The sequence below is a fragment of the Leptospiraceae bacterium genome, from assembly GCA_024233835.1.
In the GTDB taxonomy this organism is placed as follows: domain Bacteria; phylum Spirochaetota; class Leptospiria; order Leptospirales; family Leptospiraceae; genus JACKPC01.
This window is the reverse complement of sequence record JACKPC010000003.1, coordinates 90,172-320,857: the sequence shown is the minus strand read 5'-3', so window position 1 is coordinate 320,857 and position 230,686 is coordinate 90,172. Positions and strand designations below refer to the sequence as shown.

The 230,686-nt window shown below is 36.1% G+C and carries 184 protein-coding genes, 1 rRNA gene and 3 pseudogenes (2 of these 188 running past the window's edge); 102 read left to right on the top strand and 86 right to left on the bottom strand.

Annotated elements, in window-relative coordinates:
* The 10 genes from H7A25_15850 to H7A25_15805 all read left to right on the top strand — a co-directional run.
* Positions 1-159 carry the 3' end of a DUF5615 family PIN-like protein gene (locus H7A25_15850; GenBank protein ID MCP5501375.1) on the top strand. Its footprint begins 198 nt before the window's first position, so the window shows 159 of its 357 coding nt (coding positions 199-357); its start codon lies off the left edge, out of view; the stop codon is at positions 157-159.
* 147 nt (positions 160-306) lie between these two features.
* A complete protein-coding gene (locus tag H7A25_15845) occupies positions 307-654 on the top strand; it encodes a hypothetical protein (GenBank protein ID MCP5501374.1) in 348 nt (115 codons plus the stop codon).
* Between the two features lie 50 nt (positions 655-704).
* The gene (locus H7A25_15840; GenBank protein MCP5501373.1) at positions 705-1,046 is read left to right on the top strand and encodes a DUF2752 domain-containing protein; all 342 of its coding nucleotides are present in this window, start codon (positions 705-707) and stop codon (positions 1,044-1,046) included.
* A gap of 51 nt (positions 1,047-1,097) precedes the next feature.
* On the top strand, positions 1,098-1,838 hold the full coding sequence (locus H7A25_15835; protein ID MCP5501372.1) for a hypothetical protein: 741 nt from the start codon (positions 1,098-1,100) through the stop codon (positions 1,836-1,838).
* 293 nt (positions 1,839-2,131) lie between these two features.
* Positions 2,132-2,968 carry a type 1 glutamine amidotransferase domain-containing protein gene (locus H7A25_15830; GenBank protein MCP5501371.1) on the top strand — a complete coding sequence of 279 codons (837 nt, stop codon included), beginning with the start codon at positions 2,132-2,134 and terminating at the stop codon, positions 2,966-2,968.
* Positions 2,965-4,482: an MBL fold metallo-hydrolase gene (locus H7A25_15825; protein ID MCP5501370.1), complete on the top strand. Its 1,518-nt coding sequence runs from the start codon at positions 2,965-2,967 to the stop codon at positions 4,480-4,482. The genes H7A25_15830 and H7A25_15825 overlap by 4 nt, the downstream gene beginning before the upstream one ends.
* A gap of 100 nt (positions 4,483-4,582) precedes the next feature.
* Positions 4,583-4,945, top strand: coding sequence for a hypothetical protein (locus H7A25_15820; protein ID MCP5501369.1), 363 nt, complete (start codon positions 4,583-4,585; stop codon positions 4,943-4,945).
* 298 nt (positions 4,946-5,243) lie between these two features.
* A complete protein-coding gene (locus H7A25_15815) occupies positions 5,244-5,486 on the top strand; it encodes a hypothetical protein (GenBank protein ID MCP5501368.1) in 243 nt (80 codons plus the stop codon).
* Positions 5,487-5,554: 68 nt separating this feature from the next.
* Entirely contained in the window at positions 5,555-6,406 is an 852-nt protein-coding gene (locus H7A25_15810; protein MCP5501367.1) for a phosphodiester glycosidase family protein, read from the top strand.
* Positions 6,407-6,474: 68 nt separating this feature from the next.
* Positions 6,475-7,596, top strand: coding sequence for a hypothetical protein (locus H7A25_15805; protein ID MCP5501366.1), 1,122 nt, complete (start codon positions 6,475-6,477; stop codon positions 7,594-7,596).
* 178 nt (positions 7,597-7,774) lie between these two features.
* Here the strand turns inward: H7A25_15805 and H7A25_15800 are convergent, their stop codons facing one another.
* Positions 7,775-9,088 (bottom strand): transposase, encoded by a 1,314-nt coding sequence (locus H7A25_15800; protein MCP5501365.1) that lies wholly within the window; start codon positions 9,086-9,088, stop codon positions 7,775-7,777.
* On the opposite strand from H7A25_15800, the gene H7A25_15795 reads away from it, so the two are divergent.
* From H7A25_15795 to H7A25_15710, 18 genes are all read left to right on the top strand, one after another.
* Positions 9,061-9,696 (top strand): hypothetical protein, encoded by a 636-nt coding sequence (locus H7A25_15795; protein MCP5501364.1) that lies wholly within the window; start codon positions 9,061-9,063, stop codon positions 9,694-9,696. The two genes, H7A25_15800 and H7A25_15795, sit on opposite strands and share 28 nt — an antisense overlap.
* A gap of 341 nt (positions 9,697-10,037) precedes the next feature.
* A complete protein-coding gene (locus tag H7A25_15790; protein MCP5501363.1) occupies positions 10,038-10,628 on the top strand; it encodes an HAD hydrolase-like protein in 591 nt (196 codons plus the stop codon).
* 5 nt (positions 10,629-10,633) lie between these two features.
* Entirely contained in the window at positions 10,634-11,251 is a 618-nt protein-coding gene (locus tag H7A25_15785; GenBank protein MCP5501362.1) for an amidophosphoribosyltransferase, read from the top strand.
* Positions 11,252-11,318: 67 nt separating this feature from the next.
* The gene (locus tag H7A25_15780) at positions 11,319-12,317 is read left to right on the top strand and encodes a DNA-processing protein DprA (protein ID MCP5501361.1); all 999 of its coding nucleotides are present in this window, start codon (positions 11,319-11,321) and stop codon (positions 12,315-12,317) included.
* Between the two features lie 170 nt (positions 12,318-12,487).
* A complete protein-coding gene (locus H7A25_15775; protein MCP5501360.1) occupies positions 12,488-13,537 on the top strand; it encodes a hypothetical protein in 1,050 nt (349 codons plus the stop codon).
* Positions 13,538-13,938: 401 nt separating this feature from the next.
* A complete protein-coding gene (locus H7A25_15770; protein MCP5501359.1) occupies positions 13,939-14,247 on the top strand; it encodes a hypothetical protein in 309 nt (102 codons plus the stop codon).
* A gap of 35 nt (positions 14,248-14,282) precedes the next feature.
* Positions 14,283-14,573, top strand: coding sequence for an IS66 family insertion sequence element accessory protein TnpB (gene tnpB, locus H7A25_15765; GenBank protein MCP5501358.1), 291 nt, complete (start codon positions 14,283-14,285; stop codon positions 14,571-14,573).
* 52 nt (positions 14,574-14,625) lie between these two features.
* The gene (locus H7A25_15760) at positions 14,626-16,230 is read left to right on the top strand and encodes an IS66 family transposase (protein MCP5501357.1); all 1,605 of its coding nucleotides are present in this window, start codon (positions 14,626-14,628) and stop codon (positions 16,228-16,230) included.
* Between the two features lie 229 nt (positions 16,231-16,459).
* Positions 16,460-16,894 (top strand): hypothetical protein, encoded by a 435-nt coding sequence (locus H7A25_15755; GenBank protein MCP5501356.1) that lies wholly within the window; start codon positions 16,460-16,462, stop codon positions 16,892-16,894.
* 344 nt (positions 16,895-17,238) lie between these two features.
* Positions 17,239-18,003, top strand: a complete 765-nt coding sequence (locus tag H7A25_15750) for a hypothetical protein (protein ID MCP5501355.1) — start codon at positions 17,239-17,241, stop codon at positions 18,001-18,003.
* A 327-nt stretch (positions 18,004-18,330) separates the two neighbouring features.
* Complete coding sequence (locus H7A25_15745) at positions 18,331-19,260, top strand: hypothetical protein (protein ID MCP5501354.1); 930 nt, start codon at positions 18,331-18,333, stop codon at positions 19,258-19,260.
* 178 nt (positions 19,261-19,438) lie between these two features.
* Positions 19,439-20,203 carry a hypothetical protein gene (locus tag H7A25_15740; protein MCP5501353.1) on the top strand — a complete coding sequence of 255 codons (765 nt, stop codon included), beginning with the start codon at positions 19,439-19,441 and terminating at the stop codon, positions 20,201-20,203.
* Between the two features lie 352 nt (positions 20,204-20,555).
* On the top strand, positions 20,556-21,497 hold the full coding sequence (locus H7A25_15735) for a hypothetical protein (protein ID MCP5501352.1): 942 nt from the start codon (positions 20,556-20,558) through the stop codon (positions 21,495-21,497).
* Between the two features lie 429 nt (positions 21,498-21,926).
* Positions 21,927-22,457, top strand: a complete 531-nt coding sequence (locus tag H7A25_15730) for a hypothetical protein (protein MCP5501351.1) — start codon at positions 21,927-21,929, stop codon at positions 22,455-22,457.
* A gap of 221 nt (positions 22,458-22,678) precedes the next feature.
* Complete coding sequence (locus H7A25_15725; GenBank protein MCP5501350.1) at positions 22,679-22,987, top strand: hypothetical protein; 309 nt, start codon at positions 22,679-22,681, stop codon at positions 22,985-22,987.
* 35 nt (positions 22,988-23,022) lie between these two features.
* Complete coding sequence (tnpB, locus tag H7A25_15720) at positions 23,023-23,313, top strand: IS66 family insertion sequence element accessory protein TnpB (protein ID MCP5501349.1); 291 nt, start codon at positions 23,023-23,025, stop codon at positions 23,311-23,313.
* A 52-nt stretch (positions 23,314-23,365) separates the two neighbouring features.
* The gene (locus H7A25_15715) at positions 23,366-24,973 is read left to right on the top strand and encodes an IS66 family transposase (GenBank protein MCP5501348.1); all 1,608 of its coding nucleotides are present in this window, start codon (positions 23,366-23,368) and stop codon (positions 24,971-24,973) included.
* 37 nt (positions 24,974-25,010) lie between these two features.
* Entirely contained in the window at positions 25,011-25,931 is a 921-nt protein-coding gene (locus H7A25_15710) for a radical SAM protein (GenBank protein ID MCP5501347.1), read from the top strand.
* 240 nt (positions 25,932-26,171) lie between these two features.
* On the opposite strand, the gene H7A25_15705 is transcribed toward H7A25_15710, so the two are convergent.
* The 7 genes from H7A25_15705 to sppA form a co-directional block, all read right to left on the bottom strand.
* Positions 26,172-27,686 carry an IS1182 family transposase gene (locus H7A25_15705; GenBank protein MCP5501346.1) on the bottom strand — a complete coding sequence of 505 codons (1,515 nt, stop codon included), beginning with the start codon at positions 27,684-27,686 and terminating at the stop codon, positions 26,172-26,174.
* Positions 27,687-27,881: 195 nt separating this feature from the next.
* Positions 27,882-28,445: a hypothetical protein gene (locus H7A25_15700; protein ID MCP5501345.1), complete on the bottom strand. Its 564-nt coding sequence runs from the start codon at positions 28,443-28,445 to the stop codon at positions 27,882-27,884.
* Positions 28,435-28,788, bottom strand: coding sequence for a hypothetical protein (locus tag H7A25_15695; GenBank protein MCP5501344.1), 354 nt, complete (start codon positions 28,786-28,788; stop codon positions 28,435-28,437). Before H7A25_15695 ends, H7A25_15700 begins: the two co-directional genes overlap by 11 nt.
* 71 nt (positions 28,789-28,859) lie before the next feature.
* Entirely contained in the window at positions 28,860-29,753 is an 894-nt protein-coding gene (locus tag H7A25_15690; protein MCP5501343.1) for a tetratricopeptide repeat protein, read from the bottom strand.
* A complete protein-coding gene (surE, locus tag H7A25_15685; GenBank protein MCP5501342.1) occupies positions 29,750-30,502 on the bottom strand; it encodes a 5'/3'-nucleotidase SurE in 753 nt (250 codons plus the stop codon). Before surE ends, H7A25_15690 begins: the two co-directional genes overlap by 4 nt.
* Positions 30,499-31,104: a hypothetical protein gene (locus H7A25_15680; GenBank protein ID MCP5501341.1), complete on the bottom strand. Its 606-nt coding sequence runs from the start codon at positions 31,102-31,104 to the stop codon at positions 30,499-30,501. Before H7A25_15680 ends, surE begins: the two co-directional genes overlap by 4 nt.
* Positions 31,101-32,030 carry a signal peptide peptidase SppA gene (gene sppA / locus H7A25_15675; protein MCP5501340.1) on the bottom strand — a complete coding sequence of 310 codons (930 nt, stop codon included), beginning with the start codon at positions 32,028-32,030 and terminating at the stop codon, positions 31,101-31,103. The genes H7A25_15680 and sppA overlap by 4 nt, the downstream gene beginning before the upstream one ends.
* A 191-nt stretch (positions 32,031-32,221) precedes the next feature.
* On the opposite strand from sppA, the gene H7A25_15670 reads away from it, so the two are divergent.
* Both H7A25_15670 and H7A25_15665 read left to right on the top strand, forming a co-directional pair.
* Positions 32,222-33,235, top strand: coding sequence for a GDP-mannose 4,6-dehydratase (locus tag H7A25_15670; protein ID MCP5501339.1), 1,014 nt, complete (start codon positions 32,222-32,224; stop codon positions 33,233-33,235).
* Between the two features lie 86 nt (positions 33,236-33,321).
* Complete coding sequence (locus H7A25_15665; protein ID MCP5501338.1) at positions 33,322-33,534, top strand: hypothetical protein; 213 nt, start codon at positions 33,322-33,324, stop codon at positions 33,532-33,534.
* A 57-nt stretch (positions 33,535-33,591) separates the two neighbouring features.
* Here H7A25_15665 and H7A25_15660 read toward each other — a convergent pair whose 3' ends face one another.
* The 5 genes from H7A25_15660 to H7A25_15640 all read right to left on the bottom strand — a co-directional run bounded on the left by H7A25_15660 (position 33,592) and on the right by H7A25_15640 (position 38,090).
* Positions 33,592-33,933, bottom strand: coding sequence for an STAS domain-containing protein (locus tag H7A25_15660; GenBank protein ID MCP5501337.1), 342 nt, complete (start codon positions 33,931-33,933; stop codon positions 33,592-33,594).
* A 94-nt stretch (positions 33,934-34,027) separates the two neighbouring features.
* Positions 34,028-34,471, bottom strand: a complete 444-nt coding sequence (locus H7A25_15655; GenBank protein ID MCP5501336.1) for a cytochrome c — start codon at positions 34,469-34,471, stop codon at positions 34,028-34,030.
* A gap of 97 nt (positions 34,472-34,568) precedes the next feature.
* The gene (locus H7A25_15650; protein ID MCP5501335.1) at positions 34,569-35,495 is read right to left on the bottom strand and encodes a TIGR01777 family protein; all 927 of its coding nucleotides are present in this window, start codon (positions 35,493-35,495) and stop codon (positions 34,569-34,571) included.
* Between the two features lie 171 nt (positions 35,496-35,666).
* A complete protein-coding gene (locus H7A25_15645) occupies positions 35,667-35,879 on the bottom strand; it encodes a hypothetical protein (GenBank protein ID MCP5501334.1) in 213 nt (70 codons plus the stop codon).
* A 126-nt stretch (positions 35,880-36,005) separates the two neighbouring features.
* Positions 36,006-38,090, bottom strand: a complete 2,085-nt coding sequence (locus H7A25_15640; protein ID MCP5501333.1) for an adenylate/guanylate cyclase domain-containing protein — start codon at positions 38,088-38,090, stop codon at positions 36,006-36,008.
* 279 nt (positions 38,091-38,369) lie between these two features.
* On the opposite strand from H7A25_15640, the gene H7A25_15635 reads away from it, so the two are divergent.
* The 4 genes from H7A25_15635 (at position 38,370) to H7A25_15620 (ending at position 43,590) form a co-directional block, all read left to right on the top strand.
* Entirely contained in the window at positions 38,370-39,239 is an 870-nt protein-coding gene (locus H7A25_15635) for a polysaccharide deacetylase family protein (protein ID MCP5501332.1), read from the top strand.
* Positions 39,240-39,337: 98 nt separating this feature from the next.
* Complete coding sequence (locus tag H7A25_15630) at positions 39,338-40,507, top strand: hypothetical protein (GenBank protein MCP5501331.1); 1,170 nt, start codon at positions 39,338-39,340, stop codon at positions 40,505-40,507.
* A gap of 15 nt (positions 40,508-40,522) precedes the next feature.
* Positions 40,523-40,855, top strand: coding sequence for a hypothetical protein (locus H7A25_15625; protein MCP5501330.1), 333 nt, complete (start codon positions 40,523-40,525; stop codon positions 40,853-40,855).
* Positions 40,855-43,590: an MASE1 domain-containing protein gene (locus tag H7A25_15620; GenBank protein ID MCP5501329.1), complete on the top strand. Its 2,736-nt coding sequence runs from the start codon at positions 40,855-40,857 to the stop codon at positions 43,588-43,590. Before H7A25_15625 ends, H7A25_15620 begins: the two co-directional genes overlap by 1 nt.
* A 2-nt stretch (positions 43,591-43,592) precedes the next feature.
* Here the strand turns inward: H7A25_15620 and H7A25_15615 are convergent, their stop codons facing one another.
* Complete coding sequence (locus H7A25_15615) at positions 43,593-49,037, bottom strand: ankyrin repeat domain-containing protein (protein ID MCP5501328.1); 5,445 nt, start codon at positions 49,035-49,037, stop codon at positions 43,593-43,595.
* Between the two features lie 207 nt (positions 49,038-49,244).
* Between H7A25_15615 and H7A25_15610 the strand changes: the two genes are divergently transcribed.
* A protein-coding gene (locus H7A25_15610; GenBank protein MCP5501327.1) for an IS3 family transposase occupies positions 49,245-50,392 on the top strand; the annotation gives its coding sequence in 2 pieces (ribosomal slippage) (positions 49,245-49,497 and positions 49,497-50,392; 1,149 coding nt in all).
* Between the two features lie 26 nt (positions 50,393-50,418).
* Here H7A25_15610 and H7A25_15605 read toward each other — a convergent pair.
* The gene (locus H7A25_15605) at positions 50,419-50,781 is read right to left on the bottom strand and encodes an ankyrin repeat domain-containing protein (protein MCP5501326.1); all 363 of its coding nucleotides are present in this window, start codon (positions 50,779-50,781) and stop codon (positions 50,419-50,421) included.
* A 1-nt stretch (position 50,782) separates the two neighbouring features.
* Positions 50,783-55,072 carry an ankyrin repeat domain-containing protein gene (locus tag H7A25_15600; protein MCP5501325.1) on the bottom strand — a complete coding sequence of 1,430 codons (4,290 nt, stop codon included), beginning with the start codon at positions 55,070-55,072 and terminating at the stop codon, positions 50,783-50,785.
* 571 nt (positions 55,073-55,643) lie between these two features.
* On the opposite strand from H7A25_15600, the gene H7A25_15595 reads away from it, so the two are divergent.
* Complete coding sequence (locus tag H7A25_15595) at positions 55,644-56,504, top strand: protein-glutamate O-methyltransferase CheR (GenBank protein ID MCP5501324.1); 861 nt, start codon at positions 55,644-55,646, stop codon at positions 56,502-56,504.
* Here H7A25_15595 and H7A25_15590 read toward each other — a convergent pair.
* Positions 56,501-57,016: an HIT domain-containing protein gene (locus H7A25_15590; GenBank protein MCP5501323.1), complete on the bottom strand. Its 516-nt coding sequence runs from the start codon at positions 57,014-57,016 to the stop codon at positions 56,501-56,503. The genes H7A25_15595 and H7A25_15590 overlap by 4 nt on opposite strands.
* A gap of 85 nt (positions 57,017-57,101) precedes the next feature.
* On the opposite strand from H7A25_15590, the gene rsmH reads away from it, so the two are divergent.
* Complete coding sequence (gene rsmH / locus H7A25_15585; GenBank protein ID MCP5501322.1) at positions 57,102-58,016, top strand: 16S rRNA (cytosine(1402)-N(4))-methyltransferase RsmH; 915 nt, start codon at positions 57,102-57,104, stop codon at positions 58,014-58,016.
* Here the strand turns inward: rsmH and H7A25_15580 are convergent.
* Positions 58,000-60,141 carry an adenylate/guanylate cyclase domain-containing protein gene (locus H7A25_15580; protein ID MCP5501321.1) on the bottom strand — a complete coding sequence of 714 codons (2,142 nt, stop codon included), beginning with the start codon at positions 60,139-60,141 and terminating at the stop codon, positions 58,000-58,002. The genes rsmH and H7A25_15580 overlap by 17 nt on opposite strands.
* 11 nt (positions 60,142-60,152) lie before the next feature.
* Entirely contained in the window at positions 60,153-60,860 is a 708-nt protein-coding gene (locus H7A25_15575) for a hypothetical protein (protein ID MCP5501320.1), read from the bottom strand.
* Between H7A25_15575 and H7A25_15570 the strand changes: the two genes are divergently transcribed.
* A complete protein-coding gene (locus H7A25_15570; GenBank protein MCP5501319.1) occupies positions 60,859-61,899 on the top strand; it encodes a DUF917 family protein in 1,041 nt (346 codons plus the stop codon). The two genes, H7A25_15575 and H7A25_15570, sit on opposite strands and share 2 nt — an antisense overlap.
* A gap of 288 nt (positions 61,900-62,187) precedes the next feature.
* Here H7A25_15570 and H7A25_15565 read toward each other — a convergent pair whose 3' ends face one another.
* Positions 62,188-62,727, bottom strand: a complete 540-nt coding sequence (locus H7A25_15565) for a hypothetical protein (protein MCP5501318.1) — start codon at positions 62,725-62,727, stop codon at positions 62,188-62,190.
* 217 nt (positions 62,728-62,944) lie between these two features.
* Here H7A25_15565 and H7A25_15560 point away from each other — a divergent pair, with 217 nt between their 5' ends.
* Positions 62,945-64,495, top strand: a complete 1,551-nt coding sequence (locus H7A25_15560; protein MCP5501317.1) for an IS21 family transposase — start codon at positions 62,945-62,947, stop codon at positions 64,493-64,495.
* A gap of 1 nt (position 64,496) precedes the next feature.
* Positions 64,497-65,234, top strand: coding sequence for an ATP-binding protein (locus H7A25_15555; GenBank protein MCP5501316.1), 738 nt, complete (start codon positions 64,497-64,499; stop codon positions 65,232-65,234).
* Between the two features lie 60 nt (positions 65,235-65,294).
* On the opposite strand, the gene H7A25_15550 is transcribed toward H7A25_15555, so the two are convergent.
* On the bottom strand, positions 65,295-66,098 hold the full coding sequence (locus tag H7A25_15550; GenBank protein ID MCP5501315.1) for a hypothetical protein: 804 nt from the start codon (positions 66,096-66,098) through the stop codon (positions 65,295-65,297).
* A 913-nt stretch (positions 66,099-67,011) separates the two neighbouring features.
* Positions 67,012-67,605 carry a TetR/AcrR family transcriptional regulator gene (locus H7A25_15545; GenBank protein MCP5501314.1) on the bottom strand — a complete coding sequence of 198 codons (594 nt, stop codon included), beginning with the start codon at positions 67,603-67,605 and terminating at the stop codon, positions 67,012-67,014.
* Positions 67,606-67,782: 177 nt separating this feature from the next.
* Between H7A25_15545 and H7A25_15540 the strand changes: the two genes are divergently transcribed.
* The 5 genes from H7A25_15540 to H7A25_15520 all read left to right on the top strand — a co-directional run bounded on the left by H7A25_15540 (position 67,783) and on the right by H7A25_15520 (position 72,813).
* Positions 67,783-68,082 carry a DUF1330 domain-containing protein gene (locus H7A25_15540; GenBank protein MCP5501313.1) on the top strand — a complete coding sequence of 100 codons (300 nt, stop codon included), beginning with the start codon at positions 67,783-67,785 and terminating at the stop codon, positions 68,080-68,082.
* Positions 68,083-68,116: 34 nt separating this feature from the next.
* Positions 68,117-68,446: a TfoX/Sxy family protein gene (locus H7A25_15535; protein ID MCP5501312.1), complete on the top strand. Its 330-nt coding sequence runs from the start codon at positions 68,117-68,119 to the stop codon at positions 68,444-68,446.
* Positions 68,447-69,006: 560 nt separating this feature from the next.
* Positions 69,007-71,109, top strand: coding sequence for an adenylate/guanylate cyclase domain-containing protein (locus H7A25_15530; GenBank protein ID MCP5501311.1), 2,103 nt, complete (start codon positions 69,007-69,009; stop codon positions 71,107-71,109).
* A 378-nt stretch (positions 71,110-71,487) separates the two neighbouring features.
* Positions 71,488-71,703 carry an IS66 family insertion sequence element accessory protein TnpB gene (locus H7A25_15525; protein ID MCP5501310.1) on the top strand — a complete coding sequence of 72 codons (216 nt, stop codon included), beginning with the start codon at positions 71,488-71,490 and terminating at the stop codon, positions 71,701-71,703.
* 150 nt (positions 71,704-71,853) lie between these two features.
* On the top strand, positions 71,854-72,813 hold the full coding sequence (locus tag H7A25_15520) for an NAD(P)-dependent alcohol dehydrogenase (protein ID MCP5501309.1): 960 nt from the start codon (positions 71,854-71,856) through the stop codon (positions 72,811-72,813).
* A gap of 130 nt (positions 72,814-72,943) precedes the next feature.
* On the opposite strand, the gene H7A25_15515 is transcribed toward H7A25_15520, so the two are convergent.
* The 12 genes from H7A25_15515 to H7A25_15460 form a co-directional block, all read right to left on the bottom strand.
* Positions 72,944-73,495 (bottom strand): hypothetical protein, encoded by a 552-nt coding sequence (locus tag H7A25_15515; protein MCP5501308.1) that lies wholly within the window; start codon positions 73,493-73,495, stop codon positions 72,944-72,946.
* Positions 73,492-74,055, bottom strand: coding sequence for a thioredoxin family protein (locus H7A25_15510; protein ID MCP5501307.1), 564 nt, complete (start codon positions 74,053-74,055; stop codon positions 73,492-73,494). The genes H7A25_15515 and H7A25_15510 overlap by 4 nt, the downstream gene beginning before the upstream one ends.
* 35 nt (positions 74,056-74,090) lie before the next feature.
* Positions 74,091-76,145 (bottom strand): sigma 54-interacting transcriptional regulator, encoded by a 2,055-nt coding sequence (locus H7A25_15505; protein MCP5501306.1) that lies wholly within the window; start codon positions 76,143-76,145, stop codon positions 74,091-74,093.
* 102 nt (positions 76,146-76,247) lie between these two features.
* The gene (gene uvrB, locus H7A25_15500) at positions 76,248-78,218 is read right to left on the bottom strand and encodes an excinuclease ABC subunit UvrB (protein ID MCP5501305.1); all 1,971 of its coding nucleotides are present in this window, start codon (positions 78,216-78,218) and stop codon (positions 76,248-76,250) included.
* A complete protein-coding gene (locus tag H7A25_15495) occupies positions 78,218-78,892 on the bottom strand; it encodes an ATP-binding protein (protein ID MCP5501304.1) in 675 nt (224 codons plus the stop codon). Before H7A25_15495 ends, uvrB begins: the two co-directional genes overlap by 1 nt.
* Positions 78,893-79,045: 153 nt before the next feature.
* The gene (locus H7A25_15490) at positions 79,046-79,522 is read right to left on the bottom strand and encodes a purine-binding chemotaxis protein CheW (GenBank protein MCP5501303.1); all 477 of its coding nucleotides are present in this window, start codon (positions 79,520-79,522) and stop codon (positions 79,046-79,048) included.
* A 71-nt stretch (positions 79,523-79,593) separates the two neighbouring features.
* Positions 79,594-80,328, bottom strand: a complete 735-nt coding sequence (locus H7A25_15485) for a hypothetical protein (protein MCP5501302.1) — start codon at positions 80,326-80,328, stop codon at positions 79,594-79,596.
* A gap of 194 nt (positions 80,329-80,522) precedes the next feature.
* Positions 80,523-81,584, bottom strand: a complete 1,062-nt coding sequence (locus tag H7A25_15480) for a mannose-1-phosphate guanylyltransferase (protein ID MCP5501301.1) — start codon at positions 81,582-81,584, stop codon at positions 80,523-80,525.
* Between the two features lie 10 nt (positions 81,585-81,594).
* Positions 81,595-82,497, bottom strand: coding sequence for a hypothetical protein (locus tag H7A25_15475; GenBank protein MCP5501300.1), 903 nt, complete (start codon positions 82,495-82,497; stop codon positions 81,595-81,597).
* A 19-nt stretch (positions 82,498-82,516) separates the two neighbouring features.
* The gene (hfq, locus tag H7A25_15470) at positions 82,517-82,792 is read right to left on the bottom strand and encodes an RNA chaperone Hfq (protein MCP5501299.1); all 276 of its coding nucleotides are present in this window, start codon (positions 82,790-82,792) and stop codon (positions 82,517-82,519) included.
* 3 nt (positions 82,793-82,795) lie between these two features.
* The gene (miaA, locus tag H7A25_15465; GenBank protein ID MCP5501298.1) at positions 82,796-83,701 is read right to left on the bottom strand and encodes a tRNA (adenosine(37)-N6)-dimethylallyltransferase MiaA; all 906 of its coding nucleotides are present in this window, start codon (positions 83,699-83,701) and stop codon (positions 82,796-82,798) included.
* Positions 83,697-84,095 carry an FYDLN acid domain-containing protein gene (locus tag H7A25_15460; protein MCP5501297.1) on the bottom strand — a complete coding sequence of 133 codons (399 nt, stop codon included), beginning with the start codon at positions 84,093-84,095 and terminating at the stop codon, positions 83,697-83,699. The genes miaA and H7A25_15460 overlap by 5 nt, the downstream gene beginning before the upstream one ends.
* A gap of 108 nt (positions 84,096-84,203) precedes the next feature.
* Between H7A25_15460 and H7A25_15455 the strand changes: the two genes are divergently transcribed.
* The 4 genes from H7A25_15455 to H7A25_15440 are packed head-to-tail and all read left to right on the top strand — an operon-like array spanning position 84,204 to position 90,826.
* Positions 84,204-85,739 carry a GNAT family N-acetyltransferase gene (locus H7A25_15455; GenBank protein ID MCP5501296.1) on the top strand — a complete coding sequence of 512 codons (1,536 nt, stop codon included), beginning with the start codon at positions 84,204-84,206 and terminating at the stop codon, positions 85,737-85,739.
* A gap of 33 nt (positions 85,740-85,772) precedes the next feature.
* The gene (locus H7A25_15450) at positions 85,773-88,703 is read left to right on the top strand and encodes a PAS domain S-box protein (GenBank protein MCP5501295.1); all 2,931 of its coding nucleotides are present in this window, start codon (positions 85,773-85,775) and stop codon (positions 88,701-88,703) included.
* Positions 88,704-89,774, top strand: coding sequence for a response regulator (locus tag H7A25_15445; protein MCP5501294.1), 1,071 nt, complete (start codon positions 88,704-88,706; stop codon positions 89,772-89,774). It abuts the gene before it with no gap.
* An 8-nt stretch (positions 89,775-89,782) separates the two neighbouring features.
* Positions 89,783-90,826: a hypothetical protein gene (locus tag H7A25_15440; protein MCP5501293.1), complete on the top strand. Its 1,044-nt coding sequence runs from the start codon at positions 89,783-89,785 to the stop codon at positions 90,824-90,826.
* A gap of 19 nt (positions 90,827-90,845) precedes the next feature.
* Here H7A25_15440 and H7A25_15435 read toward each other — a convergent pair whose 3' ends face one another.
* The 5 genes from H7A25_15435 to H7A25_15415 form a co-directional block, all read right to left on the bottom strand.
* Positions 90,846-92,852: an alpha amylase C-terminal domain-containing protein gene (locus tag H7A25_15435; protein ID MCP5501292.1), complete on the bottom strand. Its 2,007-nt coding sequence runs from the start codon at positions 92,850-92,852 to the stop codon at positions 90,846-90,848.
* Entirely contained in the window at positions 92,849-94,876 is a 2,028-nt protein-coding gene (locus H7A25_15430) for an ATP-grasp domain-containing protein (GenBank protein MCP5501291.1), read from the bottom strand. Before H7A25_15430 ends, H7A25_15435 begins: the two co-directional genes overlap by 4 nt.
* Complete coding sequence (locus tag H7A25_15425) at positions 94,866-95,030, bottom strand: hypothetical protein (protein MCP5501290.1); 165 nt, start codon at positions 95,028-95,030, stop codon at positions 94,866-94,868. Before H7A25_15425 ends, H7A25_15430 begins: the two co-directional genes overlap by 11 nt.
* Position 95,031: 1 nt before the next feature.
* Positions 95,032-97,056: a cation:proton antiporter gene (locus H7A25_15420; protein MCP5501289.1), complete on the bottom strand. Its 2,025-nt coding sequence runs from the start codon at positions 97,054-97,056 to the stop codon at positions 95,032-95,034.
* A 66-nt stretch (positions 97,057-97,122) separates the two neighbouring features.
* Entirely contained in the window at positions 97,123-98,301 is a 1,179-nt protein-coding gene (locus H7A25_15415; protein ID MCP5501288.1) for an adenylate/guanylate cyclase domain-containing protein, read from the bottom strand.
* 385 nt (positions 98,302-98,686) lie between these two features.
* Between H7A25_15415 and H7A25_15410 the strand changes: the two genes are divergently transcribed.
* Positions 98,687-99,331 carry a class I SAM-dependent methyltransferase gene (locus H7A25_15410; protein MCP5501287.1) on the top strand — a complete coding sequence of 215 codons (645 nt, stop codon included), beginning with the start codon at positions 98,687-98,689 and terminating at the stop codon, positions 99,329-99,331.
* A 53-nt stretch (positions 99,332-99,384) separates the two neighbouring features.
* Here H7A25_15410 and H7A25_15405 read toward each other — a convergent pair whose 3' ends face one another.
* The 5 genes from H7A25_15405 to H7A25_15385 form a co-directional block, all read right to left on the bottom strand.
* Complete coding sequence (locus tag H7A25_15405) at positions 99,385-100,101, bottom strand: RNA ligase family protein (GenBank protein ID MCP5501286.1); 717 nt, start codon at positions 100,099-100,101, stop codon at positions 99,385-99,387.
* Between the two features lie 5 nt (positions 100,102-100,106).
* Positions 100,107-101,231, bottom strand: a complete 1,125-nt coding sequence (locus H7A25_15400; GenBank protein ID MCP5501285.1) for an AAA family ATPase — start codon at positions 101,229-101,231, stop codon at positions 100,107-100,109.
* A gap of 320 nt (positions 101,232-101,551) precedes the next feature.
* Positions 101,552-103,771 (bottom strand): hypothetical protein, encoded by a 2,220-nt coding sequence (locus tag H7A25_15395; GenBank protein MCP5501284.1) that lies wholly within the window; start codon positions 103,769-103,771, stop codon positions 101,552-101,554.
* A gap of 27 nt (positions 103,772-103,798) precedes the next feature.
* The gene (locus H7A25_15390) at positions 103,799-104,629 is read right to left on the bottom strand and encodes a hypothetical protein (GenBank protein ID MCP5501283.1); all 831 of its coding nucleotides are present in this window, start codon (positions 104,627-104,629) and stop codon (positions 103,799-103,801) included.
* 131 nt (positions 104,630-104,760) lie between these two features.
* The gene (locus H7A25_15385; protein MCP5501282.1) at positions 104,761-105,393 is read right to left on the bottom strand and encodes a TetR family transcriptional regulator; all 633 of its coding nucleotides are present in this window, start codon (positions 105,391-105,393) and stop codon (positions 104,761-104,763) included.
* Positions 105,394-105,541: 148 nt separating this feature from the next.
* On the opposite strand from H7A25_15385, the gene H7A25_15380 reads away from it, so the two are divergent.
* The 3 genes from H7A25_15380 (at position 105,542) to H7A25_15370 (ending at position 113,308) form a co-directional block, all read left to right on the top strand.
* On the top strand, positions 105,542-106,630 hold the full coding sequence (locus H7A25_15380; protein MCP5501281.1) for a ferredoxin reductase: 1,089 nt from the start codon (positions 105,542-105,544) through the stop codon (positions 106,628-106,630).
* 10 nt (positions 106,631-106,640) lie between these two features.
* Entirely contained in the window at positions 106,641-107,735 is a 1,095-nt protein-coding gene (locus tag H7A25_15375) for an acyl-CoA desaturase (protein ID MCP5501280.1), read from the top strand.
* A gap of 293 nt (positions 107,736-108,028) precedes the next feature.
* The gene (locus H7A25_15370; GenBank protein ID MCP5501279.1) at positions 108,029-113,308 is read left to right on the top strand and encodes an AAA family ATPase; all 5,280 of its coding nucleotides are present in this window, start codon (positions 108,029-108,031) and stop codon (positions 113,306-113,308) included.
* On the opposite strand, the gene H7A25_15365 is transcribed toward H7A25_15370, so the two are convergent.
* Both H7A25_15365 and H7A25_15360 read right to left on the bottom strand, forming a co-directional pair.
* On the bottom strand, positions 113,305-114,459 hold the full coding sequence (locus tag H7A25_15365; GenBank protein MCP5501278.1) for a PD40 domain-containing protein: 1,155 nt from the start codon (positions 114,457-114,459) through the stop codon (positions 113,305-113,307). The genes H7A25_15370 and H7A25_15365 overlap by 4 nt on opposite strands.
* Before the next feature lie 10 nt (positions 114,460-114,469).
* Positions 114,470-115,366 (bottom strand): hypothetical protein, encoded by an 897-nt coding sequence (locus H7A25_15360; protein MCP5501277.1) that lies wholly within the window; start codon positions 115,364-115,366, stop codon positions 114,470-114,472.
* Positions 115,367-115,488: 122 nt separating this feature from the next.
* Between H7A25_15360 and H7A25_15355 the strand changes: the two genes are divergently transcribed.
* Positions 115,489-116,679, top strand: a complete 1,191-nt coding sequence (locus H7A25_15355; GenBank protein MCP5501276.1) for a hypothetical protein — start codon at positions 115,489-115,491, stop codon at positions 116,677-116,679.
* Positions 116,676-118,115 (top strand): DUF2330 domain-containing protein, encoded by a 1,440-nt coding sequence (locus H7A25_15350; GenBank protein MCP5501275.1) that lies wholly within the window; start codon positions 116,676-116,678, stop codon positions 118,113-118,115. The genes H7A25_15355 and H7A25_15350 overlap by 4 nt, the downstream gene beginning before the upstream one ends.
* A 43-nt stretch (positions 118,116-118,158) precedes the next feature.
* Here the strand turns inward: H7A25_15350 and H7A25_15345 are convergent, their stop codons facing one another.
* The gene (locus tag H7A25_15345) at positions 118,159-120,261 is read right to left on the bottom strand and encodes a putative Ig domain-containing protein (protein MCP5501274.1); all 2,103 of its coding nucleotides are present in this window, start codon (positions 120,259-120,261) and stop codon (positions 118,159-118,161) included.
* 226 nt (positions 120,262-120,487) lie between these two features.
* Here H7A25_15345 and H7A25_15340 point away from each other — a divergent pair, with 226 nt between their 5' ends.
* Positions 120,488-122,494 carry a helicase gene (locus H7A25_15340; GenBank protein ID MCP5501273.1) on the top strand — a complete coding sequence of 669 codons (2,007 nt, stop codon included), beginning with the start codon at positions 120,488-120,490 and terminating at the stop codon, positions 122,492-122,494.
* A gap of 3 nt (positions 122,495-122,497) precedes the next feature.
* On the opposite strand, the gene H7A25_15335 is transcribed toward H7A25_15340, so the two are convergent.
* Both H7A25_15335 and H7A25_15330 read right to left on the bottom strand, forming a co-directional pair.
* The gene (locus H7A25_15335) at positions 122,498-122,776 is read right to left on the bottom strand and encodes a hypothetical protein (protein MCP5501272.1); all 279 of its coding nucleotides are present in this window, start codon (positions 122,774-122,776) and stop codon (positions 122,498-122,500) included.
* A 152-nt stretch (positions 122,777-122,928) separates the two neighbouring features.
* Entirely contained in the window at positions 122,929-123,711 is a 783-nt protein-coding gene (locus H7A25_15330; protein ID MCP5501271.1) for a sulfite exporter TauE/SafE family protein, read from the bottom strand.
* Positions 123,712-123,876: 165 nt separating this feature from the next.
* On the opposite strand from H7A25_15330, the gene H7A25_15325 reads away from it, so the two are divergent.
* The 4 genes from H7A25_15325 (at position 123,877) to H7A25_15310 (ending at position 132,856) form a co-directional block, all read left to right on the top strand.
* Positions 123,877-126,759, top strand: a complete 2,883-nt coding sequence (locus H7A25_15325; protein ID MCP5501270.1) for a TonB-dependent receptor — start codon at positions 123,877-123,879, stop codon at positions 126,757-126,759.
* 135 nt (positions 126,760-126,894) lie between these two features.
* Positions 126,895-127,158, top strand: a complete 264-nt coding sequence (locus H7A25_15320; protein MCP5501269.1) for a hypothetical protein — start codon at positions 126,895-126,897, stop codon at positions 127,156-127,158.
* A gap of 335 nt (positions 127,159-127,493) precedes the next feature.
* On the top strand, positions 127,494-132,347 hold the full coding sequence (locus H7A25_15315) for a hypothetical protein (protein MCP5501268.1): 4,854 nt from the start codon (positions 127,494-127,496) through the stop codon (positions 132,345-132,347).
* Entirely contained in the window at positions 132,338-132,856 is a 519-nt protein-coding gene (locus H7A25_15310) for a DUF3859 domain-containing protein (GenBank protein MCP5501267.1), read from the top strand. Before H7A25_15315 ends, H7A25_15310 begins: the two co-directional genes overlap by 10 nt.
* 5 nt (positions 132,857-132,861) lie before the next feature.
* Here the strand turns inward: H7A25_15310 and H7A25_15305 are convergent, their stop codons facing one another.
* Positions 132,862-134,013, bottom strand: coding sequence for a site-specific DNA-methyltransferase (locus H7A25_15305; protein MCP5501266.1), 1,152 nt, complete (start codon positions 134,011-134,013; stop codon positions 132,862-132,864).
* A 281-nt stretch (positions 134,014-134,294) separates the two neighbouring features.
* On the opposite strand from H7A25_15305, the gene H7A25_15300 reads away from it, so the two are divergent.
* Positions 134,295-136,115, top strand: a complete 1,821-nt coding sequence (locus tag H7A25_15300; protein MCP5501265.1) for a hypothetical protein — start codon at positions 134,295-134,297, stop codon at positions 136,113-136,115.
* 47 nt (positions 136,116-136,162) lie between these two features.
* Positions 136,163-136,891 carry an amidohydrolase gene (locus tag H7A25_15295; GenBank protein ID MCP5501264.1) on the top strand — a complete coding sequence of 243 codons (729 nt, stop codon included), beginning with the start codon at positions 136,163-136,165 and terminating at the stop codon, positions 136,889-136,891.
* On the opposite strand, the gene H7A25_15290 is transcribed toward H7A25_15295, so the two are convergent.
* Genes H7A25_15290 through H7A25_15270 form a run of 5 tightly spaced genes read right to left on the bottom strand, consistent with a single transcriptional unit; the run spans position 136,888 to position 142,821 of the window.
* Positions 136,888-138,528 carry a ferric reductase-like transmembrane domain-containing protein gene (locus H7A25_15290; GenBank protein MCP5501263.1) on the bottom strand — a complete coding sequence of 547 codons (1,641 nt, stop codon included), beginning with the start codon at positions 138,526-138,528 and terminating at the stop codon, positions 136,888-136,890. The two genes, H7A25_15295 and H7A25_15290, sit on opposite strands and share 4 nt — an antisense overlap.
* Entirely contained in the window at positions 138,528-138,899 is a 372-nt protein-coding gene (locus H7A25_15285) for a hypothetical protein (GenBank protein ID MCP5501262.1), read from the bottom strand. Before H7A25_15285 ends, H7A25_15290 begins: the two co-directional genes overlap by 1 nt.
* The gene (locus H7A25_15280; protein MCP5501261.1) at positions 138,889-139,437 is read right to left on the bottom strand and encodes a hypothetical protein; all 549 of its coding nucleotides are present in this window, start codon (positions 139,435-139,437) and stop codon (positions 138,889-138,891) included. The genes H7A25_15285 and H7A25_15280 overlap by 11 nt, the downstream gene beginning before the upstream one ends.
* A 1-nt stretch (position 139,438) precedes the next feature.
* Positions 139,439-141,871, bottom strand: a complete 2,433-nt coding sequence (locus tag H7A25_15275) for a PBP1A family penicillin-binding protein (GenBank protein ID MCP5501260.1) — start codon at positions 141,869-141,871, stop codon at positions 139,439-139,441.
* Positions 141,868-142,821 carry an MBL fold metallo-hydrolase gene (locus H7A25_15270; protein ID MCP5501259.1) on the bottom strand — a complete coding sequence of 318 codons (954 nt, stop codon included), beginning with the start codon at positions 142,819-142,821 and terminating at the stop codon, positions 141,868-141,870. Before H7A25_15270 ends, H7A25_15275 begins: the two co-directional genes overlap by 4 nt.
* Positions 142,822-142,913: 92 nt before the next feature.
* Between H7A25_15270 and H7A25_15265 the strand changes: the two genes are divergently transcribed.
* Both H7A25_15265 and H7A25_15260 read left to right on the top strand, forming a co-directional pair.
* Positions 142,914-143,747 (top strand): rhomboid family intramembrane serine protease, encoded by an 834-nt coding sequence (locus tag H7A25_15265; protein ID MCP5501258.1) that lies wholly within the window; start codon positions 142,914-142,916, stop codon positions 143,745-143,747.
* Between the two features lie 209 nt (positions 143,748-143,956).
* Positions 143,957-145,699, top strand: a complete 1,743-nt coding sequence (locus H7A25_15260; GenBank protein ID MCP5501257.1) for a hypothetical protein — start codon at positions 143,957-143,959, stop codon at positions 145,697-145,699.
* A gap of 64 nt (positions 145,700-145,763) precedes the next feature.
* On the opposite strand, the gene H7A25_15255 is transcribed toward H7A25_15260, so the two are convergent.
* Positions 145,764-145,904, bottom strand: coding sequence for a hypothetical protein (locus H7A25_15255; protein MCP5501256.1), 141 nt, complete (start codon positions 145,902-145,904; stop codon positions 145,764-145,766).
* 384 nt (positions 145,905-146,288) lie between these two features.
* On the opposite strand from H7A25_15255, the gene H7A25_15250 reads away from it, so the two are divergent.
* A 23S ribosomal RNA gene (locus H7A25_15250) occupies positions 146,289-149,257 on the top strand.
* Between the two features lie 90 nt (positions 149,258-149,347).
* On the top strand, positions 149,348-149,953 hold the full coding sequence (locus H7A25_15245; protein MCP5501255.1) for a TetR/AcrR family transcriptional regulator: 606 nt from the start codon (positions 149,348-149,350) through the stop codon (positions 149,951-149,953).
* Between the two features lie 23 nt (positions 149,954-149,976).
* Here H7A25_15245 and H7A25_15240 read toward each other — a convergent pair whose 3' ends face one another.
* Entirely contained in the window at positions 149,977-150,720 is a 744-nt protein-coding gene (locus tag H7A25_15240; GenBank protein MCP5501254.1) for a dolichol kinase, read from the bottom strand.
* 9 nt (positions 150,721-150,729) lie between these two features.
* Positions 150,730-151,086 (bottom strand): STAS domain-containing protein, encoded by a 357-nt coding sequence (locus H7A25_15235; protein MCP5501253.1) that lies wholly within the window; start codon positions 151,084-151,086, stop codon positions 150,730-150,732.
* Positions 151,087-151,182: 96 nt separating this feature from the next.
* Here H7A25_15235 and H7A25_15230 point away from each other — a divergent pair, with 96 nt between their 5' ends.
* Together H7A25_15230 and H7A25_15225 are read left to right on the top strand one after the other, a co-directional pair.
* A complete protein-coding gene (locus H7A25_15230; GenBank protein ID MCP5501252.1) occupies positions 151,183-152,532 on the top strand; it encodes an ankyrin repeat domain-containing protein in 1,350 nt (449 codons plus the stop codon).
* Between the two features lie 27 nt (positions 152,533-152,559).
* On the top strand, positions 152,560-153,249 hold the full coding sequence (locus tag H7A25_15225) for a hypothetical protein (GenBank protein ID MCP5501251.1): 690 nt from the start codon (positions 152,560-152,562) through the stop codon (positions 153,247-153,249).
* Positions 153,250-153,302: 53 nt separating this feature from the next.
* Here the strand turns inward: H7A25_15225 and H7A25_15220 are convergent, their stop codons facing one another.
* The gene (locus H7A25_15220) at positions 153,303-154,598 is read right to left on the bottom strand and encodes an MATE family efflux transporter (protein MCP5501250.1); all 1,296 of its coding nucleotides are present in this window, start codon (positions 154,596-154,598) and stop codon (positions 153,303-153,305) included.
* 209 nt (positions 154,599-154,807) lie between these two features.
* Here H7A25_15220 and H7A25_15215 point away from each other — a divergent pair, with 209 nt between their 5' ends.
* Together H7A25_15215 and H7A25_15210 are read left to right on the top strand one after the other, a co-directional pair.
* On the top strand, positions 154,808-155,488 hold the full coding sequence (locus tag H7A25_15215; protein MCP5501249.1) for a mobilization protein: 681 nt from the start codon (positions 154,808-154,810) through the stop codon (positions 155,486-155,488).
* 51 nt (positions 155,489-155,539) lie between these two features.
* Entirely contained in the window at positions 155,540-156,439 is a 900-nt protein-coding gene (locus H7A25_15210) for a hypothetical protein (GenBank protein ID MCP5501248.1), read from the top strand.
* A gap of 72 nt (positions 156,440-156,511) precedes the next feature.
* On the opposite strand, the gene H7A25_15205 is transcribed toward H7A25_15210, so the two are convergent.
* The 3 genes from H7A25_15205 to H7A25_15195 form a co-directional block, all read right to left on the bottom strand.
* Positions 156,512-157,165 (bottom strand): hypothetical protein, encoded by a 654-nt coding sequence (locus H7A25_15205; GenBank protein MCP5501247.1) that lies wholly within the window; start codon positions 157,163-157,165, stop codon positions 156,512-156,514.
* 16 nt (positions 157,166-157,181) lie between these two features.
* Positions 157,182-158,648: a hypothetical protein gene (locus tag H7A25_15200; GenBank protein MCP5501246.1), complete on the bottom strand. Its 1,467-nt coding sequence runs from the start codon at positions 158,646-158,648 to the stop codon at positions 157,182-157,184.
* Positions 158,649-158,730: 82 nt separating this feature from the next.
* A complete protein-coding gene (locus tag H7A25_15195) occupies positions 158,731-159,342 on the bottom strand; it encodes a DUF697 domain-containing protein (protein MCP5501245.1) in 612 nt (203 codons plus the stop codon).
* 448 nt (positions 159,343-159,790) lie between these two features.
* Between H7A25_15195 and H7A25_15190 the strand changes: the two genes are divergently transcribed.
* From H7A25_15190 to H7A25_15135, 12 genes are all read left to right on the top strand, one after another.
* Complete coding sequence (locus tag H7A25_15190) at positions 159,791-161,614, top strand: SpoIIE family protein phosphatase (GenBank protein ID MCP5501244.1); 1,824 nt, start codon at positions 159,791-159,793, stop codon at positions 161,612-161,614.
* Between the two features lie 71 nt (positions 161,615-161,685).
* Positions 161,686-163,110, top strand: coding sequence for an ammonium transporter (gene amt, locus H7A25_15185; GenBank protein MCP5501243.1), 1,425 nt, complete (start codon positions 161,686-161,688; stop codon positions 163,108-163,110).
* 128 nt (positions 163,111-163,238) lie between these two features.
* The gene (locus H7A25_15180; protein MCP5501242.1) at positions 163,239-163,865 is read left to right on the top strand and encodes a methyltransferase domain-containing protein; all 627 of its coding nucleotides are present in this window, start codon (positions 163,239-163,241) and stop codon (positions 163,863-163,865) included.
* A gap of 104 nt (positions 163,866-163,969) precedes the next feature.
* The gene (locus H7A25_15175; protein MCP5501241.1) at positions 163,970-166,234 is read left to right on the top strand and encodes a response regulator; all 2,265 of its coding nucleotides are present in this window, start codon (positions 163,970-163,972) and stop codon (positions 166,232-166,234) included.
* Positions 166,235-166,254: 20 nt separating this feature from the next.
* Positions 166,255-166,755, top strand: coding sequence for a tetratricopeptide repeat protein (locus tag H7A25_15170; protein ID MCP5501240.1), 501 nt, complete (start codon positions 166,255-166,257; stop codon positions 166,753-166,755).
* Complete coding sequence (locus tag H7A25_15165) at positions 166,756-167,865, top strand: cation diffusion facilitator family transporter (GenBank protein MCP5501239.1); 1,110 nt, start codon at positions 166,756-166,758, stop codon at positions 167,863-167,865.
* Between the two features lie 167 nt (positions 167,866-168,032).
* Complete coding sequence (locus H7A25_15160; protein ID MCP5501238.1) at positions 168,033-168,590, top strand: hypothetical protein; 558 nt, start codon at positions 168,033-168,035, stop codon at positions 168,588-168,590.
* 160 nt (positions 168,591-168,750) lie between these two features.
* Positions 168,751-169,731 carry an ankyrin repeat domain-containing protein gene (locus H7A25_15155; protein MCP5501237.1) on the top strand — a complete coding sequence of 327 codons (981 nt, stop codon included), beginning with the start codon at positions 168,751-168,753 and terminating at the stop codon, positions 169,729-169,731.
* A gap of 130 nt (positions 169,732-169,861) precedes the next feature.
* Positions 169,862-173,035 (top strand): SpoIIE family protein phosphatase, encoded by a 3,174-nt coding sequence (locus tag H7A25_15150; protein ID MCP5501236.1) that lies wholly within the window; start codon positions 169,862-169,864, stop codon positions 173,033-173,035.
* A gap of 14 nt (positions 173,036-173,049) precedes the next feature.
* A complete protein-coding gene (locus H7A25_15145; protein MCP5501235.1) occupies positions 173,050-174,426 on the top strand; it encodes a DUF2330 domain-containing protein in 1,377 nt (458 codons plus the stop codon).
* Between the two features lie 44 nt (positions 174,427-174,470).
* Positions 174,471-175,457 (top strand): NAD-dependent epimerase/dehydratase family protein, encoded by a 987-nt coding sequence (locus tag H7A25_15140; GenBank protein MCP5501234.1) that lies wholly within the window; start codon positions 174,471-174,473, stop codon positions 175,455-175,457.
* Between the two features lie 11 nt (positions 175,458-175,468).
* Complete coding sequence (locus tag H7A25_15135; GenBank protein ID MCP5501233.1) at positions 175,469-175,801, top strand: hypothetical protein; 333 nt, start codon at positions 175,469-175,471, stop codon at positions 175,799-175,801.
* Positions 175,802-175,822: 21 nt separating this feature from the next.
* Here the strand turns inward: H7A25_15135 and H7A25_15130 are convergent, their stop codons facing one another.
* The 7 genes and pseudogenes from H7A25_15130 to H7A25_15100 all read right to left on the bottom strand — a co-directional run bounded on the left by H7A25_15130 (position 175,823) and on the right by H7A25_15100 (position 182,935).
* Complete coding sequence (locus H7A25_15130; protein ID MCP5501232.1) at positions 175,823-176,248, bottom strand: SRPBCC domain-containing protein; 426 nt, start codon at positions 176,246-176,248, stop codon at positions 175,823-175,825.
* A pseudogene (locus H7A25_15125) lies at positions 176,237-176,662 on the bottom strand (VOC family protein). Before H7A25_15125 ends, H7A25_15130 begins: the two are co-directional and overlap by 12 nt.
* A 58-nt stretch (positions 176,663-176,720) precedes the next feature.
* Positions 176,721-179,870 (bottom strand): efflux RND transporter permease subunit, encoded by a 3,150-nt coding sequence (locus tag H7A25_15120; GenBank protein MCP5501231.1) that lies wholly within the window; start codon positions 179,868-179,870, stop codon positions 176,721-176,723.
* Between the two features lie 50 nt (positions 179,871-179,920).
* Positions 179,921-180,493 carry a dihydrofolate reductase gene (locus H7A25_15115; protein MCP5501230.1) on the bottom strand — a complete coding sequence of 191 codons (573 nt, stop codon included), beginning with the start codon at positions 180,491-180,493 and terminating at the stop codon, positions 179,921-179,923.
* Positions 180,490-181,206: a type 1 glutamine amidotransferase gene (locus H7A25_15110; protein MCP5501229.1), complete on the bottom strand. Its 717-nt coding sequence runs from the start codon at positions 181,204-181,206 to the stop codon at positions 180,490-180,492. The genes H7A25_15115 and H7A25_15110 overlap by 4 nt, the downstream gene beginning before the upstream one ends.
* 51 nt (positions 181,207-181,257) lie before the next feature.
* Complete coding sequence (gene truA / locus H7A25_15105) at positions 181,258-182,058, bottom strand: tRNA pseudouridine(38-40) synthase TruA (protein ID MCP5501228.1); 801 nt, start codon at positions 182,056-182,058, stop codon at positions 181,258-181,260.
* The gene (locus H7A25_15100) at positions 182,051-182,935 is read right to left on the bottom strand and encodes a DUF2225 domain-containing protein (protein ID MCP5501227.1); all 885 of its coding nucleotides are present in this window, start codon (positions 182,933-182,935) and stop codon (positions 182,051-182,053) included. Before H7A25_15100 ends, truA begins: the two co-directional genes overlap by 8 nt.
* Before the next feature lie 206 nt (positions 182,936-183,141).
* On the opposite strand from H7A25_15100, the pseudogene H7A25_15095 reads away from it, so the two are divergent.
* A pseudogene (locus H7A25_15095) lies at positions 183,142-184,137 on the top strand (hypothetical protein).
* Between the two features lie 234 nt (positions 184,138-184,371).
* Positions 184,372-185,169, top strand: coding sequence for a 1-acyl-sn-glycerol-3-phosphate acyltransferase (locus H7A25_15090; protein ID MCP5501226.1), 798 nt, complete (start codon positions 184,372-184,374; stop codon positions 185,167-185,169).
* A 32-nt stretch (positions 185,170-185,201) separates the two neighbouring features.
* Here the strand turns inward: H7A25_15090 and H7A25_15085 are convergent, their stop codons facing one another.
* Positions 185,202-186,326 carry an ATP-binding protein gene (locus H7A25_15085; GenBank protein ID MCP5501225.1) on the bottom strand — a complete coding sequence of 375 codons (1,125 nt, stop codon included), beginning with the start codon at positions 186,324-186,326 and terminating at the stop codon, positions 185,202-185,204.
* Between the two features lie 238 nt (positions 186,327-186,564).
* Between H7A25_15085 and H7A25_15080 the strand changes: the two genes are divergently transcribed.
* Positions 186,565-187,347: a GNAT family N-acetyltransferase gene (locus tag H7A25_15080; protein ID MCP5501224.1), complete on the top strand. Its 783-nt coding sequence runs from the start codon at positions 186,565-186,567 to the stop codon at positions 187,345-187,347.
* Between the two features lie 168 nt (positions 187,348-187,515).
* Positions 187,516-188,553: pseudogene (locus H7A25_15075) on the top strand (hypothetical protein).
* Positions 188,554-188,742: 189 nt separating this feature from the next.
* On the opposite strand, the gene H7A25_15070 reads toward H7A25_15075, so the two are convergent.
* The gene (locus H7A25_15070; protein ID MCP5501223.1) at positions 188,743-189,837 is read right to left on the bottom strand and encodes a DegT/DnrJ/EryC1/StrS aminotransferase family protein; all 1,095 of its coding nucleotides are present in this window, start codon (positions 189,835-189,837) and stop codon (positions 188,743-188,745) included.
* Between the two features lie 54 nt (positions 189,838-189,891).
* A complete protein-coding gene (locus H7A25_15065; GenBank protein ID MCP5501222.1) occupies positions 189,892-190,137 on the bottom strand; it encodes a hypothetical protein in 246 nt (81 codons plus the stop codon).
* 132 nt (positions 190,138-190,269) lie between these two features.
* Between H7A25_15065 and H7A25_15060 the strand changes: the two genes are divergently transcribed.
* The 5 genes from H7A25_15060 to H7A25_15040 all read left to right on the top strand — a co-directional run bounded on the left by H7A25_15060 (position 190,270) and on the right by H7A25_15040 (position 198,713).
* Entirely contained in the window at positions 190,270-191,007 is a 738-nt protein-coding gene (locus tag H7A25_15060) for an MBL fold metallo-hydrolase (GenBank protein ID MCP5501221.1), read from the top strand.
* A 1-nt stretch (position 191,008) separates the two neighbouring features.
* Positions 191,009-192,307 carry a response regulator gene (locus H7A25_15055; protein ID MCP5501220.1) on the top strand — a complete coding sequence of 433 codons (1,299 nt, stop codon included), beginning with the start codon at positions 191,009-191,011 and terminating at the stop codon, positions 192,305-192,307.
* Positions 192,308-192,508: 201 nt separating this feature from the next.
* Positions 192,509-193,510: a ketol-acid reductoisomerase gene (gene ilvC / locus H7A25_15050; GenBank protein ID MCP5501219.1), complete on the top strand. Its 1,002-nt coding sequence runs from the start codon at positions 192,509-192,511 to the stop codon at positions 193,508-193,510.
* A gap of 157 nt (positions 193,511-193,667) precedes the next feature.
* Positions 193,668-196,937 carry a PAS domain-containing protein gene (locus tag H7A25_15045; protein ID MCP5501218.1) on the top strand — a complete coding sequence of 1,090 codons (3,270 nt, stop codon included), beginning with the start codon at positions 193,668-193,670 and terminating at the stop codon, positions 196,935-196,937.
* Positions 196,938-196,946: 9 nt separating this feature from the next.
* Positions 196,947-198,713: a response regulator gene (locus H7A25_15040; GenBank protein MCP5501217.1), complete on the top strand. Its 1,767-nt coding sequence runs from the start codon at positions 196,947-196,949 to the stop codon at positions 198,711-198,713.
* Positions 198,714-198,717: 4 nt separating this feature from the next.
* On the opposite strand, the gene H7A25_15035 is transcribed toward H7A25_15040, so the two are convergent.
* The gene (locus H7A25_15035) at positions 198,718-199,968 is read right to left on the bottom strand and encodes a response regulator (GenBank protein ID MCP5501216.1); all 1,251 of its coding nucleotides are present in this window, start codon (positions 199,966-199,968) and stop codon (positions 198,718-198,720) included.
* 143 nt (positions 199,969-200,111) lie between these two features.
* Between H7A25_15035 and H7A25_15030 the strand changes: the two genes are divergently transcribed.
* Both H7A25_15030 and H7A25_15025 read left to right on the top strand, forming a co-directional pair.
* Entirely contained in the window at positions 200,112-201,035 is a 924-nt protein-coding gene (locus H7A25_15030; protein MCP5501215.1) for a prolipoprotein diacylglyceryl transferase, read from the top strand.
* 140 nt (positions 201,036-201,175) lie between these two features.
* Positions 201,176-201,802, top strand: coding sequence for a CAP domain-containing protein (locus tag H7A25_15025; protein MCP5501214.1), 627 nt, complete (start codon positions 201,176-201,178; stop codon positions 201,800-201,802).
* Between the two features lie 51 nt (positions 201,803-201,853).
* Here H7A25_15025 and H7A25_15020 read toward each other — a convergent pair whose 3' ends face one another.
* Entirely contained in the window at positions 201,854-202,465 is a 612-nt protein-coding gene (locus H7A25_15020) for a class I SAM-dependent methyltransferase (GenBank protein ID MCP5501213.1), read from the bottom strand.
* A 78-nt stretch (positions 202,466-202,543) separates the two neighbouring features.
* Positions 202,544-205,294, bottom strand: a complete 2,751-nt coding sequence (locus tag H7A25_15015) for an adenylate/guanylate cyclase domain-containing protein (protein MCP5501212.1) — start codon at positions 205,292-205,294, stop codon at positions 202,544-202,546.
* 143 nt (positions 205,295-205,437) lie between these two features.
* Between H7A25_15015 and H7A25_15010 the strand changes: the two genes are divergently transcribed.
* The 4 genes from H7A25_15010 (at position 205,438) to H7A25_14995 (ending at position 211,324) form a co-directional block, all read left to right on the top strand.
* Positions 205,438-206,079: a class II aldolase/adducin family protein gene (locus H7A25_15010; GenBank protein ID MCP5501211.1), complete on the top strand. Its 642-nt coding sequence runs from the start codon at positions 205,438-205,440 to the stop codon at positions 206,077-206,079.
* 32 nt (positions 206,080-206,111) lie between these two features.
* Positions 206,112-206,609 (top strand): 2-C-methyl-D-erythritol 2,4-cyclodiphosphate synthase, encoded by a 498-nt coding sequence (locus H7A25_15005; protein ID MCP5501210.1) that lies wholly within the window; start codon positions 206,112-206,114, stop codon positions 206,607-206,609.
* Positions 206,610-206,831: 222 nt separating this feature from the next.
* Positions 206,832-208,769 carry a SpoIIE family protein phosphatase gene (locus H7A25_15000; GenBank protein MCP5501209.1) on the top strand — a complete coding sequence of 646 codons (1,938 nt, stop codon included), beginning with the start codon at positions 206,832-206,834 and terminating at the stop codon, positions 208,767-208,769.
* Positions 208,766-211,324, top strand: coding sequence for a PAS domain S-box protein (locus H7A25_14995; protein ID MCP5501208.1), 2,559 nt, complete (start codon positions 208,766-208,768; stop codon positions 211,322-211,324). Before H7A25_15000 ends, H7A25_14995 begins: the two co-directional genes overlap by 4 nt.
* Positions 211,325-211,441: 117 nt before the next feature.
* Here the strand turns inward: H7A25_14995 and H7A25_14990 are convergent, their stop codons facing one another.
* The 9 genes from H7A25_14990 to H7A25_14950 all read right to left on the bottom strand — a co-directional run bounded on the left by H7A25_14990 (position 211,442) and on the right by H7A25_14950 (position 221,865).
* The gene (locus H7A25_14990; protein ID MCP5501207.1) at positions 211,442-212,932 is read right to left on the bottom strand and encodes a hypothetical protein; all 1,491 of its coding nucleotides are present in this window, start codon (positions 212,930-212,932) and stop codon (positions 211,442-211,444) included.
* A 469-nt stretch (positions 212,933-213,401) separates the two neighbouring features.
* A complete protein-coding gene (locus tag H7A25_14985; GenBank protein ID MCP5501206.1) occupies positions 213,402-213,899 on the bottom strand; it encodes a hypothetical protein in 498 nt (165 codons plus the stop codon).
* Positions 213,889-214,197 (bottom strand): hypothetical protein, encoded by a 309-nt coding sequence (locus tag H7A25_14980; GenBank protein ID MCP5501205.1) that lies wholly within the window; start codon positions 214,195-214,197, stop codon positions 213,889-213,891. The genes H7A25_14985 and H7A25_14980 overlap by 11 nt, the downstream gene beginning before the upstream one ends.
* Positions 214,198-214,273: 76 nt before the next feature.
* Entirely contained in the window at positions 214,274-216,097 is a 1,824-nt protein-coding gene (locus tag H7A25_14975) for a penicillin-binding protein (protein MCP5501204.1), read from the bottom strand.
* A gap of 17 nt (positions 216,098-216,114) precedes the next feature.
* The gene (gene lepB, locus H7A25_14970) at positions 216,115-216,672 is read right to left on the bottom strand and encodes a signal peptidase I (protein MCP5501203.1); all 558 of its coding nucleotides are present in this window, start codon (positions 216,670-216,672) and stop codon (positions 216,115-216,117) included.
* 8 nt (positions 216,673-216,680) lie between these two features.
* Complete coding sequence (locus tag H7A25_14965) at positions 216,681-218,231, bottom strand: VWA domain-containing protein (GenBank protein MCP5501202.1); 1,551 nt, start codon at positions 218,229-218,231, stop codon at positions 216,681-216,683.
* A gap of 18 nt (positions 218,232-218,249) precedes the next feature.
* Positions 218,250-218,987 (bottom strand): 1-acyl-sn-glycerol-3-phosphate acyltransferase, encoded by a 738-nt coding sequence (locus H7A25_14960; protein ID MCP5501201.1) that lies wholly within the window; start codon positions 218,985-218,987, stop codon positions 218,250-218,252.
* Positions 218,980-219,795, bottom strand: coding sequence for a dihydropteroate synthase (folP, locus tag H7A25_14955; protein MCP5501200.1), 816 nt, complete (start codon positions 219,793-219,795; stop codon positions 218,980-218,982). Before folP ends, H7A25_14960 begins: the two co-directional genes overlap by 8 nt.
* 3 nt (positions 219,796-219,798) lie before the next feature.
* Positions 219,799-221,865 (bottom strand): amino acid permease, encoded by a 2,067-nt coding sequence (locus tag H7A25_14950; GenBank protein ID MCP5501199.1) that lies wholly within the window; start codon positions 221,863-221,865, stop codon positions 219,799-219,801.
* Between the two features lie 142 nt (positions 221,866-222,007).
* On the opposite strand from H7A25_14950, the gene H7A25_14945 reads away from it, so the two are divergent.
* The 4 genes from H7A25_14945 (at position 222,008) to H7A25_14930 (ending at position 227,851) form a co-directional block, all read left to right on the top strand.
* Positions 222,008-224,050 carry a methyl-accepting chemotaxis protein gene (locus H7A25_14945; GenBank protein ID MCP5501198.1) on the top strand — a complete coding sequence of 681 codons (2,043 nt, stop codon included), beginning with the start codon at positions 222,008-222,010 and terminating at the stop codon, positions 224,048-224,050.
* A 15-nt stretch (positions 224,051-224,065) separates the two neighbouring features.
* On the top strand, positions 224,066-225,082 hold the full coding sequence (locus H7A25_14940) for a prolipoprotein diacylglyceryl transferase (protein MCP5501197.1): 1,017 nt from the start codon (positions 224,066-224,068) through the stop codon (positions 225,080-225,082).
* Between the two features lie 65 nt (positions 225,083-225,147).
* Positions 225,148-225,375: a DUF2892 domain-containing protein gene (locus H7A25_14935; protein ID MCP5501196.1), complete on the top strand. Its 228-nt coding sequence runs from the start codon at positions 225,148-225,150 to the stop codon at positions 225,373-225,375.
* 187 nt (positions 225,376-225,562) lie between these two features.
* Positions 225,563-227,851 (top strand): PAS domain S-box protein, encoded by a 2,289-nt coding sequence (locus H7A25_14930; GenBank protein MCP5501195.1) that lies wholly within the window; start codon positions 225,563-225,565, stop codon positions 227,849-227,851.
* A 146-nt stretch (positions 227,852-227,997) separates the two neighbouring features.
* On the opposite strand, the gene H7A25_14925 is transcribed toward H7A25_14930, so the two are convergent.
* Complete coding sequence (locus H7A25_14925) at positions 227,998-229,284, bottom strand: DUF1566 domain-containing protein (GenBank protein MCP5501194.1); 1,287 nt, start codon at positions 229,282-229,284, stop codon at positions 227,998-228,000.
* A 267-nt stretch (positions 229,285-229,551) separates the two neighbouring features.
* Between H7A25_14925 and H7A25_14920 the strand changes: the two genes are divergently transcribed.
* The gene (locus H7A25_14920) at positions 229,552-230,328 is read left to right on the top strand and encodes a DUF882 domain-containing protein (GenBank protein MCP5501193.1); all 777 of its coding nucleotides are present in this window, start codon (positions 229,552-229,554) and stop codon (positions 230,326-230,328) included.
* A gap of 43 nt (positions 230,329-230,371) precedes the next feature.
* On the opposite strand, the gene H7A25_14915 is transcribed toward H7A25_14920, so the two are convergent.
* Positions 230,372-230,686 carry the 3' portion of a hypothetical protein gene (locus tag H7A25_14915; protein ID MCP5501192.1) on the bottom strand. Its footprint extends 189 nt past the window's final position, so the window shows 315 of its 504 coding nt (coding positions 190-504); the start codon falls outside the window, past its right edge; it ends in the stop codon at positions 230,372-230,374.

Here is a 230,686-nt window from a genome sequence, read left to right as displayed (position 1 = left end):
AAAACAGAATCTGTAGGTATTCTCTTCCTTAGGTATGACGAAAGTGAATTGAATGAAATTATAAATTCCTTAAAATTATTACTCAAAAAATATGGAGATTCTCTTTATAATAAATTTACCGTTATTACAAAGAACAAAATAAGAATTAGAGAAATATAATAACTTAACCAAAACTTCGGTCAACAAGAGAATATCCGACATGACCCATTTCAGCCGCCGTCACGTCGGACGATTCTCGGGACGTTAAACAGCATAAATATTATTTTATGAATACGAGATTATTAAAATAAACGGAGATTTTAGAAAATGAAATGTTCAAATCATACAGAAAAAGACGCAGATGGAGCATGCGTTTACTGTGGAAAATTATTTTGCTCAGATTGCTTAGTTGAAGTTGAAGGAAAGAATTATTGCAAACAAGATATTGGTAAAGTATTTAAAGAAGCTTCGAATAAAACTGATAAAAGGTCAGAAATGCCTATGGTTTTCATGAATGCTGGGGGAGGCGGTGCTGCAGCTAGTGCATCTTCCTCAAGTAGTTCTGGGAATTCTCATTCTGGAAGATATATTCATTGGGGGATGTTTCTTGCCTTACTTTTATGTACTGGTGGAATTGGATTAATTTTTTATCCTCTATGGTATAAAAGCCGCTGATGAATCTAAAAGTAAAATCAATAATTATACTTACACTGCTAGGTTTTTGCATGGCAGTGTTGAATTTTATTAATTTCGATTCACACTTTTATTTCCCTTCTCTATGTCTTTTTAAGAATTTTTTTGATATTCCCTGTTTTGCATGTGGAATAACAAGGGCTCTATCACTTTTCTTAAAATCACAGTATATTGAAGCAATTAAATTAAACCCTCTAATAATCTTAGTGGTATATTATTTAATAAAATACTATATCATTACATTAATAAAAATCACAACTGGTATAGATATGAAATTCAAAATGATAGATTTTTACTCTAATGGAAAGTTTAATTTTCCTTTTATAGTAATAGTAATTATTAATTGGTTATATTTAATAAAAAATGGAACTTAATTTTTTAAAAGGCTTATGAAATTATAAAATATATTAATAAGGTAGATAATTATGCGAGCGGATGAAGAATTAGTAAAAAACATAATTGTAGAAAAATATCTTTCTAATTTTAAATCATATAGAATTATTGATGGAAACAGAAATCATCCACCTGATTATAAAGTTTTTATTGGATCTCATGAATATTTACTTGAGATAACTCAATGTACAGCAATAGCAATTGAAGAAGATAACCAGACAATTACTTCTACGAAAAGTATTAACTATCCGATTTTAAATATTGAAAATGAATTAAATAATTATTTTAAAGGAATTAGTACGGATGATATGGTTTTTAAATTGAGAATTAAAGGACCTATTTTAAATTTTAATTCTTTTAAAAAGGATCTTAAGCTATACTTAAAAAACATTATTGATAATAAAGAATATAGCAATTATAATATATTTAGAAAATTTAACGTTTCTAATGAATTAATTGAAATAAAAATAAAAGAAAAGATAAATAAAAATGATAAATCATTTACTATTATTTCTATGATTAAAAGCAAGAACCATGAATATAATATTGAAAGCCATATTAAAAAAGCATTAACTCATATAATAAAAACCAAATACGAAAAATTAAAAAACCTTAATGGGACTAAATGGCTAGGGATACTTAATGATTATTTTCTTGCAAGCTTGGATACATATAACCGAGTTTTAAAAAGTAATATAGATAAGTATGACTTTGGAATTATTTTTATAGTAGATAAAAATAAAAACTTATTACCTTTTATGTGTAATAAATGAGAATAGGATTATTTAATAATATTACAGTAATATCTTTTACGCTGTTTAACAAGAGAATATCCGACATGACCCATATCAGCCACCGTCACATCGGATGATTCTCGGGACGTTAGATGCCATTTGAAAAGCTTTAATTTTACAACAGGAAATTGTTAGACGCTAAAATAACAACTTATTTATAGAGTTTAAATCATGATTATTCATCCAGAAGTAATAGATTTTTGTATGAAAAAAGCATTAAAAAATATTCTTATCATAGTATGGGAATAAGTTCTTTCAAAAGGATAAGCACAATGAATAAAAAGAGAATTTTAATTATACTAGCAGTCATTATACTAGCTGGAATTTTCATAAGGTCAGGATTGCCATTAGCAATCAAAAAAATGGGTTTGCACCCTGAATACAATGGTCAGCGATATCTTCTTCCTAATGGAAGGGCTTTAATTATAACAACCAGTCATGATAGGTTAGGAGAAAAAGGAGATGAAACAGGTGTATTTGGGTCTGAATTCACAGCACCATACTATGAATTTTTGGACGCTAGAATGTCAGTAGATTTAGCAAGCATCAAAGGAGGAAAAATCCCAATAGATCCCATTTCATTTAAGAGGTTTGTTAAAAGTGAATACGATGATAGATTTTTATCAGACCCAAAATTACAAGACAAGGTTCAAAATTCTCTTCCAATTGACCAAGTCGATTTCACAAAATACGACATTATTTTTCTAGCCGGAGGTTGGGGAGCGGCTTATGATCTTGGTTATTCTCAAACTTTGGGTCAAAAAATAACTCAAGCAAGCAAAGCAGGAAAAGTCATTGGAGGCGTTTGTCATGGTTTACTCGGTTTATTGTTGGCTTATGACGAAAATGATCAACCTCTTCTCAAAGGTCTAAGAATCACAGGTGTTACAAATAAGCAAATAGAAGAACTTGGAATATCCATAACCCCCCAACATCCAGAAAGGGAATTGAAAGCAGCAGGAGCAAAGTTCGAAAGTGCTACTGCCTTTCGTGATATATTTGCCAATCATGTTGTCATTGACAGACGCATCGTCTCCGGGCAAAACCAAAATGCTGGTGCGGAAGTAGCTAATAGGATGATAAAATTATCTGGAGGAAATAGAAGATGAAAAAGTTATTCGGAAATAGTATTGTAGAGTCTATCTTACGAGTTTTGTCTGGTGGAGTCGGATTTATATTCCTTCTTATGGGACTTGGTTTTCTTATCATTCCTGAAGTTCTTGCAATGAATCTTTTTTTAGAACCTGCTCGTGCAGTAGGCATCAATTCTTTAAGAGGTGATTTAGGTGCCTTGTTCCTAGGTATGAGTTTCTTTTGTCTAATGGGTACATTTTCATCCTATAGGAGTTTGTTGTTCGTTCCAATCGTTTTCCTTTCCTTAGTGGTTACTGGTAGGTTGATCGGTTATCTTGTTGATGATACTCCTATTGTTCTCGTTGGCAGTCTGGTTTCCGAACTGGTATTCTTAACGATATTGATTCTATCATTCCTTTCTTTTTCTCTAAATTCGGAATCTCAAAAGAATTCACTAGAATTAAAAACAGTTTTTAACAAACAATTCCTTATTATAATTGGAATTATCATTTTAGTAATAGTGGGTGCATTTAGAGCTGAGCGTCAGATAGGTAATTTTTTATGGACTAAATTTACAGGTAGGCAAATGAATCAAAGTAGGATATCGAACCTACCCGACGGTTTACATGTAGGTTTGGCAGGTACCGGTGCACCTTTACCGGATACAAAAAGGACAGGAGTTTGTACTTTTGTACTCGCTGGAGAACATTTATTTATTGTTGATACTGGTCCAGGAAGCACAAAAAACTTAGAACTTATGAGGGTTCCTTTAGGCAATATAGAAGCAGTCCTATTTACTCATTTACACTCAGATCATATTGGAGCTTTAGGTGAGTTAATGCTAAAATCATGGACTAGTGGAGCAAGAAAAAAGCCTCTAAAAATTCTTGGTCCCAAGGGAATTGATACAGTAGTGCAAGGATTCAACCAAGCATATTCCATTGATAAAGGGTTTCGGTTTGCCCATCATGGAGACACAGTAGCGCCATTAGAAGGCAATGGAGGTTCGCCTGAAATAATAGAGGGTTTCGATGAAAATAAGGCAGTAATTATTTTCCAGAAAAATGATTTAAAAGTAACAGCATTTTTGGTGGATCACTCTCCAGCAGATCCAGCTCTGGGTTTCCGATTTGATTATAAAGGCCGATCAGTTGTTATTAGCGGAGATACTTTACCAAGTGAATCGTTACGGAACAACTCGCAAAATGTTGATTTATTGCTACACGAAGCTTTAGACCCTGAAATGCTTGGGGTTCTAAATCTAGAAGCAAATAAAAACAATCAAAAAGTGTTGGAAAAAGTTTCCGCCGACATATTGTCTTACCACACATTTCCGGAAGAAGCTGCAAGAATTGCACAAGATGCCAATATTGGTCACCTTGTATTTCACCATATCATTCCACCGACACCCATAGCTATTTTACATTCTACTTTTTTAGGTGACTCAAAAAAATACTATAAAGGACCTATCACTTTTGGAGTCGAAGGAATGTTGTTCAGTTTGCCACCTAATTCGAAGGAGATATTAAAAAAATGGTTTCTAAACTGAGTTTGAATACCGCTAAATCTTATAGTTTTTGTATTTGCATTGTAAATCAAAAGCTAAAACTTTATAAAATTAATAAACACTCAAAGGGAATTTTACTAAAATGAAAAAGTATTCATTCATCATGATTCTACTATTATCCTTAGGATTATACCCTGATGAAGGCAATCAAATTTTATCAGTATGTAAAAATGACATTGGAGAGCTATGTTCTAAAAATTCTGAAAGTAATATTAGGATTATCCAATGTTTATTGGAAAATGAATCAAATCTTTCTGCAAGTTGTAAAAATGGACTTAAAACCTCATTAGAAAGAATCAGAAAGAATGGCTCAGAGGATTGTAAAAATGATGTAAAAGAATTTTGCAGTTGGACAATTCCTGGTAGTGGAAGAATTATCAAATGTCTTTTAAAAAATGAAAAGAGTTTATCAAAACAATGCAGTAGGAAATTAAATGAGTTCTGATACGGAAAAATACTAAACGTCACTAGATTCCTGACATTCCAATTGGAGTATATATGCAAAACACATTATTTTTAAAGCAAACGGCATCTAACAAAGCGTGTGAGTTGCGCCGCCGAGAAAAGATTCGTCGGCTTGGGCTACGCCACATTTTTGCCCAGTCACAAAACTTGCAGAGAAGACTTGCAAGTTTTGCGCCTGGTCAAAAACGTCTCACACGCTTGAACGTTGTGCGATATATTATACAATTTCTATAACAATTATTGAATAGAATATTTTTTAATATTTTATAGAGGAAAAAATGGGAAAATTTTGGACAATAAAAAGTAAAAGATGGGGAGATATGGATACATTAACTTTAAATTCATCATTGTTCCCTGGAGTTAAAGATATACATGGGCACTTTAATAATGATAATGATATGTATCATGTTAAAATTACATATGATAATAATAAGATCGTTTCATCTGACTTTAGTGGAAATATAACTATAAGTGAATTAGAATATGAAATAAGTATTTTATATAAGAGAAAAAAACCATAAATTTATAACTATTTTTAATAGGAATCTATCAATATACCATTATGATAAAAAATAAAAAAGGATATAAGATGAAAATATTTATAAAAGTATTATTTAATTTACTTAACTTTATTTTACTATTATTTATTTTTATTATATCATATAAGAATAATTTAAAATTAAATCTTATTGAAAATAATATGAATAATAAGCTTCCTAATAAAGAAAGTAAAAAACCTAAAATCGATACAATTTCGAAGGTGATTAAATTTAATGGAATTCAATATAGTATATTTAAAATTTATAATCATGCATTAAATAATTTAGTACTTTACTATAAGGATGAGAACGAAGTTAATTATAAATCTTTTAAAAACCTACATCAAGATCTAAATAGAAAGGGATATAATTTGTTATTTGCAACAAATGCTGGAATATATACTAAAAATTTTGCACCAGAAGGTTTATTTATTCAAAACAAAAAAATTGTTAATCCACTTAATTTAAAAAATGGTAAAGGTAATTTCTATTTAAAACCTAATGGTGTATTTTTTATTATAGATAATAAACCAAATATTTTAGAAACATCGGAATTTGAAAATAATATCAAATTGGATGATATTCAATTTGCAGTGCAGTCTGGACCTCTAATTATTGATAAAGGAAAAATTCATAAAAGTTTTACTGAAACTTCAAATAATAAAAATATTAGAAATGCTGTATGTGTTGATAATAATTCAGTGATATTTGTTTTATCAAATAATGATGTAACCTTTTATGATTTTTCATTATTTTTTTTAAATAGGTTAAAATGTAAAAGTGCTTTATATCTTGATGGAGCTATTTCAGATATGTTTCTTCCTAAAATAAATAGGACTTTAAATAATATTAAAAATGATGGAAAATTTTCTGGAATTTTTGGTTATATAGAAAGAAAATGATCTATTACTTTATAACTTTTATTTTTTGTTTATTTTTACACACTCCAAGTTTTAGTCAGAGCTTGATAATGGATAATTATTATAAGAACAGTCAGAATAAAAGTTTAAATTCCTTTGTTCGAGATTTTCCATACGATGTATATTTAAAAAATATTTCTTTTATTAATTTTAAAATAATTCAAAATGATAGATATTTCCTTTATAAAAAAAAAGGAGATGGAGATATATTCTTAATTCATCTTGCTAATTATTTTGTAATTAATTATCCAATAAAAAAGAATAATATTTCATCAATGATAGATATAGGTGAATCATATATTTCAGATAAAAATAAAATTGGGATCAATCACAAAACAAATGTTATATATAGTATAATCGGTTACTTTATATTAGGTAAAGTTGGAAAGTTTATTGAACATACCACTAAAAATCTTAAAGATAAAGAGTTAAATAATTATACTATTCATATTGACAGATTAAAAAAGAATAGAATATACATATCTTTGAAAAAAAGTTCTTATTTAAAAGCAGTAGATGCTTTAAAGCAGAAAAGATACAAATATATATTAGTTAGAACTGGACAAAAAATTATTGAAATAATAATTAAATGGAAAATATTACTCGTTTCTGTTCTTGCACTTTTATTAATTTTCTATCTTTACTTTAATTATTTGCAAGGAGTAACAAAAAAAGAATTAATAATAAAATTTTCAATTATAATAATTTTAATTATTATAATTTTCTTTCCTTTCATTATTTTAATTGAAAAAGGATTTTTTTTAAAAACAATGGTAGAAGAAAAAATCACCTTTAAATCTAAATATAAATTAATTCATGATAGTTCTCATTTAAAAATAAATAACGAAACACGAATACATATATTTAAAATAATGAACGATACTAAAAAATTTGTTGGTCATAGTATATGGATGGAGCGACCAATAATTAAAGCAATGTATTTTGCAGAAGGTAATGTATATAAAAAATTATCGGAACTCATAAAAAATAAAAGAAACATATTTTTAGCAACAACTGGTGGATTTTCAAACTCATTAAATCAACCTGAAGGTTTCACTGTTGAGGATGGAAAAGTTGTCAATGCACTTTTAATGCCAGATCGACATGGTCTTATTATTGTTGAGAAAAATGGAGGATTTAGGGTTATTAATTTACAGCAATTCCCGCTTTAGAGTACAAGGCTTCTTTAAGCCTGTTTTTTAATCCATAACTTCCGGATTTCCTTCGAGGAAAAGAACCCAAAATACTTATGTATAGTAAAAATTGAGCTAAAATCATAGTAAAATTAGTACAAGGAAAAATGAATGAATAGCTCCTTCAGAAAATTTTTCACTGTTTTTAAAAATCTCGCTATGATGAATTTTCTCCTATAGAAATATTTGCTTTAAATCCATAAGCAATAGCCTGGAATAGTTGCTCCATAGATGAAAATTCAAATATTTCAAACAAGTTTCTTATCTTTTGCCAGAACAATCTTTTTGCATGAAAAGTTCCAAGTGCTTTTCGAAATAATGCACAGCTTGATTGTTGGATCTGATCTACAAGAAAAGCAAGTATCATAAGAGTTGCAAAGTTATTAGACAAATTCTTACTGCCATGTCCATAATTGTGTTCAAAGTGATAACCCTGATTTTTCAGAGTATTGAAGGTTTCATTTTCTATCTTCCATCGTGCTCTCGCGATTCGCATCAATTCATAAGCATTTTCTTTTGTAATTTCAATATCTGTAACCCAGCTAAAAGCAATCATATGCTCTTTTTTATCAACCTGCTTATACTCAAGAACATTGACTTTGAGTTCTGAAGTCTCATTTAAAGAAATTTGGTTTGTAAAAGAAAAGTAATGAGAAAATCTATCTTTCTCTATACAGAATTGCTCTGTCTTTTTTAATTCCTGTAGCTTATCAAGTTGATTGTAAAGGTGTTTGTGATTTTTTTCTTTTGCACCTATGATAAAGGATAGATTCTTCTCTTTCAGTAATTCAATGTGGGGAGCATTTGAAAACAGAGAATCCTCTACAAATATTGTTTTTAAATGAGGATGCTCTCTTCTAAAATCTTCAATAAATCGTTTAGAGGCGTTTAACTCACAGTCATTTTTTGTTTTCCCATCTTCGTTTGTAATAGGTTCAAACATAAGAGGGATAACTTCTTTCTTATCCGGATGCACAATACAGGCACCATACATCATATGCTGGTAGAGAGTTCCACTTTTCTTATTCTTTACAAGACAGGATTTACAATGAATTTTCTCTGAGGAGAAGAATCCGGTTCCGTCTCCGGAAAGAATATAATAATCATCAAGGACACGATAAGATTCGAGAACCTTGCCACGCTGAAGTTTTGAAAAAAGGTTTTTATATATTTTCCTGAAAGCTCCTGTTGAAACTTCATCAACAATTTCTCTCATTTGAGTGTCAGAGGGTATCTCTTGAATCTTGTATATACTTTGAAGATTTTTATTCTTCACTTTTTCTCTTTCAAACTCAAGAAGCGATGCGTTCTTTTGAGAAAAGATAGCAAAGGCTGACATTAAAGCATCTGTTAGAGAAATCGAAGGATTGACCCTGTGGTCTGGAATTTTAGAAAATTCCTCCCGAATTGCTTGATAAAGTCCATCTGCTGATAAATCTACCCGTGCGTGTAACTCGTTTTTGGCTGGCATATAGTCAAAAAGACTATATCCCTGCACAGGTACAAGCGATTTTTGATGAAAAAGTTTACGAAAGCTTTCCCTGTAAACCCAAAAATCTTAGCCTTATCTGCCTGTTACAAGCAAAGCGGGAATTGCTGATTAATTTAAAAAGGAAAAATATAAAACTACCAATATCTTCTACAAAAAGTGAAAAGATTGAAAATCCTCTTGAAAATTTAATGAGTTATTCACAATTATTAATATGGAGTCAAAATAAAAATATTACTGCATTTCAAAGTCAACTTCTAGCGTATAGTGATAAATTGCTTATAGAGCAAAATAAATCTCCATATGAACTTAGAGAAAGACGATTGTTTGCTGCTGTTTTAGATAAAAAGGATAATAAATTACATCACATAATTTTCAACTTCTCCTCTAATCATAATTTATTTGATGCGGCTAGAGAGGTTTATTCAATGTTAAAAATTAGAAAGAAAAAAATCGAATTTATAATAAACTTAGATGTTGGTAGTTATAATATTCTTGAAATTTATAATTTACCTAAAACATCTTATAGTAATTTAAAAGGAACTATAAATATTAAAAAAGCAACTAATTTAGTTGTTTGGGAATATTAAGAATACTCAATTCTATGTGATTGTTCGATACATCGCACAACAAAAGCATAAACGCTGCACGGGTGTGCTCGAACGGATGAATGCACACCCGCTTGCCCCGAGCAATTTTGTGGTAGACGGAATTTTTCACAAGCCATCCGCATCCGTCACAGTTTTTGCAGGTGGAAAGGCGTTATGCGAAAGTTGAATCTTTGGAAGGCAAAAACAGTGCCGGCTGCGGAGGCTTAAACGGGGTCTTTATTCTACAAGCTCGGGGACATTCTCAAATCCCGCACAAGAAGTGAAGCCGTGCGGGATTTGAGAATGTCGTTTATGCTGAGACGTTATGGGCAAGTGTTATTATGATAAAGAGGAAAATAAAACAGGATATAATCAAAAAATTTAAGAAAAACCAAATTTTATTTTTTGATATGGATGGAACATTAGTAGATACGAATCTTGCAAACTTTCTTTCTTATAAGAAAGCGATAATTTCTTTACCAAGATTGACTCATAGTTTAGAAAACTATTCTGGAGAACGTTTTGACCGTAAAAAACTTAAAAGTGCTGTTCCTGATTTGAATAAAAATGAATATGAAAGAATAATTCAAAAAAAGGAAGAATTTTATAAGGATTTCCTGTCCGAAACTAAACTTAATAAACCTGTAGTGGATATTCTTCTCAAATACTCAAATATAAACAAAACTGTTTTGGTTACAAATTGCAGAAAAGACAGGGCATTAGAAACATTAAATTATCATGGTCTAATTGATAAGTTCAGTAAATTATTCTTTAGAGAATTTCACTTGGGTAATAAGTTTTTCAATAAATTTGAAAATGCAATTTTAAAATTAAATATACCTCCTGAACTGGTTATTGCTTTTGATAATGAAGAAAAAGAAATTGTTAAGGCTCTACAAGCTGGTATTCAAATTATTAACCCAGGAGTTTAATAAATATGGAAAGATTTACTATCCGAGCTAATAATTATTTAGAACAAAATATTCAAGCCTATTACCACCAAGATTATACAACATTTGGTACCCCCGGTAATCCAGATTTTTTGAATCATTTAAAAAATCAATTTGGAAATACAAATACTGACTTATTACAAATCAGCATGAATGAATTAGGAGTTGTTTTATTAAATGATTTACAGGAAATTAAAAATATTTACAGAAATACTACTCTAACAGTTTGCGTTGTTCCAAGAGCAAAAAATGAAAATTATTATTCTCAAAATCAAAGATATTTTAGGGCAGTAGTATCATTTGTAGTAAATAGAATAAAAGGATATATCGATGGGACAACATATATTCTTCGTCATACCAATACAATAACAACCCATATGAATAGAAGTGGGTATGGTGGTGATGGGGATTTGCCTTATCCTGGAATTACTATAAACACTTGCAATATTTCTAATAATATCGTAGACAGAAATATTTTACTTATTGACGACATTTATACAAGTGGTGTTAATATTGACGAAGACGCGATTCAAGCATTGTTAGACAATGGAGCAAGAAATGTATATTTCTACGCTGTTGGAAAAACCTTTAGAGGTGGATGGTAGAAACTAATTTTGATATTGATATACCGTGATGTAAAGATTTGATTAAGGAATTTAGAGAGTTATTAGAATGAAATATTCAGAAAACGCAATTAATATATTAACAGCTAAGAGTTATAAAGGTATAGGTAGAGCCTGGATTGTAAAAAATATTAAAGGCAATGAAAGTGTTGAAGAAGTTATTTCGACATTGAATAGTAATTCAAAGCAAGATAATTTAATTACATTGGAAAAGTTTGAAATAAAAAAAAGTGAAATTATTAATCAAGTTAGTAAATTAGAGGGTTTTTGCGATGGTTTATTAGCTATTGGGGATAAAAGCTTTCCTAAATTTCGAGGAAGTGTAAAAGAGAGTGAACAACCAATATATCTTTTTTATAAGGGTGATATTGATTTATTGAATATTAAAAATCCAAATATTACCGTAATAGGACTTTTAAATCCAGATAAAAAAATAGAAACTAGGGAACAAAAGTTGGTCGTAGAAATTGTAAAAAGAAATGTAACAGTGGTAAGCGGTTTGGCTTTTGGCTGCGATAGTATTGCACATAAGCAAGCCTTGAAAGGGGGTAAAACTGTAGCCATTTTACCAAGTCCTCTCAATAATATCTTACCTGCCAAAAATAAAGATTTAGCACTTGAAATAGTTGAGAAAGGAGGGCTTTTAGTAACTGAATACTACCAAGATTTTAAATCTAAAATGGAATTAAATACTCGGTATAAAGAACGAGATAGATTACAAGCATTATATTGTGACGCAATTGTATTGGCGGCAAGTTATGCACCAGACTCAGCTACTCGTTGGAATATTTTTGATCGAAAATTAGATAGTGGTGCTAGATTAGCTATGGGATATGCTAAGGATTATAATATTCCTCGAACAGTAATGTATGACAAAATAAATGATAAAGATAATCCAATGTTTGATTTAAATAGACAACTATTAGCTGAACAAGAAAATATTTCAATAATTACCAAGAAGAATTTAGAAGAAATTATTAATAATATAAAATCTAAAAAATCAAGCAATAACAACGATAATATATATAATGAAAGTTTATTTGGCTAATTATTGAAAGAAAAAATATTTGATTAAATAGACACCTGCCCATAACGAGAGCGTATGATAAATTTCCGCCAAGTTATGAAGCTGCGGAAACTTCTCATGACGCTCGGGACGTTAGGCGAAAAAGTGGGCGTTTGCTTTAAATAAAATTACTTATGGATAGGAATGATTGGATGAGAACAATTTTTAGATTATATGCAGATAATAAAGCCGAAGCAGAGTCTTCTATATTTGACCTTATTGATGGAGACAAGGAAACAAAGCAAACAAAAGGATTGGCATATATTTTAAAGGAATATCCGGAACTTATAAAGCAATTATTAAATAAGCCAGATATAAATAATTTTTTATCTAAGCAAAATAGTTTATTGGAATGGAAGAAAATCACTTTATTAGATATTAGTGCAGAAAAGATTTCTTCTTCAAAAAAACGGGCGGATATTGTAATAAAAATTAACAATGATAATGAAAACTTATTAGCTATTATAATTGAAGCAAAAAGCATAAAAAAATCTAATAAAGGATTAGATGTAGCAGCACAGATGAATGGCTATTTATCTAATAAAGAATTTCCTGAATTAAGTAATTACAATAAGCTACCTATAATTTTAACAAAATACTTAGAAATTATAGATTCAAAAATTGTTTCAATAACTTGGAATGAAATTCTTAATATACTCGATGAATATATTAAGAAAAATAAAGATTCTAAACTTTTATTACAATACCTAAAATTTATAACAGGAGTGGATAAGTCCATGAATTATTATGAAAAGGAAGTTCTTTCAATACCAGCAGGTAGTTCAATCAATTTAGTTAATAAATACGGAGTATATGTTTGTCCCGATACCCAAGCATATAATTATAAAAAAACTATCTTTGTAACCTTTCGAAATAAAGGTGGCGGAGAAATGGATAAACTCTTTAAAATCGAGGATATTCTAGTTTTTAATCCAAGAATTAAGTCTGAATTGCAAAGAATCAATGATTTAGATTTATCTGAATCCGTAAAAAAGAGAATATTCGGGTATATAAAAGAAGCAAACTTCCAAAATGAAAAAAAGGATGAAATTAAGAATAAGAAGTTTTATATTCTATCTACTGAACAAGTGATTGATTTGAAACATAAACCTCATCCCAAAAAAAATAATGCGAAATATTCTTATTATACTTTAAGTGATATACTGACAAAAGAAGAAGTAATGCCTGAGTCGCAATTGTAATAATTCATTCGACTGAAGCCCACTTTCTTCGCCTAACAATAGGGTGAGCTGCTGCGGCACTGAGAGAAGATTTCAGTGCCTTGGGCTTACGCCACATTTCAAATCTGTCATGAACTTTGCAAACGGAGCAAAGTTCACGCCAGCTTTGAAACGTCAGCTACCCTTGAACGTTAGGCGAAAAAACTCATTCACACTTTTTAATTTATAAAGGACAGGATAAAAACAATGCAAAGATTTTTTGAAAGTATAGATTTAAAAATGGTTCTAATTTTTTGCTTTTGCTTTAATTATTGCGATAGCAGCCAAAATACAAAAAATGATACTGTTAAAGATAGTGTTCAAGAGTAAGCGTATCATGAACCCACCTTCCCAAATCCCGGGAACTGTGGTATACCTTGTCCATGAAAGCAATACAAAACTGGGAAGAACATATCGAGAACTGGCAGGCAAGCGGCAAGAGCTGCATGGCCTATTGTAAAGAACATAGCCTATCCTATTCGTCCTTCAGATACAATCTGAAGAAGTCTACAAAACCTCCTGAGACAAGTCTAAAAGAATACCCCTTCGAAGAGCTCGGGTTTTTGGATTATGAACAAAAGGAAGAGAACTCGGAACAAAGCCCGCTATTGAGTATCAGTGTCAATCAGAAAGGAATGATAGAATGTAAGATAAATCTAAGATTCCAAATTATGTTTTGGGATTTCTCATGAGGCGTCGTGTTTATATACGTCCGGGAGTAACGGATATGAGAAAATCAATTAACACACTTACTCAGTTGGTTCAGACAGAAATGAACTTATCACCCTTTGATAAGAGTCTGTTTATATTCTGCAATAAACGCAAAAATATGTTGAAAGTCTTGTATTGGGATAAGAATGGGTTTTGCCTCTGGCAGAAGAAACTGTCCAAACAAAAGTTTCCCTGGGTCAATACGGATGAGGAAGTAAAAGAGATTTCAAATCAACGCTTGCTCTGGCTACTCAAAGGAATAGATTTTTTCAAGGAGCATCAAGAAGAAAAATATCTAAAAGTATAAAATAATTCTTTACAGATGGTATGTGGGAATAAACATATCATCTGTAATATTCATGAAACCTACCGAACTTTCAACAGATACTCAAGAACTGCATAAGCTAATTCAGAAGCAATATGAAAAGCTTCAGGAATTTTCCAGGATTATCAAATCTCTTGAATCTTTAAACAAATTGAAAGATGAGAAAATAGAGTATTACAGAAACCAGTTGTATAATAAAAAATCAGAGAAGTGGACACCTGACGAACAAAAACAGGCACTACTCTTCAACGAAGCAGAACAAATAGTTGATGAAGAGAAAACTATTTTAGTAAAAGAGCATAGAAAAAAGAAGAAAAAGCGTGGAAAGCGAGACGGATTAGATCCGAACTTACCGAGAGAAGAAGTGATTCTTGACCTTGAAGAGCACGAAAAGACATGCGGATGTGGTTGTGTGCTGACACCTTTACCGAATCCGGAAGTTCTTGAAAAGCTAAAAATCATCCCGGCTCAGTTTGTTGTTGTGAAGACGATTCGGCCTCAATATGTTTGTAAGAAATGCGAAGGTAGCGGTGATGAAAATCGTCCCGGTGTAAAATCAAAACCTCCGCTTCTCCAGCTAATCCCTAAAGCGATTCTGCATCGTGATAGTCTGGCATATATGATAACACAAAAGTATTGCGACCATCTTCCTATAAACAGAATATCTAATATATTAAAGCGCTCAGGTGTCACCATTTCAAGAGCTACCATAGCGAGGAATTTTATAACTGTTTCAGAAAAGCTTGAGTCTATAGCAAATCAAATTTTACAACAAGTACAATTCGCTCATGCTGTTCAAATAGATGAAACTCGCTTACAGGTAATCAATGAGCCGGGCAGGAAAGGAACCAATTTATCCTGGATGTGGTGTTTTCGCAGCGGTCTGGTAGGAGAGATTGAGAGTGCAGTATATTTTCACTATGACCAATCGAGAAGTGCAAAATTCCTAAAAGACTTTCTATTTGGCTACAAGGGAATCATTCAAACGGATGGTCTCGGAACCTATAATGCACATTTATCTTCTATTGTTTCTGAAGATGAACATGCCGGTTGTAATGTTCACGCAAGAAGGAAGTTTACTGATATTTATAAATCGATTAAAAATAATAAGTCTGTAAATCATGTTTTAGAGGAATATAACAGACTATATAGATTAGAAGAATCTTATTATCAATTAAAAATACACCATAATAAAGATAAACTCGAAAAGCGACGGCAAAGACATAGTCTTCCGATAATGGAACGAATGAAAGTTTTCATTGCGAGCGAACTCTCGGTTATGGAACCTTCAGGTGATCTATATAAAGCAATGAGATATTTTATATCTCATTATGATAAATTAATAATATTTATATATAATGGAGATATTACACCGGACACAAATCTGGTAGAAAATGCCATTCGTCCATTTGCACTGGGAAGAAAGAATTGGCAATTTTCCTATTCTCCCAGTGGTGCAAGGGCAAGTGCAATTTATTATACTCTGATTGAAAATGCAAAACTATGCGGTCTGGATCCTTATCAATATCTTAAAACCGTTTTTGATGAGATAGTGAGAAATCCCAATTTCGATCCGAAAGATTTGACTCCGCAGGCTATCGCAAAAAAACAAAAAGAAGACTCAGCAGCTACAACTTAAATTCTACCTCCGGGGCACGGTGCAACCGGGGGTGGGTTTATGAAACACTTACGTTCAAGAAACTACAACGGTTCCCGAAACTCAAGAAGTAAAGAAATGCAATTTTCAAAAAATTCAACAGGAGGGCAGGAATGAACCAGTTTTTATTAATCGCTCTGGTTATGTTGTTGAAATAAAAACAGATAGTTTATATAATAAGAAACCTCCTAAAGAAAGTAAAGTAGCAACATTGGTTCAGGCAGGACCGAACATTTGGAAAGAAACACCGATAAGTATTCCAAATAAAACAGAAGTTACAGTAATTGAGCAGCAATTAGAGCATCAAAGATATGGAAATTATTCAGGAATCTTAAAGGTTCGCTTATCTGGTAGTAATAAAGAGTATTACATTAGTAAAAATAATTTTGTGCCAGGGGACTATTGGAATTGTGATCCTTTAACTGCTATTTCTTACAAACCATTTTTTGGAAAACTAAAAAGTAAAGAACCTAAACCTGTAAATAGAGATGGCGAGTGGGAAGAAATTGAATTATCGAATGAATTTTTTTGTTTCTCGAAAACTTACAAAGATTTATTAGAGTGCTATATATATAAGAATTATAAATACGGGTATGGTGGAATAGTCCACTATATAGATCCTAGTAATGTTTTGATTACATACTAGGTAAGGTAAACTGGATGATAGAGAATGAGTTTCTTCGCCTAACAAAGAGTAGCCACTGCGAAGCCACGAGAGGATGTGGCTCCTTGCTCCGAGCCAGCTGGTTGTTTAATTGAAATTTATTAGTTTATTTGGAAAGCTAACGCAAGTCTTGTGCCTTCACTACTGTCACGAAACTTGCAGAAAAGATCAAGTTTGCGCGCCATCCGTTCAGTCACAGGACTTGCTAGTCATACGGTTGGCTCGGAGACATGACTTTGAAACTCAAAAGGTGCTACCGCACTTTCGAGTTTCAAAGTCACGTCGGATACTCTTAACGTTAGGCAGTATTCCTCATGGAGACTTATATGGATAAATATTTTAAAAAACTTATAAATGAGATTAGAATTAAATCTAAGCTTTATAAATTTGATGTAGAACCTACTGAAATAATTTATAATGTCTATCTACTGAGAAAATTCTGGAAGCCAAAGAAAATAAAAATATTACTACTTGCAGAATCGCATGTTTGGACTGAATTAAAAGAATATAAGACAACTATAAATAATATAAGTAATTTAAATCTCGATGAAAATTACCCTACTAACTATTCTAAATTTGTTTATTGCTTAGGATATGGAGAAAACCATATCCTAAAGAAAAAAATAGATCGTAATAACGGCACTCCCCAATTCTGGAAACTATTTTATGGATTATTTTATGACTTAAGCAAAGAAAATAAAGTCAATGTAGCAAAGACTTATATAAAAGATGCTGATGTAAGAATTTCTAATAAAATAAATCTTTTAAATAGAATGAAGGAAAAAGGAGTTTGGCTACTAGATGCGAGTCCTATAGCATTGTATAGAAATGGTGAAAAACCTAATATAAATTTTTACAAAGAAGTTTTAGATTTATCTTGGAAATATTATCTAAAGCCTTATATTGAAAAAGAAAGACCAGATAAAATAATAATAGTAGGTAAGCAAGTCTACGATACTTTAGAAAATAATTTTATAGAAAGTAAATTGAATAATATTGAGTGGATTTATCAACCTCAGGGAGTACGTTCGAAAGAGGCAATAAAAAATAACTATAAAAAATTGTTTTCTATTGCGAGTAAAATTATTTGATTGAGCATGAGGAACAACCGCCTAACATAGAGTGAGCCGCTCAGAAGCCATGAGAAGATATGGCTTCTGGCTCCGAGCCGACTTAACTGTGTAAGTGTAAATATATAGTGCAATAGAATTACTACTGCAAGTCCAGTGCCTTCATTACAGAAAAATTTGTGGATTGATACAAATTTTTCTTGCATTCAGTCACAGTCCTTGCTAGTGTTAGTTGTGGCTCGGAGACATTGCCTACATGCTTCGGTCTTGAGTTCCTCAGACCTTCGCATTCCGGCAACGGTCAGCTACTCTGTAACGTTGTCGGCAATTGCATCTGGAGGTAAAAGAATGGATGAAACCCAATATCATAATATTACTGAAAAATTAAAAAACTCTCAAATAATAGGAGATACATTAACTCAATTCTTGAAAGTTAAAGGTGAATCTTCTTTTACAAATAGAGGACTGGCAATGTTAATGATGAGTGATGATAACTTGCCAACTTTTGAATTAGATAAAAATTTTAAAAATACTGGTTGGTTTAATAATCATCCTTTTGCGGATTTTCTAGTTCCGGTAGAAAAAATAATAGAAAACCCAATAATTTTTTGGGTCACGAGTAGTTTAGATGAGGGCTGTAATTATATTTTTAATGAAGAACCCATTTATCACCATATTATTAAGATTGGAAGGTCTTATTTTATAGAAGATATTCTCATCGAATTATTTAAAGCTTTAAAAAATGAAAAAATAACAATTATAGACCCATGGTTTTTTAATTATATTCCTAAAACTGTAAATAAAAATATTTATGATATTTCTGAGGATAGTAAAAGTGTAATTGATGAAATTGAACCTCAGGTTAGAAACAACTTATCGAATGTAAATCTAGCAAAAATTAATTTTCTAATTTTCAATTTAGAACGTGCTCCAGGTTTAGAAGTAATTTGCAAAATATTGAAAATAAATAACTATATCACCGGTAGCGTAGGCGGTAGGAATGAAATTATATTCAAGGATACTATTTCACAAAAATTTATTGATTTAACATTTGAAAAATTTATAAACGAAGAATTGATAAATTTAAAGAATTGGATAATAATAAAGATAGAGTTTTCTTCAGAAGTAAAGCATTGGACTCCACTAATAGAAAAAATATTAAACAATGACCAAATCAAGGAAAATGGAATATTGGTGGTTATAAAAAATGAATTTACAGAAGAACCGGAAATTAAAGCTTTTAAAGATAGAAAAAATATTAGTATAAATTATCTCTAAAATGCAACTGCCGACAACAAAGCGTGTGAGCTGCAACCAGCCCGAACAGATGGGCTGGTTTTGGGCTTCGCCACATTTTTAATCTGTCATGAATCTTGCAAACTAACGCAATATTCACGCCAGCTTAAAAACGTCTCACACGCTTGAACGTTAGGCAGTATTCCTCATGGAGACTTATATGGATAAATATTTTGAAAAACTTATAAATGAGATTAGAATTAAATCTAAGCTTTATAAATTTGATGTAGAACCTACTGAAATAATTTATAATGTCTATCTACTGAGAAAATTCTGGAAGCCAAAGAAAATAAAAATATTACTACTTGCAGAATCGCATGTTTGGACTGAATTAAAAGAATATAAGACAACTATAAATAATATAAGTAATTTAAATCTCGATGAAAATTACCCTACTAACTATTCTAAATTTGTTTATTGCTTAGGATATGGAGAAAACCATATCCTAAAGAAAAAAATAGATCGTAATAACGGCACTCCCCAATTCTGGAAACTATTTTATGGATTATTTTATGACTTAAGCAAAGAAAATAAAGTCAATGTAGCAAAGACTTATATAAAAGATGCTGATGTAAGAATTTCTAATAAAATAAATCTTTTAAATAGAATGAAGGAAAAAGGAGTTTGGCTACTAGATGCGAGTCCTATAGCATTGTATAGAAATGGTGAAAAACCTAATATAAATTTTTACAAAGAAGTTTTAGATTTATCTTGGAAATATTATCTAAAGCCTTATATTGAAAAAGAAAGACCAGATAAAATAATAATAGTAGGTAAGCAAGTCTACGATACTTTAGAAAATAATTTTATAGAAAGTAAATTGAATAATATTGAGTGGATTTATCAACCTCAGGGAGTACGTTCGAAAGAGGCAATAAAAAATAACTATAAAAAATTGTTTTCTATTGCGAGTAAAATTATTTGATTGAGCATGAGGAACAACCGCCTAACATAGAGTGAGCCGCTCAGAAGCCATGAGAAGATATGGCTTCTGGCTCCGAGCCGACTTAACTGTGTAAGTGTAAATATATAGTGCAATAGAATTACTACTGCAAGTCCAGTGCCTTCATTACAGAAAAATTTGTGGACTGATACAAATTTTTCTTGCATTCAGTCACAGTCCTTGCTAGTGTTAGTTGTGGCTCGGAGACATTGCCTACATGCTTCGGTCTTGAGTTCCTCAGACCTTCGCATTCCGGCAACGGTCAGCTACTCTGTAACGTTATGCGAAAGATCAGCGAATAGTTATTTTAAATTTAACAAGGAATAAGATTTACATGAAAGTAAAATTGTTGATATTATTAACAGCTCTATTGTCGATTTCTCTACCTTCACAAGATCTAAATAAACTTTTTGAAAAATTTCAATTAACAACATTTAAAGGATTTCAAAGAATTGAAGGTTCAAAAGGAACTTTAACTGATAATGTAAATATTTATATAGATGCAAGAACTCCAAGGCTGGTTTTCGTTGGCAAATATTCAGGAATTTTTCGGGAAACACCGAAAGAAAGATATAATTCGATTTTAACATTTGAATCAGCTTCCGTTAATTTTAAAGGAATTTCAAACTATAAGCATGAAATTGGAATAATTGATCAAGATGAATTATACTGGATTCAAGTTGTAAATAATGATTTTGAGATGATTAAAAAATTAAAAAAAGGACAAGAAATAACCATTTTTACTACTTACATTGGATGTTGTTTGAATAAAACAAATGATAGAATTTATCTATCGTATTTAATAACAGATAAAATAGAAAGAAAAATTGAAAGAAATAAATGTTTTACACAATCCCTAATTGACTTTAATATTGGAATGTCATTTAAAGAAGCTAATAAAATTGCAAAAAAAAAGTATGGTGAACCAATTGAATCTTTCAATATTAAAGGGGAGCAATATTTTAGATATATAATTGATTCAAAGTTCAATACCTCTCTATACCTTGCATCTGCTGGATTTGATTACAGCAATTATCTTTATTTAATTCAAATTTCTGGTTCTGAAAATCCTAATTTTGTTATCTTTAAGAATATAAAATTAGGTTCAAGTATAAATGAGCTGAAGAAAATGCTTCAAAATACTATAATTCAATCTAATGATAATTATGATTTGATATTTGAGAAAAATTCATCATGTTCATTTGCTGTGAGCAAAAAAGGTAATTTGAAATCAGTAGTTATAACCGATGACCCAAACTTTTTTAGAACAAAATAATTTTAGTAATAGTGCTGATCCTTCGCATAACAAAGCGTGTGAGCAAGTTCCCGCTTTTTTTAACGTTATCAGGTTTGATGGCTAAAAAGCGGAAACTTGGGCTACGCCACATTTTTGCTTTGTTACAAAAATTGCATTTGACTTTCTGATTCAGTTGGGTTTTTATTGTGGAAAAGAAATAATGGTTTGTGGATGAGCAATTTTTGCGCCAATTTCCCAATGTCCGCAAGCGGACTTTGGAAAACCGCAAAAACGTCTCACACGCTATAACGTTATGTGCCAAAATACAAAACCTTAACTATAATCATAATTCTTTAAATATAATTTAGAATTAGAATTTACATTATTTTTATAGTAATAGGGCAAAAATTGTTGCATATTATGATATACTTATAAAATAGAATAATATATATTAAGGGAATGACGTTAATGCCAAAAAGAGATATAAAAATATTTGATAAATCAGAAATAGAGAAAAAGCTTATAAAATTAGCTTTAGCAGAAGTTCCAAAGCTAAATACTATTGGAGCTATGTGTTATTCTATGGTCCCACCTCCAGATTTAGCGAATTACATATGTCCCATATGCAGTGAAAAAACTGTATATAAATCTAATTATGCTGAATATATAACTTATGATTTAGGAGCTTGTAGGAATAAGGTTAAACATCTAAAAGCATTAGGAGCTGTCCTTGATGAATCTCAATTTTGTAAGAATTGTAGTCCAAATATTGAAAAACCTAAACTTTGTTTGAAAATTAAAATACAAGGAGAAAAAGAGCATAAAACTTGTAATGTAACAACAGAAGATTTAGATGTTTTAAGGGAATTTATTAAGAATAATGTTATACATGTAGGTTACTACGATGAAGAATATCCATTAAAAAAATATATCAATAGAATTATTGAATTACTTGGAATTTCGATTGATAAAGAAACAAAAAAAATAATAAAAATATGAATGAAATAAATTCCATTTTAGCACCTTCATTTTTACCTTCAACTGTAGTTATTGAATTAACCTATAATTGTAATCATATTTGTTTATTTTGTTCATGTCCATGGGAAAAACCTAATAGTCAATTTCAAAAATATCCAGAGTTACAAACAAATGATTGGAAAAAAGTAAGCGTATCATGAACCCACCTTCCCAAATCCTGGGAACCGTGTTACACTGGCTTCATGAAGACAATACAAAACTGGGAAGAACATATCGAGAACTGGCAGGCAAGCGGCAAGAGCTGCATGGCCTATTGTAAAGAGCATAGTCTATCTTATTCATCCTTCAGATACAATCTGAAGAAGTCTACAAAACCCGTAAAGGTAAGTCCAAAAGAATATCCCTTCGAAGACCTCGGATTTTTGGAATACGAACAAAAGGAAGAGAACTCAGAACAAAGTCCTCTATTGAGTATCAGTGTCAATCAGGAAGGGATGATAGAATGTAAGATAAATCTAAGATTCCAAGTTATGATTTGGGATTTCTCATGAGACGTCGTGTATTTATACGTCCTGGAGTGACGGATATGAGAAAATCAATAAATACACTTACTCAGTTGGTTCAGACAGAAATGAACTTATCACCCTTTGATAAGAGTCTGTTTATATTCTGCAATAAGCGCAAAAACATGTTGAAAGTCTTATATTGGGATAAGAATGGGTTTTGTCTCTGGCAGAAGAAACTGTCCAAACAAAAGTTTCCCTGGGTCAATACGGATGAGGAAGTAAAAGAGATTTCAAATCAACGCTTGCTCTGGTTACTTAAAGGAATAGATTTTTTTAAGGAGCATAAAGAAGAAAAATATCTAAAAGTATAAAATAATTCTTTACAGATGGTATGTGGGAATAAACATATCATCTGTAATATTCATGAAATCTACCGAACTTCCAACAGGCATTAAAGAATCACATAAAATAATTCAGCAGCAATATGAAAAGCTTCAGGAATATTCTAAGATTATCAAATCTCTTGAATCTCTAAACAAATTGAAAGATGAGAAAATAGAGTATTACAGAAACCAGTTGTATAATAAAAAATCAGAGAAGTGGACACCTGAAGAACAAAAACAGGCACTACTCTTCAACGAAGCAGAACAAATAGTTGATGAAGAGAAAACTATTTTAGTAAAAGAGCATAGAAAGAAGAAAAAAAAGCGCGGAAAGCGAGACGGCCTGGATCCAAACTTACCGAGAGAAGAAGTGATTCTTGACCTCGAAGAACACGAAAAGGTATGTGGCTGTGGTTGTATGCTGACAGCTTTAGCACATTCAGAAGTTCTTGAAAAGCTGAAGATCATCCCGGCTCAGTTTGTAGTTGTGAAGACGATTCGACCTCAATATGTTTGTAAGAAATGCGAAGGTAGCGGTGATGAAAATCGTCCCGGTGTAAAATCAAAACCTCCGGTTCCTCAGCTTATTCCCAAAGCGATTCTGCATCGTGATAGTCTGGCATATATGATTGTTCAAAAGTATTGCGACCATCTTCCTATAAACAGAATATCTAATATATTAAAACGTTTAGGTGTAAGTATTTCAAAAGCTACTATAGCAAGAAATTTTATAACGATTGCAGAAATGCTTGAGCCAATAACAAATCAAATTTTACAACTAATACAATTCGCTCATGCTATTCAGATAGATGAAACTCGCTTACAGGTAGTCAGTGAGCCGGGTAGAAAAGGAACCAATTTATCCTGGATGTGGTGTTTTCGCAGCGGTCTGGTAGGCGAGACTGAGAGAGCAGTATATTTTCATTATGACCAATCGAGAAGTGCAAAATTTCTAAAAGACTTTCTATTTGGCTACAAGGGAATCATTCAAACCGATGGTCTTGGAACCTATAATGCACATTTATCTTCTATTGTTTCTGAAGATGAACATGCCGGTTGTAATGTTCATGCAAGAAGGAAGTTTACTGATATTTATAAATCGATTAAAAATAATAAGTCTGTAAATCACATATTAGAGGAATATAACAGACTCTATAGATTAGAAGAATCTTATTATCAATTAAAAATACACCATAATAAAGATAAACTCGAAAAGCGACGGCAAAGACATAGCCTTCCAATAATGGAACGAATGAAAGCTTTTATTGCGAGTGAACTCTCGGTTATGGAACCTTCAGGTGATCTATATAAAGCAATGAGATATTTTATATCTCATTATGATAAATTAATAATATTTATATATAATGGGAATATAACACCTGATACAAACCTGGTAGAAAATGCCATTCGTCCATTTGCACTGGGAAGAAAGAATTGGTTATTTGCCTTTTCCCCTGAGGGAGCAAAGGCAAGTGCAATTTACTATGCTCTGATCGAAAATGCAAAATTATGCGGTCTGGATCCTTACCAATATCTTAAAACCGTTTTTGATGAGATAGTGGAAAATCCCAATTTCGATCCGAAAGATTTGACTCCGCAGGCTATCGCAAAGAAACAAAAAGAAGAATCCAGAACAACCACAACTTAAATCTACCTCCGGGCCAAGCACTGCCGGGGGTGGGTTTATGATACGCTTACGGAAAAAATATCTAGAACTATTAATAAAAAAAGGGATAATAAACATTGCTTTTTCAGGAGGAGAGAGTCTATTAAGGAGCGATCTTCAAGAACTAATAATTTTTACATCAAGCTTAAAAGCTACTTCAATACAAATTAGTAATAATAAGCTAACTAAAGAAAAAATAACTCCAAACATTTTTGTAATATCAAATGGGAGTTTGATAAGTAATCAATTTTTAGATTTTTGTCAAGAATATAAAATTCGTCTCAGTATGAGTTTACCAGGAATATCGACTTATAATGAACATACCCAATTTGGAACAGCAAAAACTATACTTCATTGGTTTGAGGAAGCAAAAAAAAGAAATATTCTAACGACTGTCAATATTACAGTAACGAAGAGAAATTTTTTTGAACTATACGAAACAATTTCATTAGCTCTTATTTCTGGTGCAGACAGTTTATTGTTGAACAGATTTTTACCTGGAGGAAGGGGGATAGAAAATTCTGAAGAGTTGTTATTGTCAATAAAAGAAATAAATGAGATGTTAGATATAGCTGAAGATATTTTGCAAAAATCAAACAGATTTGGAAGTGTAGGAACTGAACTTCCAAAATGTATTTTAAATAGAAAGGATTACAAACATCTAAAAGTCGGAACAAGATGCTCAGCTGCACTTGATTTTTTTACAATTGATCCTTCTGGATATATTCGAGCTTGTAATCATTCTGAAAATAGACTAGTACATATATCTGAATTTGAGAAATTAAAAAATAATAGCATTTGGAAACAATTTGTTATGAAAGATTATAAACCAATAATGTGTAATAATTGCGAATACATTTATGATTGTGATGGTGGATGTCGAGAAGCAGCAAATATTTGTGGAGGATGTATAAATGCTAAAGACCCAATTTTTATATGAAATTAAAAACTTTTTATATAAAAAAAGATTAATTAAGGGCTTTACTAAATTTCGGCACATAACTGACAGACTGTGTGAAAAGTGAGCAAAAAAAAACCTGTAGATATTGACGAACTCGGTTCTTACTAAAAAAACTAAAAACCAATCATTCCAAATTGGTTTTTAGTAAATAAATTTACTATAAGTCATAAAAGAGAGAAAATTCATTGCTATCCATCAAATAAAAATCTATTATTCCTACTATTTTGCATTTACAGCATCTATAAAAGCCCTTATTCCCAGAATATTTATGACTCTTTTAAAATTATAAGCAAAACATATGAAACTAAATTCGGCCTGAACGCTTCTAATTCCTTTTTGTATAAAGTAAGTGAACCCCAAATTTCTCTTTATAGTGCCAAATGGGTGTTCCACAATCTCCTTACGTTTACGAATTAGCTTTTTATTTTCCTCGTTCCCCATCTCTTTTTTAAAATCATCCATTGTCTCTCGGTTTATCGAGACCCGAATAGTTCGTCCAGTTTTACTATTGGTACATTTTGCTCTATGAAAACAATCTTTACATTCCTTACATTTATACTCATTTACATAAATCCCGTATGACGTCTGTCTTGGATTTTCATTTTGTCTATTTAATTCTTTTCCTGCCGGACATACGTATATATCCCGCTCTTTATCATAAACAAAATCCTGGATTTCATATCCTTTTGCAGGAAGTTTATCAGGATTACTTTTACATTCACGCTTATTATTACTATCCAGTGCAGATTTGGTATCTGGTACTATAATATTTATCCCCGATTTATCTTTATTATTCATTATTTCTTTTTCACTAAAATATCCGGAATCCATTACTGCATTTGTCTCATTTTCTATTTTAAGTTCTTCTTTTATCGACTGGACTTTTTCAATCATAGGAGTCATTTGTTCCAGGTCATTTGACTTTTGCGATACATCATTTGCAATAATCAACTTATTTGTATTATCCACTGCAGTTTGGGCATTATATCCAGGACGAATTTTTCCTTTGTCACTTTGAAATCTTGAATCTGTGTCGTTAGCAAAATAGACCTGTAGTTCCGGGTCGTTTTCAAATAATTCCCGAATCCCTTTCACTTTATCATTGTATTTCGTTAGTCTTTTTAGTTTATTTAATACATCCCTGGCTTCATCTCCATCTTTAAGATTTAGTTCATTTGCTTCGGAAATATCATTCAATTCTAATTCCTCCAAATATTCCTGTATTTTGGATTTTATATTTTGCTCGATATTTTCAATACGCTCTCTTTTAAATACATTATTTTGTCCGTTCTGTGCTCTTAGCTTCGTTCCATCAATTCCAACTATTGAAAGAGTTAGTAGATTCATTTTCTTGCAAAAGAATAAAAACTCTTTGAAGATATTTTTTATTCCATCTTTATTATTTTTTCGAAAATCAGCTATTGTCTTAAAATCCGGGGCGAGATTCTTTGTTAACCACCTAAGTTCCTGGTTTCTATTACATTCCTTCTCTAATTTTCTGCTACTTCGGATTCGTTCTATATATCCGTATAAATATATTTTTAGTAAATCATGTGGATTATATGGTGGTTTACCTGTTTCTAACTTTGGAATTTTAAAACCTAATTTTTTAAGATCGAGATTATCAACATAGGCATCAATAACCCTTACCGGACTATCTTCTTTTATGACGTTATCCAAACATTCACTGTATAATACTATCTGTTCTCGAGAAGTTCCTTGTATATAATTCATAGCTGCACCTATAACTCTTTATCGTTATAAGGAAATTTTCTATATACATTACATTCCTGACAAACAAAAAATATTCAATAACGAGACTTTTCACACAGTCTGTGAGTAAGGTCGTAAGACCGCACCGAAGCACGCTCAGCCGGCACCTTGCTCCCTGAGTGAACCGCAGGTAAGCCGAAGGGCATTGTCCATTACCTAAAAATAATCTCCCCATTCCCAGAAGAAAAATATCTTACGGAGAATATTACGGTTTTGGATTTCTAACTCTCTATCTTTCACTTTTTTTTCTTCCAATACCTTTTCAGTTTGAATGATAATACGAGTTCCATTTCGTTCAATTTCAACTTCCCTGATATGTTTTACTATATATTCAAGAGGTGCGGAAAACAAATAGTATCGTTTTGGATAATCATGCTCATCTGCTTTACCTTTTCCGCATCCAACCACTCCACCCGGATCATTTTTGGGCCTACACTCATCAATACGATAAATTTTATCTCCATCTTTTAAAAAAGAGTGCTTTTTAAATCCTTTAACTTTAAAATATTCTCCAACTCCGTCATTTGGATATATAAACCTTACTCCTGAACGTACTCCATAAATACCAAAATCATGCCTGTCCAGTTTGTGGTATTTCTCATTATTTTTAAATTGAATGTAACATGCAATTATAAGCCTGCATCTATTGGATTCAGCAAAAATAGAAATGGTATGAATGATAGAAAAGAGAATTGTCACTATTAGATATCTAATCAACATTATTATACTTTCTCCTTTTTATAGAAAGTCCATCTTCCCTTCGAAGTTTATTGATATTTGTTTCAATATCTTTACCCTTAATCTGTATATAAGCTTCTTTTCCGTTCTTAATTATCTTTTGATATGCAGGAATTCCCACCAGTAATAATTCTTCAAGGTCATTTACTTTTTCAATTTTTCCATCTGAAGTCAGATTGTATACGGGTAATGCTTTTTTATCATCACCTATTTGGTTATTCTGATATTGGGATTGTTTTCCGGAATTTATGATATTCGCATGAACTACCTCATGTGCTACAGCATATTTTCTTTCCGGGTTTTTCGTTATAGGACAGCACAACATCCCCAATCTGTATCTCTTCAATTTTTTTGAAACCGTTTTTTGTGGAGATTCGAGTTCCTGCGACAATAGCTCTACAAGCCAAGATCTTCAGACTGCATTCGAAGTTCGTCCATGAGTAGCTTTGTCTCTTTCATTACTTTCTGCTCTCTGGGTGTGCGGTTGGCCAGTTTACCGAGTGCGGCATCCTGCTGTTTTCCAAATAGTTTTTCCTCGGCAAAAATATCTTCCTGTAAGCTCTGTTGCTCTGTCAGATAGTCTTCATCTACCGGGATAGGTTCATATATCTCAGATTTCTTAAACTCCAGATCTGCGAGATGTTGTAGTATTTCGTCATGTCCCGGAAGTTTCTTTAAAGCAAGACGCAAAGCCTGCTCCGCCTGTTCATAACTACCCATAGATTGCAATAATACACCAAATGTATCGAGATAAGCCGGGTTTGAGGGATCTGTTTTCATGGCTGATTTAATGCAATCCACAGCCAGGTTCAATTCTTCCTGTGAAGGCTTTCTCTCATTTACAAGAAGATAACTTAAGGAGTTTAATGAATTCCTGTAGCCGGGTTTTACCTTAAGAATTTTTCTATGAACTAAAATCGCATCTTCGACAAGACCCTGCTTTTCATATATAAAGGCTTGAAAAGATAAAAGACGTATATCATCAATCGCATATTTTAGCCTTTCCTCAATTAATACAAGAGCTCTATCCAGATTTTCTAATTGTATTTCCGAATATATGAGCATTCGAAACACATTATCTCTCTCGATAAATTTTCCAAATTTCCCAAGGATTTCATCCAGAGTCTGAATACATTTCTTATGATTCCCCGTTCTCGAACAGCATATAGCAAAATTATATAGTAGTTCCGGATTTTGCCTGTTTTGTTTTTCCAGCTCTTGTTCAAGAAGACTCAAAGCAAGGGCGTAATTTCCTTTTTCTATTTCCTGTAAATACTTCTTTTTCTTCATATCTTTGTACCATGAAAATATTGCTTCATGTCAGTGTATTCACCTTCATGCAATGATTCCAGACTGAGTGGAGTAATACTCACATTTCCTCTGTCATAGGCATCAAAATCAGAACCCTCCATTGACCTATGGCCGAGTTCAGAACCACCCAGACAAAATTCAAATACATTCCCAATGATATTTTGGACTTTGTATTCATCTTTATACGTCCGTATTCCGGGTTTTGTTATTTCTAATTCAGACAGGTTTTTATTGAAACCAGGAGGAAGATTTATATTATAAACCACTTTTTTTTTAAAATACTCAAATTTTTCTTCTATCAAACTCGATATAAATTCGGCTTCTTCTATATAGTCATCGTTATGGCCTAACTTTCCGGAGCTTACTGCAAGGGCATAACAATTATTAATAGCACCATGCCTGGCCGCCCCTACCGTACCCGAATAATGAACATCATACCCCATATTGACTCCCCGATTTATTCCGGAGATTACCATATCAATGAAGGGGAAAATTTTTCCATGCAAACCTATATTCACACAGTCGACCGGAAAACCATCAACTATATAATGGTTATCATTCACCCTTTCCACCCTAAGAGTATCAAATATAGACATGGCCTGGGAAGTAGCTGATTTCTCTTTCAGAGGAGCTACTAAAAAAACCTTATGCTTCTTTTGTAAAACCTTTTCCAGAGCCAATATTCCATTACAGGCAATCCCATCATCATTGCTTATCAAAATATTCAAAATTGAACACCCTTAATTTCAATAATCGTAGTAAATAAATAAAGATAAAAAGAAAGGGGAATAAATACAAAATAAGAAAAAGTCGAAAAGGCTACCTTCAAAGCCCTTCTTTCATCCGTATCATATAAACTGGCAATGGCCCTCGATAAAAACCAGAGATACAACAGGATTAGAGCCAGAACAACCATTACATAGTTTAAAGGACCCGTTATATTCATAGACAATAAAATAACAGAAAGAGGAGCGGAAAGGGCAAAAACAGATAATCCATATTTGGTTAGAATTATATTATATTGCACAAGACTAATACTATCTTCCCTGCGGGTCTTATAGTCAATTAACACCCCCATTAAAAAAGAAAAAATCTCCAAAAATAAAAAATTGGAAAGCATGGCCACAAAAAGCAACTCATAAGAGGAAGGTGCATAGGGTGGATTCAGGTATATCCCCGATACAGCCAGGTTAAGAGCCGCGAGAAGACTGACCAGGGTTCCTTTCGGTCGTATTTCATTTACATCTATATTATACCGATTCATCGTAAAATTATGAGGATTTGAGAATATAGCAACCAGTATATCCAGTGAACCAAAACGAACGTTCATTTATGCCCTACCCAGAAAGGAAATAAAACCAGAACGGGCTGATTTCGAAATTCTTGAAAAATGAAATCTTTCCCTGTCTGAATCCCGGAAAATTTGGTATTTAATAGATGCATAAATCTATCAAAGGGGGATTCGTCTTCTTCAATAACAGGTAAAGCTTCTTTATAACCACATAATTCGGAAAGCTTATCTCTTGCTTCTCTCCTACCACCCAGTTCATCAACCAATTTGAGTTTCTTTGCCCGACTCCCCGAATAAATTTTCCCTTCAGCAAAATCTCGAACCAAATCCTCTTCTAATTTTCTACCTTTCGCCACATCAGATATAAACTGTGTATAGGTATCACTTAAGAGATTCTGGATAAACCGGTTCTCTTCCGGTAATGCATCCCGAAACATAGATAGCATATCTTTGTATCTACCGGCCTTGTAAACCCGCATAGAAACATTGTATTTTTCTAATAATCCGCTTACATTAGGACTCATAGTAATCACACCTATAGAACCGGTAATGGTTCCGGGTTCAGCAAAAATATAATCTGCCGCAGAGGCAATATAGTATCCCCCCGAAGCAGCCAGATCTTTCATGGATACTACTATCTTTTTTGTTTTCCTTAAGTGCATTAGTTCCTGGTAAATTTCCTGGGAAGCAGCCACCGTCCCACCGGGAGAATTAATTTCCAGTAAAAGTCCTTTTATCTCCGGTTTTCTTTCCAGGCTTCGGAGTTTTGCAAGAATCGTATCAGCTCCTGTAGATTGATAGGTTGAGCGACCGGAGTGAATTTCTCCTTCAATCTTTATTATATACAGACTCGCATCCGGATTACGCCTGGCAGATACATTCGTATTGAGTTGAAAAAAACTCAGGAATACAGAAACGAGACTTAGAACGAGAAAGCTCAGGATAAAAATATTTTCTTTTTTCATTTAGTTCCTTTTATTATCGGTAATCCATTCCTGGTAAAACTCCATTCTTTCCGGAAAACAAGTCCCGACTTTTTGTAGGGATACCATTTTAGAAATGCTTTCCTTTTCTATTGGAATATGCAAGGGTTTTTTATACTTCGTATATTTGTTTACTCGCTAATTTTTATAGTTTCTTTTTATTGGCTTGTAAGATGAGAAAGGCTTTTATCAGCGGAGTAAATGGTCAGGATGGAGCCTGGCTGGCACAACTTCTCCTCAACAGGGGCTATCAAGTCACGGGAGGTATTCGAGATACCGACCGCTCCGATCTCTGGAGACTTGAGACCCTCGGAATAAAAGAAAAAATCAACTATAAAGAATTCAAACTCGAAGATGCCCACTCCACTGAGCGTATTTTTCAGGATGAAACCTACCATGAGTTTTACCACCTTGCTGCCCAGAGTTCTGTAGGGCAGAGTTATGCCCAATCCCTCCAAACAGCAAAAACAGTCGGATTTTCCTTGAATTATATACTCGATGCCCTCAAAATGCATTCTCCCCAGACGAAGTTTTTCCAGGCTGGTTCGGCTGAAATATTCGGAAATACAAATGATTTTCCCCAGACTGAAGAAACCCCGATTTCTCCAATTAATCCCTACGGTTGTGCTAAAGCTTATGCCCACTTCCTCTGCAAAGTTTACCGGGAAAGCCATGAGCTTTTCATCACAAATGGTATCCTTTATAACCATGAATCAGAATTGCGGGGAAGCCATTTCTTGAGTCGTAAAATTATCTCTCATATTGCAGGTCTTTACAGGGGAAAGAGGGAAGTTCTGGAACTGGGAAATCTTAACTCCGTTCGAGATTGGGGCTATGCAAAAGAATATGTCGAAGGAATTTTCTTAAGCTTACAAAATGCAAAACCTGATTCTTTTATTTTCTCCACCGGAAAAACTGCTTCGGTAAGAGACTTTGTCAACAAAGCTTATTCGCTCATCGATATAGAACTGGAATGGTCAGGGGAAGGTTTAGAAGAAAAAGCTTATAATAAACGAAATTCCGAGTTACAGGTTCGCATAAATCCTCAATTTTTTCGACCCGCAGAAATTCAAACCCTCTGCGGAAACCCACAAAAAGCTGAGAATACTCTGGGCTGGAAAGCAAAATCAGGTATTTCAGAAATTGCAAAATTCATGTTCGATCACGAACTAAAGATTTTTTATTGACCCTTTTTATAGCCGGTGTAGAGTAATATTTGATGAAATACACGGGGTAAAATCCCAAATTCACAGTTAATAACATGAGGTATAGAATGAATATAAATAAAGCATTAGATAAAGCATTTGAAACAAAACCTTTAAAAGAACTGGTGGACGCACCGGTTAGTGCTCTTCAGGGAGTATCGGATGGAGATGCCGAAAAGCTAAAAGCAGCTTTCAATGTAAAAACAATCAAGGATCTGGCGAACTTAAAGTACGTTAAGTGGGCACAGGCTATCGTAGCACTGGCAGAAACAGAAGAGTAATCGTTAATCGGTTATAGCGAGGGGAAATTCTTTACTAAAACCACTCGCTATAAAATCTCACCTAAGGGCCTGTTCAAGGTCATCATGGATAATTACAAAATCGGTTAGTCCTACAATATCCATCACTTTTTTAAAATGATCATTCAAGCCGGAGAACTCTATTTTGCCCTGATTCTCAGATGCCCTGGTAATCAGGCTAATTAAAGTGGCAATCCCTGCGGAGTTAATATAGGTTGTCTTTGAGAAATCAATCAAAACTCGATTCTTTTTCTCTGAAGGAATTGAGTCATAGGAGTTTACAATATCTTCATCTGCTTCCGAGGTAATTTCACCCGAAATAAAAATCACAGGTACGCCTTCTTTTTCAAAACCCAGCTTTATATTAAAATCATCTTCCATAAGTTAAAAAATGTGCAAAACGAATTGGCTTTCGTCAACTAATAATTATATAAAAAGCCAGGAACTGAGCCTGGCTTCCACTTTAATTTCCAGTTTATTTCTGCTTGGATAAGAAAAGGATATATTTAGCTAGAGCTTTGAGGTTTTCATCTCCAAGGTGCTTATAAGCCACCATAGGAGAACCACTAATTCCTTCATTCAAAGTTTTCAGAATTTTGTCCTCAGTATTTCCGTTCTTCCACTCAGATGCAGGTGCATTAAATTTTCTGGGTTTAGGATTTAAAGCTGCCGCAGCAGGACCATCTCCCAGACCTTTTTCACCGTGGCAGGAAGCACAGTTTTGAGAGAAAAGTTCCTGTCCTTTTTTTTCATCTGCAGAAAGTCCACCTTCATTGGAAGGAGTTGTTTCGGTTTTATTTTCTGTAGTTCCGCTATTTTCCTTGTTTGTATTGTCGGTTTTGTCACCACCACAATTTACTGCAAATTGCAGAGATATAAAGGCAACAAACAAAGCTATGAGTAGTTTTTGAATCCTCATTCATTCCTCCTACTGTTTTTTATATGACAAGACTTTCCAGTCGAGATTATTTGAATACCAATTTATTTATTTTAAGGATTTTCGGATTCCAATTTTTTCATACCAGGAGATTCCTGAGGGCCGATTCGAGGGTATTATAACGAAATTGAAAACCGGCATTGAGTAAAGCTGCCGGTAGCACATTCTGTCCCTGTGTGAGAATGCTGGCTCCTTCACCAAAGAGAAATTTCAAAGTTACATTTGGAACCCGGAAAAAATTAGGACGGGAAAGAGTTCGGGCCAGGGTTTCGGTAAACTCCCGATTGGAAACCGGATGAGGAGCCGATAAATTGTAAATCCCTCTTTTTTCTTCTGTATTTACAATAAAATGCAGGGCCCTGACAATATCCTCTATGTGGATCCAGCTCATATACTGCTCTCCATTCCCTACAGGGCCTCCTAAAAATAAGCGAAAAGCCGGTAACATTTCTTTGAGTGCCCCTCCTCTATTAGAAAGCACAATTCCAATTCGAGCCAGTCGAACCGATACCCCAAATTCCTCTGCTTCAAAAGCTTCTTTCTCCCAATCAAAACAGAGCCTGCTTAAAAAATCCTCTCCGCACTTTGAATTTTCTGTAAATACCGGGGAAGAGGCAGGGTGCATTCCGTAATAACCTACCGCTGAGGCATTGACCAACACTTCCGGTTTCTTCTCTGTTTTTTTCAGCTCGCTGACAAGAGCTCTTGTAGAGTTCACCCTTGAAGACCAGAGTAGATCTTTTTTTACATCCGACCACCTGCCGATAATTTTTTCACCTGCAAGATTAAATAGATACTTCAAACCTTCCAGATCTCCGGCCTGAACCTGCTCTGTCTGGATTAAAGATACTCCGGAAAGACCCTGAAGAGAGGGAGGAAGTTTATTTCCGCGGGAGAAAATTTTAATCCTAAAACTATGCCTGAGAAATTCTTTTGTCAGCTCAGAACCAATCAGCCCGGTTCCACCAATAATCCCGATTGTATTTTCCTTTTCGACAGTCGCCATGAATTAAAACTCCCTCGTATTATTTCCTAAAATAGTGTATCCACTCAAAAAATCAGGGAGCTTTTCTTTAAATGTAAGCGAACCACCGATGGTTCGCCTGCTTCCCTGAAAAAATGAGGACTTACCTCTCTTGTTGTGCGATTTGTATAATTTGGTTATAAATATTTATAATTATAATTCTTGAGATAAACTCTTTCTTTGTTCTATTTCAGAACAAATTTTATCTATGGTATAATCCTGGTAAAGACTTCTACGTTCCTCAGTATAATTTCCATGACCGAGTTCGTATTGTTGGAAGAAACGAACTAATTCCAACGGGTCTAAAGCATTTTTCAAAGCTTCAATACCCTTTAGGTTGATTTCATGTAAAGTAGCTGTGCTCATATCCGTTTCCTATAATATATTTTTTTATTCATTTATATAATTCCTAATCATTGTAACCCGCAAAGTTAGTCAATAATATTCCATATAAAATTCCGTCTTCTATACCCCGGATTTCTTCCGAAAACCCTATTTATGCTCCAGCCTTTCAATACCATCCCAGTGCATAGGAATTCCATGCTTTCTATAAAAAGAAATTCTGGCAAGATAAAGTTCAGCTGCTTTGTCCAGTGGGTCAACCTTCAAAACTTCCTGAAAGAAATATTCAGCTTCATCAAATTTTTGTTCCGCATAAAAATGTACACCGGTCTCAAAATTATCCCGGGTTTGAATCTTCAGATTACGAATCCTTAGAGAAAGCCCATCAATGACTTCATAGATCTTAATGGCTTCTGTTTTTCCTTTTACTGTTACTCTATCTACAATACGAATTTCATAATCTTTAGGGTTGGAAAGTTTTAAATAAGTTATTTCACTGATAAGAATCGAAGCCGAATAGATCTTAGTTAGACCCTCTATCCTCGATGCCAAATTGACTGCATCCGAGATCACTGTACATTCATACCTTTGATTTTCTCCAATTATTCCCAACATCAAATTTCCTGTATGAATTCCGATTCCAACTCCTATTGGTCTCAAACCATTACTCACTCTCTCATTATTATATCGATGCACCCCTTCTAACATACTGATAGCAGCTCGAATGGCATCTTCCGGACGATGAGGAAAGATAGCCATAATTCCATCTCCGAGATATTTATCAATAAAACCCTGATGGTCACGGATAGCCGGGCTGGACTTATTTAGATAGGTATTGATAAAATCAAAATTCTGTTTGGGTGACATTTTCTCTGATAAACTTGTAAACGAACGAATATCGGAAAAAAGAATCGTCATCTCCTGTTGAATCTGATCCCCCAGTTGTAAGTCTGAAATCGATTTCTTGGAAAGAAGCTGAATAAAATTAAAAGGAACAAACTTGATAAAGGCATCTTTTTGTTTTTCTACTTCTATCTGATAGTTTAAGAGCTGGTTTATCAGGATCATGATTAATACGATAATATAAGCCATAAAACCATACTGGCTTATCCGAATACCGGTTCTAAAAATTCCGGCATCCAATATATCCCATAAATTCACAAGAAAAAGTCCGGCAAAACCGAGTCCTACTTCTTTTGATAAGGGTTTCTTTCTATAGACAGCAAGGGACAGTACCCACAAGCAATACAGAAGGGAAGGGATAGAAGTATACTGCCAGAGTTTTAAAATGCTACGGTGATATATATGAGGAAGGCTTAAAGATCCCAGGGAAAATGCAATATATGTAAATGTAATGAATTTTAGAATCCCAAATTTTTTCCTTTCGGAAAAGAATAGCTCAAAAAGAAAATATAAAAACACCGGGATGAGAAGAAACAATAAAGTATATTCAAATCTATCTTTTATTGCACTATCCTTATACAGAAGAGTGATTAGCTCGGTTCGGTGAAATAAATACAGGGATAAAAAAACAGCATACAGGCCAAAATAAAAATACGTTTTTTCCCTTCGTGTTTTGAAAAAAATGAATATATAAAAAAGTCCGAAAAATAAATACACCCCGTTTAAAACAATGGAAAAGTTTTCACCTCGACGATTGAACAATACATTCGTTTCTAAAATTTCATAGCCCCTAGAAAAATAAAGGCCGAGATGGGAATTAAAATCAATCGGAGAAGAAGGTGGATCTCCCACAAAGTAAATAGCCAGAATATTATCTTCTTTCTGAAAAAAAGATTTATCCGGAAAAATTCCCAGACCATCTATGGTTCTATAACGAAAAATTTTATTCTTTTCAATATAGAGCTCTCTGTGTATAGAATGTCCGTTTAAAAATATCTCGTAGTTTTCTCCTATTCCGGAAAAAAAAATCGCCGGACTTTTCGAGGAATCATATAAAGATTTGGGTAAGGAAAAACGAGAAAAAATTAGATACCTCTGAAGGTTTGTGTCCGATTTCTGAACCAAAAAAATCTGATTCAGATAAACAGGAAAAGAAGGTAAAACCTGAAAACCACTATTTTTTCCAATCTGGGCCAAAAGTGTCTGAACCCTATCCTCCCCTTCCAACTTTTTTCCATACCAGGTTTGCCGGCTAAGGTCGAGAGAGACCTTTTCTTTTGCCCCAATTCCAAAGGACAAAAAACAGAACAGAAGAAGAAATAGTGCTTTCATATCTCGATTGTGTTAATCTTCTCAGAAATACCTTTAAATTAAAACTCTTTTCTTATTTTTTTTAGATGAATTATTTCTTTTTTTTATCCACTCAAAAGTTCAGGAAGACATTCCCTTGACTGCCGGAGTCTGGCTTCGACTCATATCTACTCGGTTACTGAGCGAACTGAATTACGCTCAGCCGGCGGCTCCCTTTTAGAAAAAGTTAAACGCGATTTTAAAAAATGAATCGACTCTTTTATACACCTAAATTGCATTATCCATTTAATTCAACTCCATATGTATCCTCTACGTTTTTTAGCTTTTTGCATTTTAGGGATGGTTTATACTTCCTGTAGCAGTATCCATAACTATTTCTTTAAAAAAAAAGAGAACACAGAAATCTTTCCTTACTCCCCTCCCTATACAGTTATTTATTCCGGTAAAGAAGAAATACCGGATAGAACAGTATACCTAACTTTTGATGATGGACCTACATTTCTAAGTTCTAAAATTCTTGATATATTAAATAAGGAGAATATTCGAGCTACCTTTTTTATTTGTGCTAAATTGAAAAAAGAAAAAAGCCGGTTCCAGGTTTTTAAAACTCCTTTGATTCGAATGGTTCAAGAAGGACATGTTATCGGGAACCATACTTTTTCCCATCCAAATCTGTCCGGTCTATCCGATAAAAAAATTCTTCACGAAATTCAACTCAATCAAGAACTTTTAGACGAGGCCCTTGGCACCCGGAGTCCTAAAATGATTTTCATACGTCCTCCTTTTGGAATTCCCTGGAAAGGAAATCGAAGTGAAAAGGAAAGACAGCGTGTTTTGAACATATTAAAAAATGAAGGAATTATTGTTATGTGGAATCTAAATTCAAAAGATGCTAATGACTGGGTTTCGGGTGAATGGTACGAAGAAGGAAAAAGAATAAACCCGACTTCATTAGCTTTTCAAAAAAAACGAAAGAAAATGTATCAGCATATCCGGAATGAAGTAAATGGCAAAGGTCTCATTATCCTTTTTCATGATACCCATAATACCTCCCTGGAAGTTTTACCGGAGCTTATTAAATTATTTAAAGAACAAAATTATAAATTTCAAACGATTCGTGAATATTTTATCTGGAAACATGCGAAAAACAAGGAACTCCCAAAGAACTAAACTCCCAATCAATAAAAAACAAATTGTCGGACAGGATTTTGGCCGAGCAAATCAAAAAATTTCCTTTACGATTCTGAACTGTCCTTTAGTTTTTACGTATGTATCAAGTTCTATTCTTTTTATCTCTGAGTTTCTTTTTCAATTCCTGCTTATACAGGAATAATTTACATTCGAATTACTGGAAAGATTACTTTTCCTCCCAGGAGTCTTTACAAAATAAAGATGAAAAAGCTTATCATCGCCTCTTCGGAAGTCTTTCCCAAACAGAGGAGTCGAATCTTTTTCAAAGCAAAACAACTACTGCTTATTCGGGCAATGTGAAAATTAGAGATAATACTTACCTTCCTTCGTTTCAAAACTTTTATTTTAAGGACAAAGAGAGTCAATATTCCTTGCATGTGCGCTTCAGCCCTAGAACATTGGATACAAAAGAAATTTATGAAATCAAGCGTTCTGCTAATTTACAATTCAGCCCTTATGCAGTATATGATTTCATACAATGGTGGAAACTTCTGCATGAAAATTCTCTACGAGAAAATTTCAGTCTTAAGTTGCAAAAAAGCAGTACATACAAATTTCTTTGCAACAATTTTTCTTGCTCTATAAAACCGGGAAGTCTCTCGTTTTTATTATCCGATTCTCTTCAAAAAAATTACCCTATCTTTTTTTCTGATTTAAACAAGCGCCTTTCTATGATAGACTTCGAAGTTCCTATTTTTTTCAACGGACAGTATCACAGCCGCCTCTTTAGTACTTCGAATGGTATTCATTATACTTTTATAGATACTCAGTTTAAAAATCCCGGCCTATATGAAAACCTGAAACGTATCAGTTTTAAGATACGCTTTACACTGCGTTTTTTGGGAATGAAAATAAAAGTTAACAATTTACGTTATACGATATTTCTACACCTACAAAAAGACAAAGAAATTATTAGCGGACATTATACAAACTATCCGGAATATTCTATCGAGGGAAGACTATTTTATCTCCTACCGGAAAAACTTGTGGATATATTTATTCCGGGAGATATGAATTCCTATTTAAAAGATTATTTTGACCTGGTTTGTCCTGTTTCACCCTTCGGAGGGAATCGTTTCGAAACAAAACTGATTCATAATCAGACAAAAACAAACTTAAGCTTCGCTTCCTATACTTACAACCTGAGACAGAAATTTAATCCGTTTCGAAGAGAAAAGAAAGAAAAGGATACTCATGATTTTTTTGGTGATTGGAAAAAAAAGCTTGTAGAAGAATTAGAAGAATGATTTGTTTGATTGATTATGGAAAAAATCACACTCTACTCTTTTCATGGCTCCGGCATAAAAATCACAATGGAACTGTATTTCAATGAACAGGAACAGCTAATTTTTGAAGGCTACGATGTAGGTCCGATGGTAGAAGAAGCCTGGGGGGATTTGGATTACGAGTATTTTTATACCATAGAACCCGAAGAAGTTAAGAAGTTCTATCCCTTATTCCATTTGCACATAGGAGATAAAACCGCTCTTCTACAGAGTTTAAAGAATCGCTTTAGTATCAATGAAGCCTATTCCCAATTTGGGAAATTTATGAATGAGAATGAGATTGTATATGAAAAATTTACATATGCCTGATGAAAGGATTTAGCTTAAAAACAGTTTTTCAATTTCTATATCTCAATTTACTATCTTTTTTGTTCTATTTACTTGCCGGTAGGTTTAGTTTACTGCTTTCTTCTCAGGATGGATACAGCACTCCTGTTTGGCCACCGGCAGGGATCTCACTGGCTCTGACTTTGATATTTGGAAAAAGAACATGGATAGGTATTTTCTTAGGTGCCTTCTTCACCAATACCGATTTACATTTCTTTCAAAGACCGAACTTAAATTACATTCTCCAAAATTATCAAAATATTATAATCGCTCTCGGAAATAGTGGACAGGCAGTTCTCGGGGCTTATCTACTCCGTAGAACCGGAAATTTCCCCAATACTTTATCCCAGCTAAAAGAAATATTCTATTTCTTCTTTTATGGAGGAGCTGTTTCCTGTCTGCTGGCTTCTAGTGTAGGAATCCTTTCCTTATATATAAAAGGTTTTTTGAATATAGATAATTTACTATTTTCCTGGTCAATCTGGTGGTCAGGAGATCTAACCGGGATTGTTATCTTCACTCCGATTCTATTATTTCTTTACTATGGTTTTAATAAACAGGTAAAAGTTCTTCGTTCTTTTATTGTCTCTTCTTCTCTATTTTTTGTATTCATGATAGCTGTTATTGTTTTCTTTTTTGCAAAATCCTGGGAAACAGATGTCTTACAAACCCGTTTAAATTATTATACTGCAAATCTGGCGAATTCTTTAAAGGTAAGTATTAAGGAAAATATTCATTCCTTAAAAAGTCTGAGTACTTACATACGCCTTCAAAAGGAACTTAATAGAGATTCTTTCGAAGCATTTTCAAAAGTTTTAATTTCCAATTCGAATAGCGTAGTAGCTGTATCCTGGAATCTCTATATGTCTCAATCAGAAAGACAGAAAGTAGAATTAGAACTTTTCAAAAATTATAAACAGAGATATATTAAAAGCAAAGATAGAAACGGTAAATTACTTCGCAGTGAAAAGAAGACAACTTATGTTACAGTATTCTACATTTATCCACTCATTGGGAATGAAAATGCTATCGGGTATGATGTGTATTCTGAAAATGAGAGAAGAATTGCACTGGATAAGGCGATTCAAAAAAGAAAAGAAACCATAACCGATAGGATTCAATTAGTTCAGGATAAGGACTCTTCGTATGGCTTTTTAATCTTTGATCCTGTATTTATTGAGGATAAGATTATTGGTTTTTCAACAGCTATAATAAAAATACCTATCCTTGTCAAGAAATCATTAAACAATTTATCCAATACCCCTGTCTGCTTTCAAATGATAGAAAGCCATAATACTCAGGAAGAAAGAATCCTCTATGAAAGTGAATGCTGGAATAAAGCCGATCTCGCCAAAGTATCATTTCGGACAGAAAAAAGTATTAGTGTAAAGGATAAAAAATGGTTACTAAAAGTTGCTACAGAAGAAAGCTACTTTCAACACTATAAAACAAAAGCTCCCTGGCTTATTCTTCTACTGGCCTGCCATTTTACGGGTTTATTAGGAATCCTGATACTCGTAATAACCGGTAAAGAGGAAGCTACCCAGATTATTGTTGAAAAAACCACAGAGAAACTAAAAAAAGCAAATGAAGTCAAATCAGACTTCATGGCAAATATGAGCCATGAAATTCGAACACCCCTCGGAGCAATTATCGGATTTAACTATTTATTACAAGAAAAGAGTCAGTCTTTAGAAGTACCGGAGGAATTTGTTAAGTATCTCCAAATTATCGAAAATAGTTCCAAATTGCTTCTGGAACTCGTAAACAATGTTTTAGAAATATCAAAAATTGAAGCCGGTAAATACAGCATTGTGAAATCCGAATTTTCTGTAGGGGAACTTATTAAATCTATATACGACTCTTATTCTTATCAGGCTTCTAAGAAAGGAATTATTTTTACATATGAAATGGAAGAAGGAATTGAATCTCTTCGTACGGACAGAACACGCCTGATGCAAATTTTGATTAACATCCTGGGAAACGCCATCAAATTTACTCCCACAGGAAAAGCGATACAGATAAAAGTATCTCTCAAAAACAATATCCTACAATTCTCAATTATAGATCAGGGAATTGGAATCCCGGAAGAAAAATTAGGGGAAATCTTTCATCCCTTTACGCAGGCAGAAGAAACAACTGCCATCGTCTACGGAGGTTCCGGGCTCGGACTTAGTATTTCAAAGAAACTGGCCGAGCTTTTAGGAGGAAAAATCACTGTAAAGAGTAAAGTAACTGAAGGTAGCACTTTTACATTAGAGCTTCCTTATAATAGAGAATATGCAAGTAGAAGAAAAGGAAATGAAAATATTCCTTTAGAACTGAAGCTGAACCCAAATAGTCTTATTGTAGTTTTTGAAGATAACAAGCTAAACCAGATCCTTTTATTCGGTTTTTTAGAACTAATCGGTTTAACGGCGGTATTTGCAGAGAATGGAAAAGAGGGTATCGAACTGATTCAAAAGTTACTGGAAGAAGATAAAAAACCGGATATTATTTTTATGGATATGCAAATGCCGATAATGGGAGGACTGGAAGCAACAGAATTTATTCGAAAGAAAATGGGGCTAAAAGACCTTCCGATTATTGCCTTATCAGCAGATGCTTTTTCCGAACAAAAAGAAAAAGCATTAAAAAGTGGTCTCAATGATTATATGACAAAGCCTATCGAGATAAAAACTTTAAAGTCAATACTTTATAAATATTTATCTAAGTAAGATTATTCTCCCACGACCTTTACCAGTGGAAAATCATTTACCCTCGAAGAGTAACCATATCGTCCGAGACTCTGCATGGGCAGAGGTGTCTGGATAACGTCCTGCAAGAAAGGTTTGGTCTGTTCGGCAAATTTAGACTGGATGTAGGCTCCCAGCTCCGACATAGATATCATCCCATCTTTCTCTACAAGGCTTGATGCGTCTTCTTTTTTATCTCTGGTTTTATAACCTAAAGCATTGAGTAAGACATAGGTATAAAGCCCGTGGCCGAGTTCTTTAGATTCTCTCGACTTTTCGTCTCCCGCAGAGCTGGTAAAAATGTAGCGTCCGCTTCCGTTGGCCAGTCGTTTCAGACCACGTTTGGTTTCCTCTTTCTTGTCATCGCTACGGGAAGCAAGGGCTACTCCCACATTGCCGGAGTGACAGGCATCGATGATGAGCACTGCTTTCTGAGAACGGATTTTGGCAAGCTTGTCTCCTATCAGGTCAGCATCCACACCGCTATTCTTGGCCGTTATCGCCGATTCCGGGTTTAAGCTCCAATCGAAGTCTTCCGGTAAGAGATAGAATAAACTCTTTCCTCCATGACTCGCACTCATGCCGTGACCGCTGTAGTAAATCGTAACCACGTCCGTTGCGTGGGCTTTTTGGATTATCTCATTCAGGGCTTTTAAGATATTCTCTCTTGTAGGCCTGTTGTTTTTATCTTTATAGGTCAAAAGCTTTACTTCAACTTCGCTATACAATCCCGCATCTTTTTGTTTTTGGAAAGCCTCGGCTATAGCTTCCGCATCGGGTACGCTGTAAGTCAAATTTCTCGCCGAATCTTTTGTATACTCATTTACACCTATACTTAATACAAAGAGTTTGGGAGGCTTTACTTTATCGGGAACCTGTCGAACCAGTTCCATAGTCTTAGGAGAAGGAATATTATATTCGTTATAGGCAAGTATCTTAATATCATTATTGCCGGGAAGGAGGTTTACATTGACCCTCATAGAGAAATGCTTCTGTAAGTCCTTACTTTCCCCATATGGGTCTTCTTCCCTCTCAACTTTCGAAGTATCGAGCTTATTTCCATTCACATAGACTTCTACCCTCGCTACTCTTGTTTTCCCTTTCACCTCGAACATCATCTCTGCCTGTTCGTCCTTTGCTAAATCTTCTGTACCGGGGTAATGAACTTTCACTTCCGGCAGGTCCTCTACCATCTCGACTATTGCTACTTCATCTCTGGGCTTAATTTCTCCTTTTAGAACTTTTTTTACTAAACCCGGTACACGATAATGTTCTTCTATATCAGGCAGATCTAAGAATTTATCAGCTATCTTGTAAGAAACAAGAGCTTTCACTTTTTCATCAGTTATATCAAATCGTCCATCGGGGGTATAGGAGATGGATTCACCGTTATTAAAAAGCATCTGGCTAAGAAGATGCTGGCCTGTTTGGTAGTTATAGTAGTGAAGTTTCCCCTCAGAACCTTCTATAGAAATCAGTATATTTTTATGATTATCTATTTTTGCAAATTTTCCCCGGGTTTGAATATTTCGAACTAAATTCCCATTGATTGTCCATATTATCATTGTTCTATCGATAGAAATTATAGCGAAAGCTTTTTGTTCGGGAAGAAAGCTTACATAGCTTATCTCGTTTCCGTGTCCTTTCAGGGTATGCAGTAATTTTCCTTCATTCGACCATATTATAGCTGTTCCATCCCTTGAGGTTGTGAGTAAAAATTTTCCATCGTGAGAATAGGCTATATGTTTTATATAACCTATATGTTTCTTCAGAATATGGATAAGTTTTCCATCTATTGACCATATTCTTATTGTAAAGTCGTTTGAAGCTGTGGCCAGAGTTTTTCCATCCGGGGAATAGGCTATCTGGTTTATATAGTCTGTGTGTCCTTTTAGAGTATGAAGTAATTTTCCTTCAGATGACCATATTTTTGCCGTTGTATCCTCTGAAGCGGTAGCCAGATTTTTCCCATCGGGAGAATAGGCTATCTGCTTTATATAGCTTTTGTGTCCCTTTAGATTACGGAGTAATTTACCATCTATCGACCACATCCTGATTGTATTATAAGAGCTTGCAAGAACACGTTTTCCATCAGGAGAATAACTTATATAATCTATCGTATCAAAATATCCATTTAAAGTCTGTATAGACTTACCGTTAGTTGTCCATATCTTAATTTGTTTTTTTTCCATATCTGCAATAAGAGTATTATCATCAGGAGAATAAATGATACGACTCATCTGTTCCGTATGCCTTCCAAGAGTATGAAGGGGTTTTCCCTCAATCGACCATATCTTAACGGTTCCATCCCATGAAGCTGTGCCCAGAGTCTTTCCATTCGGAGAACAGACTATGTGGTTTATAGAGCCACCATGTTCTTCGAGAGTATGGAGTAATATTCCTTCTACTGACCATATCTTAACTGTATTCTCCTCTGAAACTGTAATAATAACTTTTCCAGCAGGGGAATAGGCAACATGCTTTACTGTATCGGTAGAATTTTTAAGGGTATAAAGAAGTTGTCCGTCTATAGACCATATCTTAGTTATATTTTCCTCTGAAGTTGCGGCAAGGACTTTCCCATCCGGGGAGAAACTCACAGTTCCGGTATGAGCTTTAATAATCTTTAATAGCCCGGTTTCAGTAGACCAGATTATAGCTGTTTTATCATTGGAAACCGAAGCCAAAATCTTTCCATCTGGGGAGTAAGCTATATATATTACATAGTCTGTGTGTCCAAGGAAGGTATTTAAAAGCTTTCCATCAAATGACCATACCTTAACCGTTCTATCCTCTGAAGCCGTAGCCAGAGTCTTTCCATCTTGGGAATAAGTTATGTGGCTTACCCCACCTGCATGTCCTTCGAGAGTGTGAAGTAATTTACCATCTATTGACCATATCTTAGCTGTTCTATCCTTTGAAGCTGTAGCCAGAGTCTTTCCATCCGGGGAATAAGTTATGTGGCTTATATCACTTTTATGTCCATTCAAAGTATGGAGTAGCTTGCCTTCAAGAAACCATATCTTAGCTGTTCCATCCTTTGAAGTCGTAGCCAGAGTCTTTCCATTCGGAGAGTAAGCTATGTGGTTTACCCCACCTGCATGTCCTTCGAGAGTGTGAAGTAATTTACCATCTATCGACCATATCTTAGCTGTACCATCCATTGAAGTTGTGGCCAGAGTTTTTCCATCCGGAGAATAAAGCATACTACTGATATATCCTGTATGTCCATTTTGAATCAGCAAAGAAGGAATTTTTTTTCTTAGTTCTTCCTGAAAATAGAAACTGTCTTTTTTAAGCTTAGCACTATAAATATAAGAAGAAAAAGATAAGTTGGTCTTTATCTTATTTAAAATATTAGAATTACTTTTACTGGCCTGTTTTAAGAAATAATCGGCTAATTTTATATTCATAATATTTGAATAATACATAGCTACCAAATAACTTAGATCCGGATGTGGCTTGTTTAGATATGGTGAGGAGTATACAATCTTTGAGAAGATTTTCCTGAAGTTAACGAAATCATCGACTTCTTCGTTATAAGATTTATTTTCAATGTCTAAAGATTTTTCTAAAAAGAAAAGGATACTGGAAGGACAAATTTTCTTTTCTGCTTCCTCTGTTGTATTCAGTGTTTTTAGATAGCGATTCCTTAACAAAAGCAATATTTCACTTCTTTGTTCTTCAGAAAGAAGATAAAGGGCATTAAATAATTTAAAGAAATATAAATAATTTCTAAAGTTTCTTTCTTTAGATTCATAGAGTTGAGGTTCTAAAGATAAGTATTTATAAATATTATAGTCATAGGATAATATAGCATAATCAATTACTTTCTTTCCATACTTATCTTCTATATTTATATCGATTCCACTTTCTGAAAGAAATTTAACAAATTCTATATGTCTTTGATTAAAGGCAATCATAAAAGCAGTTTGCCTATCTTCATTCTGTGCGTTTTTATCAGCTCCTTTGTCTATGAGTAACTTTGCTACTTCTACATTTCCTCTGAATGCGGCTGACATAAGTGCTGTTCCTCCTTTTATATCTTTTGCCTTTACATCAGCTCCTTTGTCTATGAGTAACTTTGCTACTTCTACATTTCCCCCGTATGCAGCCGACATAAGTGCTGTTCTTCCCTTAGGATTTCTTGCATTTACATCAGCTCCTTTGTCTATGAGTAACTTTATAAGGTTGGTATACCTTGTATACATAATCGGCAAGGCATCATATCTATCCACTACATTAAAATTCGCACCCTTTTCTATGAGTAGCCGGGCTATTTCCGGCTTTTGAAACCTTAGAGATATTGACAGTGAATTTTCTCCGTAACTGTTTTTAATGTTTACATCGGCACCCTTCTCTATAAGTAGTTTCACGACTTCAATATGCTCACCGGAAGAGGCCAGCATAAGAGGAGGCCATCCAGTTTTATTTCCGCCATTTACATCCACCCCATTTTTTATGAGTAACTTTATTACTTCCATATCTCCATATCTCACAGCTTCTTTAAGTGGGTAATTATCCAAAACCCTTATATCAGCTCCGGATTTTATTAGAAATTTTATAGTCTCAACATCTCTTTTATATACAGCCCTTACAAGTATCGTTTCTCCTTTATTGTCTTTCGCATTCACATTAGCTCCTTTTTTAATAAGAAAATTTCTTACTTCTATATTCTCTTCACTAAAAGCCAAAAAAAGAGGAGTTGACTCAGGCTTGTAAGTCAGACTATTACCTGCTGTATAAAATTTGGGGGACTTAATTTCATATTTAATTTTTACTTCTATATCAGCTCCCTTATTCAGAGCTTCTTTTACACAATCGAGTTTGCCATAGAGTGAACAGTTTATGAGTATATCGTTTGCATTTTCTTTGGTGACAGTGAATTCCATTTTACTGATTAAATATTTTGCTATTTCCTTATGCTTGCCAGCATACGCATGAAAAATTGATGTTTCACTATAATAGTCTTTTACATACATATCTGCTCCTTTGTCTATGAGCATTTTAACAATTTCTATATTTCCGTATCTTGCTGCTAACATGAGCACTGTGGAACCATTTTCAGCCTTCGTATTAACATCTGCCCCTTTATCGATAAGCAATTGGATCATGTCCGTATAGGCTTTGCTTACTGCAATTATCAGAATCGTATTCAGTTGTTCTGAAGTCAGATTATTCTTCTTTTCTAATAAAAACTTTAGAACTTCTATATATCCTTCGCTTGCGGATATTGTCAATGGATTGGCATTACGGCGATAGGAGGTTTGATTTTTCACATAGAACTTAGGAGACTTGATTTCTTTTTTTATCTCAACATCTATATCAGCACCTTTATTCAAGGCTTCTTTTACACAATCGAGTTTACCATAGAGTGAACAGTTTATGAGTGTATCATTAGTGTTTTCTTTGGTGACAGTGAATTCCATTTTACTGATTAAATATTCTGCTGTTTCCTTATGCCCGGCAGAATAAGCAATATGGATGGCTGTTATATCACCTTTATTCTTTGCATGAATTTTAGCCCCGGAGTCTATAAGTATTTTCGCAATATCGATACGTCCCCTTAGTGCGGCACCTGAGCTAGTTACGGTATAGTAGACACCTTTTTTAACAAAAAACGAGGTAATAAAACGATGAAAAAGAAAGGAAAATACTCTGAAGAGTTCAAGGAACAGGCGGTAAAAAGGACATTGAGTGGTTCATTTACAATAAAAGAAGTAGCGGAATCACTGGGTATAAATTATCATACTCTACAGAGCTGGAGAAAGGAATACCTACAAAAACAGGAAAGTGGAATGCCGTTGACAGATAAGCAAGTAAAGGAACATGAGGAATTAAGAAATCTTCGCAAGGAAAATATGAAGTTAAAGGAGGAGAATGCAATTTTAAAAAAGTTTGCAGCCATGCTCTCAAGAGAACAGTAGATAGATACACATTTATGGAAGCGAGTAATGAAACATTTCCAATTATGAGTATGGCAAGAATATTAGATGTATCTAAATCAGGATATTACAAATATCGAAATCGTTGTAAGGACGAGTTATCAAAATATTGTCCTGAAATCATAGAGCATTTGAAGAATACCTGGAAGAAGAGTAAAAAGACCTATGGGCTTATTCGTTTACTTGATGCGGTAAAGAAAGTGGACAAATCTTATGGTGCTCGCAGGGTGCGTAGGATGATGGAATTACTGGCGATAAAGGGCAAACAGGAGAAAAAGTTTAAGATTTCAACGACTGATTCAAAGCATAACGAACGTATAGCAAGAGACCTTGTTAAGAGGAACTTTTCCCCTAAAGAGAAGAATAAGATTTGGGTATCGGATGTAACGTATATAAAGCAAAAGGAAAGTTGGTTATATCTCTGTGTGATCATAGATTTGTATTCGAGAAAGGTAGTGGGTTGGAGTCTATCAGAGAAGAATGATTCGGAACTGATAACAACAACTCTTGATAAGGCAATACGGTCTCGTCGACCAGGACGTGGGCTTATTTTCCATACGGATCGTGGATCTAATTATTGCTCGCGAAAGACAAGAATCAAGTTAATTGAAAATAAAATAATAAGAAGTAATAGTAGAAAAGGAAACTGCTGGGATAATGCAGTGGCTGAATCATACTTCAGTACCTTAAAAAGAGAAATGGAAGTAAATGTGTTTTACGATCTGGAAGATGCAAAAAAAGAGTTTTTTGATTATATTGAAATATTTTATAATCGACAAAGAACGCATTCTTTTTTAGGATATAAAACTCCCACAGAATATGAGGAAATGGCTGCGTAGTATGTGTCCACTAAAACGTAACTAGGCTAACCCATTAAAGCAGTGTTAGCATTCATATCTGGTCTATCTATATCCGCTTTCTTTTCCAATAAAAACTTTACGATATCTATATGACCTTCATAGGAAGCGATTATAAGCGGAGTTTTATATTTAGAATATAGCAAATTATCCTGAGTATAAAATTTGGGAGATTTTAATACTTCTTTACTTGCTGTATTTACATCCGCACCCTTTTCGAGAGCCTCCTTCACACAGTGCAGTTTACCCTGAATAGAACAGTCTATAAGTTTCTTATTCGCATTTTCTTTGGTAATTACATCCTTCTCCTGTGCGAATACAGAAGCATAGCTGAATATTGTGATGATGATATATACGATTGTCTTTCTCATTTTATTCTCCCACCTTCACCAGCGGAAAATCGTTCACCCGTGAACTATAACCATATCGTCCGAGACTCTGCATGGGCAGGGGTGTCTGGATTACGTCCTGCAAGAATGGTTTGGTTTGTTCTGCAAACTTGGACTGGATGTAAGCACCCAGCTCCGACATAGAAATCATCCCATCTTTCTCTACAAGATTCGCTGCATCCTCTTTTTTCTCTCTGGTTTTATAACCTAAAGCATTGAGTAAAACGTAGGTATAAAGCCCGTGTCCGAGTTCTTTGGATTCTCTCGACTTTTCGTCTCCCGCAGAGCTTGTAAAGATATAGCGTCCGCTTCCGTTGGCAAGTCGTTTCAGGCCACGTTTGGTTTCTTCTTTCTTATCATCGCTACGGGAGGCAAGGGCTACTCCCACATTGCCGGAGTGACAGGCATCAATGATGAGAACTACTTTCTGAGAACGAATCTGTGCAAGCTTGTCTCCTATCAGGTCAGCATCCACACCGCTATTCTTGGCCGTTATCGCCGATTCCGGGTTTAAACTCCAATCAAAGTCCTCGGGTAAAAGGTAGAACAAACTCTTTCCTCCAAAGTTTGCACTCATGCCGTGACCGCTATAATAAATCGTAACCACATCAGAGGCATGGGCTTTTTGGATTATCTCATCTAAGGCTTTCAGAATATTCTCTCTTGTGGGCCTGTTATTTTTATCTTTATAGGTCAAAAGCTTTACTTCCACTTCGCTATATAATCCCGCGTCTTTTTGCTTTTGAAAAGCTTCGGCTATGGCTTCTGCATCGGGAACACTGTAGGTCAAATTTCTCGCCGGGTCTTTGCTGTATTCATTTACTCCTATACTCAAAACAAACAATTTGGGTGGCTTTACTTTCTCAGGTATCTGTCGAACGATTTCCATAGTCTTCGGAGAAGGAATATTGTATTCGTTATAAGCCAGTATCTTTATATCATTATTGCCGGGAAGCAGGTTTACATTTACCCTCATAGAGAAATGCTTCTGTAAGTCCTTACTTTCTCCATATGGGTCTTCTTCTCTTTCTGTTTTAGAAGTATCCACCTTATTCCCATTCACATAGACTTCCACCCTCGCGACTCTTGTTTTCCCCTTGACTTCAAACATCATCTCTGACTGTTCGTCCTTTACTAAATCTTCCGTGCCGGGGTAATGAATTTTCACTTCCGGCAGGTCCTCTACCATTTCAACTATTGCTACTTCATCCCTCGGTTTAATTTCTCCCTTTAATACCTTTTCGAAGAGATCCGGCACCCGGTAGTGTTCTTCCATATCGGGCAGGTCTAAAAACTTCCCGGCTACCTGATACGAAACAAACTCTTTGACTTTTTCATCGGTATAGTCAAATCGTCCGTCAGGAGTGTAGGAGAGAGACTCGCCATTATCAGAAAGCATCTGACTAAGAAGATGCTGACCTGTTTCGTAGTTATAGAAATGAATCTTTCCGGCAGAACTTTCTTTTGTTAGAAGTAACTTCTTATTCGTATCAACCTTTATAATTGTACCCAGAATGGATATACTTCGAATCAGACTTGCATCTCTGCAAGACCAGAATTTGGCTGTTCCATCTATAGATACTGTAATGAGGGTTTTAGAATCCGGAGTAAAAGCAGCATATTTTATCCAATCCGTATGTCCTTTTAGAGTGTGTAGAAGTTCTCCCTCAGATGACCATATCTTAGCTGTTTTATCCGTAGATGCAGTAGCCAGAGTTTTACCATCAGGGGAAAAAACGATAGATTCTACAGAACCTGTATGTTCTGTCAATGTATGAAGAAGCTTTCCGTCTACTGACCATATCTTAGCGGTATTATCGCTGGATGCTGTTGCTAGAGCCTTTCCATCCGGAGAATAACTTACCTGATTTATGGTTGAAAAGTGATCTCTTAATCTATGCAGTGATTTTCCTTCTGTAGACCAGATTTCTCCCATACTGGAAGCAATTGTTAGGGTTTTACCATCCGGAGAAAAGGCTACATGGTTAGCAGAAAGAGATGACCTGAGAGTATGTAATATTTTTCCCTCTATGGACCATATTATAACAGACTGGTCACTTGAAGCAGTAGCAAAGGTTTTACCATCCGGGGAATAGGCTATGTGATTTATCCAACCCGTATGCCCTTTAAGCGTATGAAGAAGTTTTCCCTCTACAGACCATATTTTAACTATATTATCAGTAGAGCTTGTAACCAGAGTTTTCCAATCTGAAGAATAGTTTATAGAGTTTATCTTATCCGTATGCCCTTTAAGTGTATAAAGAAGTTTTCCCTCTACAGACCATATTTTAGCTGTTTCATCTGTAGATGCAGTAGCCAGAGTTTTACCATCAGGGGAAAAAACGATAGATTTTATAAAACCTGTATGTCCTGTCAATGTATGAAGAAGCTTTCCGTCTACTGACCATATCTTAGCTGTCTTATGATCGGAGATGCTTACTCTTGTTTTTCCATCCGGAGAAAAGATTGCCTGGCTTTTTTGAACTACCTTAACTTTGCCTGTATGTAATAGTTTTCCATTGCTTGACCATATTATAGCTGTATTATCACCGGAATTGCTTGTTAACGTTTTACCATCGGGAGAAAAAACGACAGATTTTACAGAACCTGTATGCCCTATCAATTTATGAAGAAGCTTTCCCTCTACAGACCATATTCTGACCGTATTATCGTTAGATGCTGTTGCTAAAGTTTTACCATCGGGAGAAAAAATGACAGATTCTACAGAACCTGCATGTCCTATCAGTGTACGAAGTAGCTTTCCCTCTATAGACCATATCTTAGCTGTATTATCGCTGGATGCCGTCGCAAGAGTCTTTCCGTCAGGGGAAAAGCTTAGATTATTTACATAATCGGTATGTCCATTTTGAATTAAAATATTGGGAGTTTTTTTCTTAAGTTCCTCCTGGAAATAAAGGCTATTCTTTCGTTGTTTTGCATTGTACAGATAAAAATCAAATACCGAAGTATTTTCCTTTATTTTATTTAGAACATTAGAAGAGTTTTTGTAAGCCTGTCTTAAAAAAAAGTCAATTAAACTATAATTCAAAATCTTTGAATAGTATATAGCGGTTAAATAACTGAACTCCGGATGGATTCCTTTTAATGCTGTATTCGGTACATCCGGATAAGTGATCTCAGAAAAGATTTTTTTAAAGTTAATAAATTCATCTACTTCTCTTTGAGGACTCGCATTTTCCTTCTCTATTGATTCATCTATAAAGAATAAAATTGTAGAAATACATAATTTCTTCTCTGTATTATCTGTAGAACTCAAGTGCTTATTATATCTATCTTTTAAAAGACTCAGCAAGTTATTCCTTTCTTCTTGAGAGAAGAAATATAAGGCATGGAATAATTTAAAAAAATAAATATAGTTTTTAAAATTACTTCTTTGAGTCTTATATAGATTAGGCTCAGAAGATAAATAATTATAAATAGTATAATCTCTAGATAGTATGGTATAATCGAAGCCTTCTTTATTATTCTTATCCCGAATATAAACATCTGCACCATTCTCTAATAACAATCTGGCAGCTTCAAGATTGGAATATCTCAATGCCTTTATCAGGGCAGTTTCTCCATCCTTATTTTTCGCATTTATCTCTGCTCCTTTTGCTATAAGAAATTTTACAGTTTCTGTAGTATTCTTATAGGAAGACGAAACATACATAAGAGCTGTTTTTCCTTCCTTGTTCTTAAGCCTAATATCAGCTCCTTTCTCAATAAGTAGTTTGCTTATTTCCAGCTTTTCAGCACTCATAAGAGCTGTATTCCCATCATCATTTACTATATTCACATCAGCACCATGGTTTATAAGAATCTGAACTATTTCTGTGTGACTATTATGAGACGCCCAAATAAGAGCTGTCCATCCATACTTACCTTTTACATTTACCTCTGCTCCTTTTGCTATAAGCAGCTTTACAATTTCCGTAGTATTCTCAAACGAAGCAGAAGCCCTTGTCAGTGCTGTATTCCCATCCTTATTCTTTGCATTTACCTTTGCCCCTTTTCCTATAAGTAGCTTTACTACTTCTGTTTGAGCTTTAAATGAAGCTAACATAAGGGCTGTATTGGCTCCATAAATCTCCGTATTTACATCCGCACCCTTACTCAGTGCCTCTTGCACGCAATCCAATTTACCCTGAATAGAGCAATCGATGAGTTTCTCATTGGCATTTTCTTTGGTAATGCTATCATCTGCCTTTATAGCGGCGGGTAAATAAAGTAGTAGAGATAGGATAAGGGAGATAAGTTTTTTCTTTGTCATTGACTCCTTTTTAGCTTAGTTTGGTAAAGCTGTCATCAAATTTTTCCTTTCCAAAAAATTAGGAATGGTAAAATATACAAACAGAAGAAAGTAGAAGTAATTTATATACCGGAAGAAAACAAGATCATAACTGTAACTATTTATGTTTTTTATGGAAATCGGTACTTCGCCTACTTTTGACCTTCCCGTTTGCGGCCATTTCGGAATTACATTCAATAAAATGTCATAATTTTAATATAATATACAAATTTAAAACCAACATAACAAATAGTAATAAAATTTAACATGAAAAAAAACTTAAAACTAGGGTACTTCCTCTATAGTAATTCACCTCACTATTTGCTATGCTTCTCCCAATCGGAAAGAGTAAGTTGATCCAAGCTTTGAATCATATTTTTTATCCGAGATAACATTAACAACCCGATGCTCCGTTCATTCGGAGCTTTTTTTGCTCTATTTTTATCCCATTCTATTTTATCTGGGGTTTGCTCAAACATCCCCAGATGTTTGTTTTTTTATTCAATTCATTTTTTAAGTTTACAAAAATCAGAAAACTGCTTATACAGCTTGTGTGTCGGATTTGATTAATTCAATTGTTACCATTAAAGATAAAGAATTTAACTACTTAAAAGAAGTGATTCATAAAGAAACCGGGATATTTTTAGCTCCGCATAAGAAAATTATGCTCCAATCCCGTTTGAACGTTCGCCTGCGAACCACCCAGATAGCGACTTTTGAAGACTATTGTAAGAAGCTCCAAATGGACCCGGCGTTTTTCGCAAGAGAACTACCGGAAATTGTCAATCGGATCACCACCAATAAAACGGATTTCTTCAGGGAAAACCACCATTTTGAGTATTTGAAAAATGTGTTTCTCCCGGCCATGGAGGAGAAAAGCAAAACCACTTACCTCAAAAAGCTACGATTCTGGTGTGCAGCTACCTCAACCGGTGAGGAACCATATTCCCTGGCCATTGTCTTACAGGAGTATTTCGCCTTAAAACCGGGTTGGGACATAAAAATTCTCGCAACCGACATCGACACCAATGTTTTGTCTACCGCAGGTAAGGGTGTTTATAAAGAAGACAGGGTTTTACCGGTAAGAAAAGATCTGCAACAAAAGTATTTTGACATCAACAAAACAGAAAGCGGGAAAGAATACGTTGCCAAACCTATTTTGAAAAACATGATTACCTTTCGCAAAATCAACCTTCTGGATAAGCCCTATCCCATACAGGAAAAGATGGATTTAATTTTTTGTAGAAATGTAATCATCTACTTTGATAAACCTACCCAGGCAAAAATATTCGCTGAAATGGAAAAGATTCTCGTTCCTCAGGGAATTCTGATTATCGGGCATTCTGAAACTTTATTCGGAATATCAGAGAGCTTTAAATTTTTAGGTCAGACTATTTACCAGAAAAAGGCCTAAAACTTTTCCCACAGGCGTTTTAATTCTGCCAGCATATCATTCGGGTTATAGATTACGATTCGAGTATTCGCCAGAACATCTAAAAAACCGGCTTCATTGGGAAAACGCGGGATGACGTGCCTGTGAATGTGTAAAATCGAGCCTCCGCTGTGTCTGCCTATATTATAACCCAGATTAAAGCCTGGAGCCTTCCAGGTTTCCTTTAATATGCGAATACACTTCACCGATAAGCGGTGTATATCAAGGGCTTCTTCATCGCTCAATTCTTCAAGTCCGAGACAATGCCGTTTAGGAAATATGATGATATGGCCGGGATTATAAGGATATAGGTTCACAGAAACAAGGCATAGCTCTGTTTCGGCAATGAGTAGATTCGGAACCTCCGGGTTTTTCTTTTCTACTTCGCAGAGGATACAATCCACTTTTGGTCTTTTTCCCATAGCATAGCCCAGTTTATTAATCGAGAATAAATTCTTTCTCGGAGGGTTCTGTATCGGATCAAGCTCTTCCACAGCTAATAGGAAAAATATACGGATGTTATAAGGAAACAAGAAAATCGATGACGGGAGAATTTCAGAAAAAAAACTGCATTATAGAATGCTCGAATCTGATCCTGTTCATGTTTCTGTAATGCCTGAAGAAATTATTCGCTTTTTTCAGCAAATACCTGAGAAAGAAAACCTATTCTTCCTGGATGGCACTGCCGGTGAGGGAGGACACAGCAAGCTTATTTTAGAAACTTTTCCCAATTCAAAACTCATTTTCATGGATAGGGACGAAACTATGCTCAAAAGAGCAGAAACCCGTTTGGATTCTTTTGGTTCAAGGGCCACTCCTCATCATTCTAATTTTTCCGAGTTTACTTCCGATACTCTTTTTAAATTGGGGAATGTCTCCTCTGTAGATGGAATCGTTCTGGATCTGGGGATTTCTACCTATCACTTTACAAATTCTGAAAAAGGTTTTAGTTATGCGAAGGAAGAACCTCTCGATATGCGTCTTGATTTTTCCTGTAAGAAAACAGCTTCTGAAATTTTAAAGTACTATTCGGAAAAAGAACTGAACCGAGTTTTTTGGGAATACGGAGAAGAACGCTGGTCTAAAAAAATTGCCAGTGTTCTGGTAGAAAGACGAAAAAAAGAAAGCTTACAAACCAGTAAAGAGTTGGCCGATTTAATCGCAGCAATCATTCCAAGAAAATTCTGGCCTCCCAAAACTCACCCGGCTACCCGTATATTCCAGGCACTCAGAATCGAAGTAAATTCGGAGCTATTGCATATAGAAAAAGGTTTAAGACAGTTGGCCGCTTTGTTAAACAAAGGAGGAGTTTTCTGTGTCTTATCTTTTCATTCTTTAGAAGATAGAATCGTGAAGAATGTGTTTAGAGAACTGACCGGAAAAGAAAAGGAATATCAGCTTTTAACTAAAAAGCCTCTTTGTCCTTCCGAAGAAGAAATTCAACAGAATCGTCCTTCCCGTTCCGCCAAGTTGAGAGTTATTTATTCTCCATAATATGCACTCCTTCCCAGTCATCCGGAATACCATTCTTAATAAAATATTCACAACGTTTAATATATAGCTCGCTGGCTTTATCTGATGGATTTTTGCTAATTACTTCTTTAAAAATATTTAAGGCTGCTTCAATATCTTTTAATATGTAAGAATTAACAGCCATTTCAAATAGAGGTTTGGTTTCAAGGTATCTTTTTAAATTAACCTCATCAATACCATCCAAAATTTCAATAACTGTGACTTTTTTATTTTTCCCTTTTACTTGAACCCAGTCAAGAACACGGAAATTAAATTTACTTTCATCCTCAAGACCTTTTAAAACATCCTCACTGATTAGAATATTCGCTCCATAATACTTTGTTAATCCTTCCATTCTGGATGCAAGATTAACAGCATCCGAGATAACAGTACTTTCCATTCGTTCTTGATAGCCTATAGTTCCTAACATAATATCTCCGGTATGGATACCGATACCAACTTTTATTGGAGAATAGTTAAACTTTATTCTATGAGCATTATATGAATGTAACATTCTAATGGTTTCTATAGCTGCTTTAATTGCATCTTCCGGTTTTTCCGGGAATAGAGCCATTATTGCATCACCAATAAACTTATCAATAAATCCATTAAATTTTTGAATAGGTTTTCCGGCTCTTTTAAGGTATGAATTTAAAAATTTGAAATTCTCTTCAGGACTCATCGCTTCCGACAAAGCTGTAAAGGAACGTATATCTGAAAAAAAGATAGACATCTCTTTTCTTACCTGATCTCCTAATTTTACAGATGTGATCTCTTTATGATTTAAGAATTTTAAGAACTCTTCCGGAACAAATCGTCTATACGCCGCATTTGTTTTTAAGAGCCTATCAGATAAATTTTCTACTTGGAAAAATGCCAGAGTAAATTTAAAAGCCAGCATAATAGCCTGACAAAAAATAAGTGTAAAAAAGCCAAAGGGAACAAGGTATTGCGTATGTATAACCCCGTTATCATGAAGAATGTCATTAATAATCGAGGTGAGAATCGCAATATAGCCAATTAAAAAAACACTGGCTCCTTCTCGTTTTAAAAAGGAAGCCTTAACAATAACGTATAGATATATGAGCATTTGTAGTAAGATGACGATTACTAAATAGATGAAACTCTTAGATATTGTATACGAATCAAAGGCCAGCACGACCACCAAATAAGGTAAAGCCGAAAAAACATTGAAGTAAAACAACTTGTTATTAAATTCATCCGGAAAGAGCTCTCGATTAAAAAAAGCAAATAAAACTAAGGATACCGGAAATAGAAAAAACAATAACTTAATGGCAGCAAACCAGGTTAAAAAAGGTAGTAAGCTAAAGATAATTGTTTCTCCGGCCAATAAAACCCGTGTAGCAATGAAAATACATAAAAAAGCAAAATAGATTGCTGCTTTATTTTTTGAACGCATTAAATATAAAAACAGATGATAACCTCCCATAATGATTAAACTTCCAAATAAAAACAATTCAAAGTAACTATTCTGGTTTTGTAAGGAAATTAGATTTTGATCAGTACTTAAAAATAGGGAAGTCCAAATCCCGGCACTACTAAAATGATAATTGGATACGTGGAAAATTAATTCCAATTCCTTTTGATCCGTTATAAAGTTTATTAGCATATTCTTGGAAGAAGGTTGTGCTTCTTTCGGGTTTGTAGCTACTTTTCCAACTCTCGTAAGAACTTTTCCATTTGCATAAAGTGTATAAGCAGTTTGAATACCAGGAATTTTTATAGAATAAATTTGATTTGTATTTTCTAATTTGATAACAAGTCTATAAGTTGCATAAGAACGAGTAGGAATAACATGCTTCCATTCATCGGAATAATTCCAGGCTTTTGGAACCTGGATAAAAGTCCCTTGAATTGCATTATTTTTAAAATCTGAAGATGAATACAATTTCATAGGATAAAACTCCCATTCTCCATCCAGACGAATCGGACTTGTTTTACTCAAGTCGATTCCGGATAGATCTAATTTCCCCTGAGATGCTTTCAAGGAAACAGGTTTACTGAATGCACCAAATAAAGAAATATAGGCGAATACACCAACGACAATAAAGATGGTTATAAAATAGTTGAGTTGATTATTTTGCATATTCGTAATTCTTAAATATCGATGTATATTTGATTATAAAGAAAAGCTCTTTGTAATAAAGGAATACGTCTTCGGATGGAAAAGTCTCCGGGTTCATAGGCATTAGGAACTCGATATTTAGGTAATAATCCCATACGAATATAACTCATTGCTACCAATTCACTACAATAAATTTTATCCATTGAAACAGACTGGTTAAAGCAACGTCCGAGCATCCCTCTATAGAACATATCAAAATCATTTGGAAAAATAGCCGAACTTACTTCCGGCATAAGATCTTTTAAATTTTCAAACATTGTATCGGTTCTTTCCACCTGAAGTTGCCTTAAAACAAAAGCACTGTCATAATAACCTTTATTACCCTTCAGTCTTTCTTCAAGTCCAACCAGCATCGGTCCTGATTTAAAGGTATTCGTATTTATGTCTTTGATATTTTTGAGAGAATTTGATTCCCAATACAAAACAGGAGGACAATTTTCCAAACCAAGATCAGCTGCCAGAACCACCATACCGGAATGTGTCCAATAACTCCATTCTAAGGCTTCAATCACTTGACTCATAGGAAAAAGTCCATGCATTAAAATAATGTCACCAGTTTTCAAGAATGGTTCTAAATCTTTATAATTTGCGATAACTTTCATAAAACCAAAAAATAACTTTACAAGATAAATTAAAAGTATATATTTATTTCTAAATATGCAAGTAAAAAAAAGTTTCATGAAAAATGTAATAACCGGGGCTGCTTTTTTAGGAAGTGGAGGTGGGGGAAGTATTCAAGCAGGAAAAGCTCTATTGAAAGAATGCCGGGGAAAATCGTTTACTCTCATCCACAAAAAGGAAATGGACGATTCTATGCTTATCTGCTCTCTTGCAGACTTTGGTTCTATCAGTTCTTTTGAATCCGGACAAAAAGCAGCACTATTATCTGCTTTTTCTGCTATGAAAGAAATTGCAGAAAGTAAATACGGAAAAAAAATTTCAGCTATCTTCCCTATAGAAACCGGCCCGGAGAATTCGATAGCTCCCGTTCTTGTTTCTTCCTACACAGGAATTCCCTTATTGGACGTTGATTCTGCTGCTCGTGCAGTTCCTGCACTTAATTTATTAAGCCTTGCCCGTTCCGATTCTACAGATATTTGCGCTTCCAACGAAAAATCAGAGTTAATCATTCTAAAAAATTGTTCAGTTGAAAGAGCTGAATCCTTATTAGGTCTCATTTCATCTGACAAAAACTTTGCTTCGAGTAGCAGTATTTCTTTATATCTATCTCCCTATAAAAAAATAAAAAATCAACTGATTGCAGGTTCCTACACACGCTCAGCAAAATACGGTAAAGAGATTAGAAAGGTAAAAAAAGAAAAACGTAAAGTTATCATAAAGAAATTGAAAGCCTTAAATGCTCATCTACTTGCAGAAGGGCAGGTTATTGATATTCAATCTTCTATTAGCAATAGTTTAGATACTATGAAAATTAGCATAAGTGGAACAGATAAGAATCTATATACCATATTAGCTGTCAATGAAAATATGATACTTTACAGTTCTAACTCAAATCATCCTATAATGTTGGCACCTCACTCCATTGCGTATTTAAAAAATGATGCATCTCCTATGACAAATTCAGAGATACAGCTAAAAGATAATATTCTTTTATTTGCAATACCTGCTCATAAAAAACTGTTAAAGATCCAGAATAATTATTCTATGTTTTTGCAATCTATGGGATATTTTGGGAAAAAAACATTTACTTTCAAATAGTAAAAGTTCTTATGAAAAAAAACATTTCGATCATTTTTTTTGTTATATTCACTCTCTTAGTCTCTACATTCAGGTGGAAACGAGATGAAGTACAGCAATTCCCGCTTTAGAGTACAAGGCTTCTTTAAGCCTGTTTTTTAATCCATAACTTCCGGATTTCCTTCGAGGAAAAGAACCCAAAATACTTATGTATAGTAAAAATTGAGCTAAAATCATAGTAAAATTAGTACAAGGAAAAATGAATGAATAGCTCCTTCAGAAAATTTTTCACTGTTTTTAAAAATCTCGCTATGATGAATTTTCTCCTATAGAAATATTTGCTTTAAATCCATAAGCAATAGCCTGGAATAGTTGCTCCATAGATGAAAATTCAAATATTTCAAACAAGTTTCTTATCTTTTGCCAGAATAATCTTTTTGCATGAAAAGTCCCAAGTGCTTTTCGGAATAATGCACAGCTCGATTGTTGGATTTGATCTACAAGAAAAGCAAGTACCATAAGAGTTGCAAAGTTATTAGACAAATTCTTACTGCCATGTCCATAATTATGTTCAAAGTGATAACCCTGATTTTTTAGAGTATTAAAGGTTTCATTTTCTATCTTCCATCGTGATCTCGCGATTCGCATCAATTCATAAGCATTTTCTTTTGTAATTTCAATATCTGTAACCCAGCAAAAAACAATCATATGCTCTTTTTTATCCACCTGCTTATACTCAAGGATATTGACTTTGAGTTCTGAAGTCTCATTTAAAAAGATTTGGTTTGTAAAAGAAAAGTAATGAGAAACTCCATCTTTCTCTATACAGAGTTGCTCTGTCTTTTTCAATTCCTGTAGCTTATTGTGTATTCCGGTTCAACCCTGCCAGTCATTCCGGTGAAAGTTGCCACCTGACTTAATGAAATAGAATTGCATTCCGTTTTTAGCTTTACCAGGCTTCCGGTTGAAACTTTACCACACGGAAAATAAGTAATTCGGGACAAAGGTTAAAAGTTTCCTCAATCATCGCAACGAAAAAGTCTTTCAACTAAGAGGGGAAAGACTGATGAATCAGAGGATAAAAATGAATAAAATTGTTGAAATAGTAAGACTCTACGAACTGGGTTTGAGTAAACGGAGTATTAGTCGAAACTTAAGTATTTCTCGTCCAGTAGTATCAGAGTATCTCCAAATATTCCGCAAGTCAAATATGACATATAAAGACCTCTCTCTTATGAAGGAAAGTGAGGTTCTGGATATATTAGATTCCAGAAATCTTTCCCGAAAAGAAAGGTATCAGCAGCTATCCATTAGGTTTCCTGACTATGCTGTTCAGTTGAAAAGAGTTGGAGTTACCCTGCAAATATTGTGGGAAGAATATACAAAAGAAGTTTCAGAACCCTATAGCTATACCCAGTTTTGTTATCACTATCAGACATGGAAAAACAGCAAAGAAGTCAGTATGCATATAGAGCATAAATATGGTGATAAACTGTTTGTGGACTTTACCGGAAAAAAGCTAAAAATAAAAGATCCCAAAACAAATGAAGAAAGAGAAGTTGAAGTATTTGTTTCTGTATTAGGTGCGAGTCAATTAACTTATGTAGAAGCGGTATATTCTCAGAAGAAAGAAGATTTTATTCGTGCCTGTGAGAATAGTTTACAATATCTTGGAGGGGTTGTGAATGCGATTGTTCCGGATTGCTTAAAAGCTGCGGTAACAAAAAGTGATAGGTATGAACCTGAAATCAATCCTGAGCTTTTGGATTTTGCCAGACATTATGATACGGTTATTTTCCCGGCAAGGCCCTATAAGCCCAAAGATAAAGCACTCGTAGAAAATGCGGTGAACATAGTATATACTAGAATATTTGCTCCTCTTAGAGATCAAACATTCCTGAGCCTCTCAGAATTGAATGAGGCAATACAGAAACTATTAGATAAACATAATAATCTAAAAATGCAGAGATTAAATCATTCAAGAAGAGAAGATTTTGAAAGAAACGAAAAACAGTTACTAAAGCCTCTACCTGCAGAAAAATACATGTTCAAGAAATTTGCAATGTCTACAGTAGCTGTAAATTATCATGTCTACCTTCCTGAAGATAAAAACTATTACAGCGTGCCTTATCGCCTAAAAGGTCGTAAAACCACGATAATCTATACTCAGGATATAGTTGAGGTATTCTACAATAATGAGAGAGTGGCTTTGCATAAACGTGATAGAGCACAGGGTAAATATAGCACAAATATAGACCATATGCCTCCCTCTCACAAGTCTTATGCGGAATGGAATTCTGAAATGATATTAAGCAGAGCATCTCTTCTGGGAGTAAGTGTAAGGGAGCTATCCTCAAATATTCTAAATACTTACAAATATCCCGAACAGGGATATAAAGTATGCATAGGGATTATTAACCTTGGAAAGAAATATGGGGGAAAGCGAGTTAATAGAGCCTGTGAAATCGCATTAGAATACAAGCAAATAGGCTACAGATTTATAAAAAATATTTTGCTAAATGGAATGGATGCATACGAGCAAGAAAACTTATCTTCCAATGACATCAAACATGAAAACCTGAGAGGAAAAGTATATTACAATAAGGAAGAATACTGATATGACTAATGAAGATACACTTGAAAAAATAAAAATAATGAAACTTTATGGAATGCAGAGAATCTTTAAATCTGCATTGGATATGGGCTTTAATAAACTGAGTCCGGATGAGTTTGTTGCTTCTCTCGTAGATGCCGAATGGGAGGAAAGATATAATCGGAAGCTGACAAGATTATTAGCTACAGCTAAATTTCGATACAAAGCTAATCTGGAAAGCATCAGCTATGATAGCGGTAGAAATCTGGATAAAAATATGGTTCTAAAATTAAGCTCCTTTGAATGGATCAAAAGGAAATATAACCTTATTATATCCGGCCCGACCGGAACTGGGAAAAGTTATTTAGCATGTGCTTTTGGAAATAATGCCTGCCTGGAAGGATACTCTGTGCTATATTACAATAGCAGTAAATTATTCAATTCTTTAAGAATGAAAAAAGTCGATGGAAGTTACAATAGAGAAATTGATAAGATAAAAAAAACGGATCTACTTATCCTTGATGATTTTGGACTGGAACCGTTTGATAAGAAAACAGCATTGTTTCTTATGGAAATAATTGAAGATAGACATGGACAAAAGTCAACAATTATTACTTCTCAATACCCTATTTCATCCTGGCATGATGTGGTAAATAACCAGACAATTGCTGATGCAGTTTGTGACAGAATATTACACTCTTCTTACACATTCACGTTGAAAGGAGATTCCATGAGAAAATTAATTACAAAAGGTTTGACTTAATCTATGTTAGGCTTTCATCTGTCATTAGGATGATTTTGAAAACATTTGAGTGGTAAAGTTTCAACCGGAATGACTGGCAGATTTCACCGAAATATACAGCTTATCAAATTGATTGTAAAGGTGTTTGTGATTTTTTTCTTTTACACCTATGATAAAGGATAGATTCTTTTCTTTCAATAATTCAATGTGGGGAGCATTTGAAAACAGAGAATCCTCTACAAATATTGTTTTTAAATGAGGATGCTCTCTTCTAAAATCTTCAATAAATCGTTTAGAGGCGTTTAACTCACAGTCATTTTTTGTTTTCCCATCTTCGTTTGTAATAGGTTCAAACATAAGAGGGATAACTTCTTTCTTATCCGGATGCACAATACAGGCACCATACATCATATGCTGGTAGAGAGTTTCACTTTTCTTATTCTTTACAAGACAGGATTTACAATGAATTTTTCCTGAAGAGAAGAATCCGGTTCCGTCCCCGGAAAGAATATAATAATCATCAAGGACACGATAAGATTCGAGAACCTTGCCACGCTGAAGTTTTGAAAAAAGGTTTTTATATATTTTCCTGAAAGCTCCTGTTGAAACTTCATCAACAATTTCTCTCATTTGAGTGTCAGAGGGTATCTCTTGAATCTTGTATATACTTTGAAGATTTTTATTCTTCACTTTTTCTCTTTCAAACTCAAGAAGTGATGCGTTCTTTTGAGAAAAGATAGCAAAGGCTGACATTAAAGCATCTGTTAGAGAAATCGAAGGATTGACCCTGTGGTCTGGAATTTTAGAAAATTCCTCCCGAATTGCTTGATAAAGTCCATCTGCTGATAAATCTACCCGTGCGTGTAACTCGTTTTTGGCTGGCATATAGTCAAAAAGACTATATCCCTGCACAGGTACAAGCGATTTTTGATGAAAAAGTTTACGAAAGCTTTCCCTGTAAACCCAAAAATCTTAGCCTTATCTGCCTGTTACAAGCAAAGCGGGAATTGCTGTTGTACCAAGGTTCTTTTAACATACGGATTATGATTGACAATGAACAAGCATTTCAGTCATTTTTTAGTTTTTGCAATTAATGCATAAAAGATAGCAATGAAAATAATTTTTCAACTATTACTTAAGGGAACGTCTAAAAACCTCTATTTTTTAGAATCAACTATTAATAGAATGCTTTCAAATAGGCTTTATAGAAAAATTAACTTTTAAAATCCTAGTTTTTAGATGTTCCCAAAAGTTAAAATTTTTCATTCAGAGTTTGTACAGTAGTGCCATACATAAGGTCTATAACGAAATAATCGCAGTAAAACAAAGCTGGCAACGCCGTCTAACAAAGCATAGCCGCTGCGTCAGCAAGCAAGGTTAAGAAGTTTGCTTGCTTCCTTGCCAAAAGCAGTCAACCGCTTTTAGCAAGCTCATGCCTTTGCCATTGTCACAAAAATTGCGGTTGCAATTTTATGTGCCAATAGCTTCAGTCATTAGAGCTTGCGTGCGGTTTTTGTGCTTTTGGACATTATGTAAAAATACCAAAAATGCTACGGCATATTTTGTTATTTTTACATAACGTCGGCTATGCTTGAACGTTAATTGAAAGCTCTGGGGGGGATTTATTTTTATTTTCTAGGAATCTTCAGCCAGTTTAGATATAAGAAGCCAGTCCCCAATCCTTTGGCATATCTTCAAATAAAGTCCCTTATAATGAAATAGTAGGAATAAAGCCAAAAAGTCGCCTATAATTATCAATGAATGGTATGGGGCTGATCAATTTTCTCTGTTGGCAGATTTAGTTACGTAGATTTTCCAGATGTTGGACGGCTGCAGCAGCTGCACGCTGTAACATCTCCTGTGAAGCATTCGCCCGGATCATTACAAAAAATCCGAGTACAACCGATGTAAAAAAATCAGCTTCCTGTTCTATCGAAACAGATTCCGGAATATCACCCTGTCTGGATGCATTCTGTAGGGCACTACGAAAAGCATTGGATATGCGCTTGAAATATTTCTCGATATAACCAGCATCTCCCGGATCCTCTGGACCAAACTCAATGGCAGTATTGCACAACAGACAACCGATCCCTGCCACCGGTCCACTTAAAGCAGCTGAGTAAAACTGCAGCAGAGTTTGTATTTCTTCTACCCCTGCATCATCAGATTCAAGGGGTGAAAACCTGATATCTATGATTTTTTCAAAATACAGCTCCAATGCAGCTTCAAAGAGTTTCTGCTTGTTGGCAAATTCAGAGTAAATACTGAATTTATTCACTCCAAGTTTTTCTACAAGCATCTGCGTAGACGTGCCGGCATAACCGTGAATCCGGAAAATCTTCATGGCTTCATCCAGCAATTCAGCACGGTTGTATTTTTTTCTTCTACCCATAAGATTCTGATTTGGCACTGCGAGAGTTTTTTATATTTGCACTAAATATCAATTCTCCTTCCATTACAACTTTTTTCTTACCGATCGTTTAGTTTTTATTGACATTATTTGACGCAGGGTTTTTATATCTTACCGATCGTTTAGAAATACATTGAAAGGATCGAGGAGAGGAATAAAATGAGTGAAAATTCAACATTAATTGTAACTGCTGTACCGGATTCGCAGAATATGGAGGCAGTTCAGGAATATCTGGGTGGGGTTATGCCCCTGTTTATGGAAGCAGGCGGTAAACTGCAGAAACGTCTGAAAGTAAACGAAGTTATTAAAGGCAATCCGAGCGGTATGGTCCTGGTTATGGATTTCGAATCAGCTGAAGTCATTCAAAAACTATTTGGTTCCGAAGAATACCAGAAACTTGTGCCGGTTAGGGATCAGGGTTTTAAAGAAATGAATATCCTGGTCTGCCAGGGAATGTAAATCTGTTTGAAGGATTGTTTATTGGAGTTTATTGATGGGATCAAATAATGAATTCAGGGATTTTGTACTGGATCAGTTGAGCGGCATGGGCGGTTTCGAAACCAAAAATATGTTCGGCGGGACTGCTGTTCTAAAAGATGGAGTGGCATTTGCTAAAATAAAGCAAGGAACTTTATGGCTGAAAGTAAATGATAAAAACATTGAAAACTTTACAAAAATGGGTATGAAGCAATATACTTACGGCAACGACAATCAACGCAAATTAAATTTTTATGAAGCTCCGGCAGAGGTTCTTGAAAATGCAGATCAATTGGTGGAGTGGGCTTCCAGGTCATTCAAAGCGGCAGTAGAATCCAGAAAATAGATAGAGCGTGTCCCGGAAATGGGCACGCTGTTAATAGTGTTGCAGAGCGAGCCAGCAGCAAAATGAATTCATTTTTACTCCATTCAATTACTTCTTTTTGATCATGTGCCCCATGGTCGACATTATCACAGAGCAGTTCACCTATGCAGCGGCTTAATTTTATGGGAAGTTTCAGCCAGTTTAGATATAAGCTGCCAGTTCTCAATCCTTTGGCATCTCTCCAAACAAAATGTTATTAAGAAAAAGTAGGATTATCCAAATAAATCACCTATAATTTCAGATCAAATGGTTGGTGTTGGGTAATAATGGAAAAAATAAATAAATCATGTAATTTTACTTTTCCAAGATATGTGAATGTATACTAATATCCCCCAAGAGCCATCAATTAACAGAGCGTAAAACGCTGCGTCGCCTCCGGCTCGTTTGGTCCTTCGGACAAACTTTCCTCTGTCCTGAATTTTGCTTGCGCAAAATATCACTCTAGCCAGCCTAAGGCTGAACGGAAAGCTTCGTTTACGCTCGGAACGTTAGGTGCCATTCTAATTAATTTAGGAGTTATCTTGAAATATATATCAATAATATTATTTTTATGCCTGATATTGTCATGCAGTAACAAAGCAAGTCAACCGCCAAAAGCAATTAATGGTATTTTAGATCTGCGTAATTGGGATTTTGAAAAAGATGGAGTTATTAAGCTAGACGGATATTGGGAATTTTATTGGAAAGAATTGTACGATCCTGATGATTTCCAGAAAATTCCAAAGGCAAATCATCCTGATAACTTTATCGATTTGCCGTATACTTGGAACAATAAAAAAATAAACGGAAATAATTTACCCGGGCAGGGATATGCTACTTTTAGATTAACAGTCCTTTTGCCGAAAGAAAATTTATCTCTATCTTTACTATCTAAAGAACAATCAACTGCCTACAAAATATTTTTAAATGGAGATATGGAAAATCATTCCGGAGTGGTAGCCAAAGAACCGGAAAAAGCAATACCTCAGACGATGAGCTCCATAGGTTTTATAAAAAATATTTCCAGTCGAAAATTAGAAATTATAATGCAGATATCCAATTATGATCATAGAAATGGCGGAATATGGCATAGCTTGCTATTAGGAGAAAGGGAAGATATACTATTTTTGGACACCGCACAGAGAAGCAGTGAAGTCTTTTTATCTGGAATGTTGCTCATAATGGCGTTATATCACATTGTAATATACCTAATCCGACGGAAAGACAAATCCCCCATTTTATTTGCTCTTGTTTGTATGGTTGTTTTTTTTAGATTGAGCACAACCGGTTCCAAAATTATACCCTATCATTTTCATTGGGTAAGTTATTATATTTATGTTGCTATTGAATACATATCATTTTTCTTTTCAATAGTAGTAACCATACATTTTTTACAGTCCCTTTTTCCGGAGGAGTTTCATAGAAAAGCAATCTTATTCTTCTATACAATAGCCACTCTCTTTTCACTGTTTACTTTGTTTACAAAACCATTATTATTCTCTAATACAGTTCCTTATTACCAAATTGTATTTTTATTAGGTCTTGTCTACGTTACTATATCCTTATCAAAAGCAATATATCGTAAAAGAAAGTTCAGTAAACTAATATTTGGTGGTATCTTTTTTATGATGGCCACATCAATTAATGATATTTTATATGTGAACGAAGTACTAAGAACTGGATTTCTTATTCATTATGGAATTGCTGTATTAGTTTTCTCACAAGCAGTTGTTCTTTCTTTAAAATTTTCCAATGCATTTTCTTTAAATGAAAAACTGGTAGAATCAAGTAATTTATTTGTTCCAAGAGAATTCCTGAATCTGCTGGGGAAGTCCGATATCACGCAGGTTCAGCTGGGTGACAAGACTCAAAAAGAAATGACAGTATTCTTTTCTGATATTCGCAAATTTACCGAATTATCAGAAACGATGACCCCTGATGAAAATTTTAAATTTATAAATGCTTATCTAAAGAAAATGGGCCCCATTATCCGGAAGAATAACGGATTTATAGATAAATATATTGGTGATGCAATTATGGCTCTCTATCCCGATAAGCCAGAGGATGCAATTAACTCCGCTATAGAAATTCAAGATAAATTAAATTTACTCAATCAGCATAGGATATCTAACAAATATGAACCTATTATTGTCGGAATAGGCATTCATATCGGGAATTTAATGTTGGGCACAATTGGTGAATCCGAACGAATGGATGGAACCGTTATATCCGATGCTGTAAATCTGGCTTCGCGCCTTGAAGGACTCACAAAAATATATGGATGTTCGGTAATTGTATCTGAGACAACATTCCTTATGATGGATAATCCCGATAAATTTACATATAGAATATTGGATACTATAAGAGTAAAAGGGAAAAAAGAACCGGTAACTATTTATCAGATAGTTACTAAAAATGAAATAGAGCAATATAATGACTTTAGTGAATTAAAAGCAGTATATGAAAAAGCCTTAAATTATTATCGTTTAAAAGATTTTGCGAAAGCTATTTCTTTATGCGAAGATATTTTAGAATTTGCTAAACATGATAAACCATCTGAAGTTCTATTGCACAAATGTCGACTGCTCATAAATAGGGAACTTGAAGCAGAATGGGAGGCAATTACTACGCTATTTGAGAAATAAAATTAGAACGGCACATAACAAAGAGTAGCCACTGCGGAAACAAGCCAGAATAGGAAATCGCTTGTTTCCTTGGACCGAGAGAGCCTTGGAACTCCAAGCAAGTGCTTTGCCTTCGAGAAGAATTGGAAGTTCTCTCAGTCACGACACTTGCAAGAGCATGAGTTCACTTGCTCGGTGACATGCCGAAGCGGCACGTCGGCTACGCTCAAACGCTAGATAGCACTTAAATAAACGTAAGCCTCAGGTAAGCCCACCTTCCCAAATCCCGGGAACTGTGGTATACCTTGTTCATGAATACAATACAAAACTGGGAAGAACATATCGAGAACTGGCAGGCAAGCGGCAAGAGCTACATGGCCATTGTAAAGAGCACAGCCTATCTTATTCATCCTTCAGAATGATACGGACTTATCTCCCTTTGATAAGAGCCTGTTTTTATTCGGTAACAAACGCAGGAATATGTTAAAAGTCTTATACTTGGATAGGAATGATTTTTGTCTCTGGCAGAAGATAAAAAACTTGTTTAAAATTGAAAAAACGGTAAAAAAAAATGAACCCATATATCTTTTACACTACACATACAGTCAAAAATAGTAAGCATTATAAGAAGAAGTTTTTCTTCCGTTCGGTAGCTATAAATCTGTAGAAGACTTGCATGACCGGGAGAGTCGAACATGATATATTTATTTTTAGATTTAGAAAATACTGTAATATATTCCTGAAAGAAATTTAGAGGATAAAAATATGATAGCAGTTTTACACACAAAATTTGGTTCTCCTGATGAACTAAAAATTATAGAAATATCCAAACCGATACCAAAGGATAATGAAGTTTTAGTAAAAATGCATTCGACCGCAGTTACTTCATCTGACTGCAACATACGAAATCTTACCTATGTAACAAATGTTTTTCGACCTATGTCGAGGTTAGTATTTGGTGTTTTTAAACCAAGGTTTAAAAGACTTGGAATGGTGGTAGCTGGAGAAATAGAAGTTACCGGAAAAAAAGTAACTAAGTATAAAAAAGGAGATAGGGTCTTTGGAATAACCGGAATGACAATGGGAACTTATGCAGAATATGTATGTGTTCAAGATAAAGAACCACTGGTTATTAAGCCTGGTACGATGAGCTGGGAACAAGCGGCTGCTATTCCGAACATGGCATCAACTGCACTTTATTTTATTAGAGACCTTGGACAAACACGTAAAGGACAAAGGGTTTTAGTTAGAGGAGCTTCCGGAGGTGTCGGAAGTTATGCTGTGCAGCTTGCCAGGTATTATGGAGCAGAGGTAACCGGTGTTTGTAGTGCTTCCAATATAGAAATAGTAAAAGAACTGGGTGCAGATAAAGTTATTGATTATACAAAAGATGATTTTACAAAAAATGGGGAAACCTATGATATTATTTTAGATGCTACCCATAACTCTTCATTTTCTTATTGCAAAAATTCACTAACTAAGACAGGTGTGTACCTTCCTGTTTTAATGGGATTTGCGGAACTGATAGGAGCTATCTTTAATAAAAAAATAAAAAGCGGTATGGCTTCGGATAAAATAGAAGGTCTTAATTTATTTGTAGAATTATTTAAGCAAGGCAAACTAAAACCAGTGATTGGTAAACAATTTAAACTGGAACAAATCGCTGATGCGTTTAAGTATGCAGAATCAGGGCATAAAAAGGGGAACGCAATTGTAATAATTTAAAAAGAAATAGAAAGAGTTAGTGGATTTCAGGAAAAAATATTTAAAATATTACCGGACAAAGCAACAGAAATTTGTTCCAACTATAATATAAAAACTCCAGACTCTATTCATCAAGAACATTATTCCTATCCTACGGTATCTTTTTATAGAATGACTCAAAATTACTTTTTTTATAGCCGAGGAAAACGGCTTTGTTGAAGAAGGTTTCGGATTCTTCTTTGTTTTTCTTCAGGGCTTTAAGTATCGCCAGATTGAAATAAGGAATCGGATAAAGGGGGTCTTTTTCAGCTGCTTTTTGGAAGTATTGCTCGGCAGTTTCGAGTTCTTTCTTTTGCAGGAAGGCGGAGCCTAAATTATTGAAGGTCATAGCTTCTGCATCTTTTGTATAAAGCCCGAATATAAGCCACTCCAGATTTTTTAGACCGGGTTTTTTGTCTAAGTCCTTCAGGAATGTGTGAAAGGAATCTATTGCTTTATCCAAGTCTTTATTGGTCATATGTATTTTGCCATTGAAAAAATTTTCCCAGGCGGAAGCCAGAATCCTGCCCGGTAGAAAGAGAAGGACTAAAAAAAATACAGAGATAAGAAAACTCTTTGTCAGGTAAAATAGGAGAAAAGAAAAAACTCCGTAAAAGAGAAGAAATAGGGTGAAAACTAATTTATTCTTTTTTACACGATTCAAGCCTGCTTCCATTTTATATTACAACCGATACTTGGTTTTTGTATTTTTAGGGGTTCTTCTCCGGAAAGTAGGTTATCCAGGGCTAAGCGTATATCCTTTCCGCTTACTTCTATTCCATTTCCGGGACGTGAATCATCGAGTTGGCCCCTGTAAACGCATTTTAGCATATTATCAAATACATAAAAGTCAGGAGTACAGGCTGCTGAATATGCTTTCGCAACATTTTGGGTTTCATCATAAAGATATGGAAACGGATACGACATCTTTAATGCTTCTTCTTTCATTTTCTGAGGAGAGTCTTCCGGGTAGTTAGCCACATCGTTTGAGCTTATCGCGAAGAAATGAATTCCCTTTGGCATATAGTCTTTTGCCAGTTTTACAATACCTTCCTGTACATGTTTGACATAGGGGCAGTGATTGCAGATAAACATGATAAGAGTTCCTCTTGCCTGAACTTCTTTATAGAGATGCAGGGTTTGTCCGGAAATTGTATCCGGAAGGGAAAAATCGGGCGCTTTTGAACCCAGCGCCATTGTCATGTTAGACGGTGTTTTAGCCATGTTTACAGGCTTTTTAGAGAGGAACGATAAGTCAATTAATACTCTATGTTTAATTCCTTAATACGCTTATCGAGAGTGTTTCGGTTTATGCCGAGGAACTTGGCTACCCGCGTTTTCGTGTATCGATACTTCTTCATTGCGTACTGAATTAATTTTTTTTCAATTTCTCCAATTACTACTTCGAGTGCCTTACCATCGAGTGCGTCCAGCCTTGCATCAGTGTATATATTCTCACCCACATCCAGGGTAAGATGGGTTGATTCCGAGGAATAGTCTTCCCGGCTTATCAGGCTTGCATTAATTTTTTCTGAAAGATCCGAGAAGTCTTCTTCTCCCAGAGTTTCATTTTGTGCGAGGACCACAGCTCTTTCTATGATGTTTTCCAGTTCCCTTACATTCCCTGGCCAACTGTAGTTAATCAGAATTTTAAGTGCATCTTTAGAAACGCTCTTGATGCCCTTATTATTCTCACGTGAATATTTTTCCATAAAGTGAGCAATCAGCAGGGGAATATCTTCGGTTCTTTCCCGTAAGGGAGGAGTAGGGATATTTACTACATTTAATCGATAATAAAGGTCGGAACGAAATTTCTTTTCAGCGATCAGCTCTTCAAGGTTGGCGTTGGTTGCTGCAAGAATTCGAATATCCACTTTTTTAACTTTTACTGCTCCTACAGCTTCGATTTCCTTTTCCTGGAGAACTCTAAGAAGCTTGGATTGGAGGTTGAGATCCATTTCACCGATTTCATCAAGAAAAATGGTTCCACCGTCAGCCAGTTCGAATTTACCTTTTTTATCAGCCACAGCACCCGTAAAGGAACCTTTTTTATGCCCGAAAAGTTCACTTTCCAGAAGGTTTTCCGGAATGGCTGCACAGTTTATTTTAATAAAGGGCTTATCGGAACGATTTCCATTATAATGAATGGCAGAAGCTATCATCTCTTTTCCGGTTCCGGACTCACCGGTAATTAAAACAGAGGCCCGTGAATCAGCAACGAGCTGGATTTTCTCAAATAGTTTTTCCATACTGCGAGAACGACCGATGAGAGAGCCGAATCTGTATTTATTTTTCAGTTCGCGCTTCAAGAGAACATTCTCTCTTGAAATTTCCTGAGTCGCTTCATCTACAAGATTCTGTATTTTCAGTGCCTGGGCTATAAAAGAAGAAACAACCTCCAGGAAGTCCATATAAGTCTGCATGTCAACAGGATGTTCCGGTCTATCGCTTCTCGCGAGAAAGGCGCTTAAGACCCCGATTACCGATTGTTCACTCTTAATGGGTAGGGAGAGCAGGCTAACCTTGGAATGTCCTTTGAAATAATCCAGATAACCTACCCGGTTTAAATAGGTCGGTTCTTTGCTTACATTGTCGACAATGATTCCCTGGCCGGTTTCAAAAACTTTACCGGTAATGCCTTCTCCCATTTCATACATGCCGCGCTCTACTTCTTCCTGATTTAAGCCGGCTGCTGAAACAATTTTTAGTTTTTCTATTTCTTTGCTATAAAGGATGATAGTTCCCTTTTGCAGTCTAAGAGTGCTTTCCATTGTGGAAAGTACCGAGTAGAAGATTTCATTCAGATCAAGTGAGGAAGAAACTACTCTTGAAATTTCAATTAAAACTCTCTGTATGTTATTTTTTTGTTCCAGACTTCGAAATACTTGCAGGTTTTTAAAAATTTGAGCAGCCTGATTCGCTAAAATAGACACAATTTCGAGATGCTCCTGGCTAAAGGCATTTTTTCGGTCTGAATCGAGGGAAATTACCCCGATGACATTGTCCTCTACGATCATAGGAACGGCCAGCTCGGACTTTATTTTCTCATCGATAGCGATATAACTCGGATCTTTACTTACATCATTAATCAGCTTGGGTTTCCCGGAGTAAGCCACTTTTCCTGTGACTCCTTCTCCGATTTTCAACCTGGTCTTCTGGGCAACTGTAGGGTTTAAGCCTCTAACCCTCACAATGTCCAGATAAGATTCCTCGTAGTTGATGAGCATGAGGGTTCCGGATTCAACATGGCAGAAGTTGATACAGTTATCCAGTATCAGGTCTAATAACCTGTCCTGGTCCAGGGTCGAGTTCATCGCCATGGTGACCTCAGAAATGGATAAAAAGGGGCTTAGATTACTTTTCTCTGACATTGCTTAAAACATTAACAATCTGCTCTTTAATTAGTCAAGCACTATTTACAGCTTCAACATTTTATCACGTAAAAGAGCAGCTTTTTCAAAATTTAATTCCCGTGCTGCCTGAAGCATTGCTTCTTTTAGCTTTTCACGGAGCTTTTCCTTAGTTTTATACTTTTTCAAGTTGAAATCCCTGTCAATCTCATTTAAAAGGATTTCTTCATTGTTTGGCTCTGATTTTTCCCGGCTAATAATATCCTGTATTTCCTTACGAATAGTTTTTGGAGTAATTCCAAACTTCTTATTATGGTCTTCCTGGATTTTCCTTCTTCTTCTCGTTTCGTCTATAGCTTCTTGCATAGAGCGGGTGGTTTTTTCGGCGTAAAGAATGGCTTTTCCTTCTACGTTTCTTGCCGCACGGCCTATGGTCTGGATAAGAGATTTATAATTACGTAAAAAGCCTTCTTTATCGGCATCAAGAATGGCAACCAGGGATACTTCCGGAATGTCCAGACCTTCTCGTAAAAGGTTAATCCCGATGAGACAATCATAAACTCCCTTTCGTAAATCTCGAATTATTTCTACCCGCTCTATGGTTTCCACTTCAGAATGCAGATACGCTACTTTTAAACCCAGGTCTAAGAAATAATCACAGAGATCTTCCGACATTTTCTTGGTTAAAGTGGTTACTAAAACACGTTCTCCTTTTTCTTTTCGTTTTTGAATCTCTCCGAAAAGGTCATCTACCTGGTTGGAAACCGGTCTGACTTCTATTTCCGGATCGAGAAGTCCTGTGGGTCGGATAATCTGTTCTACTATAGAAGAGGATTCTTTCAGCTCGTATTCTGCCGGGGTGGCTGAAACAAAGAGAACACTTTTAGCTAAGGTTTCGAACTCTTTGAAGTTTAAGGGACGATTATCCAGAGCAGAGGGAAGGCGAAAACCGAAGTCGACCAGGGTTTCTTTTCTGGCCCGGTCTCCTGCATACATTCCTCCAATCTGAGGTACGGTTACGTGTGATTCATCGATAATTACCAGGAAATCTTTTTGAAAGTAGTCGAGCAGGCAGGCCGGTCTTTCTCCTTCCTTTCTCCCGGTTAAATGGCGGGAGTAATTCTCTATTCCACTACAGTATCCGAGCTCGCTGAGCATTTCCATATCGTAGTTGGTTCTGGATTCAATTCGTTCGGCTTCAAGAGGTTTATTGCTCTTCTTATAATGGATAAGTCTTTCTTTTAATTCTTCTCGAATTAAAGTAATGGCTTCTTTTAACATGGGTGAAGAGGTGATAAAGTGTTTGGCCGGATAAATGGCTAATTTTTCCTGCCTTGATATAATTTTACCGGTAAGGGGATGAATCCGGGAGATTTGCTCGATTTCATCTCCGAACATTTCAATGCGGATAGCATCTTCATGGTAAGCCGGCATCACTTCAATTGTATCTCCTCTGACCCGGAAATTTCCACGTGAAAAATCGGTATCATTTCTTTGATATTGAATGTGTAATAGTTTTTTGATGAGAGTGTTTCTATCGATTTCTTCACCGGTTTTCAGCATCAATAGAGCTTTAGAGTATTCATCCGGCGAACCGAGTCCATAAATACAGGAAACAGAGCTTATAATAATTACGTCATCCCGTTCTAGTAGGGAAGAGGTTGCCCGAAGACGAAGCTTGTCTATCTCCTCATTCAAAGACATGTCTTTTTCTATAAAGGTGTCGGTAGTGGGGACATAGGCTTCCGGTTGATAATAATCGTAATAAGATACAAAATATTCTACAGCATTTTCCGGAAAAAATTCTTTAAATTCACGGAATAGTTGAGCTGCCAGGGTTTTATTATGTGAGATAACGAGAGTAGGCTTGGCCAGTTCCTTAATGACCTGTGCCATGGTAAAGGTTTTTCCGGAACCTGTAACCCCAACTAAGGTTACTTTATTCTCTCCGTTCTGATAAGCTTTATGGATTTGTTGGATTGCTTTTTTTTGATCTCCGGCCGGTTCATAGGGAGAATGTAAGGTAAAAATACTCATTAAGCCGGAATTTTCTTAATGGCAGTTAATCTCGCCTGTTTTTTATCTTCAATAATGGAGAGATCGATTTGATCAAAAAGCTTTTGCATTACCATGACTCCCCGCATAAGGGTTATTTTGGCAGAGTACTTTCCTCTTTCGATTTCCTCGTCTAATTCAAACTCTTTGATTTTATTGGTAACACTTATGTGAAAGATTCTCTGGGTTTGCTCGATATAATAGTCTACATCTACTTCGTTTCCATCACCATACTTTACTGCATTTTCGACGGCTTCGATGGTTGCAATACTGATATCGATAATATCTTCCTCAGATACTCCATTGAAGGTTAAGAAGAACTCCAGGCGGCTTTTTACGAATTGAATGGGGGAGAACTTAGAATGTCCGAGGATAGTAAATCTATCTTCATTTAATTTCAATGGCATTAATTTTGAATCAGACTTCAGACAAAACTCTTTATTATCAAAACCACCTTTGTAGAGGTCATGACACTGAATCAGCTTATCAAGAATTTTCCCGACATTCTCTTTGGAAAATTCTACTTCTTCTCCCGTTTTCATCAAAAAACTCATGTGTAACCAGCTAACAAAATCATCCAAATTACCGGAAAGGCCAAGGGATGATAAATGGCAGAGTTCTTTCTCTAGTTCTGGTTCAAATATTTCGCAAGCCATGTGTCTGGAAACAGGATAGTTCCAAGTTTATAAATGTAAAGTGAATATTTTTCTTCTTTCTATTTTTATTAAGCAGGAATGGGGGGTAAGAACGAAAAATTAACAAAGGAAAGTCCTATTTTTTTTAAAAACAGGACTTTTAACAGCATATTTTTATAATTTAAACTCGACTACTTCTGATAATTCATCAGAAGATAGGATTTTTTCGATATCCATGATAATAATGAAGCGATTATCTTTTTTGGCTACACCTATTATATACCGGGAAGAAATACCTTTTACCGAGGGAGGAGGTGGATCGATTTGAGCTGAGGTGAAATGAACCACATGCGATACTTTATCTACAACTACTCCGAGGGACTTTCCTTTTATTTTAACAATAATAGCCCGGTTGATTTCTCTCTCTGTAGACTTTTTATTCATAATTTTCTTACTGAGGTCAATCAGGTTTACAATATTTCCCCGATTGTCCATTAAACCAACAAAGTAGTCCTTTGATTTGGGAACCTTAATCAGGTTCGTAACTTTAACAATCTCTTCGACATTGGAGATGGAAATAGCGTAATCTTCTTCACCGATAGTAAAGGTGATGTACTGATCATTTAAATGGCTATTATCATGTGATGGCATAGATTATTTCCTAATAGATTCTTCTATTATTTATTAGAATGAGTTGCTTGTAAATGAATTTCTTTTTAAAATCAATATTTTGTATACCCCTCATAGAAAAAGTAGGAACCCACCATTAAAAAAAGAATTACTTTTGATAAAAGGGGGGCTCTTTTCCTGAGTTTCCAGTCCAGGCCTCCAAAAAAGAAACCCAGAGCACCAATTCCGGCACCTAATATTACAAAATCAAAAGAATACAGGTAAATCAATACGCTCAAGGCTGCTCCCATTCCTGCATCAAAAACTTCTCCCCAGAAACGCTCTTTGATTCTTTCGCGAAGAGGTTTTTTTCTATGTGTAGTAAAACGAAAGCGCTTGAGTCTTTCGAAAAAAGCTTCTCCAAACCTATTTTCTCTGGTTGAATACTCACCTGTCCTGTCCGGACTTAAATCAAATTCTTCTCTTCCGAGGGATACACGGGAAATTCCGTAAATCCCTGATAAGGAACGTAAGAGATCATCATCCGGTAAACTGGAGAAAATCGCCTTAAAAGGGGCTACCTTTTTCTTGATGGATATGTTGGAATTATTAGTTACATCCTTCTCACGGATACTCTGTCCTTTTTTTATTATGGCTACATATTCTTTTTTATCTTCAGATTCTATCTGTAAATATAGCCGTACCAGTTCATCTTTAAAGTTGTATTCTGCCCTCAGGATGTCTCCTGCGGGCGTTCTGGCTACATAAGATTTATGGTACCCATGAGTTTTTGTCCGCGAATGCTTCCACCAGGTTCTATAAAGCTGATAGTCTTTTCCAAATGCCATACAGAATATATATCGGAAAAATCCATAACAGCTTTATGAAGTACTGACTCTTTAGGAAAAAGGATTATTTTTTCTTATGCCTGTTTGCTCTTCTCTTTTTCTTTCTCTTATGTGTCGCTATTTTTCTACGTTTTCTTTTTTTTCCAGAAGGCATTCTACACTCACTCCTTTTTTATTTTACTATAGACTTAATTTTAATCTAAATATTTTTGTAAACCTCTATTTTTCCGCATTTCTGCTAACATGAGTTTTATATCATCTAAGCCCTCTCTGGAGGAAATAAATAGAACATCTTCTTCTTCTACGACCACGAGATTGTTTACCCCGAGAAAGGTAATAAGTTCTTTTTTTACAGAGGTTATATTCCCGGTCGATTTAAAGTAAAAGGCTTTCTTTCCGGCATGAAAGTTCCCATCGGTTTCTTCCTGTATTCTTTCGAGGGAAAGCCAGGAACCGACATCATCCCAGGCAAAACTGGCTTTTACCATTTTTATATTCGTACTTTTTTCCATGAGGGCTTTATCAATAGGTTCGGAAGGTAAAAGCTTGAAAGTTGCAGCCAGTTCTCCAATTTTCTTAAACGGAAAGGCTGATTTTAAAGGGCCGATTATATAGGGAGCGTATTTTTCAAGCTCCTGAAGGATAACACTGGTTTTCCAGGTAAAAATTCCCGGGTTCCAGTACATAGTTTTTCTTTGTATGTATTTTTTCGCTGTTTTGAAGTCGGGTTTCTCAAAAAAGGCATTTACCAGAAAACCTGTATAGGTGGGTTTTCCGGCTGAAATATAGCCGTATCCGGTTTCCGGTCGATTGGGCTTTACTCCTAAGAGAACCAGACTCCCTTCTTTGGCCTCGATAATTGCCGATTTCATTGTGGCTGTAAATTCTTTTACCGGGTTGATATACGCATCGGAAGAAAGGACTACCTGAACCGGATCGCCAAACTTTTGCTGGAAATGCAGAGACGCGAGGGCAATGATAGCGGCGGTATTCTTTCCTTCGGGTTCAATAATGAAGTTTTTTTCGGAAAAAGACTTTTCCTGTTCGAGGATCATTTTCTTTAAAAAAAGATTGGTGCCTATAAAAATTCTGTCGGGGCTTGTCAGGCTTAAGGCACGGTTTAAAGTTTCTTTGAGCAGGGTTTTGTTTGAATAAATTTTTAGTAATTGCTTGGGTAGGTTTCTTCTGGAACGGGGCCAAAACCTTTCACCGATTCCACCGGCCAGGATTAAAACAACAGGTTTATCTTGATTCATTGGTTTCTCTTTATTCTATTATTTTGGGTAATTTCTTTAAACTGTAATTTTTAGAGTGGGTGGTCTGAGGCTTTTCTACTGTCCAATCTCCTGCATTGATATGAATTTGACCGGACTTTATCCCCAGCCTATCCATAATAACAAAGTCCTTCATGTGAGGATTCTGTTTTAAGAACGCTGACATTTTTTCCAGAAATTGAAAGTATACTTCATCTTTCTTTTTTTGTTCTAGACTGTATAAATCTCCCTTTAATTCAGCCTGTTTTTTTTCCAGAAGGGACTTCACTGTAACATCCCCGGATAGCATGAGTTCTTTAAACAGATTTTCCGGTGGAAATTTCTCTTTCTTCAAGGCAAGAGCTTCTGTTTTGATACCAAACTTCAAAAGAAAATTTGGCATTTCCCTGGTTTGAATACCACTTTTTTCGGTATTTAACTTGAGCTTTAATGCTGAAATGTTCGTTATTGCAGGAAGAGCTTCAAAATAAGAATCGAAGTATCGATAAATTTTTTCTTTTATAAACTCATCGATACCTTCCATTGTTTTTCCATTATTTAGATAAACAGATTCTAATTCAGAATCTGATATCGAGTACGTCATAGTTCCTTTCCATTCAAAACTTTTTACGGAAGCCGGAAAATCAGGAAGAGTATCCTGACTTAAGTCCCTCTTATAGTAAAAAGATAGGAATCTTTTTTTGTAAATTTTTCGTTCAACCTGCAAAAAACCCGGATAAATGAGTTCCGGTATAAAAACGAACCCTTCTCCGACCTTAATTTCTTTCAAGGTCCGGCTACTATAATGAAGGATCAGGAATTCACCTTCATGAATACGGTAGCAACTCACAAACCCGAGGTATGTAAGTCCGGCCAGAAAAATAAAAAATGCCAGTAATTTTATAAGTCTTTGCATTCGAACGGAAAAGCTTTATTTATTCTCCGCCAGTTTCTTTTTGTTCCCTGTTATCCTTGCTATCATCCGGTTGGAGCTTTATCGTTTTTGAAGGAATAATTGTGGAAACAGCGTGTTTGTATACAAGCTGCTGCTTTCCTTCTTTTCCATCCTGCTCAAGAATGAAAGTGAAGTTATCAAAGCTGGTAACTCTTCCTTTTAGCGGTACCCCATTTAAAAGGTAAACAGTTAACTCAACTTTATCTTTCCGTGCTGTATTTAGGATATGATCCTGTATGTTATTTTTAGCAGACATTCCTTATGGTCTCTCCCCTATTTTTTTTATTTCTTCCAAGGCGGAATTCCAGGACACAGGTTTAAGCGTGACTTCCTTTTTAAACCATGTTATTTGTTTCTTGGCATAGTTTCTATGTGACCTGGAAAATAACTCATAGAATATCCCAATATCGATTTTTCCCTGTATATTTTCAACCGCAAAATTGTATCCCAGTGATTTTAAAGCGGGGCAGTTTTTTCCAAATCTGTCTATCACATTTTTTGTTTCTTCGATAATTCCTGCTTCAATCATTTCCTTCACTCTCCTGTTAATCCTTTCATAGAGAACAGCTCTTTCATGGTGAATAAAGAAGCCCTGTATCTCTGTACCAGGATACCGAGAAAAGAAGCTTTGAGAAGTATCGGGTTTGGCTTCTGACCACTTTTTTCCACTACTGATTACAATTTCAAGAGCCCGGCAGACTCTATAATCGTCGTTATAATTGATTTTTTTACAGGCCTCGGGATCTTTTTCTTCTAATTGGAACCAGCGCTCTTCTCGACTCAGACTTTCTAAATCTTTCCTTAACTCAAAAGAACCGGATGCAAATTCAAACATTCCATTTAAAAAGGCTTTCAAGTAAAAGCCGGTTCCGCAGGTAATGAGAGGGATTTTTCCTTTTGAATAGACTTCTTCTAAAGCGAGGAAGGCTTTTTGGGTAAATTTAGCTGCATTTATTTCTTCATCGGGAGGAAGGAAATCAACAAGATGATGGGGAATTTTGTTTCGAAGAGAAAGGGAAGGTTTAGCAGTTCCTACTTCCAGAACCTGATAAACCTGCCGCGAGTCAAAAGATAAAATTTCGAACCTTTCCGGGTCCAGTTCGCTTATGAGTGAAGATTTTCCAGCACCTGTGGGTGCTGTCAGGATACATAGTTTACGACTAATTATCCTCTTCCTCCAAAATTGTATCATCGTCCTCATCCAAATTATTTGTCTTGTCGAGGATGAGTTCATCATCAAACTCTGAGTCGCTTACTTCGAATTCCTGTCTGGCTTTGACCGGAATTCTTTGCTTGGACACAGGTTTATTGGCCTGATCGGCACCACATTTCGGACATACGGCTTTTTCTTTTCCCATATCATAAAATTTTCCAGAACATTGGAAGCAGCTATGCTTTTTTCCTAACTCTGTTTTACTGATAGGACTTGAAATTTTTTTCTCTTCCATATGAATTGAAGTCCTTTTGTCCACTTTCTTCCCTGTAGGCTTGCTTTGTTTTTTTGCAATACCAGACTCTGCAATTTGCATCATTCGTATCCCTTTTACAAAGTTGATCATCTATACGTTTCGGAATAATCTGATCAAGTTTTTTTTTAATGTATAAGAATAGTTAAAGAAAAAATTTCTTTATCTTGATAAAATTGAGTAAAGTGCCAAAATAGTTCTATGATAGATAATAACCAACTACATGGCCGTCTGGTTATTCGCCAGCTAAAGATGGAAGACTATGAAGAGATTAAAACATTGCAGGAAATTTGTTTTCCGGGGATTAAGCCCTGGTCAAAAGAGCAGTTTAACTCACAGGTTACCGTCTTTCCGGAAGGGCAATTGTGCGTAGAATACGAGAAACAAATTGTGGCTTCTTCGTCCAGTCTTATTGTTGATTTTGATATTTATGGAGAAGAGCATTCCTTTCAGCAGGTCACGGATAATGCTTATATACGAAATCATAACCCGGAGGGTGACACCTTATACGGAATGGAGATTATGGTTCATCCTGATTTTCGGAGCATGAAGTTGGCACGCCGTTTATATGAGGCCCGGAAACAACTGGTCATCAATATGAACCTGATGAGAATTGTAGTGGGCGGGAGGCTTCCGGCCTATCATTTACACAAGGATAAATTAAGTGTACGAGAATATATTGATAGAGTAATATACAAATCTATCTATGATCCTGTTTTGACATTTCAAATAGCAAATGGTTTTGTTTTAAAAAGGGTGATTAAATCCTATCTTGAATCGGATATGGAATCTGATGGTAATGCTACTCTTTTAGAATGGGTGAATCTGGACTATTCTCCCGATAAACATAAACGATATCTGAGTTCTAAACCGGTGCGAATTTGTGCTGTGCAATATATGATGAGAGCCATCCGGTCTTTTGAGGATTTTGCAATTCAGTGTGAGTATTTTGTGGATGTTGCCTCGAATTATAGGAGTGATTTTGTGTTATTTCCTGAAATTTTTACTACTCAATTACTTTCTTTTATAGAAGCCAAAAGGCCGGGTGTTGCTGCCAGAGAGTTAGCTGGCTATACACCGCAATATACAGAACTATTTCATAAGCTTTCTCTGAAATATAATATAAATATTATTGGAGGTTCTCACTTTGTTTTAGAGGATGATAATCTTTATAATGTGGCTTTTTTATTTAAGCGAAATGGAGAGATTAAAAAACAATATAAAATTCATATTACTCCTAATGAAAGAAAGTGGTGGGGAGTGCATCGTGGAGATGTAATACAGGTATTTGATACAGATAAATGTCGTATAGCCATAGCCATTTGTTATGATATAGAATTTCCGGAGTTAGTGCGGATAGCGGTAGAAAAAGGCGCTCAAATTGTTTTTGTTCCGTTTTGTACAAATGATAGGGAAGGGTACTTACGTGTACGCTATTGTGCACAGGCCAGGTGTATCGAAAATCAGATTTATGTAGCTATAGCTGGAAATGTGGGAAATCTTCCCAATGTTGAAAATATGGATGTGCAGTATGCCCAGTCAGCTATATTAACTCCTTCTGATCTGGTTTTTTCGAGGGATGGAATCGCTTCTGAATGTACTCCCAATATCGAAACAGTTGTGATTCATGATGTGGATTTGGAGACTTTAAGAAGGCATAGAGTTACCGGAACTACATTGAACTGGTTAGATAGAAGACTTGATCTCTATGAGTTAAAAGAAAAGGTCGATAAATAATTTTTTTGGATATTATAAGAAGGTTTATTGAGTATGTTGAAGCCTGGAAAGCCAGATAATGAAAAAGAACGATTGAGAGATTTGTATTCGTATGATATACTCGATTCTCCTTCTGAAGAATCCTTTAACCGGATTACAAGACTTGCCAGAAAGTATTTAAATATTCCTATTTCTCTCATTTCCTTGATAGATGAAAATAGGCAGTGGTTTAAATCGAAGGATGGATTAAGTGTAAGTCAAACAGAAAGAGATATTTCCTTTTGTGCCCATGCCATCCTGGAAGACTCCACTTTTGTAGTGAAAGACGCTTCTAAGGATGAACGTTTTTATGATAATCCTCTTGTAAGTAGTGGAGTAAAAATTCGGTTTTATGCCGGTACTCAGCTTAAAACACCGGAAGGATACAATATCGGTACGCTCTGTGTAATTGATTATAAAAGTAGGAATCTTACTTTTGACGAAAAAAGTGTTCTCGAAGACCTTGGCAAAATTGTTATTAACGAACTTGAACTCAGAAAGAAATATATAGCCGAGAAAAAAACATCTGTAGATATTTTACGCAGGAAGATTTTTTATAAGAGTATATTGGATTCTACAAATGATTCCATTGTTGTAATGAATGAAAATGGTATAATACAGGAAGTGAATGAATCTACTAAAAAAATATTCATGTATTCGAGAGAAGAACTTATCGGCCAAAATGTAAATATTTTAATGCCAGAACCCTATAAGTCGGAGCACGATGGCTATATTAGTGATTATTTGAATACTGGTTTTAAGAAGGTTATCGGGAAGTTTAGAGAGTTAAAAGCCATCAAAAAAAATGGAGAAGTTTTTCCCTGTGAACTTTCCGTGAATGAAGTAAAAATAGAAGAAGAATCTTTTTTTACAGGTGTTCTGCGGGATTTAACAGAACTAAATCTGAGTAGAAAGAAGCAAGAAAGGCAATTGGAAGGTATGAAAGTCTTAAACCAGATTGCTTCCGTTCAAGACTTAGGGTTTGAACAATTATTACAGATAGTTTCTGATTATTTAAAGCTTCCTATAGGAATGATTAGTAATATTGAAAATTCATTATATACTATTGAATACTGTATCTCTTTTATACCTTCTTTTGCTCCGGAAAGAAAGAGCTATAGCTTAGAAGATACGTATTGTAATTTTTGTATAAAAGAGAGGAATGTATTTGCTATTGAAAATATACATAATTCAGAATATATCTCTTTTCCATGTTATGAAATTTTTCGCTTCGAATCCTACATTGGAATTCCTATTTTTCTGAATGAAGCCATAATCGGAACCGTAAGTTTTGCTTCCATAAAACCCTTTTCCCGTAAATTCGATGAAGCAGATGAAGAGTTTTTTCGAATGCTTTCAAAACTTTTGTCTTCAATAATGATTCAACATAATATGAATGAAAAGTTACGAAGAAGTGAAGAAAGGTTAAAGCGGGGACAGAATTTTGCAAATATTGGAACCTGGGATTGGAATATTCAAACAGGAGAGCTCTACTGGACGGAAAAAATTGCTCCCTTATTCGGATATCCGGAAGGAGAATTAGAAACCAGTTATGAAAACTTTTTGAGAGCTCTTCATCCGGAAGATAGGGAAAAGGTTGTAAAGGCTATCGATGCTTGTATTTATTCTGATGTGGATTATTATATTGAGCATCGAGTTCTCTGGCCGAATGGAAAAATTCGGTGGTTATTAGAAAAAGGAGATGTGCTAAGGAATGAAGAGGGGGAACCCGTTCAAATGCTCGGTGTGGTTCAGGATATTACCCATATAAAAGAAGCTGAGCAGGCACTTCTTAAGTCTAAAGAAGAAGCGAATCAGGCGAATAGAGCGAAATCAGAGTTTCTCTCATCTATGAGTCACGAACTAAGAACTCCCCTGAATGCTATTTTGGGATTTTCTCAATTATTGGAACTGAATACACGAGAACCTCTCAGGGAAAAACAGAAAACTTATGTAAGTCAGATTCTCAATGGAGGAAATTATTTATTAGCCTTAATTAATGATGTTTTGGATCTAACAAAAATTGAAGCAGGTAGAATCAGTCTTTCTATGGAACCTATTGAGCTAAAAAAAGTTATAGAAGACTGTCTTGCTCTGGCTCATACCCTGGCCACTAAAAGAAGCGTTCGAATACACACTCATCTGGAAACTCCATCCTCTCTTTTTGTCATGGCGGATTTTACAAGGATAAAGCAAGTCTTACTAAATTTACTTTCGAATGCAGTAAAATATAATCACAAAGAAGGTTCTGTAATCATCAAGACCAAAATTTTGGATGATGAATATGTTCGGATTCAAGTGGATGATAGTGGTTTTGGAATTCCTGAGGAGAAGCATAAAGATTTGTTTCAATCCTTTTCGAGACTCGGACAGGAAAAATCACAGATTGAAGGTACCGGTATTGGCCTTGTGATTACAAAAAAAATTATTGAAGCAATGAATGGAAGGATGGGATTTAGCAGCGAGGGGGGGAAAGGTAGTTCATTTTGGTTTGAACTAAAATATACAATAAAAATAAAGGATTCTCCTGAAGCATCTTTACCATATGATAAGAGTATTTCTATCGGTGTAGAAAAAAAACGATTAATTATATACATAGAAGACAATCCTGCAAATATAGTCTTGATGGAAGAAGTGATTGGTAATTATCCGGGATTACAACTGATGAGTATACATAATGCTGAGTTAGGTATTGAACTTATTATCAAAGAGAAGCCGGATCTTGTTATCATGGATATAAATCTTCCCGGAATGAGTGGTATTGAAGCTATTGAAAAGATAAAAATGAATCCGGATATTAAAGATATACCCGTGATTGCCCTTTCTGCCAATGTGACTTTTTCTGATAGCAGGAAAGGGAAAGAACTTGGTTTTATGGAGTATATAGCTAAACCTATAAAGGTAAATGAACTTTTATTTACTCTACAAAAGGTGTTAAATATTTAAATGGAAAATATGGATTTACTTGTAAAAGCTGGAAAAATTTTAATAGTAGACGATACTCCTTTTAATGTGCTACTATTAGAGGAATTATTAATAGCATCCGGTTATACAAATATCTTGACAACTACTGATCCCCAAACTGTATTAGAACTTCATAAAAAACATCACTTTGATGTAATTCTCTTGGATATACGTATGCCGGTTATGGATGGTTTTGATGTAATGCGAGCATTGAAAATAGTACATCGCAAGGATACACTTCCGGTGATTGTAATAACAGCACAGGATGACAAAGAAACCAGGCATAGAGCTTTAGAGTTTGGTGCTCAGGATTTTGTAGTAAAACCATTTGATACATTAGAAATATTGTATAGACTAAAAAACTTTTTGCAACTCCGTATTTTATTTAATGAACATAAGAAGAGAAGTGAGATCTTGGAAGAAAAAGTCCAGGAGCGAACAAAAGAATTGCAAGAAACGAGGTTGGAAATTGTTCGAAAATTGGGACGTGCCGCAGAATATAGAGATAATGAAACCGGTATGCATGTAGTACGTATGTCCAAAATGTCAGCCTTGTTAACGGAAACTCTGGGTTTTGAACCCTATTTTGTTTCCTTGATTTTGCAGGCGAGTCCCATGCATGATGTAGGGAAAATTGGAATTTCGGATAATATACTTTTAAAACCTGGAAAATTAACAGATGAAGAATTTAAGATTATGAAAACTCATGCTTATATAGGCTATGAAATTCTTTCAGGACATGATTCGGATTTATTACAATTGGCTGCCAGCATAGCCTACCATCACCATGAAAAATGGGATGGTTCGGGTTATCCCAGAGGTCTAAAAGCTGAAGAGATTCCTATCGAAGGAAGAATTATTGCTATTTGCGATGTTTTTGATGCTTTAATTTCCGTTCGTCCTTATAAAAAAGCCTGGACAGTCGAAAAAACGATGAGCTACATCAATGATAGTTCCGGAAAACATTTTGACCCGGAACTGGTTAAGGCTTTTAATTCAATTCTACCATCTATTATAAATATAGCAAGAGAATATTCCGATGTATGTATATGACTAAAACTATGAAGATAATATTTTTATTACTAATAACTTTTTTCCTTTCATTTAGCTATGTTTTTCCCGAAGACATGAAGGTTCAAAAAAACCTGAAACTAAAATCAAAAACTACCTATGATCCAAAACGTAAAAAAATTGGAGAATGGAAGTTTACTTTTTTTGAAGATGGAAGTATGGAAAAAGAAGAATATTATGCTTTCGATGAAAAAGAACCTTCTATTGTTAAGCAAAAAAATAAACTTGGTAAAGAAATCCTCCATATAAATAAGGAGTTGGGAATAGAAAATCGTATTGAATACGATGATAAGGGACGAAGAAAGAAAGAGTGGTTTAAGAAGGATGATATAATATTAGAAAAAGATTATTCTTATCTTGATGAAAAAAGAATTATGAGAGTGGTTGAAAAACTTGCCGGGAAACCTATAAGTGTAACACAGGTGCATTTTACCGAGTTTGATAAGAAAAAAGAGGTAATTGTTTTTGAGCCAAAGTCCTGGGCAAAAAAAGAAAGAAGCATTTTTATGTACAATCAAAAACAACAGTTAAAGGGTAGGATTGACTTCAAATATAAAGATAACAAAGAATATGTTGAACTAAAAGATTTTTATCTATATTATGATAATGGAAACCTCTGGAAGGAAGATACACTTTATTTCAAAGACGATAAGATTGTGGGAAAGAAAATCTTTCGATACATATATTTTCCTAATAGTTCCGAACTAAAAGTAAAAACTCAATGTTGTAAATATGGTAAAAAATATCCGGTCTATGAAAAGAAAATTACGAGAGATAAAGAGAATCGAATTTTAAGTGTTTCTATAGTGGACAAAGAAAATGAATATATCAAGGAAAGTATTTACCGATATAAGAAAAATGGGAGTTATTTTCTTGTAGATAGAGTTTTTAATCTTGATAAGGAAGCAAAAAAGATAAAGATCGGAATGTATAGAAATGGACAAATCTATCAGGAACGAATTTATAAAACAGATAAAAAATTAAAGAAAATTATCCGGTATAAATACTATCCCAAATCAAACAGTGGGTCCTAAACCCACTGTTTAAACCGATCTAAACTATTCTTTCCAATACAAAAGCAGTTCGGTTCGGGATGTATAAGCTTAATTCGAAATAATCATAGAAGGGAGATTTCCTCTCCATGGCATGGTGCTCAATTTCTTCAACTATTCGACCGTGTCCTCCAAAATTTAAAGAATCTGTATTCAAAACCATTCTGTATTTTCCAGCGGGTGCTTCGAATATATAATCGACATAGGATTTGAATGGATGAAAATTAAACACAAAAAGTAGATTGGCTCTTGATATCACCATTACCTGATCGGAAATGTGTTCTAAAACTTTTCCTATATATAGTTCTGAGAGACAATTTGTATTTTTCATGAGATTAATCATGGCTACATCAAAAGCATTCAGAAACTTATAGCGTAAGTCTTCATTTTTGACCAGGCTCCATTGTCTTCGGGCGTAGTGATAGGACCAATTATTTCCTTCCCTGGGAAAATCTATCCATTCCGGATGGCCAAATTCATTTCCCATGAAATTTAGATAACCACCACCGGAACAGGCAAGAGTGATGAGGCGAATCATTTTATGTAAGGACATTCCTCTATCTATACGCAAATTCTCATGTTTTGTATGCATGTCCCAATACATATCTTGATCGATCAATCTAAAGATAATAGTTTTATCTCCTACCAGGGCCTGATCATGGGATTCGGCATAAGTAATAGTTCTCTCATCCATTCGTTTACTGGTGAGTTCATGGAACATGTGGCCAACATTCCACTCTTCATCCTGTGATTCTTTTATAAGCTTAATCCAGTAATCGGGTACCCCCATTGCCAGGCGATAGTTAAAACCGATTCCTCCGAGTTCAATAGGAGCAGCAAGGCCCGGCATCCCACTCATTTCTTCGGCTATGGTTATTGCATCCGGTCTTAACTCATGTATGAGTTTATTAGCAAGTCCCAGGTAAGTAATGGCTTCTTCGTCCTGGCCTCCATCATAGTACATATTATAAGAAGTGAAGTCTCTTTCGAGGCCGTGGTCAAGATATAACATACTGGTGACACCATCGAAGCGGAAACCATCAAATTTATACTCATCAATCCAGTATTTACAATTAGATAATAGGAAATGTAAAACTTCCGGTTTTCCATAATTGTAACAACGGGAATCCCAGGCAATGTGGCTTCCTCTCGCACCATCGTGGAAAAACTGGTATGGACTTCCATCAAAACGACTTAGGCCTTCTATTTCATTTTTAACAGCGTGTGAATGTACTATATCCATAATCACGCTGATTCCCATACCGTGAGCGGCATCAATTAGTTCTTTTAACTCAACAGGTGTTCCGAAGCGGGAGGAAACAGCAAATAAACTGGATACATGGTATCCAAAAGAGCCATAATATGGATGTTCCTGTATGGCCATGAATTGAATAACAGTATATCCTAATTCTTTAATATGCGGCAATACTTTATCTTTGAATTCCCGGAAGCTTCCCACTTTTCCTTCTTCACTTGCCATACCTACATGTGCTTCATAAATTAGGGGGACTTTATGCGGGTTTCTGTAGTTCGGATGTTTCCAGATATAGGGTTCTTCCGGCATCCAAACCTGGGCATTAAATATTAGAGTTTGGGGATCCTGTACAACCCTTGCTGCCCAGGCAGGAATTCTTGGAGCCTCTCCGCCTTCCCAGCACATATGTAAGCGGTATAACATACCATGCTTGAGAGTTATTTTAGGTAAATAAATGATCCAATTATTTCCTTCCCGGTGCAAAGCATATTCAGGTTTTACTTCCCAATTCGAAAATTCTCCAACAAGGTAAATTTGCTTTGCATGAGGGGCCCATTCTCTGAATACCCACTGTTCATTTTCAAAATGAAGACCGAAATATAAATAACCACAGGCAAAATCAGAAAGATTGTGTAAACCGCCTGAAAGTAATTTTCTTTCCGTTTCTTGTAAATTCCAAATCCTTCCTCTGATTTTATCAAGGAATGGACGTAGATATGGATCGTGTTCTACGATACCGGGAATCTCTGTCATACTGCCTCCATTGTTAATAGTGGTGCATCCTGGGGGACCAGTTCACCTTCTTTTACATGTACTTCTTTTATTACCCCATCTCTGTTGGCTTTTATTTCATTTTCCATTTTCATTGCTTCTATTATTAAAAGTAGTGCACCTTCTTTTACTTCTTCCCCTTCCTGCATAAACATCTTTAAAACCTTTCCGGGCATAGGGCTGAAATAGGAATCATCTCCCCTGTTCCGTGCTGTTTCTGCTTTTTTTATTAAGTCGAAAGAATAAGTTTTTCCTGAAAAATGCCAGAAAAAACGTGTCCCATATCTAAGATAATCGATTTCTTCATTTTTATTGGTGATGATTCTTCTGCGTCCGTAAGTTTTAAGTGCAGGGACCTGTATTTCTTGAAGTTTATCGTCTGACTGAATGGCAACAACGAAATAACTGTGATCTCTATCTCCGCCTTTTCCTATGAGACTTAAAGAGTAATACTGCGATTTATAACGAAACTCCATTTTCTCTGAAAAAATATCATCGCTAATAGAAAAACTATCCTGTCCGGAACCGGGAAGTATGTCATGGTTGTGCATACCGAGCGGAACTACGTAGTTGTTTAAATTTTCTACATGAATTCTTACAAATGAGACTATATAAGAATAGGCTAATAAAATATTTAAATCATCGTGAATATCTTCCTGTTCGGTTGAACTGATATACTTTTGTATGAATCCTGTGTCAACATTGCCTTTGATGAATTCTGGATGAGATATGATATGGGTCAAATAGTTTATATTAGTTGTAAGCCCGAATACGTAAGAACTCTTCAGTGTATTCAGAAGAAGGTCGATGCAGTTTGCTCGATCCTGCGCTTTTACTATTAGCTTGGCAATCATCGGGTCATAATAGATACTGACTACCGAACCCTTTTCTACTCCATTATCAATGCGTATATCCTGCCCGGAAGGAAAATGTAAATCACGGATAACACCAATAGAGGGTAAAAATTTATTTTCCGGGTCTTCTGCATAAACTCGAACTTCTATAGAATGTCCGCGGGTTTGTTCCGGCCATTTCATATTTTCCAGGGATTCTCCGAGTGCAAGACGAATTTGTAGTTCAACCAGATCGAGTCCGGTAACCATTTCTGTGACCGGATGTTCTACCTGAAGTCTGGTATTCATTTCGAGGAAGTAAAAGGATAGATCTTCCGAAAGAATAAATTCAATCGTTCCGGCTCCTACATATGAAATAGCTCTTGCTGCATTTACCGCGGCTTCTGCCATCTTTTTCCTGAGTTCAGTAGGAAGGCCGGCAGGAGACTCTTCTACAATTTTTTGGTGCCGTCTTTGGACCGAGCAATCTCTTTCGAAGAGATGTTTTACATTTCCGTGTTTATCGCCAAAAATTTGGAATTCTATATGTCTGGGTTTTTGAATATACTTCTCTAATAAAACATGATCATCTTTAAAGAAGTTCATTGCCTCTCGTTTGGCAGAAGAGAGGGCATTTGAAAAATCTTCTTCTCTTTCTAATAGCTTCATTCCTTTTCCGCCACCTCCGGCACTGGCCTTGATGAGAAGCGGAAAACCAATTTCTTTAGCTTTCTCTAAAAGGAGCTTTTCGTCCTGGCTTTCTCCGTTATAACCGGGAACTACAGGAACTTTGTGTTGGCTCATCAGGGCCTTGGCAAGACTCTTACTTCCCATTTGCCGGATAGATTCGGGTTCCGGACCGATGAAAATAATATGATTCTGTTTAAGTTTTTCTGCAAAAACCGGGTTTTCCGAGAGGAAACCATAACCGGGATGAACCGCATCTACCTCTGCACGTTTGCAAACTTCGAGAATTCTATCTATTTGAAGGTAAGAAGCAGAGGCTTCGGATTCTCCTATGTGATAGGCCTCGTCAGCCATTTTCACAAAGCAGGCATTTTTATCGGCGTCGGAATAAACCGCTACACTCGTAATTCCCAGTTTTTTGCAGGTTCTGATTACCCGGAGGGCAATTTCACCCCGATTTGCTATGAGTAATTTTTCAATCTTCATGGCTTGTTTGATTTTCTGTCTGATAGTGTTCGAAGGCCTCTTCCATGCCTTCGGCGATAAGTTCGTTTATGGAAGATTCCTGCTTTTGCAAAAGTTCTACGAGCTTTTGATAGTCTCGGTTCATGTCTTGTTTTAATAAATCTACATCTCTCATGTTAATACACGTTTTGACCCCGTATGTATTTTTGCTCGGGATAGGCAATTATAAAGTTATTATCCGTAAACTTTTTGGAAAATAATTTACTAATTTTCTCAAGTTCACTTGAATAAGAAAGAGTTCCTCTTCTAGCACCAATCAAAACCATCATATCATATACTGTCCAGTTCTTAATTTGAAAAAATTCAAACCAGGAGAGAACCGGTTTAAAACTCACTTTTGCAGCGGGTTTAATTTTTTCAATATTTCCTTTTAGGTGTAGAAGGCAGAATTCTGTGGAGTAAATCAGGATTTCGGCTCCCACCTGGCCGGATAAAAATTTTAGCCTCGAAACGATTTCGATAAACCCCGATTCATGATAAGAATCGGGAGGAATATAGATAACAAGTCGTTTTATACTATTCAGGGGGCGAACGATTTTTGTGAGCAGGATCATCCTCGTATAGACAGTAATTAGTCTGTCAAAAATTCCACCGAGGATCTTATCTTTTGCAGAGGGCCTTCCGTTCCAGCCTATGACCATTTCGGTAATGTTCAGCTCCTGGGTTGCCCTGAAAATCCCGTTGACAATGTTTTCATCGATTCGAGTAATGATTTCTACTGGAACTCCGGAAGCAGATCCCCGTATCTTGGAGGCAGAAAGCCTCTTTTCAGCAAGAGAAACATGGCTTTCTACAGCTTCCAGTTCTCTTACCACCGAAAGAGGATATATGGGTTCTTTATGCAAAGGATCTCGAATTAAGATGGCCAGGTCAATCAAAGCTTCCATGGTTTCCGGGTTTGAAATGGGAACAATGATTCTCTGTCTTAAGCTCTGGTTGGGTTCAAATTCCATGGTGTCTCTAAAGGCTATTCTTTTTCCGAAGATTTCGGTTAGAAAAGAGCCCAGCATAGAAGTAAATAAAACCATAAGAACCGTTGCATTGAGAACATCTTCGCTTAATAATTTTAACCTGTATCCGACTAAGACACCTGCAAGACTCGCCGCTGCGTGAGGAACGGATAATCCGAATATAAGAAATCCCTCATCTATTTTATATTTGAAAAGTTTTTGAACGAGAATTGCGGGTAAAAATTTTCCGAGACTTACCGCAGAAATCATGGAAATAGAAATCACCCAGAAATGGAAACCGGAGAAAAGAACGGATAGGTCTACGAGCATACCAATGGAAATTAAGAAAAAGGGAATAAACAAAGCATCGCCGATAAAATGTATCCGGTTCATAAGTGGACCGGTTCTCGGAATGAAGCGATTCAGGGTTAATCCGGCGAAAAAAGCCCCGATGATAGGTTCGACTCCGGCAAGCTCAGACGAAAACGCTGAGAAGAAAACAATAAATAAAACGAAGATATATTCGGTTACGCCATCGCTTTGTATGTTTCGAAAAAACCAGCGGATTAAAATCGGAGCAAAATAAAATATACCGATTACAAAAACACTGAGAGAAGTAATTAACTTTAGCCAGAAGAAAAGTCCCATGTGATTACCGGAACTCTGGGCAGTTACTGCCATAACCAGAAGAGCTCCTACATCAGCTATGATAGTTCCGCCAATTGTAATGGTAACTGCTTCTTTCTTTGTTATACCATATTTACTTACAACAGGGTAGGCAAGGAGTGTATGGGAAGCTAAAAGGCTTCCAAATAAAGCAGAAGCTAAAAAAGATAATTTTAATATATAAATTCCTATAATTATACCCAGGGTCTGGGGAATTAAAAATGTAAGGATTCCGAAGGTGATAATTTTTATTCGAGATTTTGAGAATTCAACGAGATCGATTTCTAAACCTGCGGTAAACATAATATATAAAATTCCTACTTTACCGAATAAAACAATCGATTGGTCTCTTTCAAGAATCCCGCTGGCATGGGGCCCGAGAATCATACCGGAAATAATAAGACCGATTAGGCCCGGCATACGGAAAAATTTTAAAACATAGGGAGATATAAGGATAATAAAAAGGACAAGGGTAAATAGAAGAACCGGATCCTGAATGGGTATTTGAAGGGAATACAGTAACATGTAGACCCCATATTCTTAGCTATCCCGATTATAGCAAGATAATTTCTATATCTGTGTTCTGAAGATTTAAATAGAAAGATAAGTATTTTTGGTTTTATTTTCTAACTCTTTATATTTTTTGTTGAATGAATCATTTGGAAGTTTCATCGCCCCTCCGAGCGAAAGTTCTTTTTTTATACCATTCACAAAATACATATCTATCATTCCTTTATTCTTTGCAGATATTTTGCCCCTGTATTCACAATCAAAAAAATCTTTTACTAATTCATAAGTATTTTTAGAAATATTAATTTTTCCTATTCCTCCGGAAGACTCCATTCTACTCGCGGTATTAACCGTATCTCCAAAAACATCATAAGCAAATTTCATTTCACCTATAACACCCGCTATCAGGGGTCCGGTATTAATTCCGAGTCTTAACTCCCAGAAAGGATTATTAGGGTTTCCATTTATAAGATTCATCTGAGCTATAAACTCCTGAATTTCTATGGCTGCTAATACAGAATCAACCGGGTGGGTATTGTTTTCCTTCGGAATTCCTGCACAGGTCATATAGGAATCTCCAATAGTTTTTATCTTTTCGAGTTTATATTTTTTAGTAAGAGAATCAAAATAAGAAAAGCATCTGTCAAGTTCACTTACCAACTTATCTGCACTTAATTTTTCTGCTATTTTTGTGAAGCCAACAAAATCAGTAAACATAACCGTAACTGAAGCATATGATTTGGGTAATGATTTCCCTTCTGTTTTTAACTCATTGGCGACATCTTTTGGAAGGATGGCAAGGAGTAATTCTTCAGATTTTTTTCTTTCACGGTTTGCAATTTCAGCATAATCTTTTAACTTGATTTCTAATTTTAGCTGTTCTTTCCCGAATCGTGAAACTGCCAGATAAGTAGCTATTGTAATCAGTAGAAAAAATATTAAAGAAAATGTTGCTTTGATATAAATGTTTGAGGATTCGGAAAAATTAAGAATATTAATATAAGGATAGATGGAAAATGTATTGATGGCTAAAATGCCGGAATATAAAATACTCGAAGTTATCAATAGATAAAGAGATTGTTTTGAATCAGGAGAGAATAGGGCACTGATGATAATTACACCAATGATGCAACCAAGAACAATTGAATTTCCACCACCGGTTATAAATAAACTTATGAATAATATAAATAAATCAAAGCTTGCGGGAATGTAAGGTAAGAAGGGATATTTCTCATAATCAAATTTGAAAAAGAATTCCATGATTCCCCAGAGAAAAGCAAAAGAAATAAGGAAATATAAAAAAGTATTGAGAATGGAAAACTGATTTGGAATAATATAGAATATGAATATATAAAAAATCAGTCGAACCAGATTCGGATAAATTGCTTTTGTTTGATTTGTTTTAGATTTTTCATCCTTGTAAATATTGGATTGAGCTGTTTTGTTTTTAGATGCCATTTTATCTAAACTATATAAACAAATAAGCATAAAAAATCAATCACTTCCAGCGACTTTTTATATCTTTTTTTGGTTATTTTTAGATGAAAAGTCGGAAGAAATAAAAGAAATTTTGATTTAATGATTGCACGGTGTATAACCATTTTTTAGGATGGGCGAATTATTGAGTTTTTGAAATCGGAGATGTATGAATAGAGATTTATTATTAAGTCATGAAGAGCTTAATCGGTATCTGAATAATTTTAATTATTCAGGTTTTTATGAGTTAGCCAATTCCTACCATTATAAAGATTGCAACTATAATATCTTTGATTTCAAAAATACCGTGAAATACTTTGACCTGTTTCGATATTTTTCCATTAATTTACAATATTTTAAGTATCTAAATCTACATAGGGAAACCAATAAAAATGTATTAGATTTAGGTTCGGGTTTCGGATACTTAGGTTTCTTATGCCAGTACCATAATCATGCTTATACCGGGATCGATTTAGATATAGAGATATATAATGATATGTTCAAATTCTTTAATCTTGAAAAGAAAATTTGTAATATTCAACCGGATGAAGTAATCGCCCTGGATAAAAAGTATGATTACGTTATTTCTGTCATGATTCAATATGCAAAAAAATGGACTGAAGATAATTGGTTTAATTTTTTAAATAACCTTAAACCTTATCTAAACCAGGATGCAAAAATGTTTTTTCGATTCATTCGGAAAAATCTTAGTCAGCCGTTTTTTTTAGATTTCCTTAAAGCCCTCGAACGTAATACTGCGGATTATGATTATCAGAGAGAAGAATTTTTAATTGTTGTAAGAAAATTAAATTAGTATATTCCTCTGAAGGCGACCCTTCAGAGGCTCGCCTTCACGGAAGAATATTTTTAGCCCGGAATATTCCGAAAAGGAGAATTTTCTTCTAACTGATTCGGCTCTAAGTGTCTCGACCAGTGTTCATCTGTTTGTACGTGACCTTTACGAACCAGTTTTAGAATATCCGTATAATACCAGATATCTTCCGGGTAAGGAAATTGTCCTTCGAGTTGAACGATAATTCCTTCTTTACCGGAAGCTACGGTTTCATCAAAGATTTCCTTTATAAGAGAATTGTCATAGATTCCTCTGTATAGAAGAGGTACAGAATACATCTTATCAATCCCGAATGAAGGAATGTCGAGGAGCTCTGTCCATTCTGTAAGCTCATCCCAGCCTAAAGACACATTTTTATCGTTCCAGATCCTATAAAGCATGAAGAAAGAGGGAAGCTCATCATAGTAAATAGAATGTTTCCATTTTAAGATCTCACCGCTGAAACGAAAGTTCAGAGGAAGCTTTTCTTTCAAAAGATCCACATAATTACAGAGCCAGCTTGCTTTCTTATCAGCAGGATCTACCTGTTCTAAAGATCTCAGATTAATGTGCAGACTTCCATCTTCTTTTTTGGTGAAAGACGAAGCTCCGCCGTCCATCTTCTCGGTAATGATAATCTGTTGTCCTTCAAAGGACTCGATCACGTCAGGAGAGGCGTATTCATCTCCTTTGCTCAGGGTACCGGAAAAGGAATGATGTAAAGTCGATTTGTGTTTAAATATATTGTCCATAATCTTCACCTGATGATAAATTCAATCTCGTCAAAGGTATGATAACCGGGGATGTAAAGCTCAGCTGCATATTTCCTGATTACATCTTTCGGAATATCTTTTCCTTCTTTCTTTTTCCGTTCTTCTAATTGATTATAGAGAGTATTTTCTCCGGGTAGAAAGACGATTGCTTTCTTATAATAATCCTTTCGAAGATTACTCAAAACACGGTTTTGCAAATCTTCTGTAAGATTTGTATTATCAATTAAAAGATGAATACCTTTTTCAGAATCCGCTTTTATGGAATCATAGACTTTGCTAATGAATTCCCGCATCTTATCCGACTGCATGGCTTTTGTTCGTGCTTCCTGGTAACTTAATCCCTTATATTTCGGATAGTTCATTATCATTTCGTCCAAAGAAAGTACTTTATGTTTTGCATATCTTTCTCTAGCCAGACTACTTTTTCCACTTCCGGGTAAGCCGATAAGCACTATAATTTCCGGTTTTTTCTCTTCATTTCCCAAATTTCGAATCGGATAATACGGTATAAAGTTTTCTAAATACTTAAATTTCTCTTTATCCGTTTTATACGAATCCGAAACCCGTCCGAGTGCATCCGAGCGATTTAGGCCATACATTATGTCCCAGATAGCTCCCTTATCTCTTTCTGTACTGAATGCCCGGTTTAAAAATAGCACATTTTCATCGGATAGAAAACCATTCTCCTCCAGCTTTATCCTGTGTAAAACCACATGCCAGTTGATAGCATGCAGGATAAGTTCTTTATTCAGCTTTATTTCTAAAGCGGTTTCAAAGTCCAGCAAAAGGTCTATGGCAAGAAATGTAGAAAGAGACTCATGTCCTCGAAAAGATACAACCTGTCTCTGCCAGCCCTGGGAGTATTTTTCTACACGGGTATAAGGCTTTGCCACATCGTGTAAGAGGCAGGCAATAAAAATAGAGGTTTTGTCCAGTGAGTTTAAGTCCTTAACTTCCTCTAAGACCATCTCGGTATGTGTCCACACATCTCCTTCCTGATGGTAAGGATTGAACTCCTTTTCATTCAGAGAATGTTCGCAGGTACGCATATCCTTATAAAATACTTCATGTCTTTCTTGAAAGTAAGAAAGGATTTTTGCAAAATCCATTTTCTTCTCCTTATGTTTTGAACAAATCGTTTAAATAATATATCTATTCTCTGTATATAGCTATAGCAGGAATGAACAATATTGTGTGTAAATAGGTATATAAACCCTATTCATGAAGTTTTGGTTAGGAACAAGGTAGATAAAATCAAAATCTGGGGCTTTTGGAAACCGACACTTGTTCTATGTTTGTAGAGATGCGTATTACATTTTCTTTGGTTTAAGACTTTGCAGTCTTCCTATTTGTATTATAACTTAGACAGAGAATAATACAAAAGGTTGAAAAAAAGCAAGTTTTTTTATCTCAGTGCATTACTTGTCGTTTAAGTAATTTGTACTACCTGAGCTCCTATGCCGCAATCTTCACAATGAAAACCATATAAGGCTGCATCTATCATGTCATCTCTGATGGAATCGGCCTTAACGTAACCTATATAAAACATCATTCTTCCGCAATCTGGACAGCTGGGTATTTCCGGAGATTGCCACCAATCGGGGTATCCACCTAATTTTCCCAGGGTTTTTACTTTCCAGGGTCTATCTGGTATATGTGACTCCAGGACTATTTTATATTTTTTGGTCTGTCTATCCTCAGTTTCGGAACCTTCACAATCGGTTTGCTCAGGACGTTCTTTTGGATTCGCCGAAGCCAGATCGGCTATTAGTTGAATCAACTGATGAGAGCCTTTTATATTCCGGTAAGCATAATAGGTACAAATCGACTCATCACAGCACTCTTCGCCTGTAGATAAAAACCAGTGATGTAACTTCAAGGAAGAGGACATAAGGGAGTTTACTTTCAGAAGTTCTAAATCTATAGAAAGAATGTGGCCCATGCTGGATCTACAGGTCCAACCAAATTTTTCAGGTAAATATTCAGAGTGTCTTAGAGGATAGAAAATACCTTCCTGGTTTTCATTTTCTGTATCCGGATAGGCAATTATGTCGTGGGAAGTTCGAGATACACGGGGAATCGCAGGCCCGCTTTCTAAGACCTCCAGGAGAAAGTCAGAACAAAGTTCAGAGGCAAGCGAATGTTTTCTGGCCAGTTCTCCTAATGTTTCGAGGGCTAATGTAGTTCCGGCTCCTATTAATAATTGGATATAGTTCTTATCTGAATTTTTCAGTTTTTTCTTTGTGCCAAGTTTTTTTGCAATTTTTTGAACAGAAGAATCGGGAAGCCCGTACATAATTTTCCAGAAATTTTGCCAATCCATTTCACGGAGCAAATTAAGTCTGTCTTCTTTCCATTCCACAATTTGTGAAATATAGGGCTGAAAAGCTGATACATCGATTTCGATTAGCTGTGTGAATCTTCTATCTTCCATGAGTTCATTTAAGAGATAACGAGCTAAAGATTTTCTTTCTTCAGGGCTTGCCTGAATTATATCCGGTAGTTCTCCGGTTTCGCCAATAGAGTGCAGATACCAGGAATCGGAAGGATGAGGAACTATAGGCTCTTTGGCTTCTCCTATGATCTTTACAATTTCAGTAGATGTAAGATGGGAACCTTCCGCAGGAAGGATTTCTATAGGTAAGGTATTTGGCACCCAGGCTATAGAACCATCGGATAAAGCATATAGAATCGCATTTTCATCAGGATCTCTTTTTGGGGGAAATCCTTTATGTTGACCTAAAAAGGTTAAATCGTCTCTGTTAAATTTTAGCACTTCATAGCAGGAAGGTGAACCATATTCGGCTTTATGGGTAGCCGCAATCACCCAGATTTCTCTGTCCAGTATCAGGGGAGGGCTAACCAGCGGTGACTCTTTTTCTGTAAGAATTTCTCCGTATTCTTCATAAGGTTCACAGACTAAATTTGCTTTCCAATAAGCATCCAAATTTCCAGCAAAGGAAAAAGCTAAAATTCCATGAGAGCCGAGCAGTAAGAGTCTTTCTTTTTTCAGATCAAACTCTGCTTTTATCGGGAAAAATGTGTATTTATTCCAAAATACAGAACTTAATAATTTATCTTCTTTTCCGATTACAAGTCTGTAATTTTGCAAAAGAGCCCAAATTTTACTTTCCGAATCAAATAAGATTCTGGGAAATTCTATTGGCTTTTCTATTTTTTTCCACACATCATCATAAGGTTCTCTTTTTGAAGCTTCTTCTAATGTTTGTCCGAAAACCGGGACAAGTTCAGGATTTGAGGTATCGCCATTCCAGAGAACTTCCGGTTCAGCGGTTCTTCTATCAATAAACAGCAAACCTGCATATGATTTATCCTTAAATTTATACGGATATTCCTTCATTGCATAATGGATAATATACTTTCCATTTGGATGAATCAAGTCTCCATTTATTGCTTTTTGCGGCTCCTGAGGAAAAGGTAAGTTTAAATCTAAAGTGCGTCTACCATAGCTGTCATGAAAATATACAATTCCATTTTCAGAACAACTTGGTGAGTAATTCAGATGCATAGAGAAACGGGCAATTTCTTGAAAATCACGAATAACTTGAAGCATTCCTCCACTATTCATGGAGCGTAAAATAGTTTTTGTTGGAACATGTTCGTAGAAAAATAAGGGTTCTGTACTCATATTTACTTTTTATTAAATTTGAACCTGTTAAAATTCAATATTTACTCCCATCGTATTCAGAGCTTTTTTTATTTTTTGTATATCGGATTCTTCAGACGCTTTCAGGGCATTCAGATAATTTTGAAAAACTGAGCCCCCGATACTAATAAGAATTCCCAGATACCGGGGAAGCTCATTGTCGGGAATGTGTCGCATAATAAGAATGATTTCTTCATAAAGTTTTAGTTCATCACCTTTTAATAAAAGTTTTTTTAATCTATCATCTGAGAAAGCAGCGATGATAGGAGCTAAACGATGTTTTTTGTTGGCAAAGGAAGCTGTGCGAATGAGAGTCTCTTCCGATTGAATTTGATTGGCAATGATACTGACTTTATCAGAAGGGATGTAGTCAACAAAGTTTCCCATAGTATAGTATCCGTTTCGTTTTTCCATTTCTACCACAATTTTTTTTATTCGATCAATGGGAAATTCCTTGAGCAGGGGTTCGAGTCGGGAAGGATTCAGGTGTTCGGAAACATCTGCCATAAAGGGAATAGAGAACATAGAAGAAATATTCAGAGCATCTTTTATAGGGATAAAGTAAGTAAAGTTTGCTGTGATAGAAGCTCCTAATATATCCTGTGCAATTTTTGCATTAATGAAATTCGGCATGAATTTGGAAACTTTGGCGAGCTTCTCCCATGTTTCTGCATGTTCATTTTGCAGGGCATCGGCTATTTTGGAGCGAAGGTGAAAAAGTTCTTCTCCATCGAGTTTTTGTAAATAGGAAGTTTCCTTATCCTCAATATGCAGCATGTGCTGTAAGCGCTGTATTTCTGTATGCTGGTTGGCTGTAAAATTTCTGGTATTTTCTGACATAATGATTTCCTTATGGAATTGATAGCATAATTCCCAGTATTCCGAAAAAACAAAAACCTGACAAGTTTTTTATTGGGAGGGTATTGGTGCACTTTTAGGATATTCTACCTGTATAAAAACATTATCCAAAATCAGTAATTTCCTATTTTCCCATGCTTTTTGATTCGCTTGAGTTCATTCCATAAAGCACCGCGCAGGATAAGGCGAAGTTGCTTTACGCTTTTTCGCAAAAGTCTTGTTTTAATTTCTTCATCACCCCTCGGTACATCCAAAAATTCACCGGCCAGGTTAAACATGGTGCTTATAATTAATTCCGATAGTTCTTCGTATTCTCCAATTTTTAAACCGGGTACATTACGAAATTCTTTCATACCTTCGCTTAACTCTTTCGCAATATAAGACATTTCTCTTCGAATGGCATGTCGAATATTTCGATTTCCTCCGAGTCGTTCTCTGGAAATAAAACTAAAATGAAAACGATTTCCGGCTACATACTGAAAGAAAATTTCTACCGTCTCTTTTAAGGCCAGGCGATAGGGAGCTTCTTTCGCTTCCCGTAATAAAGAACGGATCCGAATTCCCACTTCGTCGACAAGGCTCAAACCCAGTTCCTCGATACTTTGAAAGTGTCGATAAAACGCAGCCGGAGCCACACCTGCTTCCCTTGTAACTTCCCGTAAGCTTAAAGAATCAAGGCTTCGGTTTTCTCCCATAAGGTTTAGTGCTGAACGAAGAAGGAGGCTTCTTGTCCGTAGTTTCTGCATTTCTTTACTATTAACTTTCAATGTTCTAAAGAGTTCCCTTTCCATACAAAATAAAAAAAAATAATACCGTAAAGGTTTTTTTTCGATTGACAGAAAAAACAAATAGTCTAACTTGGTGAACAGTTGTTCACAATAAGGAGAAGCGAAAATGAAATCGATACCTCTCATTCACAATTCAAGTTCCGAGCTCAAGGCCTATTTTTTGCAGGAAAGCTGGGCTGATTTTTTACTTCAGCATATCCACCCTGCTTTCAGTCTGTACCGGGTTCTGGCCAAAGTTAGTAAAATTAAACAGGAAACGAAGGATGTCAAAACCTATACCCTGTTTCCTAATTTTCACTGGAAGGGCTTCAAAGCCGGGCAATACCTGCCTGTAAGCCTAACTGTAGGAGGAAAACGGCATACAAGGCTTTATTCTATCAGTTGTAAACCGGGTGAAAAAACGATTTCGATAACCGTTAAGCAGAAGGAAAATGGTTTTTTTTCCTCTTACTTGCATGAACAGGTTCGGGTGGGAGACTACCTCGAACTGGGAAAAGCCGAGGGAAATTTCTTTCCGGAAGAGGAGGGGGATGAGCCACTTCTCTTCATAGCTGCCGGATGCGGGATAACACCTGTTTACTCAAATCTACAGGAACTTTCTGTTTTGCAGGACAAAAGGGATGTAAAACTTTTATATTTTGTTCCGGATAAGGAAAGTGTTATTTTTCAGGAAGAACTGAAGTATTTAAAAAAACATACAGATTTTCAGTTACATATCTTTTTTACACGAGAAAAAAGGGAAGGCTATAACTCCGGTCATTTTTCTTTGAAACTTCTTAAAGAGTATATACCTGATTTTAAAGAAAGAAAAGCTTTTCTCTGTGGACCATCTTCACTTATAGAAGCCGTGCAAGACGTTTATCAAAAAGAAGCTATTTTAAAAAATCTTAAAACAGAAAGTTTTACACCCTATGTTAATACAGTAGTGACTGAATCGGATGAAAGGGAAGTAAAACTTTTACGCTCCCATAAAACTTTAAGACTTTCCAAAGGTAATGATCTCCTTTCCGAACTGGAAAAAAACGGAATTTATCCTCAGAGTGCCTGCCGGATGGGAATCTGTCATACCTGTAAGTGTGAAAAAAAGAGCGGTCAGATAAAGAATCTTATCAATGGAAATGTATCGGGTCTAACTGAAGAGCATATTCAACTCTGTATTAGCACTATAGAAACAGATATTGAATTGGAACTGTAAGGACTATTTTATGAAAACAGCTTATTATAAAAAACTAAATTCAGAAGAAATCAAAAGCTTTGGTAAGGAATTAGAATCTTTGCGAGAAGAAGTTCTTAGCAAAGTGGGAGAAGAGGATGCGGCTTATATTCGTCGCATTCATAGCCTTGCCCGTTATAATGAGATTTTAGGTAGACTTTTAATCCATTTTAGTCTCGATCCGCTTACCTGGATGGGTGGAGTTGGAATGTTATCCCTTTCTAAAATTCTGGATAACATGGAAATCGGTCATAATGTAATGCACGGACAATTTGACTGGATGAATGAACCTTCTTTACACTCCAAATACTTTGACTGGGATAATGCCTGTGACAGTGATCAATGGAAATATTCTCATAATTATATGCACCATACCTTTACTAACGTAATCGGAAAAGATCATGATTTCGGCTATGGATTTATGCGACTTTCCAAAGAAAGGGAATGGAATCCTTCCCACCTTTTACAACCTATAACCAACTTTTTTCTGGCTCTCAGCTTTCAATGGGGAGTTGGAAGGCATGGCTATAATGTCGAGTTTTTTGAACTTCCCGAAGAAGAAAGAACCAAAATTGCTTTTAAAGAAAAACGGGAGAAGTTTTTGAAAAAAAGAGAGAAGATTGCGATTAAGGATTATCTTCTATTCCCCCTGTTAAGCGGTCCATTTTTTCCCAAGGTTTTACTCGGAAATCTTCTGGCAAATATGGCAAGAAATATCTGGGCTTATTCGGTTATATGGTGCGGTCATTTCACTGATAATGTGGAAACATTTACTGAAGAAGATATACTGAATGAAAATCGTGCAGAATGGTATCTCAGACAAATCAAAGGATCTTCTAATGTAGAAGGGAGCCAATTTTTCTACCTGATGTCCGGACATTTAAGCCACCAAATAGAACACCATCTTTTTCCTGATATTCCGGCGAATCGATATGAGGAAATTGCACCCCGTCTAAAAGAAATCTGTGAACGTTACGGTCAGCACTATAACACAGGTGGTTTTTGGAGTCAGTTCTCTCAAACCTGGAAACGAATTTTTGCCTATTCTCTTCCTGATAATTATGCAGAGAAAATTATGGCAGTATAGTCTTGACGTGATGAATTAGAGTTTTTAAATTCTGTGAAATTGACCCGGAGGTTATTATCAGGATTAAAATCTTTTCAGAACCTGAATCTGGTAGGCATAGAAAAAACAAATCTTCTCTGAGGAGATAATTTATCTGTATTTGCTTAGCTCATTTTTCCGGAAAAAAATCCGGAAAAATTGAGCGGATACTGCTTTTTATCCAGCAGGATAAAAAAAGCTTGAAAAATCTTTCTGTTTATTATGTATACTTCGCTATATGTGAACATTTCACTAAAGGAAGTAGGCCGCTATCTATGGCAATCAGCATTCACCTCTCAGGCTATCGGATTCATGAAACAATACATGAATCATCACTTACCTTGATTCTTCGTGCGACGAGGTTATCAGATAACAAAGAAGTTGTAATTAAAACTTTAAAAGAGAATCCGGCTCTATCGATGGAACAGGCTCGCTTAAAAAGAGAATATGAGATTATAAAGAAAGTTCAGGAGCCGGGTATTATTGAGATGTTTAGCCTGGATACTTATGGGCAGGGAAATATTGCTATTATCATGGAGTATTTTGCTGGTTCTGAGTCTATCGATAAATTGTTAAGAAAAGAGGAACATTTTTCTATCGAACAATTTTTTAGTATTTCTTTAGAACTCACTAAAATTCTTGGAAAGTCTCATAAAAAAAATATTATTCATAAAAATATTAATCCTCGTAATATTCTTTTTAATGCAAAAACTAATGAACTGAGACTCATTGATTTTGGAATCTCATCTGAGCTATCAAGAGAGAAACAAAGTCTGAATGTGACTGAGCGTCTCGAAGGCTCTCTTCCTTATATATCTCCTGAACAAACAGGTCGAATGAACAGGGAATTGGACTATCGAGCGGATTACTATTCGCTTGGAGTAACTTTGTTTGAAATACTTACAGGACAACTTCCTTTTCAAGCAAAGGATATAATGGGCTGGGTTTATTGCCATATCAGTAAAGAACCACAAAAACCTTCAGAACTCAATCCGGAGATTCCTGAAATGATTGAAGCTATCATTCTGAAGTTAATGGCAAAAAATGCAGAAGACCGCTATCAGAGTTCTTATGGCCTATTGAAAGACCTGGAGGAATGTCAGCAGCAATATTTAAGAACAACTAATATTGAGACTTTTCCATTAGGAAGATATGATATTTCTGAGAAGCTTCAAATTACACAGAAACTCTACGGTCGAGAGACAGAAGTTCAATTCCTTTTAAAAACATTTGAGAAAGTAGCCAATGGCAATTCCGAATTACTTCTTATTTCGGGCTATTCGGGAGTAGGGAAATCGGTACTGGTATATGAAGTTCATAAACTACTTGTTAAAGAACGTGGTTATTTTATTGAAGGTAAATTTGACCAATTTAAAGGAAATCGTCCGTATGAAGCGATTGCTCAGGCTTTTCGTCATCTTGCTCATCAGTTACTGACAGAGTCAAAGGAGGAACTAAACGCTTGGAAGGAAAAATTACTACAAAGCTTTGGACCTAACGGACAAATTGTTTTGGATATGATTCCTGACTTTGAACTTATCATAGGAAAGCAGCCGCCTCTTCAGGAACTTGGAGTTACGGAGAGCCAAAATCGTTTTAAAATCGTATTCCGCAATTTTATAAAAGTTTTTGCTAATGCAGAACATCCTCTGGTGTTATTTCTCGATGACCTGCAATGGAGTGATCTTCCTACTTTGAATCTTCTTAGGCACTGGATGGAGTCAGAGGATCTTTCCTACCTGTTAATTCTCGCTGCTTATCGTGATAATGAAGTGGGCCCTGTTCATCCCATGAGTCTCGCACTGGATGAAATTAAGAAAGTAAGGGAAATTCACACTTTGCTCTTAAAACCCCTAAATGAAGACAATGTAATCCAAATCGTATCTGATACTTTTTGGACTGATCGAAAAGTATGTATAGATTTAGGAAAGTTATTGTATCAGAAGACAGATGGAAATCCTTTTTTCGTAGGAAAACTGTTTAGAAAGTTGTATGCAGAAGAATCTATCTGGTTCAATATCGAGAAAGGATGTTGGGAATGGAACCTGGAAGAAATCAGGAAAATTGAAAGCAGCAGTAATGTTGTGGAATTCATGATTGAAGCCTTACGTAAATTTCCACTTGCAACGCAACGTGTATTACAATTGGCTGCTTGCATTGGTAATATCTTTGACTTGAAAACCCTTTCCCTCATTTATGAAAGAACATTAGAAGAAACAGATTTAGATTTATTTGTCGCTTTAAAATCCGGATTGGTTTCGCCGCTGAGTGAAGACTACAAATTTATTACACCAAATATTGGCTCTCGTAATCCTGAATACAAATTTCAACATGACCGGGTTCAACAGGCAGCTTATTCCCTGATAGAAGAGTCTCAACAACAAGAAGTTCACCTTACTATCGGTCGTTTGATGCTTAAGAGTTTGGATGAGTCAGAGCAGGAGGAAAAACTACTTGATATTCTCAGACATCTAAATGAAGGACGTAAGCTGATAAAAAAAGATAGCGAAAAAGAAAATTTAGCTTATTTGAATCTGAAAGCCGGAATTAAAGCCAGAGATGCTGCAGCCTATCAGCCCGCGTTGGAATATATAAAGATCGCGAGAGAAGTTCTAAGTGAAAACCCCTGGGAAACCAAATACAATTTGATATTGGCTATCAGTAAGGAATACTGTCAGTGTGCTTATTTAACAGGCAAAATAGAAGAAGCCGAAAGTCAAATTGAACTTATGCTTTCAAAAGTAAAGACCAACTTTGAGAGAGTAGAAATCTACTATTTACGCCAAAGCTATTACCTTGTATTGAGCAAAATTGAAGAATCCATTCAGGTCGGAATGAAAAGTTTATCTCTTTTGGGTATCGAGATACCTTTAAACCCAAATCCTCTATCAATCTTTTTGGAATTTCTTCTTGTAAAGCGAAATTTGGGAAAAAAGAAGATTTCAGACCTTATCAATCAAGATGAAATGATAGATGCTGAAAAAAGGTTAGTAATAAGGACTATGTCAGAAATGGCTCCTGCTATATATAATATGGGTAATGAAAATTTGGTTGTATTACTCAGTTTGAAAATGCTGAACCTGTCTCTTCGTTTTGGTAATTCAACCTACTCATCTTATTCGTATTTTGTGTATGGGAACTTTTTGACAAACTATAGCGGAAACCCGAAAGACGGTTACGAATTTGGAAAATTGGCTGTTGCCCTTAACGAAAAATACAGGGACAAGAGTTTTGAACCCAGAACTTTATTTACGTATAATTTTTTTATTCGTCCCTGGAATGAATACTGGAAAGAACTTACTCCAGGCTTTCAAAAGGCCATTGAGTCCGCTTATCAATCGGGAGATATGTTTTATTTGGCATATTCCAGTATTTTATTATATACCTGGAATCCCGGGATAAATTTGAAAGAGAAGCTTCAGTATTTATCCAAGAGTATTGCTATTTGTAAATCAACAAATTTCGATGTCGCAATAGATTCCAGTTTCATAACGTACCAAACGAATTTAAATTATTGTGGACTTACGAATGATCGTTTCTCTATGAATACAGATAGCTTTGATGAGATTGAATGTATGGAAAGAATGCGACAACGAAATGATATTTCAGGAATTACATACTATCACTTTTTCAAGTCCGATATCCTCTTTTTGTATGAAGAATATGGTGAATCACTAAATTATATAATTGAAGCGGAGAAGTATGAAAATGCAATAAAAGGCTGTCCTACGGAAGCAAGGTTGTGTACCATAAGCTTTTTCACTTGTATGGCTCTTTATAAGAAAGCCAAATTGATGGAAAAAAGAAAACTCAAGAAACGAATTCAAAAAAGATATAAGCAGATGAAAAAATGGGCAGATCATTGTCCTATTAACTTTCTTCATTTGCGTCTGGCTATGGACGCGGAACTTACAAGTCTTAGCAACAAACCTTTAAAAGCGGCAAAGTTGTATAGAGAAGCAGCCGAGAAAGCAAGGGAGGGAGAATGGCAACAGGATGAAGGGATGATCTTAATGCTGGCCGGTAATTTTTATAAGCAGATCGGACTTGAAGTCGAAGCTTCTTCTTATATATCAAAGGCTTATCTGGTATATGAAAACTGGGGCGCCAGTCGTAAATTGGAATTCTTAAGAGAAAACTACTCGGACTTACTTAACCAGAACAAATTTGAAGAACGAATTGATGAATATAACTCCTGCTCAACAAATACTTTGCTTGCATCGAAAGAAAGAAGTTTTAACACTTTTATAAGTGGAGATGAAATAAATTTGGATGTTGCTACAATTTCGAAAGCAGCACAAACTCTTTCCGGTGAAGTAGTATTAGAAAAACTTTTACAAAAACTTATGGATACAGTTTGCGAAAACGCAGGAGCGGAAAAAGGCTTTCTTTTATTAGTGGAAAGCTCGGGTGAAAGGATGTTTATCCAGGCAGAACGTAAGGAAAATGGTGAAACTATTCTTTTAAGCGGCCATTCCGTTGAGGATAATAAAAGTCTTTGTCTTGGAATTGTAAACTATGTAGAGCGCAGCAAAGAAGAAGTTGTATTAGCTGATGCTTGCAGAGAAGGAAATTTTACAGAGGATCCGTATATACAAGCCAAAAATATTAAATCGCTTTTATGTACAACCATCCTTAGTCAGAAACGCTTTTTGGGAATCTTATATCTCGAAAACAATAAAATAAGCGCTGCCTTTACTCCCAAGAGGTTGGAAGTTCTCAGAATTATTTCTTCACAGGCGGCTATCTCAATAGAAAATGCTTTTCTATATGAAAATTTGGAAAAGAAGGTCGAAGATAGAACAAGAGAACTTTCTGTCGCGCTGAAAAAAGTAGAGGAAGAGAGAATGGAATCTGAGAAGTTATTACTGAATATATTACCAAAAGAAGTTGCTAAGGAACTCAAAGAGCACGGTTATGCCGAACCTGTATATTATGAATCAGTATCTGTCATGTTTACTGATTTTAAAGGTTTTACAAAGATAGCTGAGAAAATGAGTCCGGAAGACCTGATACAGGAATTGGATGCTTCTTTTTATTTTTTCGATGATGTGGTGAAAAAATATAATCTGGAAAAAATAAAAACAATAGGTGATTCATACATGTGTGCCGGAGGACTTCCGCTGAAAAATAAAACATATGCTATTGATGCCTGTCTGGCAGCTTTGGAAATCCAATCGATCATGAATCAAACCAGGGAATTGAAAATGGAGATGGGACTTCCGTATTGGGAACTTCGCTTGGGAATTCATGTTGGACCGGTAGTAGCAGGAGTTGTAGGTAAGCACAAATTTTCTTATGATATCTGGGGTGATACGGTGAATACTGCATCGCGTATGGAATCTAATGGTGTCGCAGGTAAGATTAATATCAGTGAAGCTGCATACAATTTGGTTAAAGATTACTTTGATTGTGAATATAGAGGTAAGGTGAAGGTGAAGGGTAAAGGAGAGGTCGAAATGTATTATGTGAACGGATTAAAACAGGAATATATGAAAGGTAAAAGTGGAGTCATCCCCAACGATCTTTTTTGGAGCAAATACAAGGTAATTTAAAAACTATACCAATGTATTCTTTGAAAGCCTGAACTTTTCCTTTCTTTATCTACCGGCTCTATTTTTTTTGTCATCCAATCATATAGATAAATGCTATATTTACAGGCTATGTTTCCGCCTTCGTCTGCCATATAACAATCACCGGGTTCGGAAGCAATGTAGGCAAGTCTTTTTCCATCCGGTGAAAAAGTAAAATCATCTATTCCCTTATAACCTTCTCCAAAAATAAAGCCGGGCTTTTCTTTTCGTAAGGGAAGGTCGATTAGCTTTTCGATTGTTTTATTTTCATGAAGATAATAAAGTGTGGAGGGAGGATACTCATCCTCAGACATTTTGGCAAGATAAACAAGTTTTCCGTCTTTTGACCAGAGTATTTTTTTGATATAGGTAAGTCCCTTTTGGAAAAAGACTTCCTCTCCGGTATTTAAACGAATTACACGCAAAGAATAGGCGATAGTGCTTTTTTCTTTGTCATTATATTCGACTATTGCCATCTTTTTAGTATCCGGACTTATCGCATATTGTGTAATTCGTAAATCCTTAGAATTGTATACGAGTTCGGATTTGTTCTGTTTGAGATGATACTTATATATTTTGTGCTTATTTTTTAAGGGAGTATTTACAGAGGAAGATGATTTCGATAGCTCATACTTAATCAGGTAGGTAATTGTCTCTGCATCCATCCATTCGGGTTTGTCCTGATAAACCTCTGTATTGATTTCTTTAATCAAAGTATTATCAATTTTATATATACCAATCCTTGCATTCTTTGCATGTAGATACATTTTTTTATCGGGGCTTAGAATCGGAAGCGGGTAGGGAACGAAAATTCCCCTGTATCTCTTCTGCATTTCTTCTGGCATAAGAAGAGCTTTTTGGCTTTTCTTGGTGAGTAAAAATTCTCTATAAGAAAAATAATCTTTACCGAGATCGTCCGTATTTTTTAAATCCTGTAAGTTCGGTATATAGATTTTTTTTTCCTCAGGTGTGAAGAATACAAGAGGAGATTTGCGAGAAGGATGCTTACTATCTGTCATGAGTATAATATTTCCTGATTCGGGAAGGGGTTTTCTTGTATATTGTATCTGTTTTGTTTTTCCGCAGTCTTGAAAAATAAGTAAGATAGATAAAATAAGAAGTTTGTAATTCATGTATTTATCCTTATAAAATATAAAACTTTTCAATTTTCGGAGGAGGAGTTTTTACATCTTCTCCTAACATTTGCTTTAGATTGGCTTCTATAGTCATTGCTATGTTAGTTACAGGAATATCATGTGCTGTGTTTTCGAATGGATCCTGCATAGCAACTGCTGCTTTTTCTAACATAAAAAAGGGTGAACTTAATGCTGTAATTATAATAGCTTCTGTATAGCCAAAATAATCAATTAAACCAAAGGGTAATATAGCAACAAAGAGATAGAGTAGAGTTTGAACGAAAACCGAATAGATCCTCGGAAATATTGTTTTCTTTATCCGCTCACATTTGCCCATAGAATCACAGAGGCGAACAATGGTTTCTTCTATACAGATTTGTTGATAAGAATTAAACCAGCCTTTTTTACAGGCTTCTCGAATTTCTTCGGAATGCAAGAAAAGTATGGCGTTCGGAATATTCTCCTGTCCTTTAATTCGAGAAATAGGAAAATACTTTTCGAGCTTCTGAAGGTTTAGTTGATCGCGTAAAGAATCGCCGAGCGCATAGCACCAGGCAATTTGTCTGTAGGTAAAGTTTTTTTGAAATTCTAATAGCTCTGAATTTTTTTCAATAAGTGGAAGGTTTATTACCTGCCGAATTAAGCTTCTCGAATCGTTAATGATTGCTCCCCAGATTTTACGTGCTTCCCACCACCTGTCATAAGCATGATTGGTTCGAAATGCAAGAATGAGAGAAATTGTAGTGCCTATAAAAGAGGGCACTGCAATCGGAATGGACATGTTCCGAATATGGAAGTATTCATCTAATACTTCAATGATAATCGAATAGAGAATGATAAATATAAGCTCTAACCTGATTTTAAACAGGAGAAAGCGAAAAGGAATTCGTTTGTTTATAATCATTAAATATACCTTTTGTAACCTAGTGCCTGTAAGGAAGTCTTCAGGCAAGTTAAAAAAGCAATATCATTTTTTTCTTTAAAAATACTTGCAGTTTATTGATTCGGGGAAATAATGCATATAAAATGAAACAAAGAAAATATAAGCTGAAGCTAAATGCAAGAGCATTTATAATTCTTTTTCTTTTATTATCCTCGGTTTCTTTGTTTGCCAGAGAATTTGTTTACGTTTCAAGTCCGTCGGCCAAGCTAATGAAAGAACCAAAGATCGTAACAGACTCTTATTTTCCTATAAAAAAAGCGGAAAAACTTGAGATTATTCAGAAAGAAGGGGTGTTTTTTAAAGTAAGATATAAAGGAAAAGTTGGCTATGTTCCGAGAATGTTTACCCATACCCAAAAACCTCCTTTAAGCTATTATGAGCTTGATCCCGAAGGGTACCGCTACTGTTCCTCAGAAAAACGAAGTGAAGAATTTAATGCATCTTATGAGCCACAAAAAAAAGTAAGTGAAAATAAACCGGATACTCCCATAATCCCCTTTTATGAAAAACTATTGGGTATAGGGATTTACTCTGATATGGGTCTAAATTTAAAACCTGCAAACAAGTTTTTGCAATTTAATCTATTCTCGGGAAATTCGGCGGGAGTTTATGGATTCAATTCCGGTATATATAAGAATTTGGTTGATGGAGATATGGCTGGACTTCAATTCGGCTTCTGGAACTCGGTGAACCAGTCTGTTTATGGGGTTCAAGCAGGTGGTTTTAATGATTCAGGTAAAGGTGGTTACGGGTTACAATTTGGGTTTATAGGGAACATGATAACGAATGATTTTTGGGGAATGCAGATTGGAACTCTGAATAATTGGAATAAATCCGATACCTTGGCTCAGATATCGTTATTCAATAATACTGCAAGGGGAGCTATACTTCAGACTTCCATACTAAAGAATAGTTCGGAAGGCTCTTTTGTGCAATTTGCTTTTTTTTATAATATAGCGAAAAGGGAAAATTTCATCCTACAGACAGGTCTGTTTAATCGTGCAGATAAGAGTAAAATCCAATTAGGATTCTTTAATTATGCGGAGAGGAAAGCTTCTTTTCAGATAGGAATATTTAACATAGGTGATAATCAATACTCTTTTGCTGTAAGAGACGATGATAGCTTTTTTCAAATGGGAGTCTATAACTATGCCAGGAAAAATGTTTTTCTGCAACTCGGTCTCATAAATCACTCTTCAAGAAGTTCTATACCCTACCTGCCCTTTATTCGAATGAATCTCGAAGTTCTATTTTCAAAGGAGAAAAATCCATGAAACCATTCAGTATATTAGTATTTTTATCTATTCTAAACCCCATTTATCTTTATAGCTTTTGCGGTTTTTTTGTAGCTCAGGCTGATTCCAAACTATTCAATAATTCCTCCCGGGTAGTTCTTATCCGTAATGAACAAAAGACAACTATAGGAATGATGAATGATTATAAAGGTGATTTGAAGAATTTTGCCCTTGTTGTCCCGGTTCCCGAAGTAATAAAGAAAAGCCAGATAGAGACCAAAAAAGCCCTGCTCTTTGATAAGCTCGATGCCTATACTGCCCCGAGGTTGGTAGATTATTTTGATCCGAACCCCTGCCCTGATGTTTCAGCTAGAAGACGTGCAAGTCGCTTTTCTGAAACGGCTTCCGCCAGGGGGCTTACCGCAACAGAAGAGGCCCGAATAATGCCTGTTTATACCCCAAGAGAATTAGGTATTACGATTGAAGAGTCTTATACTGTAGGAGAATATGATATCGAAGTTCTATCCGCCAAGTATTCTTCTGGTCTCGAAACCTATCTTTTGCAGAATAAGTATAAAATTCCGGAAGGAGCCTCAAAAGCATTTAAACCCTATATCAAACAGGACATGAAATTCTTTGTAGCTAAGGTGAGTCTGGATACATTAAAAAAAGGAGATACTCAATTTTTAAGTCCATTATTCTTCCATTTCGAAACTCCTCGTTTTATGCTTCCGATTCGACTGGGGATGATAAACTCGGAAGGGGAGCAGGACCTATTTGTTTTTACTTTATCTCGAATCGGTAGAGTTGAGACGAAAAATTACAGAACCCGAAAACTTCCCTCGGATACAGAACTACCGGAATATATTGAAAATGATTTCCCGAATTTGTATAAAACTATTTTTAAAAGAATAGTAGAAAAAGATAAATTAGAGAATGTATATACTGAATATGTGTGGAATTTAAACCAGATCTGCGATCCCTGCACAGCCAGTCCGTATAGTAAGGATGATTTGGAAGAATTGGGTGTAGACTGGTTAAGTGCTTCTCCTGAAACCGGGTATCAATTATTATCTGATGATGTTTTTTTAACCAGACTTCACCTTCGTTACACAGAAAAAACATTCCCGGAAGATCTGGAGTTTCAAGAAACACCAGATAAGGACAACTTTCAAACCCGTTTTATTGTGCATCACCCTTACTCATGGCATGGTGATGAAGCTAAATGTGAATGTTTCAGAGAATATATGGAGAAACTGCAAAAGAGGAAGAAGTTCTGGACGGATAACTTGCATTCTTTAACCGGGATGAGTAAAGCAGAAATCACTGCGAAGATGAATGCTTATGTTCCCGATAGGAAAAAAAGAAATGAACGATTAGGGAAAATATGGACAGGAAGCTCTCCTTTTTTCCGTCCGGTTCCTATTCAATACTCAAACCGCTTTGAAGAGTGGTTTTTTAACCTGGGCAAATAATTTACTAAGAAATGGAATGCAGAGTTAAAACAGTAAAGAATATTTACGGATGAGCTTCCTGTATCCAATTCGAAGCGGTACCCGTCAGGGCAAAGTTATACAGAGTGCCGCTATAGGTTCCTGCTGTACTGTTATCGGGTACTGCTGTACCACTTCCCGTGTTGAAACGATAATAAGCCACAAGACCTGCTTCGTTACCAAGAGGAGGAGTGGTTTTTAAAGCTAAAATCTCAGCGCTTGATTTCTCCACATTCCAGATGCTTAAATCTTCAATTTTGCCGGTAAAAAATGTTTGGTAAATATTATTAATGAGTCCTCCACCGATAGAAGTATCAGTAGGAGAATTGGTATAATGTAAAGAATTTACTGTTCCCGAAAAATCTAATATTCCATTCACATACAAATCAACAGCATCATTGGCTCTTTTAACAACAGCAATGTGAATCCATGAAGCTGTATTAACGGTAGCCACTCCATCTACATAGGTTTTATTGAGGTTACTATTTCCAATGGCACAACGAACTTTTCCGAGATATACTTCAAGGGTAGTATAATTAGAAACTACCGGAGAACCCCAGGAGAAAATAATGCCTCCTGCGCTGGTTTTTATCCAGGCTGCAATCGTGAAGGTAGAAGAATTATAAGGAATCATTGTTGAAGTTGTAAGCCTATCATCAACACCATCAAAATCTAATACATAGTTTAATCCTTCTACTCCTATGTATAAAACAGTGGAAGCATTTCCACCTGAATTACTGGCAGTAACTGTATAGTTTAAGAGATTTGATATAACTGTAGGAGTTCCGCTGATCTGTCCTGTATTTGTATTGAAGCTTAAACCGGAAGGTAAGGCAGGTGTTATGGAATAGGATGTGGGAACACCTCCGCTTACCGTCGGACCTAAGGTAGTAATAGGGGCATTAATTGTGAAATAATGAGTATTCGATGTATAAGTAATTGCAGGTACTATGTCATTTACCGTTATGCTAAGGCTTGTACTGACAGACCCACTTGAGTTCATTCCTGTAATAGTAAAGGTTTGAGTGTTATTGATGCCGGATGGAATTCCACTGATCTGTCCTGTATTTGTATTGAAGCTTAAACCGGAAGGCAAGGCTGGAGATATTGAATAGGATGTTGGATTTCCTCCGGTAACAATAGGTGATAACGTTGTTATTGAACTATTCTTTGCAAAAGTGAAACTACTCGAATTATAAGAAAGACTTAAGGGTGGGTTTTCTATAGTAAAAACCGGATCTGTCTTGATGGCATCTGTCAAAACAGTAATACCCGATATAGATGTTGTTGCAGTCTCGGTCGTTGTGTTGGTTTCGACAGTAGTTTTTGCTTCTGCAATTGATTCGCTTTTGACCTCAGTTATTTTAATTTCTATTTGGATAGAGCCGCTGGTTGAAACTATAAGTTTTGTACTATCATTCCTTAATTCTTCTAAAGACTCTTTACTTGTATAGTTAGAAAGATCAATAGATATGGAACCCAGATCGGTTGAAGGAGTTTGAATCGATAAGCTGTGTTTTTTTCCGGAACTTAGAGCTAAGGTATAATTCCCACTTGCATCACTTATTGTTCCGGAGGCTACATCCGTGAAAGTTTCAGAACTGAGCAGGGTATTTTGTTGATTATCACAGGAATAAATCAGGAATCTGTCGGCTAATTCAGGGATAATCCTTTGGTGAACCAGACGTAGTTCATCCCCGGATTTAAGCCCGGAAAAAGTCGCTATGGCTTCGGACGCTGTATCCTCTTTTTTTCCATAGTATAATTTCAAACAGGAAGAGCCGGAGTTTAAATTCTTTGTCTTTAAAACCAGAAGACACATGAGTTTCCCTTTTCGGGTGTCGTAGTCTACACAACGAATTGAAGATAAATTTGTAGTTCTCTGAACTGAAGTCGAGGTACTCAGGGATTCTGAAGAAAGCGGAATGAGAGCATTCGGAACCGGGTTACCTTTGCTATCTTTTACGGTTCCCTGGATCGAAAGTTTAAGTTCAGTATGATTCGAGGCGGAATTATTAAAACTAAAAAGCCTGAGAATATTATCCTTTGAGGATGAGTTTGAAATGGAAACATTGCAGGCATGTAAAAAAATGGAAAAACCTAAAACGACTAAAGCCAATTTCTTCATGATGAATCCCCTTAAATATTAAAACAAACCAGACAGGCTGTTTTGTAAATAAATCTAAAATTTTTTATCGAAAGTCGGTGATACTCTCCCGCCTGACTATAGGAATATGAGGTTTTTCTCGAAAACTTCGATTTCAGTTCCTCATAATTATATTTTTGTTTACAAATAGACTTCGCTATAACTTATTGATAATGAAACTTCCTCAATAAGGCCCTATAACCTGTCTATGGAACAAGAATCAATTTTAATTCAGGAACTATCAAAACTCGATCTCAATGAACTCAAGAAAATAGCTACCATCTGGAACATTTCCAAAACCAGCGGCAAAGATAAGAAAAGCCTCAATCATCTTCTTTACGAGTCGTTTCAGGATGAGTTTCATCTGAGAGGTGTTTTAGAAAAGCTATCTCCCCTTCAGGTAACCATTTACAGCCTGATTTTGAAAAATAAAAATGTTCAGACTCTCGGGGAAATCGTGAGAAAGGTAGCTTTGCAGGCCATTAACGTAGAAATGGAGTTAAACGTCCTGAGAAAATACTCTCTGGTTTACCAGAGGAAAAACCGGGAACGGCTGACCAATAATCTTGATAAGTATCATGCTTTTGAAGAAATTGCCAGACTGATAAAGCTCGATACAAACACGAAGGGAGAAAAATTTAAATTATCCCTTGAAAAAGAACTCGGAAAGTTAGCTATAGAAAAATTTCCGGAAAGTTGGATCAAGAGTTGCTATAAAGGTAAAAAGACCACTAAAGTTGAAGATTATGCGAAGTTTGCAGCTTCCGAAGAGGGTATAGAAGCAGCCCTCGCTACGATTGATGAAGCAGAAAAAGATGTATTAATTTATGTATTTACTCATGGTGGGGTAGTCGAAGCCGAAGTCTTGAGAAATTATATCAATATAAATCGTGGAAAATTTGAAGTGATGGTTCCCTCCTTACTTGATAAGTTTTTGATTCTGGATGAATATTTTATTGATGAGAAGTTTATGCGGGTCATCACCTTCCCGAAAGAGGTTTTTGATTACTTCCAGAAAAAGCCCCTAGTTGCTTCAGCTAAAAAAGGAACCCGGCAAAAACAGGAAAAAATTTGCACTAATGAATTAGATTTTTTTCTAAATATCAAAAAAATGATTTCTTATATTTCCAGAAAAGGTCTGACCCTGGCCAAATCTGGAAAGATAAAACAGGCAGATAATAAGCGTACCGAACAGGAATTACTCAAACCTGATATTGAAATTTTCCCGGAGAAAGGCCAGGTTTACCAGATTGAACTGGTTTTACCTATTTTAAGACTTTTAAATCTACTCGATATAAAGGGAGAAAATGTAATATTAACCGGGGATATTGATGTTATTCTAAAAAGAGACATTTTCGAACTCATGAATCTGGTGATTCACGAAGTGAACGAGTTTCGAACCAAGCGTTTGAATTATCCGGAGGTTTTTTCTGCCCAGGAAGTTCCTTTTTACGATAAGCCCATTTTGGACCGCTGCGTTAAAATCGTGATGGCTTCCCCGGAAAGGGTAAACCTTTCTGTAATTTTTGCGAATGTTGTAAGAGAGCAGCTTGTTTTTTCACCCGGTTTTAAAATTAAAAATTTCGAAGAAGACCTTGGAGATCTGAGAAAAGAGATTGTAAGTGCCATTTTTTATCTACACCTGTTTGGCCTTTTTGAAGTAGAATATCCGACTCGCTCCCTGGCTCTTTCCCCTCTGGGTAAGCATTATTATCAGATGATGCCGGTATCGAGAGAAACCGAAAAAGGTGGAATTACCATTAACCCGGACTTCTCCATCATTGCTTTTCCGGAGAAATGTTCTATTTACGGCATTCATATACTTAAGGCCTTTACCGAGCTGAAAGATTATGACAGGGTATATACCTTCCAGTTGAATAAAGATTCCTTTCAACAGGGAATTCTTCTGGGGTACAGCAAAGAAGTATTTGTAAATTTCTTAAAAGAATCCAGCAAAGCTGAACTGGCCCAAAACCTCCTCTTCTTATTAGAAGATTGGGGAACCAACTTACCTGTAGTGCAGATTAAGGAAGATTGCGTTCTGGTTCAAACAGCCGATCAAACTGTGATGGAGTTATTAGTTGGACAGATAAAGGGCAAAAAAATCATTCTTGAAGAAATTAGCCCTACTGCCATCATTATTGATAAGTCTAAAATCCAGGATGTAATCCTAATTTCAGAAAAACTTAACTTGATTATTAAATTAATGAGATAGAAATCAGGGTTGAGGATCGGTAACTCTTATAGTTGCTTTGAAATTCCAGGAACGGAAGGGAGAAAGGGCTTCCAGCCTCTCTTCTGTTACGTAAAACAGTCTGTCTCCGTACTTAACCAGGCCCCCTTTATAGTGGGCGTACTTTGTTTTATGATTTACCAGTCCGATTTCCTTGACCTTTTTCCAGTCTTCACATGTTTTTAAAGACGGAACCCGGGTCAGGTATAGTTCCTTAATCATATTGTCTTTTACTGCGTCTTTTAAAACTTTTTCCCACTCCATAAAGATAGGATCCTCGATTTTATTATTTTAAGAAACGTATAACTTCAGAAAGATATATGTCAATTTTATTTTCTAAAATAAATATAGTAAGAAAAAATTTATTAACCTATAAGCTGAACCGACTTAAACCCGGGCATTCTGGCAGGTTATCTTCAGGCATGCTTTCCGTGTCCGCTTCTGGCTTTTAAAATCAGTCGAATGGAAATAAAAATTGCGAAACTACAGAAGAGATATTTTAAAGTATCGCTACCCAATTTGTAGCTGAGTCCGACTCCCAGATAAGCAAAGAATAGTGCCGGAATTACAATAGGGGCGATGAATTTCCATTCAATATTGTCCCTTCTCAAATGGCCCAGGAAACCGGAAAGAGTCGTGGGTACAATGACTAATAGGCTTAAGGTTACACTCAAAATCATATCGGTACCAAAAAAACCGTTCAAACTACTTACAATTACAACCCCTCCACCTATGCCCAGAAGACTACTTAAAAGTCCTGTAACACTTCCGATGGCCACCATGATGGATGTGGATGGCAAGAAATGTTGCTGTGGTGAATGTTCAATAGCCGGGAAAAACAATATTTTAAAGCAGGTTAAGATAAGATAAATAGAGAAAATATACATCAACGCGGTTGAACGGAGTTTGTGTACCAGATAAACTCCAATCTGGGCTGCAAGAACTGCGGCAATCGCAAGAAAGGTTGTTTCTTGCCAGGGAAAGTGTTCATGAAGACGAATATAATGGGCATAAGCACTGATAATACTGATGGGTACAATACAGGTCAGGGAAGTTCCGATTGACTTTTTCATATCCAATCCGAGGATCGAGTTAAAAGCCGGGACAAAAATAATTCCTCCACCTACACCAAACAAACTGGATATAAGTCCACCCATCATCCCAACTAAAATTAATTTTATATATTGTTCAAGTTTCATCTAAATCCTCTTTCCGGAACCTATATTGCTTATAAATTTCATTTTTTTAAAAGAAAACCTGAGGACAAGCGAATAAGCAGGTTTATTCGATTCAGAACCTAAAAGTAAAAATTATCACTTGAATTTTTTCTAAATTTTCATAGTATCTCTTCGGTTTTCAAACATATGTGGATATTAAATTCTTTTTTATTTATAATTTTTTCTTTTTCTCTGGGTTTAAGTTCAGAGCCCGTGCCAACTAAAACACTTTTCTATGTACCCTTGAAAGCTTTTCGTTTTCAGAGAGATAAAAATTTAGAAAAGGACTTGAATCTAAAAATATCCGAGAAGCTAAAATCTGAGAACTACCCTATTCTTTTCGGCACTGATGATGAACTTGAAAGTAATCTAATACAGGCTAAACGGGAAGGAGCCGGTCTGGCTATTAGCGTGTACTATACCCGAAACCGATTGGGGAACCTTGAATTGTATGCCCAGGCGTATAATATTGAAACCGGCTATGTGATTGATGCTGTCTCGATTCGAGATGATATGATTATTTTTTCCGAGCTGAAATTAGAACCGGAAGAGTTTCGTATAGAGGATTCCAAACGAGTGGAACTTTTTATGAAACGTCTGGAAATGCTTGTTCGGTTGAATTCTTCCGGTAAAGAAAGGCCGGAGAATCTAAACCGGGAATTAATTGATACCCCGCTTTCCCAGGCAGTGAATTTTCCTATTCATATTTTAGATGACAAGGAAGAAGCCAAAAGTGCCTTTCAATTAATCGAGGATCAGCAGGTGGTTACCGCGACACGAACAAAAACCAGTGTTCGGGAGGCCCCGGCAGCCGTATACGTGGTAAGTGCCCGGGATATTCGACTCAGAGGCTATAGAACCCTTTCGGATGTATTGCACGATTTACCCGGATTTGATTTTCAGCATACTTACGGAGTGTATCCTGATCTGATTCATCAGAGGGGTTTAATCGGAACTATGCAAAGAACTCTTTTGTATATAGATGGAATTCCGGATAATAATATTTTTGAAAACGCAATGTTGGGAGGGACGGTTCGGTTTCCATTAAATAATGTAAAGCGTATCGAAGTAGTATCCGGCCCGGCATCGGCTATTTATGGAGCCAATGCGTTTAATGGAATTATTAATATTATTACAAAGGATGGAGAGTCTGAACCGGGTAGCCATGTAGATGTAAGTTACGGAACCTGGGAAAAACATTTTACTAACCCCGGTTATTCTTTCAGTTTATCTACTCGTGGGAAATCCGGTGAGATTCAATATAGTGTAGGTGCCTATTATTATCAAACCGCCGGGCCAAATTTTGCCGGAATACAAAAATTGGATAAGCCCAATTATGGCGCAACGGATGAGAATCCCTTTTATAATTATAATTACGACCCTTTTTATTATTATGAAAAAAAAGCCTGCGGAGGAAGTATTTGTAACCCGGGTGAATCTGCGGTGGGATATTATTCTTCTCCTGCTTATAATAATTCAAGGGAAGATACTTACAATATAACAGCAAAATTTCAAAAAGGGGGGCTTCGTTTTGAGACAGTAAACTGGCAGTATTTGCAAGCAGAAGGATTATTTGGAAATGGAACTCAATGGATTGATACAAAACAAAGAGGTCTGGAAACTAATAAGTTTGATACGAGAAATAATCTAAGAAGACTTGGGATTTTACTCGGATATTTAAAAAGTGGTGAAAAAGGATTTAGCGGTTCTAATTGGGATGTGAAGAATAATAGTATTCTTATGGGCTATTTACATAATATTACGGATAGCTTAAATATCGATACCGAAGTGATTGTAAGGCAAACCGATATTATTAATTCCAGCCAGGACTCGTATCCCCGTACCTTAGGCCCCGGCGCATATTACCAGCCCGGAGATGTAGACATTGCCGATACCTACGACAGACCTGATTATGCTTATCAGTTGGAAGAGCGCTTACAATGGAACCCTTCTTCAAAATTGAGTACTATAACCGGTGTTGTTGCCAAACATTTTGTGGCGGCCAGGGATTATGGAAGTTTCGAGAGATACAGGTATAATAACTTTGCAGTTTATTTACAACAACAATATAAACCGGTAGAAAAGTTAAGTTTAATGGCCGGATACAGGCATGACTATACAAGTAGTTATGGAAGTGCGAATACACCCAGATTAAGTGCGATATATTTTTGGAATAAAGATTTGTCTTTTAAATTTCTTCTGGGAACTGCGTTTCGGGAACCCAGTGGAGAAGAGCTTTATTCTTTAACTCCTCAGAGAAAGCCCAATGAAAGCTTAAGACCGGAGCTACTCCGTTCTTATGAACTGGGTTTTGCTTATAGATTTTTGAAGCGTTATTTCGTTTCTGCTCAATCTTATTATAACTCGATATCTAACCTGATACTGGAAGTTCAAACCCAGGATAGAGCAGAAATTCAGGGAAAGTTTCCGAATGGAGATAATCCCTGGAACCAGTATCAAAATATCGGAAAAGCAAAAATTTTTGGTCTGGAGTTGGAAGGTAAATTGAGCATAACAGATTCTTTAAGTTTAGATAGCAACTATACCTATAATTATGGTTATTATTATGATCTCCCTTCCAGTCTACAAAAATCTCCCTCAACTGTAGGTAGAAAAGGAGATAATTTAAAAGATGATATTTATCTTGCTACCTATAAAGCCATTACCGGGAACGATTCGGTTATCTCTAAGGGAGAAATACCGAATATCGCACCTAATAAGTTTTTTCTGGGCTTTAGTTATTTTATCAGAAAAAATGTATCGGTGTATATGGGTATGAATTTTGTTGATGCAAGAAAAACTATCGCGACTAATCCGGAGAAAAAAGTAGCTCCTTATAAATTTATAAAATTCAACTTTCGTTGGGAGGATTTTTTATATGAAGGAATGTATGTTCAGGTACATATAAATAACCTCTGGAATGAGCAATTTTTCGATCCGGGGATTCGGGTGGCAGATGGGAATTTTTATCCTAGTTTACATCCATTAGAAAGAAGAAATATCTGGCTCACACTCGGTTATAAGTTTTAAACCAGACTTTAGGTAAAAGTATAGTCGTTATGCGTAGTTAAGAAAAGAAGGAGTGCCCTTTCGGGCACTCAATTAAGGAGAAGTGATCAAGGAGAAGATTAGCTGCCGTTTCTTCGCAGCGTCCGGAGAAATATGATGAAACTACTGATAATTTCAAAAAAGAATCCGGAAACCGCAGGCTTCTTTTCGGAGGGAGAGGGAGTCAAGACTTTTCAAAACCTGCGGTCTCCGGCAGAAGGGGTTAGGGTACTGACTGACAAGACAAAGGATTATTTCATCATAGCTCTTAGATCTCTCTCTGCTGTATTAATAAGTGCTCTATATAGTGGAATTTCTTCCGGATTTTTACATTTTCTAAACCTGCTTTTCAGGATTGCCAGATCGTTTCTTAGTCTTTGAAGTTTAGTCATCTTTAACCTCTGCTATCGAATTTATAGGAACATCATATAACACTTTTTAAGATTAGTCAATAAATTATTTTTAAAAAAGGAAATTTTTTTACTAAATTTTTTATTAACTTCCGTATTGCATGAAGGTCGCATAATACCTTTTATGTAAATATTCTCGGTCAAATTTTTAGAAAACGAATGGATATTTTTTAAAATATTATGTCTCTAATAGGCTCAAACCCTATATTAAATCTATTTTAAGAATAGATGCTTCTATCTATTCGTCTAAAAAACTTCCTTTACAGCCAAAAGCCTACTGTAATTACTTCTAAACAGAGTTTCCGAATGGATATAAGAAAGTCAGTTCTCATTATTATTAAGTACAAGGAAAAAATACTTCTGCGTTATAATCCTAATTGGGGAGATATTTCTTTTGTTGGTGGTAAGCTCCAAATTGGAGAGGAAGAGCCTCTTCGGGCCGCATACAGGATTACCGAGAAAGAATTGGATATCCTCGGAGGTCTGGATTTTGAGCTTGAGCTAATCGATCCCGGAATGTTCCGTTTCGAAAGGAAAAGCCATACCAGTGGAGAGAAAACCCGGTATATTTTCTATCCCTTTTTTTTATACCTGAAAGAAAGCGGAAAAAGTCGCCTTACTTCACCGGATATTCGCTGGATTGAACTGAGTAAAGCTAGACCGGATTATAGAGACTCTCTTTCGGTTCCTTTAAGTAGTCTTGTTTCGAGTGTTCTGCAGCAGTTGTCCTTGCAGGAGAAAGATTCTTTTGATTATGCTAAGGAGCAGAATTTAAAAGCTTACCGGGAAGAGGTTATTCTGGCTGTTAATAACCAGGCTTCTTATGGTTTTATTGATGATGTAGAAAGGCGGATACTGGATAGGTTTCGCAAAAGCTGGCAATTGAGCGAGCTGGAAACGAAAAAGATAGAACACGAAATTATCTCTGCTATAAAAACAGATGATGTAATTGAAATCGAACATTTTGATCTTTTAGAAGAAGCCAGTTCCGGTTATCATAAATCCTTATTTTCCGATCTTCAATATTATGCCCGTGTAAAAAAATACTATCGTATTAGTATTCAAAACGTATTCAATGAAGGAAAAACGGGAGCTTTAGTTTTTCAAATTCGTGCGAGAAAAGGTCATGAAAGCGTTAGCCGAATTTTAAAGTATGATTTCTATCTCAGAATTCAAAAAGAATATACAAACTTTATTGAAAATGAGAGACTGCATGCAGTCTTCGCTTCTCCAAAATGTGAACAAATTCTAATACAGGAGAATGGATTTTTGGAACTTCAACCGGCGGATGATTTTGCGAATGCAAGAGAGATGAATTCCTTGCGACAATTATTTACTTCCGGTGTTTATTCTATTTCTGATGATATTCAAAGAAAATCTTTACTTTTAGAAGCACTAAGAGAAATTTTAAACTGGCTTTTCAGTAAAGTTTATCAGACTGAGAGCAAGCCATTCTTGAGATTACATACTGAATACCAGAATGCCTTTGACCATTTTTTGCCACCCCGCTGGTTTTTGGATGGGAAAATTTTACCTTCCGGTAAAATCTTTACTGATAAAAATTTAATTAAAATTCCCAAGAAAAATGTAATTAGTTATGATTTAAAAAGAAATAACTCACATATTGAGCTTACTGTAAAAGCCTGGTTTACCCAGAAAGGCTCAGAACTTCAATATAGATGTGATGTAGTATGTCAGTTAAGCCAGCAGGAAGCTGTTATATTAGGAGATGATAAAGCCTGGGAGTTATATGTTGCAAAAGGGCAGGGGCAACCTTACCGAAAACATTTTTTAAAGAAAATTAAGGAAGAAACCGAGTGGCTCTGGAAAAAGGCAGAGAAGCTTTCCTTGAGCTCTTTTTTGCGGGAAGGGGGGGAGGGGGCAAACTCCTTTGAAACTGGCTATTATCTTGAATCTCTTTTGAAGCGTTCCGGTAGGATTATCAATACTTCTTTTTTACATGGTGATTTCAATCCATCGAACCTTCTTTTCTGTAGATCGGAAGCCAGTAAATATTATCCTATTCTAATAGATTTTTATGACACCGGCTTGGATGGAAATTTGTTTTTTGATCTTGCCAGATTAGAAATTGAACTGGTAACCATCCTTTTAACTTCTTATTTGCATAATACTCTGGGTATTCCTCTTGATTGCAAAGAGATACAGAATAGCGAATTGGAGTTTATTCTTGATTGGGAAGAAGAGTTATTTCAATTGAAGAGTTCCTCTCTTTTTTCGGGAGATTTTATTCTCTTAGAATTAAGAACCATTATCCATGAACTAATTGCAAATTATTTACCGGGTGATTTTTCTGATTTTCTCTGGCTTAAGAATTATTATTTTGCCCTGGGCATATTTGGTATATCATTTCAGAAGTTTCAAAAAGAAAGTAACTTAAGTCGCTACATTGCACTTATATGGGCAGCCCGATCCATGAATCGGGTGGAACGCTTTCAGGATTTTATAGAAACCCGTATATTTACAAATAGAACTCAGGAGCAATATTCTAACAAAGATAATAAGAGTCCGGTAGATAAATTAATTTCTCGTTGTGAACAGGTTAATAAACTATATGATTTAGAAAATCCGGGAAGTCGCATAGATACTGAGTTATTTGTTGATTACTTTCCTCATTTAAAATCCAGAATAACCTCTTTCCTTTCACAAAATGATTATTCAGTATTCTTTATACTCGATGAACAGGGAAGCGGAAAGAGTTGGCTATTGCATTCTTATTTTATAAGGGGAGAGGTTGAATTTCCTTTTATTTTTATTCAGGGTAAGGAATACCTTGAAGATGAACTTGGTTATTTGAAAAAGATACAATTAAGTTTAAAACTTTCGGGAGATTGGGTCGAAAAAATTAGTGAATCCGATTTGAAAGGGAAAGATATTCCCTTTTGTATCATTATGGAAAATATTACCGATAATTCTAAACCTACACTTGCCAGGGATGCCTTAAAGGTGCTGTTACGACAGGTAAAAGATAGTAAAGTGAAAGTGTTGGTAACAGGAGAGCCCTGGTTTTGGGATGAAGTTTTAGAAGGAGATGAATTTGTAAACCACATAGCTTTTAGAAATTATCTTGATGAATCTAAAAGACGTTTCACTTATTATTCTAATATGGAACAGGCAAAAGGAGTTCACCAAAACTTACTCATTCAAAACTATTTCCGAAAATATAAAATCAGGGGAGAGCTTAGCGGTAAAGCCCTGGAGATAGTCGAAAAACCCGGTTTCTTACGACTTTTTGCCGAAGTGATGCAGAATAAAATTATCGGAACGCAAGATTTTATTCTCTGGTTCGATATTATGCAGGCCTATGTTCATAATAAGTTTAAAGAAATTCAGAAAGACTGTATGTTATCTCTGGAGGTTATTCGAGATCTGGCTTATTCTATTTCCGGTATGATGAATACAGCTTCTACAAATATTCTTTCTATTATTGATGTTCTGGAAAGTATTCCACTTGAAATAAGAGATGTAACGGAAGCGAATGTGAAAAGCTTTATTATCTCCGGCATGAAAGTAAAGTTTTTTCAAAACCATAACACAAGACTTTCCTTTGTATACCCGGATGTCTTGCCCTTTTTGAATTCTGGCCGAATTGTTCGTGAATGGAGCTATAGTAGGGACGAAAAGCAGGAAGTTGCGAACTGGTTGGAATCGAATTTATATAAAATAACAGAAAACACAACAGAGTATTTAATTTCTAATATTGCGAGGCATCAGTTCAATTTGAAGAATAAAGACGGGTTTGAATATTTATTTGAGTCTTTACTGAAAAAATTTCGTCTTTATCCCGTACCTATTTTACGTATCTTTTCAAAAACAATTCCGGCTCTACCTTATGTTCCATCTAAACTGATTAAGTATCTCAATGAATTGTCGGATAGTCTGGAACGTTTGGATTCTAGTGATAAGAACAAAATGCACCATGAAATAGAGGCTTTTCATAGAAGGCTTCAAAATGTTGACTATTCCGAAGATGCCAAAAGTTGGATTAGTCAGGTAGAAAAAGTTAGTCGGGAAGAAATTGCAACATTCTATTTGAATATGTCTGAATATGAATTTTCTAAATTTCTATTATACTTAGAAAATGGAGATACACGAAAAGGAGAAAAGTTTACTAAAACTTTTATTTTTCCCTGTATTGGAACTTTTTCAAAAAATCTTTCAATTTATACTCATGAAAACATTGATAGAATTCTTGTACTGTATGGTAGTGTTTTTGAATTAAATAAAGATCTCAACTATGACAATATTATTTCTGTGTATGATCTTTTTACTGAGATTGTGCAGCATGATAAGCATTACTTAAATACAGCTATTCGGGCACTTGCCACTTTTAGAATTCAAGATATAAGTTCTTTTAGGAGGTTCTCATCTTTAATTGCAAAATGGTTATCATTTTATGCTACAGAACTCGGTAATCGGAAAGCTATACTATCGGTTTGGATTCCTTATATAATAACTTACTATAATAGACTTTCTAATCCGGTTGACTATGAAGCCTATCAATCGTTATTATCTGTTTTACCTTCAGGGGATGAATTATACAATCTTGGACTTAATGAGAAATTTGCAACTGAGCTGGCGAATTATTTAACAAAAAATTTACCCATCTCTATTACCTTATATGAGAGATTAGCCCCTAATCTTTCAATACCAAACTGGAAACGAGAAATTGATAAAAATAGAGCTTATGTAGAAACACAAAATGTTGTTTATGTTTTGATAAAATATAAAGAAAGTATTTTATTACAATATAATCCTTCCTGGGAAGATTATAATTGGCCGGGAAAGCAATTAAATACTGAAGGAACTGAAAGTGCCAAAATACTTGCAAGAGAAATTTTGTCGTCTAAATTTATCTTATCTTATCCCGGAGATTTTGAAGTAGAAGAATATAAGAGAAGAATTCCCGTTTTTGAAAATTACAGTCGATCCAGAGCCAAGTTGGTTCGTTATACACCCTATCTCTTTATTGTGAAATTAAACGACAAAAGCTTAATGGAGAAAATTCTCGATGATATGAATAATATCTTATTTTCTGTGAAAGATTTTCAAAATTCTTCTGATATTGTTTTATCTCTCGCTGTACGGAAGATTTTAAGTTTTATAAAACAGGATTGGGAAAGGCTTCCTGAATGCGTTTAATAATTCTGGGCTTTATTGTTTTTTACCTTGGAATAGTATTTGGTCTTTATTCGGAAGAAGTTTTTTGCAGGATAGAAGCATATGGTATTTTAGAACCACAGGGAAATACATTTTATAGCTTTGAAGAAGAAAAGTTAGTGAAAAGATATAAATCTGTTCACCTTATTCAGAAAACAAGCCACATAGATCCGGTTTTGGGTTTGAACTTTGGTATTATATATAAACTTTATAACATTTATACTGACGGACACCTGGATACAGTTGAAGAGCGAATCTTATTTCCTTCTCAGGGGAAAAAGCAGAGAGAATTGATTCAGATATCGAGTAAGATTCTTCCGGAGAATGGCGTGGCCGAATCTTTTATGATTTTCTCATTTGATCAGGAAGAAGAAATGAAAATCGGAACCTGGTTTTTCCAGATTTTATACCGGGGGAAAATTTTATGTGGGTTTTCGTTCGAGGTTCAGAAGGAGGATGATTTTCATCCTCCTCGTTTAAAGTTAAAATAGAGGTTTCATTTTAAGTTTTCAAATACGACACAACGGTTTGTATTGGTTCCTAATTTATTATTCGAAACATTCCAGCAGTTAGAAAGTTTGGTGAAGGATTGTGAATTTATATAGGTTTTAACCCAGTTCATATTTGTATTTTTTGAAGCTTGAATTACGAGTTCATCAAGATTTATCATCTCTTTTCCTTTTTTTACTTCTCCAACCTCAATAACAAACAGGGCTTTCTTTTTCATTACCCTTGAACACTCTTTGAGTGTTGCCTGTATAAAAGAGGTCCAGGAATCAAGATTATGTATAATAGAAATGTCTTTTACATCTTCTTTATCATAACCTAAAAACCAGGTTTTCATCCAATTGTCCTGTATGTAATCTACCTTATCCAAAAATGGAGGAGAGGTTACAGCCAAATCGGCTATCGAATCTGACAGGGAAAACATGTTTGTCGCAGAATGATTACTGTAGATATTGTGCCTTGCAAATTCATGATAAAAAGGAGGTAAGGGACTTGAAAGATCTCTCTTCATCTTCGCCAGTATTCTCGGTTTCACGGCTCTGTATTCCGGAGTTTGATTTCTTTTAATATTGTTTTTCTTCTGAGCTTCCGGAGAAATCGAAAATTGGGGGAAGGTATAAACCGAAAAGAAGCCCGGACTATGTCCGTGTAATCGAGAAAGAGCAGTTAACATAATATACTGCATTTCTGCTGAAGAATCTTTTTTATAAAGCTGTTTTAAGTTTTTTATTTCCTTTAAAGTATCTTTATGAAAGAAAGCGAGGAGACCTTCATCTTCTTTGGATTCTTTTACTTTTTTTGAAAGGTCGAGAGAATTAAGTTTGTTTTCCAGGTCTGCAAGGGAAGGAATTGTCTGTCTTGAACTTGCCAGGAAAATTGATATAGGACTTATATCATTATGAATTGCATAATGTCCTAATAAATTAGCTTCTAATGTAGTTGTACCCCTTCCACCAAATGGATCCAGGATAACTCTGCTTTTCTTATTTAGAAACTCATTAATAAAAAAAGAAGGAAGTTCCGGTTTAAAGGAAGCCCTGTAACTAACCGCATAGTGAATGTTATGTGACTGTCTTTGTTTTGATGTCCAAAATTCTCCAAATTCGACTCTCTCTAAATCTCTTTTGAGCTGTGTATGCAGCATAATTAAAATTCCCCTAATAACTAATAAAAACATCGGAGAGAACAGAATTTTTGGCAGATAAAAAATACTTTACAAATCAAGAAAGTAGAATAATTTTAAAGTTCATAATCTGAATGATAGCGAATATAAGTTTTTATGTCTCATATTATGGTTAATGGCTCTTGTTGGGTATTTTTAGAGATTCATTGGCCTTCATTTTCCGGGTTTCATTCAGGTGATTTTTTGCTTTTAAACATGGGCCTATTCTAACAGATTGTTTTTAAGCTCAGAGGACGTTTATGGGAGAATTCGATAAAACAAAAAAAGCGATTGGCATTGGCAAAATGGACGACAAAGACCGTGAACAAATGTTCAATAAGTTCAAATCTGCTGGTGGAGAAGTAGTAAAAGATAAAAAACCGGAAGAAGATCCTTCACAGAAAAATCGCTCCAAGAACCGTCCCTCTACAGGTAGTTCCGGAAAAGGTACGGGAGGCAGTGTAGCCCGGCGTTCTTCAGGTACCACTTCGAATCGATCCAAACAAAGTGAAACCAGTTCTCCTTATATTCTTCCGAGTGGAAAAAAAGAAAAATCTCAGCAAGAAATTGAAGCCCAGATGGGAAATTTCCTGAATCGCCTGATTATTAAATTTAAATGCTGGGCAGGAAAGGTTACGAGCTTTGGCAACTCCGACTTATTAGCAGAATTCATTTCCGAATTGAACCTTGAATGCAAAAACTCTCTTTTAGAGATGAAAATGGCAGGTTTGGATATCATGGCCGATCCGGGTGTTGGGAAAAAAATTGCCACAGAGCTGGATAAAATCAACCCTCTCTACATAGAGTTGATTGGCAAGGCTCATAAACTTTATGATAGTTCCGAGTTTGAATCTATAAGTGGTACATATAACTCGAATCAGAATTTTTCCGTTCCTATTGATAGGGCAGCACCCTCCGTATATTCTTTATATAGAAAAATTTATTATCTTTATTCTTTCCAGGGGACGTATAGAAAAGGAATCATCCTCGCTTATGACCTTCTTCAGAAAATTGAGAAAAAGCCTGCGATTATCTATACAACTAAGAAAAAAAGAATTAGTGCCGCTATTAATACGATTTTTGATAGAATGTTTCCCAAGCTCTATCTTGTGATTCTTCGTAATGAATCTAAAAATATTCCTATGGTTTCCTTTTATATGGAGAATCTTCTGGGAATTATAGATGAAGAAAAACCGGGAAAGCGAAAACCCGGAGATCCATTGCCCATTAGTTCGAATGAGGAAGAAATCGAGAATGTCGAAGAAGGAGAGGAGGAGGAAGAAGTGGAAGAAAATGAAGAGGACTTTTCTTCTGTTCCTTCTGAATTGAAACTGGGTTTGAAATTTATGTCTGAACAAACTGTCGAGGACTTGAAGCAGAAATATGATCCAAGAAACGAACTAAATATTATACCCAAAAATGATAAGGCTATGATAGCTTATCTTTATTTTCGTGAATTTGATTATGAGTATTCCTTCGTTCTGACCACAAAAAAGATCCAATATAAGGTGACAACCGATACTAACTCAAAGAAAATTGATAACCGTCAGATACTTCTGGATATATATGAACTTTCGCGGGCCTGCATGGATCAATTCAGAATTTATCAGGATGTGATAGAAGAAATTGGTAAAAACAGGGATAATCCGAGTGCAAATTACATCGATGCATCTAAAAAAGCTACCCAGATGGAACAGAAGCGGATCCAGCAATCCAGAAACCTGAGAAATTCTATAAAAGAATACACTGAGAATACTCGAAATGCTTTAAAAACAGTTCTTGATGACCTGAGGGGAAGTAGAAATATAGTGGGTAATCCTGATGAATTGATGGTATTTGATGCGATTGAATCCAAAAAACGTTTTCATAGACTTCCCATTAAAGAATGTATCTTAAATACGTATGCGTATAGCTATGCTCTTTCTGAACGCTTAAATCATGGTGATTTGTATGGAGGGGTCGTTGAACTCAGTCCTGAAGAAATGACCGTTATAAATGACTTTAACATCCCTGTAAAAGAAGGTGAATTGGATATGGAAAATTTACTTGGCAGTAATAAACAATCCAATTCAATAGACTAAGAGGGTATAACTGTTCGATTTTTCGGACTTGGTGGTGGAAACAGAACATGTCAATAATTAAGGTTACTTTATTTCAAAAGAACATAAAGCAGGACATAAATAGAGATCAGAAGGTTAAGCTTATTTCCCAGAAGTCTGATTTTCTGGTATTTCCTGAATATTTTCCTTTAACCGGTAGATGGACTGAGAAAAATCCTATTGAAAACTCTAAAATTTATATCGATAGGCTTCTAGAGGTATCAGAATACTATAAAGGAGTAATTATCGGGGGAAGCGTTTTTCGTGAGTTTAATGGAGAGATTTATAATTCCTGTCCTATTATAAAAGATCTATCACTTATTGATTGGTATGACAAAAAAAAAGTAAAAGATAATTCCGGCTCTCTGAAATTAAGTCCGGGTAAAAGTGAAGGTATTTTTATTCTTTCCGGGGTTCGATTTGGAGTTTGTCTGGGAGATGATATTCGGGACGAGTCTATTTTACAGTCTTTTCAGGATGAAAAAGTAGAAATTATTTTTAATCCCTGTAGTATCGGTATGGTTTCAAATGAAGAAGAAAGTTATGCTGAAGATCTAAAAACTTTTCCTGAATTATCCGGTAAGTTTTCTTTAAACCTGGTTCGGGTTTGTAGCCTCGGTGATATTTTTTCTTCAAGGTTAACCGGAAGGAGCCTTTATTCTTCGGCCAGCGGGATAAAATGGAAAGTGGCACCTTTCGAAAACCAGACAGAAATAATCAAAACTTTAAGTATCACTTTATCCGGAAAAATTTCCTAAAGAATTTCATATAAACAATAATAACCGGTTTTTCCCTTTATTTCTGTTTCAAATTTTCTACCTATAGAGATTTCTTGTTCCTGGATTCTTTCATAAACATCTTTAGAAACCAGAATCTCTGCTTTTAAATCCTTGGTTTTAGATTCTATACGAGACGCCAGATTGACAGTGTCTCCTAAAGCCGTAAATTCCATTTTCATATGAAAGCCCATTTTACCGATAATTACCGGACCGAAATGTATTCCGATTCCAATAGAAAAGGTATGATGAAAGTGTTCTTTTAAATATTGATTTACCTCTTCCAGGCTTTTCAGCATATCTTTGGCCGCAAGAACTGCATCTACACAGGGGTCTATCGTTCTGGATTCGTCTAATCCAAAAAGAACCATAATTCCATCTCCCATATATTTGTCGATGTAGCCTCTGTGTTTATGGATGGCGGCACCTATGGTATTAAAATACTTATTTAACATATGAACCACGTCATAGGGCAGATTCGATTCGGTGAAGGGAGTGAAAGACCGAATGTCTGAAAAAAGTACAGCCATTTTCTTTTCCTTGCCGGAAACCGGTCGATAAGCATTCCCTTCATTCTGAATTTCTTCTATATCATCCTTATCAAAAACAAGGCGTTTTAGTTTTAAGTCTCCATCGGAATAAGTTTGACAGGCCAGGCGTACGGTATCATCCAGACCTTTTTTTATTGCCAACTTTTTCTCGGCTTCATTTCGATGATTACAATATTCTAAACCTTCAAGAATTAAAACTCTACAAGTGGAACACCTTGCATTGCCTCCGCATTCAAAAATATGAGGAATATCTGCGTCAAGGGCGTTTTCTAATAATGATTTTGTTGAGTCAGCTTGAATTTTTCTTTCTCCTACAAAATCCAATATAATGTTACATACTTTCGCTTGATTGGATTTTGAAGAGTCCTTGATTTTATCTTCTAAAAATTTGGTTTCTGATAGAAATAATTCCAGATAAGAATCTTTTTCTTCTTTATTTTTGAATAGATTCTTTCCAAATTTTAGCTCATATAAATGGAGGGAATATAACTGTATGCTAAATAGCAAACCAAGAAAAGGATATAGAATATATAATATTATTTCTCCATCCTCCCTTAAAACGGGACCAAATAAAATATGGAGAATTGCGAGGAAAAAGGCCGGGTAAACAAGCAAATGGATGAATTTCCAGGACTCAGCTAATTTGGAAACAAAGAAATTATTGGACGTGAATGCAAGAACACATAAAATTAGCCAGGCTGTAAAACCAAACCATTCATGAGGTATTCCTTCCGGTTTTATATTAAAATAAGAAATAAACAAAAGATGATATTTTCCTTCAGTTAGTAAGCCTCCTGCAAATAAGCCATGAATGCTGGCAAGAGAAACGGTAATAATCCCGGTATGTCTTCTGTGTATTAGAAGGGGTTTTAATGAGCTGTATATATTGGTAAGGGGACCGAGTGAAAGGGTGTAACTTAGCAGAATGAATGTGATGATTCCGCTTGTATGAATAAAATGTCCTTCCGGTCTATTAGTTCCCAAGAAAAAATAGAAAGATAGGACAAAGGCAAGGCTGATGAGTATTAAAAGGATAAGATCGTAAGTTCGTTTTGAAATTTGTTTCATTACTTTTTTTGAATATCGTAAATTTCTATCATACTCATATTTGCATCTTGAATGAGGCTTCCCCGGATAATAACCGGTATTCCTACAAAGGGAAGAACCAATTCATTAGCAGGAGTTTTCATTTTACCAACAAGAAGATAATACCTGTATCCTTTTCCGGTTCGATTTTTTACTTTTAAAAGTGGTGGAATTCCATTTTTAATACACTGTATGGCACAAATACGATGTGATTTTCCTTCTCCCGGACTCATGGCTCCCAGGGCGCATTTTGAGTCTACAATCTCTCCGGTAAATTGGATTTCCTCATCTTTCCAGGTCGGGGCCAAGAAGAAAAAAGAAAGTATAAATGGTATGGCTAATTTAATATACATGTTGTATAATCCTCTTTATCTGGAGCTTTTTTTTGAATGGAGCTGTTCTATAAAGGATGAGTCCATCGTATTCCCGGTAAAAATAAAAAAAATGATCTTCCGGATCTTCTTTTAAATGTCCCAAGAAATATACCTTGTCCTTTTCGGGAATCATACCTAGATGATGGATGAAATAAAGAGAGGAACCTTCTGTTCGGGGTATAATTTTTTCATATTTCGCCTTTCCCATTGCAAGACTCACATCCGATAAGAGTTCTTTTGGTCCGTCTGATATAAACTTTAAACTGACATTGGGTAAGCTCTCAGCTATTTCAAAATTTAATAATAACTCTGCTTCCAGGTTTGGAGGAAAATGAACTGCAAGATTTCCTTTTTTAGAGGAACTGTCAGCCCTGAGAGGAAAGGTTTCGGGGCTGTCTCCGACTGAGCTTTCAAATTTTTTAAGATACTGGGTTCTATAAAAATGTATAGAAACAACTGAAAAAATACTAAAAAAAATCATCCAGAGAATGAGTCTTCTATGGAGAAGTTGTTCCATCTTATTCTTTTTTCTTCAATTCATCTTTACTAATTTTTAGTTCTTCTTTCAGGAAGTCACTGAAGTTCACGGAGCGATATAGATCTCTTTCCCCTTCACAGCGTCTGGGATACGGAACGCTTTTATTGATTCCACCTATAGTGATGGGCTTCAAAAATAAAGAACTGGTAGTCGGACAATCACAGATACCCGGGTTGGGAGCCAGACCATTTACAGCACAGGTTCCACTCTGAACCACATCAGAAGGAACCGGGTCACCATCGTATTCATCTTCAAATTTAGGATAAGCCTGCCCCTCATAAATGCGCTTGTACATTTTTCCCCAGATAGGGGTTGCTAAAGCTGCTGCATACATATGCCTTCCAAGGGAGATACTGTTTTTGTCGTAGCCCAACCAGACAATAGTCGTTAATTTTGGATCAAAACCGCAGTACCAAGCATTTGTCCAGGCGGTTGTAGAACCAGTCTTTCCTCCGGCTTCTCCGTGGTAGTCTGCGAACTCTTTTCCTCTCAGGGTCTGTGCTGGAGTTCCGGCGAGACTTACGTATTCGAGGAGCTTTCTTACAATATAGGCATTTCCTTCTGATATAACCTGGATGGAACCATCCCGGGTTTTTTCTTCCACCAGTTTTTGAATTTCTTGCTCTTTGTTGTAAATAACCTGACCGGTTTGATCTACGACAAAACGCAGGGAATAAGGAAATACAAGCCTGCCTTTATTGGCAATAGTAGCGTATCCTCTGGCCATTTCGAGGGGTGTAAGCTCGGCTACGCCCAGGGCCAGACTGGGATCAGCCGGAAAGCGAGACTTGGGAACTGCCATTACACGGGAAGCAAAATCAGCGATGGGATCAGGACCTGTTTTGAAATAGAGCTGAACGGAGACAATGTTCATAGACATAGCCAGAGCCCTTTTTAAAGGAACCAGTCCCTGAAAGTCACCAGTAGAGTCTTCAGGAGCCCAACCCTGTCCATCATCCGAGAGGGTCATCAGGGGCGCATCCATCATGCCCGTCCCGGTAGCTACTTTACGTTCCCGTATGGCCGCTCCGTAAACAAAGGGTTTAAAAGAAGAGCCGGTCTGCCTTCTGGCCATTACAGCCCTATTGAACTGGTTTTTAGGAGTAAAATGGGAGCCTCCTATCATAGTTTGAATCTGACCGCTTTTATGTTCAATACTGATGAGAGCTCCCTCTACATGCAGGTTTTTGGAAAAAATAGCTGTCCTTTTACGAAATTCTGAAAGGGCTACGGATTCATTGTTTGCAGGAGTCAGAAGGGTAAGAGCATCGAGGGAATCAATGAGTTCTTTTTCTAAAGTAATTCGATAATTGGCGTCTGCATCAAAGCGGTTTACAAAGGGTACCCGCAGGGGGAATAACTGGCCCATTACAGAATACAGACCAAATAAACTCCTGTCTACCCCACCCGAATAAGAAGCGGTGGCTCCGTAGGAAATTTTATCCTGCTTTTTTAGAGCATCTACCAGCTCTTCTTCTGCAATGAGTTGTTTTCTTAAATCGAGAGTAGTATAAATTTTAAGTCCACCCGTATAGACCTGTTCCTCATCCAGTTGTTTTAAAAGCTGTTTTCGGATTTCCTCGGTGAAGTAGGGGGCTCTATCCAGCCTGGAACCCCAGGTAGAACGGGAAGGAGACTGAGTAATGACAACCGGCCAGTATATATCCCAGAAGTCATCATGGATTTTTTTAATATTTTTTTCTTTCAAGTAGCCATTTTCTGCCATCAATTTTAGAACCAGAAGATGTGCAGTTTTGGCTGCTTTTGGGTTTTTGAACGGAGAATATTTTACAGGGGCTTTGGGAAGCCTGGCAAGCATGGCTCCTTCTGCTATGGTTAAATCTTTTACATCTTTAGAATAGTAGACATTGGCAGCCGAAGCAAGACCGGTAGTTCCGTGACCCAGATAAATCAGGTTAAAATAAATCTCAAGAATTTCTTCTTTTGAATATTCCTGCTCAATTTGCAGGGTTAAAAGTGCCTCGATAAATTTTCGGGTAAAATTCTTTTTCCTATCCTGTAGAACGGTTTTTGCCAGCTGTTGGGTGAGGGTGGAACCTCCCTGAACGATTCTCATGTGTCTGAGGTTTACAAAAGTTGCCCTCAGGATCCCTAAAAAATCGATACCGAAGTGATTATAAAAATTTGTATCTTCTACCGAAAGAAAAGAATGGATTACATGCGGTGGAATATCCTGAAACTTGATGAGTTCCTGCTTATGTCTATAAAGTTCTGCAAATGGAATTCCATTAATATCATAAAGCCTTGTGGGAGTTGTCGGCATGTAAGTTGCCAGTTTATTCAGTTCTTTTCCCTGATTGACTTCTGATAGGATATAGCCGAAGAAAGCTCCTCCTAATAGGGCAATTATTAAAAGGAAAGAGCTCATAAAAAGGGAGCCTCTTTGTTTCATAGGTCGATTACCAGACCTTCCCTTGCCAAGATAATATTCACGTCGTTTCCTCCAAGATGCATTTTATGTTCTCTGGCTTCTTCTAAAATACTAAAAACCTTTTTATCATCGTAGTCCGGTTCGTGGTGGGTTAAGATTAAGTTTTTAACGCCCCAGACTGTAGCACAGTTAACAGCCATTGTATAGGAAGTGTGTCCCCAGTCGAACTTTTTAAAGGATTCATCGAGAGTATACTGAGAATCAATAATCAGGTAATCAGCCCCACCAAAAAAGTCGGCCATATCACGGATTGCCGGAATATCTTCACCGGTAAATTCTGCATCGGTAGCAAAAATAAATACTTTTCCATTTTCTGAGAATTTATAAGCGTAAGAACCGCCCGGATGTTTGAGAGGATGGCATTCTACTTTTATTCCATCATCAAATTCGATACGATCTCCGGGATGTATCGATTTGAAGTTTTTTTTGGACATAGTCATGTTAAAGTCTACCGGAAAATACTTGGGCTGCATCTGGTAAATGAAGCGTTCTTCGAGATCAGGGTAGGGAGAGTAAAAATTAAGACTTACACCCGGAATATAAAAAGGTTTAAAAAACATAAGTCCCTGAATGTGATCCCAATGAGTATGGGTAATGAAAACTTCTAAAACCTTGTCTCCACCTAAGAAACCGGATTTCAAAAGGTCATTTCCAACATTTCGAACCCCGGAGCCGAGATCCAGAACATAGGTCTTACCTTTCTCAGAACTGAGGTGTACACAGGTCGTATCCCCTCCACCCGTGTACTTTAACTGGGGAGGAAGGTATTCAAAAAATTCCTTGATTTCGCTTTTATCCGTTATCGTTTTTTCGTGAAACCTTTCAAGGATTTCCAGAACTTTTTCTTTATATTCAGAATTTCTCAGTGGGGCAGGAAGGGAGCCCCTTGTTCCATATAATGTAATCTTCACGGCATCTCTTTCAGGTAAATTTTGTACTTTTTACAGTGTAAAATCCATTTTACTTTTTTACAAGTGATATATATTCTGGCTCTATGTCATCCATGGGAAATTATAATTACCAGGTTCGTTTTGGACCGAGCATTACACCTGCTGTAAAGGCCTTAATTATTATTAACTCCGCAATTTTTGTCATCCATTTTATTGCTGCCGGTATTTTTAACTTCAAGTTTTTACGAAGTGGCGATCCTCTGATGGAATACTTAGCTTTGAACCCCAGAGAATTAAATCCCTTATTTTATTATAAGCTGTTAACATATGCCTTTCTGCATGGAGGTATTATGCATCTTTTATTGAATATGTTTTCTCTCTGGATGTTTGGTTCTGAATTAGAAATTAAGTATGGAAGTAAAAACTTTGTTGGTGCGTATCTTCTTTCCTGTTTATTAGGCGGGATACTATCTCTTATTGTATATAACCTGAATGGGAGTTATTACTATGTTTTAGGGGCATCCGGGGGAATTTTTGGAGTTCTATTGATGTATGCTCTCAACTGGCCTGACCGAGAAGTCCTTTTTATGATGCTTTTTCCTATTAAAATTAAATATTTAATAGGGATTTATATGTTGATTATCATGTTTTCTCAGGCCGGAGAGGGGGGGAATATCGCTCATATGGCCCATTTAGGAGGAGCAATAGGAGGAGCTCTTTTCTTCTTTGCTGATAGGAATTATAAAATTAATTTTAATTTTTCCCTCAGCCGTTATAGGCAAAAAAGAAAGATGATGAAATACCAGGAAGAAATGTATGAAAGACAGAATGCAAAAGAGCGAGTAGACGAGCTTTTGGATAAGATTTCTAAACATGGAATGAAATCTTTAACCCGCAAAGAAAGACAGTTTTTGAAAGAAGCTTCTAACGAATACTACAAAGACTAGCCCTTTCCTTAACCCACGAATTAAGCAACCTTTCCTTAACCCACGACTTAAGTCGTGGGTTAAGGAAAGGTTGCAAGATATTTCTCATAAGTTTCGGTACTTGACTATTCCTTTTTTTATTGTATAATCTCTCTTATTCTCTTTATTTCCAGTCAAATTAAAGATTTATAATAAATGTATCAGGAGTCACTTCTTTACTAAATACGATTATGTCTCAAAAATTTAAAAGTATCCTTGTGTTTTTCTTTATTTTTTTTCTGATTATGGGCCTTCTTTACAAATTTTTTCATTCTGAGGATCCAAACTATAATCTTCATGTTTCTTCTGCTTTTGTTGAGAATCTACACAGGTATGATACTATACAGCCCGAACTCTGGTTTGACTCAAAGTATAAACAGGGAAATACCATTTCTCTTTCTTCTATGAATCATATTCCGGCCGGAAAGTTTGGGTTTGTAGAAAGTCGCGGACGTAGCCTGTATTTAGGAAAAAAGAAAATTCGGTTTTTTGGTGTTCAGGTTCCGGAAAATGATATTCGTCTGGGTTCGGAAGAAATCTCCCGGTATAGCCGTCATCTCAGAGAGGCTGGTTTTAACCTGGCCAAGCTTCAACTCATTGAAAACGCAAATCAAATAGATTTATGGATACAGTCTTTGAAGAAGGAAGGCATTTATACAATGCTTGAGGTAAAGATTGAATCAAAGCCGGAAGATGAAAACCCGGAAGAAAAAGCAGTTCAAACTTCCAGAAATTCTTTGCGAGTCCTTGATAACTTTTTTAATCTGAAAATCCCGAACTCAAAGCTAAAGTATACCCGGGAGCCGGCACTATCATTTCTATCCATTTCATTTACAGGCAAGCAGCCCTTCTCTCAAACCCTTATACCGGCTATTCAGAGAAAGATTAGAAATTTAGGATATCGTGGAATGCTTTCAGTTCATTTTGCTACAGGACTTGAATCTCAAGTAAATTCGGGAAGCCTTAAGAATTTTTTCCATTGTACTAAAGCAAAACCGGGTCCGGGTAGTCTGGATGTAAATCCATTAAAAAAATCTAATTTTCTACATAAGTTAATAGCAGATCAGGGAAAACTTGAAAGTCCGATGATGGTTTGCTCCTGGGAAATGCCTTATCTGGCTCAGGATAGGTTTTTAATTCCTTTTTATTTAAGTTCTTTTGCATCTCTTCAAGACTGGTCCGCTCTTATTTTTAAAATTTCAAGCCTGGAAAAAACAAGAGAGAAATATAGTAGTCTTAGTTTAATCGAGAAAGACCCTATTATTCGTCATTCTTTACGTTCATCTTCTATACTTTTTCGAAAGAAGCAGGTTTCTGCTTCAAAGAAGAGCTATTGTCTTGAAATTTCGGAAAAGAATGAAGAACTCGATAATTCCCTTTCTCTCAGGACTCTATCAGAGAAAAGTAGGCTGAATTTTTGTTCATCCTCTGTTTCCAAACAAAATAGCAATGTATTTCGAATCAGGGATTTAAACTTAAATTTTACCGGGAGCGACCCTTTTATTCTTTCGGATACGGGAGAAATTTATAGAAACTGGAAAGAAGGGTATTTAAGTGTAAATACACCTTATCTACAGCTTTTTGAAGGTTGGTTAAAAAATAAAATTTTAAAATTGAACCATATAAGTCTTGAGTCAAAAACTTCAAGGGCTTTGATTCTTGTGCAATCGCTGGATAATCATAGAATTAAAGAATCTTCTAAAATTCTTATTTTATCTCTGGCCAGATCTGCTCTGGAAGAAGAAAATGAGATTCTTTCCGAACCGGTTCAAGCAGAGCTTAAGTTGGAAGCAAGGGAAGGGTTGAAACTACTTGATGCAAACGGAAAAGAAATTTTAGAATCGAGTAAATTTCTAAAATATGAAGAAGGGAGATACCGAATTAGTATTAAGAGAACACAAAAGAAACATTTTCTAATCCTTGGAAAACCATAAAAACTGAGAAATCTTATTGTGAGATTCATTAGGCCGATTTGGAAAAATTGGTTAGACGATATATTTAAAAGACAAACTTGAAAAAGTCCTTTATTTCCAGAATGTGTATTTGGATATATACGGTAAGACTTTTGAGCATACCGATAAGAATGAATTGAGAAGAGTTTAAACGAATTTGAGAGGGCATCACTTCACTTATCATCATTGGATGTGGTAAAGGTTGGTATTTTATTTAGGAAGGGAGGGTTTAGTGGGGGGAGTCCGGGAAAAAAAAACAATTTTCTTAGTAATAAATACAAAAAAGTGTTGACGTAGTAAAGAGTGTATGGGAAGTTGTTTTTCACGCGAGAGGCATTGGGCCGGGACGAGGTAAAGGTTCTGGAGAATGATGCGAGTCGCAAGTTCATTATTAACTGAATCAAGTCGTATAGTAAAAAGTTATTTTATTGAGAACAAAAACAATAAAAGAAAGAAATTAATTAATAATTACAATTTTAGTGAAGACACCTGGAATTAGTAGAAGAAAAGAAGAACCAGGCTCATTCTTGCGAGACGTTAGGATTGCATGACGTAAGTTATGTGATAAGTAATATGGTCAAGTAAGTAAGGGCATACGGGGGATGCCAGGGCACTGAGAGGCGAAGAAGGACGTGGTTTGCTGCGATAAGCGACGGGGAGTTGTAAACAAGCGTTGATCCGTTGATTTCCGAATGGGGGAACCCGGCAGGCGATAGCCTGTCACCCATGCGAGTGGGGGCGATACCCGGGGAATTGAAACATCTTAGTACCCGGAGGAGAAGAAAGAAAGTTCGATTTTGTGAGTAGCGGTGAGCGAAAGCGAAAGAGCCCAAACCTCTGTCTATGTTACAGGCATGGACCGCTGTAGCAGAGGTGTTGAAGGAGCCACAAGTGAGAGTTCATGATCTCACGAAGAGTAAAAAAGGTTGAGTATAGAGGAACGGTATTGGAAAAGCCGACCAGAGAAGGTGAAAGTCCTGTATTCGAAATAATCAACTCTCTTAGTGGAATTCCTGAGTACCACGGAACACGTGTAATTTTGTGGGAATCTGGAGGGACCACTCTCCAAGGCTAAATACTCCTCAGTGACCGATAGTGGACGAGTACCGTGAGGGAAAGGTGAAAAGAACCGGGGGACCGGAGTGAAATAGAACCTGAAACCGTATGCTTACAAGGTATCAAAGCACTTGAGATGTGTGATGGTGTGCCTTTTGTAGAATGAGCCGGCGAGTTACTCTATGTTGCGAGCTTAAGACAGTGAGATGTCGGAGGCGAAGCGAAAGCGAGTGTTAATAGCGCGAGAAAAGTAGCATGGAGTAAGCCCGAAGCCAGATGAGCTATCCATGGGCAGGCTGAAAGTGAGGTAAAACTCAGTGGAGGGCCGAACCCGTTGACGTTGAAAAGTCTTGGGATGACCTGTGGATAGGGGTGAAAGGCCAACCAAATCTGGCAATAGCTGGTTCTCCCCGAAATAGCTTTAGGGCTAGCGTCATATGTTTAGTCACAGGGGTAGAGCTACTGACAGGGCTAGGGGGCCCACAAGCTTACCAAACCCTATCAAACTCCGAATACTGTGACTTGAAGTATGGCAGTCAGACTACGGGGGATAAGCTTCGTGGTCAAAAGGGAAACAGCCCGGACCGTCGTCTAAGGTCCCAAAATTCATGCTAAGTGTGAAAGGATGTGGAGATACGGAGACAACCAGGAGGTTGGCTTAGAAGCAGCCACCCTTGAAAGAGTGCGTAATAGCTCACTGGTCGAGTGTTTCTGCGCCGAAAATGTATGGGACTAAGCATGATACCGAAGACACGGGTGTGCAGTGATGCACGCGGTAGGGGAGCGTTCTTTCATCCGATGAAGATATACCGAGAGGCGTATTGGAGGAGTAAGAAGTGAGAATGCCGGCATGAGTAGCGTAAAAAGGGGTGAGAGTCCCCTTCACCGAAAACCCAAGGATTCCCCGGGAAGGCAAATCCGCCGGGGGTTAGTCGGGTCCTAAGGCGAGGCCGAGAGGCGTAGTCGATGGCAAGCAGGTTAATATTCCTGCACCGTTATGATTGTGCGAAGGAGTGACGCAGAAGGATATTTAGAGCGGGGCGTTGGTAGACCCTGTTGGTATATGTAGGCTATGAGAGATGCAGGAAAATCCGCATCTTGAGCGGAGGTATATCGGGAAGTCTCAGAGATGAGAATAAGCTAAAGATTCCAAGCTGCCAAGAAATAGCTTCTAAGTTTAGGTCATAATGTCCGTACCGCAAACCGACACAGGTGGGTGGGAAGAGAATTCCAAGGTGTTCGAGATAACTTTCGTTAAGGAACTCGGCAAAATGTCCCTGTAACTTCGGGAGAAAGGGATCCGAATTGAGTGAAGCCCCGCGGTGAAGCTCGAGTCGGACGCAGTGAAAAGAGGGTGGCGACTGTTTACCAAAAACACAGGTCTCTGCGAAATCGTAAGATGACGTATAGGGACTGACACCTGCCCGGTGCCGGAAGGTTAAGAGGAGATGTTAGCGCAAGCGAAGCTTCGAATCGAAGCCCCGGTAAACGGCGGCCGTAACTATGACGGTCCTAAGGTAGCGAAATTCCTTGTCGGGTAAGTTCCGACCTGCACGAATGGTGTAACGACCTCCCTACTGTCTCAACGAGAGTCTCGGCGAAATTGTAATGCCCGTGAAGATGCGGGCTACCTGCGATAGGACGGAAAGACCCCGTGAACCTTTACTGTAACCTGGCATTGAACTTTGGTTTATTATGTGTAGGATAGGTGGGAGACTGAGAGACATGGACGCTAGTTTGTGTTGAGTCATCGTTGAAATACCACCCTTAGTGAACTCGAGTTCTAACTGTGTGAATTACACAAGACATTGTCAGGCGGGCGGTTTGACTGGGGCGGTCGCCTCCCAAAGTGTAACGGAGGCGCCCAAAGGTTCCCTCAGCGCGGACGGAAATCGCGCAAAGAGTGTAAAGGCAGAAGGGAGCTTGACTGCGAGACCAACAAGTCGAGCAGATGCGAAAGCAGGGCTTAGTGATCCGGTGGTTCTGAGTGGAAGGGCCATCGCTCAACGGATAAAAGGTACTCCGGGGATAACAGGCTGATCGCGTCCAAGAGTTCATATCGACGACGCGGTTTGGCACCTCGATGTCGGCTCGTCGCATCCTGGGGCTGAAGCAGGTCCCAAGGGTATGGCTGTTCGCCATTTAAAGCGGTACGCGAGCTGGGTTCAGAACGTCGTGAGACAGTTCGGTCCCTATCCATCGCAGGCGAAGGAGATTTGAAGGAAGTTGCCCCTAGTACGAGAGGACCGGGGTGAACGGATCCATGGTGTATCAGTTGTCACGCCAGTGGCATTGCTGAGTAGCTATATCCGGACGGGATAACCGCTGAAAGCATATAAGCGGGAAGCCTCTCCAAAGATAAGATCTCCCTCCGCAAGGCTAAAGGCCCCGGGAAGATGACCCGGTTGATAGGCTACAGGTGTAAGTGTGGTAACACATTCAGCCAAGTAGTACTAATAGGCCGTGAGACTTGACCATATTACCAAAAACCCCATCAACTCGATGGGGTTTTTTATTCTCTCCACTTCATTTCATAACTTTAGTAATTGCTTTTAATATTCCGAAAAGTTAGATATGGGTAGACGAGAACAGAAAAAAGAAGAAAATCGTAATGTAATTTTGCAATCCGCCAAGACTGTCTTTATTGAAAAAGGTTATCATAATACCAGCATTTCAGACATTATCCGGCAAACCGGTCTTGCCCGAGGAACCTTTTATCTATATTTTCAAAATAAAAAAGAAATTTTTGAAATGCTAATTCATAAACTTTTTACGGATTTAATGAAAGATATGAAGGCTATAGAAATTTTAAACCGGAAACACGCTGTAAGCTATAGAGAGGATGTAAAAGATATGATAAACTCCCTCCTTAAAACTGTTTTACAGCATAAAGAACTGGTTAAAATATTTTTAAATTCTCCCGCAGGACAGGATACGGAATTTGATGAGACCATAGAAAGATATTCCGGGTTTCTAATCGAAAGTGTAAAAAAAATCCTCGAAAAAGGTCAAAAAAAGGGTTTTTTACGCGATAGAAATGCCACTTTAATTTCTCACATAATAATTGGTGGGATGAAAGAAATTATCTTTCAATGGTTGGTAAAAGATAAAATGGAGCTTGATGAAACCCGCGATGTGGAAGAAATCGTGTCGTTTATTTCTGATGGAATGAAAATATAGTGGGGACTACTGTCCCCTATAGTTTAAAGACCTGCAAATAAGAGACTGTAATCAAAAAGAAGGACTTCTTTGCTAAAATCAAAGATAGAATAAGCACCAAAGGCAATAACTGAACTGGAACTAACAGGAATCGTAAGATTATCATCTAAAATTCCCCAGAGTGCGTGGCCGGAAAAAAATTCAACAAGAGCAGCTGTTATAGAGCCCAGTACAATCAGTACAATCATAGGAATATTCAATTTATTCGAATAATACAGAGCAAAGGGAGAGGATGGATTAAGAACCTGGAAAATTCCAATGAGAATTATTCCAAAAATAATAGTAGATATAATAAAGCTTAAAACACCCACCAGGGATTTCCCATTATAAAACCTGTATCCTTTTGAGCGAGCACCAAAAAAAGCAGCTGAGGGATCACCAATGAGAAGATACATAATCGAGAGAAATACCAGTTCAGGAGGAAATAAAAGAATCACAAACATATTGGAAAGCATATAAGGAACTGAACCGTTCAGTCTCTTATTCTCTCCTTCTTTCATGAGCTTTCCAAAATACTTCATATAGAATTCACGAAATTTCTGATTGGTAAGTCTGGGAATATCCGTGAAAACCAATAATAAAAGAACAGTGCTGATTCCGAGAAAAGTAAGTGCACGGGAAGCATATTTCAAACCGAATGCCCCCTGAACCAGGTCAAAATACAGAACAATAGGAACGATAAATCCCAAAAGATGATAAGCTTTCCGGTAGTAATTAAATTTTTCCATTTTACAAACCTATTTCTCTACCATTTTAGCGGCAAGTTCTTCATTGGGAGCAATGTTAAACATTTTCTTCAATTGCATCATATCCAGAACCTGTCTTGCCGATTCGGAAAGGTTTAAGAGGATAATTTTTTTTCCCTGTTTATAGCTGATATCACTGATTTCTTTTAAGGCGGTGATTCCTTTGGAAGAAATCAGGATGATATCTTCCATATCCAGAATTACTCCATCTCCTTTTTTTAGAGCTAATTGGATTTCTTTCATAAATTTTTCATAAGTAAAAGAACTAATGGCTCCCTGTAAACGAACTACAACAGCGTTATCTACAAATTCTTTTTGAACTTTAAGGTCCTGTATATTGTTTATCATAACTTTTGTCCTGAGTGTATAAAAAGTTTTAACTTTTTTTAAAATAAAAGAATATTTCTTTTGAAATTATTTCAATACTTTCTTATAGTTTGGATTATGTTAAGAATCATTTTTCCCTGTATTCTTTTTATTTCTATTTTTTTTTCCCTAAAGGCTAATATTAATGAAGACTTATTAAACTCGGTTCTCCTGGGTAAACGAGAAACGGTTATGCTCCTTTTGGAAAATGGAGCTAATCCGAACATCCGTTCTGCAAAAGAGGGTTTAACACCTATCTTGATTGCGTCAAAGAATGGTGATATTTTAATGCTAAAAAGTTTATTGGATAGAGGAGGTAATTTAAAAGATAAAGATTGGAAATATGGTTCCGGTAGTTTACATTTTGCCGCATCCTCCGGAAATGTTGAGCTTCTTTCTTTTCTTTTACAAAAAGGTTTATCTCCGGAAGAGAAAAATGCAAACGGGAATTTACCCTTACATATTGCTATTTTAAATAAGCAGTATCAGGCCGCTGCTTATTTGAGTAATGTTACAAAAAATATAGGAAGACAGGACATGAATGGTTTAAGTGCTCTTCATCTGGCCAGTATGCAAGCTGACCCGGGTACAGTAAAAATATTAATTGAAAAAAAAATAAACAGTAATGCTGTCGATAGAGAGGGAAATACGGCTCTTCATTATGCAGCCATGAAAGATAATCTGGAGATGGTGAGACTCTTGCGACGTTCCGGAGTTTTATTGGATTCTAAAAATAAGAAGGGGAATACTGCCCTTCATTATGCCGTTATGAAAAAAAGCCAGAAATTGATGGGATATTTACTACGTATGGGAGCCAATCCGAGGATTTCCAATGAGGAAAATGAGACAGCGGTATCCCTGGCGGATAAGTTAAAAATTTCTTCTATCTTTATGATTTTACCTTATATTAAAAAAGCTGAACCCTGTCGGGAGCAGATAGAAGCTTTGTATGATATGGATAGCTCTGAATATGAATTGAGTAAAGATAGCCGGGCGAGAATTTTTGAAGGAATTTATAAAAAATATTCTTCTCATAGCTTATTTAAATATTGCTTAAATGCTTATATTGCAAATGGTGTTGGAAAAAGTTTTTGGATCGGTTTATATTTATTTGATAGAGAAGTCAGTTCGGTAAAGGATTTCGGTCTGGCTAAAGAAGTATTAGAAAATTGTTTAAAAGCCAATAAAGAAAGTTCTACTCTTGTGAGTGTTCGTTTTATTTTAGGAGTTTTATTCTGGAGACAAAATTTAAAGAAAGAAGCAAGAGCTCATTTTGAAACAGCGTATAAGTTGTCTGAAAAGTTTCCGGGATCTATACCGGCCTTATCGGATGCAGAAAAAAATGCAATTGAAAACGATTTACAAATATTATACCATAAAGAAGAAGGGTATATCACACCGGGTATGCTCGTTATACCTGATTATTGAAATTTGAATATATACTGGAGATGGAATATGCTAAAGTTATGGTTTTTGCTTGTGGCTACAGGTTTATCTTTTTGTAGTACAGCTGATAAAAAGGTTTCCCTTGAAGATTTAAATCAGAAGTATCAAGCAGCTATTTTAGATGCAAAGGATGCAGAAGCTTCTGAAATTAGTGATAAGCTTATCGCTATAAAAAAAGAGAATAAATCTTTACAGTGGAAGAATAACCGGGTTTTGACTCTTACCTGGACAAATTGGGATGGATATGATACACAGATAGGAAAAGAGATGGAACTAAGTCGAGAAACCTGGGTGACTACTGTTCCTGAATTAAAAGAATTTTGTAATCAACAGAAACCTAAAAATGTAAGCCTGCGCTTAGAGCAGCTTTTAGGACTTCCTGCGAATAATGGGAAAACTAAATTTATAGAAATGTATGTTCGGGCTGAAGATTTATTTCGTCCTTCAGCGGATCCGGAAGTAAATGATTCCAAAGCCGAATTAGATTTTCCGAAAGGGGTGAGTGCGGAACATAAAAAATGGATCCAGAACCTGAAAGAAAGTTCTTACGGAGAGAAGGGTTATCCCTGGACAAGACTCGGTTACACGTATGATTGGGGAAACCCAAAAACGGAAATGGGCTTGAGTGAATTTGTAATCAAGAAAGGCTCCAAAGTGGAAATAGCTTCTGTAGCAAAAACAGAAGACTATTGTAAGTAATTTTATACCGGGCCTATTACTACTGTATGCCCGGTTTGGCATATTCGGAAGTTCTAATTTTTTAACCAATCAGCTTTTTTGAACTTATAGGTAAATACAAACCCTAAAACGAGCAGCCATACAGAAATAGATGACCAGAGTCCTGCTGTGCCGAAATTATATATAATTCCTAATATATAGGCAATAGGTAACATAATGGCATAGGAGCAGATGATATAAACAAACATAACCCAATAAACAAGACCTACCGTTCTTAAGGCGGAGCCCATTACCATGTGATAGGCATCTCCCACCTGAACAAGGGATACGAGAATGAGAGCCGGATAGGTGGCCTGTATGACAAAGGTTTCTGTTGTAAACAGGGAGATAATTTCTTTTCCGAAAACAATGAAGATAAGACCCATAATTCCCATGAGGAGAGCTGAATAGTGAGCTGAACGATATACACCAACTATACCGGTGAAAGGACTTTTTCGCCCTATAGCCTGCCCTAAGATCGTAGTGGCAGCAACACCGAAGGAAAATCCGGGCATAAAAGAAAGAGACATGATAGAGAAGATAATATTAGAAGCAGCTAAAGAATGCACCCCTATTAGCCCTGCTAATTTGTTGAATAAGAGAAAGGCCATATTGGTAAGTAGTCCATCCATTGCCGGAGGAAGACCTAAAAAAAGAGATTCTTTTAAGATGCTAAAGTCAGGAATGATTTTGGATAGTTGAAAGTATCTTTGAATTTTTTTTGTAAATAAAAAAGAAATAAACACGAGAAGTCCGATTCCTCCGGAAAGAGAAGAGGCGATTCCGGCTCCATCGATTCCCAATGCAGGTACACCCAGATTACCGAAAATAAAAACCCAGTTTAGGAAGATATTGCTGAGCATTGTTAAGATAGAAGAAAGCATACCTACATAAGTAAGTCCCAGTCCGTCTAAAAATCCTCTCAGGCCGAAACTCATGAAGAAGAAAAATGTGCCTACAAAACGATAAGAGAGATAGGAAGCCGTTTTTTGAACTAAGGCCGCATCATTATTTAGAAGAGTTGTATAGGGAAAAGCAAGATAATAGCCGACAAGAGATAGAAGGATTCCCACAAAGAAACTGAAATATAAAAGACTTAGGAGGAGCTCTCCGAGTTCTTTATCTTTTTTTTCACCAAAGCGTTTGGCTGTGACAATTTGGACTCCGACCGAGCCATACATTAAAAAAGCAAGGATGGTAAAGTAAGCAAGTCCTCCGAGCCCCGCTGCCGCAATAGCTTCTGCTCCCAACTTACCCACCATGAATGTGTCACTGACCTGGATTAAGGTCTGGCTTATCATGCCAAAAAAAACCGGTATAGCCAGGTTCATTATCTGACGGTTTAAAGGGCCTCTGTGAAACAGACGGGAGAACGGATTATGTTTTATGTTTGTATTGGTTTTTGGATTCACTATAGGGTAATTGGAATATTTTATGTACAGGTAAGGGAGTCAAGTCTTTATAGGTCAGAGCAGGTCGAATAACTGTATTGATAGAAAAACCAATTGACAGCATTTGTTGAAAAATTAAGCATATTGATATGAATATAATAAATTTTATTGGTGGCGAAAAGGGTGGGGTGGGTAAGTCGGTTGTTTCCAGGTTATTGGCTCAATATTATATTGATAACCATATCTCCTTTATTGGTTATGATACAGACAGGTCTCATAACACGTTTTTGCGATTTTATGAAAATTTTGCATCTCCCACAACGGTAGATAAATATGAGAGTCTTGATGCAATTTTCGAAAATCTGGATCCGGACGCGGAGAATCGTATCATTGTTGACCTGGCAGCACAGACAAAGCTTCCTCTTTTAAAATGGATGGACGAAAGTGCTGTGATGGAAATCACTGAAGACATGGGAATCTCTTTGAAATTCTGGCATGTTTTGGATGATAGTAAGGATTCTACTGAACTTTTAGCTTCGCTTATCGATAAATTTCAGGATAGATTATCCTATGTAATTGTTAAGAATTATGGAAGAGGCTCAGATTTTAAAATTTTCGAATCTTCAAATATTATTCCTAAAAATCTGAAAGCCGATATTATAGAAATCAAATCCTTGCACGATACCACGATGCAAAAAATTGATGAACAGAATATGAGTTTTTGGGCAGCTATCAATAATAAAAACAACGGTCTGGGTGTTTTTGAAAAACAAAGGATTAAAACATGGGTGAAGCATGCGTTTAATGAGTTTGCTTCTATAGGAGTTTAAGATATTCTATATTAAGACTTACTATTTCTGTTAAATAACAGGGATGATATTATGAAGCATAAACTTTTTTGTGAAAACTGCTCCAGCACAAAGATTAAACAGGTTCGAGAAAACTTTTATATGTGCGAGCACTGTGGGACTCAATTTTTCCTGGAACGGACGAATAAACAGGTAAATAAAAATCAGTCTGCAAATCTTTCTATGATACCCGGACTAAAATATTTTATACTGGGTTCGGTTTTGTTATCCATATTTATTTCCCTGTTACTTTTTATACGTATGGGGCCGGACCCGGAAAGAAGTATTGAACCAAAACCTCCTTCGACTTCGACTGAAGTTGTAAAAAAAGTTGCAGAGAGTAGCTCTCAGACAGAGAGTATGAACCTCGGAGCTAAGTTTACCAATGTATATGTGGTATATAAGGGACGTTATAAACGCCATGAGCTTACCGGTTTTTATGAAAATACGGGGGAAAAACCTATTAAAAAACCGACAGTACAGATTTTAGTTCTGAATCAAGAAGGAGGAATTGTACAGGAAAGAAAAGCCTACAGTACTAAAAAATTTCTTTTGCCGGGAGAAAAGACTCCCCTTGCTTTTTCTGTATATAATACACAGGAAGATTTAGACTTTAAATTTCTGGTATATCCGGAACCTTACTTGAATAATCCCTTTCAGCCCAAATTAGAATTTTCTAATCTTCGAATTGAAAAACAGAAATATAGTAAGAACTATAAGGTATATGCAACAGTTCAAAATAAGGAGAATTTTCTCTTACAACGTTTGCAGTTGATTATTTGGTTGGAGGATAAGGATCATCGTATTTTGTCTGTTGGTTCAAAATATATTCATAACCTATCTGCTTTTGGAACTATGGATTTCTATCAGTATTTTTCTTTTATCGAAGTAAAACCAGAAGAAGTTAAATTTGATTTTAGCTATTCTGAATAAATGAAATTTCTCTTGCTTCGGTACAGCATTGTTTTTTCTTTTCCGGCTTTACCGAAGCAGAACTATCAGGTTTTATTCATCTGCTTTAAAGCCTTTCAGGTTGCGTAACTTTTTTTTGGCTTCCTTATAGGCTTTTTTTGTTTTCTTCCCTTTTATGTCGCTTTCTTCTTTCACTACGTTTCCGGTTAAAAGATTCTTATCTATCTTGTCTGATTGTTTACTCATAGTATCCATCGTTTCTTTTGTTTCTCCGATAAGATACCAGCCGGAATCCTGGTAGCGGAAGCGATGTGTATAAGCCCAGCGTTCCCGACTTCCCCCGTAGTGACGGATGACGATAGAGCCTCTTTCTACTTTGATACTCTCAAAAGGGTCTCCGAAAGCTCCCCCCATATCTTTATCGAGTATAGCACCGTTTTGGATGAGAGAAAGTTTATAAGAATTCTTTTCTTTAAAAGCGAGGATAAGTGTTCTTATTTTACAGTCTTCCATTTCCTCTTTTGATGGTTTGCAGATTACGAGAAGAAGATCTTTTTGTCCATCTTTATTAAGATCTTCTTGAATAAGTAAATCCTTATTTTCTATATTAGATTTGGCTATTTTGTATCCTTTGGGAACAAAACCTTTCGCTGTTTTAGAAGTAGAGACAATTTTTGGAAGGGTTTCTCCGTTTAAAATGGTAAATATCCCGCATAGGATAAAAAGAAAAAGGAATGTTTTCTTCACTTGAATCTCCGTCAATTTATTGATTCTGGATAAGACAATAGTTATTTACTATCAGGAGTGGATTCTCAGGACAATTTGCTTTATTGTAAAGTAAAAAATTAGGTTTTTCATTTTCTTTACAAATCGCGTTTTCTGTGTATAAAAAAGCCATGTGCTTTTTATCCGTACAGGCAGCTTGACCCTTATCCCTGAGATATAGCAAGATCCCGGCAATATAAGGCCAGTCCATGTGCTCGAAATAGCCTATACGAATAGACTCCGGTTTTTGTCGGATGATTGTTTCAGAGATTTGTTTTATGAAGGGATAGCTGAGGGGAGGATTCTTTTTTTGCCGGATATGTTGAACTAAGAATACGGATAGAATGAAGGATAAGAGGATTAAAAGAAAGCGTTTCAGGAATATATACTTTTTATAATACGTGCCTGAGGAGTATAATACTATTAAAATAAGTAAATTTACAGGAAGCATCCGGTTATAGTAACCGGTAAATTCGAGTAGGGGCTTCACACTAAAACGATGATACACGATAAAGAAAATTGTAAATATGCCTGTAGAAAGTAGATGGAAAAGTAATAATTTTTTTGGTTTTTGTTTTTTTTGTAAAAGAAGGAGTAGAAGAAAGGGAATGATGCCGAGGAGTGTCCAGAGGTTTAGATTGGTTTTCCAGAATAAAAATGTAAATTCAAATGTTTCCTGCCAGTTCGGTTTGGGGAAGAGAGGCTTTCTGTATTTTAAGAATTTTATAATTTCCTGAAAATTGGATGTTTTGCTAAAGAACAGATCTATTAGGAAAGGTGCGGAAAACAGAAAAATGAGTAAAAAACTCAGTAGAATAGGCTTTTGAAAAAGAGAAGGTTTTTGTTTGAGAAAGGGAACTAAAAAGATGAGCATAAGGATAGAAGAAAGAATGGCTGTTCCTATATAAGCATGAACTAATACGAGGTTTAGAAAAATTAGGAAAGGAAGAATCTTAGGAAGGTTTCGACCGAGAAGTAAAGGAATCGCACTTATAAATGAAAGGAAGGGTAAGACTACTTTTACAGGCATAGAAAGCAGAGTGTCAGCCGGGAAAAAACGAAAGAAATATAGGGAAGATAAGGAATAGAAAATTCCAGTTAAGAGTCTATCTCTTTTGGGGAAATAGAAGCCTGTAAGGTAGGCTCCTATGGAAATGAAAAAAGAGTTCAGGCAAATGGCTGCCAAAAACCAGGTATTATACCTCGATTCAAAAAAAACAGAGAATAAGGTTTCGAAGATATAGTTCGTGTAGAAAAAAAAAGGCCCGGGGTGATGGATGACGAAGCGGGAATAGTGTCCTGTAAGAAGAATGTGGTTTTCCCGAATCAGGTTAGTTAGGAGCATATCGGCTGCATTATCCCAGGTTACAATGACTCCGGTGCTGAGATGTTCCGAATAAGCCAGACTGAAAAAAATAAAAGGAATTAGAAAATTTAAGAAGAGTAAAAATGCAGTAAGTGGCATAGATATGCTTTTTACTTTAAGGGAATTTATGTCAAGCTTTCCTATGAACAGCGAAAAAACCGCTGCCCATAGGAGTTAAAACTCAGGATTTGATTTTATCGAGGATACTTTTCTTGGCCTGCTCGAATTCTTCTTCACTGATAGCTCCGCTTTCTTTCAATTTATGGAGCTTCTCAATAGTAGCCAGTTGATCTTCTTTTTTATATTCATTTTTAAGATTCTCAATTAAGCCCTTACTTTTTTCGAGATATTCTTCGTATTTCTTTTTCACACTGTCCGCATCAAAGTTAAAGATTGTTCCTTTATTTGCGAAATGCGAATTGAAAATATGTCCGAGTGCATAGGTAGATGCACCGGCCATAGCCATCTGGGAAGTAATGCCGATCCAGGTTCCTACACCGGGCAGAGCCTTAATCGCACTGGCTCCTAAACGGCCGAGAGTGGCTCCTGCAAGGGACGATGCAAAGGATTTCCCGAGGTCTTTATCAAATTCCTGACCGTAGGCATCTGAGAGTTGTTTTATCATATCAAGTTGTATGGCTGTTACGGCTGCAATGTCCACAAATGGAACGGGAATGGCTCCGGCTGTCATAGCATACAGAACATGTCGTACGATGATGTTATCTACGGGTTTTTGCCCGTCTGTTTTGGATTCTTCGGTTGCTTCTTCTATCGGTGTTTCTTCGTTTTCCATAGAATAATCTTGCCTCCTGTAACTATTCTACACAAGCGGTATTTTATCTTCAATGAAAATAATTTCCTTTCTTATCACTTATGTATCAGGACAGTATTGGTATGGAAGAGGCCCTACAACGTAGATATACAGTGTAAAGAATTGCTGTTTCAGGAAGTTCTGAAAAAAATGGAACGAAGAACGCAGCAGATAGGTTCATTATGCTCAATATTTAAGCAAAACCACTCCTCTGTTTTATTTTTAAGCACTCTTTTCTTAATGTACAGGGTATTTATAGGGAATTCATGCCCGAGTCCTACCTTAATCTTTTTTTTAACCAACTGGTACAAGTATTGCAGTAGTTGAAGTAAGATAAAAAGAAAAAAGAAAACGAACTCTTCCAACAGGATAAATAGATAAGGTTATGATTCGTTAAGGGGCCAAGGAAAATCGTAAGGGTTTAAAAAAGATGATAGAGCAAAAGTTTGGTACAAGAAAAGTCGTTAATTTCCGCGGTGCAAAGAAAGTCATTGGTGGACTTAGTGACAGAAACAAGATCGATGTTCTCCTTGAAATCAGCAAAGAATTTGCTCAGGCAGGAAGGGAAGAAGATCTATTCTCTATAGTTATCAATATTTGCAAAGATATCTTTGAGTGTGATAATACAACTCTAAGAATATTTGATGGAGAATTACTTGTCCCGGTTCGATTTATTAAAGAAACCATACCACCGAGACGTAATCTTTTACCGGGTGATGGTTATTCCGGTAAAACATTTACCGAAGGAAAAGCTGTATTAATTTCCGATTTAAGAAGATTCCCTGAATACCTGGATGATATGGAATCTACTATGTGTGTAATTTGTGTCCCGATTATTCATAAAGAAGAAAAACTCGGTGTTATATCAGTTGAAAGTGATACTGCCTTTTTTTATAGAGAGGATGATCTGGAAATATTGGAAGCATTAGGTTCTCAATTAGCCCTGGCTTTAACAGGTGTCAGGCTAATTGAGGGCCTTATGACTGCAAGAGCCCGTGAAGCAGCCATCTTAAGTCAATTGGAATGGGATTTGCGTATGGGTCGTAATGTTCAAAGCCAAATTATTCAGCATGAAATTCTTCCCTGGAATGGAATCCACTTTCATACTTACTATGAGCCTATGGTAGAAGTAAGTGGAGACTACTTTGCTGTAGTGCGAAAGGGAAATACTTTAACAGCTATCATGGTAGACGTTTCCGGACATGGCATTCCGGCTGCCCTGGTAACAATGGCGATTCATTATAAATTTCATCGTTGCGTAGAACAGGGGCTGGGTTTGTCAGAAATTATGGAAGAGATGGGAGAATCTCTGAAACCCCAGTTACCGGAATCAACTTACTTTACTGCGTTTTTATTGAGAATTTATAGTGATTATACTTTTTCTTATATCAATGGTGGACACCAACCGGCTGTTTGCATTCGTAAAGATAATAAACATGAATTCCTCGATTCCAAAGGAATGCCTCTGGGTATTTTGGATGCAAAGAGAGATGATTATGAAGAAAAATATGGAACTCTCTATCCAGGTGATATCATTTTACTCTTTACCGATGGTTTCGTAGAGCAGAAAAACTCTCAAAAAGAAGAATATGGTCAGGATCGTTTTCTTCAGATTTTAAGTTCTGCAAAGAAAATCGCTGAAGAAAATCGTGATTCCATAAATGAATTTATGATAAAAAGCCTCTTAGCTGATTGGTCTGATTTTAAAGAAAATGCAAAAAAAGGAGACGATCTGACTATTCTTTCTTTGCAAGCCAGTCCGAGGATTGAAGATGCAATGCCTCTGATTCGCATGGCCAAAGAAGCACATCGTGCAAGAAATGAAGCAGATTCTTACCATCTTGCCGTTCAGGCCTATAAACTGGATTGTTCATTAAAAGACAATTTGCTTTTCTTAGGAAAAATGTGCTATAATGCCGGAAGATTCATGGAGAGCAGCAAATACATAGAAGAGTATATAAAAACCAGCGGAGAGGATACTGCCCTGATCCATTATCTGTACGGAAAAACTCTTTTTCGTTCGGAAAGAATCTCGGAAACTAAAAGAGCCTTGAAGAAATCTTTGTCCTGTGATCCTTCTTTCGCAAAGGCCAGTTTGCTTTTAGCCAGATGTTATTTGATAGAAAACTCAATTCCCAAGGCAATAAAAACTTTGCAACAGGGGATAAAAAGTAGTCCCGGTAATGATCCTTTAAAAACAGTTTTAGAGCGCTTACAGGTTTTAAAAGAAAAGGAAGCAGTGCTTCAGAGTTAAAATAGTATATTAGAATATTTAATATATAGAATATTAAAAGGAATTTGTAATTCATAATTAGGAGAGAAAATATGTTGAAAAAGATATTCATAGTGGCACTACTGTTTAGTGTGTCTGGCCTTGCGTATGCCCAGGATACTACCAAAACTCCGACAGAAAACAAGACGGAGATTGTAGACACAAATGGGGCGCTTAAAAAGTTACAGGAAGATGTAAAGAGTCTCGAAAGTGCAAAAAGCCTGAGAGAAGAAACGGATTGGCTATGGACCTGTGTTGCAGCGTTTCTTGTGTTTTTCATGCAGGCCGGTTTTTCCCTTGTTGAAGCTGGATTCACGAGAGAGAAAAATACTGTGAATATCCTCATGAAAAACTTGACGGACTTTACCATAGGGTCGATATTTTTCTGGTTGATAGGATTTTCCATTATGTTCGGTCCTCAGATTATTAAAGGTCTCGGGCTGGGTAGTTTTTCTATAGCAGATAGTCTTATCAATGATGCTTCGGGGAAACCTCTTGCAGGAAAATATACCTTCTTCATCTTCCAGTTAGTATTCGCCGGAACCGCAGCAACTATTGTTTCCGGTGCGGTAGCGGAAAGGATGAAGTTCCCGGCTTATATAGTTTTCTCCCTGATTATTACTGCCCTTGTTTATCCTGTATTTGGAAGTTTTGCCTGGGCCGGTCTATTCGGTCTGAGTAAGGGTTTTCTGGAAAACATGGGTTTTATTGACTTTGCCGGTTCTACTGTCGTTCACTCTATAGGAGCCTGGGCGGGACTTGCCGGGGCAATCGTTCTCGGACCGAGGATTGGTAAATACCAACCGGGTGGAGTGGTTCAACCTATCCTGGGTCATAACATGACTCTTGCTACACTGGGTGTATTCATCCTCTGGCTGGGCTGGTTTGGTTTTAACCCCGGAAGTACAACTTCTGTGGCTGGAGGAAGTTTTGCCATCGTAGCTGTCACAACCAACGCAGCAGCCGCCGCCGGTCTTGCCGGAGCGATGATTGTATCCTGGTTTATGTTCAAAAAACCGGATATTAGTATGAGCTTAAACGGTGCTCTTGCCGGTCTCGTTGCGATTACTGCCGGTTGTTATAACGTAAGTATTACCGGAGCTTTAATGATAGGTTTTATTGCGGGTATGCTTGTAGTATTCAGTGTTATCTTCTTCGATAAACTGAAGATTGACGACCCGGTTGGTGCTATATCTGTTCACGGTATCTGTGGTGCCTGGGGAACCTTAGCAGTGGGCCTTTTTGCCAACAAAAACTTTGGTGGAGGACCGGATGGACTGTTTAATGGTGGAGGTTTTAAACTTCTTGGAACTCAGTTGGTAGGTATCATAGTAGCTTTTGGATGGTCTTTCCTTATGAGCCTTGTTGTCTTCTTTATCCTGAAAAAAACTATGGGTTTAAGAGTCAGCGAAGAAGAAGAAATTGCAGGTCTCGATGTTTTAGAACATGGAAACGAAGCCTACCCGGTGTCAAAATAAGTAAGAAAAAACCACAAGATAATAAGAGAGAATCAAATGAGAGAAAGCTGGAAGAAATATCTTCCAGCTTTTTTCTATTGACTTCCGGGAGTCTCCAGCAAAGCTTTAATTCACGATTGATAGAAGAGATAAATGGTTTGATGATAGAGGAACACTGGAACAAAATATTCAAAAACACAATTCATGAAAAACTCGGCTGGTACGAAGGCGATTATACACAAACCTTCCAATTTTTGGAATTAACAGAACCCTTAAAGGAAAAAACGGTTTTTATTCCGGGTGCTGGCACTACGGAGCTTGCCGATTTACTACAGGGAAAGGTCAAAAAGCTTATTCTCAATGACCTCAGTTCTGAAGCTCTATTGATAACAAAGCAACGTTTAAGAAATACGAAATCACTAATAGAATACCTTCAGGGGGATATTTCCGGGGAACTACTAATCGAAAAACAATCTATTGATGTATGGATAGACAGGGCTGTTCTTCATTTTTTAAATGCAGAAGATGCCATCAAAGGTTATTTTTCAAATGTAGTACGAAATTTAAAAGTTAATGGATACATTCTTCTGGCTGAGTTTTCTAAAGATGGTGCTCCGAAATGTGCCGGTCTGGATCTGCATCGATACTCATTAGAAGAACTACAAATGCGATTAGGTGATAATTTTAAATTAATCAAACAGGATAATTTTACCTATATAAATCCATCCGGAGGGGAACGTCCCTATATTTACGCTCTGTTTCAGCGAATACAATAAGTTTTTTTATTAATAAAACTCAATAAGACTCCAATTAAGGGTATATAATTTTTTTACTCTTGATAAACTATGTTAAATCACAGATTCTTTATTGGGGTCTCTTTATGGATGCTCGGAACTATTTTCTTAAAAAGAAAAATCACAGATTAAAATTAACCCTTGTTGTAATTTTATTCTGGACTGTTGCTGTAATTTTTTCTGCTTTATGGAATATATTTCAAACTAAAAGGCATATTATTACCTTAGCCGACACCGAAGCAAAAGCAAATTTACAGAAAGATATAGCTTTTCGGAAATGGGCAACCGAACACGGAGGGGTTTATGTGCCTGTCACCGAAAAAGTGAGACCCAATCCTTATCTAAACCATATCCCGGAAAGAGATATTCTCACCCCGAGTGGTAAAATGCTTACCCTGCATAATCCCGCCACCATGATTAGAGAATTGAATCGAACCCAGGAAGAACTTTTCGGAGCGCTTTCTCGAATCACGGCTTTGCAAGTTTTAAACCCAATCAACATGCCTGACGAATGGGAGAAAAAAGCACTACTCATCATTCAAAAAAATAAAGAAGATTATACTGAAATTACAGAGATAGAGGGAAAACCCTACCTTCGAAAGATGCAACCAATGATAATGGAAGAAGGGTGCTTAAAGTGTCATGCCTGGACAAAAATCCCTGTGGGGGGAATTCGAGGTGGAACCGATTTTTCAGTAGCTTTGGAACCTTATTTTAAGATTTATCATCAATCCAGACTGGAACTTTTCTTATCCCATCTTAGTATATGGATATTAGGAATAGGTATTATTTATATTTTTGGCAAACGTCAGGTAGTAATAGAAACCGAGCTTTTAAAAACGGAAGAAGAAGTTCAAAAACTTTTAACCGCAATAGAGCAAAGTCCAACGACTATAGTGATTACGGATACAGATGGAAACATACAATACGCAAATCCACACTTTTCTCTTTTAACCGGCTATTCTGCAAAAGAAGTCAAAGGCTTAAATCCACGAATCTTAAATTCCGGCTTCACTCCTCGTTCTGTTTATAAAGACTTATGGAACTCTTTAAGTAATGGTAGAACATGGTCGGGAGAATTTATCAATCGCAAAAAAAATGGAGAGATATTTTATGAACAAGCGTATATTGCTCCTGTACGAGATTTTAATGGAACAATTATTAACTATGTTGCAGTTAAATTAGATATTTCAGAAAGAAGAAATTTGGAATTAAACTTAATTCAATCCAGAGAAGAAGCCATTCATGCGAATCAGGTAAAATCGAACTTTTTAGCCATGATCACTCATGAAATTAGAACACCCATACATGCGATGATGGGGTTTACGGATGTGCTTTTCGCCAATCATCCAAAGCCTGAACAATTGATTCCATTACAAAATATGCGGGAGAGCGGGAAACATTTATTAGATATTATTGATAGTATTTTAAGCATAGCAGATTTAGAAAATCAGAAACTATCCCTGAATGAAAGCGAGTTTTCTATTTCTGAACTATTAGATGAGTTAAAATCAGAATATCATTCTCGAATTATAGCAAAAGGACTTGAGTTTAAATATTCTATTCAAACAAATACAGGAGAATGGGTTGTATCAGATAGAGTAAAAATTCAAAAAATATTAAAGAACTTGATAAGCAATGCAATCAAGTTTACTGAGAGCGGAAAAATAATTCTGGAAGTTCAATCCACAGAATTATTAGAGAATCAAGCAAATTGGACATTAAGTGTTATAGATTCAGGAAAAGGAATCCCACAGAATCATGTGGATTCTATCTTTGATTTGTTTACACAGGAAGACAGCTCCATCAGTCGTAAATATGGTGGACTCGGACTCGGTTTAGTTATTTGCAAAAAATATGCAGACTTATTAGGTGGGGACATTCTTGTTGAAAGTAAAGAGAAGCAGGGTTCTAAATTTAGTCTCAACTTTTCTTGTAAAACATTTAATAAAGATTTAAACTCAATATCTACAAATCCTTTAGCCTGGGAGAAAATTAAAACTTTAATTGTCGAAGACGATATTTTAAACACCTTGATTCTTGAAAATTTTCTTCAAGAAATCGGCTTTGAACGAATAGATACAGCTGAAGATGGAGCTATAGGCTGGGAAAAAATTCAAACTGAAGACTACGATTTAGTCATTACAGATTTACACATGCCAAATTTAGATGGCTATCAATTAGCTAAGAAGATTTTTCAGAGAGATTCAAAATGTCCCAAAGTAATTGCTGCCAGTGCAGATGCTTACGAAGAAACTCGAAAAAAATGTTTTGACATGGGTATGTTAGCTTTCATCCCCAAACCATTTTCCTTGAAGCAGATAAAAAATGTTATAGAGAAAGTTTTATAAGGATTTATCAAAATTTTAAAATGAAATCTCTTTTAGCTGATCTGTATTTCTTTTTACGACAAATTCCCCGTATTCTTTTTATTTTATTTATTTCCTACTTCATACATAAATACACTATCTTTGACCGACTCAGTATAGATGTTCTTCTGGCGATTTTTATTATGGTAGTATATCGTATAATACTAAAATATACATTTTTATTTCAGTATACAAAAGGGCTTCAGGTATCCTCAGAGGAACAATTCATGGCTGCCATTGAACATTTTTACAAAAGCTACCTTTTTTTCCGCAAATATCACTTTCTGGATCGCTTTCGTGCCGTGTTCCTTTTAAATGTCAGTTCTTATAGCTATGCAGAGATGAGTCTTTGTAATCTCGGATATTGTTACGCAAAGTTAAATCAATATCAGGAGGCTGACAATCACTACAAGACCTGTCTTGAAATCAATCCTAATAATAAATTGGCTTCGACCGGTTTAAGCCTTTTGCACTTAGAAAAGAAATTTAAAACCAAACCTTGAATGATTCAGAAGGAAGCTCAGGGCAATTTAGACAGTTCCGATGATTTATATTTCTTGACTTTGCTTCCCTTTTATCATTTATCTTCTTTTATGTCAGTTTCCGGAGATTCAAGTAAACCCATTATTGTAGCTATTGTTGCTAATTTTGTTATTGCCATTGCCAAAACGGTAGGTTTTTTTTTCAGCGGCTCTTCTGCTCTTCTTTCTGAGTCCATTCACTCCTTTGCCGATGTTATGAACCAGGCTCTTCTGTATATCGGGATTCGCAGGGGAGGAAAAGAAGAAACATCCGTGTTTCATTATGGATACTCCCAGGAGCGTTTTTTTTGGAACCTCGTTTCAGCGATGGGAATTTTTGTTCTGGGTTGCGGAGTTACCGTTTACCATGGCTTTCACGATTTATTTAGTGATAGGCAATATAAAGAAGAAGGCAATGTTCAGCTTATTATTGAAATTATCCTCTTTATTTCTCTTTTAGTGGAATCCTATTCTTTTTCTGTCGCCATTAAGGAAATAAAGTCACAGGCTGTAGAGAGGAAAAAAAAGTTCTTTGCTTATCTTAAAGAATCTCTCGATCCTTCGGTAAGTGCTGTTTTTTGGGAAGATATGGCGGCTATTACCGGAATTTTCCTGGCTCTTATTGGGATTATTATGACTTCTCTTACAGGGGATAAAACCTTTGATGCTGTGGCCAGTATCATAATCGGCCTTTTAATGGGACTTATTGCTTTTCACCTTGCTGTAGAGAATAAGAAATTTCTTATTGATAAAGCCATTCCCGAATATGAAATGGAAAAAATTTATAATATTTTGAAAGAAGAAAAACTCATTAAAAGCCTGAAAGACGTCAAAACTTTAGTATTTGGGCCGGATCGTTTGAAGTTTTCGGCTCATTTAGAGCTGAATATGGAAGAACTTTCAAATAGGGTGAGAGAAAAGTGCAAGAATGAAAAACCTGAGCTTTACCATTCGCTTATCGAAGCAAATACAACAGAATTAAACGAGTATAATCAACTTTTTAACAGGGTCATACAGGAGGAATATAAACGGATAGAAGACAGGCTACGTTCAGGCTTTCCGAGTTTAAAACATATAGAGCTAAACAGGTAAAGATCCATATATCAAAAGATATATAGAGAATTCACAAAAAAGGAATCGGGCTTGCAATTCTCGCAGTGAGTAGATAGAATAGGGTTTAAGAGAAAATTAAATAGCCTGAGGTTCTGAAAAATACATTTGAAAATGCCGATAGTACTATATAATAAAAGAGGTTTCTAATGAACTATTCAAAAATTGTAGCTATTTTGATCTTCGCCCTTCTTTTCTCTCCTTCCCTTTTTTCGAAGGGAGAGAGTCGGTTTCGTCTACACGAAAAGGGTACCATACGTGGAACTGAAATTAACCCTGTTACGAAAGGGGTAGAGGATTTGGTCCATCGCCTGAATATTGCCTGGGCCGGCATCATGAGCAAGAAACAAAATATTGATAACTTTTCAGGTCTCATGACTGACATAGATGATTTGACCCGTTACAGGGAATTGGAACAGGCTTTTAAGCTAGATGAAATTACCTATAAAACCTTACTTAAAGATCTTTCAGTAAAACTGAAAAATACATTTAGTAAAGTCGATGATAAAGATATATTTGAAAGACTCAAGCATCTTAAGAAATATGAAACAAAAGATAACTTTATTTTCATGAGCAAAATTTCTGAATGGCAGAAAGATTATGAAGAAAGAGAAGTTAAGAAAAAAGAAATTGTTTCAGAACCGAATGAAAAAATTAAAGACGATAGCAATCCAAATACCAAAGGTTCCGGTCCGGGACCGGACTAATAAACCGGGCCCTTCGGGGCCTTTTTTTGTATATTTTAAATATGTAATATTCTATTTTATTCTTATTTTTAGTTCCTGCTCTACTCTTACCGGACTTTCAAATACAAACAATCCGGTTTACTGTGGGACCCGTTCCGTTGTTAAATCCAAACCAAATACAATGACTTATAAAGCTTTTCTATATCTGGATTTACCTTTTAGTTTTATACTGGATACTTTCTTCCTGCCTGTAACGATTCCCTGGTATTATCTAAATAGGGACCCTAATCAGTATTTCTTTGATGCAATTGAAGAGGGAAACTTTAGATTGGTAAAAAAAAGCCTGGAGAAAGGTCTCAGTCCGGAAGTTCGTAATGAAAAAAATTGGCCTTCCCTATTACTGGCTGCAAAACATGGTAATATTCCTATAACAAACTTGTTACTTCAAGAAGGAGCAGCAATAAATACCCGATCTATGTTTGGGGAAACTGCAATTCGCATTGCAGTAGAATACGGAAAGTATGAAATTATAAAATTTTTAATTCAACATAAAGCAAATGTAAATATTCAGGATAATTCTTATACATCTCCTTTGTATAGAGCGGTCGAACTTCAGAATGAAAAAATTGCACTTTTTCTTTTGCAAAATGGAGCAAATTATAAAGGAAGGCAGGGATATCATGGTTCTATTTTAATGATAGCTTCTATGAATGGGTTAAATACTGTAATTGAACATGTTTTGAAACAAGGAGAGGACATTAATTCAAGAAATATCTATAAAGATACTCCTCTATTACTTGCCAGTATCGGAAATGCTAACATGAAAACCCTGGAATTATTATTAAAGAAAGGTGCCCTTCCTGATGAGCGGGGACAATATGGTGGTTCTGCACTGATGACTCTTTCAAGGAGAGGTTTGGAAAGGCAGGTAAAGCTTCTTTTAGCTTATAAAGCAGATCCGAATATACAGGATTATCAGGGAAATACTGCATTAATGCAGGCTGCTAAAAACGGCCATATCGAGGTGACTCGTATCTTACTTCAGCATAAGGCAAATGTGAAATTGCAAAACCAGGACGGAAAGACTGCAATGGATTACGCCACCGAGAACCAGCAGTTGGAAATTATGAACCTTTTGAAAGAAATTTCATTTGAAATATAAGGAAATAATTTGAAAACCGACAGTTCCGGATGGTTCAGTAATGGCTTCCCCTTAGCTTTCGTAGATAAATTTATTTTAAGAAGCTGTAAAAAATAATGGAAAAAAAAAGCCCGCGCTGCTTATATTAAGTATGCCTATGGGAAAAATTATAGCTCGAATCCAGCACTTCTTTGTGCATAGGCCATGGCTTATTTTTAGCTGTATAATACTTTTATTTTCTTGCAACTCTTATCCTCCTCTTGCACAGGAATTGAATTCTCAGCTTGAATTAAAAGTAGAATATGTCTTACTGAAAAAGGAGGACAAACAACTAAGTATACCGAATTCCGGCTGGAAAATATTAGAAAAAGATAAAGCTTCTTTTGGCTTCACAGATAAAAAACTCTGGTTACGCTATACCTTAAAAAATAAAAGTGAAAAAGATAATGTATTCATTCTTCATCTGGCTTATCCTCCTCTTGATTTAATTAGATTTATGCTATATTCAAATTCTCTATTGGAGCAGGAGCGCACAACAGGGCGAAGTTTTCCGTTCTCTTCGAGGGAAATTTATCATAAAGAATATCTGTTTCGTATTCCCTTAAAAGCTGGAGAGGAAAAATTTGCCTATTTAAATATCATAACAGAAAGTGTGCTGGTGTTTCCTTATTATATTTATCCTGAAAAAAAACTTTCAGAAGCAATCTTTCGACATGAAATGTTTTCCAGCTTTTTCTTCGGAATGCTGTTTATTATGGTTTTCTATAATCTTTTTTTGTATATTTACATTCGTGAGACAGGGCTTTTGTACTATGTAGTTTATCTAATTTTCTTTATAATATATTTACTTATCTGGAGTGGAATGGCCTACCAGTATGTATGGCCGAATTCTCCGGATGTAAATAAATTTTCACTTTTAGTTTTTAGGCTATTGGTGATGATATTTGCAGCTTTTTTTGCCAGTAACTTTTTGCGAATCAAGCTTTATTCTTCTTTGTTTTATAACATTTCTTATTTGCTTATATTTTCCTGCCTCTGCCTTATACCTGTTACTTTTCTTTTACCTTACAATGTAGACTTATTATTGATAGATATCCTTACCCTCCTTCTTGCTATTTATATTATATCTATCAGTATCCTGGCCTTACGAAAACGGTTTTATCCGACTTACTATTTTATTCTCGCCTGGTTCTCTCTTATAATTTTTGTTAGTCTGGTTTTATTTAGAAACTTTGGGTTTATCTCTTATTCCTTTGACTCTTTAGTTTTGGTTCAGGCTGGTGCGGCTATAGAAGTATTATTTTTATCTTTCGGTATCGGATATAAGATAAATCAGGATAAAGAGAAAGATAGAAAAATAATCGAGGAATCCGAAAATCGTCTTTCTTCACTTATTAACAATACAAGAGATCATATATATTCTATTAATACTTCTTTTTTAATTACAGCCTTTAATAAGGGATTTGCTGAAGATATACAGGAAAGGTTGAATCTTAGTATTCAACTAGGAGATGATGTTCGTGAATATCTTCATAAACCGGTTAAGGAACAGCTAATGTTAAACCTTGAAAAGGCCATGCAAGGAAATCCTCATAAAGATAATTATAAAATAGTGAAAGCCCAGGAGTTTAACGAATATGAAATTTCTTATTACCCGATACTTGAGCAGGATGGAAAGGTAGCAGGGGTATCTGTATTCAATCGAAATATATCAGATAGAAGACATGCCAGGGAATTGATAGTTATGCTGTCACGTTTTCCTGAAGAAGATCCGGATCCTGTACTTCGTTTAAGTTCTAATGCAGATATCCTTTATACAAATCAACCGGGTCTTGAAATTATGAAGGAGATTAATTCCAATGATGAGCATGAGATAATCATTAGAACCCGGCAGATTGTTAACTCAGATAAGGTTGAAGTGTTTGATATAAAAATCGGTGAAAAATGTTATAGTATAACTCTTCGTGCTGTAAAAGATACGGATTATGTAAATGTTTATGGAAAAGATATTACAGATAAAATTCAGGCAAAAGAAGAACTGGTAAATTTAAATAATTCCTTAGAAGATAGGGTAAAGCAGAGGACCCTTGAATTAGAAAAAGAAATACAGGAAAGAAGAAAGGCTGAAGAATTACTTCGAGAAAGCGAGATGAAATACCGAGAACTTGTAGAAAGTGCAAACAGTATTATTATCCGTTGGAATTATAGGGGAGAAATCATTTTTTATAATGATTTTGCAGAAAAGAAGTTTGGTTATAGACCAGAAGAAATACTCGGTAGAAATATTTTAGAAACGATTGTTCCGGAAGAAGAAGAGGGTGGAAGAAATCTAAGAAGTGTAATGTTTGATATAATTGAAAACCCGGATAAATATATCTGGCATATAAATGAAAATGTAAAAAAGAATGGTAAGAAAATGTGGGTAGCCTGGGCTAATCGTGCTATCTATGATAAATATGGAAAGGTTCGTGAGATCCTTTCTATAGGGAATGATATTAGCAGACAAAAGTATGCTGAGGAGCAATTAAAACTGTCAAAAAAAGAAGCCGAAGACAAAGCCAAAAAACTTTCAAAGATGTACTCGAGGATCCAATCGGAATTGGAATTAGCGAGGAAGATACAAACAAAGATTCTTCCATCTGTAGATACATTTCATTCAGATAAATTAGAATATTATTATGAATATCAACCTCTGGAGGAAGTTGGGGGTGACTTTTTTGATATAGATGAAATTGCTGATGGTATTTTTCGGGTGATGATTACTGATGCAACAGGACATGGAATACAGGCGGGACTTATCACTATGGCCATAAAGAGTGAATATGAAGAACTAAAATGGAAAGTGGCGGATCCGGCTACTGTATTGGAAGAGTTGGGTTATCGTTTTACATATAAATTTTCAGCATTGAATATTATTTTACCCTGCATAGTTATTGATATCAATTCAATACAGGATACCATCACCTATGCCTCTGCCGGTTATCCAAGACAAATTCTTCTTCAAAATGGAAACCCTCTATGGTTGGAACGTACAGAACCGATTATCGGGCTCAATCGTAATCGAATGCTTGTAAAGAAAAAAGAGAGTCGAACCTATAAATATAGACCCGGAGATATACTCTTTCTTTTTTCAGATGGTCTAACAGAAACACGGAATCCTGAAAAAAAGATTTTTGGAGATGAGAGACTATTAGATATGATTCATCATTTAAAGGAAAATTCTATAAAAGATTCTATCAATTATATTTTTTCCGGGATAGAGGAATTTCGCAAAGAAGAACCTCTTAGGGACGATATAACGATTCTTGGAATTCATAGATTATAAGTTTGGAGTTGGAAATGAAAGCTTTTACCTTTTTTGTTTTATTTATTATTTTGGGTCTGAGTATTCAGGATTCAATATATTCGATGTGTACCATGTTTATTCGCCCTATTCAGATTCCTAAAGTTACCTATCTTGCACCGGGTTTAAGTAAAGGAGATAAGGGTCTTTACAATGAAGTAACAAGGGTTGTTTTGGCTCGAGATGGAAAACGAAGTGTTATGGGAATCAGTAGTGACTACAGGGGGAATTTTAAAGAATTTTCTATGCTGGTTCCGGTACCCAGCCTGATTAAGAAAAACCAGATACATGTTGGAGAAAACCAGTTTTTTGATAGGTTACATGGTTTTACCTCTCCGTTATTTGAAGTTAAACAGGATCTATCTCCCTGTTTAAGAATGCAACCATCCTTACGAAAAGCAAATGGACATGCGGAGTCTGTTGCTCCTTTCGGAGCGGACCTGAAGCCAATAAAGAACAATTATTCGGTTAAAGTCGAAGCCTCCTATTCTATAGGAGAGTATGATATACAGATTTTATCTTCTCAGGACTCAAAAGCACTTGTAAGCTGGTTAAAGCATAATGGGTACTACGTCCCGAAGCTAATGGAGAACACCCTGGAACCCTATATAAAACAAAATATGAAATTCTTCGTAGCGAAAGTGAACCTGCAAAACCAGCTTTCTTCCGGTTTAAACTATCTCAGACCTCTGCTATTTGCTTATGAATCCGAGAAATTTATCTTGCCGATACGGCCGGGGATGGTAAACGCGAAAGGAGAGCAGGAACTATATGCTTATATTTTAAATCCTACAGGGAGAGTTGAAACATCGAATTATAGGAATGTAGAGATACCCACAGGTAAAGATTTACCGGAACATATTGCTTCTGAGTTAGATACTTTCTATAGGGAGATGTTTCTGCATCTCGTAAAAAAAGAGGATAAAAAGGTGGTCTTTACGGAATTTGCAGGAAAAGCAAATGTATGCTCCAGAACTTTTTGTCCCCAATTACCCCTAAAGAAGGAAGAGCTTTTGAACTTAGGAGCTTTCTGGTTAAGCGATGTTCCTGATTTTGGAATTCAACCGGAGGTTTATGTAACCAGACTGCACATTCGATATAATTCCCAAACTTTTCCTGAAGATATTTCTTTTATAGAAACTAATGATAAAAAAGAATTTTCTATTCGGTATAAGATTCGGAAGGCCTGGAAGGGTTCAGAAAATAGCTGTTCAGTTGCCGGGGCTTATTTTAAAAACTTGAAAATCCATCAGGAGAAAAGCTTGAAAAACCTTATAATTTTAACCGGAAGAAACGAAAATGAAGAAAGAAAGAAAATGGGGCTAAATTATAGGTCAAACAAAACAGATTGGTGGAAGACGATTTGGAATTAGACTGCACGGCGAATGCAGTTTAATCTTATGAAGGATAGGAAATTATGAAAGTATTTTTAACCGGTGGTAGTGGTTTTATTGGTTCTTTTGTTTTGAAATACCTCTTAGAAGAGTCTCATCAGGTATTTGCTCTCAGTCGAAGCGGGAAACTTCATCCTTCTACAGACCTCAAATCTCCTTTTTTAGAAGTTATAAAGGGAGATTTGCTTCAAAAAGAAAGCTATGAAAACGCTCTGTCCTCCTGTGATGCAGTGATTCATATCGCAGGAAAAATCAGTACGGCAATGAAAGATGCAGAAATGCTTGAAAACGCCAATGTGGTTTCGACTAAGAATCTCTGGCAGTCCTGCGAGCAATATAAGATAAAAAAAATCGTGTATCTGGCTTCAATTTTTGCGCATGGTTGGGCGGAGAATCAAGTTCCGATAGAGGAAAATGCAATTTACGATGACAGGATCTACGAACTACCAATGCCGTATTTTAAGGCCAAAAGAAGAGCAGAATTATTGAGTTGGGAATATGTTGGAAAACATCAGCTCCCCATAATCTTTGCATATCCCGGTTACTGCATAGGTCCTGAGGATTATTATTTATCTTCGATGCGGGTTGTAAAACAGTTTTTGAAGAACGAGATTCCTGCCTACGTTAATGGGGGGATGAGTTTTATTGATGTAAGAGATGCGGCCAGGGGACTTGTTGCCTGTCTCAATAAAGGTGTGGTTGGAGAGAAATATCTTTTGTCGAATTTTAATCTTTCCTGGAAAGAGTTTTTTGAGCTACTTTCGGAAGTGACGAGAAAGCCGGCTCCCCTGTTTATCCTGCCTCCGGGGCTGGCCTCGTTTACAGCGAAGCTTTTAGAATCTATTTGGGAAGATAGTCCTATAAGCGAAGGCGACATTGCCCTTCTTTCTCATCACTGGTATTACGATTCTTCTAAAGCAAGAAGGGAACTGGGACTACAAAAGCGTCCTTTAGAAGAAAGCCTAAGAGAAGGGATCGATTGGATGAAAGCTAATAGACTTTTAGATTGAGGATTAAATTTATGGAAAAAGATTCCTTTTCTATATTGCAACAGAATTTGGCTGAATGGTTAGATGAGAACAGGTTCAGCTTTAAAGAGTATATTTCAAAGAGTAAGAAAGGCAATAATTTTCTGCTCTTTGATTCGAATTATAACTTCTCTGTGCAATTTATCTATGATAAAAAGCCAAAAAATAAAACTTTGCTTTATGAGTTTCCTGCAATGGACTTGATTCGTTATACTTATAATGTTAATGCCTCAGAAAGTTTTGAAGTAGATGGATATATCTGGCAGGAAGTATGTGTTCATATAGAAGAAAAAATCCTCGAAGCTTTCGAGGATTTCTGTTCTTAGAGCTTATCTGAAAAATTTTACTCAGAGTTCAGCATATTTTTTAAATGTATTGAGAATCGATTGCCAGCCATTTTTCTGCATTTCTACCGGATTCTGGGATTCTGCTTCAAAGATTTCGATTATCTTGGTTTCCTTGCCTGATTCTATAAAAATAACTTCCACATTTCTACCGTCATCTATTGCAAAAGAGATAAAAGACTGAGGGATTACTTTGAGATAGACTCCGGAAAAATCAAAACCCGCGCTTCCATCCCTGGCTTCCATACGAGAAACAAATTTTCCTCCATTTCGTAGATCCACGCTTGCGGATGGAGTGTGCCAATCCTCTGAAGCCTGATTCCATTTACAGATGTGTTCGGGTTTTGTCCAATATTCCCAGACTTTTTTTACTTCGCATTGAACCGTAACTTCTATCATAACTTTAGGAACAGCTCTGCAATTAAACATCCAATGTACGCCAAATTTATCTATGCAGCTTCCGTAGTAGGCTCCCCAGAACATGTCCTGGAGTTCCATGCTTATTTTACCACCCTGAGATAATTTATCGAAGAGTTCTCTGGTTTCTTCTTTTGTATCAGGTTCAAGACTGATATGGACATTATTTCCTTTTTCTATTTGAAAGCCCATTGATTTTGGTGCATCGGTTCCCATTAATAAATACCCTCCCAGTATGGGTAAGGAAACATGCATAATAAGATCCTTATCTTCTTCCGGCAGTTGCGGACTATCTTCTGTCGGGGGGATGTCTTTGAAACGAGCAAATCCTCCTCCTATGAAGTTACTATTAAATACAGTTTTGTAGAAGTTAAAGGCTTCTTCCGTGTTACGCTCGAAATTTAAATAAACACTGACCTTAGCCATATTATATCCTTTTATAAAAATAGATTTGTATATTCTATTATACTAATTAATTATTCGCCTATCTGTTTTTTAATTTCAAATAGATATTTTTTAACATAATGTATCCATCCATATTTGCCATATAAAAGCAGGGGATTAATACTAAAGAAATCTGGGTGGAAAGTAAGAGACCCCAGGCGATTGCTATAACCATGGGTTCGATGAAAGGATCGGAACCACCAATACCATAAGCTGTGGGTAAGAGACCGGTTACAGTTGTTGTCATTGTAATGACTATGGGTCTTAGTCTACGTATCGAGCCGGTAACAATGTCGGGAATTAACTCTTCAGAGCGAGGGAGCTTGTCACCTCTCGATTTATCTACTACCAATTTATTAATAAACTCTACCATCATGAGAGAATTGTTAACAACGATACCGCTTAAACCAACTACCCCGATAAGTCCCATAAAAGAGAAGGGTCTACCATGAAAGTAAAAAGCCCAGATAACACCAATAATCCCAAAAGGAATTGCGAATAAAACAATCATCGGTTGTGTTAAAGAATCGAATAATAAGATTAATACCATGTATATGGCTGTGATTCCTCCTAAGAAAGCAAGTAGTAGAGAACCTACCGATTCCTCCGTTTTCTCTGCTTCACCACCATAGGAAAAGCTAATATTAGGATATTGTCTTAAGTCTTTGGAATACTTACGAATAATAGTATCAATTACTTTTTTAGGTTGAACCGTGATTTTTGCCTGGGCTGAAATAGTAGTAGTCACATCTCCATCGGTATGGTGAATCGCAGTTTCCGCGCGAATTTTGGAAAGGTTGGCGAAAGCTTTTAAGGGAATTAAGCGACCCTGCATGTTACGAATATCAAGGTTTAATACGTTATGAATGTCTTTTCGATTCTCTTCCGGAAATCGAACATTAATGTTGATTTCTTCATTATTTTTAACAATCGAAGTTGCGTTGATTCCATCAAAAGCAATTCGTAGAGTACTGGCTACATCTTGCACGGTTAATCCGGTTTGGGCGAGGGTTTCATAGTCTATGTTTAACTTATATTCTTCTCGACCTAATTTTGAATTTGTGCTCACATCATAAACTCCTTCTGTGTTTTCCAGATCTTTTACGATTTTATCAACAAAGAGTTTTCTTTCTTCATCGTTATCTGCGTGGACATGAATTTCAATGGGTTTTCCGGCAGGCGGACCTAATTTCCTCATTTCAAAACGAATGGATTTAGCACCTTTTATGTGAGCTTTTATATTGTTGCGAATTTCATCCATGATTTCTGTGGCAGTTCGTTTTCTTTGTGAAACCGGAACAAGTCTGATTTGTAGATAAGCAAGGTGTTCTTCTCCTCCTACCGGAGTAGAAAGATCATTGGCATCAGCTGTTCCGATTCTTGCTGTGTAATAACTTAATTCACCTTGCGGAATCTTTTGAATATAAGTTTCTATTTGGGAAATGACTTCTTCTGTTGCATTAAATGTGGCATCATCTTCAAGTTCTACGAAAATAAAAAAAGTAGAAGCACCATCCGGGGGAAAGAGGTTTAGGATAACCTTATTCTTAGCCCAATATAAGGAAAAAACCAGCAGAAAAATTGCTGTAAAAATAGCTATATATCGATGTTTTAATATAATGGGTAAAGTTTTTTTATAAGGAGCAGCGATGGCATCAAAAAATTTATCCTGCCAGGTAACATGTTTTTCTTCCTCACGGAGTTTTTCTTTATTTATTTCTTTTAGAGTATGACTCAGGTGATTTGGCAGGATAAAATAAGAATTGATTAAGGAACCTATAAGCGAAGCAATTACCACAACCGGAATTGGAACAATAAATTTTCCCATGATTCCCGACATGGCAAACATGGGGGCAAAAGATAACACGGTAGTTAATACCGATGCAAATACAGGCATTATCACTTCCAGGGTTCCATCAAGTATAGCCTGGAATTTGGGTTTCCCTTTTTTTAATTCATGTATGGCATTTTCTGAAATAACAATAGATTGGTCTACTATCATTCCGAGGGCAATTATCATAGCGGCAAGAGAAATAGAGTTAATTTCTACTTTTGCAAGTGGCATGATAATAAATGTAATTGCAAAGGATGCCGGGATGCTAATGGCAATGAGAAAAGAGGAAGTGAAATCTAAAAAGATAATTAGAATAGCAATCACCAGGAAAAAACCAATAATTGCGTTTGATATCACTACATCAATTCGATTACGAACCACGTAAGAAGAGTCATTGACCAGGGATAATTTAATGTTTGAGGGAAGAGTTTTTTCTTTCTCTTTTGTGTATTCATTAATTTTATCAACCAGTCGAATAATATCAGCATTGGAGGATTTTTTAATTACAAGAGAGATGCCTCTTTTTCCATCAAAGATGGTTCGCATTTTTTCGTCAGTAAAGCCTTCTTCTACTTTACCAATGTCTTTTACCCGAACTTTTCCCCCGGCTATTTCAGAACGAACGATTACATTTTTTACATCTTCGGTTGAATCGAATTGAGATAGGGTCAAAATGTTTCTCTGGGTTCTATAAGATTCGAGATTCCCACCGGTAGCCCTTACATTTCTTCTGTCAATGGCGTATAGCACATCATTTAAAGCGACGTAGAATTCTTTTAATTTTTCGGGAAACAGTTTGACTTTATATTGCATATCCCGGTAAGCATACTTGTCAATTTTTGCAACTCCCCTGATTCGCTTAATATCTTTCTCGATAATTTTCGCTATGTTCCTTAATTCTGAATAGCTTGCATCTCCTGAAATTCCAAGCACAATGATAGGAATTTCAGAGGCTTTTAAATCTCTGACTTCCGGTTTCTCGGTTACTTCTGTTGGAAGATCTGTTACGCGTCCTACAGCTCTACGTATTTCATCTCTTACTTCATTTTGATTTGGATAGTTTATATCAATTTCTACAATGACGGAAGAAACATTTTCAGCAGAAACCGACTTAAATCTGTCGATTCCGGGAATTCCTTTAAGCTCATTTTCAATTAAGCGGGTAACGTTTTGTTCAACATCTTTTGGAGAGGCACCGGGATACTTGGTGAGAATTACCATGGTGGCCATGTCTGCCTGGGGAAATTGATCTCGATTCATCTTTTGAATAATCGAATAGGCTAATAAGAAAAAAGAGCAGAGTAATATATTTACAAGAAGTGCACGCTTTTGAAAGAAAATAATTAAAGTTCTCATAAACAAAAATTCTTCCCTTGAAAGAAAAAGACAAGAAAAATTTTCTTTATCTATTCTTCAAAAAAAGAATTAGTTTGCGGTATATAGAAATTCAGCTCAATAAGCCCGCAATCCTGTAATTTTACATGAGTGGCTTGAAGAGGAGGTGATATAATTTTTCCTTCAAAAAGAGAAGCACCTTTTCCTAAGATAACGGGTGTTAGGGTAAGCATAAGTTCATTGAGTAAACCGGCCTCGTAGAATTGTGCGGCCAATCCTCCTCCACCGGCTATCCAGATATTCTTTCCTTCGGCTGCTTGCTTCATCTTATCATAAACAGGTCTTACATCGCCTTTCACGAAATGTATATTCGCATCAGGAAGTGGATCAAATTGCCTTGAGGTAAATACATAAGTCGGTTCCCGGTGTGGCCAATCTTTCGGATTATTCGGGTCCTGGTAAATATAGTTTTTAAGAATATACTCATAGGTAGATGAACCCATGGCTAAAGCTCCTACATTTTTTATGAACTCCGGGTAGGTGCTTTCCTTATCAGCATCGAACTGGAAAAGCCAATCAAGAGAATGGTTTTCATCAGCAATGTAACCGTCGAGACTGACCGCAGTATAATATTGAACCTTCATTCTATAAAGCCTGATAATTTTAGAAAATTCTTAAATAGTTGTTTGCCCACCCGTTCATATTCCTCATGAATCGATTGAAAGTGTTTTCGTAATTCTTCTGTGTTGAGACTTAAAAGGTCTGTATCTTCGTCTATCCAGACTTCAAACATTTCTTTTGTTAATTCAAAATGACATTGAATCCCATAAGCTCTTTCTCCGACTTTTGCTATCTGGTTCTGACAAAATTTACCTTTCGCTAATAGACTCATATCGGAACTGAGTTCTACCGTTTCTCCGTGTAAGTGAAATACATGAAAGCTGTGATTTAATCCTTCAAATAGCGGATCTTTTTTTCCTGTATCTGTAAGTTCTACTGTAAAAGGCTTACCTTCCGGATCCAGAAAGCCTATTTCTCTTACCGGGCTTTTTAGTATTTTCCCACCGGCTGCTTTTACAAGAGTTTGAAGTCCAAGACAAATTCCGAGATAAGGAATTTTATTTGCTATAACGTCTCGGATACGACTTAATTCTATTTTCATTTTTCCCGTATCATCATTGGCACTATCCGGTCCACCGAGAACCACAAGGGCTTTATAGTTTTCGACTACGGGAAAATCATTTCCCTGATCCAGATCAACCAGATGATAAAGTATCCCATATTCTTTTAGTATAACTTCCAAAAGCCCGGGGCCTTCCCGGCTTAGGTTTTTCACTATCAGTATTTCCGGCTTCATAAAAGCAAGACTTCTATCTAACCGAAAATTTGTCCAGTGATAGATGTCTATTTATGGAATAGAAACTTCCCTGTAAAGTTCCTCAATTTCCGGGAATTTTTCATAGTAGGCATGGCAGAAATACAAGCCTTCAGGCGGGAGAGTTTTACCGGCGAGAGTTCTATCTTTTTTTTTGATGACATCAACAATTGTCTGATTTCCCATTTTTCCGGAACAAATATCAAATAAGGTTCCGACAAGGATGCGAATCATATTATGCAAAAAGCTATTCCCCCGGATACGAATCAGGTAATAACCGGCATAAGGAGGAACTTCTTTTAACTCGATCTCTTTGATTTCCCGAATGGTACTCGATTTATATTGCAGGGAAGCTTTTTTACTGATACCTGTAAAATCAAAGGTACCTTTCAGAAGAGTAATTTCTTCCTGTAAGCGTTGAATGTCTACCCGTCTTCTACAAAAGTAGGCCCGGTTCTCTAAAAGGGGATAAGGCTGAGGAGTATTCAGAAAGTGGTATTCGTATTCTCGCTCCGTGCAGGCAAACTGAGCATGGAAATCTTCCGGCATATATTTAGATGCCAGCATACTCATGCCTTTATCGGTAAGAGCATTTACAGAACGGTGAAAACTATAGAAATTGTATATATCAGAAGGAGCGGAATAACTTACTAGCATCCCGCGGGCATGGACTCCTGTGTCGGTTCTGCCGGCAGCAAAAATTGTTACCGGTTCTTTGAAAATGGTTTCGAGGGCTTCTTCTAAGTTCTGTTGAACACTGATTTCGTCTTTTTGTCTTTGAAGCCCGTGAAATTTTAACCCGTCATACTGGATAAGAGAAGCCAGCTTAGCCAAGCTTTTTCTCGCCACCCATTTCTTCGATTACCTTCTGCAAGTCATCATACGATTCCTTTGCCATATCCAGAATAGCAGAAGGCTTGGTTTTGGAAGACTTACCTGAACCATAAAGCTTCGCCAGCATACGCTTGGCTTTCACTAAGAGCTCAAGTCGCCTGTCATCGGAGGCTGCCAGCTCTTTTCTGAATTTTAAACTCAAATAGCCATTTAAATAAATTACCCCATCAAAGCCCCAGTTATTGTCCATATCGGGTCCGAGTATGGAAGTGTCTACCGTTTCAGAACCGGTCTGCATAATCTCCATGGTTTTTCCATACCAGATGGCAGCTTTTTGATAGAGAAAATCCCTGAGTTTATCAAAGGAATTTTGACTGAATTCATTATGTAAATCTTCAAAATACCAGGCTGCCCTGATGGCACAGACAGCTTTTTTGGGTGTAGGGCCGGTAGCCGGCAGGCGATGCTGATAGCAATCGACAGCTAAAAGATAGGAGGCTGCTCCGGAAACAATATTCCTGTCCTGGTCAAAGTCAACCGGACCCAGAATCTTCTCTACGAAAACCCTGCGGTCATTGCTGTATTGCTTAATCCGATTGATTTCATCGAGGTTTACCGAAGACCAATCTTTAATAAAGGAAGCATACAGACACCTCGGACAGACAGAAACAGCGTAATCACTCGGGTTTAAACGACCGAATTTCTTGTTTTTCTCATAAAGTCTTCTCAGCTCGCGTGTCAGGGCCCCGGCAATCAGCCTTCCCCCTCCCTGGAACATTTGTTCTCTCTGATGAGCTTCCCCGCAGATAGGACAGCTGACCGGGTCTTTGGAACGAAAGGTTGCTTTTCTCTGTGCTTGTTGCTGGTTTGATTTCATAATTTTCTATACTTTAGAATTATTTTCAAGTAAAGTCAATCTCAATTACTTATCGACCGATAATCTTTCTATAACACTCTATTATTTTACTTGTGTTTGAAGAGTCATTAAAAAAAATCTCTTCAGACTATAAAAAATAGGTTAAATAATTTCCAGTTTAATTTGAAATAGTAAAAAATAAATACTTAAAAGAGACAGGAACGAAGATGAAGAGGACATTCTTACTACTAACAGCAGTTTTTTTTACTCTCTCAAGTGCTTATGGAGAAGCGGTTCAGAGCAAGGCCTATAGCAAACGTGTAGAGCTTATCGGTTATCTCCGCACCTTAGAGCCTATCGTGAAAAATTATCCCGGTGAAGAGAAGAAAGATGATTCGGGTAAAGCTAACGATAATGCAAATGACAACGCTAACAAAGGTTCTAAAGAAGCTTCCGGAGCAAGGTTAAAGAAATACGAAGAAATTAAAAGTATCTTCCAGGAAGGTCTGCTTTACTATTTTGAAGGCGGCTATCTGAATGCTTATAGGAGATTTTTAGAGGCACAACTTGAAACTGAGAAAATCTATGAAGATCTTTCCCAGGCTTATGTTGAAAGAACCGAAGAAATGCTCAAAGCTGCGGTTGATAAAAAAGACGAGAAAGACAAGCTGGACAAGAGCCTGATGGACATTACTATCGAGTACGGTCGTGAGTCCAAAATTCGTAAAGACTTTCAAACAGACAGAGAATCCCCTAAAATTGAAAGAAGCTATGATCCCAAAGAATACCACTACTATCTGAACAAATATACCGTTGAAGAAAATATTTCCTCCGGTTATCAGTATCTTGGTGAAGCCAAAAATGCAAGACTCAATGCTCTAAAAATTGAGAGAAGTCTTGATAAGCACCAAAAACTACAACCCAATCAAAGAAAATACAGAATCGAACAGTATATAGCTGCAATTAATCGCTGCAGGGACGCAAGAAAAGCTGCTGTAAATATTTTCCGCCTGAAATACCCTTATGATAATTATAACCTTTACAAAGACGGGGAAATTAAGCTGGAAAAAACCACTATGAACTACAGTGAAAACCCCTTTGTAAATCGTAAAAATCTGAACCCAATCTTTGACAGAAGTATTCCCGAATCTTTCAGAAAAGACGCTTCTGATATGCAGGGCAGAGTTTTTAAAGATGAAGTAGATAGAAAGATTAAAATGAAAAATAGCAAGCAGCTAAAAAAAGACCTTAAGATCAAAGTAGAAGATGGAGACGATACTTCTTCTGCTTCTTCTCCCCAGGACACTCCTAAGGGTAGTGACGCTCCTACAAATTAAGAGTTTCCTATAGAGATTTAAAACAAAAACCCGCTTTTTGGCGGGTTTTTTTATTTCTAAATGTGTTCGCTATCCCTTTTCCCATTTTTTACTTGATTTATATGTATATACATCTAAATCATGGCTACAATGAATCCACTAAATTACCTTTCAAAAGGCATGGAAGGCCACAGTTCTTCCTACAAACGCCTGGTTGTAAGTTCTTATGTGAAAGTTCTTCCTTTGATGCTTACTACTGCTTCTCCTCATTTAATAAAAGGTCTTTACTATTCTTTTCGTAAAAAGGAAGAAGATAAATACCATGAGTTTTTAAAAGGTGCTAAATGCTGGGGGAAAATGATTATGAATTCAACGAAAACCCGGCTGGAATTAGAAAATATCGATAAGATACCGGATAAGGGGCACTTTATTTTCTTGAATCATATCAACGAATTGGATTTTCCTTTCGATTCGTATGTGCTGGAAAAACCCTATCTGGCCAATCAGCACATCAAGAATACCTATTTTGCTTACTGGTGGATGAAATCTATGGGTTCACAGGTCTTTGATTCAACCCGTAAACGAACCATTGCTATGTCGGTTAGAAATCTGGTTGCCGGTTTAAAAACAACGAGTTATATTGTCTACCCGGAAGGACACAATAGCTACACAGAAGAAATTAAACCCCTGAAGAAAGGAATGATAAAGCTGGCGTATGACATGAAAGTTCCTATTTATCTGCTGATAAAATCGGGAGTTACCCAGTTCCAGCAGAAGAGTAAGGGGAATACTCTGGCCTATAAGGGTCTTGGCATTATCCAACCCCAGAATTATGGAAGCTGGGAAGAACTTCAGGCTGAAATCTTACGCCTTATGCAGGAGAATAAGAAAGCTCTCGATGAAAAACTCGGACTGAAAGCGAAAGAACCGGCAGTTTAAGACCGGTTCAGGTCTTCCTGTATCTCTAATAGCTAAACCATATTTTCCATCTTACAAAATTCTTCGAACGGTAAAATATAAATATTCTCCCCAACTTGGTATTGTGTGTTTCCCAGGTGTACCTGATAGAATTTGGGAATTTTAACACGATCTTTAAAATAAGAGATATGTTTGGATAGACCTTTTTCTCCCGTCTTACATTCTACAGCAAATATAGGTTTCTTATCCTGCAGGACAATAAAATCCACTTCTCTACCATCGGTATCTCGAAGAAAATTTAACTCCATTTTGTATCCTTCCGTATCTTCTTTGAAGTGACAGTACTTTAATAAATGTCCTGCTACCATATTCTCAAACCTTGCCCCGGAGCTTTCAACTTCTGACCAATCCCATAAATAAAGCTTATTAGCTTTTTTTATCGCTCTTATTCTGGAAGAGCCAAAAGGAGCTATTCGATAACAATAGTAGATACGTTCCAGGATATCCATCCACCTCGAAACCGTATTGGGAGATACTTCCAAATCTTCTTTGATTGCATTGATCGACAATGTGAATCCAACTTTGCCGGGAAGGGAATCTACCAGAAGTTCTAAGAGGGAGAGTTCTTTAACATTCTCTAAATCTCTTAAATCCTCATATATGAGTCTTGAAACCCGTTCTCTTTGCCAGCGTCGGTGGTTTCTTTCATCTTTGGAGAGGAAGGGTTCCGGAAAACCGCCCAATTTTAATAAATTCAGAGTTGTCTCCCGTCTGAATTCCATATCTGCTTCCGGCAGGGAAAATGGATGTAAGCGGTAGTAATAATAACGTCCCTGCAATGAATCTCCCCCTTTCCTGGAATGATCCAGACGGGCAGAACCGGTTACGATAATGGAAAGAGTCTCCCGGTACTTATCAAAATAGCCCTTCACGAGAGTTCTCCAGCGGATATATTTATGTATTTCATCCAATACAATGATTTTTAATTCGGGGTTTAGTTTATGTTGTTTGATAAGCTCTCTATCTTCCAGAAAATCCCAATTCAAATATTGCTCTTGCTGGCTTATAAAGGCTTTAGCAAGTGTTGTTTTTCCTACCTGTCTGGGTCCTCCTATAAAAACCATTTTTGTTCGCAGATCTGTTGCGATAAAAGAAGCGAGAAAGCGATTTTTATTCATTCGAGTAAAGATTACTCATGAATTTTCTTCAGTCAAGTGAAAAGTATACAGAACAATGCTATAAGCTATCGAAGGACTACGAAAAGCCTACCATTTCCTGTTACATAGAATTTCTAATTGTAATCATCCTTTAAGAATCTACATTGACTCTTAATCCAATCTCCCCGGAAAAGTTAGGCCTTCGCAATAGGTTTGTAATTCAGTCAGGCTATTGTGTTAAGCATTAAAGGAGAAACACATGGCAATTATTTTAGAAGACAAAACAAGAACCAGCACCCGGCAACTCGAAGTTCGGCTCGCCGAAGACCAGTATGAACTGGAGCAAGCTCTGGCTCTTCGATATGAAGTTTTTAACCTCGAAATGGGAGAAGGCCTGCCTCAATCCAGGGAGAGTCAGAAGGACAGGGATGAATACGATTACCATTGCGAACACCTGATTGTTCTGGATAAAACGAATCAGAATAAAATCGTAGGAACCTATCGTATCTTAAAAAGAGAAGTAGCCAGAAAAACAATCGGTTTCTATTCTGAAAACGAATTCAGTCTGAAAAAACTCTACGAGATGAAAGATGAAGTGGCCGAAGTTGGAAGAAGCTGTGTTCACAAAGACTATAGAGGTGGAACTACCATTTCACTACTCTGGATAGGCTTCGGACAATATATGAAGGAAAACAACATCCGCTACTTAATGGGCTGCGGTTCTGTCCACTCTACCAGCGCTGAAACTGCTTCAGAAGTTTATGCCTATTTGAAGCACCAGAATGCTATCATACGAGAAGATTTATGTATTGAACCCTTACCTTCCTGCATTTTACCGGGATTTAATCCTGATTACCCGATTCAAAATCTGAGAGAAACAACGAAGAAAATTCCTCCTCTGATTAAGGGCTATCTTCGCCTGGGAGCCAAAATGAGCGGAAAACCGGCTCTGGATGCCGTTTTTGGAACAACGGACTTCTTTATTTTCTTTGATAGAAATGAAATTAACTCGAGATACGGAAAACACTACCTCGGTCAATGAGCCGGGTATGTGTTTTATCATATCCGCATTTAGAATCTAAACTTTGACGTAAACTGCTTGTAATAATTTTGTAACACTAATACTTTCTGATTATTTTTGGAGAAAGATTCAGTTTGGAGAAGTAGTCTTATCTATCTCTTTTCCCGGCTGATTTCTAAAGTTATTAATATGAGTATAAATAATAAACAAACAATCGCACGAAGTGAACCTAAATTTTATTCATTTATTGCAGTTTCTACAATAGCCATTGTAGCCCTGTATTTTGCCGGAGTTCCTACTCACTATATTAGCTGGTTTTCCTTTTTCCTCGCAGCCTTATCGGTAGCCGGGAATGATGCCATCCAGACTATTGGAACTTTTATAGAAAGTAAAAAAGATACCCCGCTTTTACCGAAAATCATTGTTTTCTGCGGTCTTTTATACCTTGTTCACCTCTATGCCTGGTATTCTGATGGAGGTCAAATTCACTTTGATAGGTTAAAGAAGATTGAATACAATCCGGAATATAATCTAATCCAGCTCATAGCACCCATCATCCTTTTGATTATCACACGTCTAAAGGCACCTATTTCTACAACCTTTCTTATTTTAAGTCTTTTTTCTACTAAGACTGATGTGATAGCCGGAATGTTGAGTAAGTCTCTGATCGGGTATGGAGTTTCCTTCGTGAGTGCTTTTATTCTCTGGGGAGTTTTAGCAAAATTTTCTCCTAAAGAATACGAGGAGGAACACGAACCGGATCCAAAATCTGAAAAAATCTGGTCTTTTTTGCAATGGATTTCCACCGCTTCTCTCTGGGTATCCTGGATGCTTCAGGATACAGCTAATATAGCCGTTTACATCCCGAGACAACTGAGTTTTATAGAGTTTTTTGTCGGTATGACGATTATGGCCGGAGCTTTAGTTTATATCCTTGCTGATAACGGGGGGAGAATACAGGAGATTGTGAACGAAAAATCAGATATTAATACAGCCAAGGCAGCTACCATTATCGATTTTATCTACGCCATTATTCTGTTTGTCTTCAAAACAATCAGTAACCTGCCCATGTCCACTACCTGGGTTTTCTTAGGACTTCTTGCCGGTAGGGAGATTATCCTGCACATTGTGACTACGAAAGACCTGCCGTACATGGAAACTTTTAGAAAAGTAGGAAAAGACATCTTCCTGGCAACTGTAGGGATTATTGTAAGTTTAGCTATTTATTATGTAGGACTTATTTTCTATCCGGTAAAGAAAAAAGCCACCATTCGATTTGAGGCTCCTCATAAAATAGAAGTTAGCTATCAGAAGTTGCATATCTAAGTCGGGAGTCTTTCTTTCCTGCAAGCGAACCAGCGTTTCGCTTGCTTTACGGAGAAAATGAAGGCTTATCTAAAAAAGGAATCCGGGGATTTAGTAAATTCCCCGGATGGAGTTTGCAATTCTGTTTACATTATCCCTGGTTAAATTGGGATAAATCGGAATACAATGCCCTCTCTGGTATAAACGTTCTGCATTCGGATACTCAGAGGTTTCAAGTTCTAAAATTTTATGAATAGGCTCGGAAATGGTTTTTCGAGTCTTGATTTGCAGAGAGTTAAAATATCTTTCTATTTCTTCGTATTTCTTCGAAATAATCACAGGAAAACGATTAAACTGATCGGCTGCTGCTTTCTGAAAATAGGTTTCATGAGAAGCTGCCATCACCGCCTGTAAGTAAACCTGTGCGATTTTCTTTTTTCTTTCGATAATAAGTCCTAACTTGGACAACTGCTCAATGCCCATTGCAGCCTGGTAGTCGATCAGGTTGTATTCAAAGCGGGGGCTTCTATCTTTTCTCGGAGCTGTTGGATTAAACCGCAAATTTTTCATGAAGTTATGCAGGTTTGCATCATTTGAAGAAATCATAGCTCCATTGCCTGTAGTTATCACATGATTCTCAGCCAGACCGCAAATAGAGAGAGTTCCCTGCTTACCTACCGGGATTTCTTCGAGGTCAGCACCCAGGGCTTCGGAATAATCTTCAATTACCGGGATGTTGGCCAGGTCGTAATTTTTGAAATTCAAAAGACAGCCAAAAGTATGGTCCAAAATAATGGCTTTCGGCTCTTTTTCCTTTATCTTCTTTTGAAGGTCTTCGGGAGAAGGATGAAAGGAGGATTTACCCAATTCAAGTGGAACCGGTTCAGCACCGATTAAAAACAGGGCATCGAGAGCCTGTAAGGGTGCAAAACTGGAAAGAAGCACCCTGTCTCCCGCCTTAACCCCCAGGGCCAGAAGAGACAGGTGGTAGGCAGCAAAAAGGCTGTTTACCGAAAGTGAATACTTGAATTGAAAGGTGGAACGAAACTCTTTTTCGAACCGCTCTACAATGGAACCTGTGTAAAGCTGGTCTTCAACGAGACATTCCAAAACGGTTTTTAGCTCTCCTTTGGAAATCGTAGGTTTATCGTATTCGATCCTATGATTTTTAGAAGAGGGATGAAGATTTGTAACCTGTGGTTGCATAATTATCTTATGTCACATTATATTATTATGTCTCATAAGATGTAAAGCTTTTTTTTAGAAATCTGAAACTTTCTTACATTCATAAAGGCATTCCATATCGGCTTTTTCTCCCATATAGCCCTGGGCGCGTTTCCATTGCAGGCATTGTTTGATACATTTGTCCATTTTGGTGCGCTGGATTTCTTTTTCTTCCGGGGGCTTTTTTACAAAATGAGGATTTTTCTTATCCTTTTCTTCAGCGAAAAGAAAAAGTAGAGGAAAAGAGAATAAAATAAGTAGGTAGAATAGTCCTGATTTCATGATACTTAGACTTTAGCTTAAAGCAAAGCAGGAAAAAATGCAAGCGAGAAAGTGTAGAGGAGTTCTTTATTTCCTGTAGAGTAAATCTAAAAAGTAATTGATAATTTCAAGTATGAGCCTTAATCATTGGATATGGAAAAGTTGAACTACGAAGATGCTATTCCGATTATGGAAGGTATTTACTGGATAGGTTTTAAAGAAAGGAGCACGAAACTCCATTGTAATCCTTATCTTTTAGTGGATACTGAAGACGTACTCGTGTTTGACCCCGGTTCTATTCCGGACTTTCCCGTGATAATGCGAAAAATTATTGAAACCATACCACCTGAAAGAATTACCCATCTCGTTTTGAGTCACCAGGATCCGGATGTCTGCGGTAATATTGCAGTTATGGAAGATGTTATTGGTAATGACAACTTACAAATCGTCTGTCATATCAACACTCTAAGACTTGTGCGGCATACCGGGGTGAAGTCAACTTTTTATGATACCTGTGCAAACCAAAACCTTCTCACTTTGAAATCCGGAAGACGCATCGAATTTATACCGGCTCCATTTCTTCATGCTCCAGGAACTATTATGACTTATGACCACAAAACAAAGACACTATTCAGCGGAGATATATTTGGAGGAATTGGTGATGACTGGAGTCTATATATAACAGAAAATTATAAAGAAGAAATGAAACTTTTTCACCAGGCCTATATGCCGAGTAATCGAATCATGAAAAAAAAGATGGAAGAATTGGAAAAATATGAAATTAGACAAATTCTTCCTCAGCATGGTTCCATTATCCCACAGAAATATGTTAAAGAAGCTATTGCATATTTAAAAGAGCTTCCTCTGGCTATAGATTTACTCGATACTTGAGATGAATTCCAAGGAACAAACAAATAAACCTAATCCTTTTAGTACGGATCTTTCTATAACAAACCGCCGTTTGATTGAAAAAATGTTAGAAATGAGAACCCAGTCCTATCTGTATAGTATTCGCTCCAGCCTTTTATCTGAAACTGTATTTGGTCTGACACAAACCAAAAGCTCTCTGGCCCAGGTAAATTATGCTTTCAGTGATATACTAAACCGAATTTCTCATGAGATACGAACGCAATTGCATTCTATTGTTGGTATGCTCAACTTACTTATGTCTGACAATGAAGAGAATATGACTCCGGCACAGAAGGCTTTATTAGATAAGATAAATACAGTTTCTTTGAATTTATTAAATTTTACCTATCTCGAATTACAAAACTATGATGATACTGATGACTTAGAAAATAAGAAAAAGCTAAAATACTCAGAGTTTCAGGTTTCGGAACTATTGCGCGAAGTAATGAATGAATTAGCCTTGAATACTCACGGTGAAAGTATTATTAGAGAAAAAGAATATTCTCAAACGAAAATATGGATATATCATGATAGAATTCTTTTAAAAAATATTATATCCTATCTGGGTTCTATGATACTTGATAATCTGCAGGAAGAGGATAAAGCTTCATTATACTCTGAAGTTGAGGGAGTATATCAGATTAATATTATCTATCATTTGCAAATTAGAGATAAAAAAAGGGAAGAGGATTTGCTGGGTTTATTTGAAAATACGATCATGACTACCGGTTTAATTTTTATTAACAATCTTATAAAATTAGCAAATGCTCAAGTATCTTATCGAAAGAAGGGAGAATGTTCTGAGTTTTATTTACGAATCATATTACCGGATCCTATTAATGAAAAAGAGCAATTAATTCAACAGTATTTCATTAAACTGGCCGAGAATGACCCGGATTCAGCCCCTATCGTTATTTATATCGATGATAATGTGGTAAGTTTATCTTTATATAAGGCTATTATCGAGAAGCATTCTTCTTTTAAAGTGATTACGGCTTCCGGTGGAAAAGAGGGATTGAAGCTATTAGAAAAACATCATCCCACAGCCATTCTTTTAGATATTCGAATGCCGGAGATGGATGGATTTGAAGTGATTCGTATTTTAAAAAAGCATCCTGATACAAAAAGAATTCCGGTTTATGGGTTTACGGCTGATGAAGAGTCTGTTATCAAATCTAAAGATTCTCTTGGTTTTCATGATATTCTTGCAAAACCTATCGCCCCCAAAACCCTGATTAAACTACTATCCGAACATCTGCCGGAAGCACAAACTGATTCCTAATAGCTAAGTATCATTTACTATCTTATCTCTATAAGTTGTAGATAGACATTCTGAATCATAGAGCAGGGGATTTAAAGGCTTGAGTCAGGAGGGGCTTTTGATTCACTGGCATTAAATTCGTCCGAGCCGGGAAATTCCCATCTTTAAGTGGAATTGTAAATACCTGTTAATCCGGTTTTTAGGACAAGAAAGAGGAGAATCATGGCAAAATTATACTACGACGACAGTTGTGATCTAAGTATATTAAGTGGAAAAACCATCGCAGTTATTGGATACGGAAGTCAGGGACATGCCCAGGCTCAGAATATGAAAGACAGCGGTTTGAATGTCATTATTGGGCTCAGAAGTGGTTCTAAGTCAGAAAAAGAGGCTAAAGAAGCCGGTTTTGAAGTATACCCGGTAGCAGAAGCTTCTAAAAAAGCTGACATTATCCAGATACTGGCTCCCGATACGATTCAGGCAGACCTCTACAAAAACGAAATCGAACCCAATCTGAAAGATGGAGATGCTATTGTTTTCTCCCATGGTTTTAATATTCACTACGATTTAATTCAGCCTCCTAAAAATGTAGATGTTTATATGGTAGCCCCTAAAGGTCCCGGACACCTTGTAAGAAGGGTATATACAGAAGGCGGTGGGGTACCCTGTTTGATTGCCATTCATCAGGATGCAACCGGCAAAGCTAAAGAAAGAGCACTTGCCCATGCAGCCGGGGTAGGTGGAGGAAGAGCGGGAATTCTCGAAACATCTTTCCGGGAAGAGACAGAAACCGACTTATTCGGAGAGCAGGTTGTTTTATGTGGTGGATTAGCATCCCTTATTCAAAATGGTTTTGAAACCCTCGTAGAAGCCGGTTATGATCCGGAGATTGCATATTTCGAATGTTTACACGAAGTGAAGTTAATTACAGACCTTATCTATGAAGGCGGTCTTGCCCGGATGAGATATTCCATTTCCGATACAGCTGAATACGGTGATTTAACCCGCGGACCGAGAATTGTAAATGCAGATACTAAAAAACGCATGAAAGAGGTCCTGGAAGAGATTCAAAAAGATAAAGGGGCAAAGTTTGCGAAAGAATGGGTAGCAGAAACAAAAGCCGGTTATCCTGAGTTTGAAAAACTCCGTAAGAAGGGAGAGGCTCACCAAATCGAATCTGTGGGAAAAAAACTCAGAAGCATGATGAAATGGTTGGCCAAATAAAATTTTTATTAAAAAAACTTAGACAAACTTAATAAACTAAAAGCGAGAACTACTTTCTCGCTTTCTTTCCAAAAGTTATCATCCCCTATCTTTATTTCTTAGTTGCATACTGCTAAACTTCCTTTTATATGACTTAAAGAAGAGCTAAGGAGTAAATATGCTTCAGAATGATAAACAGTTTTATCTCGTTGGAATAGGTGCTTCTGCCGGGGGCTTGGAAGCAATAGAAGCATTTTTTTCTAATATTCCGGTGAATACCGGCTTAGCTTTTGTGATTATTCAACATTTGTCTCCGGATTATAAAAGCTTGATGCCGGAGATCTTATCAAAACGAACTCCTATGAAGGTTTTAACAGCTGAAGATGGGATGCTGGTTGAACCCAATCATATCTATTTAATTCCGAGAAAGAAGTTTCTAAAGGTATATCAGTCCAAGCTTTACCTTACTGATAAAGATAGCACTATTGTCCTAAACCTTCCGATTGATATATTTTTCAATTCACTGGCAGATGACTTTGGTGAAAAAGCCATAGGCATTATTCTTTCCGGTACGGGCTCAGATGGCAGCCGTGGTATACGAGCAATTAAAGAAGAAGGAGGTTTGATTCTCGTTCAAAATTTAGAATCTTCTAAATTTGATGGTATGCCACGTTCTGCAATTTCTACCGGTGTAGTCGATTTTATTCTGCCACCGGAAGAGATGGGAGAGAAATTAATCAATTTTATTCAGCATCCCTATACATCTAAAGAGAAAAGTAAAGAAATCTTCAAAGATGAAGAAGATTATTTGACAAAAACGATTATTCTTTTAAAGGAAAAATTCGGCCTTGATTTTGCATTCTATAAAAATTCAACCATAGTTCGTAGATTAGAACGAAGATTAAGCATTAATCAAATTGATAACTTGCGGGATTATTACGAATATTTATTTACTTCTACGAATGAGCAAAAAGTCTTATATAAGGAATTACTGATAGGTGTAACTCGCTTTTTCCGCGATACAGAAGCTTTTGAAGTATTAGAAAATGAAGTAATTCCAAAAATTTTTGAAGCAAAAACAAAAAAAGAAGAAGTGCGTATCTGGATTGCAGGTTGCTCTACCGGTGAAGAAGCTTATTCTGTAGCAATAGCTATCAAGGAATATATGAATAAGCATTCTTACTATAATGATGTAAAAATTTTTGCTACAGATGTAGATAAGTCAGCTATCGAGTATGCCTCTTCCGGTATTTATAGTGCTTCTATAACTGCCGATGTTACCAGAGAACGCTTAGAAAAATTTTTTTCCCAGATCGGAGATAGTTACAAGATAAACAATATTATTCGGGAAATGATTGTTTTTGCAACCCATAACCTGATAAACGATCCTCCTTTTAATAAATTAGATTTAATTACCTGTAGAAATCTCCTGATTTATTTTCAACCCGCATTACAGCAGAAAGTAATGAATCTTTTTCATTTCTCTCTAAATTCAGAAGGATTTTTATTCTTAGGTTCAAGTGAATCAATTAACGAACTTCATCATTTATTTGAAATATATAACCATAAGTGGCGGTTTTATAAATGCCAGGAAGGAAAAAAGAGTTTGAAGAATTTGGATTCTAATTTATCTTCCAGTATAAAAATAACTCGGAAAGATTCAAGAAAGAACTTAAGCTTAGCGGATAAAAAAGATGAGCTACTGCATTTATATACTCAAAAGCTCTTAGCTGATCATGTTCCTGAAACTATTATGGTTAACGAAAATTTGGAAGTTGTGAATGTGTATGGTAATGTGAATTTATACCTTAATTTTCCTTCCGGTAGAAGTCTTTCGAATCGGCTAGAATTAAATATAAGTAATATGGTTCCGGAAAACTTGCGTCTCAGCTTCAATATTGCTATCAATAATGTACTGCGAAATAAAAAAGAGGTAACTCACAACAATATTAAAATTAAATCCCATAATAATGAAATTCATATCGTAGATTTAATTTTTTCTCCCCTTATTGATGAGGAGCAAGGTTTAAATCTTGTTTTGATTTACTTTCTAAAAAAAAGAAGCATTTCCTTTTCTGAGGTAAAAGAATTAGAATTCGAAAACTTAGATAAACAGGCAGCCCAGAGAATATCCGATCTAGAAAATGAACTAAAACATGTGAAAGAAAACCTTCAAGCCAGTATCGAAGAACTCGAAACAACCAATGAAGAATTACAATCTACTAATGAAGAATTGATTTCGGCTAATGAAGAACTCCAGTCTACCAATGAGGAATTGCAGTCGGTTAATGAAGAGTTAAACACGGTAAATACAGAATTTCAGGTGAAAAATCATGAGTTGACCCAATTAAATTATGATATGGAAAATCTCCTCAGGGCTTCAGAATTAAAACTTATTTTTCTTGATAAAGATTTGAACATAAAAAAATACACCAATTTTGTATACAACATTATTAATATAAAAGATAATGATATCGGCAGACCTATTTCAGATCTTACTCATAAATTAGATGGTGTAAATCTTGTTGAAATATTAGAAGAAGTAATTTATTCGGGCAAAACCATAAAACGTGAAGTAACTGATAACAAAAATCATTATCTCATGAACATATTACCTTATAAAATTACCGGAAACTACATTGATGGAGCTGTTATTATATTTAATGATATTACAGAATATCTTCATAACAGTATTGAATTACAGCAGGAAAAGGAACGTTTCGAACTGGCTGAAACAGCAGGTGAGTTAGGTGCCTGGGACTGGGATTTGATAAGTGGAAAGCTTAGCTGGTCGAAAAATGTTTATGCAATATTTGAAATAGCTTTGTCCGAAAGTTTAACATATTCGAATTTTTTAAGTATGATCTATGAAGGAGACAGAGAAAAGGTGAATAAGCTGGTAGAACTCGCTCTTTCAGATACCGGTTTTTATGATGTGGAACATAGAATTGTTAACGGTCAGGGAAAAATAAAATGGGTGAGAGAAAGAGGAAAAGTAATCTTTGATGAAGAGAAAAAGCCGATTCGAATGACCGGAATCGTATATGATATTGATAAACTTAAAGTTACACAGGAAGAAAAGAGCATGGAAACGGAAACTCTTCATAGTTATATAAATATGTATGAGGGAATTTTTGTTGTTTTAAATTCTCAGGGAGAAATAACATTGATAAACAATAAAGGCTCAGAGCTTCTTGGCGACACTATCGAAAAGCTGATTGGTTTAAACTGGTTTGAAAACTTCCTTCCGAATGAAATGAAGGATACGGTATTTCAACAATTTCAAAGTATCATGGAAGCAAAGAATATGCCGGAAATTAATAGTACTTATGTTAATGAAATAGTAGATAAAAACGGAAAGCGTATTTCAATATCCTGGATAAATAATATTCTAAAACTCAAGGACGAAGTTGTTGGTACCTTAAGCTGGGGAAGAGCGTTATCATAGGAGTTTTTCATGAGTGATATTCGAAAAAAAGCAGAAGAAATATTAAAAAGTGAAGATGTATCTATTTCTAATTTTACTCAGATGGAGATCCGGGAGATTTTACATGAATTAAATCTTTACCAGATAGAATTAGAACTTCAAAATAATGAGCTTTCCGAAACTAAGCAGGTACTGGAAGCTTCGCGGGATCAGTATTTAAAGCTTTTCGAATTTGCTCCAATTGGCTATTTGCTTCTGGATGAAAAGGGGATCGTCAAAAATTTAAATTTATATGCAGCAGAATTGTTAGGAGGTAATCGTTCCAGGCTTATTGACCATCCTTTTTTAAACTCCCTGGATCCTAAATCTATGGGTACCTTCTTTGTGCATCTGGAAAATACTCTCAAATCTTACGGGAGAGAAACAGCTCAATTGAAGATTCGAAGGAAGCCGAACATGGAATTCAAAGAGGAGATTCCTTCCACTCCGGAACTTATCGATATCGAAATGGTTTCTTTTTCTTTATCTGAAAACACAACCATTTCAGCCATTACAGATATTACACAAGCCTTAAATACTAAGAAAAGAATAGAAGAGCAGTTAACGAAAATTAACGAACAAAATAGAATTATCCTCGAAAATAATTTTTCTCTTTCCGAAGAAAGAGAAAAGGCTGAAAATGCTAATAAAGCTAAATCAACTTTTCTGGCGAACATCACTCACGAGATACGAACCCCGATGAATTCTATCTTAGGGTTTACTGAATTACTTTTAAAAGAACCCCAAACAGAAAAAACAAAAGCTTATATAGAAGCCATCAATACCAGTGGAATTATACTTCTAAACTTAATTAACGAGGTACTTGATCTTTCTCAAATTGAATCCGGAAAGGTTCTTGTTAAAAAAGAAGTAGTTCTTTTGAAAAAGCTAATACAGGAATTAAAGCAGATCTTTGAAATACAGGCTCAGAAAAAAAATATAAAATTAGATTTTCTTTACTCCGAATCTGAAAATGTAAGTATAGAATTTGATAAAAAATCCATTACCCAAATTCTTGTTAATATTATTGGAAATGCAATTAAGTTTACAAAAGAGGGTTTTGTGAAGGTTTCGTTTCATTGCCTTTTTAATGAAAAGAGATTAATCATAGATATAGAAGATTCAGGAATAGGGATAGAGCCTGAAAAACACGAAATTATCTTTGAACCCTTCCAGCAGTCAAATGATTTGATTCATACTAATTATGGCGGTTCCGGCCTCGGACTTGCTATAACGAAAAGGCTTGTGGATCTACTCAATGGCAAAATTACAATCAAAAGTGAAATGGGAAAAGGTAGTACTTTTACTCTTAGTTTTGAAGATGTATCGTATATTCAAAATACAGCAAGTGTTGAACAAGAGAAATTTGTAAATACAGATTTTAATCCATCAAAAGAAGCATCCATATTGGTAGTAGATGATGTTTTTTTTAACCGCTTATTAATTGTTGAAATGCTTCAAGATTCTGCTTTAACTTTTTATGAAGCGAGTAACGGACTTGAAGCTTTAAATCTTCTGGAAATAAAACCTATAGATATAGTTTTAATGGATATTAAAATGCCGGTTATGGATGGTATTGAAGCAATACAACATATTCGAAGGGATAAAAGATGGGAAAAACTCCCTGTGATTGCCATTACCGCTTCCACCGGACATAATTATGATGAACAGGAAAAACTCTCTCTCGGCTTCACTGCAATTTTAGCAAAACCCATAAAGCAAAAAGAACTACACAACATTCTTTCTGCATATCTTTAAAGTTTTACTTCTGTAAGGGGAAAAGAAGTTCTGCCATTACACAATCTCCGGCAGTACTTGTATGATCAATCGCCTGGTAGATAAAAAATAAACCATTATGCTTTTTCATAATATTATCAACTACGCTTAGACCGAGACCTATAGGAAACTTTTCAATTGGGGAAGGATCTTTTTCTTTCGGAACATTTTCCAGGCCCCGGTAATACCGGAAAAAAGGTTCTAAAAGAAGTTTTTCCATATCTTTCGGAATTTCTGCACCTTTTTTGGGATTGTTCATGACAGCGATGCAAAAATAACCTTCCTTAGTATACGCTAAAATATTAATTTTCGTTTTTTCATCCGAATATTTACAGGCATTAATCAATAATTCTTCCAGTATTTCTCCTACTTTTTGCAGATGAATATTTAGCTTGTAGTTATACTGTACTGAAGGCAGTTTGAGTTCAATAGACTTTGCTTCTAAATAGGGTTTTATTTTCTCGATAAACAGGGGGATAAACGAGAGGAACTTAATTACCTCGATAGAAGATAGATTAATTCGTTCTTCGAGAATATCAGATATATTTACGATTCTATCTATCATTTCTTGAGAGGATTCAGAACTTTGTATTAGGAGATCCATTAATTGTTTGCTTACAAGATAATCATCTCCGGCCTCTTTCATACCGGACGAAATAATATCCACAAGGCCTATAAGTTGGCCGAGACCATTCTTTTGGCCCATAGATTCCATGAAATATTTTAAAAAGGTAATGTCTTTTGAATCTTTATCTGAATGTGTTCGAAGATCTTTGTAGTTCAACCATTCAATTTGACTTCTGAGTTTTAAACCCGTGTTATAGCTTAAGCTTTTTTCCACTTCTTTTAAACGTTTAAATTCAAGGGCTTTTAGTACAGAAGCTTCAAATAAATCCGGATCTACCGGTTTTAAGATATAATCAAAAACACCTAATTTCATTACATCAATAATCATATTAGAGCTATCTATAGAAGTTTGCACAAGGATAATGGCTTCCGGCTGACGCTTTTTTAAGTTCTCAATAAACTCTTTTCCACCCATTACGGGCATCATTAAATCCACAATAAAGATGGAATACTCGTTCATAGATAGGGATTCAAGGGCCTCTTTTCCGTTAGAAAAAATCCTGTAGTTAAGCTCCATTTTTTTTAAGAACTTTGCTAAAAGCTTCTGGTTTTCAGGAACATCCTCTGCAAGCAAAATCGGGAATAAAGATGTATAGTTATGTAGTGCCATATTAATTAACCCATTTATAGTTATAATCTACGAAAAAAAATCAAGCACTTATGTATAATGTCTTCCCTTCAGAAAAGTTTTACGAAGCTATTTAGGGAATACTTTTCTTGATTTAAGTCTCATTACTCTAAATCTGGTCTATTATGATCGACAAAATTCCCATTCCCAATCCTTTCGGTTGGGGAGGCATCTCTACTTTTAGTATTCTTTTACTGATAGCTTTTTTTACCGGTTCTTACCTTTTACCCCGCGAGTATAAAAGAAGGGGCTTAAAACCCGAAGTCGCCGACATGGTCGTTTTTTTGGGAGTTCTCGGTACTCTGGTTGGAGCCAAGGTTTTTTTTATCTTTGAAATATGGGATCAAATATTTGTTAGGATCCCGGGTTACAGCCTTTTTTACCCGCTGACCCACTGGGACGGGCTTCCGAATCAACCCGGTTTATGGAGTTCTCTTTTTTCCGGAGGAGGTCTGGTTTTTTATGGAGGTTTTATTGTAGGAGCTCTTTTTATTTTACTCTACTTTAAAAAACATTCCCTGCCTCTTGCACCTTACTTCGATGGAATGGCTCCTACTATGGCCATAGGTTATGCTATCGGTCGACTGGGTTGTTTTGTTTCCGGGGATGGTTGCTACGGTCACTATACAGACGCAAATATCCCGATTCTTGTTTTTACCTTTCAGGGAGCACATCCATCTTACGTTCCGGTCTGGAATACGCCTATTATGGAATCCTTCCTTTCCTTTCTATTTTTCTTTTATTTTCAATTTTATGCCCGGTACCAGAATTTTAAAAGTTATAGTCTGTTTTTTCAGTATCTTTTTCTTCACGGTACAGCGAGGCTTTGTATTGAATTTTTACGGGTAAATAAAGCTGTAATTCCTTTCCGAAATCCTCCGGAAATGGTAAATATCCCACCTTCTTCCCAGAATGAAGAATTTCTAAAGTCTTACTACTGGCACGGCTTTTCACAGTCTCAGTATATTTCCCTGCTTTTAATGCTTGTAAGCGTATTTTTTATTCTTCAACTGAAACTCTGGAAAAAAGAGGAAGCCCAATCTTCTTAATACAATTACCGGAAGTGCTGTTTTTACTTCCGGTTTTTCTGTATCCGAAAAATAGGTTATTTTTTTCTTTTGAATTCATATTTGAATTGACATTTAACAGTTTTTATAAATAATTTATTTCTAAAGATAGGTGAAGCCGAATGAGAAATCATATGAGATATATCTTTTTATTTTTTTATATTCTTTTTTTACTTAAAACAGAGATTATCTCTATTTCTGCAAAAGAAAATAGGGATAGGCTGGATGATTTTGAAAATTCCATCCTGCAGGAGATGAATCTTCTCAGAATGGAGCCTCAAAAGTATCTTCATATTTTAGAAAAGAAGAAAGAAAATTCAGCAAAATCTTTTTCAGATGAAAAGTTAGCGGCGATAAAGGAAGTCATTAGTATTTTAAAAACAGTTCCCCCTGTACAGGAACTATCGAGTTCTAAAGGTCTGGTTCTTGCTGCCAGAGATCATGCTGAAGATCTGGGTGAAACAAAAAAAATAGGGCATTTGGGAAGTGACCATAGCAATCCATTTCAGAGAATGAACCGCTATGGTAAATGGAAGCGAATTGCAGGAGAAAATATTGTCTTCGGAAAAAAGAACTCTATGGATCTGGTTATAAAACTTTTAATCGATGAAGAAAACCCGGGTAGACTCAGAAGACGAAATTTATTGAACACGGACTATCATTTCTGTGGTATTGCCTGCCATCCGTACAAAACTGATACATATATCTGTGTGATTACCTATGCAGGTGGTTACATTAGCCGAGAGTAAATTTGAATATAGACTTACATAAGTTGAATATTATGAAAAGAAAATATACTTTTATTTCAGTCCCAGCACACATACAGTAGCAACAGGGCTCATGCTCTTTTTTTCAATCCTCACTTCTTTAAATCCTGATTGTCTTAAAAACTCAGCAAATTTTTTTCCGGCTTTAAGGGCATCTTCGTCTGTTGAGCCGGGTTTCCTGGGTTGATGGGCTAAAGCAATCATTCCTTCCGGCTTTAGATGTTCTCTTATCTTTTTTAAATCTTCAACAGGATTTTTCCAGAATTGAAAAGAATTTATATCCAGAATTTTATCGAGAGGTTTTTCAAAAGGAGGCAGGTTTGAGGCCTGGCCTAATAATAGTTTTACTTTATCAGAAGATATAGCGTCTCGATTTCTTTTGGAAGCCTGCTTCAGCATGACTTCGGAATGATCAATACCATAAATCATTCCGGTTTGTATAATCTCACTCATCTTCTGAATGGCGATTCCTGGTCCGAATCCTATTTCTAAAACTCGATCCGTCGGTTGTAAATTTAACATGGAAACGGCCCAGTGACTGCGTTCAATATTTGAGGATCTACTGGCCATAATTAACCCGGCTAATTTTCCCAATAGGCCCGAAGGCTTTCCGAATTGTGATGATACTTTAGTCCAGAGACCCATATAAGTTTCCTAATGTATGAAATTTATAATATACTTTATCACTGATTGTATTCTTCATATGATTTGAGGTATCATTGCTTACTCTAATATTTCATATTTCACTTCTTCTTCATCTCCACTTTTATTCTCTTTTGGAGTTTCGATTTTTAGAAGTGTTCTTAGTTCTTGAATGCTTTTAGGACAGCTCTCATCGTCTTTTCTTCCGAGAACAGCGTAAATAGTCTGAGGAGCTGATTTCCCTTTTACCTTAATGGCTTTCATTTTTTCCAGTCTGTAGTTATTGGAAACGAGTTTATATAAATCTTCGGTTATCAATATATCTGTTCCAAAAGGTTTATTCAATGCCTCTACTCTGGAAGCGAGATTTACTGCATCACCAATAACGGTATATTCCAAACGTTCTTCAGAACCAATTTGTCCTGCGATGACGGGGCCAAAGTTAATGCCGCAACCAATTTTTATAATGGGTTTCTTGGCTTCACCTCTTCCTTCATTAAATTTAATCAGCTCTTTTCTCATAGTTAAAGCTGCATCGATAGCATTTTCTGCATCGTTTCCCCGTGAATAAGCGGCTCCCCAGGTTGCCATAATTGCATCACCGATAAATTTATCTACGATTCCATGCGTATTATTGATACATTTTACCATTACCGTCATATACTCATTGAGGAATTCGACGACTTCTTCCGGTTCTAGAGCCTCGGAAATAGCTGTAAAACTTCGAATATCCGAAAAGAAAATCGCCGCATTTTTCTTTTCTCCGCCCAGACGTAATTCCTTTTTTAATACCATTTCTGCTATTTCAGGATTTACAAATTTTCGAAGAGCATCTTTCATCTTATCTCGTTCTATAAGACCTGTTACCATAGAAGTTAAGGTTTTACTTAAACTGCCAATTTCATCTCTACTTTTTATATCAAAACTAACATCTAAAGAACCCATTCCCACGATAGCAGCCTTACGACTGAGTTTACGAATATTTCGAACCATAACCGAAGAAAATAAAAAGGCGAGGGCTATAGCGGTGATTCCGACAAACCCGGCATTCGAAACAATTTTTTCAATATCGGAACGTATTTTAGACAGACCTTCTGTTTTATCCACAATCGTTCTTGTGAATCCAGCCACATTACTAATGAATAATGTATTGGCCAGGCCATCTATAGAATCCCCTTTTCCGAGTAAAGTCTGGCTATCCAAACGCCACATTTCTTCTTCTATTTCCGAACGACTATGGGAAAGAATTCCGCCTTCGAGGGTATCGATTTTCGTTTTATTATATTTTATACTTGGAATATCAGTTTCAGAGCTGGCAGAAATAATCCACTTACGTATGTTGTTATATTTCATTAAGGCTATATTTTGAAAATCTTTATCTCTAAAATAACTTTTATAAAGACCGGAACGGTAGCGAAACCTCAAGATGGAATATTCATAAAGAGCCACTTCTCTCAATTGATGAATCGCATCATATAGTTTTCGTTCCCGAACGGAAAGTCCGGGTTTATCGAGTGGAAAGTATTTATTATAGAGTTTTTCTCTCTCATCCAATAACTTATTATATTGGGAATAATATTGACGAAAATCTTTATCTTTTGAAGGCTTACCTTTCTTTTTTTCTCTGAGTTCTTTCAAGCGCTCACGAAGCTTATCCGAGAGAGTTTTAAATTCAGCAGCTAATTTCTCTTCTTGTTCTAACATGTTTATAAATATTTCAGAGAAAGAAGGTTTTTTTAAATTGAGTAATAACAATCTGGCCCTTTCGGCAATGACATGATTTCGTAAGGAAGGTCGAAAGAATATTTCATAAACCTTTCCCTCTATTTTAATTTCTTTAGAAAAAGACTCAGGCTGAATTAGTTTTTTTATATCAAGAGTTTTTACACGTTCTTCTAATTCATCCCGTATTATACCGGAACTGGTAAAATCGGAGGCATTAACACCTAACTTTTCTTCATCAAAAATGTTGGTATCAAAATTTACTTTGGTTTCATCCATGCCAAATGATTGAATACGAATAAGAGACGTATTTAAACCCATTTCTTCAATACTTTCTTTTTGTTGCTTATAGAAGAAATCATTGATTTCCTTATTTAACAGAAACAGAGAATCATTTAATTTTTTTTCATATTCCTGTATTTTATCTGAAAGTTTCTTTTGTTTCTCTTGAAATTTTTTGGAGTCCTTGTCCTGAATCTCAAAACTTAATTCAGTCAATTTCTCTTTTTCTTCTTCCAGTTCATTACGTACTACCACTATTTTGTTCGCCAGTTTTTGAATTTCACCAAATTTATTCTTGCTGATGGGGACTCCATTGATATCTCTCATCTGTGCCTTGATATTATCTTCTATCAGGGCTAATTTTTCTGCATTTATATAAGAGGAAAAATAAGTATCTACATAGAAATACCGTCTTTTGTCGCGAGTGTCAATAAAGTTGCGACTGAGTGTGTTTAATTTACCCAGGACATTTTTAGTAAACCAACTTTTTTTCTCTACCACCCGACTGGTTAGCCTCCTATATTTTTTAAGCTCCCTGGTTCTGGCTTTCAATCGATTTCGAAAATCTTCCATTAAGAGCCAGCTCGATGCAATATTCTCCAGATCTAAAACAATTTTTTCTGTATATTTCCGAAGAGGTGTAATTTCTCTATCCAGACTTTCTGTTAGAGTATCATATTGCTGCCTGAGATAAATGGTTGAAACGAGACTCAAAATAAGGATCACGAAAAACGCTGTAAAAAAAGATAGTTTGGCTCTGATTCCGGGAATAAATAAAGAGAAAAAATTCTTCATAGTTAGGTCATATGCTATATCTAATTCTTGCATAAGCAAGAATTTTTCGAAGCGGTAAATGTTTTTTTTAAACGAGTTTTTGTTTAAAAAGAATTGAAGAGTTTCCCGTGGTTAAAATTTTTAATTCTTTTACAAATTATTCATATAAAAAAAACTGTAGTATTGAGGTATTAAAAATGGATGAAGGCGTTGTAAAATTTTCCTATAGCCACAGAAGACAAAACCTTTCTCTCGGGAAGCAGGCGAGAAATCTTATTAACTTACGAAATTCAGTTTTTAAAAAAGGATACCTGGCGAAACGTGAAGATGGTAAAGCATCCGGCAGCATCAGTATCAGAAGCGGAAAGTCGAATTCATTTTTAATCAGTGGAAAACAAACCGGAGAAGTTTTTAATTTTACAGAAAAGCATATTTGTCTTGTAGAGTCTTTTAATCTGGAGGCTTTTTCTCTTATTTCGAAAGGAGAAACAAAACCCGGAAGTGAAGCCTTGATCCATGCTTTGCTGTACAGTCTGGATAGAAATATACAATGCGTGGTTCATATAACAGAACCAAGACTTGTTTCTTATACCGAAATGAATCCTTACCCATCCACAGTGGAAACCTACGGTACAGTAGAACTACTGGAACAAATCAAGCTTATCATTAAAAATAAAGCAATTCAGAATTCAAGTGGAATATTGCTTATGAAAGGTCATCAGGACGGAATTTTAAGTTTTGCTAAAAAGGAAGCAGAAGCAATACAACAAATAGAAGAAATCGAGAAATCCATCTTAAAACAAAGCTCTTTAACTGAGTCCGGAGATGTAATTAGCTAAAACTCTAAAGTTTTATAGTTGGAGAAGACTATATGTATAGAATTGGAAATGGGATAGATTTTCATAGATTAGAGTTAAACGAAAATAGACCTCTTATTTTGGGTGCTTATATCATCGAGTCTGAGTATGCCCTTGTTGGACATTCTGATGCTGATATCATTCTCCATGCTCTTGCCGATGCAATTTTGGGGGCACTCGCTATGGGGGATATCGGAGAACATTTTCCGGATACAGATCCGGCGAATAAAAATCTGGATTCAAGTATTATTTTAAAACATGCTCTTTCTATAATGAAAGATAAGCATTATGAGTTAGAAAATATTGATATAACTGTAATTGCACAGATTCCCAGGTTGTCACCGCATAAAAATGACATTCGAAACGCCCTTGCTCATCTACTAAATTTATCCAAAGACCACATTTCTTTAAAAGCCACAACAACAGAAAAAATGGATGATATAGGAAAGGGTCTGGGTATCAGTTGTTATGCTGTTGTTTTATTAAAAAAATTTTTACATAAGTTTCAATAGTTCACAATGGGGGAGAACGGATTTTTTTACATACATCCAAATGCTATTCTATTCACAACAGTTTTTTTGACCTGTTTTATTTTCGCAATTTATCTTTTGGTTAAATTCCGACTCAAGAATATCGAGTCGAGGTATCTCTTTTTCTATTTTACAATTCTCCAATTATGGTCCTTTAGTTGGATGCTTCCTTATTATTTTTTAAAACCTGAGTTGGAACCCTACATGTCCCTCATCAGTGACCAAATAAATTTTGCTCCTTTCTTTTTTACTCTGTTTGTTTATCACTTCTTCAAAGATACTTATCCGAAAGAAAGAAAGATTTTCTTTTATCTTGCCGGTTTCATAAATATTGTTTTATTATTTTATTCTATTTATACTGCTTTAAATGGGAAGATTGAGTTTTCACCGGATTGGGAGCTATATTATACCAGATATTCTCAAAAAGGGACAGAAGAATTATTTTCTATATTTCTTCTTCTGCAATATGCTTTTGTTCTCGTACTCATTGTAAGAAAAGCTCAACTTTTAAAAGGACGAGTTGCCAGAACTTTACATCTCTTTAATATACTGGTTATAGCTCAACTGTTTCTTTCTGCCTCAGCTTTGTTTAATGGAATGGGTTTGTTTTCGAATACATCCCATGTTTTTGTACTTACCAGTGGTTCTATCATCATCTCTTTTTCTATTGTAATTGTATATTTCAATAACTCAAGATTGTTCTCCAGCTTTTTATCTAAAGCTTCGGCTGCTTCTCTTTCTTTATTTTTTCTTTTCGTTTCTGTTTCTGCTATCCTTACGGGTAATGGTCTAAAAGAATCATATCAAAACAGGCTTTATTCTGAGTTTAAAATTCTGCAAAAAAAAACATCTATTCAAAATGTATACTATTATTGTGAAGAGAAGCTAAATACAAAACTTAAACTAAATAGTCCATACTTTAGGATCACTTATTCAACATTTCCACAGAAGAAATTTTTTTATGAAATATTTGAAAGGAATGAAAATAAAACTTGCTATTATAAAAAAAATTATTTAGAATATCGTAAAGAATTACATGATGTTTTTATTCAATATCTTATGCTATTATTTGCTTTAACTATACTATCTTTGTTATTACTTCCGGTATTTTTCTATCGAACCATCACCAGACCTATGAGGTATCTTCTGGCCGGAATGCAGGAAATTAATCGTCGTAATTTTGAAGTAGAAGTTCCTGTTTTCATGAGAGATGAAATTGGGTATCTCGCTAATTCCTTTAATCATATGACCAATACCATCAAGGATCTAACCCAAAATCTTGAAATAAAGGTAAAGAATAGAACGAGAAGACTTGAAAAAAGTTTTATACATATGAAGTCTTTAAAGGTGAAGCAGGATGCAGACTACTATTTAAGTTCACTTCTTCTTCGACCCTTCTCTTCTATTAACTGTAAAAGTTCTATTGTAAGAGTTACTAAATTTCAAAAACAATTTAAGAGTATCTTTTTTAATCATAAGTTTCATGAGATAGGAGGAGATATTTGTATTGCCGATGAAATCTTCTCCAGTAAAAATCGTTATTGCATTTTTGCAAATGCCGATGCTATGGGGAAGTCTTTGCAGGGTGCCGGGGGGGCTCTGGTTTTTGGAGTAGCGGTAAAAACTCATATTGAAGAAGCAAAACGCAGTTCTGAGTTTAATCCTGAAATATGGATTCGAAAAGTTTATATGGAACTTCAAAAGCTTTTTTTATCCTTTGAAGGGACTATGCTATTATCCTTTGTGATGGGAATTGTAAATGAGAGAACAGGAGAAGTGCATTTCATTAATATAGAGCATCCCAGGGCGGTTTTATACAGAGATGGAATCGCAAGTTTTATGGAAAACGAATCTTCTCAAGCAAAATTAGGTCATTTTTTTGCGAAGCTGATTCCTGAAATTCAAGAATTTCAATTACAAGAAAATGATATAATTATTGTGGGAAGTGACGGAAGAGATGATATACTGATAGGAGATGAAGCCTCTGAAATCAATTACGATCATAATGATTTTTTAACAAGGGTGGAGGAAGGTAAGGGAGATCTTAAAGAAATATATAATACCATCAAAAACAGGGGAAGGCTTACTGACGATTTAAGTCTAATGAAAATTGAATATAGCAATCAGAAGGCTAATCGATGAATAATGAAAAGTCTAAACTGATTCTTCTGGTAGAAGATGATATTATTATATCTAAAGTTCAATCCAAGGTTATCAGTAAGTTTGGTTATAGTATTGTGACTGCCGGTAGCGGCGAAGAAGCAGTATTTTGTATCAAGCAAAACCATGAGATTGATTTGGTGATAATGGATATCGATCTGGGCGATGGAATTGACGGAACCGAAGCAGCAAAACAAATTTTAAAATTAAAGTCTCTGCCTATAGTATTTCATACTTCGCATTCTGAAAAGGAAATGGTCGAACGTGTAAGAGGAATCACACGATACGGCTATGTCATAAAAAATTCAGGGAACTTTGTATTACAATCCTCGATTGAAATGGCTTTTGAATTATATGAAGCCCATAAAAAGACTCAGGAGAGCGAAGAATCTCTCTCCACCACATTGCAGTCTATTGGTGATGCTGTTATTGCAACTGACATAAACGGGAAAATAATCCGTATGAATGGAATCGCAGAGAAAATGACTGCTTGGACCTTTAATGAAGCCAGAGGTCAATCTCTCATAAATATTTTTAGAGCTATTAATCTCAAAACCAGACTTCCGATTGAAAATCCGGTAGAAGTTGTATTAAAAGAAAAAAAAATTGTTCGAATCTCGGAACATACTGCTCTTTTAAGTAAAGATAATAGGGAGTATTTAATATCCGACAGTGCAGCTCCCATAAAAGATAAAAATGGAAATATACAGGGAGTAATTCTTGTTTTTTCAGATATTACGGATAAATACTATGCCGAAGAAGCCTTAAAGAGAAGTGAAGAAAGACTTCAACTTACATTAGAATGTACAAATATTGGGGTCTGGGATTGGGACATTGTTCATGATAAATGGTATGCTTCTCCATCTTTTTACAGTATGCTTGGCTACAAAGCGGAAGTTGAAGCATCCGATAAAGACATTTGGAACCAGAGAATCCACCCGGAAGACAGGCAATTAGCGAAAAAAGTTATTAAAGAAGCTCTTATAGGAAAGGAAGAAAGCTATCAATACGAAGCGAGGATGTTACATAGAAATGGCACTTATAGATGGCACAATGTATTTGGCTATATTATAGATAGGGATTCTACTGGTTATGCGACCCGCCTGGTGGGAATTCGCATCGATATAACTGAAAAGAAACTTTCAGAAATAAGTTTGAAAGAGAGTGAAAAATTTTTTACAGCTATTTTTGAACAGGCTATAGTTGGTGTTGCAGAAATTGATACTGACACAGGTAGGTTTTTAAACGTTAATAAAAAATATGCTGACATTGTCGGATATTCAGTTGAAGAAATGCTTGAATTAGATTTTCTTAAAATAACCCATCCGCAGGATCTTGAAATTGATCTACAGTTTATGAAACAGCTTAAAAGCAATGAGATACGGGAATTTTGCATGGATAAACGTTATTTCCATAAAGATGGTGGAATTCGCTGGGTAAACTTAAGTGTAACTCCTCTCTGGAGACTCGGACAGAAACCGGATAAGCACATAGCTATTGTTCAAGATATAACAGAGAAAAAGTTAGCTGAGGAAAATATACAAAATGTACAAAGGACTCTATCTACACTTATCTCGAATTTGCAGGGTTTAGCGTATCGTTGTAAAAACGATAAAAAATGGACTATGGAGTTTATGAGTGAGGGGATAAAAGAACTATCCGGTTATTCAGCAGAAGACTTCGTAGAAAACAAAACCCTATCTTATAATGATGTAATTCATCCGGAAGATACGGAATATGTATTTAATGAAGTACAAAAAGCTGTAAGAAACAGAAAGCATTTCACTTTAACCTATAGAATCATCGATTCGAGTGAAAGAGAAAAGTGGGTCTTAGAAAAAGGTCTCCCCATATTTTCTTCTGAAGGAGATTTGCTTTCTATAGAGGGTTTTATAACCGATATAACAGAAAGAAAAATGGCTGAGTTAGAGATAAGCAGACTGTTAGAAGAAAAAGAAATTATTTTAAAGGAAGTCCACCACAGAGTCAAAAATAATATGATGGCAATTCACAGTCTTTTATCGATCCATGCGAACATATCCGATAATCCGAAGACTTATGAAATTTTACAGGATGCAGCCAGAAGAATCCATAGTATGGCATCTTTATACGATAAATTATTCCACAGTTCAAATTTTACTGATATGTCCTTACAGGACTATTTAAAACCTCTAATATATGAAATCACAAGTACTGTAAGTCACTCAATAGAGCTCAGTATTCATACTGACTTCGAAGAAATTATCGTTCAGGCGAAAAAGTTGTTTTCTTTGGGAATTGTGATAAATGAGATTATCACTAATTCATTGAAATATGCTTTTACCGAGACAAAGAAAGGAACTTTAAGCATTTCAGCCCAAAAAAAAGAAAAGCAGGTTTTCATCACAGTAATAGATGATGGCAAGGGTTTTTCAATAACTGATAGCCATAAAGGATTCGGTATGAAGCTCATCGGAATGCTAATGAAACAACTAAATGGAAGCTTTTATATAGAAAGCAATCAAGGCACCCGAGTGTATCTAGAATTTCAGGGATAAGCAAAAATTCTAAGAATATACCATATCCGCTCAAATTCTTACTGACTGCCGGTTTATGATTTTTTTAGCACAATTACCGACAGTCAGGGGAATGTCTCCCTGATTTTTACAATATACTTAAAAACTATAACTTACGCCGTAATGTAGAAGCCTTGCCACTGCGACAGCAGAAGATTTTTGTGCGAAAGGAATTGGAGTCCGAAATTTCCAGGTATTGGTATCCAGGTCATAAGAGTCTATGTAAGCTCTTAAGCCTCTATATCGATCCGGGTCTTTATAATAGGTTTTCATATAATCCCCCTGCAAGAAAAACGTAATCCTACTTTCTGGACTATAGGATAGGAAAAGAGCAACCGTATCATTTTCCCTGATAGCTCCTGCTTTTTTGAAATCCAAATTTGTGCCGAATTTCTGACTATAGTATAGAGAGTTGTAATCCGCTGCCTGTAAATGTTCCGTATTCAATATTTTTGCACCGGATACATAAAAACCAGAAGAAAAACTCTCCGTAATTTTATAATTAACGCTAAACCAGCCCCCTTCCTCCTCTATAGAATAAAAATTTAATGTATTAGAACTCATTAAATCTTTAGCAAAACTTCCATTAGAAGTTATAAAACCATAGCGACTGGAAGAATAGTACTCTTTAAAGGTCGAACTTTGTATTTTGCTCAAACCCAGTGAGTTCAGGTTAGCTGTGTTTCTACCATAGTTCATTTCAGTTCTTAGGTTTAATCTCTTATCTAAAAAATTCAGGTCCATACCGAGAGCGGCACCTCCCGAAGCAGCTGATTGAGGAGCACTGTTATAGGGCAACATGTTTACATTATATAGAGTATTTAGATTGTAATCAAGGTATGTATTATCCCGAGTACTATCGATACCACTTTGTCTGTATTTTAGATTAGTGACAAGAAAAGAAGCATAAAAATCCATATTAGCGATTGGGGTAAATTTCACTTGAGTTCCCAGGGTAGGTGTAGAGTTAAATTCCACATCAATAACCGGATAAGAGTTTGTATTTTTTCCGGTTACCCCGAGTGCCAGACTTAATTCTAAGCTTTGAAAAGGAGAATATTTAAAACCTAACTGCTCTCTCTGCCAGCCCAGATCGCCCTGTTGGAATAACTTACCGATCAAATTAAATGTGTGAGGCTTTAAAGGAGCAAATATATCCCACATTTGACCTGCAAAAATTTCAAATTGATCAGCAGGTTTATAGCTTAAAAATAACTGACGCAAACGAGGGCGAACACTCACATTTCCCTGACTCTGGTCAAAATCAATAAAATCTATTTCGGCAACGCCTTTCATTTTTTTATCAAGGCTATGCTCAAATCCGATTCTTGTGGCATAAGGAGAAAAGCCCCAGCGCGAATTAGAATCGCTGGCATTTACCTGCCTTTTTACAGCCGTAACCCCGTTAAAATTTTCTTTTCCGAAAGACATTACTGCTTTATCTGCATAATTTCCGTAAAAGAAAATAAAACCGTATAGCTTTGTTTCGGGAGTAGGAGCTGTAGGAGCCGCCCCTTTAACATTTCCCTCTTCAGCGAATATCATTGAAGTGAAAAGTAATGAAAGAAAAATGATAATATGATAAAACATAATTTAATCCTTAATTAGTATATTTATATATCTTTTGTAAAACAGTTTATCTATAATTTTAGAAAAATAAAGTAAAGCGTGTATCTATGAATAAACTAAAAATACGGAATATAAAATAAAATAATGTAATTTCTTCTTTGTCGAATAGCTAAGCGATTCAGTTTGAGCTATTTTTAAATCCGAATATTCAATCTTGTTAAAGTTGTATTCGAAAGGTAGATAAAAAAAATTGAAACTTCCGCCGGTAAGCGTGTCTTTTTCCAGATTAGATTTCGATTGGATTATAGCACGAGATTTATTACCTGAGGTATACTCGCATTCTTCATATTCCGAAGAAATAGCAGCAATGTCGAAAGGGAATAAAAAAATAGAGAAAAAAAAGAAAAATAAATATTTTACAATACTTCTTTTTTTCATCCCGTACTAGGATAATAAGGACATATATAAATGCAAGTAAATTAAAAGGAAGTTAGGCCTGTATGGCTACGCTTTTTTGTAGTTCTTTTTCATAGACGAGGTAGCCGGAAAAATTATAGATCACCCTGCGGATTTTATCTATTTTTTCAAGGCCTCCGTTAATCAAATTTTTCTGTAAATAGGAATATATATGAAATGGATCCCCATAAAATAAACAAACATAACCGTTCGCGAGACTTTGAATCCTGTCGAGAATCGTCGCTTTGGGCAAAAAAGAGGGGGTGAAACGAACGGTTAGCACATCTGATTCTAAAAGTGGTAACTCGCTTTTTGCAGGAGAAAGCATTTCCATCCCGGCTATAAAATTCATAAAACCGGAATCACAAAGAAAATGTTCAAAGTCTTCTGAGCCGGGATCTAAAGATAAAAACCGGGACACTTCCGAATCGGAAGGTGGTGAAAGTGGTTCCGCACTTAATACCACATAGGCTTCGAGATTCGATTGTATAGAATGTAAGAAATTTTTATGGGGGCTCGGTTTACTCGTCATAAGTTTGTATATAATGATCTGTCTTTCGCAATATATCCCTTCTGCTTTTTATCTCGGAATCCTGTTCGAGGCTATGTCCGAGATTCCGACAATGATGAGCTTTTATCATCTTGGCATTATCAGAAGAATCCTCAATGGAGCGTATAAAACCTTTCCAGGCTAAAAAAATCTTAACCTTATAAATTACAAAACCGAGAAGAGAATTTGCGTTCCCTCCTGTTTTATCGGCTATTACCCGACCGAGAAACGTCCTCGAACTCGCGTAATCGTAACTTGCATCATACTTTCGGTCTTTCATATTATGTCACATAAAGGATGTACACTTAATTTACACGGTCTATAAAAACTGTAAACCTCTTTTTTTTAAAATCTTCCTATTTTTTATTCCCCGTTTCAAAATACAGGTTCCACTGTATATCTTTTTGTACGGAACTTCCCGCAGGTGGTTCCTGTCTGTAGCAGTAACCTGAACCGAATATACGATAAGTGACAGGATATTGTTTAACTAATTCCAAACTTTCTTTGACAGTCATGCTCTGGAAATTTGGAACCTTATTTGAATTGTGTGAATAGGTCTTGTTTGCGGGTTTTTGTAAGGTGAAGGAATTCATAGAATCCCCGGATTTTATAATCGGAATGATATTTTCCACCACCTCCTTAAATACCGGTGCGGCAATTCCACCTCCGGAATGTACATCTCCTCCCGGCTCATCGAATAAAATCAGACCTACTATCTTCGGGTCATCGGCCGGGAAAAAACCAAGGAATGAGGCACTAAAGAGTCCCGCTGCATAGCCCTTGCCAGGTTTTGCTTTTTGGCCGGTTCCGGTTTTTCCGGCAATGGCATAATCCTGTAAGTAGGCATTTTTCCCCGTTCCTTTTTGAACTACTTTCTTTAGGGCCTTTAACATCTGTTTGGTTGTGTTGGGTTTAATTCCAATAGAAATCGTGTCGGGTTTTAATTTTGTTACCACATCTCCACTCTTACTTGTAATATGAGATACTAATAAGGGTGTATGGATATTACCTCCATTAACTACAGCCGCGGCAGAAGTCACAAGTTGAATAGGAGTAACAGATATTCCCTGTCCGATGGCCATGAAATATGCGGTACTGGGTGTCCATTCTTTCAATTCCGGGAAATAGCCTTTGGTTTCATTATTTGAAATACCAATCCTTTCACCAAATTTATATTTCTTTAAATACTGGTATATTTTGGCATCGGGAACTTTTTGAATAGCTTTTATGATTCCAACGTTACAGGAATACTGTAAAATTTCTTCCAGATCTACAAGACCGTGTATACCACCACATCGAACCAGTCTGTCTCCAAATTCAACGTAACCCGGGCAATAAAACTTTTCATTGTGATCCATTTTTCCTTCGTTTAAGAGGATCATTGCCATAAAAATTTTCATGGTAGAACCCGGTTCATAGATATGGCGAATCGCCCAGTTCGTGGTAGAAGAGGGAGGATACTCATAATAACGGTTTGGATCAAAATTTGGAAAACTTGCCATGGCCAGTACATGACCGTTATTAACATCCAAAAATACCCCGATTGCTTTTTTAGACTTGGTTTCCTTGAAGGCCCTTCCCAGAGAAGTTTCTAAACGGTACTGAATCAAGCTATCAATTGTTAAATAAAGATCATTGGCCTGGTATTTATAACCTTCCGAAACCGTTAAGAGTTCCTGGTTATATGTGTATTCCAGACCGGAAAGGGCTTTGTTATCATCCAGACCGGTAAAACCTATAAGGTTGGAAGCGAGGGTTCCATTCGGATAAACCCGGTGGAATTCTTTTTCTCTTCTCACACCGGGTAAACCCATTTGCATAATCCTTCTTGCTAACTTGTTATCAATTTCGCGTTTCAGCAAAAAGTAATTAGATTTATCTCGAACCATTCGCTCAATTTTCTCTGCCGGAATATCTAAAAGTGGAGATAAAACACTGGCTGTGAAGGCAGGGTCTCTGACTTCTTCCGGGTTTATTCCTATAGTAGAGGCATCCTGGGATATGGCAAGTTCCATGCCCCGTCTATCATAAATAATCCCTCTCTGAATCCGCTTAATTTCTTTGTATTTATGGATGTTACCATTAAAAAAAGAAAGAAAGGTAACTCTTCCGAGCAAAACCACAAATAACAATAATAATAAAAGGAGTAAAAATAGCATCCTTTCTCTGTAAGAATCCAGAGGAGTAGGTTTCGGGTTTACTTTATCAGCAAAAATAGTAGTTCACCTCTTAATTTAATTTTGGGTATCAACCCAATTTTTCTTGAATCTGTTGTATTAGAACGATTATCTCCGAGAACAAGAAAATAATCTTTGGGAATTTGTCCTTCTCTAAAAATTACCCGAAAAGGATGAGCGGGTAGTATAGAGGCAGAATCAGAAGGAGGAACGGTTCGAACTCCCTCTTCCAGATATCCTTCTGATAGAGCTTTGGATTGAATATAAACTTTATCATTTTTAAACTCGTATTCATCCCCCGGTAAACCCACAAGTCGCTTAATCAGCATTTCTTGTTTGGGATCTTCGAATAGAACAATACTCAATCGTTTCGGTTGCCACTTTGAGAAAAGCTGAAACTCTGTTTTCAATCCCGGTATTCGAAATGGATAAGCAAATAAAGAGACAAGGATAATAGAGCCATCCTGTAAAGAGGGAGCCATCGAATTTCCTTCCACTATATAGATCCGGAAAAAGAAAGTGCGAATACAGATTATACTCACAAAAAATAAGGTAATGATAGTTATCTTTTTTTTCACAAAAAAGCTTAACGAATTTCTAAAACAGTTCCTTTGATAAAACAGGACAGCTTCTTACCTGAATGGGTTTTTAGATAAGACCGGATCTCCGAAGGCTTTAAAAGAAGAAGTTCCGGAATTTCTCCGGAATGAAGATGGGTGTCTGAAGGAACATTTGTGTAGCCGGAAGAACTGGTTTTATCTACCTGAAAGGTGGTTTTAAATGTAACGAGTTTTCCGACAAGAGACGGTTGAATGGAACCAAGATATATCCAGGATGAATAATGACCGGTTTTTATCAGAACCTTTTTCCAGGATTGAAGATCACTACCAAATAAAGAGCGGGTTAAGTTTTCTAATAAGAAGCTGACATCTGATTGCAGATTTCCAACCTCGAGAATCTTTTCTCCTGTAACTTTAGAATAGATAGCTACCATATTATTCGGATGGGGATAGTCCGCATAGGCGTAGATCCTGGATTCTTCTATACTTTCCAAATTATTTGTGTCTATAATTCCCGGATTTACCCCGGAGCGTTTATTGAAATAAATTTGATTGTCTTTTAAGAATATCATTCGATAGCCCTTATTTGTTCCCACCTTTTTAAAAGAGGTAATAGCCTGTAAGGGTGTACCGCTTGCTCCGGCTGCTCGCTTTAAAGCTCTCAAAGACTGATTATTCCCGCTGGAATTGGAAACAATTTTTATGGAATATCCAAGTTGCTTTACCGATAAAATTCCGGATTGTAGGTTATAAATTTCGGAAGATTTAAGTTTTACATCCGTAAGTAAAATTACTTCTCCTTCCAGGCCGGCTGCACTGCCCCTGAGTTTATGGAGACCATTAATAATATGGTTTGCTGTGACTTCTCCACCATACCGAATGGCTTTTAAGGCTTCTTCAATCTTTTTCGTTTCATAAGTGGGAGAAATATAGGTAGTACCTGCTGGTCCGAATAGTAATAAGCCCACCGGAATATTTTGATTTCGAATGACTTTGCGAATATACGGACGAATCGCCTGAATTTCCCGCATAAAAGAACCGGAAAGATCCAGAGCAAATATTAGTTCTTTCTTACTTTCTTTCGATTCAGAAGAAAGCTCTTTTTTTAAGCGGGGCGGAAACATCTGAAGCAAAGTTTTTAAACTATCTTCCAGATCTGAATAAATTTCCCCGTATAAAAAACCCTCCTTCCTGTTTATTACAGTACCACTGCAATTATATAATTCGGTTACAAGATACGGTCTCTTCACGAAATCCAGCTCTGACCAGACTACATACGAGACATCCAGGCCCTGACATATTCCTGAGATAGTAGATCTTTCAAGCTTTTTTCCTCTCAGAACCTTTCCGGCTTCCATCCATTGCTGAAGCTTGGAAACATCAGCTACTTCTATAACAAAATTATCCCTGGCATAAAAAGAAAAGAGAGAAGACAGCTTATAATCAAGTTTTTCTTCATTTTTCCATTCTGCCGGAAGATCCCCATTTACATGAACGGGGAAAAACGCAAGATCTCCGGAAAAGAGTACCGGAGTATATAATAAGATACAAACTAAGAAGCTGAGTAATTTCATCATACGTAAATTTCCTTATATTCAATATGAAGCATAACCTTCTTTTAAGCCGGCTAATTCTCTCAAAGAATTCGCCAGCTCTTCTGTTTTTAATTCCAGAAGCTTTTTGTCTTTTAATTCTTCTTTACTAACATACATGGGCTTTCCATAGTTAATCTCTATCTGGAAAGGCAATATGGCAGGGAAAGGTATCCAGGCCTGAAAGTTTAGTTTTTGAAGCTCTATATTTGCCAGAAGCGGCCAGGCCTGTTGTGTATTTTTAATTCCCACCGGAATTATAGGTACACCGGATAAAGCAGACCAGGTTAATGCACCTGATTGTAAAGGGTATAGTTTATCGGCATCCCAGAGTAAATGGTTTCGACCCTCCGGGAAAATCCCCACAAATCCTCCCTGCTTCAATTCCTCTAATATCATACGATTGGTTTTGCTGAGCGGATATTTTTTCTTTGTTTCTTCAGAAGCCGTTGCCCCGGGGGGATTTAAAGGTATGGTATTGGCAAATTTCAAAATATCTGAATAAACGGGTTTGTCCAGCATCCCGGCCCAGGCCACAAAACGGATAACTTTTCCAAAAGTATTTTCCGTGGCCAGTAAAAGCATAGCCGGATCCAGAAGACTGGGGTGATTCGGAGCTAAAATAGCAGCACCTTCCGGAACATTTTCCTTACCTGTAATATTTACACGGTTATATATATGAAGAATGAATTTACCAAAAGGGCTTTGTAACAGATCACTCAGGCTAAAAGAATTATCCATTTGATTTTCCTCTAATATACTGCAAAACTTTCATTCCTTCCCATAATGGTTTTACCTCATGGGTACGAATATAATCAACCTTTTTCTCATAAAGATAGAGTTCAGTAGCCAGACTGGCATTCTTTCTTTCGAGAGGAGCTAGTCCACCCAATATAGTTCCTAAAAAAGATTTCCGAGAAACGGAGACCATCACCCTTCCAAATGCTTCTTTAAATCGGTGTATATTGCGTAAGACGGTAAAACTGAGTTCCGGATCTTCTCCTAAAAAGAAGCCCATACCGGGATCGATAATACATTTTCGAAGGGGAATATTTGCCCGCAAGAGAGTTTCAAACCTCTTCTCGAAAAAAGATAGAATTGTATCCATAATTGTTTCGGGAGATAAATAGCTTTTTTTCCTGGCTTTAAACAGATTCGAATGGGAATACATCAGGATAAGCTCCGGAAGCTGGTTCTTATATTCCTGTAAGATAGCAAGACTTTCCTCATCTTGAAAGGCATTTATATTGTTTATAAAACTCACTCCGGCCTCAATGGAAGAACGTATAACTGCTGGTTTAAAAGTGTCTACAGATACTCGAATAGACTTTTCTTGTAAAAAAGTAATCATGGGTCGTAATCTTTTCCATTCTATTTCAGGTTCTATCCAGTTTGCATCAACATTAGAAGACTGGGCTCCCAGATCAATTACATCAGCTCCTTCATTGTATAACTCAAGAGCTTTTTTTTGTGCTTCTTCTATTTGTAAATACTTTCCACCATCGGAAAAAGAATCATCTGTAATATTTACAATGCCAAAAATATCCATTAGTTAAAAACCACTTTCACTATAATCTTTTTTTATCTTTCGGATCCCTATCGGTTCCCCAATAATTGTTACCCGATCTTTTTCAAATAAAAGGGTATCTCCTCTCGGTATAATTACTTCTCCCTCTCGATAAATCAGGGCAATGAGAGTGCCATCCGGCCAGCGTAGATCCTTAAGCTTTTGACCGATAAGAAAACTACTCTTATTATTTTTACGTAGTTGTAAGGAAAAGAATCTTTCTTCATGAAGTAGGATTTCTTTTATATCCTGTTCTGTTTTTGCTGTTTTCCATTCTTCCAGGAAACTCTCTCCATCAATTCTTTCGGCGATCTGTGCAAGAATTCTCAGATGTTGTCTTGGTAGTTTTTTGGAACCTACCAGGAAGAAAAGTGCCTGAATCGGGTCTTCCGGCATACTTTCTCCCCAAAATTCCCTGGCCAATTCGATTTTAATTCCCGGTGTTCGCACAATTACGAGTTCGGGTTCATCGATATCTTCCAGACGAATATGAGGCAGGGCAGCTCCATGAGAAACCGGCGTGGCCCCAATCCGGGTACCCTGTAAATACATTTCTTCAATTTTCGAAGCTTCGAGAGGAATTTTCTTGGATAATATTTCCGAACAGAGTTTCACGATTTGTTCAAAACCGGAATCATCCTTAATATCGAGAACCCTGGCCCTGGCTACCAGATTGTCGAATGGATCATTGGCCCGAAGCCCTTTCTCTCGTAAAATTTGTCTGAGTTCTCTATCCAGCCCTTCAAATTTTAGCTCTCCGAGCTTTGCAAAATAATGGAAGATGGCTCCTCCTCGGGAAACCCTTTTACGGGCATAATAAAAATACCAGAGAATTCCCAGGGCCACAAGACCGATAGTAAATGCCATCGAAAGCAAACCCAGCTCAAAAATAAACCAGAGAGGAGCAAAAAAGCCAAGTATGTGTAGCCAGGGGTAAAAAGGAGAACGATACCCGGGGTCATAGGATTCAATCCCGCTTTCTCGCATGACAATGACAGCCAGACAGGTAATCGCAAACATTAATAGCTGAAAGGCACTGGCCAGTTTGGCGATTTTCGTAGGTTCCAGTAAAAGAAGAAAAAGAAAAATAAAAAAAACGGTTAGAAGTATAGAATAGACAGGAGCACCCGTTTTCCCGACTTTTTGTAGAAAATCGGGAAGAAGCCTGTCTCTTCCGAGAGCGAGAGGGTAACGAGAAGCCGCCAATATCCCGGCATTGGCTACGGAGGAAAAAGCGAAAACTGCCGCAATAGTAATCGTAATCAGGCCGATTCTTCCTCCCAAAATCAGGGCTGTATCGGCTGCCGGGGTCAAGCTCCCCCGGAGAGTTTCCGGTGGAACCACCCCTACCATCACAAAAGAACCAATTCCATAAACCAGAATTGCCGTTCCCAGGGCCAAAAAAATTCCGAGAGGCAGGTTTCTCTCCGGATTTTCGACTTCTTCTGCTACGCTGGCAATTTGTGTAAGTCCCACATAACTAACACAGAGAAAGCCTGCTGTACTAAATATAGATTGTACACCTTTCGAGAAAAAATTGGAAAAATGGGAGTAATCTACGGCCTGTAATCCCACACCGGCAAACCAGAAGAGGATTCCCAGCACTCCCATAACCAGTATAGCCTGAATCGTTCCGCTTTTTTTGGCTCCGAGAATATTGATTAGCATAAATACAAAGGCAAACGCACAGGCCAGAGGAGTGATAGGGACGCCCGGTATAAGAATCTTCATATAAGCACCAATACCAACCAGGGCAAAAACTGTTTTAAGAATGACAACAAACCAGACTCCGATTCCTCCTATGGTTCCTACCATAGGCCCGAGACTCCTGTCTAAAAAATAATAAAGCCCTCCGGCTCTGGGCATAGCGGTAGCTAATTCTACAATACTGAAGATACCGGGAATAAGGGGCAGAGCTGCAATCAGGTAGCTCAGGATCATGGAAGGCCCCGACATCTTAGAAGCAAGGCCGGGAAGAAGAAAAAAACCGGAACTTAAGGTTGCGCCGGTAGCAATAGCATAGATATTAAAAAGTCGAAGTTCTTTACTCAGACGTTTTTTTTTTCAGTTGGCATCATAAAGACAATCTGGTAGTAATATTTCGTTGCCAAGCTTTTATTTTATCCGGGTTAAAAATTCTTACTTTACAAGCCCGCTTATAAATAGATATAAATTTTAATCTGGGAAACATGTCTTGAAAAAAAGAATTATACAAAATGTATTTTTATTTATCTTTCCGGTTATTCTCTTGGGCCTTCTCACTCTGAGCTATCTTGTCATAAAATCTTCTATGGAAAGGACAGTGCGGAATGTTGAAAAGAATTCAAAAAGTCTTGAAATTTATTTAGACAGTACCCGTGAAAAAGCTCTCTGGGTTGCCAGTGCGATGGCTTCTATTGAGGGACTGGATAAAATTTATGCGATGAAAGATGAGAATCGTGCCAGAAGGGAACTCAAAGAGTTAACACTTCCTTATTATAATAATTTTTTAAAAAATTTGAATATTTCTAAGGCCAGCATTCACTACCATAAACCACCGGTAAAAAGTTTTCTTCGACTCTGGGTGGATGATCCAAAAAAAATGGGGGGAGATGACCTCTCCACATTTCGTCATTCTATTGCTGAAATTGAAAAGATACAGAAACCCATCACTACAATTGAAGTGGGCAGGGCGGGACCTGTTATTCGGGCACTGGTTCCTATTTTTTCCCAAAAAAAATATATAGGTGATGTAGAATGTTTTTTTCCTATGAATAATATTGCCAGTTTGTTAGATGAGAAAGATGTTGCTGTTACCATACTAACAGAAGAAGCTACTCAACTCCTGGATAAGAAAATTGCACGCGGACTGGATCCGGATTCATTGAGCTATAAAATAGGCCCCTATTATTACCATGCTTCTTCCAATAACAAACTTCCTCCCGAAATAAAAAAAATAAATATAGAAGATTTAGAAAAATCTCATACAAAGTTAGATAATTCTTTTATAAAACCTATACCACTCAAGGATTTTCAGGGTAAGGAAATAGGAAAACTCATTTTATTAGTCGATGAATCTGAAAATCTTATTGAACTTCGAAACATTATTCTATATTTTTTATTCGCTACCATATTAGTTCTTGTTTTTTCCTTCATTCCGGTATATATCATTGCCGGAAGAATCCAATTGCCCATTTTAAAAGTTAGCAATTCTTTACAGAATATTGCAAAAGGAGATGCCGATCTTACCCAGGAAATAGGAGGAGAATTTAAAGATGAATTGGGAAAACTTACAGGAGAATTTAATGTATTCCTAAAGAAGCTTCGAGATATTATTTCTGAAGTTAAAAACTTAAATTCTAAACTTCTCAAATCCTTTAATTCTCTTTCTTCTTCTACTCTTGTCCTGAATGAAGATTTCAAAGTGGAATTAGAGTATGTATCACAAGTGAATCATGAGCTAAAAAACCTTTTAGACAGCAGTCATTTGATGCATGAAACAGGTAACAGTCAGCATAATACCATACAAAACCTCAGCAATACCTATGAAGATTTTTCAGAACTAATGGGAAATACCGCTAGTAATATTCGAGACATATTTAAAACTATAGATAGGGTAAACGAGGAAGGAGAAAAAGCCCGTTCGGATATGGGGCTTATGCTACCCGGTATGCAGGTGATGGAGAAAGGTTCCTCCGAAATTTTAAAAGTTATACGACTCATTCAAAATGTTTCAAATCAAATCAATCTTCTGTCTTTGAATGCTTCTATTGAGTCTGCCAGGGCCGGAGAACACGGAGATGGTTTTGCGGTAGTCGCCGATGAAATCAACAAATTAGCAGAAAAAACCGGTAAGAACACAAGGATGATTCGAGAACTTTTGGAAAAAAATGATGTCCAGGTAAAAGAAGGGCTTACCATGGTTCAAGAAGTAACCAGCCGGATTTCATCAATTTTGGAATATATTTCTTCTATTAAAAAAATGGCCAGTTCCACCGATAAATATGTGGATAAAAACCAACATCTGAGCGGTATAGTAAAGGAAGAGATAAATAAACTTAAAGAACATACTTCCCTGTTTAAATCTAAATCAGAGCAGCAGGAAAAAATATTAAACCAGATTCATCTTGATTTGGATCAAATGAGTGCTAAGGTCTTTGAAAATGCAGAAAGCATAGATGAAATTGTTTCCTCCATTGATAGTCTTAGTTCTATGGTAGAAAACCTGGACAAACAGCTTTCCCTTTTTAAAATATAGTAATAAAGGATTTCGATGTATCCCGTAAATATTGAATGGAAATTTATAAAATTTTATGGTTATGAAGGTCACTGGGCTTTACTGACTCTTGTGATTGGTTTTTTTTACCAGAGATATAATTCTTTAAAAAATGGTTATTCGGAGGATTGGTTTATATCCGCTTATTCCTATTCTATACTACTGGGTTTTATATTTGCCAGGCTGTTTCATTTTTTATTCTGGGATACCCAATTATTCTTGCAAGACCCTCTTATTATTTTTAAACCTTCCGGAGGTTTTGCCATTCTGGGTGGCACCATTGGAACCGGTCTCGGAGGCTATCTGTACTGCAAAAGGACCGGAAAAGATTTTTTTCACTGGTGTGATTCTTTAATGAGTCCGATTGCTATTTGTCTGGCAATCAGTCGTATTAGCTGTTTCTTAAATGGTGATGCCTATGGAACACCTACGAATTCTTTTTTAGGAGTCGTTTTTTCGGAAGATAGTATCGATTGGACCAGTGAATGGAAGTTATTACACCGTCAGTATGCACTATTACCCGATCCCTTAGCTTTTTTATCCCAGCACTTTCGGCAATACTTAAACCTTGCCGACATTCCGCTTCCTAAAAGTTTATCCCATTTACGAGCAGAAGGAATCAGTAACCTCGCCGAGCTAACCCGATTTTATCCCCCCAATGTAAGCGGGGATTATCTAACTGTACTAAAAAGCAAAGGCTTATTTCCCTTTCCGGTTATCTATCCACCGGTTCATCCGACCCAGTTGTATGAAAGTTTCATAATGTTTCTTGCGTTTTTTATCATTTTTAAATTAGAAAAAATTACTCTGGCCAAAAGAAAGTTATTCTTTATTTTTTGGGTATTGTACGGACTAAATCGTCTGGTAATCGAAATTTTTAGGGGCGACAGAAATGTGGTATTTTTTAATTTCACCTATGCACAACTTATCTCTATGGGCCTGATTATTTTTGGGATTTTAGGTATTGTATATATTTTCCATTCAGAAAAGAAAATAATAAAGCAAAATTCTTAAAAACCTGTAAAAAATCTTGACAGATATAGGATACTATACAGGGTATCCTATATAGGAGGACAAACATGTATTTAGCCAACACAGGCACCTGGCACTTAGATAGATTAATCAGGTTATTAGCCGGGGTTTTTAGTTTAGTCGGAGTGGGTCTTGGATATTTTCATAGCCCTTATTGGTTTATTTTAAATTTATTGGTGGGGGTGAACTTGATTGTTTTCGCCTTAACCGGCTTTTGTATTATGACAAATATATTATACCTTTTAGGGGTAAGGCCCGCCTGTAGTAACTCTTAAGCAACACTAGCCCTGTTTACTTTATGTATACCAAACAGGGTTTCTTTCATATTCCCTCAAAAAAGCTGAGAGTTTTTCTTTAAACGTAAGCGAGCCACCGATGGCTCGTTTGCTTCTCCAAAACAGGGTTCTTTTTTAATTTTCTCTTGACAGAAGGAAATCGCTCAATTACCAAGAAGCGAAAGGCATGTCTGATATTATTGAAAGCTTCTTTTTTGAGAATGAGAACCCTCTTTGTGTTTGTGATACTTCGGGGAAATTTCTCCTAGCTAATAATCGATGGCAGTATTTATTTGGCTATTCTCTTGAAGATCTTAAAAATAGAAGATTTATTGATTTAATCCATCCATTTGATAAAGAACTGGTAAAAACGGAGTTAGATGAGTTAACTTTTCAAAAAAAAGCCTCTATATTTAAGAGTTATTTTCTACATAAAGAGGAATTTTACCATTGTGTCGAATGGAGAATACAATTACAGCATAATTGGATTTATATCGGAGCAAGAGAAATTTATGAAGAAGAGAAGTCTCTTATCAAGGATTATTATATCCTTAGAACCATTTTAAAAAACACTCTGGATGGAGTTTTTAAGACAAATAAGTATGGGAAAATTCTCTATGCCAATCCTGCCTATTTAAAGATGACCGGCTACACGCAGGAAGAAATTACTTCTCTTTTTATTTCCGATCTGGAAGCCATAGAGAATATACAGGATGTTGTAAATCATATAAATAAAATCATCAGTCAGGGCTCTGATACCTTTGAAAGTGTTCATAAAAGAAAAGATGGAAGTCTATTTCCCGTGGAAGTTACTGCTTCTTTCATTAACGTGGAAAGAGGACTTTTTGTGGGCTTTTGCCGGGACATTACAGAAAGAAAAGCCCAGGAAGAAAAAATAAGAGCCAGTGAAGAGCAATTTCGTCAGATTACAGAGAACATGGAAGAAGTAGTATGGCTTCGAAGTGCAGACAATCGAAAAATGCTTTATATCAGCCCATCTTATGAAAAAATTTGGGGGTATAGCTGTAAAAGTCTCTATGAAAATCCGGCTTCCTTTTTAGAATCTGTTCATCGGGATGATAAAGAAATAGTATTCGCAGAATTCGATAAGTATCTCGATGGAGGTAAATTTGATATAGAGTATCGGATTCGAAAGCCTAACGGAGAGATAAAATGGATCTGGTCCAGAACTTTTCCCGTTAAAGATAAGCAGGGTAATGTTATTCGGCATACAGGTATTGCGGTTGACATAACAGAACGGAAGGAAATTAACCTTGAACTCTTCAAGGCTAAGGAAATCGCAGAGAAAGCCAGCAGAGCAAAATCTGAGTTTCTTGCGAATATGAGTCATGAAATCCGAACTCCCTTAAATAGCGTTATCGGATTTACGGAGCTGTTATTGAAAACAAATTTGGATATATTGCAAAAAAAATATATACAAAATGTTAATATTTCAGCCATTTCTCTTTTAGGCATCATAAATGATATTTTAGATTTTTCCAAAATAGAAGCCAGTAAGTTAGAGTTATATGAAGTAGATTCTAATATTCTTGAACTTTTACAGGATTGTATAGATATTGTTAAATTAGAAGCGGAGCGAAAAGGTATTAAAGTGATTCTGAATGTTCCAAATGAAGAATCTTTTATAATGAAATTAGATTCAGTACGCTTAAAGCAAGTTTTAATAAACCTACTGGGCAATGCAGTAAAATTTACCCGAAAAGGGGAAATTGAACTTAAACTCAGCATAAATTCTGTAAATGAAGAATCGAACCTGGCTTCCTTCACCTTTTCGGTTAGAGATACCGGAATTGGTATTTCAGAAGAGAAAAAGGAAAAGATTTTCCAGGCTTTTTCTCAGGCTGATTCTTCCATATCGAGGAATTTTGGTGGAACCGGACTCGGTTTAAGTATTTCTAAAATGCTGGTAGAAAAAATGGGTGGAAAACTTTTTCTTGAAAGTGCAATAGGTGAAGGCAGCACATTTTATTTTAGTATTCAAAGATATTATAAAAAAGCAAGTAATCAGGTTCAAAATATCTCTGAAGCCTTAGAAAGAACGAATAAACAAGATGATTCATCCCTGAGTAAAAATTCCTATACTATACTAATTGTAGATGATACACCCTTTAATATGCTTTTGACCAGAGCTATGCTGGAAGAACTTCTTCCAAATTCTAAATTTATAGAAGCAGAAGATGGACTTAAAGCTATTGAATATTATAAACAGTTTAAACCCGATTGTATTTTCATGGATATACAAATGCCAGGAGTAGATGGTTATCAAGCTTCTCGTTCCATTCGAGATTTAGAAGATTCAAATGCTCAGATACCAATTATTGCTCTTACAGCCAGTGCTACTAACGAGGAAAAAGCTAAATGCCTCGATGTAGGGATGACTGATTTTTTAACCAAACCTATCAGTGAGAATTCATTAAAAATTATCCTGCTAAAAAACTTAATAAGAAATTTATAACTGCTCAGAAAAATAAATGTGGTATAGGAAAACTGCGAATGTAGTTGAACGAAAGAAGGTTTAGAAAACAGACCTTTTTATGAATTGCTTAAGCGACCCAGCATGGGTTCGCTTAAGCAACCGGAGGATTACCATTAAAATATCATTTAATTTCTCACACAGCGTACAAAGTTATTTACTTGAACCACATCTTTTTGATCTCCGATACTTGTAGGCCAGGTTGTAGGAACTGATTTTGGATCGGAGCGTTGAGCTCCCGGACCATGTGCATCATAGGTTCCTGTTCCTACAAATTTTTCAACCGCCCAACAGGGACCAAAACACATATAGGAAGCGAAACTTTTAGCATCTCCGTGTGTAGTACTCGACCAGAAAAAAGGTGCAACTGAATTTCCATTGGGCGGAGATGTTGTTGGATTTGTGTTTAAATCTTTTCCTGCCGGAAGAGTAAACTTAAAATACTTTGTATCCAGTACCATTTTGGTTGTATTGTAATCAGGGTTATCATAATAAACGATACTTTGCAATTCTTTTATATCCGGAAGTCGCCAATCGGTTTTTCCTGCAAGGGAAAGATTCTCACAATAACTTAGAGCTTCCTGCCAGGTGAATTGGTAATCCCCGGTGGATTGTTCTCCATTTGATTGTTGCCAGATTAACCCTGTATTGTTGTCAGTGACTGTTCCATCTCCATTATCTTTGTAATTGTTTGTTGCAAAGACCGTCTTATCACCACGCACACATCTGTAAAAGAGAGTACTATTGGAAGAGTTATTAAAATTACTTTTTATATGTCCATCCAGGAAATTATAAAAGTAATTGATAGTCGAATCATCGGGACGTGCTGTGGATGACCAGGTTTGCCCCATCATTTTGGTTGTGTGGGTTCCTGTAAGTTCGACACTTGTAGGGTAATTAAAGTTAAAGTAAGCACTATCCAGATAAAATGCATTCGTAGTGTTTTGATCTCCATTAGCATTATTGATTGAAAACAGTTCTCGAATAGTCGGTATTCTCCAATCGGAGTAATTTCCTGTTCTTAGCTGTGTGCAATGCGAAACCGCATCGGCATAGCTTACCCTTGTGTCATGGTGTTCCTGCTCCCACATTAGACCCGTATTATTATCCAGAACAATTCCATTGGAAACTGTATAGGATGGTTTGAGCCTCGTGTACTGTGCGTCCTGTCCGTAAAAACTGGAGCTTGCATTTGTGGGGCAGGTCATTTCGGTTCCTTTTTCATCATAACATTTACTCTGAGATGCGTCAGAAACTAAAAACTTTACCGTTGATGTACCGGAAGTAGAGTTAGAGGCTGCTAAGGCAGCAGCCAGTAACGCAGTTTCATTTTTGTTATCAGAGCTTTTATCGCAGTTCCCAAATACCAGTCCTAAAACGAGAAGCATAATTTGTAGAGAGTTAATTTCTTTCATAAAAATCCTTTAGGTCAAGAATATTGTTTTGTAGTATACGCAAAAAACTGTAATTTGTCGTCTCACTAAAGGGAGTGAGATAATTTTTTTTGTAAAGGATTTTTTTTAGTCCGATATTTAACAATTTTGTAAGCGTAATCAGAAAAAAAGACTTGTACAATAAATATAGTGTAGAAAAATAGTGAGTTATGAATATGACTGAACTAAAGAGTAGATTTAAAAAAGTCGTTTTCTTTAAATAATAGGCTATAGTAGTTAAAAAAATTCTTGATCTCAAAACTATTTTATTTTCTAAAAGTCGGTTTTTACAGCCTTCTTTTTTTGCTTATCCCTATTTATTTTATTTTTAGTATAGTTTTTAACTATTTATATGATTGGGAAATTCGTGATACAATTTTCCAGTGGAAATATGACTATTTCCATTCAAATCCCTATATCACAAATCTTACCGAACTTGATAAAGTGTATATGTCCCTGGAGAAAATTCCATACCATAAACTGGATGAGGATTATTTAACCAAAACAAAGTCTTCCGAAAAAGAATATGCTAATTTATTAAAAGACCTGTCCTATCAAAAAATATATCTTTCTGACCTGAATAAGCATATTGTACATAGTTATCGTATTAAAGATTTTTTACCCAGAGAAGTGTATTACAGAGAGCTATTACACGGAAAGAGAGAATACATTTATTGGAATGTTAATAAAAATATGTTGGTAAAACTTTTTCTTCTCAGGCAGAAACTCAGTTTCCTGGGTTATAATGCAGATGGTTTTCAAATCATTAGTGCTTATCGTTATCCTCTTTACAACGAAGATGTAGGAGGTGCCAGGTTGAGTCGTCACATGAGAGGAGAAGCCCTCGATATTCGTATCTCTGATATTGATAATAATTTTATTTCTGAACAAAAAGATAAGGAAATTGTTTTGGAGATTTTAGAAAATTCGATTATTCTGAATCAGGGTGGAATCGGGAAATATCCGGGGACTATGACTCTCCATTTTGATGTGAGAGGTTATAAAGCCAGATGGGATAGACAATAAGAATGTAGGAGAGGCCTCCTGGCTCGCAGTCAAAGGCTATAACTTAAAGAATGAGTTCCAGGGCAGTCTTACAGGTTTCTTCCAGAGAGGAACAAATAGGCACGGAAGGACAATCCTGAGAAAATCTTCGTTTTATATAACGATCATTGCTAAATTCTTTTTCGATTCCTAAAACTAATTTGGAACCCAGGAATTCATGTCTTGCTTTCCATTCTCCCAGTTCAAATCTCGAAGTCTGAGCATAAGGTCTTGCACAATTATGCTTAAATTCCTTTGCCAACCAGAATAAGATTACTCCCTTTTTTTCAGCTCTCCTGAGAAAATGTGTTTCCCAATCTACTTGCTTCTCATACACAAA

Excerpts from the sequence above, each read along its gene's own strand:
- amt (MCP5501243.1), top strand. The coding sequence starts at position 161,686 with ATGTTGAAAAAGATATTCATAGTGGCACTACTGTTTAGTGTGTCTGGC.
- H7A25_15070 (MCP5501223.1), bottom strand. The coding sequence starts at position 189,837 with ATGCAACCACAGGTTACAAATCTTCATCCCTCTTCTAAAAATCATAGG.
- H7A25_15330 (MCP5501271.1), bottom strand. The coding sequence starts at position 123,711 with ATGAAACTTGAACAATATATAAAATTAATTTTAGTTGGGATGATGGGT.
- H7A25_15380 (MCP5501281.1), top strand. The coding sequence starts at position 105,542 with ATGAAATCGATACCTCTCATTCACAATTCAAGTTCCGAGCTCAAGGCC.
- H7A25_15770 (MCP5501359.1), top strand. The coding sequence starts at position 13,939 with ATGAAAGCAATACAAAACTGGGAAGAACATATCGAGAACTGGCAGGCA.
- H7A25_15800 (MCP5501365.1), bottom strand. The coding sequence starts at position 9,088 with ATGCCAGCCAAAAACGAGTTACACGCACGGGTAGATTTATCAGCAGAT.
- H7A25_15130 (MCP5501232.1), bottom strand. The coding sequence starts at position 176,248 with ATGTTTAATTGCAGAGCTGTTCCTAAAGTTATGATAGAAGTTACGGTT.
- H7A25_15325 (MCP5501270.1), top strand. The coding sequence starts at position 123,877 with ATGTGGATATTAAATTCTTTTTTATTTATAATTTTTTCTTTTTCTCTG.
- H7A25_15815 (MCP5501368.1), top strand. The coding sequence starts at position 5,244 with ATGGGAAAATTTTGGACAATAAAAAGTAAAAGATGGGGAGATATGGAT.
- H7A25_15430 (MCP5501291.1), bottom strand. The coding sequence starts at position 94,876 with ATGAAGATTGAAAAATTACTCATAGCAAATCGGGGTGAAATTGCCCTC.
- H7A25_15035 (MCP5501216.1), bottom strand. The coding sequence starts at position 199,968 with ATGGCACTACATAACTATACATCTTTATTCCCGATTTTGCTTGCAGAG.
- H7A25_15425 (MCP5501290.1), bottom strand. The coding sequence starts at position 95,030 with ATGAGAGATGTAGATTTATTAAAACAAGACATGAACCGAGACTATCAA.
- tnpB (MCP5501349.1), top strand. The coding sequence starts at position 23,023 with ATGAGAAAATCAATAAATACACTTACTCAGTTGGTTCAGACAGAAATG.
- H7A25_15440 (MCP5501293.1), top strand. The coding sequence starts at position 89,783 with ATGAAGATAATATTTTTATTACTAATAACTTTTTTCCTTTCATTTAGC.
- H7A25_15155 (MCP5501237.1), top strand. The coding sequence starts at position 168,751 with ATGACTTATAAAGCTTTTCTATATCTGGATTTACCTTTTAGTTTTATA.
- H7A25_15790 (MCP5501363.1), top strand. The coding sequence starts at position 10,038 with ATGATAAAGAGGAAAATAAAACAGGATATAATCAAAAAATTTAAGAAA.
- H7A25_15315 (MCP5501268.1), top strand. The coding sequence starts at position 127,494 with ATGGATATAAGAAAGTCAGTTCTCATTATTATTAAGTACAAGGAAAAA.
- H7A25_15150 (MCP5501236.1), top strand. The coding sequence starts at position 169,862 with ATGCCTATGGGAAAAATTATAGCTCGAATCCAGCACTTCTTTGTGCAT.
- H7A25_15725 (MCP5501350.1), top strand. The coding sequence starts at position 22,679 with ATGAAGACAATACAAAACTGGGAAGAACATATCGAGAACTGGCAGGCA.
- H7A25_15230 (MCP5501252.1), top strand. The coding sequence starts at position 151,183 with ATGTTAAGAATCATTTTTCCCTGTATTCTTTTTATTTCTATTTTTTTT.
- H7A25_15785 (MCP5501362.1), top strand. The coding sequence starts at position 10,634 with ATGGAAAGATTTACTATCCGAGCTAATAATTATTTAGAACAAAATATT.
- H7A25_15065 (MCP5501222.1), bottom strand. The coding sequence starts at position 190,137 with ATGAAATCAGGACTATTCTACCTACTTATTTTATTCTCTTTTCCTCTA.
- H7A25_15170 (MCP5501240.1), top strand. The coding sequence starts at position 166,255 with ATGAAATCTCTTTTAGCTGATCTGTATTTCTTTTTACGACAAATTCCC.
- H7A25_15410 (MCP5501287.1), top strand. The coding sequence starts at position 98,687 with ATGAATAGAGATTTATTATTAAGTCATGAAGAGCTTAATCGGTATCTG.
- H7A25_15745 (MCP5501354.1), top strand. The coding sequence starts at position 18,331 with ATGGATGAAACCCAATATCATAATATTACTGAAAAATTAAAAAACTCT.
- H7A25_15300 (MCP5501265.1), top strand. The coding sequence starts at position 134,295 with ATGGGAGAATTCGATAAAACAAAAAAAGCGATTGGCATTGGCAAAATG.
- H7A25_15370 (MCP5501279.1), top strand. The coding sequence starts at position 108,029 with ATGGCAATCAGCATTCACCTCTCAGGCTATCGGATTCATGAAACAATA.
- hfq (MCP5501299.1), bottom strand. The coding sequence starts at position 82,792 with ATGTCTGCTAAAAATAACATACAGGATCATATCCTAAATACAGCACGG.
- H7A25_15735 (MCP5501352.1), top strand. The coding sequence starts at position 20,556 with ATGAAAGTAAAATTGTTGATATTATTAACAGCTCTATTGTCGATTTCT.
- H7A25_14990 (MCP5501207.1), bottom strand. The coding sequence starts at position 212,932 with ATGTTTTATCATATTATCATTTTTCTTTCATTACTTTTCACTTCAATG.
- H7A25_15555 (MCP5501316.1), top strand. The coding sequence starts at position 64,497 with ATGACTAATGAAGATACACTTGAAAAAATAAAAATAATGAAACTTTAT.
- H7A25_15550 (MCP5501315.1), bottom strand. The coding sequence starts at position 66,098 with ATGCCAGCCAAAAACGAGTTACACGCACGGGTAGATTTATCAGCAGAT.
- H7A25_15780 (MCP5501361.1), top strand. The coding sequence starts at position 11,319 with ATGAAATATTCAGAAAACGCAATTAATATATTAACAGCTAAGAGTTAT.
- tnpB (MCP5501358.1), top strand. The coding sequence starts at position 14,283 with ATGAGAAAATCAATTAACACACTTACTCAGTTGGTTCAGACAGAAATG.
- H7A25_15310 (MCP5501267.1), top strand. The coding sequence starts at position 132,338 with ATGCGTTTAATAATTCTGGGCTTTATTGTTTTTTACCTTGGAATAGTA.
- H7A25_15810 (MCP5501367.1), top strand. The coding sequence starts at position 5,555 with ATGAAAATATTTATAAAAGTATTATTTAATTTACTTAACTTTATTTTA.
- H7A25_15145 (MCP5501235.1), top strand. The coding sequence starts at position 173,050 with ATGAAAGCTTTTACCTTTTTTGTTTTATTTATTATTTTGGGTCTGAGT.
- H7A25_15245 (MCP5501255.1), top strand. The coding sequence starts at position 149,348 with ATGGGTAGACGAGAACAGAAAAAAGAAGAAAATCGTAATGTAATTTTG.
- H7A25_15760 (MCP5501357.1), top strand. The coding sequence starts at position 14,626 with ATGAAACCTACCGAACTTTCAACAGATACTCAAGAACTGCATAAGCTA.
- H7A25_15775 (MCP5501360.1), top strand. The coding sequence starts at position 12,488 with ATGAGAACAATTTTTAGATTATATGCAGATAATAAAGCCGAAGCAGAG.
- H7A25_15360 (MCP5501277.1), bottom strand. The coding sequence starts at position 115,366 with ATGATTATAAACAAACGAATTCCTTTTCGCTTTCTCCTGTTTAAAATC.
- H7A25_15620 (MCP5501329.1), top strand. The coding sequence starts at position 40,855 with ATGAAAGGATTTAGCTTAAAAACAGTTTTTCAATTTCTATATCTCAAT.
- H7A25_15835 (MCP5501372.1), top strand. The coding sequence starts at position 1,098 with ATGCGAGCGGATGAAGAATTAGTAAAAAACATAATTGTAGAAAAATAT.
- H7A25_15740 (MCP5501353.1), top strand. The coding sequence starts at position 19,439 with ATGGATAAATATTTTGAAAAACTTATAAATGAGATTAGAATTAAATCT.
- H7A25_15290 (MCP5501263.1), bottom strand. The coding sequence starts at position 138,528 with ATGAAACAAATTTCAAAACGAACTTACGATCTTATCCTTTTAATACTC.
- H7A25_15650 (MCP5501335.1), bottom strand. The coding sequence starts at position 35,495 with ATGGCGACTGTCGAAAAGGAAAATACAATCGGGATTATTGGTGGAACC.
- H7A25_15020 (MCP5501213.1), bottom strand. The coding sequence starts at position 202,465 with ATGGGTCTCTGGACTAAAGTATCATCACAATTCGGAAAGCCTTCGGGC.
- H7A25_15830 (MCP5501371.1), top strand. The coding sequence starts at position 2,132 with ATGAATAAAAAGAGAATTTTAATTATACTAGCAGTCATTATACTAGCT.
- H7A25_15490 (MCP5501303.1), bottom strand. The coding sequence starts at position 79,522 with ATGCCATCACATGATAATAGCCATTTAAATGATCAGTACATCACCTTT.
- H7A25_14935 (MCP5501196.1), top strand. The coding sequence starts at position 225,148 with ATGTATTTAGCCAACACAGGCACCTGGCACTTAGATAGATTAATCAGG.
- H7A25_15510 (MCP5501307.1), bottom strand. The coding sequence starts at position 74,055 with ATGGCTAAAACACCGTCTAACATGACAATGGCGCTGGGTTCAAAAGCG.
- H7A25_14940 (MCP5501197.1), top strand. The coding sequence starts at position 224,066 with ATGTATCCCGTAAATATTGAATGGAAATTTATAAAATTTTATGGTTAT.
- H7A25_15045 (MCP5501218.1), top strand. The coding sequence starts at position 193,668 with ATGCTTCAGAATGATAAACAGTTTTATCTCGTTGGAATAGGTGCTTCT.
- H7A25_15820 (MCP5501369.1), top strand. The coding sequence starts at position 4,583 with ATGAAAAAGTATTCATTCATCATGATTCTACTATTATCCTTAGGATTA.
- H7A25_15655 (MCP5501336.1), bottom strand. The coding sequence starts at position 34,471 with ATGAGGATTCAAAAACTACTCATAGCTTTGTTTGTTGCCTTTATATCT.
- H7A25_15805 (MCP5501366.1), top strand. The coding sequence starts at position 6,475 with ATGGATAATTATTATAAGAACAGTCAGAATAAAAGTTTAAATTCCTTT.
- H7A25_15275 (MCP5501260.1), bottom strand. The coding sequence starts at position 141,871 with ATGAAACAAAGAGGCTCCCTTTTTATGAGCTCTTTCCTTTTAATAATT.
- H7A25_15600 (MCP5501325.1), bottom strand. The coding sequence starts at position 55,072 with ATGACAAAGAAAAAACTTATCTCCCTTATCCTATCTCTACTACTTTAT.
- H7A25_15485 (MCP5501302.1), bottom strand. The coding sequence starts at position 80,328 with ATGGCATTTGGAAAAGACTATCAGCTTTATAGAACCTGGTGGAAGCAT.
- H7A25_15140 (MCP5501234.1), top strand. The coding sequence starts at position 174,471 with ATGAAAGTATTTTTAACCGGTGGTAGTGGTTTTATTGGTTCTTTTGTT.
- H7A25_15475 (MCP5501300.1), bottom strand. The coding sequence starts at position 82,497 with ATGCAAAGACTTATAAAATTACTGGCATTTTTTATTTTTCTGGCCGGA.
- H7A25_15705 (MCP5501346.1), bottom strand. The coding sequence starts at position 27,686 with ATGAATTATATACAAGGAACTTCTCGAGAACAGATAGTATTATACAGT.
- H7A25_15040 (MCP5501217.1), top strand. The coding sequence starts at position 196,947 with ATGAGTGATATTCGAAAAAAAGCAGAAGAAATATTAAAAAGTGAAGAT.
- H7A25_15355 (MCP5501276.1), top strand. The coding sequence starts at position 115,489 with ATGAAACAAAGAAAATATAAGCTGAAGCTAAATGCAAGAGCATTTATA.
- H7A25_15280 (MCP5501261.1), bottom strand. The coding sequence starts at position 139,437 with ATGGAACAACTTCTCCATAGAAGACTCATTCTCTGGATGATTTTTTTT.
- H7A25_15560 (MCP5501317.1), top strand. The coding sequence starts at position 62,945 with ATGAATCAGAGGATAAAAATGAATAAAATTGTTGAAATAGTAAGACTC.
- H7A25_15455 (MCP5501296.1), top strand. The coding sequence starts at position 84,204 with ATGATAGATAATAACCAACTACATGGCCGTCTGGTTATTCGCCAGCTA.
- H7A25_15365 (MCP5501278.1), bottom strand. The coding sequence starts at position 114,459 with ATGAATTACAAACTTCTTATTTTATCTATCTTACTTATTTTTCAAGAC.
- H7A25_15335 (MCP5501272.1), bottom strand. The coding sequence starts at position 122,776 with ATGGAGTGGGAAAAAGTTTTAAAAGACGCAGTAAAAGACAATATGATT.
- H7A25_15005 (MCP5501210.1), top strand. The coding sequence starts at position 206,112 with ATGTATAGAATTGGAAATGGGATAGATTTTCATAGATTAGAGTTAAAC.
- H7A25_15285 (MCP5501262.1), bottom strand. The coding sequence starts at position 138,899 with ATGTATATTAAATTAGCCATACCATTTATACTTTCTTTTTTCTTCTTG.
- H7A25_15235 (MCP5501253.1), bottom strand. The coding sequence starts at position 151,086 with ATGATAAACAATATACAGGACCTTAAAGTTCAAAAAGAATTTGTAGAT.
- H7A25_15010 (MCP5501211.1), top strand. The coding sequence starts at position 205,438 with ATGGATGAAGGCGTTGTAAAATTTTCCTATAGCCACAGAAGACAAAAC.
- H7A25_15700 (MCP5501345.1), bottom strand. The coding sequence starts at position 28,445 with ATGTTGATTAGATATCTAATAGTGACAATTCTCTTTTCTATCATTCAT.
- H7A25_15715 (MCP5501348.1), top strand. The coding sequence starts at position 23,366 with ATGAAATCTACCGAACTTCCAACAGGCATTAAAGAATCACATAAAATA.
- H7A25_15100 (MCP5501227.1), bottom strand. The coding sequence starts at position 182,935 with ATGAAATCAAACCAGCAACAAGCACAGAGAAAAGCAACCTTTCGTTCC.
- H7A25_15625 (MCP5501330.1), top strand. The coding sequence starts at position 40,523 with ATGGAAAAAATCACACTCTACTCTTTTCATGGCTCCGGCATAAAAATC.
- H7A25_15750 (MCP5501355.1), top strand. The coding sequence starts at position 17,239 with ATGGATAAATATTTTAAAAAACTTATAAATGAGATTAGAATTAAATCT.
- H7A25_15730 (MCP5501351.1), top strand. The coding sequence starts at position 21,927 with ATGCCAAAAAGAGATATAAAAATATTTGATAAATCAGAAATAGAGAAA.
- uvrB (MCP5501305.1), bottom strand. The coding sequence starts at position 78,218 with ATGAGTATTTTTACCTTACATTCTCCCTATGAACCGGCCGGAGATCAA.
- H7A25_15375 (MCP5501280.1), top strand. The coding sequence starts at position 106,641 with ATGAAAACAGCTTATTATAAAAAACTAAATTCAGAAGAAATCAAAAGC.
- H7A25_15460 (MCP5501297.1), bottom strand. The coding sequence starts at position 84,095 with ATGATCAACTTTGTAAAAGGGATACGAATGATGCAAATTGCAGAGTCT.
- H7A25_15340 (MCP5501273.1), top strand. The coding sequence starts at position 120,488 with ATGGAACAAGAATCAATTTTAATTCAGGAACTATCAAAACTCGATCTC.
- H7A25_15445 (MCP5501294.1), top strand. The coding sequence starts at position 88,704 with ATGGAAAATATGGATTTACTTGTAAAAGCTGGAAAAATTTTAATAGTA.
- H7A25_15350 (MCP5501275.1), top strand. The coding sequence starts at position 116,676 with ATGAAACCATTCAGTATATTAGTATTTTTATCTATTCTAAACCCCATT.
- H7A25_15400 (MCP5501285.1), bottom strand. The coding sequence starts at position 101,231 with ATGGATTTTGCAAAAATCCTTTCTTACTTTCAAGAAAGACATGAAGTA.
- H7A25_14930 (MCP5501195.1), top strand. The coding sequence starts at position 225,563 with ATGTCTGATATTATTGAAAGCTTCTTTTTTGAGAATGAGAACCCTCTT.
- H7A25_15260 (MCP5501257.1), top strand. The coding sequence starts at position 143,957 with ATGTCTCAAAAATTTAAAAGTATCCTTGTGTTTTTCTTTATTTTTTTT.
- H7A25_15825 (MCP5501370.1), top strand. The coding sequence starts at position 2,965 with ATGAAAAAGTTATTCGGAAATAGTATTGTAGAGTCTATCTTACGAGTT.
- H7A25_15580 (MCP5501321.1), bottom strand. The coding sequence starts at position 60,141 with ATGCAAAATAATCAACTCAACTATTTTATAACCATCTTTATTGTCGTT.
- H7A25_15085 (MCP5501225.1), bottom strand. The coding sequence starts at position 186,326 with ATGAATAAAAATCGCTTTCTCGCTTCTTTTATCGCAACAGATCTGCGA.
- H7A25_15395 (MCP5501284.1), bottom strand. The coding sequence starts at position 103,771 with ATGAGTACAGAACCCTTATTTTTCTACGAACATGTTCCAACAAAAACT.
- H7A25_15415 (MCP5501288.1), bottom strand. The coding sequence starts at position 98,301 with ATGGAATTCTTTTTCAAATTTGATTATGAGAAATATCCCTTCTTACCT.
- H7A25_15115 (MCP5501230.1), bottom strand. The coding sequence starts at position 180,493 with ATGAAGGTTCAATATTATACTGCGGTCAGTCTCGACGGTTACATTGCT.
- rsmH (MCP5501322.1), top strand. The coding sequence starts at position 57,102 with ATGCTCGAATCTGATCCTGTTCATGTTTCTGTAATGCCTGAAGAAATT.
- folP (MCP5501200.1), bottom strand. The coding sequence starts at position 219,795 with ATGGATATTTTTGGCATTGTAAATATTACAGATGATTCTTTTTCCGAT.
- H7A25_15215 (MCP5501249.1), top strand. The coding sequence starts at position 154,808 with ATGAATATAATAAATTTTATTGGTGGCGAAAAGGGTGGGGTGGGTAAG.
- H7A25_15680 (MCP5501341.1), bottom strand. The coding sequence starts at position 31,104 with ATGAACGTTCGTTTTGGTTCACTGGATATACTGGTTGCTATATTCTCA.
- H7A25_15450 (MCP5501295.1), top strand. The coding sequence starts at position 85,773 with ATGTTGAAGCCTGGAAAGCCAGATAATGAAAAAGAACGATTGAGAGAT.
- H7A25_15390 (MCP5501283.1), bottom strand. The coding sequence starts at position 104,629 with ATGTCAGAAAATACCAGAAATTTTACAGCCAACCAGCATACAGAAATA.
- H7A25_15645 (MCP5501334.1), bottom strand. The coding sequence starts at position 35,879 with ATGAGCACAGCTACTTTACATGAAATCAACCTAAAGGGTATTGAAGCT.
- H7A25_15665 (MCP5501338.1), top strand. The coding sequence starts at position 33,322 with ATGAATATAAATAAAGCATTAGATAAAGCATTTGAAACAAAACCTTTA.
- H7A25_14980 (MCP5501205.1), bottom strand. The coding sequence starts at position 214,197 with ATGAAAGACCGAAAGTATGATGCAAGTTACGATTACGCGAGTTCGAGG.
- H7A25_15840 (MCP5501373.1), top strand. The coding sequence starts at position 705 with ATGGCAGTGTTGAATTTTATTAATTTCGATTCACACTTTTATTTCCCT.
- H7A25_15575 (MCP5501320.1), bottom strand. The coding sequence starts at position 60,860 with ATGAAACTTTTTTTTACTTGCATATTTAGAAATAAATATATACTTTTA.
- H7A25_15690 (MCP5501343.1), bottom strand. The coding sequence starts at position 29,753 with ATGAAGAAAAAGAAGTATTTACAGGAAATAGAAAAAGGAAATTACGCC.
- H7A25_15845 (MCP5501374.1), top strand. The coding sequence starts at position 307 with ATGAAATGTTCAAATCATACAGAAAAAGACGCAGATGGAGCATGCGTT.
- H7A25_14965 (MCP5501202.1), bottom strand. The coding sequence starts at position 218,231 with ATGATGAAATTACTCAGCTTCTTAGTTTGTATCTTATTATATACTCCG.
- H7A25_14925 (MCP5501194.1), bottom strand. The coding sequence starts at position 229,284 with ATGAAAGAAATTAACTCTCTACAAATTATGCTTCTCGTTTTAGGACTG.
- H7A25_15190 (MCP5501244.1), top strand. The coding sequence starts at position 159,791 with ATGATAGAGCAAAAGTTTGGTACAAGAAAAGTCGTTAATTTCCGCGGT.
- H7A25_15110 (MCP5501229.1), bottom strand. The coding sequence starts at position 181,206 with ATGAAGCCGGAAATACTGATAGTGAAAAACCTAAGCCGGGAAGGCCCC.
- H7A25_15635 (MCP5501332.1), top strand. The coding sequence starts at position 38,370 with ATGTATCCTCTACGTTTTTTAGCTTTTTGCATTTTAGGGATGGTTTAT.
- H7A25_15545 (MCP5501314.1), bottom strand. The coding sequence starts at position 67,605 with ATGGGTAGAAGAAAAAAATACAACCGTGCTGAATTGCTGGATGAAGCC.
- H7A25_15535 (MCP5501312.1), top strand. The coding sequence starts at position 68,117 with ATGGGATCAAATAATGAATTCAGGGATTTTGTACTGGATCAGTTGAGC.
- H7A25_15710 (MCP5501347.1), top strand. The coding sequence starts at position 25,011 with ATGATACGCTTACGGAAAAAATATCTAGAACTATTAATAAAAAAAGGG.
- H7A25_15295 (MCP5501264.1), top strand. The coding sequence starts at position 136,163 with ATGTCAATAATTAAGGTTACTTTATTTCAAAAGAACATAAAGCAGGAC.
- H7A25_14995 (MCP5501208.1), top strand. The coding sequence starts at position 208,766 with ATGAATAATGAAAAGTCTAAACTGATTCTTCTGGTAGAAGATGATATT.
- H7A25_15630 (MCP5501331.1), top strand. The coding sequence starts at position 39,338 with ATGTATCAAGTTCTATTCTTTTTATCTCTGAGTTTCTTTTTCAATTCC.
- H7A25_15640 (MCP5501333.1), bottom strand. The coding sequence starts at position 38,090 with ATGAAAGCACTATTTCTTCTTCTGTTCTGTTTTTTGTCCTTTGGAATT.
- H7A25_15435 (MCP5501292.1), bottom strand. The coding sequence starts at position 92,852 with ATGACAGAGATTCCCGGTATCGTAGAACACGATCCATATCTACGTCCA.
- H7A25_14985 (MCP5501206.1), bottom strand. The coding sequence starts at position 213,899 with ATGACGAGTAAACCGAGCCCCCATAAAAATTTCTTACATTCTATACAA.
- H7A25_15505 (MCP5501306.1), bottom strand. The coding sequence starts at position 76,145 with ATGAACTCGACCCTGGACCAGGACAGGTTATTAGACCTGATACTGGAT.
- H7A25_15030 (MCP5501215.1), top strand. The coding sequence starts at position 200,112 with ATGATCGACAAAATTCCCATTCCCAATCCTTTCGGTTGGGGAGGCATC.
- H7A25_15570 (MCP5501319.1), top strand. The coding sequence starts at position 60,859 with ATGAAAAATGTAATAACCGGGGCTGCTTTTTTAGGAAGTGGAGGTGGG.
- H7A25_15480 (MCP5501301.1), bottom strand. The coding sequence starts at position 81,584 with ATGAATCAAGATAAACCTGTTGTTTTAATCCTGGCCGGTGGAATCGGT.
- H7A25_15605 (MCP5501326.1), bottom strand. The coding sequence starts at position 50,781 with ATGAGAAAGACAATCGTATATATCATCATCACAATATTCAGCTATGCT.
- H7A25_15200 (MCP5501246.1), bottom strand. The coding sequence starts at position 158,648 with ATGCCACTTACTGCATTTTTACTCTTCTTAAATTTTCTAATTCCTTTT.
- H7A25_15405 (MCP5501286.1), bottom strand. The coding sequence starts at position 100,101 with ATGGACAATATATTTAAACACAAATCGACTTTACATCATTCCTTTTCC.
- H7A25_15660 (MCP5501337.1), bottom strand. The coding sequence starts at position 33,933 with ATGGAAGATGATTTTAATATAAAGCTGGGTTTTGAAAAAGAAGGCGTA.
- H7A25_15225 (MCP5501251.1), top strand. The coding sequence starts at position 152,560 with ATGCTAAAGTTATGGTTTTTGCTTGTGGCTACAGGTTTATCTTTTTGT.
- H7A25_15240 (MCP5501254.1), bottom strand. The coding sequence starts at position 150,720 with ATGGAAAAATTTAATTACTACCGGAAAGCTTATCATCTTTTGGGATTT.
- H7A25_15255 (MCP5501256.1), bottom strand. The coding sequence starts at position 145,904 with ATGATGATAAGTGAAGTGATGCCCTCTCAAATTCGTTTAAACTCTTCT.
- H7A25_15615 (MCP5501328.1), bottom strand. The coding sequence starts at position 49,037 with ATGGAATTCACTGTCACCAAAGAAAACACTAATGATACACTCATAAAC.
- H7A25_15090 (MCP5501226.1), top strand. The coding sequence starts at position 184,372 with ATGGCTACAATGAATCCACTAAATTACCTTTCAAAAGGCATGGAAGGC.
- H7A25_15120 (MCP5501231.1), bottom strand. The coding sequence starts at position 179,870 with ATGAGAACTTTAATTATTTTCTTTCAAAAGCGTGCACTTCTTGTAAAT.
- H7A25_15345 (MCP5501274.1), bottom strand. The coding sequence starts at position 120,261 with ATGAAGAAATTGGCTTTAGTCGTTTTAGGTTTTTCCATTTTTTTACAT.
- H7A25_15175 (MCP5501241.1), top strand. The coding sequence starts at position 163,970 with ATGGATGCTCGGAACTATTTTCTTAAAAAGAAAAATCACAGATTAAAA.
- H7A25_15220 (MCP5501250.1), bottom strand. The coding sequence starts at position 154,598 with ATGAACCTGGCTATACCGGTTTTTTTTGGCATGATAAGCCAGACCTTA.
- H7A25_15385 (MCP5501282.1), bottom strand. The coding sequence starts at position 105,393 with ATGCAGAAACTACGGACAAGAAGCCTCCTTCTTCGTTCAGCACTAAAC.
- H7A25_15160 (MCP5501238.1), top strand. The coding sequence starts at position 168,033 with ATGAACTATTCAAAAATTGTAGCTATTTTGATCTTCGCCCTTCTTTTC.
- H7A25_15695 (MCP5501344.1), bottom strand. The coding sequence starts at position 28,788 with ATGTTGTGCTGTCCTATAACGAAAAACCCGGAAAGAAAATATGCTGTA.
- H7A25_15165 (MCP5501239.1), top strand. The coding sequence starts at position 166,756 with ATGATTCAGAAGGAAGCTCAGGGCAATTTAGACAGTTCCGATGATTTA.
- H7A25_15670 (MCP5501339.1), top strand. The coding sequence starts at position 32,222 with ATGAGAAAGGCTTTTATCAGCGGAGTAAATGGTCAGGATGGAGCCTGG.
- H7A25_15265 (MCP5501258.1), top strand. The coding sequence starts at position 142,914 with ATGGGAAATTATAATTACCAGGTTCGTTTTGGACCGAGCATTACACCT.
- H7A25_15060 (MCP5501221.1), top strand. The coding sequence starts at position 190,270 with ATGGAAAAGTTGAACTACGAAGATGCTATTCCGATTATGGAAGGTATT.
- H7A25_15055 (MCP5501220.1), top strand. The coding sequence starts at position 191,009 with ATGAATTCCAAGGAACAAACAAATAAACCTAATCCTTTTAGTACGGAT.
- H7A25_15080 (MCP5501224.1), top strand. The coding sequence starts at position 186,565 with ATGGCAATTATTTTAGAAGACAAAACAAGAACCAGCACCCGGCAACTC.
- H7A25_15000 (MCP5501209.1), top strand. The coding sequence starts at position 206,832 with ATGTCCCTCATCAGTGACCAAATAAATTTTGCTCCTTTCTTTTTTACT.
- H7A25_15520 (MCP5501309.1), top strand. The coding sequence starts at position 71,854 with ATGATAGCAGTTTTACACACAAAATTTGGTTCTCCTGATGAACTAAAA.
- ilvC (MCP5501219.1), top strand. The coding sequence starts at position 192,509 with ATGGCAAAATTATACTACGACGACAGTTGTGATCTAAGTATATTAAGT.
- H7A25_15210 (MCP5501248.1), top strand. The coding sequence starts at position 155,540 with ATGAAGCATAAACTTTTTTGTGAAAACTGCTCCAGCACAAAGATTAAA.
- H7A25_15015 (MCP5501212.1), bottom strand. The coding sequence starts at position 205,294 with ATGCAAGAATTAGATATAGCATATGACCTAACTATGAAGAATTTTTTC.
- sppA (MCP5501340.1), bottom strand. The coding sequence starts at position 32,030 with ATGAAAAAAGAAAATATTTTTATCCTGAGCTTTCTCGTTCTAAGTCTC.
- H7A25_14960 (MCP5501201.1), bottom strand. The coding sequence starts at position 218,987 with ATGGATAATTCTTTTAGCCTGAGTGATCTGTTACAAAGCCCTTTTGGT.
- H7A25_15495 (MCP5501304.1), bottom strand. The coding sequence starts at position 78,892 with ATGGCTTGCGAAATATTTGAACCAGAACTAGAGAAAGAACTCTGCCAT.
- H7A25_15420 (MCP5501289.1), bottom strand. The coding sequence starts at position 97,056 with ATGTTACTGTATTCCCTTCAAATACCCATTCAGGATCCGGTTCTTCTA.
- H7A25_15025 (MCP5501214.1), top strand. The coding sequence starts at position 201,176 with ATGAGAAATCATATGAGATATATCTTTTTATTTTTTTATATTCTTTTT.
- H7A25_15135 (MCP5501233.1), top strand. The coding sequence starts at position 175,469 with ATGGAAAAAGATTCCTTTTCTATATTGCAACAGAATTTGGCTGAATGG.
- H7A25_15195 (MCP5501245.1), bottom strand. The coding sequence starts at position 159,342 with ATGGAAAACGAAGAAACACCGATAGAAGAAGCAACCGAAGAATCCAAA.
- H7A25_15540 (MCP5501313.1), top strand. The coding sequence starts at position 67,783 with ATGAGTGAAAATTCAACATTAATTGTAACTGCTGTACCGGATTCGCAG.
- H7A25_15320 (MCP5501269.1), top strand. The coding sequence starts at position 126,895 with ATGAAACTACTGATAATTTCAAAAAAGAATCCGGAAACCGCAGGCTTC.